Genomic DNA, 230,686 nt, shown 5'->3' with positions numbered 1-230,686 from the left:
AGTTGGTAACAGAACTCGTAAATCCACTGTTGCAACTTTCTATAGTTGCCAATGACGAAACCTACGGGGAATACGCTCTCGCTGCGTAAGCAGCCTTAGCCCTTCCCTCCTGGTACCTTCGGGTCCAGCAATCATCAGGGGATGTCTGTAAACCCAAAGTGATTGTCATATAGAACAGAATCGCCGTGCAGTACGTTGTGGACGAAGCGGCTAAAACTTACACAACTCGCCCAAAGCACCCTGCCCGTCGGGTCGCTGAGGGTTAACTTAATAGACACGGCTACGCATGTAGTACCGACAGCGGAGTACTGGCGGACGGGGGTTCAAATCCCCCCGGCTCCACCACTTCATCATCTAAAGACGTCCACGGACGTCTTTTTTTGTGCCTGAAATCCAGTGAATACGGGGGTTTCAGCTCTTTTGGGGGCTTTGGAGGATTTCTGAGTTCCAGGCGCTTTGGTATCCCAGGTGGTATCCCGGGTTACCAAATGCTATTTTCAGGATACCAAAACGGTGCTAGAGGTAGCCCCCATGCCTACTAATGCAACCCGCCTCTCCGATCGCCAGCTCAAGGCAGTCAAGGCAACTGGTAAAGACTTCGTCCTCAGCGACGGCGATGGCTTGCAGCTTCGAGTACGCGCGAGCGGCTCGATGATGTGGAATTTCAATTACCGCGAGCCGTTGACCAGAAGCCGTATCAACATGGCGCTTGGTCCATACCCAGACCTCTCGTTAGCCAACGCCCGGAAGAAAGCCGCAGAGGCGCGTGAGTTGCTTGCTTTGGGCACTGATCCCAAAACTCAGCGTGATGAGGTAAGGCAAGCCAAACTTGCTGAGACTGAACACACGTTCGAGAAGGTGGCCACTGCCTGGTTCGAGCTGAAGAAAGACTCCGTAACCAAAGCCTACGCCGAAGACATTTGGAGATCGCTGACGCTCCATGTTTTCCCAAGCATGAAAACAACGCCGCTCTCTCAAATCACTGCTCCGATGGTTATCAAGATCCTTCGCCCAATCGAGGCCAAAGGAAGCCTCGAAACCGTCAAACGATTGAGCCAACGACTCAACGAGATCATGACCTACGGGGTCAACTCCGGGCTGATATTTGCGAACCCCCTCAATGGAATTCGGGCGGTGTTCAAGAAACCCAAGAAAGAGAACATGGCTGCACTACCACCTGAGGAGCTTCCCGAGCTCATGATGGAAATCGCGAACGCCAGCATCAAGCGCACGACCCGCTGCCTGATCGAATGGCAACTGCACACGATGACCCGCCCTGCCGAAGCAGCCACCACACGATGGGCAGATATCGACTTCGACAAGCGCATTTGGACCATTCCGCCAGAGCGCATGAAAAAGCGTCGGCCGCACACAATCCCTCTTACCGATCAGGCACTGTCGTTACTGGAGACGCTCAAGCAACTCAGCGGTAACAGAGAGTACGTGTTCCCCTCAGATAGAAATCCCCGCACCCATGCCAATAGCCAGACCGCCAACATGGCGTTGAAGCGCATGGGCTTTCAGGACCGTCTAGTCAGCCACGGCTTGCGCTCGATGGCGAGCACCATCCTGAATGAGCATGGCTGGGATGCGGAGCTGATTGAGGTCGCACTGGCGCATGTCGACAAGGACGAAGTTCGTAGCGCCTACAACCGGACGGATTACATCGAACGCCGGCGTCCGATGATGGCTTGGTGGAGTGAACATATCCAGAAGGCGGCCACCGGCAGCCTGTCGGCATCGGCCATCAATCAAACCAGAGACCGCAACGTCGTACCGATTCGCTGAACATCCGAAAGGTATGCGCCACCGACTACGATCCGTGTCGTGTAGGGCGAAAGGAGTGACGACAGTTGCCAGATCTCTGGTATGCCTGCGCTTTTTAAGCCAAGCCCCTGTGTATGGGAAGGCTCCGCATTCCCATACACAGGGGCTCACGCTTAAAGGTCTATCAGGCAACCACGACTTTTGCCTTTCTACGGCGGATCAACACCGCTGTTAACTCGTAGTAGTAGATGGTAGCTGGAGCTGAGCATCGTAAATAGTGCTCCAGAAACCATCTCACGTGCTTTTCTCTCCAGGACCAGGGAGTCGCGCAACCCCAGCGTTCACGAATCACCTCGTGCATCCTTTCTGCTTGCCTGATGTGCCGCTGCTGCGTGGCATGTGCTCCTTTGAGCATGGGGCGCAGGAACAACGCTATGTCGAATTCGGCCGTCATCGCCGGCCTCCGATGTAGGCACTCACCACATCGATGCGGTTATGTCCCAACTCGTGGCTGATCTGCTTACGGGCTCGCTGATCGAGTGCTCGATCCTCTTGATGAACACGACTGCCATTAACGGGTGCAGGAAAGCCGATTAGTTGCTCATAGCGCTCACAGGCGTAAGCCGCCCGCAGCTCATGAAAACCTTTCAATCCATGCTCATGCAGGATGTCCCGTGCCGGTCGCACAACTGCCTGCATAAAGTCTTTGTAGCTTTCGCCGGGCGCCAACAAATTCCGGCTGCCATTGGGTGAGGTCGCGCTGGCCCAATCCAGGGCATCGCGAACTTGATCCGTTACCGTAATCCAGCGCGGTGCCGAGGCCCCTGATCGACCACCTTTGGTGCCATCCTGGATGTTGATCTTGCCCAGTTGCCGAACCTCACGTTGCAGTCGGGGCAGATCGGCCAGGATCGCTTCGCGCAGGCGCATACCAGTCTCACGGGCGAGGAGCACAATGGCACTCACCCTCGATTGCTGACGATCTGACAGCGCCCGGGCGATCAACTTGACCTGCGTACGGTCTTGGCCTTGCGGAGCCTCACTACGCACACTTGAGCGCTGCAAGCCCAGCGCCTTACTCGGACTCGGGATTTTGACGTACTGATCACCGCGCAGCGCGGCCATCGTTCGGTTCACGCTGGACAGTCGGTTCTGCGCGGTGGCAATGCCGACGTTGCCCTGATCAACCTGCTCCCGCACGTGGACGGCGTACCGCATGAGGATCTCGCGGTCTATCTGGCGCGCGTCGTTGACCCTCGGTCCTTCATCGGATCGACACCAATGCACGAACGCCTGCCAGCGATCACTATGGGCTTTGACGGTAGCAAAATGGTCGTCGCCAAACAGGTCTTTCAGTGCTTGCGGTCCAGCATAGCTAAGCTGGCGACCGAAGCCGAAATTGCGCCCCGCTCGCTTACCGACCCGAGCCATTTTTCTGTTCCTGATCGACTGCCGCGAGATCGTGCAAAAGGGCTCGCCAGTGCGCACTTACAATCGCGAACTGAGCCCAATCAGTCGGGCGAAAACACAGCGTGTTGTCGGTGACGTAAAGATGCGCACCCTCCTCTTTCAACCATTGAATAATGGCTGTCGTAGAGGCGATAGCTTTATGGGTGGTGGCGACACTGGCGACAGCGGCGACAACCCTCGTCCTGCCTGGTTTTGCGCGTGGCGACAAAGTGGCGACAGTAGCGGCGACAAATCGAGCTTTGGGCTCCTTTTGACGCTGAGCCAGATGGTTGCGCAGCGCTTCATCAAGATTAAACATGGCGCACCTCGAAGGTGTGGCCATCGGTGATCAACCACTGATGATCAATCAACTCGACCAGCAGCTTGGCGGCATGACGACTGCTCTTGCGGGCAAAGCGGGGACCGTTACGATTCAATTCTCGAATACTGAAACGCTTCCAATCTTTGACCTGTAGCCATCGCAGCAGCCGGTCTGCCTCCTCTTTTACTCGACACACCGGCTCCTGCTCAGTCAGGCGCTGGATCTCGGTGAGGTAGTAGCCGACTAAAGCGGAGGCCCGTTGGATATGGTCGACCTCTACGACGCTGCTCTCCTCCAAGACTGCAAGAATGCCGGCGACGCGCAGCAGGTTATCGGCGGCCTTTGATCCGCTGGGCCGTACGCTGGCCAGCTCGCCAAACTCCCCCAGCTGAGCTTCGATAGCATCATGCAAATCAATCCAGCGACGACGCGCCAGCGGACTGAGGCTCAGCTTTGACAGCTGCAAGGCTCCGTCAGCGGAAAGTGACCAAGGCTGATAAAACAGAGCCGAAAGGCGGTGATGATAGCGCTTGAGGGCGGCGTCTTTGGACAAGTCGACAGCTTGGTAGCTACGTTGCCCGGCTAGACTGGTGGGCCAGGTCATCAGGCAGCGGCCGAGAATGCCTTGCCCTTGCAGCAACGGGTCACTGAGTAACTGCATGGCTAAATATGGTTGCAGCATCAGATGCAGGCTCAAGCGCCGGTCGTAGGCTCGCAAGCTTTCACCAACCATGGAGCGAGCGCGATCTATCGGGCTACCGTCCCAGAGTGACGACAAGGTTGTGACCGCCTTCAAACGGTTATCCCTACTCATGGTGCTGCTACCGAGGAACTGCCCTCCTTCGTCACAGAACAGGCCCATGCTCGGTAAGTCATGACAGAGGCCTTTGACCAGGGCCTCGATAGTTGAGTCCGTGGTGATCAGCCGTGGGGCAGAGGGCTCCGCTTCGAGCGACACAACGTTTGTAGAGTCGGGATCGGCGGGATTGAGACTCTGCGCCTGTCGTTGTGCAACGCGGTACCGGGCAAGTTGTTCGCGGTAGCACTGCCACTGTTCACGCTCCCATTGCCGTGCTGGCAGCAGTGCAAATCGATCCGCTGCGGTCTTACGATCACCTGACGCAGCCACCGTAATCAGGTACAGCGACAGCGGATAACTGCGACCGTCGAGATGTAAGCCCGCATGGCCTTGGGTGGCCAGCGCCGAGGCAGCCAACACCGATTGCGCGGCCAGTGCCTGAGGGACACCGATGACCTCGGCCATGCGCTCAACCGCAGGCCCAAGAATCCCACCGAGTGCCTGCACCGGATAAGGCTGGGCCAAGGGATTCGACTCAATCAACGGTCGAGGTGGTCGTGGTAGTTCAAGCTTCGGATCTAACTGCTGCATGGGCCCTCTCCTCGATCATTGCTGGTTGTCCTCACGTAGTCCCGCCACGGCTGTTGAGTGTTATCAGGGATCAAGGCCCCTGCGGCCTGTGAGGTGTTCACTGACGCGGAACGCGCGGCTCCTTACGACCGGGAGCAAGGGCATGAACCCATTAATCTGGCCTCCTTAGACGCATCAGAAGATGCGGGCGGGTGGAGGCCGTGCCGGCTGACGAGTTCGGCACCTAGAGATCCTGGGTGGGAGAAGGCAACAACATCGACACCTGGGGCAGGCCTGACTGTCAGTCAGGTGCAGCCTTTCCATAGACTGCGGCACCGGTGCCTGTGTCGTTGCGGATGGCGACGAATCGGATTTGTCAGGCCGATTGTCACGAGGAGAGTTGCGGCAATGCCTTGTACGACATGGCTTGCAGCAGTAGTACGAGCGCCCGTCTCTTTCCAGGAGAAAGAGACGGGCGCAGTCTGGCGCAGCGAAGTGTGCCGAGAGGTGAGGTTGCTGCAGTGCAGCGAGGAAGGTCCATCGTCTGCCGCAGTGGACAGATCAGTCGAGTAGGCATCCATCACTCTTGGGGAGTGACCGTGCGAGCCGCCGGACGCTAATCGCACTTCGGAAGAACCACCACACAAGTGGCGTAGCCTTAAAGGTTCTGGCTACCTGGGCTGGTGCTGTCAAAGACAGCGATCCGTGCGCCAATTTTTATACCCACTTGAAAAGGCGGTCAAGCGTCACGGCTAAGACGCTCAGAAAGTGGCGACTGTCGCCACTTCTGTCGCCATGCGCCAGGCCACGTTCTACGTGCGTTGTCGCCGCTGTCGCCGCTGTCGCCACACCTACATCCATGCCCAACGAAAAGTTCCGCTTTGACACTGAAACGGCTCTGCGCTCGATACAGATCACGAGCAATTATTGACGGGTAAAAGAAGGCTGGCGCTAATCAAATTTGAAAAGGGGGGACCGCGGTGGCTGCGAGAAAAAGCGAGTGAACCCTCCGATCGACGCGATCAAAGATCGCTTGATCGGAGGGTTTGGCGGGAAAAGCAAAGTCTCAAACGTCAATTATAAACTCAGGCATCGAAGCTGGTTGATTGGGAAGTGACTGCCTCACGTCGTATGATCAGCGTCTGCTGCAACCGCAGCAGAAAGCCTGCTTCAAATGCTTCCTGATAGTCCCCTGGACGATGACGCTTTCGGTTCTGAGACAGCGCCCACCATAACGGTAATGATGAGCCTTCTAGCCAAGTCTCAGCGCAACAAACACCGTCCTTAATGACCAGAGCATACTTATCGCCCCACGGGGTTCGAATCGCAGGAGAGCCTTCAGCGGAGGGGACAGAGACATACTCATAGATCTGTTGATAAACGCTTTGAGCTGGGATGCCAGTCAAATTCCGGAATGCCCTGTCGTACAACACGGCGGCGTCATCCAACAGCTCCACTGCCAGCTCAACGTCTTGCGGAAAATGCAGCAGAATACTCTGGGCTCCATTAAGCCGAAGGGTGGCAGCCTGCCGTAGTTTAATCGCGGCATCTTCAGGGGTCAGCGACGCAGTGTCGATGGAGTTGGGTTTGGGGAGACCGATTAGAAGCGAGAGATCAAACATCACGGAATCCTCCGGGATAGTTTGCGGTACGAAAAAAACGGCCAGGGCGGCGCACGAGCTTAAAAGGGGGACAGGTCATTTTCCTTATCTCCTCGGACAATTAAGGAGCCGTCCACCCAGCCGTTCTGACACGAAATGGGTGGCGGACCGTACGGGGGTCAGAAACCGGCGTCCGAGGGAACCGGCCAGGCCGAAGCCTGCCCCGCACGGACCGCCATAGAAAAGCAGCAGCTAAGCCTCTGTAAGCACTTAATCGCTGGCTATGACGCCATGCGCCTCGAACAATTCAGGTTCTGACACCCGGCCACGGGATTGACCGCGACGGAGCAAAGCGTAAATGTGAAGACACGACAACACAAGCGTGCGGCACCAATATGCTCAGCATCCGAATGAAAACTACCGGCCAGACGCTAACGTTGCCGGTCTCTGATAGCTCCACCGCTTCACGCCTGACCAAATGACTACAGATTCCGGCCGCGCTGATAAAATCTGTAACGCCATATATGACACCCTTTCGAGAAATCGTATGAATACAGAGTTGACGGAAGAAGAAATGCGCCGGGCGCTCTTCGGTGAGTCTGAGTCCCCCGCACCAGCAATTCACTCACACGTGCAAGACACCGTTCCGGATGCCGTGATAGTGCAACCGGCAAAGGCAGCGAAGAAAAAGAAAGTCTCGAAAGCCTTTACCCCCAGGCTGAGAGTCACACTGAGCGTGGGCAATGAATTCGAAGGCAAGATGCACGAGATCGTACATGAAGCAGATACCCTGAGTTCGCTAGTTGCGGAGCAAGAGGCCACAAGGGCAGCAAGGAAAAAATTCAAGTTTGTTGAAGTGATTTCGGTCAAGTCGATGTAAGCGTGCTCGCTAATTCGGCATTAAACCGCGCTACATTCCAGCGAGTCATCCGACTGCCCCGCTCGTGTTAATTGAGGCCTTAACCTCAGTTACGGTAGTCGTATAGCAGGATTTAACACTAACGCTTCGCCTACTCGTTAAAGGTCCAGACCAGCACCACGTCCCCGCAGCCACTCCTTCCGGTCGCGATAGTCGGGCAGCACCTTGTCGACCTCGTTCCAGAACGCATCAGAGTGATCGCGATGATGTAAATGACACAACTCATGAACGACTATGTAGTCAATGATGGTCAGCGGAGCCATCAGGCACTTCCAGTGAAAATGCAAATCTCCGTTTTTCAGACAGGATGCCCAGCGGTAACCGATATCTTTGACGTGAACATTGCCCGGCGTCACCCCCACCTTGCTGGCGAAGAAAGCGACCCGCTTGCTCAGCCGGGCAAGACCTTTTTCCTTATAGAAGGACTCAAAGGTCTGCTGCGCAAGTTCGTGCCCCCCCGTTTCTACAACAGAGCGCAACAGGCAGAACCGTCCATCCTTGAGTTTCAGGGACTCATCTTGCTCTTGCACCAGCTGCAAGCGATAGCTACTGCCCAGGTACAGAAAAGACTCGCCACCGACCCACTCACGTGTCACACGAGTGGCGTTGAGGTCACGCCAATCGGCAAGGTTGCGATAAATCCACATACGTTTGCTGAGTACGGTTTCATCCACCTGCTCAGGAGTCATACGCCTGGGTGGGCGCACTGTGATCAAACCATCTCGCTCAATCACGATATCTGTAGTCTGGCGGTCTGAACCTGGCAGTAACTGATACTCGATGTCTCGAACCTGACGAAGTTGCATTTATGCGTCTCCACGGCGCAGGGCTCGGATTAGCTCGTCATGACGGTTCTTGGCCAATTTCATGACTTCAATTGCCACGCGCTCACGATTCTGCTTGAGTTCCTCAATGCCCGCTTTAGTGATTTCAGCCTTGAGCAGTCCTCGAACACGCTTTTGTTTGTCCGGATTTTGCCAGAAATCAATGCTGGCAATGGTTTCCTGCAAAATATCCACCGTAACGCCCATCAATGCTTTGAACTTGGGTTTATCCCCACCTTCAACCGTGCCGTTTGGAAAGCCAACCTGGACGATATGCTCGTAGAAGGTCGTCACCTCCTTACTCATCCCCTCTTCACCCTGCTGACGGCCAGCGATAGCTTGGTTTCTAAGTTCGGCCAATTTTTCCGCTAACAAATCCCACTCGTCGTGGTGCTTCTCAATGAGGGCATCAACCTTTTCCGACAGGCTCTTGAAGAAGGATGGATCCTCATCATGATGGACAGTGCAATGCTTACGGATGGCATGCTCCATCTCACTGGCCTTGGCCTCACTGTTTTTACCAGAATGGGCATTGAGTTTCTCCAGGAAGTCCTCGGCTAATAACTCCACCGGTTCAATCTTGGGGTTAATGCCCAGGCTAATTAAGTGCTCGTTGATTAACGCCTTCACTTTTTCACCTGCGCTGCCCAAATCGAGGCTGGAATCTTTGTAGCGCTCCTTGGTGACTTGCAGGATATAACCAAAACGCTTGGCTGGGACGCGATAGAGCTGTGCAGACGAGTGAGGCAAAATGATGTCCAGGCTCATCAAAAACTTCTTGAGGTAAACCTCGAAATCCGCCCGTTGCTTTTCATCCTTCAGGGCCTTGACGGCCTCATGCACCACCGCTGCATCCGCATCCAATGTGTGTAAAGCCCCCGTGACAAAGGCCTTGATGTTATTCACACCCAAGGTTGTGAAATGTTGCAGTAAACGCTGATAGCGCTCCTCTAACACCGGCAACTCGGAGGTGATGTTTTGCAAACCGTCCTGCAGCTCTTGTAGCTCATCACTGGCCGCGTACAGCGTCAGCGCATCGGTCAGATGGTTGGCCAAGCCGATGTAATCGACGATATAGCCGCGCTGCTTGCCCCTCTTGACCCGGTTAGTACGGGCAATAGCTTGAAGCAAGGTGTGCTCGCGCAGTTTCTTGTCGATGTACATCACCTGCTCGATGGGCGCATCGAAGCCCGTCAGCAGCATGTCGCAGACGATCAGAAACGCGATGCCGGTGTGCTCTTTGTCCGGATCGTCAAAATCGAAACTACGGCAAAAATTATCAACCGCGTTCATCCGCACGGCCTGTTTGCGCGCATCAGTGATGAACGCCGCCTCGTTAGTACCGTCTGACGACACCACGACGGCTGTTTTCAAAAAACTCAGCCGTCGGATCAATTCTGCGTCAGGCAGTTCCCGGGCCTGTTCTTGTTTGATGCGGTCGGACAACGCCGCTTTGATACCTGCTTGATAGCGCACACAGGCCAGCTTGGAATGGCACACCACCTGTGCCTTAAAACCGTTGGGCAAGATGTTGTCGACGTAATGCTTAACTAGGTCGCGGGCAATCGCGTTGATGCGGTTCTCGGCCTCCAGGATGTCACCGGTAGCGCCATACTTCTTTTTGATCGCCAGCAGCTCTTCTTCGCTGCGGTCGCGGAACAGGTCTTCAAAGGCCTCATCAAACGCATGCTTTTCATTCAGCGCACTATCGGCCGTTTTACCTTCGTACAAAATCTGCAGGGTGGCGCCATCCTTGACCGCATCCATCAGCCGGTAAGTGTCGATGTACTCACCAAAGCGTTTGCGGGTTTTACGCTCACCGTGGCGCTCGGTCAGCAACGGAGTGCCGGTGAAGGCAAAGCGAGTGGCATTGGGAAAAGCCTCAAACAGGTTTTCCCCCAGGTCCGAGCTTTGAGTACGGTGCGCCTCGTCAATCATCAGGATGATCCGCTCCGAAGGGTTCACCACTCCAAAGGTCTTACCTGACGGTATGGCCAAGTAAGTGCCCAACGCCTCGGCCACGGTATTACTCAGGGTCTGTTTGTGTTCCTGAAACTTGTGCACCATGACCATATTGATGTCGGAGCTTTCGGTGGCTAGGTGTCGGCGTAACGCTTGACGGCTTTCGATCACATTGACCCGGCCACCAATCAAGGTCGCGGTTTTACCTAGCTGCTCTTCCAGATCGTGCCGATCATTGACCAGCACGATCTTGTAGTCAGCGAGATCGCGGCTGGCCCGCAGCATCCGCGCCAGAAACACCATCGTCAGAGACTTTCCCGAGCCTTGGGTGTGCCACACCACACCACTGCGTTCCATGGCCGTAGCGCCATTACGCAAGCGCTCCATGATTTTGTTCGCGGCGCGAAATTGCTGGTAGCGGCATACCACCTTCACACGAGGGCCACCATCGGTGTCCATGACCACCGAACTAGTGCGCAGAATCTGCAGCAGGTTGGCTCGACTCAACATCCCGGCAATCAGTTGCTGCTGAGGGTTTAATCCTTCGAGGGCCTCATCGTCCTGCGGATAGAGCGTCTTCCAGGTATAGAAATGCTCCGCCTCTGAGGTAATGGTGCCGTAGTCTGCTTGCAGACCGCTGCTGCGGATCAGTAGCAGGTTGCTGTGGAAAAGGCTCGGTTCACCCTCATTCAGCCCAGCACTTTGGGATTCCGGGCGTTTGCGCATATAGCGCTGTAGCTGCACGAAGGCTTCCTGCATCGGATTGGCGCAGGTTTGAGAGGCTTTTTTACATTCCACCACTCCAAGGGGAATGCCATTCACGAACAGCACAATGTCCGGAATGATGAAATCCTTTACACACCCTGGCGTATCAATACGGAACTGATTGATGGCATGGAACTGGTTATTCTCAGGCGTTTTGAAATCAATCAGTCGCACCACGGGATCGGCTTCGCCGGTCAGTTCATTGACATCTACCTGCGTTTTAAACAGCAAAGCCTGGATTGCTTCATTCGCTTCCAGCAGGGTGCGGTTGGGCTGGCGCAGCAATTGGCTGCGTAAATCTTCCAGCTGCCGATCGGTCAGCCACGGCAGACCTTCATCCGTGCGATTATTCTCCCGGACGGATTTATTGAAGACTTCGGGCAACAACCATTGACGAAAGTGAGTACGCAAGCTGCCGTGTGCGCTTTGCGGAATACCTGATCCTTGGTCTATCACCGTCCAACCCTGTTCGGCCAACTGTTGCAGAAAGGGTTGTTCGACTTCGCTGTACTCACTCATCGTGTGCTTCTTTGGCTATTGGCCTGCAACCAGTGCTGGCCTGTGGCGGTCAGGCGGTAATGTTGCAACCGACTGTTGGGTTGCTCGGGTAATGTCATTTCTAGGCAAACGGCCACAATGGCAGGCAGGACATAGGCTTTGCGAAAATGCTCGGCATTCTTCAAACCCATGGCGAGCGGCAGTTCTGGCTGCTGATTTCGCCAACAACGACATTGAGCAAGGCTGCGACTTCCATAGTGACTTCCCCGGCAGCCGCATCTGGCCCTTGGTGAGTGGATGCACCGGCAAGCGCACCACACATAGGAAATCCTGCCCAATTACCACATAACCGCCGCCCAGGTTCTCAAAGTCATTGGCAAAGGCGCAAAGCGTGCGAAGAATGGCGCCCGGGGTCCATCCCGCCTTGTATTCAATGCGTTCGCCTTCCACGGTGCGCTGGCGCAGCAGGTCATTGAGGTTAATGGGCAGCTTGTCAGGCATAGGTGGCCTCTAATGCATCAACCCTTACCAAGACTTTGCCGGTGAGGAGGTCATCCATCAATCCAATTCTTTGCTGGCGAAGTTTACAGAGTTGGCTCAACTCGCAATTCAACTTCTCGGAGATTGCGTCGAGAGCAGAAGCAATCTGATTTTGCTCCTGGGGCGATTTAGGCATAAACATCCATAAATCTCGAATATCCCCTACTCGGACATGGCCAACTGTGGAACCTCCGGAGATTAAATCAAGCCGGTTTTGAATTTGGCGGGACTGCAATGCGTACAGAAAATACTGCGCTGCAATCAATTCCTGATTTGGCCTGTAAAGCATCATCCTTTGTCCCAGGCACGCAGAGGGGTGCCGCTCCGGAATCATGCAGACTTCCCCGACAGGAGCTTCACGAGTAATAAGGATGTCGCCCACCTGCGGCTTGCCCCGCATTGTCCAGACAAAATAAGAATGCTCGTCCGTGAAAACAAGATCCTTATCGACAAACACTCCATTGCGAACATTTGGCGTTCTGATGACCGGAAATCCGTCTGGCGTTTCAGGCGGCGTCCGATTTTTGCAGTCGATAATTTTTTCACAAACTTTCGAGCAAGTAGTAAAGTGCCAATCCTGTGGAATCCACCCAATTGCCGTTTCCTGATACAGCTCCGGCGCTTGATCGTACGACGGGCGCAGTTGGCCATTGGGCAGCAAACCACGAGTAAAAAGGTCAAGCATCAATCCGGCCTTGATCTGCTGGTATTTGGCGATCAGAGCTTCGGTTTTTTCGATAGAGGTGTCCATGCCCTTGAATATCGCAGCAATTTTATTCTGCTTGTTAAAAGGGAACATAGGGATCGGTATGTTTTGTACATCTCCAGTCGAGACAGCAGCGAATGTGGAGCCTTGGCTTCGCCGGTGCAAGTAGTTACTACGATGCTCTACCGCATGCTTTAAAAAGACAGTGTTCGACAGACCCGGTTTGGCCTTAAAAGCGCCAAGTCCACGACCAATGCAATAGTCCTGATCGGCATAGTTCATCGTGCCAACGGGCGCACGTACGCTGATCAATACAGAGCCCGCTTTCGCGGTGCGTAAAGGTGGCGCGCAATAGACGGAAGCTTGTGGATTGCTCGCGCCAAACTCTGCGCATCCCTGCAAAAACGGTAACCCTTTACCATCTGTGTTGCAAAGTTCAACTCCTGGCGACTGTCCCATAGTGATATCGGCAAACTTCGTGAGCGGAGCAAACGATAACTCACTCATACCCCAACTCCACCAAAAACGCCTGCAACGTCTGCGCCGCTTCATCGCGCTCGGCCTCAATCTGCTTAGCTGTCACCGCATATTTACCCCAAAGGCTCTCAATCGCGGTAACGCAAGCCCGTTGATCGGCAGCTAGATATTGACGGTAACTCTCAAATAGCACCTTACCCAGTCGCTCAACGATCACTATTCGAGCTTCATCATCAGTGATGTTCTCACGGGCTTTTTCCACCAAGTCATCGCGGCTTTGCTCGGTCGTCTTGATCAACCCCTTAAGGCTTTTCGCTTCGTCTTCCAGGGATTTATGGCGAACCAGTTGCACCTCAATACGCTCAGCCTCGCGCTGAAGACTTTGCCAGTCACCGAAGCTGGTATCGCGCTTAGCCAACTTCATCAACCCACGGGCTTCTTTAAGGCTGGCTTTGAGAGTTTTCACTTCATCGGCTGGCAGCACGCCACTGTCATCGGCATCCTCAAAGTCCTCTTCGCTCGCAGCAGCGAACAGCGCTTGCAGTTCGGTCAGGCGACTGTGGTGGTGTTCCAGTTCGGCCAACACTTTGGGGAACTGGCTCTGCAGGATGTCCTCGTTGGGAATCAGCTCCGGGCCCCAGCCGCTGGCGGCGATGGATTTAAAATCAGCGGCCAGCAATTTGTAATAGTTGGCGAAGGCACCGCGTACTTGATAGCGATTAAGCAACTCTTGGCCAGCAAAAGTCCGTTCAATGCTGTCCAGCAAGGTGGAGCGCATCTGGTAGACGTTATTCGCCCGCGCTTGCTGATTGGTAGTATCTGGAGCAAGCGCCTCGACAATCGGCAAATGCTGTTCCCACCACTTGTTCAACTCGACCATAAAATTGGCTTGGCATTGGATGACGCCGGAGTGTGAGCTAATGAACTCGGCAATCGCACGCTTGCCTAGCAGTTCGGCCGAGAAGTCCGCGTAGGCCACAACGCCGGCAGACACTGTACGAGGCATAAAGCAGCTTTCACGCAGTCCGGCGTAGTTTTTCCAGAAGTGCGCCAACGCGTCGATTTCACTGACCGGCACACCACCGTGCAGATGGGCTCGAACATCGTGGGGTTCAGGCGGCGGCGCGTTGTCCACATAGCGCCGAATATTGCAGTTGTAGTCTTCAGCGCTAATGGCAGCCACCGAAATCCGCTGTGCATAGCCAGGAATACCTTGCCCTGCACGATAGGCGTGCACGATCTTATCGATGTCTTCGGGCCGTAGATGGTTCTGGGCCTTGCCTTCGCGGTACTCACGGTCGGCGTTGATAAACAGTACATGGTCACGCTCTGCCGCCCCAGCCTTATTCAGCACCAGAATGCAGGCAGGGATCCCGGTGCCATAGAACAGGTTACTCGGCAGTCCCACCACCGCTTCGAGATAGCCCTTTTCTATAAAGTACTTGCGCGCTTCGCGTTCTTCGCCGCCACGGAACAGCACGCCATGGGGCATCACCGTTGCCATACGACCGTCGCTTTTGAGCACCGCCAGCATGTGTTGCACAAACATCAGGTCGGCTTTTTTGCCTTTTTCGGGCATCCAAACCGGGAAGCGACCGGGAAATTTGATGTCCTTCTTGATGTAATTCTGGCTGAACGGGGGGTTGGCCAGCACGCGATCAAAACGCTTGAGCTGACCATCTTCGGCCTGATGTTGGGGCTCGCGCAGGGTATCTTGTTGGCGAATCACTGCGTGGGAGATGCCGTGCAGCAACATGTTCATTTTGCAGATTGACCAGGTGGTGCCCATCTTCTCCTGACCGTACAAAGCCAGCTCGGAGGCATCGGCGCCGCACTCGCGCAGGTAATCACGCGCCTGGATTAGCATACCGCCCGACCCCACAGTAGGGTCGTACACACTCATATTTTCCTGGGGATCGCAGATCTCGACGCAGATACGCACAACTTCAGCCGGGGTGTAGAACTCACCAGCCTTTTTACCCGCCGAGTCCGCAAAGTGCTTGATCAACCATTCATAGGCGGTTCCCAGTAGATCCGGGAATTCGAAGTCTTCGTCACGCAGCGGGATTTTTTCAAAGTTCTGAATAAAGTTGACCAGCGTGTCGTCATCCAGCGTGTTCTGGCCGATCTTCTTGTTGAAGTTGATGTGTTTAAGCACATCCTGTAAGGCCTCTGGATTGGCCTCTTCCAACGCTTCAAGCGCTTTATTGAGTGCAGTTCCAACGTTTTCTTTGACGTGCTTGAGAGCTGGATGGAGGTTCCAGGTGCTATCGACCCAGCTCTGATTCCATCGAGCCCGCTCCGGCACAAAGAAATACTTGCCGGAGTACTGATCAGGATCTTCTAGGTTGAGTTGGATATCGGCATCGCTCAGGCCTGCAGCCTTGCCTTCTGCGGCAATCTCTTCGCGGCGCTGATCGAACAGATCGCTGGCACGCTTGAGGAACAGCATGCCGAAAATGTATTCCTTGTATTCGCTGGCATCCATGTTGCCGCGTAAGTCGTCACAGGCAGTCAGCAGCAGGTTTTCAAGCCGAGCGAGTGTCAATTTGGCGCTTGCCATAAGTATTCAGGTTCCTGTCACAACGTCGAACGGTGCGCTAATTGGGTGCAACGAAGCACCTGTGAGATGTCCGTGCAAAATGTCATAGGATACCCCACTAAGTTCGTCGAGACAGCTCAACTGGTCAGCCAGGATTTCACTTACGCCTGCAGACTGACCAGGTGACTCGACCCAACAATTACCTGCGCCAAAGGAAGGCAAAATGTCCGTTCCCACTTACGATCAGTTCATCGAACCAGTGCTGCGTTTTTTAGCGACCAAGCCCGAAGGTGCGCCCACGCGGGATGCCCAGGAAGCAGCCGCAAAAACGCTGCACCTAACGGAAGAGCAACGGCAGGAGCTGATCGCTAGCGGTCAGACGACCTACAAAAACCGCGCGGGCTGGGCGCATGACCGGCTCAAACGTGCAGGCTTGTCCAGCAGCGCAAAGCGTGGGTATTGGAAGCTGACGGATGCCGGAATCACCTATGCAGAAAAAAACGCTGCGCCACTCCCTCACGAAGAAGTGGAACATTTGGCTATCGGCTATATGCATGTGAAGTTGAAAGTCGCAATCGATGCGACCCCACTGGATGATCAGGCTCAAATTGGGTCTGACGTCACTTCAGCCACCGCCAGCCCGGATGACCGCCTTGAGCAGGCGTTGCAAGAATTGCGCGAAGCTACCGCCGCCGATTTGCTGGATAGCCTATTGCAAGTGACTCCCAACCGCTTTGAAGTGATAGTGCTGGATGTCCTGCACCGCCTGGGTTATGGCGCTAGTCGCAGTGATCTCCAACGCGTCGGTGGCTCAGGCGACGCTGGTATCGACGGCATTATCTCGCTCGATAAGTTGGGACTTGAGAAGGTCTACGTCCAGGCCAAGCGCTGGCAAAACACGGTTGGCCGTCCTGAGCTGCAAGCTTTCTACGGTGCCCTCGCAGGGCAGAAAGCGAAGCGCGGCGTATTCATCACTACTTCTGGCTTCACCGCCCATGCTATTGATTTTGCCAAGTCTGTTGAAGGAATCGTCTTGGTGGACGGTAACCGTCTGGTGAATCTGATGATGGATAACGAGGTCGGTGTTACCTCACGACTGCTGAGGCTTCCGGCATTGGACCGTGATTATTTCGACGATGAATAAGGGAAGAAGCTGTATCGAGGGCAATTTGGTCAGCAGGTTGCTGACCAAATTGGCCACCACTTCGTCGCTGAACCAGCCAAGCTAACTGCATTTGGGTAATGAGAGAATCAAAGTACCTAGTGCCGGCCTAAGATCTGAGCTTCCCAACTGACATAAGAGAATATCCGACATACTTTCAAATGGCAGATCACAGGATGAGAAGCAAAAATGAGCACCCACCTCTTGCTCCCGTGCGGTTGTAATCGCTCACTTTACCGTCACTAAGTATCAAGATACTGTCAGCCATGTCATTTTGACACTCCCGCCTGCTAGGTCACTGCTTAGCAGGCAGTGGCATTACGAACACGCCCTCCTTCGACATGGACGAACGTTGTGAAAATTCTCGAGTATTTGGATTCAGCGAAAGAAAAGCTAAGAAACTGCCAACTCGGCGCAGTGCGAAGTTTCGTGAAGTATGCCGAGGAAAATGAAGCGGATAAAGCCTTATTAATAAATCTGCCCACCGGGGCGGGAAAAACGGGGGTCATTTCGCTTATATCCCATCTCTCGAGCGCAGCTAAAGTCCTTGTTATATGTCACCGCAAAGCAGTGAAAGATCAACTTTTTCGAGAGATTTCTAAAAAATTCTTTCGCACCACAATCGATGATAAAAACTTTAAACTTAAGAAAACTTTCAGGGATTCTGATTTCGGGCAAGGCGATGGAGTTTACATAACCAGTTTCCAGAAACTAACATTTATCGGAGATGAGGCTCTTGGAAAAATTCAGCAGGACTTCGATTTAATTATCGTTGATGAAGGCCATTCAGAGCCGTCACCCGTTTGGCGAGAAATAATCCGCCAATCTTCCGCCATGAAGGTGGTGATTACCGCGACGCCTTATAGGAATGACCTGTTTGAATTAAACGTGAGTACAGACCACTTCTATGTGTTTACGTTCAAAGATGCTGTAGCCGATGGAGTAATTTCGGAGCCTTTTTATGAGCAGATTGCCGATGAAGCGAAAATGCTCGCGAAGATTACGGACTATCTGGAAGTCGACGACAGCCTAAAATGCATCGTTAAGTGCAAGAGCCTTGAGGAAATCGAGAGATATCACAACCTAATAGCTCCACTTTTTTGCACCGCAAGTGTCCATGAGCGTTTGGAAAATGAGGAGGAGACAAATAAATTTAAGCGGGTTGGACGAGCACTTAAAGTTGAGGGCCTCAGGGTAATCATTCACCAGCACAAGCTCGACGAAGGCATAGACATTCCCGAAGCCAAATTATTGGTTCTGACCTACGAGTTGGGTAGTGGGCGAGAGCTGGTACAAGCCGTCGGCCGGATCGTCCGGCGTTACGGGGAAGCCCAGCCCTTGGTATTGGATCTTAGCCGGGGGGCGAATGAGGGGATGTGGGATGGCTACCAAAAATTTGACGATTATCTCGCCAGTGGAGGAGCGTCAGAATTCGTAAAGTCTCTCAGTACGAGCTACCTAATCGAGTCCTTCCTCGATAGTTTCCCCAAGTACAGCTATTTCGATGGCAAATTCAAGGAGCGAGTGGATCTCAATGAGTTAGTTCCTGAGGACGACATCAAAATCCCTCACGCTTCGGTGTGCTTCGTGCAGAAGGAGGAAGAATTTTCCCTGTCCTTACTTATGGATCGCCTCTACTGGGAGCTTCATGGATACGGGGCCTTGGTCAAGAGCTATGAGGAGGTCCTCGACCTAAAAGTCATGGTCTACGTGTCGTTTAATAGCTCGAAATTCTTTTCTAACAAGCTGTTTTTTGAGCCAAAACTTCATGTAATTGTCGTAAAGGAGATGGGGTCGGGTGTAGCAATATTCGATAGCGGCGGCGGGCGATACTACAACCAAGAGCAATATCGGCTGCGTAATGCCATCCATATCGACAAGCTTACTGCGTTAGCGGCCAGGACCGCGATTCATCAGGTCAAGGAGACTCACGCCCGAGCTATTGGCCAAGCTGTTCGACGTCCGGAGTCTGTGGCTTTGAAGGGACAAAACCTAGATAGAAGCCGTAGTAATCAGAGCAATTCCAGATATGCCTTAACGATGGTGAAAGTCGACAATATTGGCTTGGACGGCAAGAAAGACAGTAGCTACTACATTGGTGCCAGATCAGGCCGAGTGGTCGATCAGAAGGAATCCAATTTCACGCTGTATGATCTTTCTCAATGGATCGACGTGGTCAGCGAATGCATCGAGGCAGGAGGCAATGCCGGACGGCTTATCAAATCCTACGCGCAACCGATAGCCGAAAGGCCGGATGCAAAGATCCTTTCCGTATTGCTAGATTTCAATGAACTCGATGGACCTAGGCAGATCGGCCGGGGCGAGATCCATGCAGAGTTTATTTACGTAAACTTCAATGACGGAATCAGCTTCCATGCACATGGTGAGTTGGTTGAACTAGCTTTGACGTACTCGGACGATGCTTTATGTTTCGAAGTCCAGCTCGCTGGTATTTCTGAAGGAAGGGCTGATCATGAATGGGTAGTGGAATATCTAAATTTTGGCCATCGCTTGAAAGTACTGTATGAGGATGGGGTCACGTATCTAGGAGGAAGCTTTTACAGATTGGCACTTCCTTATGAGCGGGGAATCGAAGCTGAACAAAGTTTCGCGGGAGCGTCGCTGTTCCCACTTCCAGAGATGCGGAGCCAAAACCTTAAGGAGAAAGGTCACGTCCGGGATCACAAATATTTTCAAACCACCAGAGACAACTTTGATACGGACTCGATTTTCCATCTCATCGACAGGCTAAAGGGATATGGGAACCCAGGCACGCCACACGGCGAGCTGGGGCCGTTCGCCAAGTTCATACCTGGTTGTGATCTCGTGCTTTGCTGCGATATGGGCGTTGAGCCGGGCGATTTCATTTTGTCATCCCCTGAGAGGCTATGTTTCGTTCATGTCAAGTGTGGCGACACCCTCAATCCAAAATCATCAGCAGGTGCTCTCGCCGAGGTCGGCAGTCAAGCGATTAAAAATATTCATATGCTTGTTTCTAATAACAAGAACATAAAACCGGGAAATTTCAAAACGTGGAATGGGTGCTGGCCCTCCAATGATGCAACTTATCCGCTCGGGACGCGCTATAGATTATTCGATGGTCAAATTAATCATCCGGTAGCACCTGACGGCACTCTTTCTGAGCGAGTTTGGGATCTTATCTGCGAACGAAGAAAATCAATGAGATGTAAAAAAGAGATCTGGATCGTGGGTGGAAATTCATTTTCCAGTGACCATTTCATCAAAAGCATGGGAAACCCACTCAAATCTTCGCCCGAGAGTATTCAAGCTTTTCAGCTTATCGAGGATTGGCTAAGCACAGCGGATGAACTAGATGTGGATTTGAGGATTTTTACTTCGCCCTGAGGAGGCTACATGTCTAGCCTTTCAGCCGAGCGAATGCCTTTGGCCGATCCCTGCCGACGCTGATTGGCAGCAATCAGCGCTATGGGCAGTTCACTGCCAATCATGGTTACGAAGCGTTCTGGTAAGATCGAATGCAAGCGGGTGGTCAAGTGGAGTGTTGTATTCCAATTGGTATTCCAACTAAAAACAAAAAACAATATAAATGTTATAAGTTAATATCTTACCGATCGAATTCAAATTACCCCGGCCCACCACTTAATCATCTAAAGACGTCCAAGGGCGTCTTTTTTTGTGCCTGAAATCCATCAATGAAATCTGGTTCGCCCCTCTTGTGCGAGCCTATCCTCAAGCATTAACAAAGCCCGTCTTGCGCGGGCTTTATTGCATCTGGGATTTTGTCTATCGCGTGCATGCTCAAGGCTCGGGGGCCAACGCCATATCAGCTCGCCCAACGCCCGGCACCTCGACGGGACTTGCACAGGCGACAAAATCCTCCTTGCGCAACAGCACCAACGCAATCAACGACACCACTCCCGTGCCTATGTAGAAGTACCAGGGCGACGTAATGTCTCCGGTCACCTTGATCAACCAGGTAGAAATCAGCGGTGCGCTACCACCGAATACCGCCACCGGAATGTTGTACGCCACCGCGATACCGGTGGAGCGGATTCGGGTGGGCAACAACTCGCTCATTAACGCGTAAGTCGACGAGGCATACAGGCCGAACAGGATGGCCACCGCCATCAACGGGTAGATAAATGAAGCAGGCGTCGCCGTGGGGGCCGATTTGAAGAGCCAGTACATCGCCAAGGTGGCCAGGGTGCCGACCACCAACAGAAACGGCTTACGCCCGTTTCTATCCGTGAACGCACCGCCGAATGGCATGACGACTGCGGCCGATAAGCTGGCAACGAAGACGTAGAGCAAGGTCGTGCCGCTGTCGAACTTGAGAATGCTCGACATGTAGATCGAGACAAAGGTCAGCACCAGATAGAAGATCGAGCTGTGCAGGGTAATGATGAAGAACACCAGGGCAATCGCCCGTTTCCACTGCCAGACTTCTCGCAGAGGCGCCCTGGAGGTTTCCCCCGAGCGCTGCAATGCCAGGAACTCGGGACTGTCTTCAAGCTTCAGGCGAATGTACATCGAGATCAGGCCCAGAGGTGCCGCAATCAGAAACGGAATACGCCAACCCCAGGCTTGCATCAGGTCGGCGCCCATGACCCAGGTCATGCCGTTGGCCACGGCACCGCCCAGTAACAGTCCGAGCACCGCCGTTACCATCAACCAGCATGTGGCGAAGCCGCGTCGCCCAGGCCCGGCGTACTCGGAGATGAAGCTGGTGATGGTGCCGATCTCGCCACCGGCCGAGAAGCCCTGTACACAGCGGATTAACACCAGAATGATCGGCGCTGCAATCCCTATCGAGGCATAGGTCGGCAGCACCCCCAGCAAGAAGGTCGAACCGGCCATCATCACCAGCACGGTGATCAGGGTTGTGCGCCGACCGATCTTGTCCGCCAGCGGACCGAAGAACAGCCCTCCCAGCGGCCGGATGAAAAAACTCAAGGCAAAAGCCGCAAAACTGGCGAGCAGGCTGGTGGTCGGGTCATCAGAGACGAAGAACGCCTTGCCGATATAGACGGCAAGAAAACCATAGACGCCGTAGTCGTACCACTCGATCAGGTGGCCGGACGTTGCACCGATAAACGCCCGACGCCGTTGCCGGGCCGGGTTTTTCTGTTGAATGTCCACGTGAGGGACTCCTGTCTGATTTTATCCATGGGAAACACAACTCAGGGAACTGCAGTGCCGTTCGCGACCTCCTTCAACCAGAGGCGCAGCTCGGTCTTGAGGATCTTGCCGTAACTGTTCTTGGGCAGCTCCGAGCAAAATACGTATTTCTTCGGTTTTTTGAATGACGCCATGCGTTCGACGAACCATGCGTTGAGCAACGATTCATCGAGCGATCCTGCTGCACGGGGAACGACGAACGCTACCACCATTTCCCCCCACTGCACATTCGGCTCGCCAACCACACAGACTTCAAATACTTCCGGGTGCTGCGCCAACACTTCTTCTACTTCCCGAGGGTACACGTTGCAGCCGCCGGAAATGATCACATCCTTGGAGCGATCGGTGAGCGTCAGATAACCCGCGTGATCAAGAAAGCCGATGTCGCCGGTTAACAGCCAGCCATCCACCAAGGTCTGGCGAGTCGCCTCGTCGTTGCGCCAGTAGCCTTGCATGACGGTGGGACCACGCACGGCGATTTCCCCTGACTGGCCGGGAGGCAACGGTCGGTGCTCAGGGTCCAGAATCCTGATCTCCATGCACGAATGTGCCCGACCCACGGAAGCTGCCAGAGAGGCCCAGTCGGGACTGTTTCGATCCGCGATCAACTCACGCGACAACGCGCTGATCGTCATCGGGCTCTCCCCCTGACCATAGATCTGCACCAGCCGCGCGCCAAAGGTCTCGACCGCTTCTTGCAGATCCTTCAGGTACATCGGCGCGCCACCGTAGACAATGGTTTTGATCCCGTCGCCGCCGTAGCCTTGGCGCCGAGCCTGTTCAACCATGCGCTTGACCATGGTTGGCGCGGCGAACAACATGAGATCGCGCAGCCCGCTCGCCAGTTCGAACAGCTCGTCGGCCTTGAAACCGCGGGATTCGGGGACAACATGGCGAGCTCCGCAACGCACATGGATAAAGTTGTAAAGGCCGGCGCCATGGGACATCGGGGCCGCGTACACCACTGCATCATCCGGACTGACCGGATCAACGTCGAGCGGATAACACAGTGACATGGCCGTCAGGTTGCCGTGGGACAGCATCACCCCCTTGGATCGCCCGGTGGTGCCGGAGGTGTAGAACAGCCAGGCAAGGTCATCGGCATCACGAGAGCAAGGATCTTCCAACGTCGTCGCATCGAACGAAGCACACACCACACTGTCCGCTTCATTCAGTTCACGACAGCCCTGCGGCAACATCTCGGGCGAGAACACCTTGCCGCCCTCGGTGAAGATCAGACGGGCTTGCGCATCGTTGGCGATCCAGCCAGCTTCAACAGGGTGCAGCTTGCAGTTGATCGGCACCGCGACCGCGCCAATCCACCAGACGCAATAGAGTAATTCGAGGTATTCGCAACTGTTCTTCATGAACAGCGCCACACGGTCGCCGGGCGCAATGCCGTGCTCGCCTATGAGCTGCGCGGCACGACTACGGACATGAGCGGCAAACGTGGCGTAGTCGGCGACTTGCCGCTGTCCCTCAAATAACGCTGGACGTTCTGGCCAGCGTCGACCGGCGTCGTTCAGCCAGTTGGCAATGTTCATGCTCAAGCCCTGTGAGCCTGAAGCACCGAGGCATAATTGGCGACCGCCATGCCACCCATGTTGAACAATAGACCGAACTCGGGGTTCGGCACGGCCAGGCCGACAGGCTCGCCCGTCAACTGCCAAAAGGCCATAGCGTGCATCGATACCCCCGTGGCACCCACAGGATGCCCCTTGGCCTTGAGTCCGCCAGACAGGTTCACCGGCAAACGCCCGCCCGCCCGCACAATACCGTCATCCAGCGCTCGGTGCCCCTCGCCTTTGGGGACCAGGCCCATGGCTTCGTAGATCAGCAGTTCGGCAATGGTGAAACAGTCATGGACCTCTGCAAAACTCAGATCGCCCAAGGTGACATTAGCCCCGCGCAAAGCCGAATGGATCGCACGCCGTGGGCCTTCAAACGCGATGATGTCACGCTGGGTAATCGGCAGGAAATCGTTGACTTGAGCCACCGAGCGAATCAACACCTCACGACGAAACTGCCTGGCTCGCCTGGACGAGGCCAGCACAATGGCGGCAGCCCCATCGCTGATCAGCGAACAGTCGGTCAGACGCAGCGACTGCGCCACATACGGATTGGTTTTGGACACATTGTTGCAATGTTCGAAATCCATGACCCGGTGCATCTGCGCCAAGGGGTTGGCCATGGCGTTGGAGTGGTTTTTGGTGGCGATGGCGGCCATCGATGCCATCGGGCACTGGTAGCGGTCACGGTACTGTTGCGCAGCCAGGCCGAATAACTGCGGAAAACTCAGCCCGGCCTCTTGGGCGTCGTTCTGATAACCGGCACCGGCCAGGGCCTTGGTGACCTCGGCTGTAGAGTTGGAAGTCATCTTCTCGGCGCCCACGATCAACACCAGCTCAGCAGAGCCTGAGCGGATCGCATTGATCCCCGCGTGAATCGCCGCCGAGCCCGAGGCGCAGGCGTTTTCACAGCGGGTGGCAGGCTTGAAGCGCAAGCCTGCGTCGGCTTGCAGCATCAATGAAGCGGGAAAACCATCCGCAACCATCCCCGAATTGAAATGCCCGAGGAACAGGGCGTCGACTTCTGAGGCGTCGATGGCGGCATCCGCCAGGGCTTCGCGGGTAACCTGCACGATAAGGTCTTCCAGCGTAGAGCCGTCCAGACGACCAAAACGGGAGTGAGCGGCAGCGACGATGGAAACGGAATGGGGCATGGTGATTTTCTTCTGTGCTTGAATCAGGTATTCATTACAATGACCTACCGCCCGGATCACTCGCTAGTTAGTACAACTACGTACTCGCATAAGTAACCGCACTGACCCACGGTATCGTTAATAAGGGATTGTAAGTCGAGGCAGGATGCCCAATGACCGTCTTCGCAAAGCAACTCAAAGACCTTGAACGTCTGGCGTTCCAGGTGTCACCCGCCCCGCAGCTCATCACCGGCAACCGCGTGATGCTCGACTGCAACGAGGCATTTCTGGAGCTGTTCGGTTACTCTCGCGAGGAGCTTCTGGGTCATCTGACCCTGCTGATCTACCCCTCCCAGGCGGACTACAAGGCCATTGGCAACCGCAGTCAGAACTGGTTGCTCAACAGCCAGAGCGGCTCCTACTCCGATGAACGCTTCATGCAACATAAAAGCGGCGAGGTGTTCTGGGCCAGGTCCCACGGCTATACCCTGACTCTGGACGATCCGTTCAAACTGATGGTCTGGCACTTCGAACGCATGGACCGACCGCACCACGCGACGGTAAACCTCACGCCCCGCGAACGAGAAATTTCGATGCACATCGTCAATGGACTGACCTGCAAGGAAGTAGCAAAAAAACTGGCGATTTCCCACAGAACCGTGGAAGTCCATCGCGCACGCCTAATGAAAAAGCTACAGGCCAAGAACAGCGCGGAGCTGGTTTCGAAAATTATTGTTGTGAGTTGACGGGCAAGTACTTTCATATACGTGGAGAGGTCGAGATTCAAGGAAATACGTTCAGGGAACGTCCCGCGAAAGCCTCCAGTCGCGGCTATATGTGGCATGCAGCGGCCTTGCCTGACATGAATCGACCAAGTCCTGTCAGAGTCAGACGACGGCCTCGAAGTAATGAACTGACACAACACATCAACGTTTTCAGACGAAGAGAATGGACAGTGGGAAGTGCTTGGGCCAGCGCGCGGTGTAAGAATCGGGTGGCCTGCATGGGATCGGGATCTTGTTTTTGTGTGGTGCAATACAAGTTGCCGACCCATGTAGGTCTATTCATTTTCTAACCTCTTGATTTCTTGCGGGAAAAAGCGGGGTTTTCTCAAGGGCAAACCAGGTTTTATCGAAAATGCATTGCCGCTTTTCTCAGAAAAAACGTGGTCTGTCCCTGAGGGATCCCCACAAATCTACTCCAGAGCCTGCGCCTGTTGATGTACCTCGGCTCGCAACGCGCGCTCAAGTCTTTCCAAGGTTTTTCGAGAGTTTGAGCCGCGTCCGCTGCGCCAGTATTCCAAGCCCAGTCGCCACAGCGACAACACCCGCCGGCGTTTAAGGCTATTGCTTTGAAAACGATGTTCATGACCCGCTTCGCGGGCCTGCAACCCCGTTAAACAAATGATGTAGTTGGCCAAAGCGGAGATCAGTAAAAGCACTTCGATTCGGCGCGGACAGTGACTCCGATGGCGAGTCACGCCGACTCCAAAGTGCTCGTTTTTTACATCCCTGAAGCCTTCTTCTATCTGCATACGCTGCTTGTAAATGGCCACGATTCTCGATGGATTCCATTGTCAATCGAAAAGCCGCGTGCTGTAGCCGCTGCGGAAGTCAGCGCCGGCCCGCATAAATCCCTGAAGATCTATCGTGTGGTTGAGGCCGGCCCCATCATCGCCATATACGCCAGCCGGAGAAAACCAATTGGGCACCGACTTTCAATAGCCACCCAATGGATCCGAGGGCGCCAGCGGCTTGTACTCGCATTTCTCTCGTACGAAATGGGTCGGCACCGTCACCCTGGTCTCGAAGAAAGTGGCAAAATCGAAGTCCTCCAAACGGTAAGGCGCGACCAGCACGGACTCCTGGCCAGCACCGAGAAAAATCACTGGACGCTCGGGATCGACATTCGCGCATTCATGCCTTAGGTTGAAATCCAGCGCTTCTGCGATCAGGTAGACCTTTTCCGGAATGCGCGTATCGCTCAACTGATCGCTGGGCCAGCTCCAACCAAAAAACAGAATCACACCCGCCACCGCACTACACAGCATTGAGAAGAGGAAATCCCCAGTCATTTCGCCCACGCGCTGATGATAGACCCAACTAATGATGCGCAAAGCGTGCAGCGCCAATATCAGCGCCGCGATGATTAGCACGAAAGGCACTAGCAGTTTGAACAGCACAAGGCCAGTGGTCAGGATCAAGGTGATTGGCAAAGCGGAGGCGTCCACATGGAAGACGCCATTGATGTACCCCGCCGCTCTACCGCGCGCATAGAACACCACCCCAGAGAGGATAAGCGACAGCAAGAACTTGGTGATGGCGAAACTCCACAACGACCTCACCACCGACGAGCGCTCCACCAACACGCCGACGAAAATCAAACACAAACTCACACCCCACAGCCGAAATGCCAGGGTATGTTCGCGCACCCACGCCATGTCACTGGCAGCAGAACGCGTAATGGCCAAGATGACGCCGATTACGCCGATCACCACCATGGCGCGGAGCAAGTCATGGCGCTGCTTGTCCTGTTGGTCGCGGCGCTCGCTCAGCCAATCGGACAGTCTGCGCTGGATATCCTGCACGTGGTACTTCAACGACCTCGGGGATTTGCTGGACAGGTCCCGTTCGGAGCCGCTCAGCTCGTGATGAATGCGTTCGAGCCGCTGCTCAATTTCTTTAGTCATCTATCTTTCCAACTCCTGTCGGGAATAGTTCGTTTTGACCGGCAGAGCCGGCCTTTCTGGGAAAGCGCCGGCGCGCAGGATATTGGTGTGCGGCCCTCGGACGGAGAACTGCTGCCTGGCGGCTGGGTTTGCGCTATTGCTGACGCTGATTACCGATTGTCACTGGATCGGACGAAAGGATTGGGAGTTAGGCTTTGGCAACATCAATTCAAGCACACGGTGGAGGTGAGTTGAGGTTGTGATGCTGCCATGGAATGATCAGGAATAGGACACAATTGGATGATCATGCCGATACTGAATCATGGTCTTGCCCCGTTTTTCCTGCGTTTTTCAAGGCCCCGTTTTTCTCAGGTATCCGATGAGAGACAGGCGACTTCGGGGGCGGATTCGACGCCGACACCGACTTCGCTTTGGCGTCCCAGGAATAGAAAGACCACAGCGGCAGTGAACAGCGTGAACATCGCCAGCAGTTGCAACAAGGTGTTGAACCCTGCGGTATAGGCCGAGCGCAGTATCGTCAGCGAGATTTGCCTGGCGTCGGTGCTCGCGTGCTGGATATCACCCATTACCAGGCGTTGCGCGATCGTTGAATAGTCAACGGCGGACAGTTTGACCGAGTCACTGATGCTCAGATGGTGTGCGACCAGGGCCGTCAGCACCGCAACAGTGATTGCCAGAGCGACACCTTCGCTGGCCACCCGCGTCGTGTTGAAAATACCGGCGGCCATCCCCGCCCGTTCCTTGGGGATCACGCTGATCGATAAACCATCCATCAAACCCCAGGGCAGGCCGGTACCGATACCGGTCAGCAGCATGGCCGCGATGATCTGCGCGTGCGTGCCGACCGGGACCGCACTCAGCCAGTAGAGCCCGGCCGCTGCGATCACGAAGCCAATGGCGCAAAGTACGCCCGCCGACAACCAGCGAGTCAGCGACGCGGCAATCATGGGGACAATCAGCATCGGGGCGGAAAGTGCCAACATCATCAATCCCGCTTCAAAAGCGCTGGCACCTTCCACACCGATAAACCGAAACGGCAGCAATACGATCAAGACGATGTAGCAATAGCAGGTGCCGATCGGCAGGATCTGTACACCGACAAAGCGCGGAAACAGAAATAGCCCCAGTTCCAACATCGGATGTTTCGCCCGATTTTCAACAATGATGAACAGCAGCAAAAAGACCGCCGCCGCTCCAAACAGTGCATGGATGACCGGCGAACCCCAGCCCTGCTCAGGTGCCAGGATCACCGCTGTGGTGAAAGTGATCAACAGGCCGGAAAACGTCAGCACGCCAGGCGTATCCAGATGTTGTGCTTGCGGGTCGCGGCTTTCGCGCATTTTCGGCAGGCCAAATATTAAAGAAAGGATGGCGATCAGGGCGGTGCAAAGAAAAATTGCGCGCCAGCCCATGTACTCGATCAGCAATCCCGATAACAACGGACCGAAGGCCAGGCCAACCCCGAAAGTGGTGCCCAGAAGACTGAAAGCGCGCGTCCTGGCATGCCCATCAAACTCCTGCGCCAGTGCTGCCGAACCGCTGGCCAGGGCCGCTGCCGCGGCGATGCCCTGCACGCCACGCAACAGGTCCAGCCAGATAATATCAGGGACCACTGCCAACAGGATCGACACCAGCGCGAACAATGCCATGCCGCACATGAATAAACGCTTGCGTCCGTAGAGGTCCGCGAGGGCGCCGGCCGCCATCAGCAGGCTGCCGAAGCTGAGCATGAAGGCGTTAGTGATCCAGGCCAGTTCCGTGGGATGGGCATCAAAGGTTTGACCAATGAACGGCGTGGCCACTGCCCCGCCGGTAAAACTCATGGGCAATACCAAGGCTGCCAGGCAAATTGCAGCCAAGATGGAGTATCGGCCATGGGCCGGGAGCAGTTCGGTAGCTGAGTTCATTAAGTCACACCCTGCATGTCTATGAAGTATCCGTGCTGTCCAGGACGAGGCGCGCGATCGTTCGCACACTCTAGTTAGGATACAATCGAAGATAAACGGGCTTTTATTCCACTTATAATGAACTAAAAGGATGCAATTGTTTTGTGGACAGTCTTAGTGGTGTGATCTCATTCGTAAAAACCGCCGAGGCGCTCAGTTTCATCAGCGCCGCCAGGGCGTTGGGGATTTCAGCCTCGGCCGTGGGCAAAAACGTCGCCAAACTCGAGGCTTCGCTGAATGTGCGGTTATTGCACCGCAGCACCCGCAAAGTCAGCCTGACAGCGGAGGGACAATTGTTCTATGAACGCTGCCGAAAGATCCTCGACGATCTTCAAGATGCCCGGGCGATGCTTTCCCATGCCACACAGGAACCCCGTGGAAAGTTACGCGTCAGTTTGCCCACCATCGGTTATCGCTTTCTCTTGCCCCATATGTCGCGGTTTCGCAAAACCTATCCGGAGATCGAGCTGGAACTGGACTTCAACGACCAGTTGGTGGATGTGATCGATGAAGGCTTCGATGTAGTGATTCGCAGCGGCGTTCCGGCCGACTCCAAGCTGATGGCCCGACAGTTGGGGCCTTTTAAGTTTGTCCTGTGCGCATCGCCTGACTATCTTCAGCGTAAGGGACGGCCCGTCACTATCAGTGACCTCGAGCATCATGAGTGCTTGCGTTACCGATTTGTCACGACGGGTAAAATAATGGACTGGAGTATGTCGTCGGCCCCCCAGTTCACGCAGTTACGCCTGCCAACCGCCCTGACATTGAACAACATGGAAGCCATGCTGATGGCCATGGTGGATGGGCACGGTATCGCATTTGTCCCGGACTTCCTGGCGCGCGAAGCTATCGCCCAAGGGCGCCTGGAAACGGTGCTCGACGGTCACAGCGAAGATCAAGGGCAGTTCTGGGCATTGTGGCCGTCCAGTCGCCATCTTTCACCGAAAATCCGCGTATTCGTGGACTTTGCCGCCGAGCATCTATTTGCCATTCCTTCCACAGACAGCCCAGATGCAACGCGCTCATGAAGCTGTTTGTTTAGGACTGAACGCAGGTAAGGTTAAATACTCGGTTACGTCTACAAAATCCGACGTGGCTTAAACGGAAGCATTGCGATGGTAAAAGTAAAGGTAAACCAGCCCGACAGGTGCTATGAAAATTGAAAAAACCCAGCACATCATCATTGTCCAAAGCTTCACGAACAGCATAAATATTGCATTTACGAAGAAAACATTCTCTCCCATAACAAACCCGATAACCCGCTCGTAGACAAAACGCGAGTAAGGATAAAGCAGGGTGCAAACTGCAGTAAGAAATATCACATCAATTCGTATCGGCCCTTTACTTTGGACCATAAGCCAAACGCCAGCCGCAAAGAACAACGAGCCGAAGAATAGGTGGCGCAAGTAATACGGTGCGGAAAGCCCGCCGAAGGTTTTACGGATAAAGTCTTGCATCTGATTCCCTTGATAATTGGTGTGGCTTCCTGCCTACAGCACGATAAGAAGGCGCTGTACTGCAGATGGCCACGCAATGCTACTACTTGGCACCCTCACTATCCACCGCCAACTTCAGTTACCCCACCGGAAATATCGCAGGTGCCTTTTTTTGGATTTGAGCGGAAAGGAATGCTCTGAATACGAGACAGAACTGAATGCTATTTTCCAGAGGATGCAATGCGTACCGACTGGCGTCCCTTCATCAACCCCACTGCAAGTGCCGACAGAATCAGCGCAATCGAAATCCCTTCATTGAAATCAATCCTGTGCCCAAGCATCAGCATCGAACCTGCGATCCCAAACACCGGAATCAGCAAAGACAGCGGTGCCACTCTGGAAACCGGGTACTCGCGCAGCAGTAGATTCCAACCCCAATAGCAGAAATGCGTCGCCGCGTAGACTTGAAACAAAATCGAAAACACCGACACCCACTCAAGGTGCGTTGCCAAGGAGGTAAACGGAGCGGAACCGTGCGCCAGCCAAGTGAATACCAATAAGGGAATCGGCGGAAACAGGCTGGCCCATACCACAAAGGCGAACATTTCCCGGACTTTCGACCTCTTGATGATGACGTTGCCGACACTCCAACTAAAGGCACTCACCAACAACAAGCCATAACCGACTGTCGTCGCATGGCCGGGACTGCTGAAAATAGTGTTGATCAAGCCCAGCGCTGCGAGCCCCACTCCAAGGATTTGTCCAAGGCTCAGATGCTCGCGAAACAGCAACACTCCCCAACCCAAGGTAAAAAATGCACTGAACTGGATCAACAAGGCGGCAGTCCCTGGTGGAACACCAGTTCGATGCCCAGATTGATCAACGCCCACATCGCGACGCCGAAAATCAATCCATAGGCGGCCAACCACCCTATGGCAATCAGCGGGCGCCTGACAAAAAACACCCACGGCAATGCCGCCAACGTAAAGCGAAGCGCCGTCAGCAACAGCGGATCGATAGCGGCCAGGCCTAGTTTGGTGATGGGAAAGTTCAGGCTCCAGACAGCCGTCACCAAGACGGCCAGGGTGTTTTTTCTGCATGAAGTTCTATTTCCAGAAGACAGGGCGGGCAGCTGTATGAACCAACCAAATCATCACTATGAGCAATAGAGGTAATGGCTCGCTTGCACTACCAGGTCATAAAACATTAAATTCAGGCCATGCGCGAAACTGAAATAGATCCCTACGAAAACACACCCCGCGATGCAGTGGTGACGGCCAATGACTATCTGGATGGCCAGCGCTTTGCGCTGCATACGCATCAACGTGGGCAATTCGCCTACGCCGCTTGCGGCGTCATCACGGTATTCACGAGCCAGGGTAACTGGGTCGTGCCCCCACAAAGGGCCATCTGGGTACCGGCGGGAGTTCCTCATGAGATGAGCATGAGCGGGCCGGTCACCATGCTGAATACCTACATCCGTAACTGCGCGGCGGCTCGGCTCAGCCTGCCTGCGCACTGCCAGGTCTTCGGCGTGTCGGCACTGCTTCGGCAGCTACTGATCCGCGCCATAGACGTTCCGGCACTGTATGCCAAGGAGCATCTGGACGGTCATCTGATGACATTGCTGCTTCACGAAATAGCAGGTATGTCGCCCCTATCGCTTAATGCACCTCTTCCGGTTGAGCCAAGGTTGGCACACGCCTGCCGCAACCTGCTGGAACAACCTTCGCTGGAGACAGGGATTGATGATATGACCCGGCAGGTCGGGATGAGCCGCCGCACATTCACCCGTCTATTTCGCCAACAAACCGGTATCAGCTTTGTCGAATGGCGCCAGCAGGCATGTCTATTGGCGGCCGTGGTGCGTTTGGGTAACGGGGAGGCAATTACGCGGGTGGCGACTGACCTGGGCTATAGCAGCCCAAGTGCCTTCACCAGTGTTTTCCGTCGAATATTGGGTGAGGCGCCCAGTCGGTATTTTCCAAAAGAAGGGTTTTGAAGCATCGCTATTGAAACCAAGCGCTTTGATCTGTGAAATACTCTGCCCCTGTTTAGTCCTGAAAATAGATCAGAACGTGTAAAGCTTATTCAAGATGGGACATGCTCCTTTTACACGTTCTTTACTGCACTCAATAGCTTCCAGCCCCAACGTCAGCAACGGATAGCCAAGACGCAATAACACAATTAAGAGCCTCATCGCTGGTGCGAGCCTGCAGTTCAACAATTGCCCTTCTTGCATCAGCAATCAACCAACCCGTCGAGTTCAATGTCAGCCATGCATAGTCCAGACGACCCGCCGACATGAAACCTTCGAATAGCGTCGTTTTTTCCTGAGCCGGGTCAAACCAGCCAGGCAAGTTTGAGCCGTCCTCTGGGACTGTCATATTTCTGTTTAGAATCTCAAAGGAACAGCTAGTTTCCCACCAGTTTCCATTGCTGAACTCATTGGGAAACCCTCCCATATAGGGAGTACCGTCACAGGAGATACAGTCGAAGGGAGTTAATGTTTTAAATAGCTCTGCTTTGGGAAAACCCTTGGGGTCATCACCCGTTTTCAAGGAGACTGCATCAAGCTCCGACAAGCTCTCAAGTCCCACCCTCGCGGCGAACTGTTCAAGACCTAACGTCACCCCATCATCCAGACTGATCGCCATCATCGCAACGACTCCAAACAGTTGTGAAGAAGTCCTGGCGATCTCAGTCGTCATACGATCGGAGCTTATGTACATTTTTACAAAGCAAGGTTCCCGCTCCACGAACCAGTGCTTCCAATACCCAATATAGGTAGGGCGAGAGCCGTCACTCCAGATTGGGATCAGCGCAGGCGGGAAACCAAACCATTGAGCAGGAGCCTCCAAAGTGCAAACGGGTGGCCTGATTTTTCCGGCAGCACACGCGACCACCGCCTCCGGCAGATTCAGAGCTTTAAGCGCGTTTTCAAAGTTCATGTTTTCACCGGCGCCAGAGGAGTGGACCATTCAGGAATTTCTAGGCTCCCCCGTACATTTAGTTTCTCAAGTCGAACTCAAAGGCCCGGTACGTTCGCGACGGGAATACGTTCCTGTGGCTGAGTGACATCGTAAACATGCTGCTCACAACCTGCCCCAATGATCACAAACTCCACCTGGTAAACCTTTTGCTTCTCGGGTATGAAGCTGGAACTCATAGGGCCGCAGGCATAAACAATTTTCTTGGCGTAGCGGTAGTAGTTCGAGTCGTAGACCCGAGATTCACCGATCACTTCAATCGCCTGCCCGGAATCAGCCTGCACTTCCAGCTGGGGGAAGCGTTTTACGGTGGCACTGTTGGCAACCTCGTTCATTTTGGCGATCCAACCGAATACTTTGCCACGACCGGAGTCGACCACGGTTCCCAAGACCTCGGCACGCTGATCCGCATCGGAACTGCGCCGTATGGAGAATTGTACCGGGTGGGGGAACCCTGTCGCCTTCATGATGATCTTGGCGTGGTCCGCGTCAGCGACGACCTTGGTTTGCTCCAACTGAACCCCGTCCTTGAGCAGGCTTGGAGAGGAGTCCCTGACGTTTGAGTGACAGCCTGCCAGAGCCACGGCTAAAACTAAAAATGTGGTCTTTTTCATGATTACGTCCCTGCAAAACTTGAATGACCGCAGACCATCGAAATACTTTCGACAAAAGCGGAATTTAGTGACTACTTTCAAAAAAACGGTGCCTAACATTGGGCAATATCTAACCTGAACGTCCCAGCAACCTTGCTCACCATCGAGGCTTGGCGCCTGGATCAGACTTTCCTTAAGAAAAATGACTTTAACGCGTTATCTAACGCAGCGTTTGCCCTGTTGAAATGCACTTCTCGACTTCGGTCAAAATCAGCCGGGTTCATCGTCGTCTCAAATGACACACTATAGGCCGTCGGTTTTTCCGTAACCGACCCATTAACCCCACCTAGTTACGGATGGGATAACGGTTTACCGTGGCATTTCCGGTGAGCAGTACCACGGCAATAGTGCTTCGTAGTCAGCTACCGACTGCGCATGCGGCAGTCGCTCCAGTACGTGGCGCAGCCACGTATAAGGCTCTTGGCCGTTGACCTTGGCAGTTTCGACCAAACTATAGATCTGCGCACTGGCCGTCGCGCCTTTGGGCGTGTCGCTGAACAGCCAAGCCTTGCGACCGATCACAAACGGCTTTATTGCGCGCTCTGCCGGGTTGTTGTCGCTGTACTTTCTGAGCGTCCACGAACTTGCGCCGCACATGGGCCATGCAAGCCAACCGCTCGACACCGGGCTGCAACGCCAAGGCGTTATAGCCAGCGTAATCGTCGGTCATCACGTAACCGCGGTAACTTTCCAGCAGGCGCAGGGGTACCTCCTGCGCACGGCTGGTGGTGTAGTCAAACAGCACGACTTTTCGATGGGGCGGCCCGCTGGCCTGCACCCACATCCAGGACTGGCTGGTCGGGTCTCGATCCGGTTCTTTAAGTACCTGGACGCGGGTTTCATCGCAGTGGATGAACGGGCTTTCCAGCAGCCGATCCCGCATCAGGTTCAGCAGCGGTTGCAGGTGCTCGCCGCACTGGATCACCCAGCGCGCCAATGTCTGGCGGGGTATCTCGATGCCATGCCGACTCAGCACCGTCTCGAAGCGATGCAGCGGCAAGCCGTCGACATACTTGGTGGTTAGCAGCATCGCCAACACGCTCGGGCTGGCCATGCTCTTTTCGATTAACTGTGCAGGTTTGTCAGCTGTGGCTGGAGCGGTTTCGCAACCACGGCAACCGTAAACTTTACGGATGCGCAACGCCCAGGCATTGGTTGATATAAGGCTTGAGCAGCCGTTGACGCTCCCCCTCGGACAATGCATCGGCGCCCTTGAGCTCGATGGTCTTGACCGGAAAACAACGACTGTCGGTCGGCGCGGCAGGCGCTGCGGGAGCGGCGGATTTGCCTGGCAGTTCCTTGAGCTCTTCAAGTCGCCGACGCTGCTCTTCGAGCAAGCGATCCTGACGCTCACGGATCAGGTCCGTATCACCGGGAGTGGGCGCAGCGTAAGCGAGCATTAGCGGAGAAAGGCACAGCAAAGCCAGGCACAACCTCGCCCAATGGGCGGGTGAGAACATGTTCGATCCCTCGATACGGAAATGACAGCACGCTCGCGAGCAGACAAAGCGCCGAATATTGGCCTTTTAATCCTGATTTCGAGGAACGCCGACCCAGGCGTACTCCGAACAATACTCACGCGGCTGATGCGCAAAACACGCGCACACCAGACCCTGCATGTCGCTTTCGGTTCAAGAGTGCAGAAATTTTTCTACTCAAAAAAAGGACGGATCCCACAGGACGCGTCAGAAACCACAACAGATAAACACCTTCGCCAGACCTGCGCAGGGCAGATCTTTTCAGACGCAGAGTCGCCACGCTTTTGCCCACGCGTGAAAAGGCTTTCGCTGACGGATTTGAGCCACGTTCTCCTGGGAAATTTCCCGCAATCCGTAGCGACTTCATGAACTGGCGAGCAACCTTTCTGGACGATAGGCTTCATTCTTCGCTACAAACCCTGCGGACGGTTTTGACAAGCCGAAACATCGTAAGGGTCCCTAAACCAATGGAACGCCCTTATGAAAAAGATCACCCGAATCCCACTTGAAAATCCGGCCGACTCACAGCCTGAAACCCTCGACCCAACCCAACGGCCCAAAGCCACCGAACGCGCCGTCAGCGCCCGCCCGCGCAACCCGAACAGGAACATCTTCAGCGTCCGCCCCGACGTCGACACGACCACCCTGCTCGCTCATGCCAGCGAAACCCTGGCCTCTCTCAACGTCATGACTTTGGACTTTGCCTACCAGCTCGAAGGCCCGCAGCGCAATGTGGCGCTGGCGCTTCAGCAGTTGACCATGTTGACCGAGCTTTTGGTCAACCGAGCGCGGGATAATCTCGATCCGAATGGGTCGGTGGCCGTGGACCAACCTCCCGTCTTTCACTGAGTAATTGCGCTTGTAGAAAAGCAAAAATGGGCGGCCTTATCGAGGTCGCCCATTTTTGTTGATGCCGCAAACCATTAGCCGGTTGGGTTTTGAGTGTGAATGCATGCCCTTGTCTCTACAGGAGCCCGTGAAAATGAATGGCTACCCAAAAGTCAGTACAAATGGCGCCGCCGCTTTTTGAATGGCACTGACCACATGAGGTGCCTGCTCTCGATGCTGGGGATAGCGCTCCAACACCACTTCCAACGCAGCCAGCAGTGTCTGGATACGCTCCTTCGGATGTGTGACTTCACATGAAATCCTGCGCGCTGGTGAGGATTCGACCGCTGCTCCCTTCAGGGGTACTGACTTTGAGCGAAGTCATTTTCATTAGAACAGCTCACCAAGTTCTTCCAGGGTCGGCATGGCTGCGGGAATGACAGAAAACTCGCAATCCAGAGCACCTAACACCCGCGCATAAGCACTCATGCTCACAGAAAGAGTGCCCTTTTCTACTGCGATGACTTTCTGTCGAGTCAGCCCGGCGAGTTCGGCAAGTTTTGCTTGCGTCAGGCCACGATTCATACGTTTTTCGCGTATTTGTTTACCTAAGCGATAGATCAACAAAGAATAATCCATGTTCCGTTACCGCGACATTGATATGTAAATGTACCGTATACATAACATCAATGCGACCCCAGCGTACGTCGCGCACTCAGAGGCCGAATGGTGGCGGCTTCATTTACCTTAAACAGCTGAGGTACTGGACACGCCGGAGGGCAGCCATCCGGATGAATTTTTCTTCACCCCACCGCCTCTCTCCAACCTGTACATTCCTCTCGCTCATTCAAGAAACTACGGTTTGCCCGCCTCCCGCGGGCTTTTTTTTGCTTGCCGTTTTGTTAGCAGTCATTGGGAAGGTACTCAAGACCATGAAGGCGGGGCGTCAGGCTTACTACTTTGTGACCCTGTAAACGGCTCACCGACAGGTGTCGCAGCTTTCTGCAATACGGGCAGCTCCAGCCGCGCTCGCCCATAGAACGCCAATGCCGTCAGCAAACATGCCAGCCACACGAAGATTCCGGCCCAGAAGGTATGGGACATGTAGTGCCAACCCTGTAGAACCCGCGTTGTGCCGTAGATGAAACCCAGCAGCAGCGAGCCGTGCATCAGCGCCTTGGAATACCGCCAGCGGTAGCGACGCGCCACGAAGTACAGCGCGAGCATGGTGAAGCCGCCCGACGCATGTCCACCTGGCCAGCAGCGACCGTCGCCGGCGACTTTCAGCAGGTCGAAATTCTGGTACCACTCCTTGTGTTCGATTTTCCCGGCGTATTGAGTCGTTTCGACTGGGCAATACACACTGGTGTGGCCTTTGAGATAGTGGATAACGCCAGTGCTGATGGAAAACGCGAACACCACATAGAGGAAATCTCGACGGTGTTTGCTGGCAAACCGAAGCACTGGCGCGACGTTGATTTTTTCCAGGAATGCGATGATTTTCGAATGCTTTTCAGCCTTTAGTCGCGGCCAGAGAAACGACAGCAAAGCGCCGATGATCGCAACTTCACCGGTCCAGTTCGGAATGATCCGTGCCCATTTATGGGTGATCTTCTCGAACAGATGGACATGATCCAACGGAAACACCCGGGTGGCCGGATCATAAAAAAGATCGCTGAAAGCGATGTCGATTTTAGTCAGGTCAAACAGCAGGAACACCACGACAGCACAGGCCAGCGGGATACCGAAGTTCGCCCAGTAAAAGCGGTAACGGGAAGAAGTCAGCATCGTATGTCCTGATTCAAAGGGAGGATGAAACTCATTGGGTGATTACCGAACGCCAGTCAGAAGCCTCGATGAAGCCGAGCATACGCGGCGCCTGAGGTTCTTCAGCGGAGATAAACAGGGAGGCGCCGTAGCCGAGGGTAGAGGATGGCAGCTTGAGGTCTTTTTCCAGTTGCGCCATGCATTCGCTGTGGGTCACCAGTATCAGGTTGCGTCCGGCCACCTTGTGCGCCAGCGCATCGCGCAGCATGCTGCCCCTGCAGCGGATCAACCAGTCCTCACCGACGCTGACTTTGTTGAACATGTAACCGGCGGTTTGCGCCGTACGCATCATCGGGCTGTTATAGATGTCGGCCTGGTTCAGACCCAAATGCTCGAATTGCGCGCCGACACTCACCGCCACGCTACGGGAGCGATCGGTGATGCCGTCATTGCCGCTCAGGCAGGCAGCCGTGGAGTGATCGCAGCGTTCGACATGGCGGACCAGCACGATCATGTCGCCCCTGGCCCAACCAGTCACCAACGCCCGGGCACCCGTCACATTGCCATGGGCCAGGTCCGGGACGGCAGCAGGCCGCAACAGCCATAGGGTCAGTGGAATCACCAACAGCGCCGAGGCCAGCACGACCCCTATATTTCGATAACGGGCCAAACGGCTCAGATCAATCGAGCGTTTTATCCCGAACAGACTCAGTCTCAATTCCACATCAAGCCGCCTTGCCGGCATGGCATCCCATTCATTCGATCGCGAGGGTAAAGAGGCGCACGTCGGTAGCCGGTGAAACCCATGTGAAAAAAAGCTTAAGACCCGTCCAAAAAATGTTGTTACAGAATCGCTCCAACAAAATCCTTTCAGCTCACGCGATTGCTGCCGATATAGACCTGTTACCCCTTGCTGGCTCTTAAAACAACAATCTTCCAGCCAACCGACGATCAAGTAGCACAGCGTTCCTGGAGGAATATTGATGAATAGCTGGTTCGGTAATATCAGCGTGAACCTGAAACTGGGCCTGGGATTCGGCATGGTCCTGGCATTGACCTGCGTCCTCGCCTTGACCGGCTGGACGAGCCTGGGCGGGTTGATTGACCGCAGCAACTGGATGAGCGACATCACTCAGCTCAACGCCGGCTTGACCAAGTTGCGTGTGGTTCGCCTGCAATACATGCTGACCAACGGCGATGAAACCGCCGCACAAACTGTGCAGAACACTCTCGATGGCTTCGTCGCTCAACAACAAGCGTTGCTGTCGAGTTTCAAGAGCCCGGACAATCTCAAGCTGCTCAAAGACCAGAGCGCGACCATCAGCGCTTACCAGATATCCCTGAACAAAATGCGCAGCGCCTACCGCACCGGTAACAGCGCCCGCGATGCCATGGGCGCCAACGCTGAAACAGCCAGCCAGTTGATTGAAGCGATCAGCACTCGCGTGCAGCAAATGCCCCTGAGCGATCAACGCTTCGAACAATTCCAGGCCATCACTTCAGCCAGGGAAGCGTTCATCCTGGCTCGCTACGAAGTGCGTGGCTACACCGCCAACCCCAACGCCGAGACCGAGCAAAAAGCCGTTTCCCAGCTGGATGCGGCTATCGCCAGCCTGGAACAGCTCAACGTGCTTTTTGCACAGACTCAGCAAGAGGCTCTGCGTCAGCTGGAAACCGCGCTGAACCACTACCGCAGCGCCTTGCAAGCGTATAAAGCCACTAACACCGATGCGGTGCAGGCGCGCAAGGAAATGACCGAACAAGGTGCCACCATCGTGGCGCTGAGCGATCAGCTGTATCAGATCCAACTTGAACGTCGTGACGTCGAAAGCACCCAGGCCCGCACGCTGCAACTGATCAGCACGTTGCTGGCGTTGCTGGTGGGCGTCATTGCCGCCGTGATCATCACCCGTCAGATCACCGGCCCGTTGCGCGATACCTTGGCCGTGGTCGAGCGCATCGCCGGCGGCGATCTGTCTCAGGACGTCAAAGTGACTCGCCGCGACGAACTCGGCGTGTTACAGCAAGGCATTGCTCGCATGGGTGCGACCCTGCGCGATTTGATCAGCGGTATCCGCGACGGCGTCACCCAGATTGCCAGCGCCGCCGAAGAACTGTCAGCCGTGACCGAGCAAACCAGCGCCGGGGTCAACAGCCAGAAAATCGAGACCGATCAGGTGGCCACCGCCATGCACGAGATGACGGCCACCGTGCAGGAAGTCGCGCGCAACGCTGAAGAAGCCTCCCGGGCTGCGGCCGCCGCTGACGGCGAAGCACGCGAAGGCGATAAAGTGGTCAACGAAGCCATCGCCCAGATCGAGCGTCTGGCCAGCGAAGTGGCGCGCTCCACTGAAGCCATGAGCGTACTGCAGCAGGAAAGCGACAAGATCGGCAGCGTCATGGACGTGATCAAAGCCGTGGCCGAGCAGACCAACTTGCTGGCCCTCAACGCCGCCATCGAAGCGGCCCGTGCCGGTGAAGCCGGTCGTGGTTTTGCGGTGGTGGCCGACGAAGTTCGTGGCCTGGCCCAGCGCACGCAAAAATCCACCGAAGAAATCGAAGGCCTGGTGGCCGGCTTGCAGAACGGCACCCAGCAAGTGTCGGCGGTCATGAACAATAGCCGCGCCCTGACCGACAGCAGTGTGGTGCTGACGCGCAAGGCCGGCTCTTCCCTGGAAAACATCACTCGCACGGTGTCGAACATCCAGTCGATGAACCAGCAGATCGCTGCCGCCGCCGACCAACAAAACGCCGTAGCCGAAGAGATCAGCCGCAGCATCATCAACGTACGTGACGTGTCCGAACAAACCGCCGCCGCCAGCGACGAAACCGCTGCGTCCAGTGTTGAACTGGCGCGGTTGGGTAATCAGTTGCAGTTGATGGTGAGCCACTTCCGGGTTTGACGTACTCCACTAAAACTCAAGAACGGCTGAACGGCTGAACGGATCACTCAGTCGTGATGCTCGCTGGCGCGTTTAAGCAGTTTCTTGCAGCGTTCGGACAAATGCAGGACGCGTAGCTGCTTGCCCGCCCTGGCGTAGCGCTCGCGCAATGTCTTCAGCGCAGCGATGGCCGAGTAATCGACGAAGCTCAGGTGGCGACAATCAAGGGTCACCTGGGCCGGATCATTGGCAGGATCGAACTGGTTGAGGAATGGCGTAGTAGAGGCGAAAAACAGTGTGCCGTGCAGGCGGTAGAGTTTGCTGCCGTCGCTTTCCTGTTGGCTGTCGGCATACAGCTCGCGAGCTTGCTGCCAGGCAAAGTTGAGCGCTGCAATGATGACCCCGCACAACACGGCGATGGCCAGATCGGTGAACACCGTAATGACCGTCACCGCGATGATCACCAAGACATCGTTGAACGGCACCTTGTTCAGCACCCGCAGCGAAGCCCAGGCGAAGGTCTGCTGCGACACCACAAACATCACCCCGACCAGGGCGGCCAGCGGAATACGCTCGATCAATGGCGACAGAAACAGGATGAACAGCAGGATCATCATCCCGGCCACTGCACCGGAGAGTCGGCCGCGACCGCCGGAGCTGAGGTTGATCACGGTTTGCCCGATCATGGCGCAGCCGCCCATGCCGCCGAACACGCCAGACACAATATTGGCAGCACCCAATGCCACGCACTCGCGATCCGGGTAGCCACGGCTCTCGGTGACTTCATCGGTCAGGCTCAGGGTCAACAGGGTTTCCAGCAAACCGACCATCGCCATTAATATCGCGTAAGGGCCGACGATGCGCAGGGTGTCCAGGCTCCAGGGGATGTCTGGCAGCGCAAAAACCGGCAAACCACCGGCGATGTGCGCCATGTCGCCGAGGGTTCGGGTCGGCAGACCGAGCAGATACACCGCCAGCCCAATGCCCAAAATTGCCACCAGCGCCGGCGGCACGGCACGCGTCAGGCGCGGCATCAGGTAGACGATGGCCATCGTCAGCGCCACCAGCCCGATCATCAGGTACAGCGCCGAGCCACTCAACCACGCCTCACCACTTTTGAAGTGCTCGAGTTGGGACAGGGCGATGACGATCGCCAGACCGTTGACGAAGCCGAGCATCACCGGGTGCGGCACCATACGCACCAGTTTGCCCAGCCGCAGCAGACCGAACGCCAGCATGATCAACCCACCCAGCAGCACAGTCGCCAGCAAGTACTGCACGCCGTGCTGCACCACCAGCGCGACGATCACCACAGCCATCGATCCGGCGGCGCCAGACACCATCCCCGGCCGCCCGCCAAAAAGTGCAGTCAGGGTGCAGATGATGAAAGCGCCGTAAAGCCCCATCAATGGATTGAGGTGGGCCACCAGCGCGAAGGCAATGCATTCGGGCAGCAGGGCGAAAGAGGTCGTGAGCCCGGCCAGGACATCGGCGCGCAGACGTTTGGGTTTCATGGTTTACCTAAAAATACAGGCGGGGAAAGAGAGTGCGGATGTTACGGAATTGAGGACGGGCCGGCCAGTGAATGGACCGCCGGAAACGCAATCGCGAGCCTGCTCGCGATGAACAATGACGCATTGTCTTCGAATCAGCCTCTGAAATCCGCAATCGCATAAGCCGCCAATTTACCCTGGATGAAGTCCAGGAAGCACTGAATCCGTAGGGCAAGTTGCGAGTTGCGGTAGTACACCGCGTTGATCGGTTGGCGATATCCGCTGTTGAACTCCGCCAGCAGCACCTGCAAGCGACCGGCGTGGATGTCGTCGATGGTCATGAAGTGCGACAGGCAAGCGATGCCCTGCCCTGCCAGCGCCAGGTGCCTGATCGTTTCGCCGCCGGACGCACTGATCGACGCCTGAATCGGCCAGCGATCACCGTGGGCATAGCGCAGCGGCCACTGGTTGAGGCCTTCATTCAGGGTAAACCCCAACAGCGTGTGCTTGGCCAAATCCTCGACAGCACCGGGTATGCCGTGTTGTTCCAGATACGCCGGGCTGGCGACGATGTGCAGCGGGCTGCAACCCAGGGAGCGGGCGTGCAAGGTCGAGTCGGCCAGCGTGCCGATGCGGATGGCGATGTCAGTACTTTGTTCGAGCAGGTCGATGATCAGGTCATTGCTGTTGAGTTCAAGCTGGATGTCCGGGTAGAGACGGCGGAACTCTTCGATGTGCGGCACGATGGCATGCAGCATGAACGGCGAGGCGGCGTTGATTCGCAGACGCCCGGAGGGGGTTTGCTGGCGTGAGGACAGGCGCTCTTCGAGTTCGTCCATCTGATCGAGAATCAGCTTGGCGTGTTCGAAAAAGTACTTGCCCTCTTCGGTCAGGTCCATGCGCCGCGTGGTGCGGTTGATCAGCGTGGTGTCGAGCTTGGCCTCCAGCCGCGATAGCGTGCGGCTGACCGCCGACGGCGTTTGCCCGACCTGTTCGGCGGCAGCTGAAATCGACCCGCATTCAATTACGCAGACGAAAATCTGCAACTCATCGGATCTGGCTTTCACATGTGTCCTCGTTTGCTAATCGGCGTGGCACGAATCGCCAAGATCGCAGCCTGCGGCAGCTCCTGCAAGGATTGCGCGCCACCCCGAACCTTCGGGTGTACGCCATCTGTAGAGCTGCCGCAGGTTCGGGCCGCGTTCGGACGATCTTTCCCGCCGTTGCGACGGATACTAGCCGGAAAACTCAGGCCGGTAAGCCAAACACCTCGGTCAAATGCTGCTCATAACGCGCCACATCGGTTTCGATATTCGGGCGTTTCATCACATCGACGCACAAGAAGGTCGGCAAACCGATCATGCCGAGGAAGGTGTTGGCCTTGTGGAACGGGAAGTACACCGCGTCCACGCCCCTGGCTTCGAAGAAATCGGTCGGGTCGTCGAAAGCTTGCTGCGGCGCGTTCCAGGTCAGCGACAGCATGTATTTTTTACCGTGCAGCAAACCGCCGCTGCCGTACTTCTGCGACGCGTCGGAGCGTGTGCGGCCATCGCTGGCGTAGAGGCTGCCGTGGCCTTCGGTGAAGACTTCATCGACGTATTTTTTGACGGTCCACGGTGCGCCCATCCACCAGCCGGGCATCTGATAAATGATCACATCGGCCCAGAGAAATTTGGCGACTTCCTCCGCGACGTCATAGCCCTCATCGATAAATGTGGCTTTCACATCCACACCACCGCGATCCAGCACGCTCAGCGCCGCTTCGTGCAACGTCGTGTTGTAGCGACCATCGGAGTGGGCAAATTTTTTACCGCCATTGAGCAACAGGACTTTTTTCATGAAAGATCTCGCAAGGTTGAAATTCGATGGCGGCAGAGTAGCGAGTCGACTCGCGCGGAATAAGCGCTTAATCAGCAAAATTCATTTGACCAATACGCACGAATCGATAGGTGATTATTGCCATAAACTTGCGCCGATTCTGACTTTCAAGGACAACCTGATGAGCGAACTGCAAGGCTTCATCCTGCACGCCAAGACCCGCCCGGAAAAAGCCGAGGCCTTCGAAGCCTTCTTCCGTGCCTACGTCGAACCGAGTCGCGCCGAACCCGGTTGCATCGAGTACCACATGCTGCGAGACACACAGGACCCGACGCTGTTTATCTTCTACGAGATCTGGCAATCCCAGGCCCATCTGGATGTGCACTCCAATCTGCCGCACATGAAGCAGTTCCTCGACATGCGCATGGAATATCTGGAGCGGGATTTTGATATCCGCCCGATCGAAATGCTCAGCGCTTCGTCCGCTAGCTACTGATCAGCAAATGGCCGCCGAGCACGCCCAGGCCGATGAAGAACACACGTTTGAACGACACGGCGCTGATCCGCTGGCGCAGCCATTGCCCCAGCAGAATGCCGAGCACCGCCGGAATCAGCGCCAGCAGTGACGCGCTCAACTCGCCACCGCCGAGGGCGCCGCGCCATAACAGGCCGGCGGCCAACGCGAGGGTCGAGACGGTGAACGACAGGCCCAGCGCCTGCACCAGTTCATCCTTGCTCAAGCCCAACGCTTGCAGATAAGGCACTGCCGGAATCACGAAGACGCCGGTGGCCGAGGTGATGATGCCCGTCAGCACACCGCAGAGCGGACCGAGCCAACGCTCGGCGCGCCCGCCGATGTGGAGGATCGGCAGGAACAACCCGCTCAAGGCGTAAATCAACAACGCCGCCCCCAGCCCGCGCACGACCCAGTGCCCACCGGCCATGCCGATCCATAGAGTACCGGCACCCGTGCCGATGAAAATCGCCAACAGCATCGGCCACAACCGGTTCAGCAGCCCGCGCAAATGACCGCCGAATGCCAGTTGCCAGACATTGGTCAAGGTAGCGGGAATGATCAGCAACGCCGCAGCCTGCGATGGAGCCATAGCCAGACCGAGCAAGCCCATGGCAATGGTTGGTAGTCCGAGACCGATCACGCCTTTAATCATCCCGGCCAGCAGGAAGGTGGCGATAACCAATAAGGACAGGGCTAAACCCAGATTCTGGTAGAACGCGGCGAGTGTATTCATGGGGCTATGGTGAGCCCTGAAGGTTGCCTTGAAAATCTGCCATATACTGAGGCTGCCTCTTGATTTGGTAGAGGCTAGAATTTGATCGTTCCCACGCTCTGCGTGGGAACGATCTTCATCCCGAGGCTGTAACGATGCACTTCGACCTGACCGACCTGCGCCTTTACCTGAATATCCTCGACACCGGCAACATTACTGCCGGCGCCGCCCGCAGCCATTTGTCGCTGGCGGCGGCGAGCGCGCGAATCCGCGCCATGGAGGCCTCAATGGGCATCGAGTTCCTTGAGCGAGGTCGCCGCGGCGTCAGCCCTACCCCGGCCGGCAAGGCCTTGGCGCAGCACGCCCGAGTCCTGTTGCAACAGGCCGAGCGCATGCAGCAGGACCTGGCCGAATACGCCAAAGGGGTCAAAGGCCAGGTGCGGTTGTTGTGCAACACCACAGCGATCACCGAATACCTACCGGAGTTGCTGGCAGACTTTCTGCGTGACCATCCGAACCTCGACATCGACCTGCAAGAGCTGCCCAGCGCGCGCATCACCCATGCCTTGCGCCAAGGTGCGGCGGACCTGGGCATCGTGTCCGACGCCGTGGATATTGAAGGCCTTCAGACCCGCTATTTCCGTGACGACCCACTGGTGCTGATCCTGCCCCGCGATCATCCCTTGGCCGACACCGGACCGTTAAATTTCAGCGCCACCTTGCACCACGATTACGTCGGCCTGAACGCCAACAGCGCCTTGGCCGTGTACCTGGAAGAACAAGCCCTGCACAGCGGCTTACGGATGCAGATCCGCATCCGTGCCGATGGCTTCGATGGCGTGATGCGCATGGTCGCCCGAGGTGCCGGGCTGGCGATCGTGCCCTTGGCGGCGGTCGAACGTTGGTCGGCAGAAATACCGTTCAAAAGCATCACACTGAAAGAGCCGTGGGCCCGACGCAAACTGTTGCTTTGCGCCCGGGACTTCGCCGTGCTGCCCGGTTATGCCCAGGCCTTGCTGAACGTCTTGACTCTCCCCTGAGGGGCAGACTTTACCCTTGAGGTTTCATCTTCAGGGACCGTTACGATGAGCAAACGAATACTGGTGATTCTCGGTCATCCTTCGAGCAACAGTTTCTGCGGCGCACTTGCCGAACGCTACGCACAATCGGCGTTGCGGGCCGGGCATGAGGTGCGCCAACTGTGGCTGGGAAAAATGAACTTTGACCCAGTGCTGCGCGAAGGCTATCAGCACGTGCAGCCCCTGGAAGCCGACTTGCGACGCGCTCAGGCGGACATTCTGTGGGCCGAACACCTGACCCTGGTCTACCCGATCTGGTGGGGCGGCGTACCGGCCTTGCTCAAGGGTTTTCTTGATCGGGTGTTGCTTCCAGGCTTCGCCTTCAAGTATCGCGAAGGCAAAGCCTTCCCCGACAAATTGCTGCAGGGTCGCAGTGCGCATCTGCTTGTGACCATGGACACGCCCCCTTGGTACTACCGCTGGATCTACCGCATGCCCGGGTTGCATCAGATGCGCAAAACCACCCTGGCGTTTTGCGGCATCAAACCTCAGCGCACGCTCACCTTCGGGCCGGTTCTGGGGTCCAGCGTCGGTCAGCGCGAAACCTGGCTGCTGCAAGCCCAGGCTATCGCCAGCCGATGAGTCTGCCGATAATAGGGCTGGCTTACCCTCGGCAAAAAAGGACTTTTCATGTACATCGGCCAAGCCGCGCATCGCTCGGGCACAACGATCAAGAGTATTCGTCACTATGAGGCTATCGGTCTGTTGCCTACCGCCCGGCGCAGGGGCAACTACCGAGTCTATGACCAACACAGCGTCGACCTGCTGAACTTCATCAAGTGCGCCCAGCAATTGGGTTTCAAGCTCAAGGAATTGCAGGCGGCTTTCGCTTCCCAAAACGGCCAGCCGCCGTCATGGGTTCAGGCGCAACAGGCAATCACCAACAAGAAACAGGAAATCAACGACCAGATTGCGGCGCTGACACAGCGACACGCGCAATTGGTCGAGTTCGAAAGCAGCCTGCAGAACGCCTGGGAGGACTGCCTGTTAGAGGGACCTTGACCGCTCCCTGATGCACGCTCGTTGAGCAAAAAAAAAGGTTCTTCACGGAATCCCGGGAAACACAGAAACAAGAACGCCGATTTGATTGATGATGTTCGTGCGAGCAAACACATCTAACAAACCGGCGTTCTTATGCGCGATATTAATACTTTCCTTCCTTTTTGGGAGGGCTTTTCTGTTGTCACCATCAAGCCTGATGGCGATACCCTACAAATCGATCTAACCCCTCACGCCACCCGGTTCCCATCTTGTGGCGGGTGCCAAAAGCCCTGTTCAACCACTCATGAGTATTGCGAGCGAACCGTTCGTGATTTGCCCATCCTCGGCCGTGCGGTGCGTCTCAGCGTGTTGCTCAGACGTGTTGGCTGCCGTGATTGCGGCAAACGCATGGAAGCCGTCAGTTGGCTGGATCGCTATGCCCGCATGACGCGCCGCCTGTCTGAGGCCGTCATTCAAGCCTGCGAGCGTCTGCCCACGCTGCACGTGGCTCAGATGTTTGGGCTGCATTGGGACACCGTGCGGTTGCTGGAGCGTCGGGCCTTGCAAGCGGCGCTGAGTGTTTTGCCGAAGGCGCAGCCACGGCGCCTGGTGATGGACGAATTCGCCCTGTTCAAAGGTCATCGCTACGCCAGCGTTGTGCTGGATGCGGATACACGACGAGTGCTGTGGATCGGCGAAGGCCGCAGCCGAGCGGCGGTCAGGCCATTTTTCGAAGAGCTCGGACCGCAGGGTTGCGCTCGCATAGAAGCGGTGGCGATGGACATGAACACCGCGTTTGACCTGGAGGTTCGCCAGCAATGTCCGAACGCGCGAGTGATCTACGACCTCTTTCATGTGGTGGCCAAATATGGCCGAGAGGTCATTGATCGAGTCCGCGTCGACGAAGCTAATCGGCTACGTCACGACAAGCCTGCGCGCAAGGTCATCAAGCAAGCGCGATGGCTGCTTCTGCGTAATCCGCAGAACCTGAAAACGCCGGAGCAACAGGTCCGTTTGGAGGATCTGCTGGCGGCCAACCAAGCGTTGATGACGGTCTACTTGATGAAGGCTGAACTCAAAACGCTTTGGACGCCGAGCACCGCTTGGGGCTGGCGATCAGCCTGGAAGCAATGGCTGCGCCATGCTCAAGAAAGTGAAATACCGGCTCTGATCCAGTTTGCAAAGCGACTAAAGGGTTACTGGCGGGGCATCGTCAGCCGGGTTCGCTGGCCGATGCACACGGGTCAGCTGGAAGGCATAAACAATCGAATAAAGGTCATTAAGCGGATGGCGTACGGTTACCGGGACAGCGAATTCTTTTTCATGAAGATCAAGAGCGTCTTTCCCGGTAATCCGTGAAGAACCAAAAAAAAGCCCAAGGAGTCGAGCTTCATGACCACTTTGGTTGCAGTGAAGGGCTGGCCCTTCACTTGCGGCGTAGCGTTACAACCTCAACTCAAACGCCGGCATCTTCGTTTACTTCATGCTTGCTGATCACTTTGACGGTCTGTTCATCGAACTTGACCGCGGCCAGCAGTGAATCGAGCAGCCCCGGAAAACGCTGATCCATGTCTTCACGGCGTAAAGACAACAGGTTTTCACGACCGTACGGCCGTTGCCAAATCAGACCGCTGTCACGCAGGACCCGCCAGTGATGCGTCATCGTCGATTTCGACGCCCCCTTGAGAATCCGCCCGCACGGGTGTTCCTGACCATCGGCCAACACCTTCAATACGGTCAGACGCAACGGGCTACCCAGCGCGGACAGAACATTCTCTAATAAGATCTGGTCCTGATTAGGGTGATTTGCAACGTTCATAGGTAGGTACCTTTGATGATATCGACAGCAGGTGTCTGACTAGGATTCGTCTATACGAGAACTGTAAGACTATACACAAAAAGTACACCCCCACGATAACCACCCCGAGCACTACATGCCTCCCTGCGATCCCCCGTTCGCTCTTACTGCATCTCTCGCTCCTGGAAGCCGCCGCCCAAGGCCGCCATCAACGAAATCGAGCTGTCGATGTGCTTGCTGCTGAGGAAGGCCAGGCGCATCTCGTCCTGAATCAATTGTTGCTCAATGTTCAACGCATCCAGGAACGTATCTTCACCGGCCTTGTACCGGGACTGAGAAAGATCGTAGGACGACTGGGCGATGGCGCAGGCATCGCGCTGCACTACAATCTGCTGTTCGAAGGAGCGTAGTTGCGTGACCGAAATCGCCACTTCATGCAGCGCCGAGGTCAGCACTTTGTTGTAGTGAGCAATCGAAATATCCAGTTCGGCATTGCCGGCCTTGAGGTCGGAGCGCAAGCGCCCGGCATCGAAAATCGGCAGGGAAACGGCCGGTGCGATGTTCCAGAATTTGCTGACGCTGGCCAGCAACGCATCCCCGGACAAGGCGTGAGTCCCCGCCGAGGCCACCAGGTTGATGTTGGGGTAAAACGTGGTCTTGAGCGCATCGATATTCTTGCTCTCGGCCTCGACCCGCCAGCGCGCCGCCACGATGTCTGGCCGACGCCCGACCAGTTGCGCCGGCAACTGAGCAGGCAGCGCCACCACACTGGCTTGCAGACTAGAAGGACGGTCGATGCTTTGCGCGCGATCCACGCCCTTGCCGACCAGGGCCGACAATTGCAACCGGGCGATTTCGATGTCATCCAGTGCGCCGATCAAGGTTGATTCCGAGCGCGCCTTGAGGCTTTTCACCTGCTTCAACTGCGACAGGTTATCCAGCCCCGAGGCATAGCGTGAGTCCGACAGTTCCACCAGTTTGCTCAACCGCGCTAGGTCCCGGCGATTGAGTTCCGACACCTGCCAGGCGTACGCCAGTTGGTTGTAGGCCTTGATCACATTGACCGTCAGAATCAGCCTCGACGATTGCAGGTCGACTTCGGCCGCCATGGCGCTGTTGAGTGCCGACTCCCAGGCCGCGCGCTGTCCACCCCATAGATCAAAGGTGTAGTTGAAATTAACGGCCAGCGATCGGGCGGTAACATAGTTCCGGCCCTCTCCGCTGTAGTCCTCGTACCGTGACAGTCGGGCACGGGTGACGCCGGCTGAAGCATTGACTTCGGGGTAGAGCTCGGCCTCGCGCAAATCCAGAAACGCGTTGGCCTTGGCGACCCGTGCCGACACTTCCTGCAGGTCCGGGTTGCTGGCATAGGCCTCTTCGATCAAGGCCCCCAATCGCGGGTCACCCAACGAAGTCCACCAGTCGGCACGAGGCCAATTGGCGGGCGGCAGTGTGTCTTGCAGCGTTTTGGAGTGCAGATCGTCAACCGACAACAAGGTGCCCTGATGATCGATCCCGGCATAGTTCACACAGCCTGCCGCCATCAGGATGGAAACAGCCAGTGGCGCCAGCATGAAGCGTGTAATCCGATACATACAACATCCTCACATGATGGGTTGCGGCGCACTGACCAGCGTGGCTTCAGGTGCGCGGGTGGGCTGTTTGATCGAACTCAGCAGGGTGTAGACCGAGGGCAGGATAAACAGCGTGAACAGCGTGCCGATCAGCATGCCCACTACAATCACCAGGCCCAGCCCGAAGCGGCTGTTGGCGCCGGCACCGCTGGCGAACAATAAGGGCGCAAGCCCCACCACCATTGCTGCGGTAGTCATGAGAATCGGCCGCAGGCGAACCTGCGCGGCATGTTGAATCGCCTGAACCCGATCCATGCCCTGCTTGCGCTGCAATTCATTGGCGAACGCGACCATCAGAATGCCGTGCTTACTGATCAACCCGATCAAAGTAATGAGGCCGATTTGCGTGTAAATGTTCAGCGACGTCATCCCAAGCGCCAGCGGTACCAGCGCCCCGCAAATCGACAGCGGTACGCTGATCAGAATGATGAACGGATCGCGGAAGCTCTCGTATTGCACGCTAAGCACCAGGTAAATGATCACCAGCGCCAGACCGAAGGTTAATACCAGGCTGTTGCCCTCTTGCACGTACTGCCGGGCATCGGACTGCCAGTCGAAACTGAAGCCGGCCGGGAACCCTTCCGATTGCTTTTGCAAGAAGCCCACGGCATCACCCAGGGTCACGCCCGGTGCCGGAATGGCCTGGAACGTGGCGGAGTTCTGCTGGTTGAATTGGGTCAAACGGTTGGGCTCGACTTTCATGCTGAGCGTGGCCAGTGTCGATAACGGCACCGGATTGCCCTTCTGGTCTTTCACGTAATACAACTTGAGGGTTTCCGGGGTGAGCCGGTCCGAGGAAATCGACTGCGGAATCACGTCGTAGGAGCGCCCGTGAAAGGAGAACCGATTGACGTATTTCTCGCCGATCAGGCTGTTTAGGGTCTCACCGATATCCTGCATGCGAATGCCCAGGGCGTTGGCCTTGGCGCGATCAATCTGGATTTCCACCACCGGGTTGTTGAAGTCCAGGTCGCTGTCGACCACGGCAAACAAACCACTGGCCTGAGCCGCCTGCTTGAGCTGATCCATCACGTTGAACAACGCCAGGTAATCCTGATCGCTGCGAATGACCATTTGCACCGGTAACCCACCGGTGGAACCCGGCAAGGGCGGCATCTGGAACACAAAGATGCTGGTGCCTTCGATCTCGTTGACCCGTGCCTGCAAATCGGGCTGGATCGTGTTGGCGTCGCGACCGCGCTTGTCCCAGTCCACCAGGTTGATCCCGCCGACGCTGTTGGACAGTCCATCGGAACCGTTGGCCACCCAGTTGCTGTAGCCCTCGGGAATCTGGTTGAACGTCTCGTAGAGCTTGTGGGCGTACGCTTCAAGGTAATCGAGGTTGGCATGCTGCGGCGCCTTGATGGCCGTCAGCAGAATGTTCTGATCTTCCAGCGGCGCCAGTTCGGTTTGCGCCGAGCGGTATAGAAACGGCAGGCTGAAAAAGATCACCAGGGCCACGCCGAGACTGATCCAGCGACGCGCAAGCGAGCCGCCCAGCAACGCGCCATAGCGACTGGCCAAAGACTGGAAGAAGCGGTCGGCCTTGACGGCCATGAAGCCTTCGCTGCTTTTGGCATCCAGCAGACGGGTACTCATGATCGGCGACAACGTCAACGCAACGATGCCGGAGATAACCACAGCCCCTGCCAGGGTCAGCGCGAACTCCTTGAACAGCGTGCCGGTCAGCCCGCCCATCAAACCGATAGGCGCGTACACCGCCGCCAGGGTGAACGTCATCGCGACCACTGGCCCAGCCACTTCCCGGGCACCGATCAACGCGGCATCGAATGGGGATTTGCCTTCCTCGATGTGGCGGTGCACGTTCTCCACCACCACGATCGCATCGTCCACCACCAGGCCGATGGCCAGAACCATCGCCAGCAACGTCAGCAGGTTCAGACTGAAGCCGAACATCTGCATCAACATCGCGGCGCCGAGCATCGACAGCGGAATGGTCACTAACGGAATCAGCACGGTGCGGAACGTACCCAGGCACAGGTAAATCACCAGGACCACAATCACCAAAGCTTCCAGCAGCGTGTAAGACACTTCATCAATCGAGGATTGAATGAAGTGCGCCACTTCGAACGGAATTTGTACCGTCACACCCGGCGGCAAGGTTTCCTGGATCTGCGGCAACAGTTCCCGTACGCGTTTGACGATCACCAGCGGGTTGCCGGTCGGTGCGGCGTCCAGGCCGAGGAACAACGCCGGCACATCACTCATCGAACCACTGGTATCGGTTGAAGCGGCATTGAGCTCGACAGTCCCGACATCCCGCACGCGGATGATGCGGCCGTTGTCGTTGCGCAGCACCATGTCGCGGAAATCTTCGACACTGTTCAGGTCGGTGTTGACCCGCAGGTTGCTGACCACATACAAGCCCTTGACCTGCCCCGGGGCGGCCTGGAAGTTGTTGCCTTCGATCGCCTTCGACACGTCCTGGCCGGTCAATCCGTAGCCCGCCAGGCGTTGCGGATCCAGCCAAAGCCTCATGGAAAGTTTCTGCTCGCCCATGATGTTGATTTTGGCCACGCCTTCGATGCCGGCGAACATCGGTTCGACGACGCGGGAAATGTAATCGGACATCTCTGGAATGGTCAGGTTGGAACTGGCGAACGCCACGTAGGCCACACTGGTAAAACCACCCGAGGTGCGTTCCACTACTGGGTCATAGGCATCCTTGGGCAAACGGTATTTGATCTGATTGACCTTGGCCATGACCTCGGTCAGCGCAGAGATGGAATCACTGTTGAGTGCCATCCGGATCGTCACCTGGCTACGGCCCTGGGTCGACGCCGAAGACAGGTAATCGATGCCCTCCACCGAGGCCACTGCTTGGCTGATCGGTTGCGTTACAAAGCCCTGCATCAACTCCGACGAAGCGCCTGGGTATTGGGTAGTGACCGTGATGGTCGAGGTTTCCAGCATCGGATACTGACGAATCGGCAGGTTCAGCAACGCACGCACGCCGAACAGCAGGATCAGCGTACTGACCACCACTGCAAGCACGGGGCGGCGGAGAAAGATGTCGGTGAATTTCATTTTTCCAACCCAGTGGTGAGGTTAAGGCCAACCGTGTCCGGCACCCCTTCCACAGCCACTCCGTCATGGAGTTTCAACTGCCCGGAAGTCACCACCTGCACGCCCTCGTTCAAACCTTTGTCGACAACCGCCCAGCCATCGCGGCGCTCACCGACCTTGATGCTCTCGCGCTTGACCTTCTGCACCCCCAAGTCATCGGTGTACACGGAGAAAACGCTTTCGCCGTAGGCGTTGTAGGTGATGGCCGTTTCCGGAATCACCAGCTCGGTAGTCTGCGGCAACGTAACCGAGACTCGGGCATACATACCTGGGCGCAGCAGTTTTTTCGTGTCAGTGATCACGGCCTGGACGTTGATGGTGTGGGACTGATTGATCTGTGGATCGACCGCCACGATCTGTCCCTGAAACTTCATATCCGCCCAGGCATCGACTTTCGCCTGCACGGTCTGGCCGAGCTGTACGCGGGAGCCATCGCGCTCGGCCAGGGTAAAGTTGACCCGCAGCACACCGGGGTCGGTCAGGGTCGCGACAGCGCCACCGGCCTCCAGGTACTGACCCAGATGCGCCTGACGAATCCCGAGGGTGCCCGCGAACGGCGCACGGATATGACGCTGGGCGATCTGCGCCTGCATGCGCTCCATGTCGCCTTTCGCCGCGTCATATTGGGCACGGGCATTGTCGAAGGCCCGACGGCTTTCGGCACCGGTTTTCGCCAGTTCCTGCACCCGGGCAAATTGCGCCTTGGCCGATTCGAACTCGCCCCTCAGGCGAACCAGTTCACCTTGCTCCGGCGCGTCGTTGAGCGTGAGCAGATCCTGCCCCGCCGTCACTTGATCACCGGACTCAAAGTTGATGTCCACGACCTTGCCGCTGACTTCGGCCGACACCAGCACCTGGCGCTGAGCCTCAAGCTTGCCGATCGCTTCCAGGTAATAGGTGTAGGGCTGCTTCTTGACCTGCGCCAAACCGACCTTGGTATTGGGTATCCGTTGTTCGGCCGAAACCGGCGCAGGCCACCAGAAACGCCAACCGAAGGCACTGCCAATAACAATGACCAGCAGAACAAACACCCGTGATTTAACTTTATTTCGAGCAAGCATGTGGCACTCCCTTGACTCTAACTGCGAGCGCAAAAGTTCAATAATTAATAAAAGAGGCGGCACAAACCCGACGCGCTATTAATCCCTGTGATTAATCACTCATAACACGCCGAATTTATTTATAACTATTTACGCTGTCGTTAGCGCATTGGACTTATCCAGATAAAACTTGCCAATCATCTGGTCGCCGCAATCCCTATGCCCGATGATTAACGGGTTCAGCGCACGCGTTTTCTCAAGCCATTCATTGAACTCAGCGGGAGGATTGTTCCGTTGCATAAGACTTTTCATAACGACTCCTGGTTATTACTTAATGATCAGCAGGCGAAGAGGTAGTTTTATATTTTTTTAATAAAAGCCATCGCGCAAGACACGTTACGACTTCTGAATTTTCCAGTATTAGTGTGAGCCGGCGCGTCGTGCATCACTTCCAACAGCGATGCCCCCTTAACGGGTTCAGCACCATGGGCACGCCTATCGTGCCCAAACCAATAAATCCCAGCTCCATGCCCTGCTCCCATCCTTGTCAGCTGTGCGAAATGTCCGTTGGACGCCGACCCAGAATTGCGATTGTACGTGTACAGGCGTACATTTCAAGTGCCTCGTTTATTTAACCTCGAGGCACCGGCTTCAAACACACCTACACGCAAGGCAAGGAGGCTTTATGCAATTCGGGATCTACACCGTTGGCGACGTCACACAAGACCCGACCAACGCCAGTACCCCAAGTGAATCTCAGCGCATACTGGCCACCCTGCAAATCGCGCAAAAAGCCGAAGACATCGGCCTGGATGTGTTCGCCACAGGCGAACACCACAATCCGCCATTCATCACGTCCTCCCCCACCACGTTACTGGCGTACATCGCGGCAAAGACCCAGCGCATTATTTTGTCGACGTCCACCACCCTCATTACCACCAATGACCCGGTGCGATTGGCCGAGGAATACTCGTTGCTGCAACACCTTGCAGGCGGCCGCATGGACCTGATGCTTGGCCGGGGAAATACCGCACCGGTCTATCCCTGGTTTGGCAAGAGCATCGTCGATGGCCTGCCGCTGGCAATGGAAAACTATCGATTACTGCACAGGCTCTGGCGCGAAGAAGACATCAACTGGAGTGGTCGCTTTCGCACCGCCTTGAAGAACTTCACCTCCATCCCAAGACCGCTGGACGACGTGCCGCCCTTCGTCTGGCATGGCTCGATTCGTACCCCGGAAATCGCCGAACAAGCGGCGTATTACGGCGATGGTTTTTTTGCCAGCCACATCCTCTGGCCCCGTGAGCATTTCATCGCGCTGGTGGACTTTTACCGTGAACGGTTTGCGCACTACGGGCACGGCACGTCGGAACAGGCCATCGTCGGCCTGGGTGGGCATATTTTCATGCGCCGCAACTCTCAGGACGCGCGACGGGAATTCCGCCCTTACTTCGACAACGCCCCGGTCTACGGTCATGGCCCTTCCCTTGAAGAGTTCATGGCGATGACCCCGTTGTCCGTGGGTAGCCCTCAGGAAATCATCGACAAGACCCTGACGTTCCGCGAGCACTTCGGCGACTACCAGCGACAGCTTTTTCTCTTCGACCATGGCGGTATTCCTTTAAAAACCGTACTGGAACAACTCGACATGTTCGGCAAGGAAGTACTGCCGGTATTGCGCGAAGAGACCCGCAAGCGTCGTTCCCCGTTAGCCGCCGAGCCACCAACCCACGCCAGTCGCCTGGCACGTTTGCGTTCGATGCAAACGCCGCCGCTTGAACCGCGACCGGGCTTCAAGACTACGCAACATGACAGCGTCACCGGACGATAAACCGCTGCGTCAATGGCCCACGATTGACCTGTGGGCCATTGAATGGAGTCAGGCCGCGCCTTTAAGCGGTTGCCGTGCATCCAGGCAGAGGCTCTTGCCATTCAGCGTTTACAGGTAACTGGATGTCGACCCCAGACATCCGGGTGCCCCCTCCCGACGATAGGCTGGTCATTCAATCCTGCCACTAGCCTGGAGCTGACATGCCCGCACCGATTACCGTCCTACGCGATACCCATCCGCTGCCCGTGCTCGATGCCTGCAAATGGGAAAAGCTGGAAGGCGACCCGCACACCGTCAACCTCAACGCGTACACCAGCGAAGATGGCAGCAAGATCATGGGCACCTGGATCTGCACGCCGGGCAAGTGGTATGTGGAATACGTGAAGTGGGAATACTGCCATTTCCAGGAAGGCTACTGCATCATCACCCCGGAAGGCATGGCGCCGACTCACCTGCGCGCCGGTGACATTTTCGTCATCGAACCAGGCATGAAAGGCACGTGGGAAGTGGTTGAGACCGTGCGTAAGTATTTCGTGTTTGCCTGATGCAAAAAACCGAGAGACCACCCGACGTGGTCTCTCGGAAAAAAAACTGATTGGAATGCGCATCCCTTGTGGCGAGGGAGCTTGCTCCCGCTGGTTCGCGAAGCGAACCCAACAAGCTGATGCGGTGTTTCAGATACACCGCATGCTCAGGACTTACGACTGCTTCGCCCGAGCGCGGACCGGCCGGACGGGAGCAAGCTCCCTCGCCACAAAAGCCCCTCACCACAGTCCCGGGACGCCCCGTTATTGAGGCTTGCGATAGCTGTTGATAATCGCCGAGAAGTCCTTACCACCCTCCCCACGCTGACTCATCGCCTGATACAACTGTTGCGCCACCGCGCCGAGCACCACCGGTTGGTGCGCCTGACGTGCCGCCTCAGTGGCCAGCCCCAGATCCTTGAGCATCAGTTCGGCACCGAAACCGCCGGTATACCCGCGCGAGGCCGGCGCCGTTTCGACGATGCCCGGCCACGGGTTGTACATCTCCGAACTCCAGCAACGCCCGGTGGAACTGTTGATGATCCCCGCCAGCACCGTCGTGTCGATCCCCAGCGCATCGCCCAAGGCCATGGCCTCGCTGACGCCGACCATGGAAATTGCCAGCAGCAGGTTATTGCAGATTTTGGCGATTTGCCCGGTGCCGACTTCGCCACAGTGGACGATGTTACGGCCCATCTGCGCCAGCACCGGTTGCAGGGTCGCGAACAATTCAGGCGTGGCGCCGACCATGAAAGTCAGCGTCCCGGCCGCTGCACCGCCAGTACCGCCGGAGACCGGTGCATCGGCCATCGCCACGCCTTGTTTGGCAGCCGCTGCGGCAACGTCGCGCGCCGTCTGCGGATCGATGGTGCTGCAATCCACTGCGGGCACGCCCTTGGCGATCCCGGCCAGCACGCCGTCTTCGCCCAGCCAGACGCTGCGCACATGCACAGCGGCGGGCAGCATGGTGATCACCAGCTCTGCATCTTGAGCCGCTTCACGTGCCGAAGCGCTGATGCTGCCGCCCAGTTGCTCGAGCTCTGCCAGCACAGCTTTGTTCAGGTCGACCAGGCGCAGTGAATGGCCGGCCTTGATCAGGTTGCGCGCCATCGGCGCGCCCATGTTGCCGAGACCGATAAAAGCGATTTTCATGTCCGGCTCCTTAACGCAAGTGGATGGTGGTGTTCACACCGTCGTTGACGCTGTCGTCGTCGAACCAGCGCGCAGTGACGGTCTTGGTTTGAGTGTAGAACTGCACCACTTGCTTGCCATACGGACCGAGGTCGCCGAGCTTCGAACCACGGGAACCGGTGAAGCTGAAGAACGGCACCGGCACCGGAATCGGGATGTTGATGCCGACCTGGCCAACGTCGATTTCCGTCTGGAATTTACGCGCCGCCGCACCGCTCTGGGTGAACAACCCCGTGCCGTTGCCAAATGGGTTGGCGTTGACCAGAGCGATGGCCTCATCGAGGGTATTAACTTCCAGCACCACCAGCACCGGGCCAAAGATTTCCTGGGTGTAGATCTGCATCTCGGGCGTCACGCCAGAGAACAGGGTCGGGCCGACGAAGTTGCCCTGCTCGTAGCCCGGAACGCTGATGTCGCGACCGTCCAGTTCCAGCTTGGCGCCTTCCTTGATGCCGCTTTCGATCAGATCAAGAATCCGCGCCTTGGCTCGTTTGGAAATCACCGGGCCAACATCAGTGCCCGGCTCGCTGCCGGCATTGACCTTTAGTTTCTGCGCCAGCGCTTTCAGGTCTGGCAGCCATTGCTTGGCCGCGCCCACCAGCACCACCACCGAGGTGGCCATGCAACGTTGTCCCGCCGCACCGAAACCGGCGCCGACCAGGGCATTGAGGGCTTGCTCGCGGTTGGCATCGGGCAGCACAACAGCGTGGTTCTTGGCGCCCATCATCGATTGCACGCGCTTGCCGTGTTTACCAGCCAGGTCGTAGACGTGAGTACCGACCGCGGTCGAACCGACGAACGAAACAGCCTTGATATCCTTGTGGGTGCAAAGCGCATCCACCACATCCTTGCCGCCATGAACGACGTTGAGCACACCCGGCGGAATGCCGGCTTCGATGGCCAGTTCCACCAACAGCATGGTCGACATCGGATCCTGCTCGGATGGCTTGAGCACGAAGGTGTTGCCGCAGGCGATGGCCATCGGGAACATCCACAGCGGAATCATCGCCGGGAAGTTGAACGGGGTAATGCCGGCGCAAACGCCGATCGGCTGGCGCAGGGTGTAGGTGTCGACACCGCCAGCGACGTTCTCGGCGAACTCGCCCATTTGCAGGCTGCCAATGGAGCAGGCGTGTTCGACCACTTCCAGGCCACGGAAGATATCGCCTTCAGCGTCGGCAATGGTTTTGCCCTGCTCGTTGCTGAGTACCACGGCAATACGCTTGGAATGTTCGCGAATCAGCGCCTGAAGCTTGAGCATGATGCGCATCCGCGCGCCGATCGGCGTCAACTTCCAAGTCTGGAAGGCGCGATGGGCGGCGCTGATGGCAGCATCGACTTCGGCGGCTGTGGCGAAGGGGACTTTGGCCAACACTTGCTGGGTCGCCGGGTTGACGATGTCGTGCCATTCGGTGGTCTGGGATTCGACCCACTCGCCATCGATCAACAACTTGACCTTTTGCACGGTGGTTTCTAGCGATGCGTTCATATTGGTCTCCGGACGTTGTTCTTATTTAGAGAGCTATCTTTGGAGCCAAGGCGAGAAAGTCGCCTTGAGATGAGGCGTGTGTCGCGAATTGGTTGTCGGACTGTTTTTGGAGTATAGATGTGCAAACTTCTAATAAGAACGCACATAAAATCCGGTCCATCATGCAAAAAAACATCACATCTTTAGGCTCGTTGAACTGGGATGACCTCAAGTTTTTCCTCGAGGTGGCCCGCACCCGCAAGGCCAGCACCGCGGCCAAGCGCCTGGCGGTGGACTACACCACCGTGTCGCGACGCATCAGTTCGCTGGAAGCTTCGTTGGGCACGTTGCTGTTCGAAAAGTCCCGGACCAGCGGTTTCGTCCTGACTGCCGAAGGCCAGCGGCTGCTGGGTTATGCCGAGTCGATCGAAAGCACTCTGCACATGGCCTGCGAGCAGGTTTCGGGCTCCGGCGTGGCGTTGTCCGGGCATGTGCGCATGGGCTGCACTGAAGGGTTCGGCAGCTTTTTCATTACTCCGCAGCTGAGCCATTTTGTCGACGCCTACCCGGCGATCTCGGTGGACATCCTGCCGCTGCCGCACTTCATCAGCCTGTCCAAGCGCGAGGCAGACATCGTCATCGCGCTGGAGCGGCCGGAACACGGCCCGTATGTCTGCTGCAAACTCTGCGATTACAAATTGCAGCTGTACGCGACCCAGGATTATCTGAACAAGCACCCACCGATCCGCCGCCCGGCAGACTTGGGCAAGCATCAATTCATCAGTTATGTAGACGATCTGGCGTTCAGCTCGGAGCTGCTGTACCTGGCAAATGTGTTGCCCGGTGCCAGTGCCAATCTGCGCAGCACCAGCGTAATCGCGCAGTTCGTGGCGGCGCAGCAGGGACGGTCATTGGCGATTCTGCCGTGCTTCCTGGCAGCTCAGGACCCGCGATTGCTGCCGGTGTTGCCGCAAGAGATCACCATTACCCGGCAGTTCTGGATGTACTGCCGGGAGGACCTGCGCAAGCTCAAGCGGATCACGTTGTTGTGGGATTACATCCGTAGCGTCACCGAGCAGAATCAAGGGCTGTTGATGGGGGAAAGTCGGGAGATGTTGTTCGCCGATTAATCCGCGCTCACCACGATCGACACCCGACGGTTCTCGGTGCGTCCAACCACGGTGTCGTTGGAGGCGACGGGCTTACTGCTGCCCAGACCGCGCAGTTGGATGTTTTGTTCTTTTATGCCGACTGTGGCCAAAACCTTGCCGACGCTTTTTGCGCGACGTAGGGAAAGCTGTTCGTTATAGGACTCTTGGCCCGAAGCATCGGTATGGCCATCGACCCTCACCCGCTCGATTTCCACACTCAATAACGCCTTGCCAATGCGTTCGACGATCTCTGTACTGGCAGGATTGAGATGCTCGATATCACTGCTGAACAGCACTTTGTCCGACAGACCATAGGCCCAACCATCATCAGTCATTTCGAAACCTTGCTGCTTGAGTACGGCGATCTGCGCCGGGGTCAGACCTTTTTGCGGTGCCGTCTGGCAACCGGTCAATGCCAGCAAGACCAGGAAGAGGGTCATTGTGAAACGTCGTAGCGAATGCTGATTGAAGGTGAACACAGAAATTAGCTCCTGGTTTGAACATGGGCGACAGGGAGCTCCGCCCCTGCCGTTTGCTGCGCGCCTCGGGAAAGGCGTTTGGCCTGGTACATCGCGGCGTCAGCAGCATGGAGCAACTCACCCGGTGTGACCCCATGATCGGGGTACACGGCGATGCCAATACTGAGTGAAGTCAACACCTGGATACTGCCCGGCAAGGGGATTGGCGCTTCCATGCTGGCAATGATTTGGTTGGCAATCCGTTCGGCGTCTTCGGTCTTGTGCATTGGTGTCAGCAGGACGGCAAACTCGTCGCCGCCCAGACGCGCAACCAGATCCTCTTCACGCAGCAGGGCACGAACCCGGGTTGCCACGGCGATCAGCACCGCATCGCCGGCGGCGTGGCCGAAGTTATCGTTGATCTCCTTGAACCGGTCACTGTCGAGAAACAGCACGGCCACTCGCTCATCCAATTTGCTGGCATTGCGCAAGGCACGCATCAGGCGACCTTCGAAAAATGCTCGATTCGGCAGTCCGGTAAGGCTGTCATGGCTGGCTTGGTGGGCCAGGGTTTCGTTTTCGTTTTGCAGGTGCGTCTGCCAGGATTCGAGTTCATCGAGCAAGGCATTGAAGTCGTTGCCCAGATTGTCGAGTTCGGCAATCTCGGCGGGCGGCACGCGCTGGTCGAAGGCTCGCTCGCTGCGGGCGGCGTGAGCCACGGCAGCCAAGCTACGCAAAGGCCCGGTGATCCCCCGCAATTGCCGACGCGCCAGATAGACCGCAACCCAGGCACTTACGGCGGTACACAAGACAATCCCCACCAGACCGCTGAGCAAAAAACTCATCAGGCTGCCCCCGTGCCCGACCAGCAGGATACTGCCGATTTCCTGACCTTGATGGACGATCGGCATGCTAATGGGTTTTTCCAGAATCCCTCGGGCGATCTGCATTTCAAGATCGGAGAGCAGCCCCGTTTCCGCTCGTTGCCAATGTGCAAGTAACTCGCCTTGCTCGTCCATCACCTGTGCGTCGGCCACTTCTTCGGTGGACGCGATCAACGCCAGCGCCTCAGTGGCGGCGACCTTATCGTTGAACACCACCGCAGCTTCCACGGTGTAATTGATCGAACGGGCGATCAGATGCAGGTTGTGATCGGCATAAACCCGCAAGGCCAGAACACCCAGCAGGGTCAACGAAACACTGGCCATGGCCACGCCCACCACGGCGACGATCAAATGCCCACGGCCGATAACCGACCCCAAGGTCGGACGTATACGATATTTGAATAGACTCATGGTGCCGCCGGTTTGCGGCGCGACAGTTGCAGAACACTGGGATGAATGCGCACACCGCTGCGGGCGACCGAGTCGAGGTTGACCTCGAAGGACACTTGCTCATCGCCGACCCGCAAACAGAACAGACTGCCGACGGTGCACTGATCGCCGCCTTCGCTGATGCTCACCACTGGGCGTCCTGTCAGCGAGGCGAATAATCGACTACGTTCGTCGCTGGTCAGCTTGCCGATGTACACCGCGTCGCACTCACCGGCAATCGCCGGGTTGTCGGCCAAAAGCCGTCGCACGGTGACAGGCCGACCAGTGGCCTGGGTGGCGCCCTTGACCAGGTCGTCGGTGTACTCGGTAGGGCCGACCACACACAGACGCAACTGTTGAGGCTCAACAGGCCACCGGGCATAACTGAGGATCCCGAGCACCACCTGAGTGACCGATCTGGCACGCTGGTCGGCCTTGCTCAGGGCGGTTTCCGGCTGAGCGAAGGCAACTCCCGTCAACAAACAGAGAAGGCCGGCAAGCAGCACTTGCTTGCAGCCAACAACGCGCTCCGTCGCCCAGACAGCCACCTTCATGCAGGGATTCTCTTCGATCGCAACGAAATGATGCCGCAACGATAGCACAGCACCGAAACACCAGCGAGGCCACGCACCACGGCACTTCGGACAGATGCCGTCGTCTGCGCCCCTTTTCAGTGGCCCGGCTCAATCCCCTCTTCCAGCTCCAGCATCAGCCCGCTCAAACGCTTGACCTTGCGTCGCACAGCGTCTTCGAATACGCCGACGCGAGGCTCAATCAGGGTGAACCAGTGTTTGGCCCGGGTTATTCCGGTATAGATCAGTTCTTTGGTGAGCACAGGGTTCAGGGCGTCCGGCAGAATCAGCGCCGTATGGGCAAACTCCGAACCCTGGGATTTGTGTACGGTCATGGCGTACACGGTGTCGACATCGTTCAGCCGACTTGGCAGGACGAAGCGCACACCGCCTTGGCCATCGTTGCGCGGGAAGGCAACACGCAGTACTTGCCGTCCAGCATCAGGGCCCTCACGTTCCGGCAGCTTGAGGGCAATGCCAATATCGCCGTTCATCAAACCCAGGCCATAGTCGTTGCGAGTCATCAGCACGGGTCGACCTTCGTACCACTGGTGGTCGCTGTCGATCAGCCGAGCCTTGAGCAGCGCGTCGGTCACTCGCTGATTCAAGCCTTCCACCCCCCAAGGCCCTTTGCGTACCGCGCACAATAGCTGGAAGGCGTCGAAAGCTTGCAGCACCCTGCGAGCCCAATCGGTCCAGCACGGATCGTCGAGTGAGCTGCCGAGCGATGGCCGCTGACTGCGCAAAAGACTCAGATAATGCCGATAACCTTGCGGCCCCTCGTCATGGCCTTCGAGCAACAACCGCTCCAGCGCCCGGTCCTGCTCACCTTTGAGGGGTAGGGAAAATACGTCACCATGGCTTCCAGCCGCCAATAACTTGCGGGCTTCCTCCGGTTGCTGCTGGTTGACCCAACGGGCCAACTGGCCAATGCCGCTGCCCTCACCGAAGCGCCGAGAGTGACGCAGCATCACGACTTGCTGAGCCAGGGGATGCGCTCCGTTGATGTCTTCGTGCAAACCGCTGCTACGGAGATTTTCACCGCTGACTGCCTCCAGCCACTGGCGTGTCTGCGGGCTGTACCAACCCGCTTCGGCATCGCGGCACAGATCGCCCAGGACGGCACCGGCTTCTACCGACGCCAATTGATCCTTGTCACCGAGCAGCACCAGACGGGCATGGGCCGGCAATGCGTCGAGCAGATTGGCCATCATTTCCAGGTCAATCATTGAGGCTTCATCCACCACCAATACATCCAGCGGCAAGCGATTGCCGGCGTGGTGCCGGAAATGCCGGGTGCCGGGACGACTGCCGAGCAAACGGTGCACGGTGGTCACATCCGATGGGATCTTCTCCCTCACTGTTTCAGCAACTTCCAGGGTTTGAACCTGTTGGCTGATGGACTCGGTCAATCGTGCGGCAGCTTTACCAGTGGGTGCCGCGAGACGAATGCGCAGCGGTTTTCCGGCCTCGATCGCGGGCGCCTGGAGCAATGCGAGCAAGCGCACGACCGTGGTGGTTTTACCGGTTCCCGGGCCGCCGGTGACGATGCTGAATGCGCTACGGGTAGCCAGGGCGCAAGCGAGCTTCTGCCAGTCGATCACTTCATCAGGCCTGGCTGGGCCGAACAGGCCGGTCAGGCGTTGGGGCAAATCACTCGGTGTTGTTTCGTGTGCAGCCAGGCGCTGGAGCAGGGAGTTATCGATACGCCGTTCGTAAGCCCAGTAGCGACGCAAGTACAGGCGTTTACCCGACAGCACCAACGGCCGGTGCTGCGCGGCTTCACGCCCGTCGACGGCCAGAGCCACCAGAGTGCTGGACGCCAGGACCTTGCACCAATGAGCACCCTCCAGCGCCTCAAGCAATTGCGACGGCAGCAACATCGCGCCACCTTGCAGATCACCTTCCGGCGGCAGCGACAGAGCGAAGTCCGGCTCTTTCAGCGTTTCGAACAGATCCAGGCAAACATGGCCGTGGCCCAACTGGTGACTGGTCAACGCGGCGGCCAGCAGCACCAGTGGATCATCGTCGGGGGCGAGTTCGTGGAGAAAGGCCACGAAGGCCTTGTCCAGCGCCCGCAGCCAACCGCGTTCGACCCAGCGCGTGAGCAGCAGCAACAAGTCATCTGCGCGGCTCAGGGGGGCCAGATCCGCCAGACTTTCGGCCGCCAATGGCGTGGGCAGCAAATCGGCGAAGGTGCGACTCATAGCAGTACTCCCTGTTCCCAGGCGGGTTCGGCCTTGGGCTCTGGCTTGCCCTGGAACAACCGGTCCAGACGCTCGATCAGCTCCCGTGGCGGACGGGCGAAATACACGCCCTGGCTGGCCGCGCGAGTACCGCGAAGGAACAAATACAACGCCCCACCGACATGCCGGTCGTAATCGTAATCGACCAGCCGTGCCTTGAGCTGGCGATGCAAGGCGAGCAGGTACAACACATATTGCAGGTCGTAACGGTTATCGAGAATCGACTGCTCCATGGCCTGCTCGGTATAGGCCGCATCATCGATGCCCAGCCAGTTGGATTTGTAGTCGGCGACGTAATAACGACCATCGTGCTCGAACGTCAGGTCGATGAAGCCTTTGAACATGCCATTGAGCAGCACCGGTTCGGCGGCCACCCTGGCCACGCCGTTGTGGGTGTATTGGCGTACCAGTTCATCGAGTTTGAGCACATCGACTTTGTGGCTGGCGAACCAGAACTCCATCTCGACCCGGTATTGGGTCAACTGCTCGAACACCACCGGTGGCTGCCCGCCGCCGATGTGCAGCGGGGATTTGAGCAAGTGCTGCAGCCAATCACTCAACGTCGTGATCCAGCCTTCCCAGCCACGGCGATTGCAGCGGCGGGCGATGGCGTCTTCCACAGTCTGTGGTGCAGCGGTAAAACCTTCGTCACCGGCCCACTCAAGCAATCCATGGAGAAAAGTGCCGGGGTTCGGCCCGCGAGGGAATCGATGGATATCAGCCCCGCCAGCAATCACTTCTCGCGGCGCTTGCGGATCGAGACGTTCGTCGTCAAAAAGCTTTTGTGCTTGCGGGCTCTCTGGAGCTTCGTCACTTCCCACGCTCAGACTGTCGCCAATGCGCAAGGCGCTGTAGGAGGCGATCCACCAGTTTTCGCTGGCCTTGCGCTTGGGTATCAGCGGCGCAAGCAAGGTCGCTTCATTGCGCGGCGGATGGTAATGCTCGGCGCTCGCTTCAGGCATTTCACCGTAGTTCAGCGCCGGGCAGTCCTGCTGCAAATCTTCCAGCCAACGCCGCAACCCTGCCGACTCGGCCAATGGCGCACCACCGCCCAGCAGATAACCCAATGCTGAAAGGTGCAGAACCGAGCCGTTGTTATTGCCGCGCTTGAGGTCCGTCACACCGACCCAACAAGCATGTTGTGCCCGGGTGAGGGCGACATAGAGCAGCCGAAGGTCCTCGGCCAAGCGCTCATCATCAGCCTGGGCGACCAACTCGGGCGTCGGCTTCAAGCTCACTTGAGCCTTGCCCGTCGCGTCGTGGTAATGCAACGGCAAACGGCTGCCGTCCACCGGTTTTGCCGAGCAGATGAACGGCAGAAACACCAATGGATATTCAAGCCCTTTGGATTTGTGGATGGTCACAACCTTGACCAGTTGCTCGTCGCTTTCCAGGCGCAGGATCTGTTCTTCGCCAGCCTGACCGGACAATGCCAGATGCTCGGACAAATGACGGATCAAGGCTTGCTCGCCATCGAGTTCGGCGCAGGCCTGCTGCAGCAGCTCGGACAGGTGCAGCAGGTTGGTCAATACTCGCTCGCCATCGTTACGCGCGATCAACGCCTGGGGCAGTTGGAAGTCGTGCAACAAACGCCGCAACATTGGCAGCACGCCCTGCTTGCGCCAGAGCTCGCGATAACCGCGGAACTGCATGACCCGTGCTTCCCAGGCCAGTTCGTCCTGATTCAGCCGTTCCAGCTCAGCCAGCGAAAGGTTCAGTGTGATGCAGGCAAGAGCGGCACGGAGGGGACGCTCGACATCCGGCTCGGCACACGCCTTGAGCCAGGTCAGCAGGTCATGGGCCTCCTGCGCGGCGAACACTGAGTCCTTGTCTGACAGGTAAACACTGCGCACGCCGCGGGCTGAAAGTTCGCCACGCACGGCCTGGGCCTCTTTGCCGTCGCGCACCAGAATTGCGATATCCGATGGCAGTAGACCGTTGAAGTCCTTACCGTCCTGTATGAAGCCCGCACGGCCTTGTTGACCACCATTGAGTAACGCCGTTATTTCACTGGCGCAGGCAGCGGCCAATTGTTGTCGATACACCGCGCCAGTCAGTGGCTGATCGGCGGACAGGTGCCAGATGTTCAGGGCCGGTACAACCTGACCATCAATCTGCAGGACTTCTTTGCGCCCTTGGGATTCTACGGGCAGGAAAGGTACCGGATTCTCGCCATTTTTCTCACGAAACAGGAATGCTCCGCGCCCCTGCTCACGAGATTCGGCGCGCTCGAACACATGGTTTACCGCACTGACCATGCCATGACTGGAGCGGAAGTTGGTGCCTAGGGTATGCAGGCGGCCAGTGGTGGCCTGGCGAGCGCGCAGGTAGGTATAGATGTCGGCCCCGCGGAAGGCATAGATCGCCTGCTTCGGGTCACCGATCAGAAACAGACCGGTTTCAGGATTGTTGTCTTCGATGCGATAAATGCTCTCGAAGATTCGATACTGCACCGGGTCGGTGTCCTGGAATTCGTCGATCAACGCGACCGGGAACTGCTCGCGGATCAGTGTTGCCAGGCGCTCACCGCCTTCGGACTGCAAAGCCGCATCGAGGCGCAGCAGCATGTCATCGAAGCCCATTTCCGCGCGGCGACGCTTTTCTTCCTCGAACCGTGCACCCACCCAGTGAGCGGCGTGTTGCAGCACGGCGGCATCGGGGGTCGGCAACCCATCGAGACTGGTCTTGAGACCGGGCATTGCATCGAGACCGGGATGACGGGGGGCTTCACCCTTCCAGGCTTCAGCCATGCCATCGGGAGTCAGGCGAGTGAAGCCGGTGCCAATGTCCAACTGCTCAAGAGATTCGTCTTCGGCCCAGGCTCGAAGTTTCTCGAACCAAGGTTCAAAGTAGCGCGGCTGCATCTTGCGGCCATCGACGCTCTTGCTCGCGACGCCTTGGTGACAGATGGCAAGCAACTCATCCGCCCATTGGCGCCAGGGCATCTTGAGTTCGAGCAAAGCAGCCCGTCGCTCCTGCAGGCACTCGGCAATCAACTCGGCAGGCTCTTTACCTTCAACGCTGTCACGCTCGCTGGCGAACAACCCACGCACTCGTGGCAGCAACGCCGCAGGGCCGCCCCAATTGCCGCGAACCCAGTTCAACGCATCGCCTTGCATTGGATAGCAGAACAGTCGCCAGTAGTCGCGCAGGACTTCGCCGAGCAAATCGCTGTGATCGGTTTCCAGGGTCTGGGTGAACAGGCTGCCACTGTCGAACGCATGTTCGCGCAACATGCGCTGGCACCAACTGTGGATGGTCGATACCGCCGCTTCATCCATCCACTGGGCGGCGATGTCCAGGCGGTTTGCACAACCGGACCACTGTTCGGGGAGGTACTGCTCGCGCAACTCGGCAATGAGGCGATCCGGAGCCGGTGTCTCATCGCGGAAAAACCGTGCGGCTTCAGCCAGCCGTGTGCGAATACGTTCGCGCAGCTCTTTGGTCGCGGCATCGGTGAAGGTCACCACGAGGATTTGCGGCGGCAGCAATTCACGGCCAAAACCACTCGACTCGCCGCCGTGGCCAAGGACCAGACGCAAGTACAGCGCAGAAATGGTGAAGGTCTTGCCGGTCCCGGCGCTGGCCTCAATCAGCTGGCTGCCACGTAGCGGGAATGCCAGGGCCAGCGGAGTTTTCGTGGTCATGAGCGCGCCTCCTCGCTGGTCGATGAACGCCAGGAGGCCTCAAACAGCGGCCTATACAAAGCGTTGCACCAATCGGGGAAGGTCTCGTCGGCAATCAGTGCATCGTAATCGGCGTATTGCCGAGTGAGCGCCGGGCTTTCGCGGCGCTCGCCGTCAGTGGTCTGGCCATCACCTTCATAGGCCTTGCGAGCAGCGGCGTCAGCTTTGGCCGGATCGGTTTGAGCGAGCCAGGCGAACGCTGTTTTTACTGCAATCGGCAGCGGCTGGCGCATGCCCGTTTGCCAGGCCAACAACAGATCGCCCAAAACCCGGGATGCTGCGGCCTCCTCTATCGGACCGAGCAGCAAACTGTCGTCGCTGGCCACCAATGCAGTTGTCATCGGCATGCCGCTGGCACAGGCAACCAGGTGATTGACCCAAGGTCGCGTCAACCGATGCCACTTTCGGGTCTTGGTCGAACCGATACTGTTGGGGATCGTAGTCACCGACAACAACCCGCCATCCGCGCGTTGATGCAGGCCACTGAGCCAGCCCTCCAGGCGCAGCCCGTGCAGCTCCAAACTCACCGGCAACGCGCTCGTGAGCGGGGTCGGCCATAACGCCAGAAGCTGCCGATAGCGCTGCAACAGATCCGGCAGCGGTTCGATCAACTCTCGCTGCAGGCATTCGCCAAAACCGGCCATGGGCAAAAGCCCGCTGTTTTGCAGGCGTTTTGCCTGCGCCTCCAGTACCTGATCGGTTTGCTCCAATTGCCCCAGCGCCGCTTCGAGCAAGCTGTCGCTGAGGCTATAGCGTTGCAGCGCGTCGAGTACAAATGGCTCTTCATCTGCCAAAGGCACTTCGGCAGCCTCGAAGAACACTTTGAGCCGCTGACTGAAGAAATGTCGTACAGGGTTGCGCAGAAAATCCTGCAGTTGACCCAGGCTCAGTGGTTCGTCCTGGACGTAGGGTTCAAGTACTTCGATATCAGTCGCCAGATCACCGGCTTGATGAAGAACCTGCCACTCGCTGGCGTAGCTGAATAGATCATCGCCTTCGTGAAAGTAGCGAGCGCTGAAAGGTTGCAGCGGGTGTTCCTGAGTCATGGACTCAAGCAGGTCATCATTGTCATCGTGCAGTCGCCAGCCGCTGCCGAGATGGTCACGCAACTGCCCTATCAACACCGAAGCAGGACGCTCGCTGTTGTCCCGAATACTGCGGCCGACCCAGCTGATATAGAGTTGGTCGCGTGCCGACAACAATGCTTCCAGCAACAGATAGCGATCATCCTCGCGTCGGGAACGATCGCCGGGACGGTAGTCACTGCCCATCAGGTCGAAATCCAGCGGCGGTTGCGCGCGAGGGTAATCGCCGTCATTCATGCCAAGCAGGCAGACCAGTTTGAAGGGGATCGCTCGCATGGGCATCAAGGTACAGAAGTTAACGGCCCCGGCGAGGAAACGCTGGGACAGGCGACCTTGGTCGAGACCCGCCAGCCAGGCTTCCCGCACTACGGTCAGCGGTAACTCATCCTGCAAACCTACGGACTCGCAGGTCTCAAGCCAGGTCTCGCGCAACTCTTCAAGTCGGGCCAACAAATAGTCGTCATGCTCGTTGCTGGCCAGGAAGAATAACTGCACCAAAGCTTGCAACCGCGAGCCCCATTGTTTGGGCGCTGCAGGTTGAGTGAGCTCCCGGTGGGCAATTTCCAGCGCATCCAGCAGTGCGACCAAAGGACCTATGAGTGCGGCATCCAGACCACCAATCTCGTCGTAGGGTTCGATCCCCTCGCAGGCACTGGCGCTGCCCACGGCATAACCCAGCAGCATCCGTCGCAAACCGAAACGCCAACTGTTTTGCTCCAGTTCATCAGGCAGGCCCAGACCCGCGCGCTGCTCGGCGTTCATCCCCCAGCGGATGCCCGCGCCTTCAATCCAGCGATGCAAGGTCGGTAGGTCACGTTCCTCTACGCCAAACCGAGCGCGTAATGCCGGAACGTCCAACAGATCGAGGATTTCGCTGACGGGGAAGCGACTATCGGGCAGTTTTAGCAAATGCTCGACAGCGATCAATAGCGGATCCCGGCCGCGCTGGCCTTGATCCGCAAGAGTGAAAGGGATGAAGCGCGGATCAAAGCGATCAAGCTGACCAAAGACAGCACGGATGTGCGGGGCATAACTGTCAATGTCCGGGACCATCACGATTACGTCGCGAGGCCTCAGGTCTGGGTCAGCACTGAATCGCGCGAGCAACTGATCATGGAGTATCTCCACTTCGCGTTGAGCGCTATGAGCGATGTGAAAACGAATCGATTCATCCTTACTCAGATCGACAGCAGTCCAATGCTCGCGAGTCTCGTTCAGGGGACGCAATTCCAGGATATCGTCCTGCAACTGATTGAGCATGTTCTGTGGCTGGTTTTCGCTGAAAAGGTCGATGCGACCGTCACGAAATGCCGAGCGATAGCTATTAGGATCGTCGTAGCTGTCGAGCAGGTTTATGTAGTCCCGCCCCTGCTTACCCCACGCTGCCAGTAGCGGGTGGGCATGCTGATGGAGTGTTTGCGAGTCAAGCACAACTGGCATGCCGCTCTTGCGAGCCTGACGCTTGTACTGATGTCGTAACAGATCTTTATCGGCGACGATGTCCGCCCAATGGTGACGGCATGGGTTGTGTACGCACAGCAAGACCTGGCTGAATCGAGCCAGCCCGGCAAGCGCTTCCAGGGCTTGAGCAGGCAGTGAAGAAATCCCGAAAACGATCACCCGTGACGGCAAACCACTGGGCGCCACGTCGAGGCTATTGATGCGCTCGATAAAGCGTTGGTGCACGCCTGCGCGGCTTTGCGCCATGCCTTGTTCACCGACATCCAGCAACAGCGCACGCCACAGCTCCGCCTGCCAGCAGTTGGTCGGGGTCAGGGCTTTGGCTTCGCCTCTGCCATTTCGTAACTGATGGCGACCTTCTGCCCAGTCTTCGAGCCAGTCGGCACGGTAGACCTGATATTGGTCGAACAGATCCGCCAATCGCTCCGCCAATTGATAGCGTTTACGTAAGTCGGTGTCATTGGTAAGAAAGCGCTGCAGGGGTTCGAAGTGCGGTTGGTTGATCAACTGTGGTAGCAGGCGCATCAGACGCCAAGTCAGCGGGGCTTTATCCAGCAGGGATTTGACCGGGATTTCGTCACGTCCCAGTACCATGCGATAGAGCTGCCACATGAAGCTGCCCGGTAACTGCACGTCGATGGCAGCGGCGATTCCGCAGCCACCCATGTCGTCATCTTCGGGGTCTTCGGCCAGTGCCAGCTTCAGCCATTGGGCGATGCCGTTACTCTGTACCAGGGCGATTTCATTTTCCAAGGGAGCCAACGGGTAGCGCCGCATCCAGCTGACCACTAGGCTACGCAACTCGTCCAGGCGGTTGCCGTGAACCACCATAAAACCAGCACTGAGGGACGTAGCGTCCGGCATAAAGGCTTCCTTGGGAAATACAAAAGCTAGGTCCGAACCTTAGCACTGTCGTCAGACTGTGACAGCCAGGAGCGGTCCGATAATGCTGTACGAACTTTCCTGCGGACAAAACAAAACCCCTACCTGCAGACGCAGATAGGGGTTTCGGAATTCAATCTTGACGATGACCTACTCTCACATGGGGAAACCCCACACTACCATCGGCGATGCATCGTTTCACTGCTGAGTTCGGGATGGGATCAGGTGGTTCCAATGCTCTATGGTCGTCAAGAAATTCGGGTACTGAGTCGTGACCAGCTGGCCTCGCTTCAGCAAATTGGGTATGTAATAGATTTGTGTGTTTGTTTCTCGAACTTTCGGTTCGTTGCGTCTTCACACACCGCAATCTGGCCTTTCGACGCAAATTGCTTGGGTGTTATATGGTCAAGCCTCACGGGCAATTAGTATTGGTTAGCTCAACGCCTCACAGCGCTTACACACCCAACCTATCAACGTCGTAGTCTTCGACGGCCCTTCAGGGGACTCAAGGTCCCAGTGAGATCTCATCTTGAGGCTAGTTTCCCGCTTAGATGCTTTCAGCGGTTATCTATTCCGAACATAGCTACCCGGCAATGCCACTGGCGTGACAACCGGAACACCAGAGGTTCGTCCACTCCGGTCCTCTCGTACTAGGAGCAGCCCCTCTCAAATCTCAAACGTCCACGGCAGATAGGGACCGAACTGTCTCACGACGTTCTAAACCCAGCTCGCGTACCACTTTAAATGGCGAACAGCCATACCCTTGGGACCGGCTTCAGCCCCAGGATGTGATGAGCCGACATCGAGGTGCCAAACACCGCCGTCGATATGAACTCTTGGGCGGTATCAGCCTGTTATCCCCGGAGTACCTTTTATCCGTTGAGCGATGGCCCTTCCATACAGAACCACCGGATCACTAAGACCTACTTTCGTACCTGCTCGACGTGTCTGTCTCGCAGTCAAGCGCGCTTTTGCCTTTATACTCTACGACCGATTTCCGACCGGTCTGAGCGCACCTTCGTACTCCTCCGTTACTCTTTAGGAGGAGACCGCCCCAGTCAAACTACCCACCATACACTGTCCTCGATCCGGATAACGGACCTGAGTTAGAACCTCAAAGTTGCCAGGGTGGTATTTCAAGGTTGGCTCCACGCGAACTGGCGTCCACGCTTCAAAGCCTCCCACCTATCCTACACAAGCAAATTCAAAGTCCAGTGCAAAGCTATAGTAAAGGTTCACGGGGTCTTTCCGTCTAGCCGCGGATACACTGCATCTTCACAGCGATTTCAATTTCACTGAGTCTCGGGTGGAGACAGCGCCGCCATCGTTACGCCATTCGTGCAGGTCGGAACTTACCCGACAAGGAATTTCGCTACCTTAGGACCGTTATAGTTACGGCCGCCGTTTACCGGGGCTTCGATCAAGAGCTTCGCGTTAGCTAACCCCATCAATTAACCTTCCGGCACCGGGCAGGCGTCACACCCTATACGTCCACTTTCGTGTTTGCAGAGTGCTGTGTTTTTAATAAACAGTCGCAGCGGCCTGGTATCTTCGACCGGCATGGGCTTACGCAGTAAATGCTTCACCCTCACCGGCGCACCTTCTCCCGAAGTTACGGTGCCATTTTGCCTAGTTCCTTCACCCGAGTTCTCTCAAGCGCCTTGGTATTCTCTACCCAACCACCTGTGTCGGTTTGGGGTACGGTTCCTGGTTACCTGAAGCTTAGAAGCTTTTCTTGGAAGCATGGCATCAACCACTTCGTGTTCTAAAAGAACACTCGTCATCAGCTCTCGGCCTTAGAATCCCGGATTTACCTAAGATTCCAGCCTACCACCTTAAACTTGGACAACCAACGCCAAGCTGGCCTAGCCTTCTCCGTCCCTCCATCGCAATAACCAGAAGTACAGGAATATTAACCTGTTTTCCATCGACTACGCTTTTCAGCCTCGCCTTAGGGACCGACTAACCCTGCGTCGATTAACGTTGCGCAGGAAACCTTGGTCTTTCGGCGTGGGTGTTTTTCACACCCATTGTCGTTACTCATGTCAGCATTCGCACTTCTGATACCTCCAGCAAGCTTCTCAACTCACCTTCACAGGCTTACAGAACGCTCCTCTACCGCATCACCTAAGTGATACCCGTAGCTTCGGTGTATGGTTTGAGCCCCGTTACATCTTCCGCGCAGGCCGACTCGACTAGTGAGCTATTACGCTTTCTTTAAAGGGTGGCTGCTTCTAAGCCAACCTCCTAGCTGTCTAAGCCTTCCCACATCGTTTCCCACTTAACCATAACTTTGGGACCTTAGCTGACGGTCTGGGTTGTTTCCCTTTTCACGACGGACGTTAGCACCCGCCGTGTGTCTCCCATGCTCGGCACTTGTAGGTATTCGGAGTTTGCATCGGTTTGGTAAGTCGGGATGACCCCCTAGCCGAAACAGTGCTCTACCCCCTACAGTGATACATGAGGCGCTACCTAAATAGCTTTCGAGGAGAACCAGCTATCTCCGAGCTTGATTAGCCTTTCACTCCGATCCACAGGTCATCCGCTAACTTTTCAACGGTAGTCGGTTCGGTCCTCCAGTTAGTGTTACCCAACCTTCAACCTGCCCATGGATAGATCGCCCGGTTTCGGGTCTATTCCCAGCGACTAGACGCCCTATTAAGACTCGCTTTCGCTACGCCTCCCCTATTCGGTTAAGCTCGCCACTGAAAATAAGTCGCTGACCCATTATACAAAAGGTACGCAGTCACCCAACAAAGTGGGCTCCCACTGCTTGTACGCATACGGTTTCAGGATCTATTTCACTCCCCTCTCCGGGGTTCTTTTCGCCTTTCCCTCACGGTACTAGTTCACTATCGGTCAGTCAGTAGTATTTAGCCTTGGAGGATGGTCCCCCCATATTCAGACAAAGTTTCTCGTGCTCCGTCCTACTCGATTTCATGACTAAGAGATTTTCGCGTACAGGGCTATCACCCACTATGGCCGCACTTTCCAGAGCGTTCCGCTAATCTCAAAGCCACTTAAGGGCTAGTCCCCGTTCGCTCGCCACTACTAAGGGAATCTCGGTTGATTTCTTTTCCTCAGGGTACTTAGATGTTTCAGTTCCCCTGGTTCGCTTCTTAAGCCTATGTATTCAGCTTAAGATACCTAACTTATGTTAGGTGGGTTCCCCCATTCAGACATCTCCGGATCAAAGTCTGTTTGCCGACTCCCCGAAGCTTTTCGCAGGCTACCACGTCTTTCATCGCCTCTGACTGCCAAGGCATCCACCGTATGCGCTTCTTCACTTGACCATATAACCCCAAGCAATCTGGTTATACTGTGAAGACGACATTCGCCGAAAATTCGCGATTAAACTCACAAATTTTACCTTAGCCTGAACAACACCAGTGAAAGTGCCATCCAGTCTATCTTTCTATCACATACCCAAATTTTTAAAGAACGATCTAATCAAAGACTAGAAATCAACATTCAACACCGTCTTGGTGGAATGCTCATTTCTAAGCTTTCAACAAACAGAAGCAGTAGTGGTGGAGCCAAACGGGATCGAACCGTTGACCTCCTGCGTGCAAGGCAGGCGCTCTCCCAGCTGAGCTATGGCCCCGTATTTCTACAGGCGTTTCCCACACAAAATTGGTGGGTCTGGGCAGATTCGAACTGCCGACCTCACCCTTATCAGGGGTGCGCTCTAACCAACTGAGCTACAGACCCAATTTCGGGCTGCTTCTTATCGTCTTCTTCAATGAATCAAGCAATTCGTGTGGGAACTTATGGAGCAGCTGATGTCGTCGATTAAGGAGGTGATCCAGCCGCAGGTTCCCCTACGGCTACCTTGTTACGACTTCACCCCAGTCATGAATCACACCGTGGTAACCGTCCTCCCGAAGGTTAGACTAGCTACTTCTGGTGCAACCCACTCCCATGGTGTGACGGGCGGTGTGTACAAGGCCCGGGAACGTATTCACCGCGACATTCTGATTCGCGATTACTAGCGATTCCGACTTCACGCAGTCGAGTTGCAGACTGCGATCCGGACTACGATCGGTTTTATGGGATTAGCTCCACCTCGCGGCTTGGCAACCCTCTGTACCGACCATTGTAGCACGTGTGTAGCCCAGGCCGTAAGGGCCATGATGACTTGACGTCATCCCCACCTTCCTCCGGTTTGTCACCGGCAGTCTCCTTAGAGTGCCCACCATGACGTGCTGGTAACTAAGGACAAGGGTTGCGCTCGTTACGGGACTTAACCCAACATCTCACGACACGAGCTGACGACAGCCATGCAGCACCTGTCTCAATGTTCCCGAAGGCACCCTTCCATCTCTGGAAAGTTCATTGGATGTCAAGGCCTGGTAAGGTTCTTCGCGTTGCTTCGAATTAAACCACATGCTCCACCGCTTGTGCGGGCCCCCGTCAATTCATTTGAGTTTTAACCTTGCGGCCGTACTCCCCAGGCGGTCAACTTAATGCGTTAGCTGCGCCACTAAGAGCTCAAGGCTCCCAACGGCTAGTTGACATCGTTTACGGCGTGGACTACCAGGGTATCTAATCCTGTTTGCTCCCCACGCTTTCGCACCTCAGTGTCAGTATCAGTCCAGGTGGTCGCCTTCGCCACTGGTGTTCCTTCCTATATCTACGCATTTCACCGCTACACAGGAAATTCCACCACCCTCTACCATACTCTAGCTCGTCAGTTTTGAATGCAGTTCCCAGGTTGAGCCCGGGGATTTCACATCCAACTTAACGAACCACCTACGCGCGCTTTACGCCCAGTAATTCCGATTAACGCTTGCACCCTCTGTATTACCGCGGCTGCTGGCACAGAGTTAGCCGGTGCTTATTCTGTCGGTAACGTCAAAACAATTACGTATTAGGTAACTGCCCTTCCTCCCAACTTAAAGTGCTTTACAATCCGAAGACCTTCTTCACACACGCGGCATGGCTGGATCAGGCTTTCGCCCATTGTCCAATATTCCCCACTGCTGCCTCCCGTAGGAGTCTGGACCGTGTCTCAGTTCCAGTGTGACTGATCATCCTCTCAGACCAGTTACGGATCGTCGCCTTGGTGAGCCATTACCTCACCAACTAGCTAATCCGACCTAGGCTCATCTGATAGCGCAAGGCCCGAAGGTCCCCTGCTTTCTCCCGTAGGACGTATGCGGTATTAGCGTCCGTTTCCGAGCGTTATCCCCCACTACCAGGCAGATTCCTAGGCATTACTCACCCGTCCGCCGCTCTCAAGAGGTGCAAGCACCTCTCTACCGCTCGACTTGCATGTGTTAGGCCTGCCGCCAGCGTTCAATCTGAGCCATGATCAAACTCTTCAGTTCAAACATCTTTGGGTTTTTAAGAAACCCTAAACTTGGCTCAGCAATCGTTGGTTACATCTTTGATTTCTCGCGGAGTAACTTGTGATGCTGATAATCTTGTTGACTATCAGTCTGACTCCACAAGCACCCACACGAATTGCTTGATTCAGTTGTTAAAGAGCGGTTGGTTAAGATCTTTCGTCTCAACCGAGGCGCGCATTCTACAGCAGCCTCTGTTGCTGTCAAGCGGTTATTTTCAGAAGTTTTCAAGGTTTTCCTTAACAACTTCAACCACTTGCGCTTTCGATCTCTCGTTAGCGGGAGGCGAATTCTACAGCGTTACTCGCTGCTGTCAACACCTCTTTTTTTCCGCTTTCGACCGAGAAGATCGAACCGTCAAAAGAGCCAAACAACACCGCCCTTTCAACTCCTTCTGGCTTCGATGAACTGAAGCGTAACCACTGTCGAAAACTGCGTAACTCTTTGTTTACCAAGGAGTTTTCCGTTTCGACTGCGCCGGAAGTGGGGCGAATTATAGGCTTTCAGAATCTGCCGTCAACAGCAATTTTCACATTTCTGTCATATAAGTCCAAAAAGCCCGAAAAAGCCCGAAAACACGAAGACCGACCTCAATAGGTCGCCCTTCGGCCCTTCTACTTACAAGCTAGGGAATGCGAATTGCGAAGCTTCATGACTCGCCCGCTGCGGCCAGCGCTGGGTAATCGCTTTGCGACGGGTATAGAAACGCACGCCATCCGGACCATAAGCATGCAGATCGCCGAACAGCGAACGCTTCCAGCCGCCAAAGCTGTGATAAGCCACTGGCACTGGCAACGGCACGTTGACGCCGACCATGCCTACTTCGATCTCATCGCAGAACAGCCGCGCCGCTTCCCCGTCACGAGTAAAGATACACGTGCCGTTGCCATACTCGTGATCATTGATCAGTTGCATCGCCTCTTCCAGGCTGTTGACCCGGACGACGCACAGCACCGGCCCAAAGATTTCTTCTTTATAGATGCGCATTTCTGGCGTGACGTTATCGAACAGGCAACCGCCCAGGAAGAATCCTTCCTCATGACCGGCCACGCTCAGACCACGACCATCCACCACCAAGGTCGCACCCGCTGAAACGCCGTCTTCTATATAGCCACTGACTTTATCGCGAGCCTGACCGGAAACCAGCGGCCCCATGTCCAGGCCGCAGCTCGTACCCGCACCGATTTTCAGCGCTTTGATCTGCGGCTCCAGTTTGGCCACCAACGCATCTGCCACCTGATCACCGACGCAGACGGCCACCGAGATTGCCATGCAGCGTTCACCGCACGAACCGTACGCCGCGCCCATCAGTGCGCTGACCGCGTTATCCAGATCCGCATCCGGCATCAATACCGCATGGTTCTTTGCCCCGCCTAACGCCTGGACGCGTTTGCCGCGCTTGGTCCCTTCGGCGTAAATGTATTCGGCAATCGGTGTCGAACCGACAAAGCTCAGCGCTTTGACTTCCAGCGCTTCAATCAAGGCATCCACCGCAGCCTTGTCACCGTGCACCACACTCAGCACGCCTTTCGGGAGGCCGGCTTCCAACAGTAGCTGAGCAATCAGCAGCGTCGAGCTTGGATCACGCTCGGACGGTTTCAGAATAAAGCAGTTGCCGCAGACGATCGCCAGCGGATACATCCACAACGGCACCATGGCCGGAAAGTTGAACGGGGTAATACCGGCCACCACACCCAATGGCTGGAAATCCGACCAGGCATCAATGTTCGGCCCGACGTTACGGCTGTACTCGCCCTTGAGAATTTCCGGTGCAGCACAGGCGAACTCGACGTTCTCGATCCCGCGCTTCAATTCACCGGCTGCATCTTCCAGGGTTTTGCCATGTTCTTCGCTGATCAGTTGGGCGATGCGGGCTTCGTTCTGTTCCAGCAATTGTTTGAAGCGGAACATCACCTGAGCACGCTTGGCCGGCGGAGTGTTACGCCAGGCCGGGAACGCCGCTTTGGCCGAATCGATGGCTTTTTGAATGGTTTCACGGCTGGCCAATGGCAGCTTGTGGATCGCCTGACCGGTGGACGGGTTGAACACGTCGGCCGTACGAGCGTCTTCGGTCACCAGTTCGCCATTGATCAAATGCGGGATAAGGCTCATGCGGGGCTCCTGAAAAGTTATCCACAGGCGCCCGTTAAAGGACGCCTATATAGAGGGAAAAATCAGTCGATCTTGTTCAGCACTTCGCCGACCGCATCGAACAGACGATCGAGGTCTTGCGGCTTGCTGTTGAAGGTTGGGCCGAACTGCAGGGTGTCGCCGCCGAAGCGCACGTAGAACCCGGCTTTCCACAGAGCCATGCCGGCTTCGAACGGACGCACGATGGCATCGCCGTCGCGAGGTGCAATCTGGATGGCACCGGCCAACCCGTAGTTACGAATGTCGATGACATTTTTCGAGCCCTTCAAACCATGCAACGCATTTTCGAAATGCGGTGCCACTTCCGCCACGCTCTGCACCAGGTTTTCCTTTTGCAGCAGATCCAGTGCCGCAAGGCCCGCAGCACAAGCCACCGGGTGTGCGGAATAGGTGTAGCCGTGCGGGAACTCCACCGCGTACTCAGGCGTCGCCTGGTTCATAAAGGTCTGGTAGATCTCGGAGCTGGCAATCACTGCGCCCATCGGGATCGCGCCGTTGGTGACTTGTTTGGCAATGCACATCAGGTCAGGAGTCACGCCGAAGCTATCGGCGCCGAACATCGAGCCAGTACGGCCGAACCCGGTGATCACTTCGTCGAACACCAACAGGATATTGTGCTGATCGCAGATCTCGCGCAGACGCTTGAGGTACCCCTGCGGCGGAACCAATACACCAGCGGAACCGGCCATTGGTTCGACGAATACGGCGGCGATGTTCGAAGCATCGTGCAACTCGATCAGCTTGAGCAATTCATCGGCCAGGGCGATACCACCTAGCTCCGGCATCCCACGGGAAAACGCATTGCTCGCCAGCAAAGTGTGCGGCAGATGATCGACGTCCATCATCGCCTGACCGAACAGTTTGCGGTTACCGTTCACGCCGCCGAGGCTAGTGCCGGCGATGTTCACGCCGTGATAACCACGAGCACGACCGATCATCTTGGTTTTGGTGGCCTGGCCTTTCAGGCGCCAGTACGCGCGGACCATCTTCACCGCAGTGTCAGCACACTCGGAACCCGAGTCGGTAAAGAACACGTGATTCAGATTGCCCGGCGTCAGGTCAGTGATTTTCTCCGCCAGTTGAAACGACAGAGGATGACCGTACTGGAAGCCCGGCGAGTAATCGAGGGTGCCCAATTGCTTGGCTACCGCTTCCTGAATTTCCTTGCGGGTGTGTCCGGCGCCGCAGGTCCACAGCCCCGAGAGCGAATCGTAGACCTTGCGGCCCTTGTCGTCTGTCAGCCAACTGCCCTCGGCAGCCACGATCAGTCGCGGGTCGCGCTGGAAATTGCGGTTCGCGGTGTAGGGCATCCAGTGAGCATCGAGCTTGAGCTGGCTAGCCAGGGAAGTCGGGGCGTTTTCAGGCACGTTCATGGGCAAAACCTCGCAGGGCAATAAGCGGCGTGGAGATGAAAAGCGTTCTTGTAGCTAAATTGCCACGGAGATAAAGTCGGTGAAATTCAACTTTTCTAACCTTCAGTCAGCCCGCTACTAAACTTTGAGTAAACAAAGCATGAGCAGCCGTCGCCCCGATCCGCTGGCGCAAGTCAGTGACTTTGATATTCGCCTGTTGCGGATTTTTCGCAGCGTCGTGGAATGCGGCGGCTTCTCCGCAGCAGAATCGGTGCTGGGGATCGGTCGCTCGGCGATCAGCCAGCAGATGAGCGATCTGGAGCAACGCCTCGGCCTGCGTCTGTGCCAACGCGGTCGCGCGGGTTTTTCCCTGACCGAAGAAGGCCGCGAGGTCTACCAATCTGCGTTGCAACTATTAAGTGCGCTGGAAAGTTTCCGCACCGAGGTCAACGGCCTCCACCAGCACTTGCGCGGTGAGTTGACCATTGGCCTGACCGACAACCTGGTCACCCTGCCCCACATGCGCATTACTCACGCCTTGGCGCAGTTGAAGGAGCGTGGTCCGGACGTACAGATCCAGATCCGCATGATCGCGCCCAATGAAGTCGAACAAGGCGTGCTTGACGGTCGCTTGCATGTTGGCGTGGTGCCGCAAGCCAGTGCGCTATCGGGCCTGGAATATCAGCCGCTCTACAGCGAACGCTCGCTGCTGTATTGCGCGGTCGGCCATCCGTTGTTCTATGTAGACGACAAACAACTGGACGATGAACGCCTCAATAGCCAGGACGCCATCGCCCCGACCTTCCGTTTGCCCGCCGAGATTCAGGCCCATTACCAGGTACTCAATTGCACCGCCAGTGCGTCGGATCGCGAAGGCATGGCATTTCTGATTCTGACCGGGCGCTACATCGGTTATCTGCCGGATCATTACGCCAGCCTCTGGGTGCAGCAGGGCCGATTGCGTGCGCTGAAACCCAAGGCGCGTTTTTATGACCTGAGTCTGGCATCGGTCACCCGCAAGGGCCGTCGTCCCCATTTGGTGCTGGAGAGTTTTCTGGAGAGTCTGGCGGCGACGCGTTGAACAATAGAACCGGTGCGCAGGTTTTATCGCAACAGGACTTGTCTGAGGCCTGCGGGTGCGCTATCAACGCATCTGGTTGCACCCATCTATCTGTTCGGAAGTGCCTATGATCTTTGAAGTCCCAGCCCACGGCGACAAACCCGCCAGCCGCATTCGTCAGAAGAACGAAGAGACCATCATCAAAGCCGCCGAAGACGAGTTCGCCCGTCACGGGTTCAAAGGCACCAGCATGAACACCATCGCGCAGAATGCCGGATTGCCCAAAGCGAATCTGCATTACTACTTCACCAACAAACTCGGTTTGTACGTGGCGGTGCTGAGTAACATTCTTGAATTGTGGGACAGCACTTTCAATACCCTGACCGTCGAGGATGATCCGGCAGAAGCATTGACCCGATACATCCGCGCAAAAATGGAATTCTCCCGGCGCCGGCCACAGGCTTCGCGGCTCTTCGCCATGGAGGTCATCAGCGGCGGCGAATGCCTGAGCGAACATTTCAACCAGGACTATCGCACCTGGTTTCAAGGCCGGGCCGCGGTGTTTCAGGCGTGGATCGATGCCGGCAAAATGGACCCGATCGACCCGGTGCACTTGATCCTCCTGTTGTGGGGCAGCACCCAGCATTACGCTGACTTTGCCACGCAGATCTGCCGTGTCACCGGACGCACCAAGCTGACCAAGCAGGATATGGAAGACGCCGGCAACAACCTGATCCGCATCATTCTCAAAGGCTGCGGCCTGACGCCTGCTCTCTAAGACACTTATGCCTTTCACCCTCAGTGGTTTTTGCGAATACCGCGAAGAGATTCGCAAAAGCCGCTTCATCGCCCTCGCCGGCCCCATCACTAGCGCATCTGATGCTCAAGCCTTCATCGAACAGCACAGTGATTTGAACGCCTCGCACAATTGCTGGGCCTGGAAACTCGGCGATCAATGTCGCAGCAGCGATGATGGCGAACCGGGCGGCACCGCTGGCCGGCCGATTCTGGCGGCGATCGAAGCGCAAGATTGCGATCAGGTCGCGGTGCTGGTGATCCGCTGGTATGGCGGCATTCAACTGGGCACCGGCGGCCTCGCCCGGGCCTATGGCGGCGGTGCCAAAAAATGCCTGCAAGGGGCGCCGAAGATCGAGCTAATCATCCGGGTGCCGGTCAGTTGTGCCTGTGGGTTTGGCGAGTTGGTGCTGGTGAAACTTCGGGTAGCGGAACTGGGCGGTTTGGTGGTGGAGGAAACCTTTACCGCCAATGGTGTTGAGTTGCGGTTGGCTGTGGGTGAAGCGCAGATCGATACCTTGCAATCGCAGCTCGCAGATTTGAGTCGTGGGCGGATTTTGTTGCAGCGTTAGAAGATCAAAAGATCGTCCGAAGGCTCGGGCCGCGTTCAGACGATCTTTTGGGGCGCCCCGATTTTCCCTGCATTCGATACTTGCCCACATCTGCTGTGCACCCGGCTGTGGATAACCTGAGCACATTACGCTGTAACCCTTGTGTCATGCGGCTTTGCCGACTTTGCTCATTTTTTGTCCAAATCGCCAACAGCACCATTTATTCCACATAAAAACAAACAGTTAGAACGGTTTATCGCCTTTAGAAGAAAGCGCCTCAGTGCTTATGCCCATGCGGTCGGCTTGCGCACAAATACTGTGGAACAACCTGTGGATAACCCGTTCATGGCTGGCGCAGTCCCCTGTCCGATATAGCTTGCAGGCTACTGCTCGTTTTTTGATCAATCCCCCGTGCGCACAACCGGAGCCTGATCAAAGAACATGCCCTTACTTTGCGCCGATTGGCCGCCGAGGGCTGCAGCGTTCTGTTTATCAGCCACAAGCTTGGCGAAGTACGCGCGTTGTGCCACAGCGCTACGGTGTTGCGCGGCGGTCGGGTGGCTGGGCATTGCGTGCCGGCCGAGTGCTCGGATCGGCAACTGGCGCAGTGGATGGTCGGTGAAGCCGCCGAGCTGATCACCGACTATCCAAAGGTTATTGGTACTGATGCGTTTTTGAGGCTCGCCAGCATCTTGCATTTGGTGGCGCAGGGGTTGGGGCTGGCAATTGCGTCGAGCCTGCTGGCGATGCTGCCGTATGTCGCGACCATTGTGGTGTTGGTGCTGTTGTCCCGGGATGCCGCGCGAACACGGTTGTATGCGCCGGTGTCGTTGGGGCAGCCGTGGCAGGCCGGGCACTAGCGATCGCCTGCACTGGCCTGCTCGCGAAGGCTGCCGAACAGGCAACACCTGAGCCACGCCACACGCCGATTCAAAGAACAGGAAAATTGCCAATAGCGAGCTAGCGCCATGGGCCAGTGCATAAGACGGCTCAGCGGCTAGGGTTTACCCTTGGCGAAATCGGTAATAGCGTTGTGGCAGTCGCCCGACCCGGACAGCGCCGTCACGCAACTACTGCAAGAAAAGCTCAAGCTGATCGAAACCCGCATAACCGAACTCGGGGCGCTGCATCACGAGTTGCAGCAAAGACTCGATCAGCATTGTCCTTTAAGTCAGTATCCTTTGAATCCGTGATTCTCATCCATCAAGGAAGCCATTCATGTCCAAGGCAAAAACCGCACTCATCATCGGTGCCTCCCGAGGCTTGGGCCTCGGCCTGGTGAAAACCCTGCTGGCCGACGGCTGGCAAGTCACCGCCACCGTGCGCAATCCGCAGAGCGCCGAAGCCTTGCAAGCGTTAGGCAAGGTGCGGATTGAAAAACTCGACATGGACGATCAGCAAGCGGTCATCGCCCTTAGCCAACAGCTCAAGGGCGAGGTGTTCGACCTGTTGTTCGTGAATGCCGGGGTCAAGGGCCCGGAGGTCCAGACGCCGGGCGGCGCGACGTTGGCCGAGGTCGGTCAATTGTTCTTCACCAACGCCGTGGCGCCGATCAATCTGGCCCAGCGTTTTGTCGGGCAGATTCGTGAAGACAGCGGCGTGCTGGCGTTCATGAGTTCGGTGCTGGGCAGCGTGACCATGCCCGACGCGCCGGAGCTGGCGCTGTACAAGGCCAGCAAAGCGGCACTGAACTCCATGACCAACAGCTTCGTCACGCAACTCGGCGAACAGAAACTCACCGTGCTGTCGCTGCATCCGGGTTGGGTGAAGACTGATATGGGCGGTGAAGGGGCAGACATTGATGTGGAAACCAGCACCCGCGGGTTAATCGATCAGGTGAATGCGTATACCGGAAAGGGCGGGCATCATTTTGTGAACTACAGGGGTGAGACCATTCCCTGGTAACACCACAGATCGAGTGTGTGAGCGGGCTTGCGTTGTCTATCGGGCAGGGCTTGCCCGCAAAGCTTTTTTGTTCGAAACTCCCCACCTCGCCCCCGCGGCGACCCTGGATCAGCAGACAGGGCAACACTGAGCTGGCAACCCTGAACCCAACTTTCAGAGGAGCCGGCCACCATGCCTGCGACCCGTATCTGGTTAAAAAATCCCCTCGCCATTTTCACGGCCAACGCGCTCGATGCCCGTGGCGGTCTGGTGCTGCAAGACGGTTTGATCGTCGAAGTGCTCGGCGCCGGCCAGCAACCCTCCGCGCCCTGTGACCACGTTTTCGATGCGCGCGAACACGTGATCCTGCCAGGGCTGATCAACACCCATCACCACTTCTATCAAACCCTGACCCGCGCCTGGGCGCCGGTGGTTAATCAGCCGTTGTTCCCGTGGTTGAAAACCCTCTATCCGGTCTGGTCTCGCCTCACGCCTGAAAAACTTGCCCTCGCCACCAAAGTCGCGTTGGCCGAGTTGCTGCTGTCCGGTTGCACCACCGCCGCCGACCACCATTACCTGTTTCCGGATGGCCTGGAAAACGCCATCGACGTGCAGGTCGAGAGCGTTCGCGAACTGGGCATGCGTACCATGCTCACTCGCGGCTCGATGAGCCTCGGTGAAAAAGACGGAGGGCTGCCGCCGCAGCAGACCGTGCAGCAGGGCGAGGTGATTCTCGAGGACAGCCAACGCTTGATTGCCGCATACCACGAGCGCGGCGATGGTGCGCAAATCCAGATTGCCCTGGCACCGTGCTCACCGTTCTCGGTGACCCCGCAAATCATGTCCGCCAGCGCCGAGCTGGCGAACACCCTCGACGTGCGCCTGCACACGCACCTGGCGGAAACCCTCGACGAAGAAGATTTCTGCCTTCAACGTTTCGGCCTGCGCACCGTGGATTATCTGGACAGCGTCGGCTGGCTCGGCCCGCGTACCTGGCTGGCCCACGGCATTCATTTCAACCCCGACGAAATCGCCCGTCTCGGCGCGGCCGGCACGGGTATTTGCCATTGCCCGAGTTCGAACATGCGCCTGGCCTCCGGTATTTGCCCGACGCTGGACCTGACCGCTGCGGGTGCGTTGCTGGGTCTGGGCGTGGACGGTTCGGCGTCCAACGATGCGTCGAACATGATCCTCGAAACCCGTCAGGCGCTGTACCTCCAGCGGCTGCGTTATGGCGCGCAAAAGATTACGCCGGAGTTGGTACTGGGCTGGGCGACCAAAGGCTCGGCGAGTTTGCTCGGGCGCAGCGATATCGGTGAGCTGGCAGTGGGCAAGCAGGCGGATCTGGCGCTGTTCAAACTGGATGAACTGCGCTTCTCCGGCAGCCATGATCCGGTGTCGGCGCTGCTGCTGTGCGGCGCGGATCGGGCGGACCGGGTGATGGTCGGCGGAAAGTGGCGGGTGATCGATGGGCAGGTTGAGGGACTGGATCTGAAAGGGTTGATTGCCGATCATAGCCAGGCAGCTCGGCAGTTGATCGCCGGTTCCTGACACAACACCGCTCCCACCGTTTTGTGAGGCGCCCGCACCAGTGGATGGCGTGGATGGGTGAGGCCGCACCGGTATGGTTCTGTGGTGAATTGAACATCAAAAGATCACAGCCTGCGGCAGCTCCTTGTATCTCGACTATCGCTCCATCAGGAGCGATAGTTCGCGACTGATCATCGAGGGAGGAACCTGGAAGCTGACGCCGCCAACGCGCTGATCGACCAGGGCGTGGACGTGGTGTTCCAGCACACCGACAGCCCGGCACCGATCCAGGCGGCCGAACGACGTGGCGTGTACGCCGTCGGTTATGCATCGGACATGGCGCACTTCGGGCCGAAAGCGGTGCTGACGTCTATCGTCAACGACTGGGGGCCGCATTACATTCAGGCGACCCAAAGCGTGCTCGACCATACATGGAAATCCCAGGATTACTGGGGCGGCTTGAAGGAAGACACGGTTGAGCTGCCGATCAGCGACCTAATACCGCCTGCGGTGAAAACCGAAGCCGAGCAGATCATCGCCGACATCAAGAGCGGTACGTTGCATCCGTTCACCGGGCCGATCAAGGATCAGGCCGGCGTGGAGAAAATCCCGGCGGGCGCGACGGCAACCAATGCGCAGCTGGCGTCGATGAACTACTACGTCGAAGGCATGAAGGCCGAGATGCCAAAGTAATACCGGCCCGAACACAAAAGCGTTCTTAAGGACTGCGCATGAACCAACTCCCGATCATCGACATCAGCCCGCTTCGACATGGGCCTGCACCTGTAATGAACCGGCTGGTCAGGTTTTGCTCATTGTTTCTGCGGGCATCTGTAGAATGCCCTCATTGCACCTGATGAGATTTCAAAAATGTACGACTGGCTGAACGCTCTGCCCAAGGCAGAATTGCACCTGCACCTGGAAGGTTCGCTGGAGCCTGAGCTGTTGTTCGCCCTGGCCGAACGCAACAAGATCGCCCTGCCGTGGAGCGACGTCGAAACCCTGCGCAAGGCTTACGCCTTCAACAACCTGCAAGAGTTTCTCGACCTGTATTACCAGGGCGCCGATGTGTTGCGTACCTCGCAGGATTTCTACGACCTGACCTGGGCCTACCTGTTGCGCTGCAAGGCGCAGAACGTGATTCACACCGAACCGTTCTTTGACCCGCAAACCCACACCGATCGTGGCATCCCGTTCGAAGTAGTGCTCAACGGCATCGCCGCCGCACTCAAGGATGGCGAGCAGCAATTGGGCATCACCAGCGGTTTGATCCTCAGTTTCCTGCGTCACTTGAGCGAAGACGAAGCGCAGAAAACCCTCGACCAGGCGCTGCCATTCCGCGATGCATTCGTCGCAGTCGGCCTGGACAGTTCGGAAATGGGCCACCCGCCGAGCAAGTTCCAGCGGGTGTTCGATCGTGCACGCAGCGAAGGCTTCCTGACCGTGGCGCACGCCGGTGAAGAAGGCCCGCCCGAGTACATCTGGGAAGCCCTCGACCTGCTGAAAATCCAGCGTATCGACCATGGCGTGCGCGCCATCGAAGACGAGCGCTTGATGCAGCGGATCATCGACGAGCAGATCCCGCTGACCGTGTGCCCGTTGTCGAACACCAAACTTTGCGTGTTCGATCACATGTCCCAGCACAACATTCTCGACATGCTTGAACGCGGTGTGAAGGTCACGGTGAACTCCGATGACCCGGCCTACTTCGGCGGGTATGTCACCGAGAACTTCCACGCGCTGTACACCGATCTGGGCATGACCCAGGATCAGGCCAAACGCCTGGCGCAGAACAGCCTGGATGCGCGGTTGGTGAAACCATAAGATCAAAAGATCGCAGCCTTCGGCAGCTCCAGGTGTATACATAACCTTGTAGAGCTGCCGAAGGCTGCGATCTTTTGTTGCATCTACCCCACAGTGGTTTCGCTCAACTCTTCCAACGTCTTGCCCCGGGTCTCCATCCCGAACATCCACACCACCCCCGCCGCAATCGCAAAACACATCGCCCCCAGCGCAAACACTCCGCCCTGCCCGGTCATCGGGAACACCAACCCGGTCACCAACGGCCCGAGCAACGACCCCACGCGGCCGATGGCCGAAGCGAACCCCGAGCCCGTGGCGCGTGCCGACGTCGGGTACAACTCAGGGGTGTAGGTGTAGAGCACCGCCCACATGCCGAACAGAAAAAACTGCATCAGCAGCCCAGACGCGATCAATAGGCTGACGTTGCCGCCGAACACCGCACTCTGGCCATAAAGAAACGCCATGACCCCGCCGCCTAGCAACGTCACGACGCACACCGGCTTACGACCCCAACGCTCCACCAGCCAGGCAGCCATGAGAAAACCGGGAATCCCGCCGAGAGAAATCAGCACCGTGTAATACACCGATTGAGTCACGGCGAAACCCGATTGTTGCAACAGCGCACTGAGCCAGGACGTCAGGCCATAGAAACCCAGCAAGGCGAAGAACCACACGCTCCAGATCATCATCGTGCGCTGGCGATACTGCGGCGACCAGATCTCCCGTAGCGCAGAGAAGAAAGTGCCCGGTTGACTCGCCACCCGGGGCAGACGAATGGGCTCAGGCAAATCCGCACGACCCAGTGAAGCCCGAACCCGAGCTTCGATGCCGCGCAAGACCTTATCCGCCGCGTCATGATGCCCGGTCTGCTCCAGCCAGCGCGGTGACTCGGGGATGAAAAAACGAATCGCCAGGACGAACACCGCCGGCACCGCCAATACCAGAAAAATGTCGCGCCAGCCAATCACCGGCAACAGGAAGTACGACAGCACTCCGGCCGCGACGAAACCGAGCGGCCAAAAACCATCCATCAACGCGATGTAACGCCCACGTCTGTTTGCCGGAATCAGCTCCGACAGCATCGACTGGGCAATCGGAAACTCCATGCCCATGCCAATCCCCAACAGAATTCGGAACAGCGTCAGCGTTTCGACATTCTGCGCCGTGGAGCACAGGTAGCTGGCGATGCCCCACAGCACAATGCTCCACTGGAACACCGGTTTGCGCCCGAAGCGGTCGGCCAGCATGCCGGACAGCGATGCCCCCATGACCATGCCGAAGAAACTCGAACTGGCCAGCAATCCGGCCTGCGCCGTGCTCAGGCCGAACTCGGTTTTGATCGAACCGAGGAGGAAGGTCATCATCGCCAGGTCCATGGAGTCGAAGAAAAACGCCAGGGCAATAATGACGAAAATGATGCGGTGATAACCGCTGACGGGCAGCCGTTCCAGTCGTTCTGCCGCGCTGAAGCTTCGTGTTTCCATGCCACATTCCCCCAATCCGAAAGTCCCCGGATCGAGTGTGCGCGATAGCGGCTGGGGGTTATTGCTGGATGCGACCTGTCCACAGCTTTGAACGACGCCTGAAACAAAGATCCCGGACGTCGCACCTCAATGGCTCTAAAGCGCCATTTCCAGTTCGGTTTCCTTGGCGAAACGATGGATTTCCCGTTGCCCCGCAGCGGTGATCTGCAACGCTCGCGAATCGTTGGGCAGGCTCAACCAGCCGGATTGCATGAACAGCTGCAACAATGCCGCGCCCAATGAACCGCCCATGTGCGGGCGTCTTTCGCTCCAGTCCGGGCAAGCGCAGGCGACTTTGCTGTTGCGATGAGCCAGCGCCTGGATGAATACCCCACGTGCAGCCAATTGTGTGGCGCCCTTGTGAGTGATCATGACCCGCTGATCGAATTGCTCGATCCAGCCAGCATCCAGCAGACGCTGGTAAAGGTCAGCGGCCAGGGTGCCGCCCAGATGGTCATCGCAGAGCCTGGCCCGCAGCAATGACGAAGGCGCCGCCTGAGGTTTGGCGATAGGGCTCGTGCGTTTGAAAACCTCTGGAATGTCCGGAGGCGCACTGGCCAGGGTCGCGCTGGCCAGGGCCTCTATCGCGGCGCCGACTTCGGGCGCGGCAAGCCGGAAAAACCGTTTGCGTCCACGGGTTTCGACTTTCAACAGACCTCCGGCGGACAAACGCCCTAAATGCGCACTGGCCGAAGACGGCGACAGGCCGGCCAGCAACGCCAGCTCTTCGGTTTGCCGCGCCGAGCCGTCCATCAATGCCCACATCATTGCGCTGCGCTTTGGGTCAGCCAGCAATGTGGCGATCTGGCTGATGCAAGGTGCATGTTCCATGTATTCACTCCCTGTTGAATCGTTTCGTCTACTGCTCAGAGACATCTTGACCAGTAATGTATCGTCGGCCAAGACGGGAAAGCCGCCATAAACCGGCCAAAGCCAGGCCAATGCTTCGCGGGTGCAAAGAAGGTCCGGTGATGACCATCGGATTTGACCGAATCGAACCTGACCTCGCCATTGTGAGGTCGACGGTGCGTACATGAGGCGGGCGCTAGTATAAGCGGGTTAACCGCCGGTTCCTGCCCTCGGGGATCCATTGATGGTGATAGTTCCTGACAGAAATTTCGCTATTTGCCTGCGACTAATGATCAATACCCGATATCGTCGGAAATTGACTGCTTGTGCGAGCGCATTGGCTGGCAAACATTTGCCGCAAAAGGTTCACCGGCTTACTCAATTGTGCGCAATGGACGCACAGCAAATTCAGTAGTGCGCGCTCGCAGAGCAACTCCGGCATCGAACAACTGCAAGTCATCGAAACGCAGCATCGTCAGCCCGATTATCAAAAAAAATTGAAAGAGACTGCTCTTTAGCGGGTTTTATCTTGTCGGGAAATAACCAATCATCTGTCCCATCGAAATCACTACGTTCCGGAGTCGAACATGTCCCAGCCCTTTACTGCTATTGCCACCCTCATTGCTAAAGCCGGCCAGCAGGACGCCCTCGAACAGCATCTGCGTGCGCTGCTGGAGCCGACCCGCGCCGAAGCCGGTTGCAGTCAATACGACCTGCATCAAGACCTCGCCAATCCCCTGGCCTTTTACATGATCGAACACTGGAGCAGTGACGAGGCCCTGCAAGCCCATGACGCCAGCGCCCACATTCAGAACTTTCGCGCCAAGGCCGGCGACTTCCTCGAACACTTCGATCTCAAGCGCCTGCGCACCGTGGCTTGATTCCTTCTTCCATCACTTTCAGGAGCCCCCACATTAAAGCCATTGCCTACTACGCCTCCCTGCCCATCAGCGACGAAAAGTCCCTGCAAGACATCGAACTGCCAGAACCGGTCGCCGGCCCGCGCGATCTGTTGGTGGAGGTCAAAGCCATCTCGGTCAACCCGGTGGACACCAAGGTTCGCCAGAACGTCCAGCCTGAAGGTGACGCTGCAAAGGTGCTGGGCTGGGACGTGGCCGGTGTGGTCAAGGCTGTCGGCAGCGAAGTGACCTTGTTTCAAGGCCGGCGACAAGGTGTTCTACGCCGGCTCCATCGCCCGTGCCGGCGGCAATAGCGAGTTGCATGTGGTGGATGAACGAATCGTCGGCCATATGCCGAACACCCTCGGTTTCGCCGAAGCCGCCGCCCTGCCGCTGACCGCCATTACCGCGTGGGAACTGCTGTTCGAACGCCTGCAAGTGCGCGAAGGCAAAAACCGATGAGGGCCAAAGCCTGCTGATCGTCGGTGCTGCTGGCGGTGTGGGTTCGATCCTCACGCAATTGGCCAGCCAGCTCACCGGGCTGAAGGTCATTGGCACTGCGTCCCGTGCACAAACCCAGCACTGGGTGCGTGACTTGGGCGCTGACCTGGTGATCGATCATAGCCAACCGCTGAGTGAAGAACTCAAACGTGCCGGGTTCGAGCAGGTGACCCACGTCGCCAGCCTGACTCAGACCGACCAACACCTGGATCAATTGGTGGAGGCGTTGGCGCCGCAAGGCAAACTGGCGTTGATTGATGATCCGAAATCGCTGGACGTGACCAAGCTCAAGCGCAAGAGCCTGTCGCTGCACTGGGAGTTCATGTACACCCGCTCGCTGTTCGAAACCACAGACATGATCGAGCAGCACAAACTGCTTAACCGCGTCGCCGGGCTGATCGATGCGGGCACGCTGAAAACCACGGTCGGCGAGCACTTCGGAACGATCAACGCAGCTAACCTGCGGCGTGCCCATGAGCTGCTGGAGAGCGGCAAGTCCAAGGGCAAGATTGTGCTTGAAGGGTTCTGAGCTGAAGATCAAAAGATCGCTGCCTTTGTAGGAGCCGGCGATCTTTTGCCGTCAGTCAGAGAATTGACCGTTGTCACAATTGCGATCGTATTCGGGTCTACAATCGAAAACTCTGCAAACAATCACTTACGTGATGTCTTTTACGAGACGTCTTTTACGCGAGGAACTCAGCAATGAAGATCCTGATAAAAGAAGTGGCAACATCCCGCTGGCAGGTCCGCCTGGATCAACACGCTGTGACGTTCCGTAGTGAGGCCGAAGCCCTGGCCTTCACTAAAACGCTTGAAGCGCGCTTGCACGCGCCCCATCAGATTCCCGACCGTCAGCATCGCGCTGCCGGCTGAGTCCGCCCTCAGACCTGAGTTTGCGTCAGCGCCCGGGCATTTTTGCAAACGTCGGGTGAGCGTCGCCGCGCTCACCACCAGAATCCCGCACAGGCTGATGACCATGGCCATAGGCATGGCGCTGCCATCGTGCAAAACCCCCCACCAATGCGGCGGCCCCGGCGGCGACGCTGAACTGCAGGCAACCAAGCATCGCCGAGGCACTGCCCGCCCGCGCGCCTTGCCCGTTCATGGCGCAAGCCGAGGCATTGGGAACAATACAACCCAGACTGGCGATGCAGATAAAAAAGCGGAATCAGCAACGGCCACAACTGCACGGTATGCAACGCGCTGACCGCCAACAGGGCCAGACCGCCCGCCAGATAGAGCCAGACAGTACGCGCCAGTAAAAAGGCCGGGCCGCGCTTGACCAGCATCCGGGCATTGACCTGGGCCACCAGAATGAAACCCGCCGCGTTAATGCCGAACAGCCAGCCGAAATGCTCGGCCGGTACGCCATAGAGTTTGATGAAGACGAATGGTGAACCGGCGATGTAGGCAAACATCCCGGCGATGGCGATACCACCGGTCAGGGCATGACCGAGGAAGATCGGGTCCGCCAACAACCGACCGTACTGGCGCAGCGCGCCCGACAAAGGTTGGCGCGGCACATGGGCCGGCAGACTTTCCGGCAACCCGAGGGCCACTGCCAACCCTGCCAGCGCACTGAAACCGGTCAGCACGAGAAAGATCGATTGCCAGCCCGTCGTGTTGACCAGCAATCCGCCCAGCATCGGCGCAAGAATCGGCGCTAGGCCCATCACCAGCATCAACTGCGAAAAGACTTTCGCCGAACCCACTGCATCGCATTTATCGCTGACCACCGCCCGCGCAATCACCATGCCTGCGCAACCGCCCAGCGCCTGGACGAAACGTGCACCGATCAGCCAATCCAGCGTTGGCGCATAAGCACAGGCCAATGAAGCGGCGGTGAACAAGCCGACGCCAGTCAGCAAGGGAGTCCGTCGCCCAAAGCGATCAGCCACCGGGCCGTACGCCAGTTGGCCAATGGAAAGGCCGAGGAAATAGACCGCCAAGGTCAGTTGAACGTGTTTTTTCGTCGGTGCCGAAAGCGAGCGCCATTGCCGGGAATGCCGGCAGATAAAAAATCGATCGCCAGCGGACCGAAAGCGCTCAAGGCACCGAGAATCAGAATTGCGCGAAAGTTCATCAGGCGTCCAGGGTAGGCATGCAGGTTGGCCATGGATCGGCAGGCCAACAGTCTAGCCGGGCGTGGACACCTTGAACATTCCGTTAGGTCGCTAACTATTAAAAAACTCAGGCCAGTTTGACGCCATAACCCTCTTCGCTGATCGCGGCGATCACCTGATCGGCCGTCAGCGCACTTTTCAACGCCGACTTCCTTTGCCGCCAGATCAATGCGCACGCTGGCCGCGGGATCCTTGGCTTGCAGCGCCTGAGTGATGGCCTTGACACAATGACCGCAGGACATGCCTTCAACATTGAACACTTGCATGGGACGTCTCCTTAAATGGGGCCCTTTAATGAGGGTTGGGGGCAGTCTCGAGCTTGCCACCATGGCAAGGTCAAGTTCTCAGGCAAGCTGCCGGGCTGGCAATCGGCGCAGTGCTCGGCCAAGCTGCGTCCATCTATGACTCGATATCAGGAGATTCAGCCATGCGCTGGTCAGCTCTCAGCCTGTTTGGCTTCCTCAGCTTATTTGCCGCGACACCTTCGGTTTCAAGCCGCCGGGGAGGATTACGGCGTGCTGATCATTTCCCGCGAGCGTCTGGAAGTGTCGACTTATTGCGAGATCGGCGTGTACATCCAGGATCAGCTATCGGCGCGACTGTTCCAGGAACAAAGCACTTCGTTCAACCTGCCGCCGGGCAATGTGTCCCTGCGCCTCAAACTGCTGCCGGGCCAGGCGCCGGGGTGCAACGCGGGAATGCTCGCACCGGGGTCGCAGAACATCACGCTCAAGGCCGGGGATGTGTTGAGGTTCCGGATTGCGATGACGCAGGAAGGGATGTACCTCAAGCCTGCCGCTCTCGAATATTGAGTCGTCTGTTTGATTTTTTGATCTGAGACATGGCGCTTGACCTTACCCGCATGACAAGGTTGATCCTGTAGGTAATTTCTACAGGGAGCGTGACCGATGTCCGAATCCACCACCTTCGATCTGCCGATTGCCGGCATGACCTGTGCCAGTTGCGCCGGGCGTGTCGAGCGAGCCTTGAGCAAAGTTCTCGGCGCCACGGCCGTCAGCGTCAACCTGGCCACCGAACAGGCCCGGGTTCAAGCGCCCAGCGACAGCCTACCGGCCTTGATGGAAGCGGTGCAGCAGGCCGGTTACAGCGTGCCGCAGCAGAGCCTGGAATTGAGCATCGACGGCATGACTTGCGCGTCCTGCGTTGGCCGCGTCGAACGGGCACTGGTCAAGGTGCCGGGGGTGAAGAGCGTCAGCGTCAACCTGGCCAACGAGCGTGCGCACCTCGAACTGCTCGGCCAGGTCGATCCGCAGACCCTGATCGGCGCCGTGACCAAGGCCGGTTACTCCGCCAGCGTCTGGGAAGTCGAACACCCGCAAATCGATCATCAACAGCAACGATTGCACCGCGAACGTTGGGCTTTGCTGGCGGCCATCGCCCTCGCCTTGCCGCTGGTGCTGCCGATGGTGCTGCAACCTTTCGGCGTGCACTGGATGCTCCCGGCGTGGGTGCAGTTCGCGTTGGCGACGCCGGTGCAGTTCATCTTCGGCGCGCGCTTCTATGTCGCTGCGTGGAAAGCCGTGCGCGCCGGCGCCGGCAACATGGATTTGCTGGTAGCCCTGGGCACAAGTGCCGGCTACGGCTTGAGCGTTTACGAGTGGGCCACCGCTGCCGGCCGTCCGCCGCACCTGTATTTCGAAGCCTCGGCGGTGGTGATCGCTCTGGTGCTGCTGGGCAAATACCTGGAAAGCCGCGCCAAGCGCCAGACCGCCAGCGCCATTCGCGCTCTGGAAGCCTTGCGTCCGGAGCGAGCCATTCAGGTGATCGATGGCCGCGAGCAGGACGTTGCGATCAGCGCTTTGCGCCTCAACGATCTGGTCATGGTCAAACCCGGCGAACGCTTCCCGGTGGATGGCGAAGTGGTGGAAGGCCAGAGCCACGCCGATGAAGCACTGATCAGCGGCGAGAGCCTGCCAGTACCGAAACAGCCGGGCGACAAGGTCACCGGCGGCGCCATCAATGGCGAAGGTCGGTTGCTGGTGCGGACCTTGGCGCTTGGCGCAGAAACCGTGCTGGCGCGGATCATCCGCCTGGTCGAAGACGCGCAGGCGGCGAAAGCGCCGATCCAGAAACTGGTGGATAAAGTCAGCCAGGTGTTCGTGCCGGCGGTGCTGCTGATCGCGCTGGCGACCGTGATCGGTTGGTGGCTGTACGGCGCGCCACTGGAAACCGCATTGATCAACGCCGTCTCGGTATTGGTGATCGCCTGCCCTTGTGCACTCGGGCTGGCCACGCCGACGGCAATCATGGCCGGCACCGGTGTGGCGGCGCGCTATGGGATTCTGATCAAGGACGCCGAAGCCCTGGAGCGCGCCCATGAAGTCAGCGCCGTGGTGTTCGACAAGACCGGCACGTTGACTTCGGGGACGCCGCGCATCGCGCATTTGAGTGCCATAGAGGGTGATGAAACTGCCTTGCTGCAAATTGCCGGGGCACTACAACGCGGTAGCGAGCACCCGCTGGCCAAGGCTGTACTGGATGCCTGCGCCGAGCGCGGTGTGACCGTGGCCGATGTCAGCGACAGTCAATCGCTGACCGGGCGCGGCATTGCCGGCAATCTCGATGGTCGGCGATTGGCTTTGGGCAATCGACGTCTGCTGGAAGAAAGTGGCCTGAGCGCCGGGCCATTGACTGACTCCGCAAACGCTTGGGAAACCGAGGGCCGGACCTTGTCCTGGCTGATCGAACAAAGCCCCGAACCTCGGGTACTCGGCCTGTTCGCCTTCGGTGACACGCTCAAACCCGGTGCCTTGCAAGCAGTGCAACAGCTGAGCGCACGGAACATTAGCAGCCACTTGCTGACCGGCGATAACCGCGGCAGCGCCAAAGTGGTCGCCGAGGCGCTGGGCATCAGCGATGTCCACGCCGAAGTACTGCCGGCGGACAAAGCCGCCACCGTCGCCGCATTGAAAAAAACCGGTGTGGTGGCAATGGTCGGCGATGGCATCAACGACGCACCGGCCCTTGCCGCGGCAGACATCGGCATCGCCATGGGCGGCGGCACCGACGTCGCCATGCACGCGGCCGGAATCACCCTGATGCGCGGCGATCCACGGCGGGTGCCGGCGGCGCTGGAGATCAGCCGCAAGACTTACGCGAAGATTCGCCAAAACCTGTTTTGGGCCTTCGTCTATAACCTGATCGGCCTGCCACTGGCCGCGTTCGGCTTCCTCAACCCGGTGCTGGCCGGCGCGGCCATGGCGCTGTCGAGCGTTAGCGTGGTGAGCAATGCGTTACTGTTGAAAACCTGGAAACCCAAAGACCTGGAGGACAATCGATGAACATTGGCCAAGCGGCCCGCCAGAGCGGTTTGAGCGCGAAGATGATTCGTTACTACGAATCCATCGGCCTGCTCAAGGCGGCCCATCGCACTGACAGTGGCTACCGGGTCTATGGCGACGATGATCTGCATACTCTGGCGTTCATCAAGCGCTCCCGGGATCTGGGCTTTTCACTGGAAGAGGTCGGCAAACTGTTGACCCTCTGGCAGGACCGTCAGCGCGCCAGTGCCGATGTGAAAGCCCTGGCCCGTCAGCACATCGACGAGCTGAACCAGAAGATTCGCGAACTCGGCCAACTGCGCGACACCCTGCAAGACCTGATGGATCATTGCCACGGCGACCACCGCCCGGACTGCCCGATCCTCAAGGAGCTGGCGTCGGGCTGCTGCGCCGAACCCGTCCATTCCTGAGCGGCCCCCCTTCATCACGTAGGAGAATCAGGAGAACCAGGAGAACCAGGGGAGATCTGGAGGATCCTGGAAGATCAGGGAGATTGCAAAAAACCCGGCCAAAGCCGGGTTTTGGGTCAACCGATCACTGCATCCACGGTGGAGGCGGTTCTTCGGTCTTGCTCGGTGGCGCATCATCCGCCGCCCGAACTGCTTGACGACGCTCTTCATCGAGACGGGCCGCCTCGATCTCGCGCATGATCCCGCCAACATCCGCCAGCTCTTCCGGCTCGTCGAATTCGCCGGTCAACACACTGGCCGGGTGCAAGGTGCCAGCCTCGTACAATGCCCACATTTCCTTGGCGTACTTGGTGCGTTTCAACTCCGGCGCAAAGCGACCGAAGTACGACGCCATGTTGCCCACGTCCCGCTCCAGCATGTTGAACGCGTGGTTGTTGCCCGCCGCATCCACCGCTTGCGGCAGGTCGATGATGACCGGGCCGGTCGGCGTCAGTAGCACGTTGAACTCGGACAGGTCACCGTGCACCAGACCGGTACACAGCATCAGCACGATTTGCGAAATCAGAAACGTGTGATATTCGCGCGCCTGGTCCGGCTCCAGCACCACATCGTTCAGACGCGGCGCGGCATCGCCGTACTCGTCGGCCACCAGTTCCATCAGCAGCACGCCTTCGAGGAAGTCATACGGCTTGGGTACGCGCACACCGGCACCGGCCAGCCGGAACAACGCCGCCACTTCGGCATTCTGCCAGGCGTCTTCGGTTTCTTTCTTGCCGAACTTGGAGCCCTTGGCCATCGCTCGAGCCTGCCGGCTGTTGCGCACCTTACGGCCTTCCTGATACTCGGCCGCCTGACGAAAACTGCGTTTATTCGCCTCCTTGTAGACCTTGGCACAACGCAGCTCGTTGCCGCAGCGCACCACATAAACAGCTGCTTCTTTACCACTCATGAGTGGGCGCAGCACCTCGTCGACCAGACCGTCCTCGATCAGGGGTTCAATGCGTTTTGGAGTCTTCATCAGCTTTTATTGTGGGTCCTTTATTACCAAACACGCGAAAGTCATTCGTTATACGGCAATCTTCTCATTCGCGGGAGGGGTTGCCGACCTATGAACGCTCCCATGAACATCAAGAAGCACACAATGTGCCGGATTAATCGGGCACTACTCATCGACCGCTCAGGATCATAACCGAGACTGCACCACTTGTTGACGAGCGGCTACAAGGGCATTTGCGACAGAATCTGACACATCGCCCCCTGCCTTTCGCCGGATTTTTCTCAAAAGGCCTCAATTTCCTCGTTCCTCAGCCGAAGGCATTAGAGAGAACAGGAACTGTCCGACCGTCGAAAACATTTACAGCTGCCAATAATCCGCGAGTCATCTGCACTGCGTGGGCCTAACAAAAAACTGGAGCGCGGATGAACATCAAACAGAAGTTGACCTGGGCGTTTGCAATCATCGCCTGCTTGCCCGTGGTGCTGGTCGCCACCCTCGTGGTGCTGAACTTGCGCAGCGATGCCAAGGATAATTTTGTCGATGGCAGTGGCCGCGAGATTCGTCAGGTCAGCAATGCCATGCAACTGTTCTTTGACGGCATCAGCCAGAACGTCGATTACCTGGCCGGCCAGCCGCTGATCAAAGCAGGCGACGCCAGCGTAAAAAGCCGGGTCAGTGCCGACGCCGCGCAATTGCCAGAAAGTGAGATGGACACAAAGCTGTTGGACTTATTCACTGGGCTGGCCACCAGCCACCCGGCTTATTCCTATATGTCTTACGGCTTGTCCAGCGGTGGTTATGCCATATGGCCGGCTGACCCGAAGATGGCCAATTACGACCCACGTGCTCGCCCCTGGTACAAGACGGCCATGGCCAACCCAGGCAAGACGATGCGCACTGCGGCCTATTACTGGGCCGGTGACGACGCCGTGCTGGTCAGTACCGTGCGCGCTGTGACCAATCAGCTTGGAGCCCAAGGCGGAGTGCTTGCCATCGATGTGTCCCTCAAGCAGCTCACCGAAATCGTCAAACAGATCAAACTCGGCGAAACCGGCTACCTGATGCTGGTGGAAAATACCGGCACAGTGCTGGTCGACCCAAAGCAACCGGAACACAACTTCAAAGCGCTCAATAGCCTTGGCGACGGCTACGCGCAGCTGGCCAAGGCCGGCAAAGGGCTGGTGGACGTCGAGCTCAATGGCGAGCGCTACATGGCCAACGTCTGGCCGTCGGAACAACTGGGCTGGACCTTTATCGGCCTGATCAAGCAGACCGACGTGATGAATTCGGCCACCCAATTGACCTGGCTGATTGCGATCATCGCAGCGGTACTGGCGGTGTTCTTCGCCATCGTCGGCGCCAGCTTCGCCAGCTTGATCGTGCGGCCGATCCGCAGTGTAGCCAGCGGCCTGGAAGGCATCGCTCAAGGTGAAGGCGACCTGACCAAGAACCTGCACATCCGTGGCAGCGACGAAACGGCGCAACTGGCCAACTGGTTCAACCAGTTTCTGGCGGCGATTCGCAATTTGATTCAGAGCATCGGCGGCGCCGCGACCAAGATCCTCGCCACCTCCCAGAGCTCGACGCAGGTGTCCAGCGACATGGCCGAAGCCGCCGGGCGCCAGCGTGAAGCAGTGGACATGGTGTCCACGGCGTTCCATGAAATGGTCGCCACTGCCAACGAAGTCGCGCGCTCTTGCAGCCAGGCCGCCGAGTCGGCCGACAGCGGCCAGCGCCAGGCGCGCGAAGGTCAGCAGCAGATTGATGCAGCCGTTACTAGCGTTGATCGCTTGAGCCAGGAAATCGAGCAGTCAGCGCAGTCGATGCAACAGCTTGAGCGTGACAGCAATGACATTCAGTCGATTCTGGGGACCATTCGCTCCATTGCCGAACAGACCAACCTGTTGGCACTGAACGCCGCCATCGAAGCGGCCCGGGCGGGTGAACAGGGTCGCGGTTTTGCGGTGGTGGCGGATGAAGTTCGCGCCCTGGCCAAACGGACGGCCGATTCCACGGCGGAAATCGACGGGCTGCTGGGCAACCTGGCCAAACGCACCAGCCAGGTGACGCAGCAAATGCATGCGAGCCTGGAAGTGTCTCAGCAATCGGTGACCCGCATTGGCGAAGCGCGCAGCAGCTTCGGGCAGATTCGTGAGTCGGTGGATGTGATTCGCGACATGAACACTCAGATCGCCACGGCGGCTGAGGAACAGCATCAAGTGGCTGAAGACATCAATCGCCACATCAGCCAGATTCATGGCGATGCGCAGTTGGTGGCGGAACTGGCGAACTCGGCGCGGCTGGATTCTCAGAGCCTGGCGGGGTTGTCGAATGAGCTGGACGGGTTGGTTCGGCGGTTTAGAACCTGAAGTCGCTGATCTAACTGGTCGATACCGATACCTGTGGCGAGGGAGCTTGCTCCCGCCGGCCGATCCGCGCCCGGGCGAAGCAGTCGTAAACTGGCAAACGCGGAATATCTAATGCACCGCGTTGGCTGAATTGGGACCGCTTCGCGCTCCTGCGGGAGCAAGCTCCCTCGCCACAATTACTGCTTGAAACCCGAACAACCCCTTGAACGCCGCAATAAACGTCGATGTAGAGTCATACCCGCAAGACAGCGCGACATGGGGCAACGCTGCCCCTACCCCTCAGTAGTCAACGCTCGATAATCGCCGTCACACCCTGCCCGCCGGCGGCGCAGATCGAGATCAACCCTCGGCCCTTGCCCGCAGCGTCCAGCAGCTTCGCCAGGTTGGCGACGATGCGCGCACCGGTGGCGGCAAACGGATGCCCGACGGCCAATGAGCTGCCCTTGACGTTGAGGCGGCTGCGGTCGATGGAGCCCAACGGTGCGTCGAGGCCGAGGCGGGTTTTGCAGAACTCTGGATCTTCCCAGGCCTTCAATGTGCATAGCACCTGCGCGGCGAACGCTTCGTGGATTTCGTAGTAATCGAAGTCCTGCAAGGTCAGGCCATTGCGCGCCAATAAACGCGGCACCGCATAAGCCGGCGCCATCAGCAGCCCTTCGGCTCCGTTGACGAAATCCACCGCCGCCGCTTCGCCGTCACGCCAATAGGCGAGGATCGGCAAGCCGCGCTCTTTCGCCCAGTCCTCACTCCCCAGCAACACCACCGATGCGCCATCGGTGAGTGGCGTGGAGTTGCCCGCGGTCAGGGTGCCCTTGGCGCTTTTCTCGAAGGCCGGTTTCAGTGAGGCCAGTTTTTCCAGGGTCAGGTCCGAGCGCAGGTTGTTGTCCCGGGTCAAGCCGAGGAACGGCGTCATCAAATCGTTGTGCCAGCCTTCAGCGTAGGACGCGGCCAGCTTCTGATGGCTTTCCTGGGTCAGCTGATCCTGCTCGTCACGCGGGATGCTCCAGGTCTGAGCCATCATTTCACAGTGTTCACCCATCGACTGGCCGGTGCGCGGCTCGCCGATGCTTGGAAAGTCGGGCATCAAGTGGCGGGGACGCAGTTGCAGGAAAGTTTTCAGTTTGTCGGCGGTGCTTCGGGCGCGGTTGGCTTGCAAGAGGATCTTGCGCAGGCTTTCGTTGACCCCGATCGGTACGTCCGAGGCGGTGTCGACGCCGCCGGCAATGCCACATTCGATCTGGCCCAGGGCGATTTTGTTCGCCACCAACAACGTCGCCTCCAGCCCCGTGCCGCAGGCTTGCTGGATGTCGTAGGCCGGCGTCATCGGCGACAACCGCGAGCCCAGCACGCATTCGCGGGTCAGGCCGTAATCGCGCAAATACTTGAGCAGCGCACCAGCCGCCACTTCCCCCATGCGCACACCGTGCAGGTTATAGCGCTCGATCAGGCCTTCCAGCGCTGCGGTAAACATCGCCTGGTTACTGGCAGTGGCGTACGGCCCGTTGGACCGGGCAAAGGGGATACGGTTACCACCGATAATCGCGACGCGGCGCAGCTGAGTCATGAAAAAGCTCCTTTTAATCAACTATGAACACCAAACCCACAGGGGGCTGCATTTCCTGAAAGTCCTGCTAAACCCAATCTCAAACCAACCTGCAATGATCAAGCGTAGGCCGTATCTCGTGGGTCGAACGACTAATTGCCGTTCATGGTCCACACTTTCAACCCCAGCTACCGGAGCGTGATCCATGTCTGACCGCTATATCGACTTCGCCAATTCGTCCATCGGCCATCGTGTGGTCGGTGCCCTGGGTCTACCGTCGCCGGTACGACTGGAACGCTGGCAAGCAGGCCGGTTGCGGCCTGTCGAGGGGGCGCTGTTGATTGGCGGTGGCCCGCTGACAGAAAAAATCAGCACCCTCGCCAACCGCCTGACCGACACGATTTACAGCTACGGTACCGATCCGACCCTGGCCACCGCGTGGATTCCCGGTCACGGCCAGAAACTCAAAGCCGTGGTGTTCGACGCCAGTGATCTGGTGCAGGTCGATCAGTTGAAACAGCTGCGCGAGTTTTTCCAGCCGCTGATGAAAAACCTCGATCACCATGCGCACCTGGTGATTCTTGGTCGGGCGCCGGAGACTTTGAGCGACCCGTTCGCCGCCAGCACCCAACGTGCCCTGGAAGGTTTCAGCCGTTCGCTGGCCAAAGAACTGCGCAGCGGCGGTACGTTGCAGTTGATCTATGTCGGCGAAGGTGCCGAAAATCAACTGGAAGGCCCATTGCGGTTTTTTCTCTCACCCAAAAGCGCCTTTATTTCCGGGCAAGTCATACGTTTGAAGGCGTGTGATACGCAGGTGATGGACTGGACTCACCCCTTGTCAGGGCGCAAGGCTCTGGTGACGGGCGCGGCTCGCGGCATCGGTGCCTCGATCGCCGAAACCCTGGCCCGCGACGGCGCCGAGGTGATCCTGCTCGACGTGCCACCGGCCAAGAACGATCTCGAGGCCCTGGCCGCACGCCTCGGCGGGCGCGGCATCACCCTGGACATCTGCGCCGAAGACGCCGCCACACAATTGATCGAACACCTGCCCGACGGCATCGACATCGTGGTTCACAACGCCGGCATCACGCGGGACAAAACCCTGGCCAACATGACCCCGGAATTCTGGGACGCGGTGCTGGCGGTCAACCTCAACGCGCCGCAAGTGCTGACCAAGGCTTTGCACGACAGCGGCACCTTGCGCGACAACGGTCGAGTGATCCTGCTGGCGTCCATCAGTGGCATCGCCGGCAATCGCGGGCAAACCAATTACGCCGCGAGCAAGGCCGGGTTGATTGGCCTAGCCCAGGCCTGGGCGCCGCTGCTGAGTGAGCGCGGCATCAGCATCAATGCCGTGGCGCCAGGGTTCATCGAAACCCAAATGACCGCGCATCTGCCCTTCGGCGTGCGCGAAGCCGGGCGACGCTTGAGTTCGCTGGGCCAGGGCGGCCTGCCACAAGACGTCGCCGAAGCCGTGGCCTGGCTGGCACAACCGGGCACCGGAGCCTTTACCGGGCAAGCGTTGCGCATTTGTGGGCAAAGCGTTTTGGGAGCCTGACCATGACCACCGACTGGCACACACTCAATAGCGAACCGGGCCTGAAAACGCTGTATGTGAAAGCGGCAACACGCCGCAAAATCACCGGCACCACCCTGCCTGACCTGGGTTATCACTGCTGGGTCAATGTCGACCCGCAACGCCTGGAGGCTTATCGCAAGGTCTGTGGTTTTGCCGACAACGGCCTGCTCCCGCCGACGTATCCACACATCCTGGCGTTTGCCTTGCAGATGCAATTGCTCACGGCCAAAGCGTTTCCGTTCCCGCTGCTGGGGCTGATTCACTTGAGCAATCGCATCCGTATCTTGCGCCCCATGGGCGGCGTACACCGGGTGCGGGTCAGCGTGAAAGTGCAGAACCTGCAACCCCATGCCAAGGGTGCGACGTTCGATTTGGTGACGACACTCGACGATCAATTGGGGCCGCTGTGGGAGGCTGAAAGCCAGATGCTCTGTCGCGGCGTCAAACTGGAAAGCGAGCCCGTCGAGGAAGCGTTTGCATCGACGCTGCCGCTGACCGAAGTGGCCCACTGGAAAGCGCCGGCCGACATAGGTCGGCGGTATGCCAAGGTGTCGGGGGACTACAACCCGATCCACCTGAGTGCGATCAGCGCGAAGCTCTTTGGTTTTCCCAGTGCCATCGCCCATGGTCTGTGGAACAAGGCACGTACGCTGGCAGCCCTGACCGATCAATTGCCGACGGCCAACGTAGAGATTGCGGTGCAGTTCAGAAAACCGGTGCGCCTTCCCAGTGAAGTGACGCTGATGTCCAGTGCGGCGGGGTCCAGTGGGGATTTTCAGTTGATGGGGGCGGGGGATCTGGAACACATGGTTGGGCAGTGGCGGCCGGTTGCCTGAATATCCGATACCTATGCCATCCCACTCACTGTGGGAATGGGTTGCCCGCACCTACAATGGATCGGTAGTGTTGGATCGTTCAGGGTTCAGCGCGGTGGATAATTCGCCAATATCCGCCCGACTGTCTCGCGGATCGTATTGCTGCGGTCCTGCGGGTTCGGTGTGCGGCTGAGCGTTTGCTCGTCGCTGCCGCGCCACACCAGTTTGCCATCCTTGCCGTCGAGCAGGTCGATCTGGATGGTCGCCACCTTGTAGCTGATGTTGCGGGTTTCGGTGTACATCGGCCCACCCCAGTAGCCGTACCATGGGCCACCATAACCGCCGCCATAGTTAGTGCTCACCTGTTGCTGACGATCTTCGACGATCAGGTAGGCCTGTACCTTCAGGTCCGACTTGGCGCCGGCAGCGGCCGAACGCAAACCGCGCTGATCCAGCTGATCGGCAACGGACTGGCGAATGCGCTGTTCGGTCAGGTCACTTTTGATCCGTGGATCATCGGGACGGTATTGCACAGCCGGCTCTTTCCAGCTCCAGCTACGATAGGCGGCAAAGTCGCGGCTGGCATCGAAGTCATGATTGACCTGGTTGGCGGCGCAGGCAGCGAGCAGTGCGGCCATGGCCAGTAAAGCGAGACGGCGGAACATGATTTTTTCTCCGATAGAAGACATGCGCCTGCGGGAGGCTTCCGGTAAAAGAATCTAACTAGGAGGATACGCCGACATGGCCTTTTCGACAGCTTCGCGAATGGCATCGGCACGCTCGCTCTGATTGCCCTGATTGCTGGTTTCGGCACTGGCGCTCCATACCGGCTGGCCGGTGCTCGCGTCGAACAGATCGACTCGCACCACCACGACTTGTACCTGATAAGTTCGGATGACCGGCACCGTGTTGTACATGCCGTAACCGCTGCCGTAGCGATTGTAACCACCATAACTGCCGCCGTAATAACCCCCGCCGTAACCGCCACCGTAATCAGGGCCGTCCTGCACCTGACGCATGCGGGTTTCCAGACGCAAATCGGCGCTGACCAACAGGTCCGCCGGGCGGTTGTCGTGCAGTGGGCGCAAGCCACGTTGATCGAGGGCATTGCTGACCGCTTCAGCCACCTGCGCCGAGTCGGCCCAGGCCGTGCCTGGTGGCAGGCGTCCGTTGAGCCAGGCCCAGCTGCGATAGCGTCCGTAATCCCGTGGCGCCGCCGGGTAGGCACTGCGGTCGAAGGTATTGGCGGCCTGCGGCGGTGCCGGTGGCAGGGGATTGGAGGTCGCGACATAAGGGTTGCTGCCCTGACAGGCCGCCAACCCGAGACAGATCACCAGCAACCCTGAACGACTGTTCATTTCGCGCTCCGGTCAGATCGGCCGACAGATCCAGTGCAAATAGCGCCCAAGCCCGGCGAAGCTTGGGTGACGGCGATGGGCCAGTTCCATTTCCAGCAAGTCCGGCAATTCGACGCGGGCCTGGAATTCCACCGGCATGTAGTCATAAAAAACCCGCACCCCACTCTGGGTTTCGACCTGCCACATGCTCTCAAGTTGCGCCGCCAATTCCCGCGGATCCAGTGGCTGTTGCGGCGTCAGGCTCTGCTTCTCGCCGGCCATATCGTTCTTGCGCATCTTGCGGAAATGACCCTTTAGCAGGTTGCGGTAGATCAACGCATCGCGGTTGTAGAACGCCAGGGACAACCAGCCATCCGGCTTCGTCAACTGATGCAGTACCGGCAAAATCGCATGGGGTTCGGCCAGCCATTCCAGCACGGCGTGGCACAGCACCAGATCGTAAGGTTCGGTGAGTTGACCGAGCAGATCCTGCCACGGCGCCTGAATGAATGTCGCCGTCTGCCCCGCTTCGGCGAAGCGCTGGCGGGCACCTTCAAGCATCGGTTCGGCGGGTTCGGCGAGGGTCACCTGATGACCGCGCTGGGCCAGCCACAACGACATATGGCCCAGGCCCGCGCCGATGTCCAGTACGCGCAACGGGCGGTCCGGCAGGGTTTCGGCCAGGTCGGCTTGCAGCACGGCGAGACGGATCGCACCTTTGGCGCCACCGTAGATTTTTTCGGCGAAGCGAGTCGCCAGCTGATCGAAATGCCGGTCGCTCATCAGCTGAACCGCCGTTCGCTGTCCGCGAGTTTGCTGCGCACCACTTCATTCATGTCCAACCCCAACTCGCTGCACAGCAGCACTAGATACAGCACGATGTCGCCGATTTCCTGCCCGGCATGGGCGAGCTTGTCCGCCGGCAACTGACGCGACTGGTCTTCGGTCAGCCACTGGAAAATCTCCACCAGCTCGGACATTTCCACGCTTGCGGCCATGGCCAGGTTTTTCGGGCTGTGAAATTGCCGCCAGTCATTACGGTCGCGAATGGCGTGCAGGCGTTCGGTCAGTTCAACAAGGTTCATCGGGCTCTCCTGAAGGCGTATAGCTTCAGGGGGATGGCGGGTGAAGGCAAGTGGCAACGTTGTGCCCGCGAACTTTGCGCCATACTCCAAAAAGATCGCAGCCTTCGGCAGCTCCGGGAACTCGGCAGCACGATCAATAGCCCAAGGCTCGGATCCGGCAACCACGTCACACTTATCAGGATGCACACATGCAGGTAGAAAGCTTTTTCGAATGGCTCGGTCAGGTAATCGGTTCGGCCATCCGGTTCATCATCGACGCCCTCAGTGGTCTGTTCAACCTGTTGAGCAACGCCGGCAGCAATTTTGTCGAAGGGTTGGCCCAGGCGCTGGGCATGGACACTTCGGTCGTCAGCATCATTACGTTGATCGTTGGGCTGATGCTGCTGTGGGCGGCGATCCGCGCCTTCATGAACGCGTCGATCATCATGGGGATTATCTGGTTGCTGCTGGGATTGTGGTTGCTGAGCTGGATCATTCACTAAGCCCATCACTCCTGCCATGATCGTTCCCACGCTCTGCGTGGGAACGATCATGTAAAACAATCTGCCGCTACAATGCAGGCGCCCCCAAGGAGCCTGCATGCCCAACCTGATTACCGACTGGCGCGACCGTCCTACCCATCGTCGAGTCTGGGCGCTCGCCGCCCCGATGATTCTCTCGAACATTTCCGTACCGCTGGTAGCGCTGGTCGACAGCACCGTCATCGGCCACCTGCCCCATGCTCATCAGCTCGGCGCTGTCGCGGTGGGCGCCAGTCTGTATACCTTTCTCGCCTGGGCCATGGGCTTTCTGCGCATGGGCTCCACCGGGTTCGCCGCTCAGGCAGCCGGGCGTGGGGATGGCGCAGCGTTGCGGCAGATTTTGCTGCAAGGTCTGTTGTTGGCCATGGGCCTGGCCATTCTGTTAGGGGCGCTGGGCGTACCGTTGAGCGGAGTCGCGTTGCACTTCATGCAACCGTCGGCGGAGCTGGATCAACTGACCCGCGAGTTCTTCCATACGCGGCTGTTCGGCTTGCCGGCGGCGCTGGCCAGCTACGCGTTGGTGGGCTGGTTTCTCGGTACCCAGAACGCTCGGGCACCGCTGGCGATTCTGCTGAGCACCAATCTGGTCAACATCGCGCTGAACCTGTGGTTCGTGCTCGGCCTGGAGTGGGGCGTGGTCGGCGCGGCGCGGGCCTCGGTGATTGCCGAGTGGACCGGCGCGCTGATCGGCCTGTGCATGACCCGCAAAGCCTTGCGCGCCTACCCCGGCCATATCGCCTGGGCCGCGCTGGCGTTGTGGCAGAGCTGGCGTCCCTTACTGGCGGTCAATCGCGATATCTTCATCCGCAGCCTGGCATTGCAGTCAGTGTTTTTCCTGATCACCGTGCAGGGCGCACGACTGGGCGATGCAACGGTCGCCGCCAACGCGTTGCTACTCAACGGCCTGTTGCTGACCGCCCACGCACTGGACGGTTTGGCCCACGCAGTCGAAGCACTGTGCGGACACGCCATCGGTGCTCGCGACCGCGAGGCCCTGCGCCGCTCATTGGTGGTCGCGTGCGGTTGGTCATTGCTGGCAAGTGTGGGCTTTGCCTTGCTGTTTCTGTTCGCCGGGCACCTGTTCATCGAGATGCAAACCAACATTCAAAGCGTGCGCGACACCGCCGTCCTTTACCTGCCTTACCTCGCCGCGCTGCCACTGATTGCCGTCTGGAGTTACCTGCTCGACGGCCTGTTCATCGGCGCCACTCGCGCCCGGGAAATGCGCAACGGCATGCTGCTGACAGTGATCCTGCTGCTGCCCTTCGCCTGGGCACTGCAAGGCTTGGGCAACCACGGACTGTGGATAACCTTCCTGTTGTTCATGTTGCTGCGCAGCCTGACCCTTGGCGCGTTTGCCTGGTACTTGCGCAAGCACGACGGTTGGTTCAAAGGATGATGAGAGGCAGACATTCAGGATTGATCGTTCTGCCACAGGTTGCGCAGTCCATCGAGACGCTCCTGTTGGGTGATTCCCGACAATGGAAGCTGAAGCACTGCGTCGGGATGCTGCAAGCGCAACCATAACCAGCCATCGAGCACCGGACGCTCGCTGAATCCCAACGCAAGCCCTTCCTGCAAGTAAGCCCACAAGCTGTTGTAGTCAGTGCCGGTGGATCGACTCCAGCGCCAGGCGTGATGTTCCAGCAGGCAGGTTTGCAAGGTGCCTCGCTGACGCACGCTGAGGTTTTCTTCGATGGCCAGCGGCCGGACGGCAAGGCGCGGATTGAACAACTGCTGCCAGCCTTGACAGCCAATGGCCCGGTCGGCCCAGGTGCCACCGAACCAGCGCAACTGATCGATCGGACCTAGCCAGCGACTCAACTCCTGCGCATCGCAGGCATCGAAAAAATAGCTCGCCGTGTGTGGATTGTAGTAACTCAACAAGGCCCGGTGATGCAGGCCCAAAGTGACCGTGAGCATGCGTCGCAAATGCTCCAGCAGCTGCGATGGCGATGCTTCACTGATCAGCAGCAACCCGCTCCAGGTGGGCGGTGCGCTTTGGCACAGTTTGGCCAGTGCCGGGCATTCGCGAAGATCGAGCAACGCCGGCCCGTGCTCACGCAACGAGTGAAACTCGGTGCCTTCGAACAGCCGGAACCATCGTGCGTGAGCAAATTGTTGCTGCAAACTCGCACCTGCCTGAGGCACGCCAGTGACATCGAGCAACAGCCATTGCGGTGTCGAGTCCGGCGCCTGAACGGCGATCATGCCGCACCGCTCTGGCCGAGCTGCGATGCCGCGCGGCACGTGCAAAAGGATTGCGCACAATGACTGAAACTGCCGCCGCCGGGCAGCAGGCACAGGAGCACCAAGGGTTCGCAGGATCGCAGCATGCCCAGCAAGCCATCGAGCGTCGGGCGGGCATCGTTCGTCAAAGAGGCTTGCAGGTCAGGTATGACTGGCTCTGCGCTGGACGCTGTGCCGGGAAGAAATCCGCTGATCAAGGGTTGATCCGGATCGCCTTCGATAAAACTCACCAGCACTTGTGCCCCTTCACACAATGGCATGGCACTCGCGTCTTCCAGCCCGGGCGCCAACGGCAACCAGCAGTGGCTGGGCGCTGCGCCCTCCCCCTGATACAGCCAGTCAAACTGCACGGCAACCGGTCTGGAAGGATCGGGGCGAGACTCACCGACATCGACCACCCACGCCCGCTGCAAGCTGTGCATTCTGGGTTTCACGACCGCATGAGCTGCCACGAAAGGCATTTCCTGCGTCATGGCGCGCAACTGGTTGCTATAGGCAAGCCCCAGGGCCTGCCCTCCCTGATGCTCGACATGGGTCAACAGCCAGAGACGATTACACTCCACACACGGGTGACCGGACAGGGGCATCAGCTGACCACTGCGCAGCATCGCCAGGTTCGTCTGGCCTTCAGCAATCTGCCCGCCGGCATGCAGCTTGAATTGATGTACTCCGGGCCGTTCGCGTTCACCCTCGAAGACGCTCGCTTCGCCACGGCTAAACTGCCCCAGGCCATCACTGAACACCAGGCAGTGTCCACCTGCGCGGTGCTCGAAGTAGTAATGAAGCTGACCCTCGGCGCACAGACGCTGGAGAAATTGCAGGTCCGATTCACGGTACTGCGTACAAAAATCACGGGGCGGATAATCGCCGCTCAGGTCGAAGCGCCGGTCCTTGCCGGCAATGCCGTGCTCCTTGAGTACTTGAGCGAGGATCTGCGGCATCGAGCGATGGCTGAAGATTCGTTGATTGAAACGCCGGGCCAAACACGCCAGCCTGGGGCCAAGACGCATGCGACATAGCCTGGGCTCATCGCCATGGCCGAACTGAACGAGGCCGAGCAACTGCCCGTGAACACCCTGCCCCTCAGGCCCGAAGTGCAAAAAGGCCGAGCGGTACAGCAGGCTTGCGAGGTCCAGCGTCGGGTCATCATTCAGCACATCCACGTCGAACGCAAAAGGCATGCTGATGGCTTCACTGCCGGTAAAGGCCAAGACCTCAAAGGGGTCGGGCAAACCTGCTACATCCAGACGAAATGACGGCTCGTTGACTGGATCGAACATCGGCGATTCTCTACAAGAGGGGCGGCCGGGGATTCTCGCTGAGAGACATGGCCGAGTAGAGTGCCGAAGTACAACTTAGGAAATGACCTACGAGAAAAGAAGACCACATCGCTTGGATAGCCCGGTCTGTGGGTCATTTCGCTTGAAAAGAAAGAAGTGTCGCACCAGGTCATCTGAAATTTCCCCAACGTATGGAGAATTTTCAGACAACCCGATGAGAACGGAGCCTTACCTCAAGAAGACAGGTAAGACGAACGGGTCAGGCCCAGACGCAAGGCATCGAGGAACTGGGTGCGCTCGGCGGCGCTGATGCGGGCACTGGCGCACTTGTCGCGGTAGTGGGTCATCAGCTCTTCCGGCGACAAGTGCACGTAACGCAGCATGTCTTCGATGGTGTCGTGGGTTTCGATACCGGCGTGGTACACGCTGCCGTCGGCGTTCTGGTAGATGTTCACCGAGTCGGTGTCACCGAACAGGTTGTGCATGTCGCCGAGAATTTCCTGGTAGGCGCCCACCAGGAAAATCCCCAGCAGATAGTCTTCACCTTCATTCAGACCGTGCACCGGCAAGCTGGTCTCGATGCTCTGCTCGTCGACGTACTGCTTGATCTTGCCGTCGGAGTCGCAGGTCAGGTCTTGCAGCACGGCACGGCGCAGCGGCTCTTCGTCGAGACGGTGCAGCGGCAGGATCGGCAGGACCTGGCCGATGGCCCAGGTGTCCGGCAGGCTCTGGAATACCGAGAAGTTGCAGATGTACTTGTCGGCCAGCTTGTCGTTGAGTTCGTCGAGCACCTGACGATGGGAACGTTGACGGGCTTTCAACGAGTTGTGCAAGCGGCGGCAAACAGCGAAGTAGCATTGCTCGGCCAGGGCTTTTTGCGCCAGGGTCAGCTTGCCATCGGCGTATTGAGTGGCCACATCGCTCATGTAGTGCGTGGCGCGCCAGTAAGTCTCGGTGACCATTTCGATGTCGGTCGGGCCGAGCAGGTCAACCAGCCACTGCACGGTTTCCGGCAGTTCTTCCTTGCTATCGATCTTCGGCACGTCGTCATTATGTTTCTCGACGTCGGTTACCTGTACCACCAGCATGGCGTGGTGAGCGGTCAGGGAGCGGCCGCTTTCGGAGAAGATGTTCGGGTGCGGCAGGCTCTGCGCGTCGCAGAACTCCTTGAGCATCCCGACCACGACACCGGCGTAATCGTCCATGTCGTAGTTGATCGAACTGGCGTTACGCGAGTGAGTACCGTCGTAGTCCACGCCCAGACCACCGCCGACGTCGATGTGATCCACCGGCAGGCCAAGGTTACGCAGTTCGCCGTAATAACGGATCGCTTCCTTGAAGCCGTGCTGGTAGTCCGCCAGGTTGGCGATCTGCGATCCCATGTGGAAGTGCAACAGGCGAATGCCCTGGTCCAGGCCAGCAGCACGGAAACGCTCGACCACCGACAGCAGTTGCGCCGCCGACAGGCCGAACTTGGATTTTTCACCCCCGGTGTCTGCCCACTTGCTCGACGCCAGGGACGACAGACGCACGCGCAGGCCGACCTGCGGCTTGACCTTGAGCGCCGCCGATTCTTCGATCACCAGACCGACTTCGGATTCTTTCTCGATCACAATGAACACGTTGTGGCCAAGCTTCTGGCCCATCAGTGCCAGACGGATGAACTCGCGGTCCTTGTAACCGTTGCAGACGATGGTGCCGCCCTTCGGTGCCAACGCCAGAACGGCGAGCAACTCAGGCTTGGAGCCGGCTTCCAGACCGATCGATACGTCCTGGGTAGCGATGATGTTTTCGATCACCGCTTCTTGCTGGTTGACCTTGATCGGGTACAACGCGGTGTACTTGCTCTGGTATTCCAGACGCTCGATGTTGGCGTCGAACGCACCGGTCAACTGGCGTACGCGGTCTTGCAGGATGTCGGGGAAACGCACCAGCAACGGCAAGGACAAACCGCTTTTGCGCAGTTGGTCGACTTGCTCGAAGAGGTCGATAGGCGAACTGGTCGGGCCGTTCGGACGAACTTCGACGCGACCGGCGTCATTGATCGCGAAATACCCGGCCCCCCAATGGCGAATCCCGTAAACACTGCGGCTGTCCGCAACTGTCCATTGGCTGCCATCGTCTTTGCGTGTGCGTCGTACGGACATCGAAGTCCCCTATAAAGAAGTCATAGAGCGTCGCCTTAAGTTCAGGCCGGCGCAGTCTAAAGAATGAAAATGACGGTTCGTCAACGAGGGGGTAGACCTCGCTGACCGCAGTGAGTTTAGAAACCGGTCATGAACAGGCTCTGTGAAAACCATGGAGACGACGCCAGACCAGAAGGAATCGGGACTGGATCAAGCCGCGGGTGGTTTTCACAGAGGCTGCTAGCCGCCGGATTTCTTCGCCTTGAAACCGTGTTTGATCAGCTCGGCCAAGAGTAGCTCGACATGATCGCCCTGGATTTCGATGATTCCGTCCTTCAACGCCCCACCAGTCCCGCAACGTTTTTTCAACGTGGTGGCCAGGTCCTTGAGCGCGTCTTCGGCCAACGGCACGCCGGTGATGGTGGTCACCGTCTTGCCGCCACGGCCCTTGCTTTCGCGACGCACGCGAGCGATGCCGTCGCCGGCCGGGATAACGGTTTGTTTGCAGATGCAGGCATCCACCGGCTGACTGCAATCCGGGCAATGACGACCTGCGTCGGTGGAAAATACCAGGCCACCAAGGGCGGCGAAGGATGCGGCTTTTTTGGCCACCGGCAATCCTCTTGGGAGGACAAAGACTGGTCGCGGCAACCCGGGAGGGAGCCATCGACCGCGAAGCCCCACTCAGGCAGGGGCAGCGCTACTGAGCCGGGCACTGCCGGTTCAGTTTGAAAAGGTCGCGCAGTGTAACGGCAAAAAGCCGACTTGCTAAGAGCCAATCGGCGCCAATTTATGCCTTCTTTGCGACGCTGCTTTGTTGAGCCTTCAAATAACGCTTCAAGGCGGCCAAAGAGTCCGGGCAGTAAGGCTTTTGCTCAATTTCCAGCATCACCTGATCAATCGGGATGAAGCGCGCTTCAAGCACTTCTTCCGGCTGCAGGATCAACGGGCCGTCCCACACCGCCGAAAACGCCGAACACCAGAGTCGGTTGCCGGTGTCTTCGAAGAAAAAGTGATCATGGGCGGTCAGTTCCACGCCGCTCACGCCCAGTTCTTCTTCCAGCTCCCGGGCCGCCGATTCGGCGTAAGTCTCGGTGGCCAGCACCATGCCGCCGGCCGCCACGTCCCAGTAACCGGGGTATATCGCTTTGCTCAGGGTACGTCGGTGTACGCACAGTTCACCGGCAGAATTGAACAGCATGATGTAGGTGCCGCGTCCGATCAGCTCGCGTTCGCGCAGCTCGGAGCGCACCAGCGCGCCGAGCAGGTTGTCCTGCTCGTCGACCCAGGCGATCTGTTCGGCATCGGAGGCCGCACGATGGGCGGCCTCACGCATGTCATCGATGGAGCTATCAACCATGACTCAGCCCTGATTGAGCAACTGACGCAAATCGATCACCGCGGCGTTGGCCCGGGAGATGTAATTGGCCATGACCAGCGAGTGGTTGGCCAACACACCGAAGCCGCTGCCGTTGAGGATCATCGGGCTCCAGACCGGTTCTTGCGAGGCTTCCAGCTCACGAATGATCTGGCGCACGCTGACCGTGGCGTTTTTCTTCGCCAACACATCGGCGAAATCGACTTCGATGGCACGCAGCAGGTGGGACAATGCCCAGGCTTGACCGCGGGCTTCGTAAAACACGTTATCGATCTGCAGCCACGGGGTTTCGACGACTTCTTCGTCAACCTGCGGCACCTGACCGAGCGCCGGGACTTCGGTTTTCAGCGCGGTGTTGAGCTTGACCCGGCCAACACTGGCCGACAGCCGTTGCGACAGCGAACCCAAACGGGTTCCGACATCACCCAGCCAGTTGTTCAGGTTGTCGGCGCGGGCATAAAACAGCGCGCTTTTCTGGTCAGGCCCCGACAGACGCGCCTGATAGCGGCTCAGGGAATTGATGCCTTCCTGGTACTCGGACTCACTGGACGGCAGCACCCAGCTCTTGTTGTCGAAGTTGAAACGCGGCTCGGCCTTGGCCAGGTCGGCGTCTTCGGCGGACTGCGACTGGGAACGGGCGAAGTCTTTACGCAGCGCACGGCTCAGGTCGCGGACCTGGACCAGCACGCCATATTCCCAGCTCGGCATGTTGTCCATCCACAGGCCCGGCGGAAAACGGTCGTTGGAAATATAACCACCCGGTTTGGTCAGCAAAGTACCGGCAACGGTCTTGAGGGTTTCCACCGTGGTGTACCCGACAACCATCTGCTTGCCTTCTTTCTCGGCCGCCATTTGGGCATTCTGCTGAACCGGGAACAGCGCCGGCTCCTGGCTCCAGTACCAGCCCAGCGCAATCGTCACCAACAGGTAAAGAACAATCAGAGTGGCCAGCGCCCGGCTGAACAACAGGCCGCCCAAATAACTGCGGGTGGCCGATTTCGGTTCAGCGGCACGCTCAGGCGCGCTGCCTGTGCGGTTCTTCCAGTCCAGCATGGCGGTATCCTTTCAATCACTTGAGTTCATCGGTACGACCACAACCATACAACAACGTGCCTTTGACCGGCACCTGCCGTTGGGCTTATCCCGAAAATTACTGCCCGAACCTGCGGCAGCCATTGCCAATGAACTCAAGCATCCACCCGCGCTAAACGCAAATGACTTTCATTGAAATCTCCCGTACCTCAGCCGGCGCAAAAAGGTGAGCGATGCCCTCGCCGTCGGTTTTACGTTGGGTCGTCTGCCCGTCCACAGTCACGATGTACGGCTGCTGCGTCAGTGGCTCGCCCGTCAGGCTGTCGACGAGACGGAAGATTCTTGGCGATCGCGAGGGCTGAACCGGCGGATTTTTCATCAACTCGATGACCGTCTGGTCGAATGTACGTGCCGGCACCGCCCAATCGCCAAAGTCGGCCTCAGCACGGATCAGCCACCACTCGCCACGCTCGACCTGCTCCAGCACCTCGCTGTCGATATTGATCAGCAGACCGGCACGCAACTCGTCCAGGCCTTCGATGGGTTGCCTATCGAGCAATGCCTGACGCACGTGATCCAGTGCTTGCTCACTGGAACAAGCATGTTGGCGCTCCCACGCGGACAGATGAAACTCCTTGACGAGCCTCATCCCTGCTCCTCGGCGCTCCATTCGTCAGAGCCCATGGTTCGGCTGATCTCATGCCGCCAATAGATCCGTCGGTAACTGAAGTGGACCTTCTCCAATTGAGTTAGGTAAGCAGTGCCCGGATCCTGGCAATGCGGCATCAGCACTTCGGCGCCGATGATCACCGCGTCTTCCAGCTCCATCGTGTAGAAATGCTCCTGCATTCCCTGAGCCGAGGTGCGATACCACTCGACGCGGCACTTGCTGAGCAACTCCCCGGAGCACAGAGCGATGTTGATCAGCGGCGACGCCTTGTCGATGGCCTTGGTGATGACCAAGGGCTTGTGCATCCGGCGTCCCGCACCCGACCCTTTGGGCACGAAAATGCCATGGCTGAGAGCCTGAATCATGATCTGGTCCTCGCGCCCCAATTGGTAGACGTTGCCCACCGATGCCTCGGTGAAAGCCCCGGCGCTGATCAAGCCTTGTCGTTTGCCGTGGAGGGTCATGAAGGCGGGAGTTGGCATGGCAGACTGTGTGAAAACGCAGTAATCGCGGCCCAAGCAAACGCCACGGCTTGTTCGGGGCGTTTGCTCTTTGCGGGAAGCAGACGAAAAAAGGCTATTCAGCCCATTAACGCCATCAGTTGACGTGCTCCCAGCACATTAATCACTCTTTTGAGGTTGTAGGCGTTTATCGCCAGCGCCATTTCCGCTCTCGCGCCTTCCAATTGACGCAGCAGGAAGCGGCCGTTGCCGAACAGCCATTGTTTGAGGTTGCCGAAAGGGTGTTCAACGATGGATCTTCGGCTGACCATCATCTCTGGATGTGCCCGCATCCGTTGCCCCATGCGCTCAAAGGCATCTTCGTTTGCATGCCGCGAGACATACCGACGAGGCGCATCGGTGCACTGTGCTTTTAATGCACAGGAGGTGCAATCCTTGATGGCCTGGTACTCACGATTGCCGTTGTGCAATTGCTTGAGTGTCAGTAATTGGCCGGCAGGGCATTGGTAATGGTCGTGCTCTACGTCGTAAACAAAGTCTTTTCGGTCGAAAAAATCCTTACCTTTGCGGCTGGAGTTCTTTGATCGGCTGGGCGGCACATAAGCCGTGATGTTGGCGTCTTCACATGCCTGGAATTGCTGGCCATTGGAGTAGCCGGCGTCAGCCGTCACGGTCAGCTCTGGCTGCTGCAACTGTTCTTTGGCCTCCTTGGCCATCGGCTCCAACTGACGCCGATCGTCGCCATCCTGAGTCACTGCATGGTGCAGGATCAGGCAGTGTTCAGCGTCCACCGCCGTTTGCACGTTGTAAGCAACTCGCGGACCTTTGGCGGTGCGCATCATTCGAGCATCGCTTTCGTGAGCGTTGAACTGCTCCAGATCCATAGACTTCATCAAAGCCTGGCAAGTCCGGTTATTCGACTGCTTGTCTTCAAGTCGCGCCAGCGCGGTTTTGATCGCGCTGCGATCAACCGTTTCACCCGCCTCGTCCTTGTCGGCCTCATCCAGCTGCACCAGATACTGGGCAATGCGCTTGTCCAGCTTTTCCTCCTGGAGCTTGAGCTGTTTGAGATTCAGATGCCGTCGTGCAGACGCCACCGTCCGAAATTTACTGCCATCGATGGCAACCAGGTCGCCCGCAATCAAACCGACCGCGCGGCAGAATTGGACAAAGGCCCGGCACGTGGCAATGAACGCGGTTTTGTTGTCCCGACGAAAGTCGGCAATGGTTTTAAAGTCGGGCTTGAGTCGATTGATCAGCCACATGACTTCGACGTTGCGTTGGCACTCGGCTTCAAGTCGGCGCGAGGAGCGAATCCGCTGGAAATAGCCGTAGAGATACAGTTTGAGCTGGTCGGCAGGATCGTAAGAGGGACGTCCTGTGCCTTTGGGAGTTGCCCTGCCGAAGCCCAATTGAACAAGATCCAGTCCTGCGACATAGGCGTCAATCACGCGAACGAGATGATCTTCAGGTATTAAATCTTCCAGAGAAACCGGGAATAGACTGGTCTGGTTTCGTGGTTCACCTTGGATATACGCCACAGCAAAAATGCCCCGTATCTTTCAATGATGGGGCATTTTCTTGAATCGCTGCGCAAATGGCTAGGTTTTCACACAGTCTGATGGTGGGGCTCCTTTTTAGTTGGGTTGCGGGGCGGGGAAGTGACTGGGTTCGTCGTACATGTCTTCGATGTCGTCGAAGGGCGTCCAGGGTTTGGCAAGTGCGAGGGTGATGAGGTAGCGCTCTTCAGTCGGATTTCGGTAATCCTCGAAGCGAGCCAGGACCAGCATGACCTGATACTTGTCGTCGGCTTGCCAGTAGGTTATCCCTGCGAGAATTCCTTTGCGCAGGTAGGCCCGCCATTCAGGTGTATCGACGATTGTGGGATTGTTTCGCAGCCCCTTCGCCACCCAACCTTTAGCACGCCATTGGTCTTGCAGGTCGAGAACTACTTTAAGCGCGTCATCAATCAGGAGCGGTTCGATCTGTGGGGACATGCGGAGGCTGTAAATGACATTGTCGTTATAACCGAGCGTAAAAAAACGCGCCGCAGGCGTGATGAACCCGAACTGCGGATCGACGAATCGCAACCTTGCGTCGGCCTTGGGAATGCCGTAGGTGATGTGCCCGCGTATCGGCGAAGTAACAGTGACAGAAGAGTTTCTGCTCAGGTCTTCATACGTCCCTCCCAGCTCAACAACGACTTCAGGCTCGTCCCACAGAGGCTGCGTCAGCTGATGTTTGGCGACCAGCACTAGGACCGCCAGAACCAGCAGCCATGCGCCACAACGCCTGCCAAACAGCCATGGCCGTAGCTTCATATGCTTGCACCACGCGATGCTATCTCGCTGATCGACTGCTCCAGGACACTATGCTGGTGGTCGTTGAGCAGTTGATCAAATCGTCTCGCGGCCTGGAGCACGAAGGCCATTCGCTGCTTGATATCTGACAAGTCCGCCAGCGGGTTATTGCCAAAACCGATGGTGCGCCCGTCCTCCACGCGCTGGCATTGACTGGTGAGCGTCAACTCGATCGCCTGGGCCACACCTGAAGGAAAGCCTGTGACGTAGGCAGCATGATTGCCACGCAGCAACGCCCCCAGTTGGCGGTCTTCGTAGATGACCGGCTGCAGGATGTTTTTCTGCTCATGCCACGCCAGATACACCACGCTCTCGGCTATGTTCCCAGCCTCTATAGCCTCAAAAGCCAGCAAAATTTCCGTGTAGGCCAGCCCGAACTGTAGTTTTTTCTGCTCCACCGGCCAAAGCACCGGAAACTTCGAATGCCCATAAATCCCCGCCCGCGTCTTCAGGCACTGCTTCAACTCCTTCAACCCACGCTTCGCATAAAACTCATGCAACGGAAAGACATCCAAAAACAACGTGGTATTGCCCAGCGCCATCATGTCGTGCACATGCCGGAACTGTTGTTGAACTAGCGACAAGTCCTCCCCTTGTGAACGGAAATCCACAGAGGGCACCGGATTACGCGAGTCGGCTTCTTTATAGTCATCCAATTCATCCGCCTGCTCGGCCATCCTGTCCCGAGTCAACAACCCTGACTCACGCCGGCTTTCCCGTAAACGCTGCCGCGCCTCATGCTCCTCGCGAATGAATTCAATACTGTCTGCCGCATGCAACAACCCACAACCGACCTGCTTTGAGGCAAACGCCGCCAGCCCAGCCCACTGAAACCTTGAGTCATGCAGCCACAATCGGGCGTACGCAGCATTGATCACGCGGTTGCGCTCTACCGGGTCGGCAATCAGTACACCATCAGGTGCGACGATTTCTTCCGCCTCGCGCTGGTAGCGACGCCACAGGCATGAGCACGTAAGAATCGGCACGTCGGTAACAAGCGTCTTGCTGCCATAAAGCCGCACCTCTTTGCATTCACAGTCAGCAACAGGTCTGCTGTTCTGGTTCAGGCGCTGCTCATCGCAGGGTTGTTCTTTGAAACACTGGGTCATGATTTGTGGGTGGCATCTAAGGGAATCCCTGAACCCTACCAGCCGAAAACCCGTCCGAATCAAGTCCGCAAAAAATCAGAAATCCCTGACAGACAAAACTCGCTGGTCGTAAGGACGTTACGTAAAACCCAAGAGGAAAAATCCTGAAGGACCCAATGCACGGGCATATTCAGATTTCAGACAAGTCCATTCAGACCATCTAGTCAGAAACTGAATGAAGTCGCTTTGCAGATTATTAACATACGACACTCATGCGATCGAAAAGAGGTGCTAGCATAGAGCCACCAGTCGATCTCAGCATGCACCCTAACTAGTAGTCAGGATATGACCGAGCCAGAAGACCCCAGCCGTGAGCGCCTCAAGCACCACTTTGCCCAGCGGGTAATTCATCAGGCACGTCAGATTCTTGAGATATGGCAACGCCTGCAACGCAACGAATGGTCCACCACCGACCTGTCGGAGCTGAGTGAGGCCAATCTGCGCCTGCTGCGCTTTGCCGAACGTTTCGAACAACCGGAACACACCCAACTGGCGCGCCACATCGGCCAGTCGCTGGAAGCGGTGGACGCCAACCGCGGACGTCTGAGCAGCGGACTGATCACCGACCTCAATCGCCTGATGCAGCGTCTGTCCCGCACCGGCCTGCGTCATGGTGATCAGCTCGAGCAAACCTTTCTGCCGCCGCTGCGCAAGCCGATCTACGTGATGCTGCAGGATCATGACCGGGCCGAGCGGCTGGCCAAACAACTTGAATTCTTCGGGCTCAGCGCTCAATCCCTCGACAGTGTCGCCGCATTCCGCTCCTCGATGGTCGAGCGTTTGCCGGCGGCGATTGTCATGGACGTCGATTTCAGTGGCACCGGCATCGGTCTGAAACTGGCGGCCGAAGCCCAGGAGGGCCTCGACCAGCCTTTGCCGCTGCTGTTTTTCAGCTTGCACGAGACCGATACCCCGACGCGCCTCGCCGCCGTGCGCGCCGGTGGCCAGGAATTCCTCACCGGCACTCTCGAAGCTTCAAGCCTGCTGGAAAAGATCGAAGTCCTGACCTGCGTCGCCCAGTACGAACCTTATAAAGTGCTGATCATCGACGACTCCCGCGCCCAGGCCTTGCACACCGAACGCCTGCTCAACAGCGCCGGGATCGTCACGCGAACCTTGATCGAACCGATCCAGGCCATGGCCGAACTGGCGGATTTCCAGCCGGACCTGATCATCCTCGACATGTACATGCCGGCCTGCACCGGTACTGAACTGGCCAAAGTGATCCGGCATAACGACCGCTATGTCAGCGTGCCGATCATTTATCTGTCGGCCGAAGACGACCTGGACAAGCAGCTCGACGCCATGAGCGAGGGCGGCGACGACTTCCTGACCAAGCCGATCAAACCACGGCACCTGATCACCACCGTACGCAACCGCGCGGCGCGGGCGCGCAATCTGAAGGCGCGGATGGTGCGTGACAGCCTGACCGGTTTGTATAACCACACCCACATTCTGCAATTGCTCGAAGACTGTTCATTCCGCGCCCGTCGCGAAAGCAAGCCGCTGAGCTTTGCGATGCTCGATATCGACCACTTCAAACGGGTCAACGATAGCCACGGCCATCCCATGGGCGACCGGGTGATCAAGAGCCTGGCGCTGTTCCTCAAGCAACGGTTGCGCAAGACCGATTTCATCGGCCGTTATGGCGGTGAAGAGTTCGCCATCGTCATGCCGGACACTGATATCGAATCAGCCTACAAGGTGCTCAATGAAATCCGTCAGCGCTTTGCCGAAATTCACTACCCGGCTCAGCCTCAGGACCTCTGGTGCACCTTTAGCGCCGGCGTCGTCGAACTGCACGAAGACTCCGACAGCCTGATGATGGCGAGCCAGGCTGACGAAGCGCTGTACCGTGCCAAGAATGCCGGACGTAACCGCGTACAAGCCGCGCTGGAGTCAAAGCAAAGTGCCACTTTTTCATCGGAATCGACCGATTCGGTCATAACTCTGTAACAGAAACGCAATAAGTTCAGGCACTTACCATTCTGCCGTTGGTAGATCTGATGCGCCTGAAGCTGTTGACCAATCTCAATACCCTCCTTTTGGTCGCCGTGTGCGTGGCCCTTGGCGCCACGCTCTGGTGGTCGCAAAAAGCCCTGGAACGCCCCTATCTGTTGATGGAGCGTTACTTGGGCCTGTCTCAGCAGTTCCAAAATGAAGTGGCGCGCAACGTCGAGGATTACCTGGCCAGCGGCAATGCCCTGCGCCTGAGCAGCGCCAGCCAGGCCCTCGACGCCTTGCAAAAGGACCTCGGTGAGTTGCCACCGGCATTGGCCGAGACCTTGCGCCCCAGCCTGTCGAACCTGGCTGAATTCAGCAAAACCGACCTGTTGGCTGCCGGGAAACTCGCTGGCGACCCGCAGGCGCTGCTGCTGCAAGCCGAACGCGAACTCGGCGCCAGCCTCGATCAGCTCAGCCAATACGCCAGCGGCAACGCGGCGTACCTGACGCCCTTGCTCGTTGCCTCCCAACACTTGGGCAAACTGTCGCTGGCTCGGGGAAAACTGGTCAGCAGTGGTCGTAGCGAACTGGCCGCCGATGTCGAGCGCGAAGTCAGCAATATCCGCACACAGGCCAAACAACTGAACGCCTTGCCGCTACTCGGCGTGACCAGCAGCAGTGAATCGAACACCGATGACTTCGCCGTAATGATGGGACTGGAGAACACCGGGAAAACTGTTGCCGAAGATGCCGGTGTCGGCCTCAAGCGTGAACTCAACAGCCTGCTCACCCGCTACCCGGCTGAACTGACGCGCACTCGCGAACAGATCCAGAAACGCGCCGACCTCAGCACCGCGACACATTTGCAAATCGCCGCCGTGCAGCAGTCCATCGCCGGGCTGGAACCGGTGGTGCGCGCCCAGCACGGGCAGATCCAGAGCGAAGTGCGGCTGATGCAGGGGGTGATGATCGGGCTGATCCTGTTGATCGCCTTGCTCATCGATACCTTGCAGCGACGCCTGGCCCGAACCCTGACCAACCTCGCCCCGGCGTTGTCGACCTGGGCCGAAGGTGACTTCAGCCGCGACATTCAACTGGGCGCGACCAACCGCGAGCTGCATGACATTCAAGCCTCGCTCAATCGCCTGCGCGCCTATCTGGTCGACCTGGTAGGCACCATTCGCCTCAACGCCGAGCAAGTCGCCGGCAGCAGCCGAACGTTGGCCGAATTGAGCAATGACCTGCACAGCGGCGCCGAGCATCAGGTTGGCGACACCGCGTTGATCCGCGATTCTCTCGGTGAACTTGAGGCGACGATTCAGCAAGTCGCCGGTGACGCCAGCCAGGCTGCCGATGCCAGTCGTCATGCAGGGCTTGCGGTGGAACACGGTCAGAAAGTGATCGGCCTGAGCCTCACCGGGCTGCATGCGCTGGTGGGTGAAGTGCAAGGCAATGCACAGATGATCGAACATCTGGCCGAAGAGTCGGCGACCATCGGCGGCGTACTGACGGTGATCCGCTCGATTGCCGACCAGACCAACCTGCTGGCCCTGAACGCCGCCATCGAAGCGGCCCGCGCCGGAGAAATGGGCCGAGGGTTTGCAGTAGTCGCCGAAGAGGTTCGCTCACTGGCGCAACGCACCGCCGGGGCCACGGCCGAGATCCAGACGCTGATCGCCGGCCTGCAAACCGCCGCGCGGCAATCGGTCGAAGGCATGCGTGCTCAGGTCGAACATGCCGAAGCCACGGCCAATCAGGCTCAGGCGGCCGACGGTGCGCTGGATAAAATCGTCGGGGCGATCCAGACCATTTCCGACACCGCCGTGCGCATCGCCGATGTCACCGCCCAGCAGAGCGGCGCTGTCAGCGAAATCCGCGATCACAGTGAACGGATTCACCAATTGGGTGGGGATAACTTGCTACGCATCGGCGAGGGGCGTGAACAAGGGGAGAACTTGTTGGTGCTGGGTGGACGGTTGCATACGGCCGTTCAGGCCTTTCGCGTCTAAGAGCTACCGAGCGCCACCTAAGTTGTTGTATGAAAACTCTTATTTAGCCATGCGATGGTTTTTAGTCGCCGTTTTGATGCTAGGGTTTCGCGCTTCAATTAATCGTGCGCGCAACAGGAGTGCTCCGTGATAGTTCCGCCTTCGCCCCTTGGCGTATCTGTGGAGGAAAACATGGCAGTTGCCTTCCATAAGAAAAAAGTTTTGAAAGAGGGATCCGCATTCATTTACTCCTGGTTCTATACCCAGGTCAGAAATCGCGGCCCTTGGGATTACAAAAAACTGTCTCCTGACTATGAGGCTTTCGGTAATTTCAATTACGGCGCGGCCGGGATTGCTGCGGGATTTTCCGAAAGTGTCCTGTTACGTGCCGCCGGTGTTGCCCAGACACAGGCAAAAACGACAAAAGTAGAATTTGGAAGCTGGTGGAGCGAGGCTCCTTTTGGCGATGATCCTGCGGATCAGGAATGGATCAAAAAAGGAGTCAGGTATGCCCGGTTCAGGAACTACTAAAAAAACCGCATACACAATCGTCACCTCTTGCCTGCTGGCGGTATGCCTGGTTTACATCGGCTGGACATGGCTTATGTCTTCCAGCACCCCGGTGTTGACCGATGTAGTACTCAAACTACCCCTTGGTGAAAATGGCTTCATCTACGGTGTCAAGGATGATCGAGGCGGAGCAACAGTGCCCTTCAGCTATCGATACTATGTCTATCGCGAACTGACATCCGACGAACAAATAGCGTCTGAACTCAAGACTGCCGGTCCGTTTCTCGTCACCCGAGATCCAGCCATAAAGGTCAATGTCCAAGGCTCGGTCATCAATGTAGCGACCAACCAGGAAGTCTACGAGTATCACAGCAGCACGCTGTTTCGGCATACCAACAGCCCCCATTACACCCCTGTAACAATCAACTTGTGCAACCACTCCAGCGATCAATCAACTAAGTAAGCTCAACACTGCAAGGGACGTGAGCAAGGGGAGAGTTATTGGTGCTGGGTGGACGGTGCATACCGCCGTTCAGGCCTTCCGCGTCTGACAAACCGCCATCGCGGGCAAGCCCGCGATGGCGTCAGAACAACCACCACAAAATGCCCCGCCCTGCACACCCCGCCGCTGTCCGCTATCATGCCCACACTTTCGATACGCGAGATTGTCATGCGCCGTTTGCTCTGCCTGCTGTTTTTAGTGCTCGCCCTGCCGGCCTCTGCCGCCGGGTTGCTGGACAGTCGGCCCAGTTCCACACTGGGTTCGATCAACAACAGCGCCGACTTCCTGCCGGTGCGCGAAGCCTTTAAGTTGAGCCTGGTAGAAAGCACGCCGCAATCGATCAAGCTGCGCTTCGTCGCCACCGAGGGTTACTACCTCTACCGCCATCGCTTCCAGTTTCGCGCCGAACCGGCTGACATTAGCCTCGGTACAGCGCAACTGCCCAAGGGCGAACAAAAGCACGATGAGTTCTTCGGCGATGTCGAGGTTTACCACGGCATTCTCGATATAGACCTGCCGCGCACCGATTCCCGCGCCTTTACGCTGGTCGTGACCTATCAGGGCTGTGCCGACAAAGGCCTGTGTTACCCGCCCGAAACCGAACGCCTGAGCATTGAGGGCAGCGGCGCCGCGACCACTGCCTGGAACTGGCGCGAACTGGCGCTGTTTTTCCTTGCAGGTGTTGGCCTGACCTTCACCCCCTGCGTACTGCCGATGCTGCCGATCCTCTCCGGGGTGGTCCTGCGCGGGCAGGTCGGTGGTTTACGCGGCTTTAATCTGTCGCTGGCCTACGTACTGCCGATGGCTCTTTGTTTCGCGTTGCTCGGGGCGTTGATGGGAATGTTCGGCGCACAGCTCAATCTTCAGGCACGCTTGCAGTCGGCCTGGGTGCTGGTGCCGTTCGCGATGTTTTTCGCAGTGTTTGCCCTGGCCATGTTTGGCGTCTTCGAACTGAAACTGCCCTACGCCATCAGCAGCCGCCTGGACCGGATTGCCGGGCGTACCGAAGGCGGCTCACTGTGGGGCGCGGCGGTGCTGGGCGTGGTGTCGAGCCTGCTGGTTTCGCCATGTGTCTCGGCACCACTGGCTGGCGCGCTGCTGTACATCAGCGCCAGCGGCGATGCTCTGGGCGGCGGATTGAAATTGTTCATGCTCGGCTTGGGCATGGGTGCGCCGCTGTTGCTGGTGGCGACCGGCGGCGCGGCCTGGCTGCCGAAAAGCGGACCGTGGCTGATCTACGTGAAAAACGCGATTGGGGTGCTGTTGCTAGGGCTGGCGATCGCTTTGCTCAGCCGGGTATTGCCGGGCCAGATCACCTTGCTGTTGATCGGCTTGCTCGCCGGTGGTGTCGGGTTGTTCATGGGAGCACTGGAATTCGTTTATAAACCGCCGAGAAAACGCCTGGGGCAATTGCTCGGGATGCTCCTGCTGTTTTATGCCCTGGCCTGTTGGTACGGCGCGTTCAGTGGCCAGACCGATCCGCTCAATCCCATTGGCCAATCGCGCATTGTCGCCGGCAACGGTCAACCGCAAATCGCCGGCAACTGGCAAACCATTACCACTCCAGCCGAACTGGACCGCGTCCTCGCCGAAGCCAAATCCTCCGGTACGCCACTGCTGCTCGACTGGTACGCCGACTGGTGCATCAGTTGCAAAGTCATCGAACACGAAGTCCTCAACGATGCCAATGTTGTTGAAAGCCTCAGAGGCTATCGATTGGTCCGTTTCGATATCACCGCCAGCAACGCCGAACAACGCGCCCTGCTCGACCGCTACACGCTGTTCGGCCCTCCGGCACTGATGTTTTTTGGCAAGGATGGCGTCGAACGTAGCGATGTACGGGTGATCGGCGAGATCAACGCGAAAAACTTCGCCGAACGTGTTGCGAAAGCAAATGACCGGATTTAATCACCCGGTCACATATTTCGCGTAAACATCGGCCATCGTGCTGGCTATTGCCTAGAACTGGACAGTCACAAAGACTTTGCGGCATAGTCACCGAGTTCTGACAATTGCACACAGATGACAAAGGAGCAGCAGATGGCGACCCTATTGGTTTTACATGGCCCCAACCTGAACCTGCTCGGCACCCGGGAACCGGGCGTCTACGGTGCAACGACGCTGGCGCAGATCAATCAGGATCTGGAACAGCGGGCGCGCAATGCCGGCCACCATTTGCTCTACCTGCAAAGCAACGCCGAGTACGAATTGATCGATCGCATCCACGCTGCTCGCGGCGAAGGTGTGGACTTCATTCTGATCAATCCAGCAGCTTTTACACATACAAGTGTCGCATTACGTGACGCGCTGCTGGCCGTGAGCATCCCATTCATCGAAGTGCATTTGTCTAACGTGCACAAACGCGAACCTTTCCGCCATCACTCTTACTTCTCCGACGTTGCGGTGGGAGTGATCTGCGGCCTTGGCGCCAGCGGTTATCGACTGGCCCTGGAGGCCGCACTAGAGCAGCTTGAAAGACAGGCAACGACTTGAACAACAAGCGTTAAACGCCCCTGACCGACCCTTGGGAGTTGATGATTCATGGATATCCGTAAAGTTAAGAAACTGATCGAATTGCTGGAAGAGTCCGGTATCGACGAGCTCGAGATCAAGGAAGGCGAAGAGTCCGTACGCATCAGCCGTCACAGCAAGACGCCGGCTCAGCAGTACTACGCTCCCGCTCCTATGCATGCTCCGGCGCCGGCGCCTGTCGCTGCTGCTCCGGTTGCCGCCGCTGCTCCTGCAGCTCCGGCTGCGCCAGTGCTGAACGGCAACGTTGCCCGTTCGCCGATGGTCGGCACTTTCTATCGCAAATCTTCGCCGTCCTCGCCGTCCTTCGTTGAAGTCGGCCAGACCGTGAAGAAAGGCGACACTCTGTGCATCGTCGAAGCCATGAAGATGATGAACCACATCGAAGCTGAAGCCAGCGGTGTGATCGAATCCATCCTCGTCGAAGACGGCCAGCCGGTTGAGTACGACCAACCGCTGTTCACCATCGTTTGAACCGCGGAGAAACTTTGATGACTGCGAAGTTGGAAAAAGTTCTGATCGCCAACCGCGGTGAGATTGCCCTGCGGATTCTGCGTGCCTGCAAAGAGATGGGCATCAAGACTGTCGCCGTTTACTCCAAGGCCGACAAAGAGCTGATGCACCTGGGCCTGGCAGACGAATCCGTCTGCATCGGCCCGGCCTCGGCCGCGCACTCTTACCTGCACATTCCGGCCATCATCGCCGCTGCTGAAGTGACTGGCGCTACTGCCATCCACCCAGGCTACGGCTTCCTTGCGGAAAACGCCGACTTTGCCGAACAGGTCGAGAACTCCGGCTTCGCGTTCATTGGCCCGAAAGCCGAAACCATTCGCCTGATGGGCGATAAGGTATCGGCCAAGCACGCCATGATCGCCGCTGGCGTCCCAACCGTTCCGGGTTCCGACGGCCCACTGCCTGAAGACGAAGAAACCGCTCTGCGCATTGGTCGCGAAGTCGGTTACCCGGTGATCATCAAAGCCGCTGGCGGCGGCGGTGGTCGCGGCATGCGCGTCGTGCACAAGGAAGAAGACCTGATCGCCTCGGCGAAACTGACCCGTTCCGAAGCGGGCGCAGCGTTCGGCAACCCGATGGTCTACCTGGAAAAATTCCTGACCAACCCACGTCACGTGGAAGTTCAGGTGCTTTCCGATGGACAGGGGCACGCCATCCATCTGGGTGACCGCGATTGCTCGCTGCAACGTCGTCACCAGAAGGTTCTCGAAGAAGCACCGGCACCGGGCATCGACGAGAATGCGCGCGAGGAAGTTCTCGCCCGCTGCGTCAGAGCTTGCATCGATATCGGCTACCGTGGCGCCGGCACTTTCGAGTTCCTGTACGAGAACGGCCATTTCTACTTCATCGAGATGAACACTCGTGTCCAGGTAGAACACCCGGTTTCGGAAATGGTCACCGGCATCGACATCGTCAAGGAGATGCTCAGCATCGCCGCTGGCAATAAGTTGTCGTACACCCAGGATGACGTCGTTATCCGCGGTCACGCGCTGGAATGCCGGATCAACGCCGAAGACCCGAAAACCTTCATGCCTAGCCCAGGCACGGTCAAGCATTTCCACGCGCCAGGCGGCAACGGCGTTCGCGTCGATTCGCACCTGTACAGTGGCTATGCCGTTCCGCCGAACTACGATTCGCTGATCGGCAAGCTGATCACCTACGGCGCAACCCGTGACGAAGCCATGGCGCGCATGCGCAATGCGCTGGACGAAATCGTTGTCGACGGGATCAAGACCAACATCCCGCTGCACCGCGACCTGGTCCGTGATGCTGGCTTCTGCAAAGGAGGCGTGAACATTCACTACCTCGAGCATAAGCTGGCTGGCGAAAAGCATTAAGCTTTAGCCCGATCAACAAAGCCGCCTTCGGGCGGCTTTGTTGTTTCTGGGGATTGAATGCTTCACCCTTGTGGCGAGGGAGCTTGCTCCCGCTCGGTTGCACAGCAACCGCAAGACCATTCAACAGGGTTGTGCCAGACAGATCCGTACCGGCCATTTTGGGACCGCTTCGCGCTCCAGCGGGAGCAAGCTCCCTCGCCACAGATATTGGATGACTCCCGATGCGCGGCTACACGGTCGTCTTCTGCCTCGCGCTCGCGTAAACTTGCGCGCTTCTCGCAGCACGCTAGGCTGCAATCATATTTTTCAAAGGTGCCCGCCATGCCTTGGCTGCAAGTCCGTCTCGCCATCAGCCCAGAACAAGCCGAAACCTACGAAGACGCTTTCCTTGAAGTGGGCGCCGTGTCGGTGACTTTCATGGACGCCGAAGATCAGCCGATTTTCGAACCGGAACTCAACACCACCCCGCTGTGGTCGCACACTCACCTGCTGGCCTTGTTCGAAGGTGGCACTGAAGCCGCCAGCGTACTGGCGCACCTTGAGTTGCTGACCGGCAGCCCGCTGCCCGAGCACCACAGCGAAGTGATCGAAGACCAGGACTGGGAACGCAGCTGGATGGACGGTTTCCAGCCGATGCGTTTCGGTCAGCGCCTGTGGATCGTCCCAAGCTGGCACGCCGCGCCTGAGCCAGACGCGGTGAACCTGCTGCTGGATCCGGGCCTGGCGTTCGGCACCGGCACTCACCCGACTACCGCGCTGTGCCTGGAATGGCTCGACGGTCAGGACCTGAAAGGCTGCAACGTGCTCGACTTCGGTTGTGGTTCGGGGATTCTGGCGATTGCCGCCCTGTTGCTGGGCGCCAAAGAAGCCGTCGGCACCGACATCGACGTGCAGGCGCTGGAAGCCTCCCGCGACAACGCCGGTCGCAACAACATTGCCGACGAACGCTTCCCGCTGTATCTGCCGCAAGACCTGCCACAGGTTCAGGCCGACGTGCTGGTCGCCAACATTCTTGCCGGCCCACTGGTTTCGCTGGCGCCGCAACTGTCCAGCCTGGTCAAGCCAGGCGGTCGTTTGGCGCTGTCAGGTATCCTTGCAGAACAAGGCGAAGAAGTCGCCGCCGCCTACGCCCAGGACTTCGATCTGGACCCGATCGCCAATCGCGACGGCTGGGTGCGCATCACTGGCCGTCGGCGCTAGAATGAGCGCCTGCATAAACCGGATTGCCGCATGACCGACAGCTTCGTCACCCAGTGCCCGCATTGCCAAACCAGCTTCCGCGTCAGCCATGCTCAGTTGAGCGTGGCCCGTGGAGTGGTTCGTTGCGGCTCGTGCTTGCAGGTGTTCAACGCCGCCAAGCAGTTGCTCGAGCAGCGGGCCGGCAGGGAGACGGTCAAACCGATTGCACCGGCGCCCGTCGAACCGACCGTGCAGCGGGCCATCAGCCAAAAGCAATGGACCGCTGCAGAAATGGATCTGGACAGCCTGGACCTGGACGAAGAACTCGCCCGGCTCGAACAGCGGGAAATCCAGCCAACGACGGAATTCGGCCGGCCCCGCGAAGACAGCCTCAGCGCTCACCGCGATATCGGCGAATACGACCAGGAGCCCTGGTCCGACAGTCTATTCAGCGAATCAGCCGCCGATCGCGCGCAAACGGTCGAGGCACCTACGGCAGAACCGACGATCGAGCCGAACAAACACTCGCGCACCGAACCTTCCTTGTCGTTGGAGCCCGTGGAGCTAAACGACGAACCCGCAATACAACAGCTACGCCTGCACGACCCGCTCGACACTCCGATCACCTTTGGAAGCCTGTCGGCGACGCCCGATGAAGTCGACGACGATCTGCCCTCGGTCGAGCCTTTGCGCAAGCGACGCCAACGCAGCGAACCGGGCCTGCGCGCGCAAGCGCTGGAGGACCTGAGCGACGACCCGTTGCAACTGGATTGGCAAAAGCGTCGCTCCCCCTGGGGCCGGCGCTTTTTCTGGCTGCTACTGATCCTGTTCGGCGCTGCGGGCCTCGTCGGCCAATACGTCGCCTACCACTTCGACGAACTGGCACGCCAGGATCAGTACCGCCCCTGGTTCCAGCAACTGTGCCCGCACATCAGTTGCACCGTGCCGTCCAAAGTCGACATCGCGAAAGTCAAAAGCAGCAACCTGGTGGTCCGCAGCCACCCGGACTTCAACGGTGCGCTGGTGGTCGATGCCATCATCTACAACCGTGCGTCCTTCTCCCAGCCTTTCCCATTGCTGGAGCTGCGCTTTGCCGACCTGAACGGCCACCTCATTGCCAGCCGTCGCTTCAAGCCAGGCGAGTACCTCAACGGTGACCTCGAAGGCCTGGCGGAAATGCCACCACAAACGCCGATCCACATCGCGCTGGACATTCTGGATCCAGGCCCCAAAGCGGTGAACTACAGCCTGAGCTTCCACTCGCCCGAGTGAAACGGTTCACCCCTATGGGCCTGACGGCAAATTTCTGATTTTGTCCGTTCAAACCAAACCGCTGGCGATAACAGAATAACTGTTCAGATTTTGTTCAATTCAGCCTTTATCCAGTCATCGAGAGCGGGTATCATGCCAACCCTTTTTCGAACTCTCATGATCCGGCCCCACAACAGGGAAGTCCTATGTCGGCGGTACGCATCGGTCCATATACATTGCACAACGGTTTGATTCTCGCCCCTATGGCGGGTGTCACCGACCAGCCCTTTCGTCAGCTGTGCAAGCGACTGGGCGCAGGCCTTGTAGTCTCGGAAATGGTCACCAGCGACATGAGCTTGTGGAACACCCGCAAATCGCGGATGCGCATGATCCACGAAGGCGATCCCGAGCCCCGCTCGGTACAGATCGCCGGCGGTGATGCGCAGATGCTGGCGGATGCAGCCCGGGCCAACGTCGAACTGGGCGCACAGATTATTGATATCAACATGGGCTGTCCGGCGAAGAAGGTCTGCAACAAGGCCGCCGGGTCCGCCCTGTTGAAAGATGAAGCATTGGTGACCGAGATCCTGCAGGCCGTGGTGGCCGCGGTCGATGTGCCGGTCACCCTGAAGATCCGCACCGGCTGGGACCGGATGAACAAAAACGGCCTGACCGTGGCGAAGATCGCCGAACAGGCAGGTATTACGGCGCTGGCGGTGCATGGCCGCACCCGTGCCGATTTGTACACAGGAGTTGCCGAATACGACACCATTGCTGCGATCAAGCAGGCGGTGTCCATCCCGGTCTTCGCCAATGGCGATATCGATTCGCCCGAGAAGGCCCGGTACGTGCTCGACGCGACCGGTGCCGACGGCCTGTTGGTGGGTCGGGCTGCCCAGGGGCGGCCCTGGATTTTTCGTGAAATCGACCATTATCTGCGTACCGGCGAAAAACTCCCGGCACCGGAATTGATCGAGGTGGAACGTATTCTGCTTGAGCATCTGGCCGCGCTGCATGCCTTCTATGGCGACGTCATGGGCGTGCGCATAGCTCGCAAGCATGTGGGCTGGTATCTCGCAACCTTGCCGGGCGCCAGGGAGTTCCGCGCCCACTTCAATCGTTTGCAAGAGACGGAAGCACAATGCGCCTACGTTCGGGCCTTCTTCGCCGAACGCTACAAGAGCCTGACAGGGGACGGAGAAGGGGTGGCCGCATGACGATGATGACCGAGACTTTAGTGAGTGGAACAACACCCGTGAGCGACAACGTGAATTTGAAACAGCACCTCAATACGCCGAGCGAAGAAGGTCAGACCCTTCGCGGGAATGTCGAGAAGGCGCTGCACAATTATTTCGCCCACCTTGAGGGCGCTGCCGTCACGGATGTGTACAACCTGGTGCTCTCCGAAGTCGAGGCTCCCCTGCTCGAATGCGTGATGAACTACGTCAAGGGCAACCAGACCAAAGCCAGTGAGTTGCTCGGGTTGAACCGGGGCACCCTGCGCAAGAAACTCAAGCAGTACGATTTGCTGTAAGCATTCAATCAAACCAGAAAGGCGCCCGCGTAAAACCGGTCGCCTTTTTTGCTGACTCCTTTGCTTTTGATGGACATTGAGATGACCGACCAGACTACCCGCCTGCCGATCCGCCGCGCCTTGATCAGCGTTTCCGACAAGACCGGGATCCTCGAATTCGCCAAAGAGCTCGAAGCCCTGGGCGTCGAAATCCTCTCCACCGGCGGGACGTTCAAACTGCTGCGCGACAACGGCGTTGCCGCAGTGGAAGTCGCGGATTACACCGGTTTTGCAGAAATGATGGACGGTCGGGTGAAAACCCTGCACCCGAAAATCCACGGCGGGATTCTCGGTCGTCGCGGTATCGACGACGCCATCATGAACGAGCACGGCATCAAGCCGATCGACCTGGTCGCGGTCAACCTGTACCCGTTCCAAGCCACCATCAACAAGCCAGGCTGCGACCTGCCGACCGCCATCGAAAACATCGACATCGGCGGCCCGACCATGGTCCGTTCGGCCGCCAAGAACCACAAAGACGTGGCCATCGTGGTGAATGCCAGCGATTACGCCAGCGTCCTGGAAAGCCTCAAGGCCGGTGGTCTGACCTACGCTCAGCGCTTCGACCTGATGCTCAAGGCCTTCGAACACACCGCCGCCTATGACGGCATGATCGCCAACTACATGGGCACCGTGAACCAGGCGGCTGAAACCCTCAGCACCGAAGGTCGCAGCGAATTCCCGCGCACCTTCAACAGCCAGTTCATCAAGGCTCAGGAAATGCGCTACGGCGAGAACCCGCACCAGAGCGCGGCGTTCTACGTGGAAGCCAAGCCTGCCGAAGTCGGCATCGCCACCGCTACCCAACTGCAAGGCAAAGAGCTGTCGTACAACAACGTGGCCGACACCGACGCGGCGCTGGAATGCGTGAAGAGCTTCGTCAAGCCGGCCTGCGTGATTGTCAAGCACGCCAACCCGTGCGGCGTGGCGGTGAGCCCGGACGCCGAAGGCGGCATTCGTCAGGCTTACGAACTGGCCTACGCCACCGACACCGAATCGGCGTTCGGCGGCATCATCGCCTTCAACCGCGAACTGGATGCTGAAACTGCCAAAGCCATCGTCGAGCGTCAGTTCGTCGAAGTGATCATCGCCCCGTCCGTCAGCGCAGAAGCCCGCGCCATCGTCGCCGCAAAAGCCAACGTGCGCCTGCTGACCTGTGGCGAGTGGTCGGCTGATCGCGCTCCGGCCTGGGACTACAAACGCGTCAATGGCGGTTTGCTGGTGCAGAGCCGCGATATTGGCATGATCGGCAGCGAAGACCTGAAAGTCGTGACCAAGCGCGCCCCGAGCGAACAGGAAATCAACGACCTGATCTTCGCCTGGAAAGTCGCCAAATACGTGAAGTCCAATGCCATCGTCTACGCCAAGAATCGTCAGACCATCGGTGTCGGCGCCGGCCAGATGAGCCGCGTGAACTCCGCGCGTATCGCCGCGATCAAGGCTGAACACGCCGGGTTGCAGGTAGCAGGCTCGGTGATGGCCTCCGACGCCTTTTTCCCGTTCCGCGATGGTCTGGACAATGCGGCCAAGGTCGGCATCACGGCGGTGATCCAGCCGGGCGGCTCGATGCGTGATAACGAAGTGATTGCAGCAGCCGACGAGGCTGGCATCGCGATGGTCTTTACTGGCATGCGCCACTTCCGTCACTGATTTTTTTGCTTGATCGTACCCACGCTCTGCGTGGGCACGCAGCCCGGGACGCTCCGCGTCCCTCGGACGCGGAGCGTCCGTAGAGGCATTCCCACGCAGAGCATGGGAACGATCAGCCCCCACAGAATTAGCGTCATCCGAGGTTTTTGAAATGAATATTTTGATCATTGGCAGCGGTGGCCGTGAACACGCCCTGGCCTGGAAAGTGGCTCAGGATCCGCGCGTGCAGAAAGTTTTCGTTGCCCCGGGCAACGCCGGCACGGCCATTGAAGCCAAGTGCGAGAACGTCGCTATCGACGTGCTGGCCCTTGAGCAGCTTGCAGATTTCGCGGAGAAAAACGTTTCCCTGACCATCGTCGGTCCGGAAGTGCCGCTGGTCGCCGGTGTCGTCGATCTGTTTCGCGCCCGTGGTCTGGATTGCTTTGGCCCAACTGCGGGTGCCGCGCAACTGGAAGGTTCGAAAGCGTTCACCAAAGACTTCCTGGCTCGTCACAAGATCCCGACCGCCGACTACCAGAACTTCACAGAGGTCGAGCCGGCCTTGGCTTATCTGCGCGAAAAAGGCGCACCGATCGTCATCAAGGCCGATGGCCTGGCCGCCGGTAAAGGCGTGATCGTCGCCATGACCCTGGGCGAAGCCGAAGACGCAGTGCGCGACATGCTCGCCGGCAACGCGTTTGGCGACGCCGGTTCCCGCGTGGTGATCGAAGAGTTCCTGGATGGCGAAGAAGCCAGCTTCATCGTCATGGTCGACGGCAAGAACGTGTTGCCGATGGCCACCAGTCAGGACCACAAACGCGTCGGCGACGGCGACACCGGCCCGAACACCGGCGGCATGGGCGCTTACTCCCCGGCCCCGGTCGTCACGGCCGAAGTCCATCAGCGGGTCATGGACCTGGTGATCTGGCCGACCGTGCGTGGCATGGCCGAGGAAGGCAACGTTTACACTGGCTTCCTCTATGCCGGCCTGATGATCGACAAGGCGGGCAACCCAAAAGTCATCGAGTTCAATTGCCGTTTCGGCGATCCCGAGACCCAACCGGTAATGCTGCGTTTGCAGTCGAGCCTGGTGTTGCTGGTGGAAGCGGCCCTGGCGCAAGCGCTGGACAAGGTCGAAGCACAATGGGATCCACGTCCGAGCGTCGGCATCGTATTGGCCGCTGGCGGTTACCCGGGTGACTACGCCAAAGGCGTTGCCATCAACGGCCTGGATGCAGCCGCGACACTGGAAGGCAAAGTCTTCCATGCCGGTACTGCGCTCAAGGACGGTCAGGTGGTCACTGCCGGTGGTCGGGTGCTGTGCGCAACCGCCATGGGCACCAGCGTCGATGCAGCCCAGCAGCAGGCTTACAAACTGGCAGCTAAAATCGACTGGGAAGGCTGCTTCTACCGCAAGGACATTGGCTACCGCGCCATTGCCCGCGAGCGTGGCGAAAATCAGGAATAAGTCATCCATTCGGCCAGGCAAGGGCTTGCGACCCTTGCCTGACTATTCCGGCGCCGCGCATAGTTGTACTCTGGCATTAACCTACGAAGGGATTTCGCCGTGCGCTGGCTCAGGATTGCCATAGGCTTCACCGTCACTCTGCTGACCTTGCTCTGCATGCTCCCGGCCCAAGCCGCGCAAGGCAGTGGCTGGGCAGTATTGCTCGACGAACAGGGCGACTTGCAGCTGAGCGATATCCGTTCCAGCCGCTACACCAATCAATTCAGCCCCATCGAACTCGACCGCCTCACCGCGGCCGCGCCCGACGGTGCACTATGGCTGCGCTTCAGGCTCGCGCCTGGCAAGCATGAACAGTTGCTGCGCGTGTTCGCACCGGACTTGTCGCACCTCAACCTGTATGTGCTCGACGGCGATCAGTTGATCGATCAAATGAATACCGGTACCGGGCAGCTCCAGACCAAGCGCCCGCTCCCCAGCAGCGACTTCATGTTGCCGTTGCCACAAAGCGACAAAACCCTCGACGTTTACTTGCGGCTGGCCTCCGAACACCAATTGCGGCCTTACATCACCCTGCAATCGGCGGTCATGACCGCGGCCACTCAGAACCTGACGCTGATCTACGGCCTGCTTTTTGGCTGCATCGCAATGTTGATCCTGCATAACCTGACGCGTTATGCCTATACCCGCTCACGCAGCAGCCTCTGGCTGGCGGCATGCGAAGGATTGTTGTTGCTTAGCCTGGTGTTGTTACTGAATCTGGCGGGGCCCTGGTTGCCGAACTGGCCCGCCTTGCAGACGCCCGGTGCCTACCTCGCCTTGCTGCTGACTGCACCTTGCGGCCTGATGTTCGCCCACTGCTTCTTCGCACCGCTTGGCCCACATCCGCTGAACAAGCTGCTGCTGGGAGACGTCCTGTTCATCATGGTCTGCGGTCTGCTGTTGCTGTTCGTCAACACGCTGCCGCTGAACCTCATCACGTACGCGCTGGTTGCCCTCGCCGGCCTCAGTATATTGTTCGTCAGCGCCCATCACTGGCAAAAAGGTTATCGCCCGGCGCGCCTGTTTGTCGCGGCCATGGTGGTCTTCAACCTTGGCACATTGATTATTCTGCCGGCGCTGCAGGGGCTGACCCTTGTCTCTCCGCAAGGCCTGATCATCATTTTGTTGGTGTTTATCTGTATCAGTGGCCTGTTGATGAGCATTGCCCTGGGCGAGCGACAGCGCAGTATCACCGAAAACCGTTTCAGCATCAGTCGCGACCTGGCCGCCAGCAATGCCGAGATCAACGCCAAAGCCGAATTTCTGGCAAAGATCAGCCACGAAATCCGCACCCCGATGAATGGCGTGCTGGGCATGACCGAACTGCTGCTGGGCACTCCGTTGTCGGTCAAGCAGCGCGATTACGTGCAGACCATCCATAGCGCCGGCAACGAGCTGCTGACGCTGATCAATGAAATTCTCGACATCTCCAAACTCGAATCCGGGCAGATTGAACTGGACGATGTGCAGTTTGATCTCAATGCCCTGATCGAAGACTGCCTCAATATCTTCCGCGCCAAGGCCGAACAGCAGAACGTCGAACTGATCAGTTTTATCCAGCCACAGGTACCGCGTGTCATCAGCGGTGATCCGACGCGCCTGCGCCAGACCCTGCTGAGCCTGCTGGAAAACGCTCTGAAGAAAACCGACGAAGGTGAGATTCTGATCGTCGTCGCTCTGGATGAACGCAGCGTCGAACCGCGGTTGCGCATCGCCGTGCAGGACAGCGGCCACCCAATGGAGGCCCAGGAGCGCGACGCACTGATGCATGCCGAACTGCATAGCAAGCACTTTTTCTCGGCCACCAGCCTGGGGGGCAATCTTGGGCTGGTCATCGCCCGTCAGCTGATCCGTTTGATGCAGGGTGAATTCGGCATCAAGTGTGGCGCCAATCAGGGCAGTACATTATGGCTGACCCTGCCACTGGACCCGGACCGTCTCGAACATCCGACGTCAGACCTGGACAGCCCGCTGCAAGGCGCACGCGTATTGATCGTGGATGACAACGACACCTGTCGCAAGGTGCTGGTGCAGCAGTGCAGCGCTTGGGGCCTGAATGTCAGCGCCGTGCCGTCCGGCAAGGAGGCCCTGGCATTGCTGCGTACCAAGGCTCACCTGCGCGATTACTTCGATGTGGTCCTGCTGGACCAGAACATGCCCGGCATGACCGGCATGCAACTGGCCGCCAAGATCAAGGAAGATCCAAGCCTGAACCACGACATTCTGCTGATCATGCTCACTGGCATCAGCAACGCGCCGAGCAAGATCATCGCGCGCAACTGCGGGATCAAACGCATCCTTGCCAAACCGGTGGCCGGCTATACCCTCAAGACCACCCTGGCGGACGAACTGAACCAGCGCAACAAAGGCCTGTCCGTCTCGCAACTGCCCACCGGTCCTACCCTTCCGGTCAAGGTGCCCAGCGATTTCCGCATACTGGTGGCCGAAGACAACAGCATCTCGACCAAAGTCATACGCGGCATGCTGGGCAAGCTCAACCTGCAACCGGACACCGCCAGCAATGGCGAAGAAGCCTTGGTGGCGATGAAGGCCCAGCGCTATGACCTGGTGCTGATGGACTGTGAAATGCCGATCCTCGACGGCTTCTCCGCCACCCAGCAATTGCGCGCCTGGGAAGTCGGTAATCAGCGGATTCGCACCCCCGTGGTGGCGCTGACCGCACACATCCTCGCCGAGCACAAAGAGCGCGCGCGCCAGGCCGGCATGGACGGGCACATGGCCAAACCGGTCGAGCTGTCGCAGTTGCGCGACCTGATCGAACACTGGGTTGCTCAGCGCGATCAGCAGAATCGGACGGCCTCGACCGTCTGAGCATCCCTGTGCTGCGAGCTCATCAGATTTCCAGATTGATCAGGTATTCCAAGGAATGGGATATAACCGACTTCTTTACCTTGTCCCGAAACTGGGCATAGTGAAGTGTGTTGAAGGTAATCAAAGCCATCTGTTCGATGCTGTTGTACACGAGCGTTTGATCTTCGACAAACAGGAATCGAGAGACATCTCGACGAATTTGAAACTGTCGGTGATAGATCCCCATATCAACTTTGTTCGGGCCGTTCATCACGCAAGGAATCATCTGAAAGCAACCGCCCTCTGAGCCAAGGCTCGTCGAGTCGAATACCTTGAGCGCCAATGCGTTGCGCTCCATCTGTTCCAAAGCCCGCCTCATAGGCTGGGAGAATGCCTCGCCGAGACGTGTTGAGATACATCGCATTGCCTGCCTGCCCATCAGACTGTTCTGCATGGGCAATAATGTTTCAGGTTTTGGAACATCCCATCCGAGAAACTTCAGTTGATTGCGGTAATACTCAAACCAGTCACCCGACAATCCATTGTTAAACGCAGTACGGGTAGCGTTTTGCGCAAAAGCCGTGCTCATGTAAATGTCTTCCCGGTGGGACGCAGGCAAACCACTGGCAAACGCGACGACGCTGCCGCCAACAACCGCAGCCGGTGGAGCAATCAATTGCGTCATGATTCAATCGCCTCAGGAACATGCACGCTCGAAGAGCCGTCGGTCAGGCTCAACATCGCAATATTGCCCTTAAGCTTCTCCCTGATCTTCAAGGCGATAGCATCACGCGCAGGACCGTAGAGAGTTTCGGACAGATAGGCCCGGGCGTAACGCATGCTGACAGTGCCTTCCACATCTTCGGCCTGAAGAAGCTGTGCCAAAGGATTGGGGCTTATCTCTTTACGGGTTTTGAACTCCAAGTACACGCTTATGACCGAGCTCGGAGTTCGCGCCAGAATCACAAGCAAACGCACAACCTTGGCTGGCGCAGGTACTTCAGTCAATTCATCTGCGGACGTTTTTTGCACATGACTGCGCAGCAAGCTCATTGCAGGTTCAGTGCCCAACACACTCGCCACCCGTGCCAATGTTGTGGCAGTAGCTTGCCCTTCGTCTGGAGCGCCTTTGGACATTGCAGCGGCAACCCATTCGATCATAGACTCGCCGCAGTTTTCGGTGATGAGCCTTTCCTCTCGCGCCTTTGTTTGCCGCAGCCAGAAGTCATCTAAAACTTTCACATAAGCGTTGTACCAATTAACCTCTGAGTTTTTTTCAACCTCTTTATTGGCAACCAATTGCGCCAGCAACACCGAATTGACCAAATCATCATGAGCTACCCGCCCATCAGATTCAGGAACAATCACGATAGCAGCCCCAACCACTGACACTAAGTAATCGCAACCCATATCATTTCCTCGCTCATATAAAAAGGCGGTCGACACTCGATCGCCCTGCCAGATTCAGTTAGATGTCATAGTCAGCAATTTTTCCGGCGTGCGCGACAAGTTTGCTTGCAATAACTTCACGGGTAGCTTTGGCGAGCAGATCATTCTTTTCAAAAACCGTTTCACCGCGATACAAGTTCACATTGCGAGTATCAACATCCACAAATAGCACTTTGGTCGACGTGTTCTTGCGTAAAAAACGCACCGCACCGAGTGCCATAGTGGCTACGCCATTATTTTCAGTGCATGCACCGGCGGTTACTCCGCCTACGCCATGGTTCAACAGATTACGCTCATAAAGCGTCAGTTCCGTATCACGCTTTTGCAGGGCTGCAATCGCATCCCCCGCCACTTTCAGCATCAATGCGGTAGTCGGGCCAGGCAGCGCAAGGCCAGCGACCACCGAGCCAAGAATATCTAACACCAGTTTGTCCATGCGGACACTGGTTCCGCTGACGTGCAAGTCGTTGTAGTACTTGCTGATAGGCGTCCAGCCCGCTTTGGTCATGACATCCCGGAACTGCATATACCACTCTTTGCCCTGGTACTCCTCCGGGAAGAGTTTGTTCGCTACAAGGCTCGCATAGAGAAAGGCATTCTGTGCATCCGACCGATTCTCACCACTGATGCCACTGCTGAAAGACAACATCCCTTCGCCAACAATAGAGGCTTTCGACGGTTCTTCAACAGTATCACCAAGCAAAAACATTCCACGAGGTTGCAGAGCCACTACCTCACCCAGATCATATTCTTTCAAACTTTCAACACAGGCAGAAATATAGCGACCGTCAAGCACTAGATTGCTCATAAAAGATTCCTTATCTCGTTAAGCAAGCCCCTCATGAGCTTGCGGTTAAAACAATAACCAAACAAGCGAACACCCACAAACTTAAATATGTAACACCTGTCCAGCCACCTCACACACTTAGTTAAGAACACCAAAATAAAGACAAATATTCATAAGATCTTTTAAACGTGATACCCACACGCTATTGATCGACTGATAGACTTCGCTTCACCACCCTCCTGCTGCGAGCCGACATCATGCTCCACGTGTTATTCAGCGTTTATTTGAAGATGCTGGTGCTCTACAGCCCGTTCTTCGTGTTGTCCTGTTTCATCAGCCTGACCCGCGGCTATTCGCGTAAGGAGCAACGACGCCTGGCCTGGAAAGTGGCAACCGCCACGCTGGTTTCCAGCGTCTTGCTGTACCTGTTCGGTCGGGTGATTTTCAATGTGTTCGGCATCACCGTGGACGCCTTTCGCATTGGCGCCGGCAGCGTGTTGTTCATCTCGGCATTGGGCATGGCCCAGGGTAAGTCGGCGGTGCAGACCGATAACGTGCAGCAGGATGTGACCATCGTTCCGCTGACCATTCCGCTGACTGTTGGCCCGGGCACCATCGGGGCCTTGCTGGTGATGGGCGTGAGTCAGCCGCACTGGGACGACAAACTCACCGCCATACTCAGCATTGCTCTGGCTAGCTTCACGGTCGGGGTGGTGCTTTACTTATCCAACCGGATCGAACGGATTCTCGGCGATCAGGGTTTGCAGATCGTCAGCCGCTTGATGGGGTTGTTTGTCTGCGCACTGGCGGCGCAGATTATCTTTACCGGGGTAAAGGGCTATCTGGTGCCAGGCGCCATTGCCCCATGAAAAAGACTGCGGGGGATCAATCCCGCAGCCTCGCTTAACCTCCCTGGAGGTAGATTGCCCGCTTCCGGGTCTACGCTTCGACTACCTTCTCCAGCAGTTTCACCAGCTCAAGACTGACACCCTCCTTCAGTCCCTGTATCAGTCCCTCAAGGGTGACGATCCGCGAATAACCGGAAACAATGATCCCCAGTACAAACATGTCCCGTATTTCCGTTCCGACGGATTCGACACTTCGAAAAATCAGGCTGCCCCCGCCATCCGGATCGGTCAGCAACAGATGCCCCTCGACCAGCGTGATCCGCCAGTCATCCATCGCCGGCAGATCCATGATCCATTGGCGCTTATGGGGCACCTTATGATGGAAGTCGATAATCAGGCAATCGAGCCGTGACCAAGCGGCTTGTGAGAGCTGGCAGCTCATCTGGCCATTGAGTCCCAACACCAGTGTGGTGACACCGTCTGGAATCAGCGGCAACAAGTCCTCTATATTGTCCCGGGTCTGGATCGTCATGACCTGTCCCGCTCGACTCACCGAGTCTGCATACATCCAGACATCATGCTCCGACACCAGCCACGCACCGTTTCTGTTACTGAACACCCCACGGGTCACGGTGTTGTGCAGCAGCGCAATTTCGCCATCGCGCGCGCCCAGATAAGCAGGCCAATGCCCGTTGGTCTGTACGGTCGAGTAGTACAGGCGCTTGGCACCTGTGTCATACCAGGCAAAGAGATCATCGAATCTGCCCGCGGTCAAAACGGGCGCGCAGGAACGGCCGGCAATCAATTGGAGCAGCTTGTTTTCCCGCACCTGTCGCGTGCCAAGACCGAAGAAAAAATCGCTTTCCACACCGACGATACGAGGTGCTTCACCTTCAAACAGCTCGATCCACACATGCTCTCGGGTCAAGCCACGCAATCCCGCGCCTTCGGGTGCGATCCGGGTGAAAGACCATTGCGCAGCCACCCGCTGCATTGCCGGCAGCCGATCTCGATGCAACAGGCGCGTGCCGTTGGCAAAGGCCGCCGCAAACGCCTCGGGCTCCATGAAGGGCTGACGATAGACCTGTCCCGACGCCGAATCCCATAACCATGCAGCCTTTTTGTCTGGGGTCTGCGCCAATAGCTGTAAGGATTGACTCTCCCTCATGTCGGCAATCAGCAAGCGCCGGCCCACACACCAGACACGCAGGAATGCATTGCCGGGAACATTCTGCACACCCGACACTTCAAAACCCTCGCTGGCCAACTCTTCGGCAAGCGCCAGAACGCTCGTATACCATTCAAAACCGTCACCGACAGCGGCGGCCCGTGCCAGCCAGTCCCCGTTCAGCGCGACCAGCTGCGATTCATCAGTCCTGCTCAGTTGATACAGCATGCCGTCCTCAGTGAGCGCAATGTGGCGCTGCTCCTGGAAAAACACCTCGACCACCTCATGAGGCAGAATCTTTGCAGCAGGCGCGGGCGGCTCGTCATTCTGCAAAGTCACACGCTGTCGGTAGAGACTGCGATGACGCTGATCATAGAACAGGAACGAATCGCCATCGGCGTCCTGGGTATTTAGAAAAATCGGATTGACTGAATCCGCTTCCAGGTTCGGCCGAATCACAAGCCCATCATCCCGTCGCAACCAGAGGCTGATGGGGTTGCGAGAGTCCTCATCCCAATAGGTGATCGAGGTCAGGGGGGCGCATTGATAATCCACGACACTCACTGAATCGAAAGGCGCGAGTTTCGAGTTGCGCACCATCAATTCGTAATCCCAGAAGAAGTACGAAAGGGAGACCGTGTTCTTGCGTTGCAGCAATGCCTTCTGGCCCTCAGTCAGTTTTCCGATGACAGAAAACAGCGAGAGCTCATTTGCGCCGAGCAGGTAAGTCATCTTCATGTCACGACCGTTACGCAGCACGACTTTCTGAACGATCCGTATCAACCCTCCCTCCAGTTCCTGGAAGGCCGAAATCCTTGATCCCGGCAACGGATCCATCAACCGATAAATCCGGTTGACCTGCCCGGTGGTTACATCTGTCCGCCAGATCAGAACTTCGTTGGGGACATAGTAATACGCGTACTTGTCGACAATGGCGCCCAGGCAAGCGGCTTCCTGATAGGCCGGAGCCAGGCCACGGACAAACAGGAAACGGTCTTCATCGCGGTCGTATTGGGCCGTGGTCTTGACCGGTTTGAGGGGATCGCTGTATGGAACAGGAAAATCTCGGATAGCCGTGTAGCGACCGGCCAGACGCATGGAACGCGCGAGCTCGCGGAGGGACGCCTGCGCAGCGGAAGCATTACTGCCCGAGTCGATCGAGATCTCGGAGATGAGCAAGCGCCCTTGCTCCCAGTCCACTTGATACGACTGCTCGTCAAGTTGCAAAAGCAAAGACGACTTTTCAGGGACATGGACCTGGATCGCGCCCAATTGCACACGAGCCCCTTCAATTTTTACGTCCCCCTCAGCCAACCAGGTTGCACTCAATGCCCAGTACATCGACGACGCATCCGGGGTCTTTACAAGCGTGATCGCCCGGACACCCTCGGCCAGCACCACCGTGCATTGTCCGCCCTTCCCCAGAATTTCGTAGGACAGGTAATTGTGCAGCTCTCTTGGCAATTTCGGCACGCGGAGAAAGCGGTTTCTGCGATCCAGCACCACGTTGACTAACGTCTGCGAGTAATTGGGTATCAGTTGATGCAGCACATATTCGGTCGGGAACTTGTAGAAACTGAACCAGAACTGGCGTTCCCCTTCACTGTCGTTCTCGAGTTTCAGCGCCGTTTCAAAATGCTCCCAGCGGGAGGTCGAGCCTGGCAGTGCCTTATAGTCGAATCCGAAGTAGCAATGCGGCATGCACGGCAGTACGACGACATCAAAGTCTGCGGCATCGGGAATCGCGCTTTCGTGCGCATAGCCGAGCGACTCACGGATGCTGATCGACAATGACCGATCCGGATTGCCCTGCGGTGGATGCAACGCATGGGGAATGGCCGCGAATATATTCAAGACGCCGCCGTAACGAAGTAGCCGTCCTTCAAGGTCCAAGTGTGTGACGACGACATAGGGGCTGATGCACAGCGCATCGTCAATCCGCGAAAACCCGCCGCTGCGATAACCCTGTTCAATCAGATTCAAATACTTGCCGACTTGACGGGCCCGCTCCAGTATTCCGCTGAAACCTTCGACCAACGCGCCGATGCCAACCGCCAGCCCCCCCAGAATGACACTCGCCCCCCCCAGAAACGCAGCCGCGGTGCCGGCTCCGACGAGGGATGCCCCAAGCCCGCCCAGCCCCGCCACCAGGCCTGCGGAATCGAACGCCAGTTGTGTAGCGAACTGGGCAATCTGAGCGTCATTCTCGGCATTGGCCAGCAGATAAATATCGAATCCGACCGCAGCCAATTGAAGAATATTGCCCACCCCCTCATTGGCCACGTGCCCCAGGGCATTGAGCACCACCGGCGAGGTGGTTCTTGCGACCAACACGCTGTTTGTAAACGCGGTACGCACCAGATTGATCAATTCCACAGCATCCACCACGATGCCATGGGCCAGCTGTGCATAAGACAGGTAGCCATGCAAGCGCACCGCAGACGTCAATGCCGTCGTCCCACCGTCGGTAGACTCTCGATCCTTCAGCGCAAACAACAGGGCCTGTATGGCGAATCCAGCATTGAGCGTATGAACGGCACCGGCATCAGTTGGATCGATCATACCGGGGCGAGGCGCTTTGACCGACAGTGTCTGGTAAATGTCCGTCAGGTAAGACTTGATGGTGTCCAGATGCACGTCATCGGTCACGACTCTACGGGTCTGACTGGCGTCCTTGGCATTGACCAGCGTAATTTCACGCAGGCCTGTCGCACCGGTCTTCAATGACTCGAAGACCGGCACAAAGTCACGACTCAACTGATGCGCTATCTGTAGGCGAGTGGTGGCGCTTTCGATCTGCCGCGCCCACCGCTGGGCATCCAGCCGAGCCAGGCCATCACCCAGCCGGGCATTTTCCGACAATGAACGGACACGTAACGCCGCGTGATGCTGCCAAGTCTCAACTGACCGCCCGCCGACCATCAGCTCGCGACTCAGCAAATCGCCGACAGTCATTCGCGAAGGCAAAGGTTTTTCGGCAATGCTCGAACCGTTGAGATCTATCACATCAAAAGCCGCGTTCGACACCTCCCCAACGCCATAGAGCCTGGCAATCACGTCATCCTGCAAAAAGCTGGTGATGCCTTGTTGCAGATCCTCTGCCCGCATGAAGGCATACAGGCCGAAATTGGGGTCATAAAATCGATAGGATGTCTCACCCTGCTCCACGACCTTGCTCACCAGCATCGAGTGATTATCTGTGTTGAGCATCAAACTGCCGGTGGAGGTTTTCGCTTTCAGTGCCTGCATGGCCGCGCTCAAATTCACAGCCGCGGCTTTTTTGCCGAACTGCGACATCGGAACGCCACACAACTCATCCAGCACATGCAGCAACGCATGGGTTTCAGCAGCGTCCGGGGAGAGGTTGGCAATCGCCAGTTTACCGATCAAGGCCCGCTCTGCCGTGCTGCCACTTTCAAGCGCTGCGGCCATGACCAGCGCCAGCGGATAACAACGCCGGCCCGGATCACCGCAGCCACGTACCAGCAGCTCCTGCGGCAACTGTTTGACAGCGTCGGCCCCGGCCTGGAAAAACCGTTTACGGACTGAATGCCCTCTCTGCAGAATTGACGCCTGGTACTCGTTCCTGGTCGCCGTTTCAATCCTTTGGACGTGCTCCCCCCACTGCCGCACGCTCAACGGTTCGGCAAGGGCCTGGGCTTTCAGCACCCGCGAGTTTTCTGAAACCTGCCCGGACCAGGATGAGGTCTTGTGCCCGGCTTCGAACATCGCCGGACGCCGGTTGAACAGGGTCTGTTCAATCAATTCGTAACGTGCGAAGAGCCCGCGATCCTGAGTGCTTTCGGCGAGGGCGACCGTCTCCTTCCAGGCAGCTGCGAACACCTCCTGATCCAGTGTGGGCACACCGAACAGGCCACCAAACACGACACGGTGCAACGGGCTCAACTGCTCGGCAAGCAACTTGCCGCCAGCGATACGCGCCAACGCCTCGTTCATATTGCCGAGCGACTCGGCGCCTATTGACGCAGGAAGTTCGCTGGCCGGTTGCGCCAGGATTTGCTGGCGCGTCTCAAAGTCGAGGGCAATGCGATCGTTGAACGTGATGTCGCCGCTCAACCTGTCATTCATCGCGCGCATGAAAGGGGCGCCCAGATCATCAAGCAGCTGTTGCAGCACCGATGTCAGCAACACGGGTTTGCCTTCGATTACCGGCCAGCCTTGTTTGAAGGTCAGGGTCTGGCTGTGCAACAACTCATTAAGGTTGCCGGTGTAGCGGGCCTTGTATTTACCGTCGCGCCAGTTTTGCTGTTCTTTCTCCAGCCACTGTTCGGGCTGTTTAACATTTTCCACCCAGCCACTGATCAACTCTTCTTCAGTCGCCCGGTTATACCCGGTGTCCAGTAATTGCAGGCGCCCCCTTACCTCGGCGACTTTGTCTGGAATGCAGTGGGCATCCACAAAGTCCTCTACTCCCCAAATGGCAGCGCCGGGACCGGATAAACTGATAGTGCCTTGTGCTTGTGGATCGATGCCGTCGCGATGGTAACCCGCTATAGCCGTTGCAAGACGGGAAACATATCCCACGTAATCTGTCGAGGCGTTTTGAGCGCGCTCATTATTTTTTTGAACAATGTCGCCAGTCACTTCCGTCGCGAAACTTACATGCCATTGTTTCCCGGACTTTACCAATGCCTGTTCGACCTTGAGCAGCAGGTCATAATTACTCCGAATGCGCTGCATGATCGAACTGACCATTCCTGACTCCGGATGAGCCATGATGAAAGCGTTCATCTCCAGCCTGGGATTAGGAGCACCCAGACGAACCCCCTGTTCGGGGACAGTCAGCCCCTTCGCGGCAGAAAAAACGTCCGACACCTTGAGCACGGTTTCGGCAAACCTGGTCAACGCCTGTAGTTGCTCCGCGGGAATATCCTTAACGTAGTTCTTGTACCGACTTCTCTCACGACCCGGCATCAACGTCGGATTTTTATCCAGCAATAACTGCAACACACCCAGTTTTTGTTCGAAACTGAATGTCTTGATGTTTACTTCACCCATCTGATCAACGAGTGGCGGCAAATAGTCAAGGTCGCTGTAAGTCCCCCCCTCCAGACTCATCGCCTGAAGTCGCACCACATCGGAAGCCGCAGCCAGGTTCCCGCGAAAAGACACTTCACGCTCGTATACGTCCCATAGAAAATGCGAACCAAATGCCGCACGTGCATCGCGCACTCGAACCTGTTCGCCAGCCATCGCCAGATGGCTCTCAAGGTATCGGGCTTTCGCCGCTTCAAGCGCCGTCCGATCTTGCCCATAAGCTTTCACCAGCAATTCGATACGGGCATCGTCAGCCTTGATGCCTTGTTGTTGCGCCGCCTTGATGTGCTCGAACATCTGTTGGCGCAGCACCACTACACGCTTCTCGATCAAATCGACCAGTTTGGTGGCACTGCTCAGCGCTGTGCCGCCCGACTCCATGGCATGCGCCTTGGCGGCCAGAGTAATGATCCGGTTGGTATCAAAAGCCATCAGCGCGTCAGGGTCATACCAAAGATTCAAGGTATGTCCGTCATTGCTCAGCACTTGCTTCCAGATATTGAAGTAGTCGCGCTGGTTATCCCCGAACAGAGCACCACCCACCCAGACGAAATGCATATTTTTCGGCACGGGCGGATGGACTTCGGCAAGTATTGCTACCGTTTTTTCGATCCTGGCCACATAAGCTTTAGTGTCGGCATTGGCTTTGCGAAGCGTGTCGGTCATCGGCCCGGTTTTTTGCCGGATCAGCGAGACAAGCGTTTCCTGGAACAACTTCGCCGGCGCCAATAGATCAGACAGCCGATCACTTTCACTCGCCGCCTTGTAATACCGGCTGAGTGCGGCGTGTTCTTCACTGCCTGCAAACTCACCGAGGTCACCGGAGAATCCGGATAAACCTACAGCCGTGACAAAATCTTGCCCGGTATTGGGCAACTGCATCAATTCACTCATAACGTCCCTATTCATAATGTCCCTGTTGGATTAACGCTTGAAACTCAGGCACAAACGTACCCATCAAGTAACTTCAGTTCCTTGAGGGGTACATCGCCCAATTGCTTTTCAAATCACAGACAACAGCTTGTGATCAACCCACCAGGCTGTTTTCCAACTCAGCAGTTGATACCGTTAGAAGTTCACCCAGCGTTGCACTGTCATGCGCACCCTGTCGAGCGATCAGCCTCTGCACCAGTGTCGAAACGGCATAAGGTCGATGCCCTTCAAACCCGAGCAAGACTTCGCCGCGCAAGTTGACATCCGTCGCATACACTTCACGAAAGATCACGCTGTGCCCACTGTCCGGATCAATGATCACCAGGTGTTCCTGAACGATGCTCAGCAACAGCTTTTCAGGGTTATCCAGCTCCCAGATCAACTTGCCGGGAATCGTTTGTGTACTGCCCAGCGAATGTCGGCAGTCGAGGATGACCGATTCGAGTCTCAGCCAGGCAGCCTTTGACAACCGGTAACTCACGGCGCCCTGCCCCATGCGCAAGATCAGGGTCGTGACATCGTCGGGCATCAGCGGTAGAACATCGCCGACCTTCATCTGGCCTTCGATGACCATGACTTCGGCATTTCGCCGGACATAACCGAGTGGTCCCGCATGTCCCATGCCCGGGTAGGCCAACAGCAGTCCATCCTTGTCTTCATGAAGCAATACGTTGGTTTGCTGTTGCGTTCCCAATAGTTCGAAGGACTCCGGAATCGCGGCCTTTGGCACCCGAATTACACGTTCGGTATCGACTACGAACCATGTCAGACTGCCGGCGTCCTCTACCGACAGCAGCGCGGCATGAGGTTGACTGTCTGCCAATTGTTTGAGGCTTTCGTGCGCTCGCCCCTCCTGAGACATGACCCACTCATGGGTGACGCCGGTGATCAATGCCGGTTCTTGATAACGCAGCTCAAGTACCACGCCTTCAAGGGTGGTGCCGCGCAGCCCGGCTCCCGCGACTGTCACCTCGGCAAACTGCCAGGGCGCCCATTCACGCTCGGCGGCAGGTAGCGCATCAGCCCGCAGCAATCGCGAGCCTTCGCCGAATGCAGGTTCCAGCCGCTGCGGATTGATGAACGCCTGACGATAGACTTCGCCGCTCGAAACATCGAATAACCAGGCCGCCTCGCTATCAGGGGTAACGCCGAGCAGGCGCACTTCTTTTCCATGGCCCAGATCAGCCAGCAACAATCGATTGTCGACGTACCAGGCGCACAACCTCGCGTCGCCGCTGAAGTTGCTCAGGCCCATCAGGGCAAAACGCTCGGCTGCGTGTTGCCGGGCAAGCGGTTCCAACGCGGACCACCAGTGCACCCGATCCTTGAACCACGACTCGCCAAGGCCTCCCAGCGCAAGGTATCCCTGGGGGGGCAGGTTGAAGAACAGACCCTCCGACGTCAGCGCCAGGTAGCCACCTTCGACGGCCACGACATTCTCCAGCTTCGCAGGCTGTTGCCATGTATGGGACCACTGCCCTTTGCCCGCCACCAAGGTGCGTTGCTTGCGGCACAACTGCTGCCTGAGCCTGTCGTAGATGACAAACACATCGCTGCCCTCCTCGGGTGAGAGCAGCGTCAAATCAGTCATATTCTTGATCGAATCGGCCCAGCCGCGCCCGCGGTGAATCCACGGGGAGGGACGGATGATCAGGTGGTCACTGTGGCGAACCCAGGCCATGTCCCGCGCGTTCGCTTCGAACTTCCAGCAGACCGAGACAAAGGGGGCCGGTTGCCAGTCGACGGTGACAAAGGTGTTATCGCCAGTGGCAGGTGTAAAGGAGTAATAGTTGCCTAGTACCTGCGACCAGTCGGCCAGTGCGTCGCTGGCACTGAAGACCGATTCCAGTGCCGGATCCATGTCGCGGGTGACCGAACTCAGCAGCAGTTGCCCGTCATGGATCACGTACACCAGCACATCGCTGGTCTGATCTTCGCGAGGGATTTCCTGTACGACGTGAATCACGCCCTGCGCGTCCGCCTCTACGCTCTTGATGGTGGCTCCCATGTCTTTAAGCAGCAACCGATAACGATGACTGAGCAGCCCGGTTACCGCGTCGACTTGCCAAATCACGAAACTCTGCGGTTCGTAGAAATAGGCGTAGCCGCCAGCCACCGCCCCCAACAGTGCTTCATCGGAAGCCAGTACGTCCTCGCTGCGGATGTACAGGAAGCGTTCCTCCTTCGCGTCGTACCAGGCAGTGGTGTGACGGGGTTCACTCGGCCTCTCGAACGGAATCAGATAGTTATGCACCGGCGTATACGGCATCGCTAAACGATGCTCATGAGCCAGCCCCTTGAAATGTTCCTGCAACGTCTGCCGATCCATGCCCGGGGGCACATCCTGCTCGACAAGGTTCATCTGCCGTTTTCCGCGATCAAGCTGGAACAGCTGATTGTTGGTGATCCGGATCAAGACGTCATGAAGACCTCGACCCGTGAACTCCACCTTGACGGTGCCGATCTGCAGGCCCGTAGCCCCTTCCAGAACAACGTCGCTTTCGCTGGCCCACGACGCCTCCAGCACCCATCGCGCGGCAGTGCCGCTGGGTGATTCAAGTGTCAGGCTAACCCCAGGATTGAGCACCAATGCACATTGCTTGCCGGCGCTCTGAATCCGATAGGCGACTTTCCCATGCCATGCCGGGGGCATAACCGGTACCACCAGCAAGCGCTCGACGGCATCGAGCAGCACATTGATCACTGTTGGCCGATAGGCCGGAAACAGGCGATAAAGGATGTACTCACTCGGAAACGAATAGAAGGAAAACAGGAACAGCCATCCGCCGTCCGCTTTCTTTTTCTCCAGACGCCGGGCCGTGTCGAACCCGCTGTCATGGCGCAGCGTTGCGAAGGGCAGCGCCTTGTACTCATAGCGGTAACAGGTTTGTGGTGTGCAGGGCAGCACGATGACCTGCCCGGTGAGCGGCGTGAATTTTATCTGGCCAGGCAGGTTCAGTTCCCGACGAATATTGATCGCCCGCTCGTAATCGTCGTCAAAGGTCGGCACCCCGAAATGATCGCGTAGAGGGTACAGCTTGGGGCTGTCGAGCAGCAGTTGGCCGGCGGTCAGATCCAGCGTCTGGACAATCAGCGATGAACGCGGCACCCACGCGGCCAAAGCGCTGTCGAATCGATAGCCTTGGCGATGAGCCTTCTCGATTTCATCGAAAAACAGCCCGACCTGTTTGGCTTCTTCGGCAATGCAGGCAAAGCCCTGAACCAGCGCCGCCCCCCCCACTGCCAACCCCGCCAGAATCACGGCTGCCCCGCCCAGAAACGCCCCGGCGATGGTGGCGCCGGCAGCGTAAGCGCCCACCGACAACACCAGACTGGCCGAGTCGAAAGCCAGTTGCGTACCGAACTGGGCGCGCTCGACATCGTTTTGCGCAGTCGCCAATTGATAAATGTCGAACCCGACATTCGCCAGCTGCAACAGTCCGCCGGTCGCTTCGCCCACGCTCGGCCCCACAGCCGCTTTGACCACCGGAGCGACGGTACGGGCAATCAGCTTCTCTTCAGCCAGTGCCTGTCGGACCAACCCTACCAAGCCCGCTACATCAACCACGTTGCCATGCACCAGTTGCGCGTAATTGACATAGGCGTGCAACCGGACAGCCAAGGTCAAGGGTCGATCGGGCCCTTCCCGCCCCCTCAACGCGTTCATCAGCGCTTGTATGGCGAAGCCGGCGTTCAAGGTATGGACGCTACCCACATCGGTGGGGTCGACGGGATCGCCCGGGACGGGCGACTTATTGGCCAAGGCTGCAAAACGTTCCGAGAGGTAGTTTTTAATGCGCAAGAGTCGATGGTCATCGGTGATGACTCGTACCACATGCTCAGGGTTTGCAGGGTCGATCAGGCTCATCCGGTATGTCCCGTCCGGCGTGACCTCCAGGGTTTCGAACAACGGCACAAGCTGTGGTGCCAACTGATTCTGCTGCCGGAGGCGGGTTGTCACTTGCTCGATTTGTTGCCCCCACCAATGACCGTCCAGCGCCAGCAGACAACTGCCCAGACGAGCGTTACTCATCAATGATTGTCCGCGAGCACTGGCCAGACGCTGCCTGACCGGGCGTTGTGTCTGTCCCGGCAACGTGCCGGGTTGCAGTAGTTGCGAGACCCGAATTCCGCCAGGCAATGCCACCTCCGACACCCGCGCGCCTTTCAGCTCGATCAGATCGAAGGTCGGATGCTCCGTATCGCCATAGGCTGCGTAGTGTCTGGCCATATTCTGTTCAAGGAAGAACTGTTCCAGTGCCAGTCTGAACTCGGCCGGTTGATCGAACTCGAAAACACCGAAGTTTGGATCGTAAAAATGATAAGTGCTGCGCTCGCCCTCAATGGTTTTGGCCACCAGCATGGCGTGATTGTCGGAGTTGAGCATCAGTGTACTGGTGGCTGTTCTGGCTCGCAGAATGTCCACGACCTGATTCAGGTCCGAGCGCGCCAGCGCGCTGCCCACCTCACTAAGCTGCACACCTCGCAACGCCTCCAGGCTCTGCAGAAAGATCGCTGAATCACTCCCTTGCGGCTCGAAAACCCCCAGATAGAATCGCTCGCGCAGGGTGTTGGCCGCGGCCTTCCCCTCCGACAACGCTGCCGCCATCACCAGGGCCAGTGGATAACAACGTCCGCCCACCGAGTCACCGACGCCCTGCAAGAGTAAATCCTGCGGTACAAGCTTGATGGAGCCCGCTTCAAAACCGTCCAGAACAACACCGACGCGCTCGACCACCTGGTCACGGTATTCAAGTTTCGCCACCTGCTGAATTCTGGCGATGTGCTGGCCCCACTGACGCAAAGTCAGCGGTTGTTCCAGCGCATTTTTCTTCAGGCCCAGAGCAGTTTCGGAATGCACCGGCGGATGATCGGCAGGGCTGGCAAGCCCGGCCAGAAACGCCGGTGCCTGGCGTTGATACAGCGCGTGTTCAATCGCCGCGTAACAGCCCGCGGTCCCCAGTTCGGTGAGGCTGTTGGCCAGGTTATCCAGTTGCGGACGAACCGCGTCGAAGCTGCGATTATCCAATGCCTGCGCACCGGTCAAGGCGCCGAGCAGCAGACGTTGCAAGGGGCTCAACTGGACGACTGCGACTGTGCCCTTGGCAAGTCCAATCAGGAGTTTTTCGAGCGGCAGCTGTTGCGTCTGCGGATCACTCAACGATGCAGGCGGCCGGGCATCGGTACGTTGGGCGAGGATCGATTGGCGATCATCGAAGCTCAGTGGTACAGCCTTGTCAAAAGTCACCGCACCGTTATGGCTACGATTCATCATGCGCATGAACGGTTCACCCAACTCATCGGCCAGATGCTGCAACAAGTCGATGGACAGTACATGGCGCTCCTCGATCAGCGGCCAGCCTTCTTCAAAGTCGATGGTGCGGTATTTGAGTAACTGTGCCAGATCACCCGCGTAGCGGGCTTTGTATCGGCCCTCTTGCCAGCGGCTTTTCTCGTCGCTCAGCCATTGTCCGGTATCACTTTCATTCTCTTTCCAGGAGTGATCCAGCTCCTCCTCGGTCGCCCGGTTGACGGTGGCAATGTCCGGGATGGCAACCTCCGCTCGCCATGCTTCGGCGGTTCGAGGTGTGAAGTGCGTCCTTTCGTAGTCCATCATGCCCTCGCGCATGGCCGCAGGACCGGTCAGATAAATTGTCACCTCGTTCTGGGGGCGGATGCCGTCGCTGTAATAGGTTGCGGCCGCCTGCACCAGAAAAGCCACCGCCAGATGTTCTTCCGGCGACAGTTCGTGCAGAGCACCGAAAACCTGCGTCGCAGCCTTTTGCGCAAGACCACCCATGGCCTCGGCGTCAGTGAAGGCAACGTTTTGCTCATTGGCCAGGCGGGCCGTGGCATCGACGATTTCATAATTGAGCCTGTAACGCTCGAGCACGGCTTTGAGCATCGCTGACCTGGGATGAGCCATCAGGAACGCGTTGCTCAAGGTATTTTGTACGGCGACGGCTCGCAGACCGTCCGGTGGAACCAGCCGTTCTACCGGGGGACGAAAAACGCGGTTCAATTCCGGTTGGCTCTCAGCAAAACGCCCGAGTGCTTCGCGATGCTCCGGCGGGATCTGCTCAAAGTAATTGGTGTACCTACTGCGCAATGCCTGACGGCCGGGCATCCACTCGGGATTGCGGTCGAGCATCAACTGCAGCACACCCAGGCGCGCGTCTGTCTTGAATTCACGGATGTCCACATCGCCCAGTTTTTCTAACAGTGGCGGCAGGTTATCGACATCGGCATAACTGCCGCCTTCGGCAAACAAAGCCTCGACACGCACGACATCGGAGGCCGCCGCAAAATTGCCACGCAGACTGATCTCGCGCTCGTAAATATCCTGCAGATGCAGCGGTGTCTCAGCGACGGCAAGATCGCGCAGCACCAGACCACCTTCGACCAATGCCGAGAGGTTGAGTCGATTACTGCTCCTCAAGGCACTCAGGCGTGCTTCATCCTGGCCGTAGGCTTGAACCAGTAAATCGATTCTGGCGTCATCGGCACTGCCGCCGTTTGTCACAACCTTTGTAATGTGGGCGTGCATTTGCTGCTTCAGAACGATAGCTCGCTCTTCATAGCGGTCGCCCAGGTCAAGCGCATCGGTACTGGTTTGCCCGCCATTGAGCATGGCATCGGCCTTGGCGGCTTCGACTATGAGCCGGTTTGTTTCATAGGCCAGCAACGCGTCGCTGTCGTACCAGAGATTGAGCTGATAGCCCTCTGCGGCCATCACCTGCTTCCAAATGTTGAGGTAGTCGCGCTGAATCGCCCCAACGCCACCCCCAAGCCAGACAAAATGCAGATTTTTCGGCACCTCGGTGGCCGGTAACTTCAGCTGTTCGAGGCCGTTGCGCAGGCGGGCCTCGAATCCTTCTACTTTGTTGTAGATGTCCGTCAAATCGGGAGTCCCGGCGACATCAGGACTCATTGGCTGTTCCGACTCTGTCGCGCGACGGCGCCGGCTATTTCCCTCAAGGGCTCCCAACGCTTGCTTGAGCAAACCCAACGGCTCCAACAGCTGCGGAGAATCCCGCAAACCGACACAGCCGAAGTAATAACGGAACACCGCGTCATAGGGCGCGGTGCCCTTATGCGATATCAAGGCCTGTTCCAGATCCATCAACTTGAACAAATCCGTAAAATTGACGTAGCCATCTACCCACGAGAACGTAGACTTACTCATAAATAACACTTCCATTTATCGTATATAAATAGTCGAGATCGACGCGGCGTAATAACGTTTCCACAAGCTCGTTAATACACTCGAAAAGGAATGACTGCTTCAAGTAAAACAACGGACGGGCCGTCACTCAGAACGGACACCGACGACACCCACACCCTGAGACGTTACATAAAATTTTTAAAATCAACCAACACTAACAAACAGCAAAATAAAATTAACTCGCTACCTGGCACCGTTCAACTCATAAGGAATTCAATTAGTGTCAGAACAAACACCACACCCGAAGTTACAGACTTATTCGCATCGAATTCATTAACTCATGACCCACACGTTAGAACATCGCAAGACCCGGACCCGATAACGACTGCCTGAGCGCGTGTTCCATCGCACATTGAAAAACACAATCATTCGGGTAGAACTTCCTACACACAGGATCAACGTTTCTTTCTGGCAGGCGGCAAAAAACCCACGCAAATAACCGAACAGGCTTACTTGCACAACTACCGAAACAAACTAGAGCTCTCGGGATTCAAACAATGACGGCGGCCCGAGCGGGCCGCCAAGGTTCATCAGAGCGGTTTGCTGCCATACCAGCGCGGCGTGTATACCCAGTCGCCACCCTCGGCACGAGGGAACACGCAGGTGGTGGACGAGCCGATCAGCACCATAGTGCGCATGTCCACTTGCTCCGGCGTGAGCGCACCGAGTGTGGTGACGCGCAGCGTCTGGCCGTGCCGGCCGATGTCACGGCCCAGAACCACCGGGGTTTCAGGCGTACGGTGCTGTGCGACGATTTCCAGAGCTCGGCCCAACTGCCACGGCCGAGAACGGGATATCGGGTTATAGAAAGCCAGCGCCAGATCGGCTTCGGCGGCCAGGTCCAGGCGCTTCTCAATGATCGACCACGGCTTGAGGTTGTCCGACAACGACATCACACAGAAGTCATGCCCCAGCGGCGCACCGGCCTGAGCGGCGGTCGCCAGCGAAGCGGAAACCCCCGGCAGAATCTCCAGGTCGACGCTGTGCCAAGCCGCCTCACTCGACTCGTGCAAGGCTTCCAGCACCGCAGCGGCCATGGCGAACACGCCGGGGTCACCGGACGAAACCACAATCACCGAGCGCCCTTGGGCCGCCAGTTCGAAGGCGTGACGGGCACGCAGCATCTCTTCGCGGTTGTCGGTGCAATGCAACACTTGATCCGGCCGAAACGGGCCGGCCATGCGCACATAGGTTTCATAGCCAAGCACATCCGTGGCTCTGGCCAGTTCGGCCTTCACCGCAGGGACCATCAGTTCGGCAGCACCGGGGCCCAGACCGATCACGGCCAGTCGACCGCGAGGGCGACCGATCTGCGTAATGTCCAGGGGTTGTTCGGCGATCGCCAGCGCCAGGTTCGCGTCGATCGGGATAATCGTCGCACCGGGAACAGCCTCGCGAGCCAACTTGCTGGCATCGCTGGCGGGCGACGCAAAACGCAGCGGCACTCCCAACTCAAGCGCCGCTTCGCGCAACGCCGGGCTGGCCATCTCCGAGACCGGAGCCAGCAAGCACGCCAGCGATTGAACGGCGACTCGCGCCTGACGCAGCGCCGCGCGAATCGCCTGAGGCAAATCCGGCACACTGGCGCTGACCGCCAACAACACACTGCGCGGGTAGATCAACAGCTCATTGGCCGCTGGCGTCCGTTCGGCGCTGCCGACATGGATCGACAAATGCGCCTGAGGATCTTGCGGCAACTGTGCGTGCGCCAACCAGGGCGCAGCGCCTTCGATGCGCACGTGTTCGCCAGCCAGCAAGTCCGAGACGAAGCGCTTGCCCAACTCCAGATCGCCCAAGGCATAGCCGCTGGGTGGATTGAGCAGGCAGGTGCCGAAACGCAATTCACCGCTGGTGGTGATCGCCGCCGCGACGTCGAGGCCAGCAGCAATCTCGCGCGCCATGACATTCACTCCGCCGAGACCGCCGAGCAGTGGCACCACGGCGCTGCCGTCTTCGGCCACCGCCAGAACTGGTGGTTCGGCGCCCTTTTCCAGCAGCAACGGCGCAAGGGTGCGGATCACAATCCCGGCGGCGCACAGCGCGATGATCGGCGTGTCCTGTTGATAAAGTTCGCGCAGGGTCGCACCGAACTCGTGATAAACCCGGTCTGCGCCTTCGACCCGTTCGGCCAATCCATGAATCAATGCGCCCGGATACACCTGCTGAATCTTGCGTGCGGTCGCGAGGCTGCCATTGCCGAGAATGACAATCGCCGGAGCGGGATGGGCCATCAGCCTTGCCACCTTTCGCCGGGAACGATGATCAGCGAGAAATACGGCGAGGACATCGGCTCGACCTGGTCCAGCGGCACGATTTTCTGATTGGCCATGGTCGCGCGCTCGACGTACAGCGCACGCTCAGCCAGACCGAGTTCTTCGAGCACCTGGCGAACCTTGTGAAAGTTGCGTCCCAGTTTCATGATCACCGCGGCATCGGCATCGGCCAGTCGCCGCTTGAGGTCTTCGTGCGGCAACACACCCGACAACACCGACAGGCTCTGATTGCGATACACCAGCGGTGCGCCGAGTACCGACGCACCGCCGAGCATCGAGCAGACGCCCGGCACCACTTCGGCTTCATAGCGTTCGGCCAGACGATCGTGCAGGTACATGTAAGAGCCGTAGAAGAACGGATCGCCTTCGCAGATCACCGCCACGTCACGGCCGGCGTCCAGATGCGCGGCGAGTTGTTCGCCAGCCGCATCGTAGAAATCGCTGATCACTTGTTCGTACGACAACGGTGCCGGCAACGCTTCAGTGGTCACCGGGTAGATTAGCGGCAGCAGGGTTTGCGCGTCCTGCAGGTGCGCTTCGATGATGCCGAAGGCGTTGCCCTTCTTGCCCTTGGCGACGAAATACGCCACCACCGGCGATTCGCGCAACAGGCGCAAGGCTTTGACGGTAATCAGTTCCGGATCACCGGGGCCGACGCCCAGGCCAATCAAACGTCCAGGTTGCTGCATCATTCAATCTCCGTGGCGAGGGCGTTGACGGCGGCGGCGGCCATGGCACTACCGCCCAGCCGGCCTTGCATGATGACAAAGGGCACGCCACGGCTGTCCGCCGCGAGCATCGCCTTGGATTCGGCGGCGCCGACGAAACCCACCGGAAAGCCGAGGATCAGCGCCGGTTTTGGCGCGCCGGCGTCGAGCATTTCCAGCAGATAAAACAACGCGGTCGGCGCATTGCCGATCACCACCACGCTGCCTTCCAGGTGCGGGCGCCACAGTTCCAGCGCGGCGGCGGAGCGGGTGTTGCCCAAATCCCGGGCCAGGTCAGGAACGCTTTCATCGCGCAGGGTGCAGATGACTTCGTTGTTCGCGGGCAAACGCGTACGGGTCACGCCTTCGCTGACCATCCGCGCATCACACAGAATCGGCGCACCGGCGGCCAGCGCATCACGTCCGGCCTTGCCCGCGCCTTCGGAAAATTGCAGACCGTCGATGGCCTCGACCATGCCGCAGGCGTGGATCACCCGTACCGCGAGTTTCTCCAGATCGGCCGGGATGCGCGCAAGGTTGGCCTCGGCGCGAATGATCGCGAAGGAGTTGCGATAGATCTCCTGACCGTCGCGGATGTAATCAAGCATCAAGGGAGCTCCGTGAGCGGGCGTCGAGCAAGGCCGCGACCGCTTCAATAGTAAGATTGCGTGCGTGCAGCGCGCCGAAACCCGGCTGCGCTGCGTCGCGAAAATAGAGGTCGTAGTGACCGGGTGAGACGGCCAGCAAGGTCACTGGCGTGATGTGCGCCGCCGCGCAGGAACGCGCGCAACCCGACAGATGCACATTCAGGATTGGGCCGTGACGTTGCAGCAACGCCGCCAATTGCAGGGCATCACCCTTGGTGTCGGACAGGCCTTTGCCGCAACCCGCCGAACCGGTGCAGGCGATCAGATGCGCCAAGGCGTCGTCTGCCGAACAGCGCAGGCGCAAATTTTCCAGGCTGTGGATAACTTCAGCGGCATCGCGTTCGTGGATATCGGGCAACAGCAGGCTTTGCCAAGGTGTGAAACGCAGGCTGCCGTCACCTCGTTCGCGGGCCAGTTGTGCGGCGCCCCGCAGCATGGCGGGATCGAGCCGGCCCAGAGATGGCGTCGCGCCGACATAGACACGGCCGGTTTCACGCTGAGGATGAGCGCCAATGTGTAGAACGCTCGAGTTCGTAACGCGCGGCCCGCTCACGATGGACAGCAGCGGCACACGTTCGGCCACTTGAGCGACAAACCCGGCAACCGGGTATTCGGCCAGCAGATGACGCATGCGCGTCTGGTCGGGACGCGCCAGATCGAGGAATAACTCAAGCACCGCGATCACCAACGAATGCCCGTCCTCCAGTCGCACCGCGCCCGACGGAGTCTGCGTCGGGCAACCCGCCAGACCGAAGGCCAGCACGCACTCACCCTCTTGCTCAACGGCGCTCAACCACAGGTCGTGAGGATGCTCAAGCATTGCCAGGCCTTCGCCGCCATCGAGTTGCACGGCAAATTTGGCGCTCAACTGGTGAAAACGCTCATGGCTTTGCAGGCTGGTGAGGATCTGTTCGGCCAGCGGGCGCGTATCGAGCAACATCTGCCGATCAATCCCGGCGCTCGGGCTGAGCATCAGGTTGCGCACATCGTCACCCGCCGCGGTACGCGGGCCCAATCCTGCGGCGAGCAGGCTGTCGATCAAGGCCGTCTGTTCGCTGCCAATCCCGCGAATCTGCAGGTTGGCCCGGTTGGTCGCCTCGATCACGCCCCCGGCAAACCGTTCGGCCGCGCTGGCCACCGCTTCCGCCTGGGCGGCGCTGATCGAACCGCCGTTCAATTTGATCCGACAAATGCCGCCATCCAGCGCCTGGACGATACGCAGCAACCCCGGGCAGGCCGAGGGGCGTAAGGCGGAGGACATCGGGCGTTCGTTCAAAGGGGCGACCGGCTGTGTGGGAAAGGCGCTTCGCGGGCGAAGGCGCGGTATTATGCCTGCTTTGTTCGACGGCATGAAAAGCCTGCCCGTCGGAACAGTCCGTTTGCGGACTTTTTTTGAGGACGGCAGATGTCACCCTGGCTGACAGTAGTAGGTATCGGTGAAGACGGCTTCAAGGGCCTGGGCAAGAACGCTCGACGGGCTCTGCTGGGCGCCTCGCGGATCATTGGCGGTCAGCGACAACTGGATTTGCTGCCGGTGTGCATTCGCGGCGAGCGCCAGCTCTGGCCCAGCCCGTTTTCCCTTGAACCATTGCTGGCACTGCGTGGCGAGCCGGTTTGTGTGCTCGCCAGCGGCGACCCGATGTTCTTTGGCGTGGGTGCCAGTCTCGCGCGACAAGTGCCCGCCGAGCAGATGCTGATTCTGCCGGCGCCCTCTTCTTGCTCCCTCGCGGCCGCGCGAATGGGCTGGCCGTTGCAGGACGTGGTGACGCTTTCAGTAGTCGCCCGCCCCGTCACCGCGCTCAACGCCCATGTGTTCAGTGGTGTGCGCTTGCTGGTGTTGAGCAACGACGGCCAGAGTCCGGCGGCCATCGCGGCGTTGCTGCGCGAGCGCGGTTTCGGGCCGAGTCGCCTCACCGTGCTGGAACATCTGGGCGGTGAAGCCGAACGACGCATCGAGGGTGTCGCCAACGACTGGAGCGAGCCGGAGATCGCCGACCTGAACCTGATCGCCATCGAATGCATCGCTGAACCGAACACGCCGCGCCTGTCACGCCTCGCCGGGTTGCCAGACTCTGCCTTCAAGCACGACGGCCAACTGACCAAGCGCGATGTGCGCGCCATCACCCTTGCACGCCTCGCCCCGGTTCCCGGCGAACTGCTGTGGGACGTCGGCGCCGGCAGCGGTTCGATCGGCATTGAATGGATGCGCGCTCACCCGAGCTGCCGGGCGCTGGCCATCGAAGCGGATGAAGGACGGCAGTTATTGATTGAACACAACCGCGATGCCTTGGGCGTCCCCGGTCTGCAATTGATTCGCGGCAGCGCGCCGCAAGCCTTGGATGGGCTAGAACGTCCGGACGCAATTTTCATCGGTGGCGGCGTCACCCGCGAAGGCGTGCTCGATACATGCTGGGCGCAACTCAAACCCGGCGGCAGACTGATCGCCAACGCCGTCACACTGCAAAGCGAAGTGACCCTGATGGCCTGGCGCGAACGGCATGGCGGTGAACTGACCCGAATTCATGTCGCTCAGGCGCAACCGCTGGGCGAGTTCGACACCTGGCGTCAGGCGCTGCCGATTACCTTGCTGGACGTGACGAAACCCCTCGATGCGTGACGAAACCGCCGAACAACCCGCACCGCTGCGCAGCGGCCTGACCACTGGCAGCTGCGCCACCGCCACCAGCCTCGCGGCGGCACGCCTGCTGCTCAGTGGCGTGGAAGCAGACGCCGTCGAGATCATTCTGCCCAAAGGCAAACGAGTGCAGATGCGCCTGGAATTCTGTCGGTTGATGAACGACGGCGCCGAAGCCGGAACGATCAAGGACGCCGGCGACGACCCGGACGTGACCCACGGTGCCCTGCTCTTTTCCCAGGTGCGCCTGCACAGCGAACCAGGCATTCGCTTCAGCGCCGGCCGTGGCGTGGGCACCGTCACTCGCCCCGGGCTGGTACTGAACGTCGGCGAACCGGCAATCAACCCGGTGCCGCGCAAAATGATCAGCGAGCACCTGACGCTGCTGGCCGAGGAGCTGGATTACCCGGGCGGCTTCGAAGTCACGGTAAACGTCGAGGACGGCGAAGCCCTGGCGCTGAAAACCATGAACCCGCGACTGGGGATTCTCGGCGGCTTGTCGATCCTTGGCACCAGCGGCATCGTCCGGCCATTCTCCTGCGCGGCCTACATCGCCTCGATCCATCAAGGCATCGACGTCGCCAAAACCAACGGATACCTGCACATCGCCGCCTGCACTGGCAACGCCAGCGAAGACACCATGCGCCGAGTCTATGACTTGCCGGAAATCGCCCTGATCGAAATGGGCGACTTCGTCGGCGCGGTGCTCAAACATTTGCGCAAAGTGCCTGTGGATAAACTCAGCCTGTGCGGCGGCTTCGGCAAGATCAGCAAACTGGCGGCCGGGCACATGGATTTGCACAGTCGGCATTCAAGCATCGACCTGCCGCAACTGGCCGAATGGGCCGCGGCGGTCGGTGCCGATGCGGCGCTGCAACAGGCGATCCGCGAAGCCAATACCAGTCAGCAGGCGTTGGCCATGGCCAGCGCTGCCGGGATCGCGCTCGGCGACGCGGTGTGTCAGCACGCTCTGGACTTTGCCCGCAACGTGGTGCCGGCGCAGGTTCAGGTCGAAGTATTCGCCATCGATCGCCAGGGCGGGATTGTCGGCCATGCAGGAGTTTTTCAATGAAGCGCGTGTTGTTGCTCGGTGGCGTCACAGAAGCATTGGCCATCGCCCGAACCCTGGGGCCGGAACACATCTATAGCCTGGCCGGTGTCGGTCGTGTGCCGACGGATCTGAACTGCCAGGTTCGGGTTGGCGGCTATGGCGGCGCTGAAGGTCTGGCGCAATTCATTCGGGATGAAGGCATTGATCTACTGCTGGATGCGACCCATCCCTACGCGGCCCAAATCAGCCAGAACGCCGCCACCGCCGCGAAGTTGAGCAGCATTGCGTGCTGGGCCCTGCGGCGTCCGGCCTGGCAACCACAAGCTGGGGATGACTGGCGTGAAGTCAGCGACTGGGACGAACTGATCGAAGCACTGAAACCCTTCCGCCGACCGCTGTTCACCCTCGGACGCGAACCGCTGCAGCACTTGCACGAAATACCGCCGGAGCAATTCTGGACATTGCGTGCGCTGGATGTTTATCCCGGGAATGAGCGCTGCGAAGTGATCGGCGCGCGTGGGCCGTTTCTGATCGAGGATGAACGCGAGCTGTTCGAGCGACGGCAGATCGACGTGCTGATCAGCAAAAACAGCGGCAGCACTGCCACCGAGCCGAAACTTGAAGTGGCACGGGAGCGTGGAGTGCCGGTGCTGGTGTTGAAGCGGCCGGTGTTGCCGGGGGTTGAGCGGGAGTTTGGGGCGGTGACTGAGGTTATAGCGGCCCTTACGCAAAACCCGTAGCAGCAGCGAAGCCTGCGTTCGGCAGCTGCTACAGAGAATATGCAACGCCCTACATATCCGTCGGACCTCACGCACAACATTATCCAAATCGGCTGACTTGTGGGCTCATAACCCCATCCCTATATTTCGGAACTCCACGAATGTAGCGAGGAGTGCCGAATGACTGAAAAATTTACACGCTTCGATATCACTGAGTTTCTCCTGGCACCTGCCGACATGTGGAACTTCATCAAGGCCTGCGAAGAGGAAGACCCGGGCGATGGGAGTTTCAATCGTGTGGCGCTCAGAGATGTCAAACACACAATCCGGGCAAAAATCCAAATCGATCCTCAATTCGCTCAGGCATTAAGAATCGAAGTCGCTACACTCTTTCAAAACGGCGAGGCTGAGCTCGCACGTCGGCTGCTCGACATGCTGACTGACGCACTGCGACACCACACCGCACGCGGCCTTTTTACTTATCGCCCCTGATCAGGCTAAATAGCCGCGCCTGATTGCTCACTCAACCGGATCTACCCTCATGTCCCGACAACGGCTCGCATTTGCCTGGATCGCCTGCTTTGCAGTGCTGTTCAACATGCTCGCCATGCCGATGTCCGGAGCGATGGCGCAGACGGCGAAATCGCCTGCAGAGCAATTGTTGTGGGGCAGTTTCTGCTCTTCCAACGGCACCAAGCTGGTGGCGATTTCCCTGGGCGACATCGAGCAGAAAGCTCCGCAGAGCGACGATCATTCCAACATGCAGCATTGCTGGTGCTGCTCGGGTTCCGCGCCATTGGTGGCGTTGCCGGGGCATGCGCAGCAGTTGTATTTCGCGCGTTTTGAGGCCAATCGAAGCCTGCCGCCTGCCACGCTCGACACACCAACACCGCGCCAGCAATGGCCGAGTCTCAACCCCCGCGCATCCCCTCTGGTGTGATTCCTTCTCGCAATTGACCTGCGTTTTGAATCGTTCTGGAGAACTGCCATGTTGAACAAACTCATCGTTCTGGCTGTGTTGCTGCTGCCTGCCTGTTTTGCCAATGCTCACGAATACAAGGCTGGCGAGCTTGAGATCGCCCATCCGTGGTCGCAAGAGTTGCCGCCTAACGCGCCGACCGTCGCGGCGTATTTCGTGATTCACAACAGCGGCAAAACCGCCGACCGACTGCTGAGCGTCGACTCGCCAATTTCAGGAAAGGCCGAGTTGCACGAGCACGTGAAGCAAAACGATTTGATGAAAATGCAGCAAGTGCCCAGCGTCGAGATTCCGGCGGGCGGCGAAGCCACGTTTGCACCGATGGCGTATCACGTGATGCTGCTGGAGCTCAAAGACCGCAGCCTGTTGAGTGACGGCAAGCGCTTCCCGCTGACAATGCATTTCGAGAAGGCCGGCGATGTGACGGTCGACGTCGCGGTGCAGAAAAAGGCGCCGGACGGCATGCAAGAGCACATGCACGCCCATTAATCGCCCACGTTGAAAACGCCCATGCGTAGGCCGTCCGTGTCCCGCCGTCAGTCATTGAGCCTGACGCGCGGCAGCTGGATCAGCCTGTTCGCCATGCTGATGATTTTTATCGGTCCGCTGATTTCTCAGTCGATGCCGATGGATTCGCGCGCGGCTATGTCTGCGAGCATGTTGATGGACATGGGCACGGACATGTCGACGATGGGGCACGCCGACCACGGCGCGCAACCCGCCGCCGAGCACTGCCCGCCCAAAGCCGACCATCACGCACTCTGGGAAAAATGCAGCTATTGCAGCCTGCTGTTCAATTGCCCGGCGCTCACTGGCGGTCTGTCCTTCGTCGCCTTCGACAGCCCACCGACAACCACTTTCAGCACTCCCGCCACCCGCCTGGGCCACGCCCGGCAAACCTTCTTCCCCGGTGCCCGCACCCGCGCCCCGCCCATCGTCGCGTAAACACCCACTTCCGATCTCATACGGTTTAGAAGACAGCCGCAGGCTGCCGGCCGTGTCGTTTACGACTGTTCGATGGAAATTGTCATGTCCAGGTTTTCTGCTGACACACGTTTGGGCGCTGCCCAGGCTTCTTTTGCCCTGAACGAATCTCGCGTTCGTTTCAGGCACGCCACCGCCGTTCTTTGCGGCTTGTTGCTGACTCCGCTGGTGCTGGCCGATGAACACGCCGACCACACCGAAGAGCTGAGCCCGACGGTGATCACCGCCATCGCGCCGAGTTCGCCGCTGACCATCGTCACCAACCCCAAGGACCCGCGCCAACCGGTGCCGGCCAGCGATGGTGGCGATTATCTGAAGACCATCCCCGGCTTCGCGCTGGTACGCAACGGCGGCACCAACGGCGATCCGGTGCTGCGCGGCATGTTCGGCTCGCGACTGAATATCCTCACCAACGGCAGCATGATGCTCGGCGCCTGCCCCGGCCGCATGGACGCGCCGACTTCGTACATTTCACCGGAAACCTACAACAAACTCACCGTGATCAAAGGCCCGCAAACCGTGCTCTGGGGACCCGGGGCATCGGCCGGCACCGTCCTGTTCGACCGTGAGCCGGAAAGCTTCGGCGAACTCGGCACCCGGGTGAACGCCAGCGTGCTGGCCGGTTCCAACGGCCGTTTCGACAAAGTAGTGGACGCCGCTGCTGGTGGGCCACTGGGTTACGTGCGAGTGATCGGCAACACCGCGCATTCCGACGATTACAAGGACGGCAACAACGACACCGTGCCCTCGCGCTATGACAAGTGGAACGGTGACGTCGCTGTCGGCTGGACCCCGAGCGCCGACACGCTGCTGGAACTGACCGCAGGCAAGGGCGACGGCGAAGCCCGTTACGCCGGGCGCGGCATGGACGGTTCGCAGTTCCTGCGCGAAAGCCTGGGCCTGCGCTTCGAGCAGTCGAACATCGGTGAGGTGCTGGATAAGGTCGAGGCGCAGGTCTACTACAACTACGCCGACCACGTGATGGACAACTACACCCTGCGCACGCCGTCCGGCACCGGGATGATGGCTGGCCCCATGGCCTCCAACGTCGACCGCCGAACCCTCGGCGCGCGGATCAAAGCCACCTGGCGCTGGGCCGATGTGCAGTTGATCAGTGGTATCGACACGCAGACCAACGAGCATCGCGAACGCAGTGCGATGGGCGTCGACACCTACAAAAACCTGCCGTACACCAAGGACGCCGACTTCCACAATTACGGCGTGTTCAGCGAACTGACCTGGTACGCCGCCGAACGTGATCGGGTGATTACCGGTGCCCGAGTGGACCGCGCTTCAGCCAAGGATTATCGGCAAACCACCGGTTCCGGGATGATGGCCAGCCCGAATCCGACGGCCGACGACACTCGCGCCGACACCTTGCCCAGCGGTTTCGTCCGTTACGAGCATGACCTGGCTGACAGCCCGACCACGCTGTATGCGGGCCTCGGTCACTCCCAACGTTTCCCGGATTACTGGGAACTGTTTTCACCCGACTCAGGTCCCGCCGGTTCGGTGAATGCGTTCGATTCGATCAAGCCTGAGAAAACCACCCAACTCGACTTCGGCCTGCAATACAAGACCGAAGACCTCGAAGCCTGGGCCTCGGGTTACGTCGGGCAAGTGCGTGACTACATCCTGTTCAACTACACGCCGGGGATGACGGGCATGACCTCGCAAGCCGAAAACATCGATGCGCGAATCATGGGCGGCGAACTCGGTGCAGCCTACAAACTGACGGCCAACTGGAAGGCCGACGCGACCCTGGCCTACGCCTGGGGCAAGAACAGCAGCGACGGCAGCGCGCTGCCGCAGATGCCACCGCTGGATGCACGTTTCGGCCTGACCTACAGCGAAGACAACTGGAGCGCGGGTGCCTTGTGGCGGGTGGTTGCGGCGCAGAACCGCATCGACCAGAACAAGGGCAATGTGGTCGGCAAGGACTTCGACACGAGCTCGGGCTTTGGCGTGTTTTCGCTCAACGGCGCGTACCGGATCAACAAGAACTGGAAGATCAGCAGCGGCGTCGACAATTTGTTTGGCAAGGCTTACGCCGAACACTTGAACCTGGCCGGCAACGCCGGTTTCGGCTTCCCGGCCAATGATCCGCAAGCCATCAACGAACCGGGGCGCACGCTCTGGACCAAGGTTGATATGAGCTTCTAACAAGAAAAGTCAAAAGATCGCAGCCTTCGGCAGCCCCTACATGGGCCAAGGATGCCGCCGCAATTGCGGGTGTACACACATCCCGTAGGAGCTGCCGGAGGCTGCGATCTTTTCCAGACAATTGAATCGCCTAGCGGAGCACTCTAAATGCAACACCCCAAACCGAATTTCTACAACCTGGCCTGGCGCTGGCATTTCTATGCCGGCCTGTTCGTCGCGCCATTCATGGTGATGCTGGCCCTGACCGGCATCATCTACCTGTTCAAACCGCAACTCGATCCGTTGATGTACGGCAGCCTGCTGAACGTCCCGGTCGCCCATCACAGCATCTCGGCCGACGACCTGCTCAAACGGGTGAAAGAGGCGTATCCACAAGGCCGGATCAAACAGTATTTGCCGCCGGCGAACGCCGAACGCAGCGCGCAATTTGTGGTGATCAATGAAGGTCACGAACTGAACGTGTTCATCGATCCGTACCACGGTGACATCCTTGGCGAGCAAGACGCCAAGAAAAATCTGCAAGCGATTGCGCGCTCGATTCACGGCGAGTTAATGATCGGCACCGTCGGTGATCGACTGGTGGAACTGGCCGCCAGTTGGGGCATCGTGCTGGTGGTTTCAGGGGTATTTTTGTGGTGGCCGCGCGGTCAGTCCGCCGGGACTCTCTGGCCACGCTTGAACAGTCGTGGCCGAGTGCTCTGGCGTGACCTGCACGCGGTAACCGGGTTCTGGGGCGCGGCATTGCTGCTGGTGATGCTGCTCAGCGGCATGACCTGGACCGGTTTTTGGGGCAAGCAATACGCTGACCTCTGGAACCGCTTCCCGGTAGCCATGTGGAATGACGTGCCAAAGTCCGACGTCGAGGCCCGCAGCCTCAACAGCGCCACGCGCCAGACCGTGCCGTGGGCCATGGAAAACACACCGATGCCGATGTCCGGCGACCACGCCGAACACATGGCTCACGCCAGCACGCAAGCGGGTCCGGCAGCGCCAACCATCAGCCTGCAAGACGTGCAAAACATCGCCGTGCAGCGCAAGGTCGAGCCCGGCTACAGCATCACCGTCCCCACCACAGACACCGGCGTGTTCACCATCGCCGTGTTCGCCGACGACCCGCGCAACGACGCCACCCTGCATGTCGACCAGTACACCGGCGACGTCCTCGCCGATGTGCGCTGGCAGCATTACAGCAACGTCGCCCGGGCCACGGAAGTCGGCGTGATGCTGCACGAAGGCAAGATGTTCGGCCCGTTCAATCAGATCATGGTGCTGCTGATTTGCCTGACGATTTTGCTCAGCGCGGTCAGCGGTGTGGTGATCTGGTGGAAGCGTCGGCCACAGGGCAAGTTCGGTGTGCCGCCGTTGCGGCATAACCTGCCGAAATGGAAAATCGCAATGGTTATCATGCTCGGGCTGGCGGTGATGTTTCCGTTGGTGGGGGCTTCGTTGATTGTCGTGTGGGTAGTGGATCGGGTGCTGCTATCGCGGTTCAATCGGCAAGCTGAATCGGCCTCACCTTCATCATGAAACAGGCGAGATGCGCGGGATAGAGGGATCTGTAGACTTCTGGCGCTTATCTCCCGGTCATTTTAAGTGTTACTGTATAACTCTAATGTACCGCCTTGCCCGCAGCCGGATGCTGCGGGTTTTCTTTTGAAGAAGTGACTCACCGCCTCGATGAACAAGTACCTCTTGTCCGGCCTCTGCCTGCTCGCGATGAATAACAGCGCCCAAGCGCAGCCGCTGACTCTGCCGACCGGCACCATCACCGCACCGGCCTTTGACGACGACACCGTCAGCCTGAACACCCCGACCACCGCCGGTTCGCGCCTTGATCTGACGTCGCTGGAAACCCCGGCCAGTGTCGAAAGCCTGACCGGCGAACAAGTCCGCTCACGTGGTGATCGCAGCGTCCAGGATGCAGTGTCGCGCAGCACCGGGATCAGCCGCACCGGTACGCCCGGCGATGGCGGCACGTCGTTGTCGGCGCGGGGTTTTACCGGGCAGGGTTCGGTGATGCAGTTGTTCGACGGCAACCGGTTGTACTCCGGCATGGGCACCGTGACCTTCCCGGTCGACACCTGGTCGGTGGAGCGGGTCGATGTGCTGCGCGGCCCGGCGTCGGTGCTGTACGGCGAAGGCGCGACCGGCGCAGTGGTCAACGTGATCCCGAAAAAGCCCTTTGAAGGCGAGATCGAAAATCACGTTCGCCTCGGTTACGGTTCCTACGATAGCCAGCAGCAGGCCTTCGACAGTGGCGGTTCGTTGAGCGATACCTTGAGCTACCGCTTGAACCTCAATCGCCTGCGCAGCAACGGTTGGGTCGACCGTGGAGATTCATCCAGCGACTTCATCAGTGCAGCCCTGCGCTGGCAGGCAACGGACGACTTGGCCTTCACCCTGGCCCATGATTACGGCGATCAGAAGCCGATGAATTATTTCGGCACGCCGCTGATCAACGGGCACTTCAAAGAGAGCCTGCGAGACAATAACTACAACGTCAGCAATGACAAGCAACACTACAACGATCAATGGACGCGCCTGACCAGCGACTGGCAGATTTGCGAGAACATCAGTTCGAGCAATGAACTCTATTACCTCAAGGCCCAACGTCGCTGGCAGAACGCCGAGAACTACAACTTCGACCGCGACACCCAACAACTCAGCCGCAGCGGGTATTTCGGCATCGGCCATAAGCAGGAACAGGTCGGCGACCGTCAGACCTTCACTTTCAAGCACTCACTGTTCGGTCTCGACAGCCAGACCGTGACCGGAGTCGATTACAACCGCATCCGCTTCCAGCTCGACAGCAATTCGCCGTTCACTGACGTCTTGCCCGATGGCCAACCGGTCGACCTGTATCACCCGCAACGCGGCAACTTTGAGAGTGCCGATCCGTACCGCAATCAGTTCCAGTCCACCACCAGACAAATGTCGGCCTTCGCCGAGAACCGCACCCAGCTGAGCGAACGCTGGTCCCTGGTGACGGGTGTGCGCCGCGACTACGTGCATGTGGACCGCGACAACCTGATCGACGGCAGTCAAAGCGACAAGACCCTGACCGGCAACAACTGGAAGGCCGGCCTGGTGTTTGCCGTGACGCCGGACACTTCGTTCTACAGCCAGTACGCCACCAGCACCGATGGTGTCGGCGGTTTGATTTCCCTGAGCCCGAGCCAGCAGCAATATGACCTGGCCACCGCCAGGCAGACCGAAATCGGTGTGAAGCAGATGTTCTGGGAGCAACGCGGCGAATGGACCCTGGCGGCCTATCGCATCGTCAAAAAGAAACTGCTGACCGATGATCCAGGTAATCCGACGCTCAAGCAGCAGGTTGGTCAGCAATCGTCCAACGGGCTGGAAGCCAGCCTCGATCTGCAACTGCCGCACGCCTGGCAACTGCAAGCCAACGCCGCCATCGTCAAAGCCGAATACGATGACTTCAAAGAGGTGGTCAGTGGTGTGCCAGTGTCGCGCAACGGCAATCGCCCGGTGGACGTGCCACGGCGCACGGCGAATCTGTGGCTGAGCAAAGCGATCAACGATCACCTGAAAGCCGGGGCCGGTGTGCGCTATGTCGATGCGCGTTATGCAGACATGGCCAACCAGAACGAATTGCCGAGCTACACCGTGGTGGACACCACGCTGTCATGGAAAGCGCTGCGTAATACGACGCTGGGGTTGCAGGTGAACAATCTGTTTGACCGTCAGTACGCCCAAAGCCAATACAATGGGGGCCAGCAGTGGATCCTCGGCGAGCCGCGATCGTTTTTTGTCACCGCTGATTACACCTTTTAAAAGATGGAATGCTCTTGTGGCGAGGGCGCTTGCTCCCTCGCCACCGGTGTGTGCTGACTTGAACGATCATCAGGAATGAAATGACCTCGCTGAACCTCACAAACCTCGCCTGGACACCCCTGGGCCACGGCCATTGCCATCACCAGTTCCAGCTGCGTGACGCATCGCTGCACGTGGCCGCCGGGGAGTTCGTCGGGTTGATCGGCCCCAACGGCAGCGGCAAAACCAGCCTGTTGCGTTGCGCCTATCGTTTCAGCAAACCGGAAAACGGTGAGGTCAAACTCGACCACCACAACGTCTGGAAGCAATCCTCCCGCTGGTGCGCGCAACGCATCGCCGTGGTGTTGCAGGAGTTCCCCGACGCCTTTGGCCTGACCGTCGAAGAAGTGGTCGCCATGGGCCGCACGCCGCACAAAGGCCTGTTTGATGGCGACACCCTTGACGACCGAAAACTCGCGACCCACGCCCTCGAATCGGTCGGCCTCAAAGGCTTCGAAGACCATGCCTTCGCCACCCTTTCCGGTGGTGAAAAACAGCGGGTAATCCTCGCCCGCGCCCTGGCCCAGCAACCGCAACTGCTGATCCTCGACGAGCCGACCAATCACCTCGATCCGCGCTATCAGCTGGAGCTGTTGCAACTGGTCAAACGCCTGCAGATCGGCACGCTGGCAAGCATTCACGACCTCAATCTGGCAGCGGCCTTCTGTGATCGACTGTACGTGATCAATCACGGGCGCATCGTGGCCAGCGGCCCGCCCAAAGAAGTCCTGACCGCACAACTTTTGCACAACGTGTTCGGCGTCGATGCCCTGATCGATGACCACCCCTTGCACGGCTACCCACGAATCACCTGGATAACCCAACCATGACTTTGCGTTCCCTGCTTTGCCTCGCGCTGTTGCTGGGCAGTGCCCAAGCATTGGCCGAGGCCACTCATTACCCGCTGACCGTCCAGAGCTGCAACCGCGAAGTCACCTTCAAGGCAGCGCCGCAACACGCGGTCAGCCACGACATCAACATGACCCAGATGATGCTCGCCCTCGGTCTCAAACCAAGGATGGCGGGATATAGCGGCGTGACGGGCTGGAAGTCGGTGACGCCCGAGATGCAGACCATCCTCGATGGCTTGCCGGAGCTGGCGGCCAAGTACCCGTCGGTGGAAACCCTGCTCAACGCCAACGTCGATTTCTTCTTCGCCGGTTGGGATTACGGCATGCGCGTCGGCGGTGATCTCACGCCGCAAACCCTGCAACCGCTGGGCATCAACGTTTACGAACTCACCGAGTCCTGCGCCTTCGTCATGCAGCGCCCGCCCGCCAGTCTGGAAGACACGTACAACGACCTGCGCAACCTCGGGAAAATCTTCGACGTGCAGGACCGCGCCAACGCCGTGATCGCCGAGATGCAGGCGCAAGTCGCCGACATCCGCAAGGATCTGCCGACGGACAAACCTCGGGTATTTCTCTACGACAGCGGTGAGGACCGGGCCATGACTTCCGGTCGTCTCGGCATGCCTCAGGCGCTGATCGACGCCGCCGGTGGGCGCAACATTCTCGACGACGTCGAGGCGAGCTGGACTCGGGTGAATTGGGAGAACGTGGTCGAGCGTAATCCGCAGGTGATCGTGATCGTTGATTACGGCGAAGTCACCGCCGAGCAGAAGGAACAATTCCTGCTGAATAATCAGGCTCTGCAATCGGTGGACGCGATCAAGAACCAGCGATTCATCGTCATTCCGTACGTGCAGGCCACGCCCGGGATCGACAACGTGCTGGCGGTCGAAACCCTGGCCAAGGGTTTCCACGGCGAATGATCGATCGTCGCTATGCCTTGTTGCTGATGGCCCTCGGCGCGCTGTTGCTGGTGTCGTGCGTGGTGTCGTTGGGCTTCGGCCCGGCTCGGGTGCCGGTGGAGGTGGTGTGGCGAATATTGCTGCACAAGATTTTTGGTTTCGGTGCTCCGGACTGGACGGCCGGGCAGGAACACATCGTCTGGCTGATCCGCGTGCCGCGCATGTTGCTCGGTGCACTGGTGGGCGCCGGTCTGGCGTTGATTGGCGCGGTGCTGCAAGCGGTGACGCGCAATCCGCTGGCTGATCCGCACCTGCTCGGTGTGACCTCCGGCGCGACCCTCGGCGCGGTGATTGTGGTGCTGCATGTCGGTGAAATTGTCGGGTTGCTGACCTTGCCGATTGCTGCGTTTCTCGGCGCGTTGTTGAGCATGTTGATTGTGCTGATGATCGCCAACCGTCATGGGCGGCTGGACAGTGATCGTCTGCTGTTGTGCGGAGTGGCGGTGTCGTTCGTGATGATGGCGATCGCCAATTTGCTGCTGTTTCTCGGTGATCACCGCGCCAGTTCGGCGGTGATGTTCTGGATGCTCGGCGGGCTCGGGTTGGCGCGTTGGGAACTGCTCGCGGTGCCGGCCGCGAGTGTGTTGCTTGGGTTGGTGTTGTTGCTGGGGATGGCCCGGCCATTGAATGCATTGATGGCGGGTGAACAGACCGCCGTGACCCTCGGCCTGAATGCTCGCACCGTGCGGCTGCGGGTGTTTTTGATTGCCTCGTTGATGACTGGGGTGTTGGTATCGATCAGTGGGTCTATCGGGTTTGTCGGGTTGATGGTGCCGCACATTGCGCGGCGATTGGTCGGGGCTGAACACCGGCGACTGCTGCCGGTGTGCGTGTTGCTGGGCAGCCTGTTCCTCGTCTGGGTCGATGTGGCCGCACGCACCCTGATCGCCCCTGAAGACTTGCCCATTGGCGTCGCTACTGCGGCAATCGGCGGGTTGTTCTTCATCGGCCTGATGCGCCGCCGCTAACTCCAACAAGGACACCACAGGATTTGTGTCGTACACAAATTTTGGGATTGATCGTTCCCACGCTCCCGCGTGGGAATGCCGCCAGGGACGCTTCGCGTTCCGTTTTTGAATGTTTAACGCATGTGTCAAAACAGGGAACTTTCCCACGCCTTTTTCAGGTTGTTCGTCGGACGCGAGCCCTCTAGTCTTGGGCTGTCGCTGAAAACTCAGCGACCGGGCGTGAGAACCCGGTAGCCCTGTTAATCCAACATCAGTACCACCATAATTGCCGCCAGCTTACCGCTGCGTGCAATGCTCTATGGCGGCTGTGTGCGGGCGGACTTCGGTCCGGCCGGGTTTGGGGTACGACCGGTTTCTCACTCCGCACATAGCTGCCACCCCTTCATCGCGTGAGAAACGATAAGTGGTGGCTCCATTTGATTTGGTGCCCCTAATGAATAAAAAAATCGTTCCCGATCCACCCGTCAACACCAGCACTCCCGACCCCGAAACCTTGCGCGCTGAAGACCTGCTCAAAGACCGTGAAGCCATAAAACGCGCCCTCGACCACTACATCGATCCCCCGGCGCCCTACACCGAAAAACCCCGCCGCCCCAGCACCATGTTCATCGTCGCCCCGAGTATGGATACCGAAAGCCTCCTGGCCCACGCCTGTGAATCGTTGGCCACAGCAAGTGTCCTGACCAGCGATTTCGCCAACAATCTGACCGGCCCGCAGCGCTACTCGGCGCTGGCGATTCAACAAAGCATTATGCTGGCGGAGCTGGCGGTGAACCGGGCGCTGGATAACGTCGACCCGGCGTAGTCCCCCACTCTCTGGGAACGAGCCTTTGTGGCGAGGGGGCTTGCCCCCGTTCGGCTGCGAAGCAGACGTAGAACATTGCACGCGGTGTGCCTGATACACCGCGATTGCAGGTTTTGGGGTCGCTTCGCAACCCAACGGGGCGATGCGGCGTTCCGACAAGCCCCCTCGCCACAGGTTTTGTGTTCACTGCAGATTTTCGTCAACCGACCTCGCCCCAATGTGGCGCACCCGCTCGCACCAAGCCCCCCGCCGCGTTCCTTCATGGTGCGCTGCCAAACCCGCGCAACCGCTCTAGTACGACATTTCCTTGCCCTTCCCCCGACCGGGCACAGCCCTTGCTAAAGACCCTTCAGTCGTCCGCATCTGCCAACCATAAAAAACGTTAACGTTCATGGAGATCGCACAATGAAGCGTCGCAGTTTGATCAAGGCTTTCACACTATCGGCAAGCATTGCCGCGATGGGCATGGCCTGGACGGTCCAGGCCGCCGAGACCATCAAGGTCGGTATTCTGCATTCGTTGTCCGGGACCATGGCGATCTCCGAAACCTCGCTCAAAGACATGGCGTTGATGACCATCGACGAAATCAACGCCAAGGGCGGCGTGAACGGCAAGATGCTGGAGCCGGTGGTGGTTGACCCGGCATCGAACTGGCCGCTGTTCGCCGAAAAGGGCCGGCAGTTGCTGACTCAGGACAAGGTGGCGGTGGTGTTCGGTTGCTGGACGTCGGTGTCGCGTAAATCAGTGTTGCCGGTGTTCGAAGAGCTCAACGGCTTGCTGTTCTACCCGGTGCAGTACGAAGGCGAAGAGATGTCGCCGAATGTGTTTTACACCGGCGCGGCGCCTAACCAGCAGGCGATTCCGGCGGTGGAATACTTGATGAGCGAAGAAGGCGGCAGCGCCAAGCGCTACTTCCTGCTGGGCACCGACTACGTTTACCCGCGCACCACTAACAAGATTCTGCGCTCGTTCCTGCACGCCAAAGGTGTGGCGGACAAGGACATCGAAGAGGTCTACACCCCGTTCGGCCACAGCGACTATCAAACCATCGTGGCCAACATCAAAAAATTCTCCGCCGGTGGCAAGACTGCGGTCATCTCCACGGTCAACGGCGACTCCAACGTGCCGTTCTATAAAGAGCTGGCCAACCAGGGCCTGAAAGCCACCGACGTTCCGGTCGTGGCGTTCTCCGTGGGCGAAGAAGAACTGCGCGGCATCGACACCAAACCGCTGGAGGGCAACCTCGCGGCGTGGAACTACTTCGAGTCGGTCGAGAACCCGCAGAACAAGAAATTCGTCGCCGACTGGAAGGCCTACGCCAAGAAACACAACCTGCCGGGCGCCGACAAAGCAGTGACCAACGACCCGATGGAAGCCACTTACGTCGGTATCCATATGTGGGCGCAAGCGGCAGAGAAAGCCAAGTCCACCGACGTCAACAAAGTTCGCGAAGCCCTGGCCGGCCAGACCTTCGCCGCGCCGTCCGGTTACACCCTGACCATGGACAAGACCAACCACCACCTGCACAAGCCGGTGATGATCGGCGAGATTCAGGCCGACGGTCAGTTCAACGTGGTGTGGCAGACCGAAGGGCCGATCCGCGCTCAGCCGTGGAGCCCGTTCATTCAGGGTAACGACAAGAAGCCGGACTATGCGGTGAAGAGCAACTAAGCCATTGGGGCTTGAGCATGGAGCTCGAGCCCGACACAACTCCTGTGGGAGCGGGCTTTTGTGGCGAGGGGGCTTGTCGGAACGCCGCATCGCCCCGCTCGGCTGCGAAGCAGTCGTAAAACCGATGCGCGCGGTGTGCCTGATACACCGCAGTTGCAGGTCTTGGGGTCGCTTCGCAACCCAACGGGGGCAAGCCCCCTCGCCACATACGTCGGCCCCCACAATGTCCGCGCAAGGCCAATGACATGCCCACCGCCCTTTACCGCTTGATCCTCGCCATCGCGCTGTTATTGCCGATGGCCACCCACGCCGGCGACGCCGAAGACTTCGTCGCGGCCAATCCCGTGCAACAAGCAAAGTTGCTGGAAACCTGGGCCGCGCAGCCCGATCCGGCCCGTATCGAACTGATCAGCGCCCTGCAACAAGGCGAATTGACCATCGATGGCCAACCGAAAACCCTGCGCCTGAATAACCGCCTTCGAGGTCTGATCGACACCGCGTTGGCCAGTCACCAATTGCTCGCCACCGACGCCAAAATCCGCTTGGCCGCCGCGCAGCAATTGCAGAAAAGCGCAAAACCCGCGCAACTGAAATTCCTCGACCAGCAACTCGCTGGTGAAAAAGACGAAACCGTTCACGCTGCCCTGAGCCTTGCGTTGGCCAATCTGCAACTGATCGACACTGATCCGGCCGTACGCCTCGCCGCTGTGCGTTTGCTCGGTGAAACCGGCGACCCATTGGCCCGCACCCGCCTCGAAGGCTTGCTGGAACCCGGTGTCGAAGCCGACGCCAATGTGCGCACTGCCGCCGAAACCAGCCTGGCCCAGGTCAAACGCAAACTGCTGATCGGCGAGATGCTTGGGCAGGCCTTCAGCGGTATGTCCCTTGGTTCAATTCTGCTGCTGGCGGCGTTGGGTCTTGCAATTACATTCGGCCTGCTCGGCGTGATCAACATGGCCCACGGCGAGATGCTGATGCTCGGTGCTTACTCGACGTACGTGGTGCAGTTGATGTTCCAGCGCTTCGCCCCGCAAGCCATCGAGTTCTATCCGCTGATTGCTTTGCCAGTAGCGTTTTTTGTCACCGCCGGGATCGGCATGGCGCTGGAGCGCACGGTGATTCGTCACCTCTACGGTCGCCCGTTGGAAACCCTGCTGGCGACGTGGGGCATCAGCCTGATGCTGATTCAGTTGGTGCGCCTGGTGTTCGGCGCGCAGAACGTCGAAGTGGCCAACCCGGCGTGGTTGTCAGGCGGGATTCAGGTGCTGCCGAATCTGGTGCTGCCGTACAACCGCATCGTGATCATCGCGTTCGCCTTGTTTGTGGTGGTGCTGACCTGGCTGTTGCTGAACAAGACGCGCCTCGGTTTGAACGTGCGTGCCGTCACCCAGAACCGCAACATGGCCGCCTGCTGCGGTGTACCGACCGGGCGCGTCGACATGCTCGCCTTCGGCCTCGGCTCGGGCATCGCTGGCCTCGGCGGTGTGGCGCTCAGCCAGATCGGCAACGTCGGCCCGGACCTCGGCCAGAGCTACATCATCGATTCGTTCCTGGTGGTGGTACTCGGCGGTGTCGGTCAATTGGCCGGTAGCGTATTGGCCGCCTTCGGTCTGGGCATCGCCAACAAAATTCTCGAGCCGCAGATCGGTGCGGTGCTGGGCAAAATCCTGATCCTCGCGCTGATCATTCTGTTCATCCAGAAACGTCCGCAAGGCCTCTTCGCACTGAAAGGACGGGTGATCGACTGATGAACCAGCCTCTACTCGTTACCGCAACACAAAAAGCCGGCCCCAAAGTCACGATTGCCGTTGGCGCAGTGATCCTCGCTCTGCTGCTGGCGTTGCCATTGCTGTCGTTATTGCCGGCGGACAGCTCCTTTCATGTCTCGGCTTATACGCTAACCCTGGTGGGCAAAATCCTTTGCTACGCCATCGTCGCTCTGGCCCTCGATTTGGTCTGGGGTTACGCCGGCCTCTTGTCGCTGGGCCACGGTCTGTTCTTCGCCCTCGGCGGTTATGCGATGGGCATGTACCTGATGCGCCAGGCCTCGGGTGATGGCTTGCCGGCGTTCATGACGTTCCTGTCGTGGACCGAATTGCCGTGGTACTGGACCGGCACCAGCAGCTTCCTCTGGGCCATGTGCCTGGTGGTGTTGGCGCCGGGCCTGCTCGCGCTGGTGTTCGGTTTCTTCGCCTTCCGTTCGCGGATCAAGGGCGTGTATTTCTCGATCATGACCCAGGCCCTGACCTTCGCCGGGATGCTGCTGTTTTTCCGCAACGAAACCGGGTTTGGTGGCAACAACGGCTTTACCAACTTCCGCACCATTCTCGGGTTTGGCATCACTGAACCGGGGACGCGTGCAGTGTTGTTTTTCGCCACGGTGCTGTTGCTGGTGGCGAGCCTGTTCATCGGTTGGCGTCTGGCGCAGAGCAAGTTCGGCCGGGTGCTGACTGCCCTGCGCGATGCGGAAAATCGCTTGATGTTCTGCGGCTACGATCCACGCGGTTTCAAGTTGTTTGTCTGGGTGTTGAGCGCGGTGTTGTGTGGTTTGGCCGGCGCGCTGTATGTGCCGCAAGTCGGCATTATCAACCCGAGTGAAATGTCGCCGACCAACTCCATTGAAGCCGCCGTTTGGGTAGCTCTCGGTGGTCGCGGCACGCTGATCGGTCCACTGCTCGGTGCTGGTGTGGTCAACGGGATGAAGAGCTGGTTCACCGTGGCGTTTCCGGAATACTGGCTGTTTTTCCTCGGCGCGCTGTTCATAGTCGTGACGTTGTACCTGCCTAAAGGCGTGATCGGGTTGCTGAAGAAAAGGGGTGAGTAATGAGAGTGACTGCAACGGCTGAATTCATGCTCGAACCGGCCTTTTTTCCGCCGCTGGAGCCCAACAGGGACGCCGGCAGCAGCCGCGATGCCATCGGCCTCGGCCAGAGCGCCGGCAAAGGCCTGAACACCCGACACGGCACCATCCTGACCCTGGAAGACATCAGCGTCAGCTTCGATGGTTTCAAAGCGCTGAACGATCTGAACCTGTACATCGGCGTCGGCGAACTGCGCTGCATTATCGGCCCCAACGGCGCGGGCAAGACCACGTTGATGGACGTGATTACCGGCAAGACCCGGCCCAGCCATGGCAAAGCCTGGTTCGGTGAAACCCTCGACCTGACGCAGATGAGTGAAGTGCAGATTGCCCAGGCCGGCATCGGCCGCAAGTTCCAGAAACCGACAGTGTTCGAAGTCCTGAGCGTGTTCGAAAACCTGGAGTTGGCGCAGAAGACTGACAAGTCGGTATGGGCCAGCCTGCGGGCTCGTCTCAGTGGCGAGCAGAAAGATCGCATCGCTGAAGTCTTGGAAACCATTCGCCTGACCGCCTCGGTCAATCGCCCGGCAGGGTTGTTGTCCCACGGTCAGAAGCAGTTTCTGGAAATCGGCATGCTGCTGATGCAGGACCCGCAATTGTTGCTACTCGATGAGCCGGTGGCGGGCATGACCGACGCCGAAACCGAATTCACCGCCGAGCTGTTCAAGAGTCTGGCCGGCAAGCATTCGCTGATGGTGGTGGAACACGACATGGGCTTTGTCGGTTCCATCGCCGACCACGTCACCGTGTTGCATCAGGGCAGCGTGCTGGCCGAAGGGTCGCTGGAACAGGTGCAGGACAATGAGCGGGTGATCGAGGTGTACCTCGGCCGCTGAACCCTATGAGCATGCTCTTATGTGGGAGCGAGCCTGCTCGCGATAGCGGTTTATCAAACAACATAATTGTTGCCTGACCCACCGCTATCGCGAGCAGGCTCGCTCCCACAGGGATTGAGGAGAATTTGAGAATGCTGCAAGTCGACAAGCTGCATCAGTACTACGGCGGTAGCCACATCCTGCGAGGCCTGACGTTTGAGGTGAAGGTCGGCGAAGTCACCTGCCTGCTCGGGCGCAATGGCGTGGGCAAGACCACCCTGCTCAAATGCCTGATGGGTTTGCTGCCGGCCAAAGAAGGCGCGGTGAACTGGGAGGGCAAACCGATCACCACATTCAAGTCGCACCAACGGGTGCATGCCGGCATCGCTTACGTGCCTCAGGGCCGGGAAATCTTTGGCCGACTGACCGTGGAAGAAAACCTGCTGATGGGCCTGTCGCGGTTTCCGGGCGCTGAAGCGAAGGAAGTCCCGGCGTTCATCTATGAGCTATTCCCGGTGCTGCTGCAAATGAAGCAACGGCGCGGCGGTGACTTGTCCGGTGGTCAGCAACAGCAGCTGGCGATCAGCAGGGCACTGGCAAGCCGTCCACGGTTGCTGATTCTCGACGAACCCACCGAAGGCATCCAGCCGTCGGTGATCAAGGAAATCGGCGCGGTGATCAAGCAGCTTGCGGCGCGCGGCGACATGGCGATATTGCTGGTGGAGCAGTTCTACGATTTCGCCGCCGAACTGGCCGATCAGTACCTGGTGATGTCCCGGGGCGAGATCGTGCAGCAGGGTCGCGGCGAAAATATGGAAGCCGAAGGCGTCCGTGGACTGGTTACGATCTAACCTGCAGCCTCCTGACGATAATCAGAAATCATGAATTTACCTGCACCCATCACGCTGTTCACCCCCAGCTGGCATGCCGAGCTGGAACTCGGCTACGCCCGTTTTGGCGACAGCACACGCCCGGTGCAGCGTCGCCACAAAGGCCCGTTGCGGGTACAAAAGCATTTGTATGCCGAAGGCCCCGAGGTGTGTCAGCACATCATCGTCCACCCGCCGGGCGGGATTGCCGGGGGTGATCGGCTGGACATCTCGGCCAGCGTCGGCACGCACGCCTGGGCGCAAATCACCAGCCCCGGCGCCGCCAAGTGGTATCGCGCGGCAGGGCCGGCTTATCAGAAACTCGACCTGCGCGTGGCCGCCGGTGCTACGTTGGAGTGGCTGCCGCAAGAGACGATTATCTTCAGCGATGCTCAGGCGGAACTCAGCACCAGCATCGACCTTGAGGGCGATGCGCGGTTGTTCTACTGGGACGTGGTGGCGCTGGGTCGCCCGGCCAGTGGCGAGCGCTTCGACCTCGGGCATTTTCAGGCGCACCTGGATATCCGCCGCGACGGCCAGTTGCTCTGGCACGAACGCCAGCGCATTGTCGGGAACGATGGTTTGCTGGATTCACCGATAGGCCTGGATGGCCAATCGGTGTTTGCGACGTTACTGGTGACCGGTGAAATTGATAGTGAATTGCTGGAGAAGTGCCGTTCGTTGCCCCATGACGTGCACGGGGATCTGACACAGTTGCCGGGGCTTTTGGTCGCCCGATGCCTGGCCAGTGAAGCGCTGTTGGCACGGGGTTGGCTGATTGATTTGTGGCGGTTGCTCAGGCTGGCATTACTGGGCCGAGAAGCCGTCCTACCACGAATATGGAGCACCTGAACACCGACCCCTTGTAGGAGCTGGCTTGCCAGCGAGGGCGTACTGACTGACGCCAAAGGCTTCGCTGGCAAGTCGGAACGCCGCATCGCAGCTCCTACAGGAAAAAATTCAAGACCTTTCTAATCTGCCCTGATGGATCTCTACGATGGACCTGACCCCACGCGAAAAAGACAAGCTGCTGATCTTCACCGCCGGCCTCGTGGCTGAGCGGCGTTTGGCTCGCGGCGTGAAGCTCAATTACCCGGAGGCCATGGCCTATATTTCCGCGGCGCTGCTCGAAGGCGCGCGTGACGGCCAGACCGTGGCCGAGCTGATGCATTACGGCACCACCCTGCTCAGCCGCGAACAAGTGATGCAAGGCATCCCGGAAATGATCCCGGAGATCCAGGTCGAAGCGACGTTTCCCGACGGCACCAAACTGGTCACCGTTCACCAACCGATCGCCTGAGGCCGCGCCATGACTTACCACATCCGCGATGCGCTGCTCGCCGACCTGCCAGCGATCCGCGACATCTACAACGACGCCGTCCTCAACACCACGGCGATCTGGAACGAACAGGCCGTGGACCTGGGCAACCGCCAAGCCTGGTTCAGCGCCCGGCAAGACCAGGGCTATCCGATCCTGGTGATCGTCGACGGCGATAACAGCGTACTCGGCTACGCTTCATTCGGTGACTGGCGCCCGTTCGATGGGTTCCGCCACACGGTCGAGCACTCGGTGTACGTACGCAACGACCAGCGTGGCAATGGCCTCGGGCCGCAACTGATGGAAGCACTGATCGAACGCGCCAAAGGCTGCAACAAACACGTGATGGTCGCCGCCATCGAAAGCGGTAACGGCGCCTCGATTCGCCTGCACGACCGGGCCGGTTTCGTCGTCACCGGCCAAATGCCGCAGGTGGGTACCAAGTTCGGTCGCTGGCTGGACCTTACCTTCATGCAACTGATTCTCGACCCGGGCGTCATGCCACCCGGTCACCACAAGGAGTGATACCCCATGAACGCCGCCCAACTGCGCCGCGTCAACGTTGAAAGCTTTGCGCACTATCGTCAGGGTTTGATTGATCTGCTGCTCGACGCCGTCGGCTATGGCGCCAGCGTCGGGTTCATGGCGGATCTTGACGCCACCCAGGCCCGAGCTTATTTCGATGAAGTCCAGGCCAACCTGAACAAAGGCAACGTGCTGCTCTGGGTGGTGGTCAAGGACGAACAGGTGCAGGCCAGCGTGCAACTGACGCTGTGCCAGAAAGCCAATGGGCGCAATCGCGCCGAAGTGCAGAAACTACTGGTGCGTGAGCATGCGCGCCGTCGCGGCCTGGGCCAACAGTTGATGAGTGCCCTGGAACTCGCCGCACATCAGCACAAGCGCGGCATGCTCTACCTCGACACCGAGGCCGGCTCACCCGCCGAAGACTTCTACAAGGCCCTGGGTTACACCCGCGCCGGCGAAATCCCCGACTACGCCTGCGACCCGAACGGCCGCTACAAACCGACCGCCCTTTACTACAAGATTCTCCAGGGAGCCCATTGATGATTCCCGGTGAATACCAGATCCAGCCCGGCGACATCGAACTCAACGTCGGCCGCCGCACCCTCAGCCTGAAGGTGGCCAACAGCGGCGACCGGCCGATCCAGGTCGGCTCGCATTATCACTTCTTCGAAACCAACGACGCCCTGACCTTCGACCGCGCCGCCAGCCGCGGCATGCGCCTGAACATCCCCGCCGGCACCGCCGTGCGCTTCGAACCGGGGCAGAGTCGCGAGGTCGAGCTGGTGGACCTGGCCGGCCATCGCCGAGTGTTCGGGTTTGCAGGCAGGATCATGGGCGATCTCGATTAAAGATCAAACGATCGCAGCGAGGCTGCGATAGCGAGCGACGCGAGCGGTCTCAAACCCAATTGAATCCCAAGGCAAGCGCATGAAAATTTCAAGACAAGCCTACGCCGACATGTTCGGTCCCACCGTCGGTGACAAGGTCCGTCTGGCCGACACCGAGCTGTGGATCGAAGTGGAAAAAGACTTCACCACCTACGGCGAAGAAGTGAAATTCGGCGGCGGCAAAGTCATTCGCGACGGCCAGGGCCAAAGCCAGTTACTAGCCGCGGAAGTGGTCGACACACTGATCACCAACGCCTTGATCATAGACCACTGGGGCATCGTTAAAGCCGACGTCGGCCTCAAGGACGGGCGCATCGCGGCCATCGGCAAGGCCGGCAACCCGGACATCCAGCCCAACGTCACCATCGCCGTCGGCGCCAGCACCGAGGTGATCGCCGGTGAAGGCATGATCCTCACCGCTGGTGGCATCGACACCCACATCCACTTCATCTGCCCGCAACAGATCGAAGAGGCGCTGATGAGCGGCGTCACCACCATGATCGGCGGCGGCACCGGCCCGGCCACCGGCACCAACGCCACCACGTGCACCTCCGGGCCGTGGCACCTGGCGCGCATGCTTCAGGCTGCCGATGCTTTCCCGATGAACATCGGCTTCACCGGCAAGGGCAACGCCAGCCTGCCGGAACCGCTGATCGAGCAGGTCAAGGCCGGCGCCATTGGCCTGAAGTTGCACGAAGACTGGGGCACCACCCCGGCGAGCATCGACAACTGCCTGAACGTGGCCGATCAGTACGACGTGCAGGTGGCGATTCATACCGACACCCTCAACGAATCGGGCTTCGTCGAAACCACCCTCGCCGCCTTCAAGGGCCGCACCATCCACACCTACCACACCGAAGGCGCCGGTGGCGGTCATGCCCCGGACATCATCAAGGCCTGCGGTTTTGCCAACGTGCTGCCGAGCTCCACCAACCCGACCCGGCCGTTCACCCGCAACACCATCGACGAACACCTCGACATGCTGATGGTCTGCCACCACCTGGACCCGAGCATTGCCGAAGACGTGGCCTTCGCCGAAAGCCGCATCCGCCGCGAAACCATCGCCGCCGAAGACATCCTTCACGACCTCGGCGCGTTCTCGATGATCAGCTCCGACAGTCAGGCCATGGGCCGCGTCGGTGAAGTCATCACGCGCACCTGGCAGACCGCTGACAAAATGAAAAAGCAGCGTGGCCCGCTGCCCGGAGACGGCGAAGGTAACGACAACTTCCGCGCCAAACGCTACATCGCCAAATACACCATCAACCCGGCGATCACCCACGGCATCAGCCATGAAGTGGGCTCCGTCGAAGTGGGTAAATGGGCAGATCTGGTGTTATGGCGCCCGGCGTTCTTTGGGGTCAAACCGACGCTGATTCTAAAAGGCGGCGCCATTGCGGCCAGCCTGATGGGCGACGCCAACGCTTCGATCCCGACGCCGCAACCGGTGCACTACCGCCCGATGTTCGCCAGTTACGGCGGCTCGCTGCACGCCACCAGCCTGACCTTTATCAGTCAGGCGGCACAGGAGGCCGGTTTGCCCGAAGCCTTGGGTTTGAAGAAGAAAATCGCCGTGGTCAAAGGCTGTCGCGACGTGCAGAAAACCGACCTGATCCATAACGACTACCTGCCGCACATCGATGTCGATCCGCAGACCTATCAGGTCAAGGCCGACGGCGTGTTGCTGTGGTGCGAACCGGCGGATGTATTGCCGATGGCGCAGCGCTATTTCCTGTTCTAGATGTTCTGTGGAGAGGGGGCTGCCCAAGGCAACCCCTAATTCCAGTCAGTTAAACGAAATCCCTGTCGGAGCGGGCTTGCTCGCAACACAAAAACATCAGAACGACTACTCAACCACCAATCGCCCCAACCGCTGCTTGAGCATGCGGTTCTCGGCCCGCAATTGCTGGACCTCTTCCAGCAAGTCCAGCGCCAGTGCGACGCCTTCCCATTCCAGCTCCAGATCGCGCCGCAGCTTGGCGGCGCGCTTGGCCAGCACCAGTTCATAGTCGGTGAAACGCCAATCCTTGGGCTTTGACCCCTGCGGTTCGAGGATGCCGTGTTCGACGATCTCGATCACGTGCACGTCCGACAGTTCGGTCGCCTCACAGAATTCTGCCAGGTCCAGTAGAACGATCACGGGGTCGCTCATGATTGGCTACTCCTTATCTCTGAATCAAAAGTTCTCTCGCGGATCGAAAGCGGCTTTTTTCGCCAGCTCCTCCCACAATTCTTTGACATCATGGTCGAGTTTTTTCGGCATCACTGCCTTGAGCTGCACGAACAAATAGCCACGGTGACCGGCCTTGTGCAGCAGGCCATGGCCCTTGGCGCGCATGCGCTGGCCGTTCTGGCTGCCGGCCGGAACCTTGAGGTTGATCCTGCCGGTCAAGGTCGGCACCGCGACTTCGGTCCCCAGCGCCAGTTCCCACGGTGCCAGCGGCAAGGTGATGATCAGGTTTTCGCCTTCGACGTCGAATTTGGGGTGTGGCGCAAAACGAATGGTCAGGTACAAGTCGCCATTAACCCCGCCACCAATGCCCGGAGCGCCCTGGCCCTTGAGGCGGATGCGCTCGCCGTCGGTCACGCCGGCGGGGATCTTCACGTTCAGGCTTTTGCTGGTGTTGCTGACATGCTGGCCGGCAGCGTTGTAATGCGGCACCTGGAAGCTGACCTTCTTCGATTCGGTCGAGAGGGTTTCTTCCAGAAAAACCGGTAATTCCATTTCCACGTCTTGTCCTCGTCGCCCGGCGCTTCGGCCCGACCGTCCACCACCGTTAAAACCCGGGCCACGGTTGCCGAAGATCGAACTGAAAAAGTCCGAGAAATCGCCCGTGTCCTGACCACCACCACCGAAACCACCGCGGCTCTGCCAACCCGGTGGCCCCTGAAAGGGCTGGCCGTGGTGGCCGTATTTGCGCAAGTCGTCGTATTCGGCGCGCTTATCGGCGCTTTTCAGCGCTTCATAGGCTTCGGACGCGTCCTTGAATTTGGCCTCGGCGTCCTTTTCCTTGCTGACATCGGGGTGGTATTTGCGCGCCAGCTTTCGATAGGCGGCCTTGATCGCCTTATCGTCCGCGGTCGGCTCCACACCGAGAATCTTGTAATAGTCTTTGAAGTCCATCGAGGGAATCACCATCCATTATCGAAATCGCGCCGCTCGGTCCAGCATGCTCTTGTTTGCAGCCTCTGGATTGACCGATCTCAAGGTTGTGACCGGGCAGCGCATCAGAAGTTTATCGGCAGCAGGGCGCGGCTCTTGCAGTCGCCCCAGGGGTTGCCAAGTCTATGCAGGGGAGTTTGGGGGTGTTGGCGCATCTTTCAAGCGCCGATCACTGCTATTTAACGGATAGTCGGCCTTCGAATCTGCGCCGCGCTGACATACACTGCGCGGCCGTTTTTTAACCGGAACTTGAAAGACATGAAAAACGCATCTCCAGCCCGTGCCTGTGGCATCGACTTTGGCACATCCAACTCCACCGTCGGCTGGCTGCGCCCCGGCATGGAAACGCTGATCGCGCTGGAGGACGACAAGATCACCCTGCCCTCGGTGGTCTTCTTCAACATGGAAGAACGCCGCCCGGTGTACGGCCGACTGGCGCTGCACGAGTACCTGGAAGGCTACGAAGGCCGGCTGATGCGCTCGCTCAAGAGCCTGCTGGGTTCCAAGCTGATCAAGCACGACACCAGCGTCCTCGGCACGGCGATGCCGTTCAAGGACCTGCTCGGGCTGTTCATCGGCCAGTTGAAGAAGCGTGCCGAAACCGCTGCCGGTCGGGAATTCGAAGAAGTGGTGCTGGGCCGTCCGGTGTTTTTCGTCGATGACGATGAAATGGCCGACCAGGAAGCGGAAAACACCCTGGTGGATGTAGCCCGCGCCATCGGCTTCAAGGACGTCTCGTTCCAGTACGAGCCAATTGCAGCGGCGTTCGACTACGAGTCGACCATCGAAAAGGAAGAGTTGGTACTGATCGTCGACATCGGCGGTGGTACATCTGACTTCTCGCTGGTGCGCCTGTCGCCTGAGCGCCGCAACCACGACAACCGTCACGACGACATCCTCGCCACCGGCGGCGTGCACATCGGCGGGACCGATTTCGACAAGCAGCTTAGCCTGCAAGGCCTGATGCCGCTGTTTGGCTACGGCAGCCGGATGAAGAGCGGCGCCTACATGCCGACCAGCCACCACATGAACCTGGCGACCTGGCACACCATCAACTCGGTGTACTCGCAGAAGTCGAGCCTGGCTTTGGGCAGCATGCGTTACGACATCGAAGACACTGGCGGCATCGATCGCCTGTTCAAGCTGATCGACCAACGCGCCGGGCACTGGCTGGCCATGGAAGTGGAAGAAACCAAGATCCAGCTGACCCACGCCGACAGCCGCCATGTGCCGCTGGATCGGATCGAGCCAGGGTTGAGCGTGGAACTGAGCCGGGCACTGTTTGAATCAGCCATCGACAACTTGCTGGAGCGGGTGCGTAACAGCGTGACCCAGTTGTTGAACGACGCCAATGTGCGGGTCGATCAGGTGGACACCGTGTTCTTCACCGGCGGTTCGAGCGGGATTCCGGCGCTGCGCAACAGCGTCTCGGCCATGTTGCCGAATGCTCGGCATGTGGAAGGGAACATCTTCGGCAGCATCGGTAGCGGGTTGGCGATCGAGGCGATGAAGCGTTACGGCACCCTCGCATAATGATCGTTCCCACGCTCTGCGTGGGAACGCCGCCATGGACGCTCTGCGTCCGCTGTTGAGGCTGTGACGCGGAGCGTCACGGGATGCATTCCCACGCAGAGCGTGGGAACGATCGGGCGGGGTTACACCATCCCCGCCAGCTTCAACTCACTCTTCAGATACGCGTAATAAATCGGCCCCGCCACCACGCCCGGCAGGCCGAACGCGGCTTCGAACACCAGCATTGCCAGCAGCAACTCCCACGACTTGGCACTGATCTGCCCGCCGACGATGCGCGCGTTGAGGAAGTATTCGAGCTTGTGGATAACTATCAGATAACCCAACGCCGCCACCGCCACCCAGATCGACAGCGACAGGCCGACGATGGTGATCAAGGTGTTCGACATCAAGTTGCCGATCACCGGTAGCAGGCCGAGCAGGAAGGTCAGCACGATCAGGGTTTTGGTCAGCGGCAGCTTGATCCCGAACATCGGCAGGACCACCGCGAGGAAAATCCCGGTGAAGAAAGTGTTGAGCAGGGAAATCTTGATCTGGGCGAAAACAATGTTGCGAAACGCCTGGACCAACAGGTGCAAGCGGTCGAACAGCGCCGCGGCCAAGGGTTTGCGTTTGGTCACGTCCGGCGCACGCTGCAAGGCGATGATCGCCCCCAGCACCATGCCAATCAGCAGCGTCACGAACATGTGCGCCGCGTCCTTGCCCACCAGTTGCAAATCACTGAGGTGCTTGCTCATCCACTCGCCAATGGCCACCCGGAACTCGGCAGCACTGGCCGGCAGATAAGCGTCGATGAACGGCGGCAACTGCCCGCGTGCGCGGTCGACTACGACCATGAATTTGTCGAGGGAAGCGCCGGGGTTTTCCGCCTCGTGCAGCAGAAAACTGATCGCACCGGCAAAGATCAGCGCCAGCACGCTGACCACCAATGTCCCCAGCAACGCCACCGCCAGCCAGCGCGCACGGCGGCCTTCGATCAGCCGCTGCAATTGCGGCGTAAGCATGTTGACCAGTTCGAACACCAACAACCCGGCCAGCAGGCTGGGCAGCAATCGCAGAGGAAGCACCAGCAGCAAACCACCAAAAATGATGACCCAGCTGATGAACAACAAGACCTGACGCTGAGAAAACGCTGACATACAGCCTCAAAACGAACGACGTAAAAGGATTGGCAGTCTGCCAGCGTTCCGGCGCCGAAGCGAGCAAACACGAACCTGTGGGAGCGAGCCTGCTCGCGATAGCATCACTTCGGTCCTCCGTGATACCGAGCCGCCTGCATCGCGAGCAAGCTCGCTCCCACAATGCTTATTTTTTCTTCAGGCAATCGCTCATGAAGGTTTTGCGCGCATCACCCGTGAGGGCCTGGGTGGCGGCGGTCGCGTTGCAGGTCTTCATCTTTTCTTGTTGAGGGGTCATTGGCTTGGCGGCATCGGCGGCCGGCGCGGCTTTGAGGCAGGTGCTCATGAAGGCTTTGCGCTCGTCACCCTTGAGGCTTTTTGCAGTAGCGTCGGCATTGCAGGTAGTCATTTTGTTCTGTTGGGCAGTGGCGGCGAAACCTTGGGAGCAGAGCAGCAAACCGACCATCAACAACGGGGCACGCAACATCTTCATGGAGTGTTCTCCTTGTTGCCGCACCGATGGATGCGGCCTTGTTTCGGAGTGTAGACAAAGCCTGTTACACGTTCACCTGCTATCGAGGTGGCTGCGTCGATATTGCTCAGGCGTACACCCGGCCTGACGCTGAAACATCGCGATGAATGCCGAGCCGGTGCTGTACCCCATGTCGAAGGCGATTTCCTGAATGCTGCGCTGGCTATCGAGCGCTTCGATTGCCGCCAGAAACCGCAACCGTTGCCGCCACTCTCCGAAACTCATGCCCAGCTCGCGGACAAACTGCCGGGCCAACGTGCGTTCGCTGACGTGAATTTGCGCAGCCCAATGCGCCAACGGCCGGTTATCCCCAGGCTCGGTCTGCAAGGCTTCTAGAATTGCGAGTAATCCAGGGCTGCTGGCGTAGGGCAAATAACACTCATGCACTGGCGCCTGCTGCAGTTGGTCCACCAGCACTTGAGCCAGACGCTTGTCCGCATCGTGCTCGGGAATTTTCACATCGCGGACGGCGAAGTCCTTGAGGATCGCCTTGAGGATGTCGCTGATCGCCAGGGTGCAGGCCTGCTGCGGCAGATCGCGACACAACGTCGGCGCGAGGCAGACCGCGCGATAGTTGATCGGCTGATTGCTATAGAAACTGTGCTCGGTCCCGGGCGGCACCCACACCGCGTACTGCGGCGGCGACATGAAGCGACGGCTGCCGATTTCCATGTGCAAGACTCCATTGGCCGAGTACTCGAGGGTGCCCCAAGGGTGATGGTGGGCCGAGGCGTATTCGTGGGTGTTGAAGTCGGCATAACGGAAATAGACCGGGGCCGGCAGTTCGCTGAAATCCAGCAGGTCGATGTGTTTGCTGTTCATGCTGTCCGGAATCAGAGGCAGATTGTCTGGATCGAAGTATAGGCATTGATCCAGACAAGCGGATAATCACCCTTCATTAACGTTCTGGTTTTTCCCGATGCAATACGCTTACCCCCTGCTGGCCATTTTCATTTGGGCCGGCAACACCGTGATCAACAAACTCGCGGTCGGCGCGATCTTTCCCGCCGAAATCGGTTTCTACCGCTGGCTGCTGGCCGCACTGCTGTTCACGCCTTTCATGCTTAAACCGGTGATCGCCCATTGGTCGTTAATCCGCCCGAACCTGGGCAGGATTTTCATCCTCGGCGTGCTTGGCATGGCGGTTTATCAGAGCCTGGCTTACTTCGCTGCGACGCTGACTTCGGCCACCAACATGGGGATCATTTTGTCGCTGATGCCATTGATGTCGCTGGCCATGGCGATTCTCAGCCTCGGCCAACGCCTGACCGCCGGCGCACTGGCCGGCGCGGTGTTGTCGTTTGCGGGGGTTTTGGTGGTGGTGTCGTCCGGCAGTCTTGGCGCGTTGCTGGAACACGGGGTCAACCTGGGTGACGCGATGATGCTGATCGCCACGCTGGCGTATGCGATTTACAGCACCTTGCTGAAGAAATGGCAGCTGCGTTTGCCGCCGCTGGTGTTGTTGTATTTGCAGGTGTTGGTCGCGGTGGTGGTGCTGTTTCCGCTGTTCCTCGCCTCACCGAAAATCGGCCCGACCCTGCAGAACATTCCGCTGGTGCTCTACGCCTGCCTGCTGGCCTCGATGCTTGCGCCGCTGGCGTGGATGCAGGCCGTGGTGCGCCTGGGGCCGAGCCGGACCACGCTGTTTTTCAATTTGCTGCCGTTGATTACTGCGCTGATTGCGGCGGTGGTGCTGCATGAGCAGTTGGCGCTGTATCACCTAGTGGGTGGGGTGTTGACGTTGGGTGGGGTGATTTTGTCGGAGCGCTGGACCACGGTGCTGGGCCGTAAGATCAGCGCTGCCTGACCGGACGCCTTCGCGGGCAAGCCACGCTCCCACAGGTTTGGCGTCGTGTCCATTGCCGGCGTCCGACACAAAACCTGTGGGAGCGTGGCTTGCCCGCGATGAACGATAACGCGGTCCAACTGCCGTGGGGGTGTACGGGATTCTGTGTAAACGGCGTTGCTGTTAATCCTGCAAAAGCCGGTCTTCGAACTGGATACTGAACCGGTTCAAGGCCCCCGCCCAGTCCCTGATTGGCATTGTCCACTTCTTGCTGATGTTATTCAGCGCCAGATAAAAGAGCTTCATAACCGCGTCATCAGTCGGGAATGAGGCTCTGCTTTTGGTGACCTTGCGCAAGCTCATGTTGATCGACTCGATGGCGTTGGTGGTATAGATCACCGTCCGTATCTCAGGTGGATAATCGAATAGAGGTATGACCCTCGCCCAGTTTTTGCGCCATGACTGGCTGATCAGAGGGTATCGATCATCCCATTTGGCCTCGAAATCGGTCAGCTTTTGCTCGGCCATTTCAACCGTCGTCGAGCGGTAAATAAGCTTGAGGTCGGCAGCGGCTTCGCGTTGATGCTTCCACGATACGAACTTCAAGCTGTTGCGCACCATATGCACGATGCACAGTTGAACCGAGGCTTGCGGATAGACCACTTCGATCGCCTCAGGAAAGCCCTTGAGCCCATCCACGCAGGCGATAAAGATGTCTTTTACCCCGCGTGTTTTAAGCTCTGTGACTACTTGCAGCCAGAATTTGGCACCTTCAGTCTGTGCGATCCACAATCCTAGAACTTCTTTTCGACCGTCCATATTGACGCCAATGGCCAAGTAAACCGCCTTGGTTCTGACCGCGCCACTGTCGCGCACTTTGACGTGAATGCAATCGAGGTAGAGGATCGGATAGAGCTCGTCCAGAGGACGCGATTGCCAGACTTTGACCTCTTCGCTAACGGCGTCGGTAATCGCCGAGATGAGGCTAGGAGAGACCTCTGTGCCGTACATCTCCTGCAGGTGCCCCTGAATTTCCCGAACAGTCATCCCTCGGGCGTACAGCGAAATGACCTTGTCATCGAAGCCGGTCCAACGCGTCTGGTGCTTGGAAACTAGCTGGGGCTCGAACATTCCCTGGCGATCACGGGGAATCTCCAGCGGTAGCTCGCCAAAGTCGCCCTTGAGCGTCTTACCGCTATGGCCGTTGCGAGCATTTCCTTCGGCATTGGTAACGGCTGCGCTTTTGTCATGCCCCAGGTGCTCGGTCATTTCAGCTTCCAGCGCTCGTTCGACGAGCATCTTGGTGAGCTGCTTGAGCAGGCCATTTTCGCCGATCAGATCTTCGGGTTTTCGGTAGTTGGTCAACAGGCTGTCGGCCAGCTTTACCAGTTCAGGATCGGGTTTGACTCGTTTAGTGCGCTTGGGCTCGGTCATTGAGACTCCTTGGGAAAGGCAGTGTGCGCCTAATGACCGTTTACACAAACCTCAGGACACCCTCACTGCCGTTCACACACCGGCCGCTTTCAACCGCGCCGCATGTTCAACAAACAACCGCACCGGTTCTGCGCCCTTACCCACCAGCCCAAGCGATTGGTTGACGATATCGAAGTGATCCATCGGGTATTCATCGCCAACCACCGTCCCCAAATGCGAGCTGTAACGCCCGACCATCCCGTCGCAATGCCCCGCCTCGCGCACAAAAGTCCTGGCGAACAACCGGCAACTGCGGTTGGTCCCGTCAAACAGGTTGCAGCCGCGATCGGTCTTGCCCGGTTGTAACGTCCCGGACCATGAGTAATAACGCACGCCGTTGACTACTTCCGGGCCATGCCCGCCCCAAGTTTCAGGCAGCCCCTGTGGATAATGCTGATTGAACAGCGCCACGCCCGTCGTGGTCAGGGATTGGTGCGAAGCCGGGATATCCACCGGCAGTCTCGGCCCGCGACAGCCGGTTTCCAGCAGGCACATTAACGCGCTGATCAGCCACAGCAAAAAGCTCAGCAGCCGGCCCTTGGCGCTGTCTGCCGGATAATGGGTGTGCAGATAGTCCGCCAGTTCCGAGCCGTGATTCGGCCCGGCCACCGAAGTCACCGAAGCCACCTGGTCCGGGCGTTTTGCCGCGGCGTAACGGGCGGTCAATGAGCCCTGGCTGTGACCGATCAGGTTGACCTTCTCGGCCCCGGTTTCGCGCAAAATCTCCTCGATCCGCGCCAGCAATTGCTCGCCGCGTACCTCGGTGGAGTTGAGCGGCGAGACCTGCACCGCAATCACGGTCGCCCCATCCCGGCGCAGCGCCGAAATGATTCCGTACCAATAGGGATAGAGCAGCAGACGGATAAACCCGAGCATCCCCGGGACCAACACCAAGGGGTAACGCGTGGCGGAACCTTGCGACATGGATGAACATCCTTGTGATCGATGAGATGAAGCAAGGCCGGATGCAAGGTATCAGCCAAGCATCGCCACCCAAGATGACAACTCAACGACCAGTCTATGACATCGCTTACTTCAACCCCACCACGCCCGCCACAATCAGCCCGACCGAAACCAGTTTGAGCGCGGTCAGGCTTTCACCCAGCAGCGCAAAGCCGAGAAACACCGTGCCCAGTGAACCGATGGCGGTCCAGATCGGGTAGGCGATGCTCACCGGCAATTCGCGCATGGCCAGGGTCAGGAAGTAAATCCCGCCCACCGCGGCCACCACCGTCATCACCGAGGGCCAGAGCCGGGTGAAGCCTTCGGCGTACTTCATGCCCATGGCGAAGGTGACCTCGAACCCGGCGGCGATCAGCAAGAACAACCAGGCCATCTAGAACTCCCTGGCCAGCGCCAGCAAACGCTGCTCGGCCTCGGCCACGGACACCTGGAAGGTGCGTTCGGTGGACTCTTCGCCCTCGGCGGCGACAACGGTGACGTCGGTGATGCCGATAAACCCGAGTGCCGTGCGCAGCAACGGATCGGCATGGTTCATCGCTTCAAGTTCACCACCCGGCCCGAAGCCGAACCCGCCGCGGCTGGTGACGATCAACGCCTTTTTGCACTGCACCAGCGGTTCATACTGAGCGATGCCGTTGTCCAGGGTGTGATTGAACGTCAGCCCGAGCCGCACAATCTGATCGATCCAGGCCTTGAGGCCGCTGGGCACGCTGAAGTTGTACATCGGTGTGGAAATCACCAACAGATCATGGCCGAGCAACTCCCCCACCAATTCATCGCTGAGTGCCAGGTCGGCCTGCATCGACAGCGGTCGCGCTTCAGGTTCCGGATGAAAAGCGGCGGCCACAAACGCTTCGTTGACGGGCGGAATCAACGCTCGACCGACTTCACGGCGCGTCAGTGGCGACTGCGGGTTGCGGACCTGCCAGGCGCAAAGGAACACCTCGGCCAAACGCCGCGAATGTGAACGTTCACCACGGGGGCTGGCGTGTATGGCAAGAATTTTACTCATCTCAATCTCCTGAAGACTAAACTCAAACTGCTTGTGGCTCACAGCTTGAAGCTTGAAGCTTGAAACTGCGTCTCCTCAAATGAACAAAAATCAGTCTGGATGAATCAATTTCACCCATGGAGTTCTAGAATTGTTTGCCTCGTTGCCGCTGACCGCCCTGCGCGCCTTCGAATCCGCCTCACGCCTGTCGAGTTTCAAGGCCGCCGCCGAAGAACTCTCCGTGACGCCGACGGCGGTCTCGCACCAAATCCGCGCTCTGGAAAAATGGCTCGGCGTCCCCTTGTTCGAACGGCTGCCACGGCAAGTACGCCTCACCGAATGCGGCGAACGGCTGTTCCGCAGCCTGCACGGCGCCCTGCTGGAAGTGGCGCAGAGCGTCGATACCTTGCGCCCGCAACGCAGCGGCACGAGTCTGACAATTTCCACCACGGCCGCCTTCGCCGCCCTCTGGCTGGTGCCGCGACTGGGACGGTTTTATGCCCGCCATCCGAACATCAACCTGCGCCTGGACACCCACTGGGAAGTCATCGACTTGCATCAGGACGCCAGCGTCGATCTGGTGGTGCGTTACAGCCTCGACGATTACCCGAACCTGTATGGCCTGTGCCTGTTCGACGAATCCTTCGGGGTCTATGGCTCGCTTGAACAAGGGGCCCTGGCGGCCAGTCGGGTACCGACCCTGATCAGCGTGCGCTGGTACAACTCCAAGCTGTATGCCCATGGCTGGGAGGCCTGGTGCGCGCAGTCCGGCGAAACCTGGCTGACCGAACAACCAGCGGTGCGTGAATACGACGAAGAGCATTACGCCTTGCAAGCCGCCATCGCCGGGCAAGGCCTGGTGCTGGCGAGCAACATTCTGGTGTCGGAGAGTGTGGCCAGCGGCTTGCTGGTCGCTTATCGGGGTGAGATTCAAGTCGACGGGGCCGGATACAGCGCGCTGTGCGTACCGGGCCGTGAACGGCATCCGCCGGTGCGGGCGTTTTTTGCGTGGTTGCAGGAGGAAGCCCGGTTGTCGGGTCTATTGCCAAGATCGCAGCCTGCGGCAGCGCCCACAGGCGCATAGGAGCTGCCGAAGGCTGCGATCTTTGTAGCGACTGTCAGACCGCTTTCGCGGGCAAGTCGGATCGCCGCACCGCTCGCTCCTACAAGTCGTGCCCGTTATGGGCATGCGACACAGCGAAGACCTCATCACAGACACCCGATTACTTTGTAGGTTTGACGGTCACCGGCGCCTTTCCAGCCTTCATCTGCTCCAGCAACGGTGCACACTGATTCGGCTCGCCAGCGCTGGGCGCTATCAATGCCAGCAAGCCCGCCGCCGGCGCGGCAATCACACCCAGCGCAACCATCCCGGCCCCACGCAACATCAACGGCACCGGTTTGACACCCGCATTCGGCTTGATGAACTTGCCTCGCACATACAGCGGCGAACGCAGCGAAATCAGGCGCCAGCCCTTGGATTCCGGGGAGATGGTCAGGTCCAGTTGCTCGGTGGCCATGTTCGCGGTGCCATCGATGTAGACGATTGCAGTCTCGGTATCGAAGACGAACAGCCGCGTGGTCGCCAGACCGCTCTTGATATCAAAATCGGCCGCCGCGCAGTTGATCTTCACTTCCCTGTCGCCAAAGATCTTGCCGACCACATAGTTGCCGACGTTGAGCCCCGCCAGCTCCATCAACTCACGACTGATGGCGCCGTCATTGATCAGCATCTTCAAATTGCCGTCAGCGGTGCCCAACAGTTTGGCTACCGAGTTACCACGGCCAGTCAGCTCAGCATCGCCATTGAGTTCACCGAAACTGGTTTTCATCCGTTCAATGGAGGGGAACAACTGCTTGAGCTTGAACTTGCGCGCGGTCAGTTTGGCCCGCCCCTCCAGCGGTTCTGTGCGACCGTTGAGACGAATTTGCGCATCCAGATTACCGCCCGCCACGCCAAAACGAAGGGGCTCGAGGCTGAGCACCCCATCGGTCAGCACCAAATGCGTGTAAAGATCGTTGAACGGCAGTTTTTCGTTGTGGACGATGCGTTTGCCGGTGAATTCGACGTCGGCGTCCATGTCACGCCAGCGCTCGGTCCTGAACTCCTCGACGGGTAGCAGCTTATCCGCCGGCTGCTTGCTTCCACCGCCGCGGGCCTTTTGCTTGGCGTTGGAATCGCCACCGATCAATGGGGCCAGGTCGGTAAACAGCAGTTGATTGGACTCCAGCGCCCCGCTGAGTTTTGGCCTCGGCTGGCTCGCAACGTAGGTCAGGTTGCCATGGATGTCACTCTCGCCGATCTTGCCGTTGAAGTCCTCATAGCGATAAACCGCCCCGCCTGACTCATGCAGCTTGGCCATCAAGTGCCCATCGGTGGCGTAAGGCGGAGTATCCGGCAGCGTCACGCCGATCAGTGGATAGAGATTGCCCAGACTGGTACCGGCCAGTTTCAAGCGCAAATCCAGCGCGCCTAGGCTCAATGGATCGGTGAGCGTACCGGCCAACTCGACGCGGGTGTCGGCGATCTTCGCTTGCGCCTGAAGCGGGAACGGCCTGCTGGCGTCCTGTAATGCCAGCAGGCCACCGATCTTGCCTTGACCCGCGAGATTCTGGCCTTGGTATTGGCCTTTGACCTTCAACGCGAACACGTAATCCTGCGGCGACCCGCCCTTCTCGAGCGTGGTTTTCGCCGCCTTGTCGCCGACGATGTCGCTGAATGGAATCGGTTTACCCAACGGATCGATGAGCACATCGAGCTTAGTATTCAGCCTCTGATCATCGAGTACCACATGCCCCTTGTCGAAGCCGATGGCACCGATGTCCAGCACCCAGTTCGACGGCTCGGCGTTCGGGTCTTTGGGGTCAAACTTGAACGTCCAGTTGGCGCGACCGTCGGCCAGACGCTGTAAGTCGGCATTGGGCTCGCTCAGGTCGATGCGCGGGATCACCATCCGCCGCGCCAGCAAGGCCAGCGGCGAAATGCGCAGTTCGACGCGTTTGAGGGTGGCCATCTGCGGTTGCTTCGACCAGTCGGGATTGCCCAGGCTCAGGTCCTCAGCCACCACATGGGGCCACGGCACCCAGCCCCGCCAGCCACCCTCATCAGGCTCGCGCTGCCAGACCACCGCTAGGTTGCCATTGATGGCGAAGGGACGATGCAGTTCTTCGGAGACTTTGGCGTTCAGCGGCGGCTTGATCCGGTTCCAGTCAAAGAGCGCGATGATCAGCACCAGAAGGGCCAGCAGGACAACGAGGCTGGCGAAGGTCCAGGCCAGTATTTTACGAGTGCGCGTCATTGCACAGGGCTCCTGAATACGACTGGGCGCCCGACAGCGACGCACTGATGAAACGTTAGGCCAGAACCGGCCTGCCATGAAATCTATGACTGAAAAATGGCCCGCAGGTTTAACCCGACGACCGACCCGGACGCAATAACCGGGTTCGCTCCCTTCCTGCAGCGTTTACCGAGCCTGCACTTTTGCGAGGCGCAAATGGCTCGAAATTACCCACCGCAGTGCAAAGACGGTCGCCGGAAACACCCGTTCTAGAGCCCTTCGGAGAAACAATCAATTCCGTTGATTATTACCATTGCGTTTATGAACTTTTGCATCGATTTATCGAGAGTAGCATTGCCCTCGTACCCACTTCATCGCCCTCCCAAGGAGCAACCCATCATGAAACGCCAATTACTGTTTAGCCTGACCCTCTCGATGTTAGCCAGCACCGCTTTTGCTTTGCCGGCCGCTGATCAAGCCACTCCACAAGTCAAAGACAGCCACTCGGTGTTCAGCCAGACCGTTGCTGCTGACGGCACAGACCGCACGCCACAAGGTCAGACCCTGGCCGAAGGCGGTAATGATCGCCTGAAAGAAAAAGGCTTGATCACTCAAGATGGCTCGGACCGTACCCCACAAGGTCAAACCCTGGCGGCTGACGGTTCCGCTCGCACACCACAAGGTCAAACCCTGGCTGAAGGCGGTGGTGACCGTGTAATCGAACGCAACAGCGCGGTGAGTTAAGCCATGGCGTCCCTGAAAAAAAGCCCAATCCCGGGATTGGGCTTTTGACTTGTAAAAGCCTCATTCCCCACATGATCCTCGATACTGGTTCGACGTCAGCAAAGCCGATTTGCTAGAGTGCGCCGCTGTCCCTGTCCAGAAAACACCCTTGCGATGCTGCCCCGCGCCGAACAGAAACAACAGACCCGCAACGCCCTGATGGACGCTGCCCGCCACCTGATGGAAAGCGGCCGAGGATTCGGCAGCCTGAGCCTGCGCGAAGTGAGCCGAACCGCCGGGATCGTCCCCACCGGTTTCTACCGGCATTTCGCCGACATGGATGAACTGGGCCTGGTGCTGGTCAGCGAAGTCGGCCAGACCTTCCGTGAAACCATCCGCCTGGTGCGCCATAACGAGTTCGTCATGGGCGGCATCATCGACGCCTCGGTGCGGATCTTTCTCGACGTGGTCACGGCCAATCGCTCGCAGTTCCTGTTTCTTGCCCGCGAGCAGTACGGCGGCTCGCTGCTGGTGCGCCAGGCCATTGGCCGCTTGCGCGAAGACATCAGCTCGGACCTGGCGGCGGACCTGTCGCTGATGCCGAAACTGCAACACCTGGACATCGCAGGGCTGGGTGTCATGGCTGACCTGATCGTCAAAAGCGTGTTCGCGACCCTGCCGGACATCATCGATCCGCCAGCGCAGGCGTTGCCGGAGCATCTGACGCCTCAGGCGAAGATTACCCAGCAATTGCGATTCATCTTTATCGGGCTGAAGCATTGGCAGGGACTCGGCAGTACCGAGTGACCTCTTAAAAAAGATCGTCCGAAGGCTCGGGCCGCGTTCGGACGATCTTTTTCATGCGCCGCAAATCGGTGCGTAAAGTTTTTTTGCGCACCAACTTCAATCAAAGTTCTGCAACGCCCCGAATTTTTCCTCTCGCCCGACAGGCATTTCCTACGCCTCCCCCGATTGGCAAGCCCCTTGCTCTATCCCTGAGCATTGTCCATTGCTGGAAGCCTTCCGATGCTGGTGATTCATCGCAGAATCGACCCTCAACCCGTCTGGGCCGCCGAGTTGCACCTGACTTTCGAAGCCCGGAGCAAAAGCCGTTTGCGCTGTTTCAGTGCCGAGGGTGAAGACGTCGGGTTGTTTTTGGAGCGCGGTCAGCCGCCGCTGTATGACGGCGAATGCCTGCAAGCCGGAGACGGGCGCGTCGTTCGCGTTTGCGCACGCCCCGAACAACTGCTGCACGTCACCTGCGCCAACGCCTTCGAACTGACCCGCGCCGCCTATCACCTGGGCAACCGCCATGTGGCCCTGCAAGTCGGCGATGGCTGGTTGCGCCTGCTCGACGATTACGTGCTCAAGGCCATGCTCGAACAGCTTGATGCCAAGGTCGAGAACATCGAGGCGCCGTTCCAGCCGGAACATGGCGCCTACGGCGGCGGCCATCACCATTCGCGGCACGGTGACGAGGATTTCAACTACCCGCCGAAGCTGCACCAGTTCGGCGTGCGCTTATGAACCCAGCCTGGGCGCTGCTGCGTCTGGCCAGCCCGCAGCTGCCGATTGGCGGCTACAGCTATTCCCAGGGTTTGGAGATGGCCGTGGATAACGGCCGGGTGAACGATCCCGACAGCGCGCGGCGCTGGATCAGCGATCAGTTGCTGCTCAATCTCGCGCGTTTCGAAGCGCCGCTACTGCTCGCCCATTGCACCGCTGCGGCCAAAGAAAACTGGATTGAACTGCTGCAACGTTGCGAAGAACATCGCGCCAGCCGCGAAACCCGCGAGTTGCATCAGGAAAGTCGACAGATGGGTTATTCGTTGAAGCAACTGCTCAACGGTTTACCGGAACTGGATGCACCCGCCCGGGCCTTTCTCGACCAATGCCCTGAGCCCCATCTGGCCCTTGGCTGGGCGCTGGCGGCCCGCGCCTGGCAGATCAGCCCACAAGATGCGCTGGCCGCCTGGCTGTGGAGCTGGCTGGAAAACCAATTGGCGGTGTTGATGAAAACCCTGCCCCTGGGCCAGCAAGCTGCCCAGCGCCTGACCAGCGAACTGCTGCCGCTGCTGCAACAGGCGCAGCAAGACGCCACCCGAATCAACCCCGAACACTCTGGCAGCGCCGCTTTCGGCCTGTCCCTGGCGTGCATGGCCCATGAGCGCCAGTACAGCCGTCTGTTCCGTTCCTAGGGCCTTTTACTTTGGAGAATCACATGAACGCACACCCCCTGCGTGTCGGCATCGGCGGCCCGGTCGGCTCCGGCAAAACCGCCCTGACTCTGGCCCTGTGCCTGGCCTTGCGCGACCGCTACAACCTGGCCGTCGTGACCAACGACATCTACACCCGCGAAGACGCCGATTTTCTGGTGCGCCACGAAGCCCTGGCGCCCGAGCGGATCATCGGTGTGGAAACCGGCGGCTGCCCGCACACGGCGATCCGCGAAGACGCCTCGATCAACCTCGAAGCCGTGGATCAACTGAACCGCCGCTTTCCGGGGCTGGACCTGATCCTGGTGGAGTCCGGTGGCGACAACCTCTCGGCGACCTTCAGCCCGGAACTGTCGGACCTGACGATCTACGTGATCGACGTCTCGGCCGGCGACAAGCTGCCGCGCAAGGGCGGGCCGGGGATCTGCAAATCCGATTTGCTGGTAATCAACAAGATCGACCTCGCGCCACTGGTGGGCGCCTCGCTGGAAATGATGGACAGCGACACCCAGCGCATGCGCAACGGCAAACCGTTCGTCTTCAGTAACCAGAAAACCGGCCAGGGCCTGGAAGCAATCATCGCCTTCATCGAACGCCAGGGCTTGCTGACGGCGGCCTGATCACACTTATCAACAAGGAAGCTTATCCATGACACTGAAACGCATTCTGGGCACCATGGCCCTGCTGTTGACCCCGACCATCGCCTTCGCGCATCCGGGTCATGGCGACAATGGCTTGATGGCCGGCATCAGCCACCCGATCGGTGGCCTCGATCACTTGCTGGCGATGATTGCCGTGGGGTTATGGGCTGCGCAGCAGAAAGGTGCCGCACGCTGGGCGCTGCCATGCACATTCGTCGGCACTATGCTGATCGGCGGGCTGCTGGGTCTTGAAGGATTGAACCTGCCAGCGCTGGAAAGCGGGATTGCGGCATCGGTATTGGCGTTGGGCCTGGCGGTAGCTTTGGCGGTGCGTCCGCCGTTGAGTCTGGCAGTGGCTGCGACCGCGTTGTTTGCGCTGTTTCATGGCGTGGCGCATGGTCTGGAATTGCCCGAGATGTCGAGCCCTTGGGCGTATGCGGCGGGGTTTGTGGTGGCGACGGCTGCGTTGCATGGGTTGGGTTATGCGGTGGTTCGAGTGTTGCCTCAGGCGGCTGCGCCATTGGTTCGTTTGGCGGGTGCGGCTTCGGCGGCGACTGGGGCGTGGTTGCTGGCGGGTTAATTGATCGTTCCCACGCTCTGCGTGGGAATGCAGCCCGGGACGCTCCGCGTCCTTTCGAAACGGACGCCGAGCGTCCAACGAGGCATTCCCACGCGGAGCGTGGGAACGATCGACGCGCTCACTCTGCTAACATGTCGCGCAATTAACCCTGCCGTGACGACGCCAGCCAATGCCGCCTGTTTCCCGCTCTGCCTCCCAGCCTGAATTGACCGCCCTGTTTGCCTCGGTGCAACAGCATTTCCAGACAGTGATCGTGCCGCTCTGGCAAGGCCCCGGCTGGAACGCCGACATGGCATTGCCGTATGAAGCGCTGGACGCCGAGCATCAACCGCTGCCCCTTCAGCACTATCGGGCCATGGCTTGCGCACGACAGCTCTATCTGTTTTCCAGCCTGATCGGCCAAGTGCCCCAGGCCGAAGAGCACGCGGCGGCGCTGTTCCGCTCCTTGCAGCGGCATTTCCACGATGCCGAGCATGGCGGGTGGTTCTACAGCATCGATCCGCAAGGTGCGCCGCTGGATCAACGCAAAGACCTCTACACCCACGCCTTCATCCTGTTCGCCTGCGCCCATTACTGGGACAAGGTTCGCGAACCGCTGGTGGAGTCGGTGCTCAACGCCACGCTGGAAGTGTTGGCGCAGCGCTTCGCCACAGGCGACGGCCTGTATGAAGCCAGCCTGGACCATGATTGGTCCTCGCTCAACTCCGGGCCGCTACAGAATCCATTGATGCATTTGGCCGAAGCCTTCCTCGCCATCCTTTCGGTACGCGAGGACGCTGCTGTGCAGAGCGCGCTTGTCGAGTTATGCACAGCCATGCAGAAGCGCTTCATCGACCCGCAACACGCGGTGTTGATGGAGAAGCCGCTGGGCGCTGTGGATAACTGGTTCGAGCCAGGCCATCAGTTCGAATGGTATTTCCTGCTGGAGTCCTCACCGCTGCTGCGTCGCTCGAAACTGCACGCCTCGCTGAACCGCGCCTTTACGTTTACCGAGCAACAGGGCGTGGATCAGCAGACCGGTGCGGTGCGCGCGATGCTGGAACTGGACGACCACCCTCGTGATGCGACTCAACGCATCTGGGCCCAGGCCGAATACCTGCGTGCCCTGACTTTGCGCCCGGACAGCGAAGCCTCCGTGCAACGCCAACTGCAGGCGTTGCAACAGCGCTTTTTGCATGCGGGCGGTTGGTATGAGTGTCGCGATGAACAGGGCGAAGTGAGCCGCAAGGACATGCCTTCGACCACGCCTTATCACTTGGCAACCTGTTATCGCGGGTTGGCCGAGTATCTTCGCTGACTGAGCGATTGCCCGCGAATAGCCGTTACTCGGTCTTACGCCTTGGCATTGCGCTCAATGGCAAACCCGCTCCAGGTCTGGCTCACCGGCATCAGTTCGAGGCTGTTGATGTTGATGTGTGCCGGTGCATTGAGTACCCAGAAAATGGTCTCGGCGATGTCTTGCGGCTGAATCGGCTCGGCACCGGCGTAGGTGGCGTTGTAACGCTCCTGGTCACCGGCGAAACGCACCAGCGAGAACTCGCTCTCGCACAGCCCTGGTTCGATATTGCTGACCCGCACGCCCGTACCTTGCAAGTCGCAGCGCAGGTTCAAGGAGAACTGTTTGACGAACGCCTTGCTCGCGCCATAGACGTGGCTGCCCGGGTACGGGTAGTTGCCGGCGATGGAACCGAGGTTGACGATGCTGGCGCCACGACCGTGAGCGATCAAACGTGGCAACAACAGACGGGTGCTGTACATCAGGCCTTTGATGTTGGTGTCGACCATGGTGTCCCAATCATCAAGATCGCACTTGGGGGCCGGGTCCACGCCCAAGGCCAGGCCGGCGTTGTTGATCAGCCCGCGCAGCTTGGCGAAGGACGGCGGCAGGTTGGCAATCGCCTCCTCCATGGCCTTGCGATCCCGTACGTCGAGCACCAGGCCATGAACCTCAGTCTGCTTCGACAATTCGGCGCACAGGGCGTTGAGGCGTTCTTCACGACGACCTGTCAGCACCAGCTTCCAGCCGGCTTCGGCAAAACGACGGGCACAGGCTTCACCAAAACCTGAGGTCGCGCCGGTAATAAACAGGGTGTTGGACATCGTGTTCTCCTTTGCTTCGGCTGATCAACAGCCCTTGGAATAGAAAATCAGTTGCCAGCATGCCCGGCCTTGCCCACAGCGGCAACCATCGCAAAACCGTACAAAAAACAATCAACACCGGCAACGCCATATGGACTGTGGCTTGCAGCCATGTACGCGCACCTTATCCACAGGCCGGTCCACAGTTTCCGGGGGCAAGTGCAAAAGCTGCAAGCCGCCGTCCACAAGGCTTTGCGGGCAGATTGGAAAGTTTTTGCTTGACCCTCGGGTGTCTGCCGTGTAACCCCGGGCAATTTGCACGACCGGTCGGTCAAGCCGACGATGGCGCCAAGCCAGTAACTACGGCCCTCAGCCGACTCTTTCCAGAGTTTAACCACAGACTTATCCACAGGGTTACCCACCTCGATTCATACCGGGTATGCCCCTAACAAAAAGGTTGACAAAGCCGGCTCAAGGCCCAGCAAAAACACCTGATCGAAAAACAACCACATCTCTGCAAGCCACGTATTCAACGGCTTTCAACCAGCTACTCCCACGTTATTCACAGCCAGCTCCACAGCAAACGGGGACAACTCAAAACCGTGACAAAACAGCAATTTGCAGCGGCTTTATGTCGCGCTTTGAAAGGTCTTGAATATTGTTTTCCACAATTTCCCTTTACCTCAAAGCACCATCCTGTGTAGGAGGATTCTGGCGCACGCATAAAAAACGCCCTGACGTTGAAGTACGTCAGGGCGCTTTTTGGGCTCTTCGGTTTAGTGGCCGCCGAGGTAGGCGTTACGCACCTCATCGTTCACCAGCAGCTCCTTGCCAGTACCGCTGAGGCGAATCTCGCCGTTGACCATTACGTACGCCCGGTCCGACAGCCTGAGGGCGTGGTTGGCGTTCTGCTCCACCAGGAAGATGGTCATGCCGGTGCTGGCCAGTTCCCGCAGGGTCGCGAAGATCTGTTTCACCACAATCGGCGCCAACCCCAGGCTCGGCTCATCGAGCAACAACAGCTTTGGCCGACTCATGAGCGCCCGGGCGATGGCGAGCATTTGTTGCTCTCCGCCGGACATGGTCATGGCGCGCTGGGTACGCCGTTCTTCGAGCCGTGGAAACAACTCGAACATGCGCTGCATGTCTTCCTTGGCGTACTTGTCACCGATTGGAATCGTACCCATCAACAGGTTTTCCTCGACGGTCATGTCAGGGAACACCCGCCGACCTTCCGGCGATTGAGCGATACCGTTGGACGCGATGTAGTGGGACGACTTGTGGGTGATATCCACACCCTGATAGATGATTTGCCCGTCAGCGGCCCGCGGCTGACCGAAGATCGACATCAGCAGGGTCGATTTGCCGGCGCCGTTGGAGCCGATCAGGCTGACGGTTTCACCTTCATTGATATGCAACGAGACTTTCTTCAGGGCCTGAATCGGCCCGTAGAACACGTCCAGATCCTTGAGTTCGAGGATGGGTGCACTCATGCCACTTCCTCTTCTTCTGCGCCCAGGTAGGCGGCAATCACTTTCGGATCGTGTCGAATCGCTTCAGGCCCGCCCTCGGCGATGACAACGCCATGGTCCAGCACCACGATGTGGTCGGAAATACTCATTACCATGCCCATGTCGTGTTCGATCAGCACCACGGTCAGATCGTGCTCGTCGCGCAGCAGCCGGATCATCGCGCTCAGCGCTTCGGTTTCCTGAGGATTGAGGCCGGCGGCCGGTTCGTCGAGGCAGATAATCTGTGGCCGGGTGCACATGGCCCGGGCGATCTCCAGACGGCGTTGCTGACCGTAGGACAGCTCACCGGCCAGGCGGTTGGCGCAGTCCACCAGGTTCACCACTTCCAGCCAATAGAATGCATGGTCCAGTGCATCGCTTTCGGCCTTGCGGTACCCCTTGGTATTGAGGATGCCGGCCAGCATGTTGCGGTTGACCCACATGTGCTGAGCCACCAGCAGGTTTTCCAGCACCGACATTTCCTTGAACAGGCGAATGTTCTGGAAAGTCCGCGCCAGGCCGGCACGGTTGATCAGGTGCGTGCCACCGAACATCTTGTAACGGAGCCGGTTGACGAAGTTCTTCGGCGAAACGAAATCGATGGCCTTGAACGGTTCACCGAGCATTTTGATGACATCGGTTTTCACCCCACGGGCATTGAGTTCGATATGCCCGCCGGACGCTTTATAGAACCCGGTCAGGCAGTTGAACACCGTGGTCTTGCCGGCGCCGTTAGGGCCGATCAACGCAAAGATCGAGTTGCGTTTGACTTGCAGGCTGACGTTACTCAGGGCTTTGATGCCCCCGAAGTGCATCATCAGATTTTCGACCGAGAGAACGATTTCTTCGCTCATGGCGCCACTCCTTTACGTGGGGTCACACCGGTGCGGCTGATCCGGATCAGGCCACGCGGTCGCCAGATCATCATCAACACCATCAGGATGCCGAACAGCAGCACGCGATATTCAGCGAAGCCACGCAGCAATTCCGGGGCGACGGTCAGCACGAACGCCGCAATCACCACGCCGATGGTCGAGCCCATGCCGCCGAGCACCACGATGGCGAGGATTAGGGCCGATTCGAAGAAGGTGAAAGAGGTCGGGTTGACGAAGCCCTGATAGGTCGCGAAGAACACACCGGCCAGACCGGCAGTCGATGCGCCGATGGTGAACGCCGACAGCTTGACCAGTACGTGGTTCAGGCCCATGGAACGGCAGGCGATTTCGTCTTCACGCAAGGCTTCCCACGCGCGACCGACCGGCATGCGGGTCAAGCGGTGCTTGATGTACAGCACGGCCAGAACCACCAGGAACAACACCGCGTATATGAAGTAGTACTTCACGTCCGGGTTATAGGCGATGCCGAAGAACTCATGGAACGGGACACCCCCCTCCTTCGCTCTTTTACCGAACTCGAGACCGAAGAACGTCGGCAACGGAGCCGCCATACCATTCGGGCCGCCAGTCAGGGACAGCCAGTTATTGAGGATCAACCGGATGATTTCACCGAACCCCAAGGTCACGATCGCCAGGTAGTCACCGTGCAGGCGCAGCACCGGGAAACCGAGGATGCAACCGGCTAACCCGGCCGTGATTGCCGCCAGCGGCAGTACCGTCCAGAAACCCAACCCCAGGTATTGATAACCGAGCGCCAGGCCGTAGGCACCAATGGCGTAGAACGCCACGTAACCCAGGTCGAGCAGGCCGGCCAGACCGACCACGATGTTCAGCCCCAGGCCCAGCAGCACGTAGATCAGCCCGAGGATGACCACGCCCAGCAGGTAGGAGTTGGAGAAAAACGGGAACACCACGGCGATAACGATCATCACCGGGATGATCCAGCGCAAGCGGGATTTGTAATCAGGCGGCAGTACATGAACCCCGGAGCCGGTACTTTCAAAACCTTCAAGAATGCTCAGGCCCTTGGGGGTTTGCAGGAACAGGCTCAAGGCAAAGCGGCCGGCCATGACGATGGCGACAATCCATGCCACCCGGGTCGCTTCCAGATTAAAGCCGTAGCCGTCGAGGACTACGCCGACAATCGGGCCGAACACAATCAGGGCCACCAGGCCGGCAAGAATCGCGTCAACCAGGCTTCTTTTGAGATCAATGGTTTTTTTAGTGGTTGAAGACATCGCTTACACCTTCGACACAAGAGGACGGCCGAGCAGGCCTTGGGGCCGAAAGACCAGAACGAGAACGAGCAGCGAGAAGCTGAAAACGTCTTTGTAATCCGAGTTGACCAAGCCAGAGAACAGCGACTCGGAGATCCCGAGAATGATCCCGCCGAGCATCGCCCCAGGCAGCGAGCCGATCCCGCCAAGCACCGCAGCGGTGAACGCCTTGATGCCAATGATGAAGCCCGCGTAGAAGTCGAATGTGCCGTAGTTCATGGTGATCAGCACGCCAGCCAGGGCTGCCATCGCGGCACCGATGATGAACACGTAGGAAATGACGCGATCGGTGTTGATCCCCAGGATCGAGGCCATCTTGCGGTCTTGCTGGGTGGCGCGGCACATACGGCCGAGCTTGGTGTACTTGATGACGTAGGTCAGCAGGGCCATCCCGACAAACGCTGCGATCAGAATGAAGATTTTGGTGTAGGTAAGCTGGACGAAGCCGGTCCCGACTTCAACTCGCCATGCACCGGTTAGCAGTGTCGGTACCCCCTGTTGACGGGCCCCTTGGGAAATTTGTGCATAGTTTTGCAGGATCAGCGAAATACCGATGGCGCTGATCAGCGGTGCCAATCGGGTGGAGTTGCGCAGCGGTTTGTAGGCGACGCGCTCGATGACCCAGCCATACACCGCCGTGACGATGATGGTGAAGACCAGTGTGCCAAGCATCAGCAGGGGGAAGGATTCAATACCGAAGTATGCCAGCAGAGCCAGACTGATTGCCGCGAGGTAAGCGGAAATCATGTAAACCTCGCCGTGGGCGAAGTTGATCATGCCGATGATGCCATAGACCATTGTGTAGCCGATGGCGATCAGGCCATAGACCGACCCGAGGGTCAGGCCGTTGACCAGTTGCTGCAGGAAAATACCATCCATAACGCAATCTCACGCATTTGAGAGACTGCACAAACCCGGGGCGCCGGACCGGGTTCAGCCGCCGACGCAACACGTTTGTGTGCAGCTCTACGAGAAAAGACAGGTACTGCACGGACATGTTCTTTGATTGCCCGGAGCACGAGGCGCCGGGCAATCAGCAAGTCATATCACTTCTGTGTTTCCAGCTGGTGGTATTTGCCGTCCTTGTCCCACTTGTAAACCACGTAGTCTGAGACTTTCAGGTCGCCCTTGGCATCCCAAGACTTCTCGCCCATCACCGTTTTGACAGTGTGCGATTTCAGCCATTTTGCGGCGTCTTCACCCTTGTTGGACTTGGCGCCGTTGAAGGCAGCCGCCAGCGTCTGGACCGACGCATAGGCATACAGGGTGTAACCTTCAGGCTCGGTGCCTTTCTTACGGAACTCGTCCACTACGGTCTTGCTCTCTGGGAGCATGCGTGGGTCGGCACCAAAGGTCATCAGCACGCCGTCAACGAATTGCGGACCACCAGCGGTGGTCACCAGTTCATCGGTCACGATGCCGTCGTCGGACATGAACTTGACGTCTTTGAGACCTTGCTCACGCAGTTGACGAACCAGAGGACCGGCTTCCGGATGCAGACCACCGAAGTAAACGACGTCGGCGCCGGCGCCGCGGATTTTGGTGACGATGGTGCTGAAATCTTTTTCACCACGGGTCAGGCCTTCATACAGCACCGGCTTCACGCCGCGTTTTTCCAGCTGGGCCTTGGTAGCATCTGCCAGACCTTGGCCGTAGGTGTCTTTGTCGTGCAAAACCACCACTTTCTTGCCCTTGAGCACGTCGACGATGTAGTCGCCGGCCACGATGCCTTGCTGGTCGTCACGCCCGCACATACGGAACATCGCACTCAAGCCGCGCTCGGTAACAGCCGGGTTGGTGGAACCTGGAGTAATCGCGATGATGCCCGCTTCGTCGTAGATCTCGGAGGCCGGAATGGTCGACGAGGAGCAGAAGTGGCCGACTACGCCAGCGACTTTCTGGTTGGTCAGGTCCTTGGCGACCGTCACAGCCTGCTTCGGTTCGCAGGCGTCATCGCCTTTGACCAGCACGATTTTTTCCCCGTTGATACCGCCTGCGGCGTTGACCGCATCAGCCGCTGCCTGCGCCCCCTTCATGTACTGCTCGCCAAATGCGGCATTGGCGCCTGTCATCGGCCCCGCCACACCAATTTTCACATCAGCCTGTGCAAACGCAGAAATACCCAACGCCGTTGCCACTGCGAGGGCCAGAAAGCCTTTCTTGTAAAACGTCTGGGACATGAGGTGGTACTCCTAGGTTTTTTTTAGTTGGCACTGCGACTTCACTGAAAAAACTCTTCACCGAAAAGCTCAGAGCAAGGGCCGTGCCATCGGTTTTTTATTCTGGGAAAAGTCGCTGCCTTATTGTTATTTCGACTGTTTCTGGCCCATTTTCATTGGGCGTGCAACCGTCTAAACCGCTGGAGGTGAAACCATTTATTTCTAAAGGCGCAACCCGCACGCGCCATCATTGCAACCGCAGCGCCAAACGATGTGCAACCAGCCTGTAACAGCCCGCGTCACCGAACTGCACACCGCTGGTGCGGGGACTGCTACAACCCGCACCATTACAGGCTAGCCGCTTCGCTGAAAAGCGCCGCTTCCAGCAACATATTTCAACAATCAGATCACGATCCGGAGGCACTGGCCCGCGTGATACAAGGAAAAACCAGCCTCGTACAGACAGCTTCGCAGCCCCCCACCTGCCAATGGCTGCATAGGGGCGAAGGGAATTGGCAGGGCCTGAGGATTTCCGTTACACAAATAATCGGCAAAGGCTTTACCGACCACTGTACCGGTGGTCACGCCTCGACCGTTGTAACCGGTGACGGCCACCAGACCCGGCGCTGGTTCAAACAGGCGCATCAAATGATCGGGAGTGAAGGCAATACAACCGGTCCAGGTGCACTCCCACTCCACCGGTTTCAGGTACGGAAAGTAATGCTGCTGAACCCGGTCGGCCCAGGCTTTCAGGAACCAGGTCGGTTTCTGGTTGCCATTACCCAGACTGCCGAGCAACAAGCGCCCTTCGGCATCGCGACGAATGCTGCTTAGCACCTGCCGGGTGTCCCAGGAACCCTGGCCACCGGGCAGAATCTGCTGCGCGGCGTCTTCGGTCAGCGGCACCGAAGCCACTTGATAGTAATAACCGGGGAAAAAGTTGCGTCGCAGCTCCGTCCAGTCGCCTTCGGTATAAGCATTGGAGGCGATGACCACCTGCTCGGCCAACACCGAACCCTGGGCGGTCTGCACCGACCAGCGCTGGCCCTGACGCTCGAGTCGGGTCACCGGGGAATGATCGAACAGCTGACCGCCGAGGCTGATGGCCGCGTTGGCCAGCCCCGTGGTATAGGCCATCGGGTTGATCGTGCCAGCACGCCGATCGAGCAACGCGGCGGCGATCTTTTTGGTGCCCGTGGCTTGTTCGCAGGCTTGACCGGTCAACAACTCGACCGGTGCCCCACGACGCTTCCACTGTTCTTCACGACTGCGCAGATCCGCCTCGCCACGCGCGTTGTGCGCCATGTGCAGCGTGCCTTCGCGGCGTAATTGGCAATCGATGTTGTATTTGTCGACCAGGCTGAACACCAGCGACGGCGCCGCACCCAGCATGCGATTGAGCTGACTGCCGACTGCCTCGCCAAACCCGGCTTCGATTTCATCCGGTGGAATCCACATCCCGGCGTTGACCAGCCCGACGTTACGCCCCGAACCGCCATGCCCGGCGCGATGCGCTTCCAGCACACAGACACTTTTGCCTTGTTCCAGCAGATGCACCGCCGCCGACAGACCGGTGAAACCGGCACCGATGACGCAGACATCCACCGTCACCTCGCCCTTGAGCGCCGTATTGTCAGGCCTTTGCGGCGTCAATTTTTCCCACAGACACTCTTCGCGTAACGGCATTGCCAGACTCCAATCCGAAACCTAACAAACAAAAAAGCTTCGCTGGCAAGCCAACTCCTACACGGGTCATGTGCCGCAACACAAATCCTGTAGGAGCTGGCTTGCCAGCGATGGGGCCCATCAGTCGAACGTAATGCCCTGAGCCAACGGCAACTCCAGCGAATAGTTCACGGTATTGGTCTGACGGCGCATGTACCCACGCCACGCATCCGACCCGGATTCACGACCACCGCCCGTTTCCTTCTCGCCGCCAAATGCGCCACCAATCTCCGCGCCGCTCGGGCCGATGTTGACGTTGGCGATGCCGCAATCGCTGCCCACCGCCGACATGAACCGCTCGGCTTCACGCACGTCGGTGGTGAAGATGCATGACGACAGGCCTTGTGGCACGGCGTTGTTCAGGCGCAGCGCCTCTTCGAAATCGTTGTAACCGATCACGTACAGAATCGGCGCGAAGGTTTCGTCGCGCACCACATCACTCTGCTCCGGCATTTCGACAATGGCGGGCGAAACGTAGTACGCATTGGGGAATTTGTCTTCCAGCTGACGCTTGCCGCCGAACACCCGGCCGCCTTCGCTCAAGGCCTGTTCAAGCGCGTCCTGCATGTTTTCGAAGCTGTGTTTGTCGATCAGCGGCCCGATCAAATTGCCTTCCAGCGGATGGCCGATGCGCACCTTGGAGTAAGCGGCTTTGAGGCGGGTGACGATTTCTTCTTTCACCGATTCGTGGGCGATCAGACGACGCAACGTGGTGCAACGCTGGCCGGCGGTGCCGACGGCGCTGAACAGGATTGCCCGTACGGCCATGTCCAGATCGGCGCTTGGGCCGAGGATCATCGCGTTGTTGCCGCCCAGCTCGAGAATGCTGCGGGCAAAACGCGCGGCGATTTTCGGCGCCACTTCGCGGCCCATGCGGGTGCTGCCAGTGGCGCTGACCAGCGCGACACGCGGGTCATCGACCAGCGCTTCGCCAGCATCGCGACCACCGATGATCACTTGGCTCAGGTGCGGCGGGGCATCGCTGAAATTCTTCAAGACGCGGTCGAACAACGCCTGACAGGCCAACGCGGTCAGCGGGGTTTTCTCCGACGGTTTCCAGATCACCGGGTTACCGCAGACCAGCGCCAGCGTCGCGTTCCAGGCCCAAACGGCGACCGGGAAGTTGAACGCACTGATCACGCCAACGACGCCCAGTGGGTGCCAGGTTTCGCGCATGTGGTGGCCAGGACGCTCGGAGGCGATGGTCAAACCGTATAGCTGACGGGACAGACCGACGGCGAAGTCGCAAATGTCGATCATTTCCTGAACTTCACCCAAACCTTCCTGAGTGATCTTGCCGGCCTCCCAGGACACCAGTTCACCGAGATCAGCCTTGTACTCGCGCAGGATGTCACCCAGTTGGCGCACCAATTCGCCACGGCGCGGCGCCGGAACCTTGCGCCACAGTTCGAACGCATGATCTGCGCGACTGATGTGCTGCTCGACTTCAGCGGCGCCTTCCCAGTTCACGGCAGCGATACGGCTGCCGTCGATAGGCGAATGCACCGGCACTTTGCCGTTCTGATACAGGGCCGGGTTCACACCAAGACGATCAAGCAATGCGGCAACCATGGGTCACTCCTCAAGCAAAAAACAGAAAACGTGCAGCCGGATTTATTCGGCTGATCAGACCTGTAGTTTTAGCTCCCCGGAGGTTACCCAACAAACGACCTTTAAGAGAGATATCATTCCGTTTATTCATGCTGCGAATCTGCCGGTAAAAAAGAGCATAGAGAAACAAGAAAAAGGACCACCCATGCTGAATAAACGCTACTTGCCGTCGATCACCGCGTTGCAGTGCTTCGAGGCCGTGACCCGGCATTTGAGCTTCACCCGTGCCGCCGAAGAGTTGAACCTGACGCAGAGCGCCGTGAGCAAACAGGTCGCGCAACTCGAAGAGTTGCTGCAACACCTGTTGTTCCGCCGGGTGCGCCGACGCCTGCAAATGACCCCCGCCGGCGATTTGTACCTGGTGGAAGTGCGAAAAATCCTCACCCAAGTCGAAATGTCGACTCATTACCTGCGCTCCTACGGCGGTGAAACCGAAGTCTTGCGAGTTTCGACGCCTCCGACTTTCGGTGCGCGCTGGCTGGTGCCACGCTTGAAAGGCTGGCGCCTGCGCCATCCGTCGATCCATCTGGACCTGTGCAGCGAACAGGAAGCCGACGATCTGCTGCAGGGTCGCAGCGACCTGGCGTTCTATTTTGGCCAGGGCTCACGGCCCGGCACCGAATGCCTGAAGCTGTTTGGCGAGGAGCTGGTGCCGGTCTGCGCACCGGGCAGCCTGCCAGACACGCCGTTCACTGATCCGACGCAACTCACCGACCTGGTCCTGCTGCAAAACGCCTCCCGGCCCCAGGCCTGGCACGACTGGTTCGACAGTCAGGGCTACCACACCGAACACAGCTACCACGGCCCGCGCTTTGAAACTTTTTACATGTGCATTCGCGCCGCGCAGGTCGGCTGCGGCGTCGCACTGTTGCCACGGTTTCTGGTGGAAGAGGAATTGGCCGATGGCAAACTGGTCATTCCCTGGCAGCATGCAATGCCCAGCACCGACGCCTATTACCTGGCGTATCCGGAGCATTCGGCGGAAGTGCCCAAGGTGCGGGATTTTGTGAAGTGGATGCTGGAGCAGATTGACAATCTCCCCTAGCTGGCAGGAGCTGGTAGGAGCTGTCGAGTGAAACGAGGCTGCGATCTTTTGATCTTATTCCTTGAAAGCAAAATCAAAAGATCGCAGCCTCGTTTCACTCGACAGCTCCTACACGGTGTTTCCTTCACGCAATAACAAAGAGGCCATCAACGACTTTGGCTTGAGTGAGGCGCCCGCGCAGATCATTATCGATGGCAGGATCATCCGTGCTGTATAGCCGCACCTTGCGATACGCATCGATTCGATTGATCTCCTGACCGAGATATTCCCAAACAACACGCGAACACGCGGGAGTGCGATGGTCAGCTGCGGAAACGCCCATCTTCAAGCCATTGAGCCGAGTAATGCAGCTTTTGAAGCTAGGAATAAGGATGGTTTGACTGACTTCGTTGGAGGTCAGCGATTCGTAATCAATGAGAAACAAGCGATCCTGTAAGTAGTAGGCTAACCCCACATACCGATACTGCTCATACTCCCCTTCCGCGCCGGCTATTTGTAGGCGCTCATTTCGTTCGTACACGAAGTGCTGGCCCTCTTCATACACATACACCAGAGCACAAATAATAGAGCCAGGATCCGTCATCGCGTGGTAATACTCATAGTAGTAACCCGTGTAGGCTTTTATTTGCAAAGAAGACTGTTGCCGAAGGTGTTCAAGTATTCGTTCCGGCGCCGACACCTCGCGAGAAGGGTTTATTCGCGCCGCCTTGCCACCAACAAGGTTGACAAACTGATCTGTCGGCAGACCTATTTCAAACTCTTCAACTCCAAAAAAATCACAAATACGCTTTAGGTTAAAAGCAGTGGGGACGCTACTTCCACACAGGTATTTATTAAATTGCCCGCGATTAATCCGAAGTTTCCTACAGACTTCAGCGACAGATCGGTAGTGACTACACAGCAGCCTTAAGTTAGCAGGAAGAAAATCACGCATGCAAGCCTTCACAGTAGTGCCAGAAGGCTCAAATATAGCAGCAGCTCGCATCACTTTTAACCAACTTGCGAAATTGTGCTCAACGATAAATGACCGGATATTACGGCTCCTGAAAGCCTTCAGGACGCGCTACACCATCAATCCGCCAGCACTCTAAATAGCAAGGAGCTTTGAATGCTTGACCTCATCAACGACTTTCTCTCCGGTAAGGTTTTGATACCTTTAGTTCTTGGACTGGGAAGCTACTTCACAATCCGGTCAAGATTTGTCCAGTTTCGATACTTCGTCCATATGGTCTCGGTATTACGCGGCAGTTGGAATACCAGTCATCACCACTTGAGCTCATTGCAGGCATTGACGCTCAGCCTTGCCGGTCGCGTGGGAACCGGCAATATCGTTGGCGTCGGCATTGCCGTGAGCATGGGCGGACCCGGTGCAGTGTTCTGGATGTGGATGACCGCTCTATTGGGGATGTCGAGTAGCTTTTTCGAATGCGCACTCGGTCAACTCTACAAGCGCTGCGATGCAAACGGTCAATATCGTGGGGGGCCGTCCTGGTACATCCAGCATGGCCTGGGCAAACGCTGGCTCGGAACGATTGCTGCTCTCCTGCTTTTGGTGACCTTCGGATTTGCTATCAATGGCCTTGAGTCTCATGCCGTATCGCATTCTCTCAACAATGCCTTTGGTTTATCGACGACAGGGTCCGGACTCACGCTGTCTCTGTTGCTTGGCATAGTGTTCGTGGGCGGTATAAAGCGCATCGCGGCGGTCGCTGATTTATTGGTTCCCCTTAAAGTTGTTGCCTATGTCGGCGTAACGCTTTACGTGATCGTATTGCAAATTGACCAGGTCCCCGGAGTGCTGCTCAGCATTGTCAAAAGCGCGTTCGGACTGGATCAGGCTTTTGGCGGGCTGGTGGGCAGTGCAATCATTATGGGAGTGAGGCGCGGAGTGTTCTCCAATGAAGCAGGACTGGGCAGTGCGCCTAACGTCGCCTCTGCGGCAAAAATCGCCCATCCGATAGCACAAGGCGTGGTGCAAGCGTTCAGTGTCTTCATCGATACCATTATTATTTGCACGTGTACCGCGTTGATCATTTTGCTTTCCGGTTTTTATGCTCCCGGCTTCGAAGGCGACGGTATTGCGTTGGCGCAAAACTCGCTGGCTGAGGTAGTAGGCGATTGGGGTCGGATGTTTATCAGCGTGGTACTTGCCCTGTTTGTGTTCACGGCAATGCTCTACAACTACTACCTGGGAGAAAACAGTTTACGTTTCATCTTCGCAGCGCCCCATAAATCATTAATTGCGTACCGCATATCCGTATTGATGCTGGTTTTTTGGGGTTCGGTTGAAGACCTTTCCACGGTGCTCGCGTTTGCCGACATCACCATGACATTTTTGGCCTTGGTCAACCTTATTGCGATGACACTGCTATTTAAAGTCTGTATGCGAATCCTGGGCGACTATGATGAACAACGTCGCGCAGGAACAAAAACCCCGGTTTTTGACTCAAGCAAATTCAGCGATCTGGATCTCGATTTGATGGCTTGGCCCGCGATAACGAATCCTCTCTTGCCGAATAAACCTGTTTGTGCGGATCGGTCCGCAGCTAAAGCTCAGATCGCATAAAATTCAATGAGCGCTGAGCCAGCGCACTTATGCGGTGGCTCAGCAGACAAGCAATATCCAGGCAATATCAACACCGACAAAAAAAAACAATTACTCGCGCCCTCACACCCCAAGCGCGCTCAAGGAGTTCGTCTGTGAATCGCTATCAGCCTCTTAAATCCAACGCATCGAACATTCCAACTTTTTATATAGACTCGCACGTAGCACCTCACCTGTTATTTGAAGATGCCTGCTTCAGAATACGCGCTGCCACGAGCCTTTTAGAGACGCTGACCTCTGTAACCGTTAAACAGACCAATGATACTGATTTTTTCCGCCTGATACTTCCAGCCTATTTATTGCTACAGGACGGTGTCGACGTGCTGGACCAAATAACATTTAAAGGATTGTAAATCATGGCCAAATCAGCGACCCATGAAATGATAAAAGCAGCAATGATCAAGGCCATTGAAACAGGGCTTATTCCTCGTCACTTCCACCTTGATGGCTATGTAAGAAGTTGGGAAAGCCTGGCGCTCGTCATCCAGGCAGCGCTTGAGGCAACAGCGGATAATTGAGTAACCAAAGGTGTTTGCATTTGAAGGTGCCAGCAACATGTGATTATTCCATCATGAACACAAAAAAAGCTGGCAATCCTCACCACTGATATGCGCCACTAGCCCCATTCATTGAAACTGCTGCAACGTCGCTGCCACGGGCCGCGGCCCGCCTGGAGAACCCCGTTATGAGCGAGAGCGTGTTTGCCGATCGCATCGTGCAGAACCTGCTCGACACCGACTTCTACAAACTGACGATGATGCAGGCTGTGCTGCACAACTACCCGAACGTGGAAGTCGAATGGGAGTTTCGTTGCCGTAACAGTGAGGATCTGCGCCCATACCTGGCGGAGATTCGCTTCCAGATCGAGCGTCTGGCCGAATTGAGTCTGAGCGCCGATCAGTTGAGTTTCCTGGAGCGCATCAGCTTTCTGAAACCGGATTTCCTGCGCTTTCTCGGGCTGTTCCGCTTCAACCTGCGTTACATCCACACCGGCATTGAAAACGGCGAGTTGTTCATCCGTCTGCGCGGGCCGTGGCTGCACGTGATTCTGTTCGAAGTGCCGCTACTGGCGCTCGTCAGCGAAGTGCGTAACCGCTATCGCTACCGGGAAATCGTTCTGGAACAGGCTCGCGAGCAGCTCTATCGCAAGTTCGACTGGCTGACCGCCAATGCCAGCGCGGACGAATTGTCCGAGTTGCAGGTAGCCGATTTCGGCACCCGCCGTCGCTTCTCGTACCGTGTACAGGAAGAAGTGGTGAACGTGCTCAAGCATGACTTCCCCGGTCGCTTCGTCGGTACCAGCAACGTGCACCTGTCCCGGGAGCTGGACATGAAGCCGCTGGGCACCATGGCCCACGAATGGATCATGGCCCACCAGCAACTCGGTCCGCGGCTGATCGACAGCCAGATTGCCGCCCTCGACTGCTGGGTCCGCGAATACCGGGGTTTGCTGGGTATCGCCCTGACCGATTGCATCACCTCCGATGCCTTCCTCAACGATTTCGACCTGTTCTTTGCCAAGCTCTTCGACGGCTTACGCCACGATTCCGGTGACCCGGTGCAGTGGGCGGAAAAAGCCATTGCCCACTATCACAAGCTTGGCATCGATCCGATGAGCAAGACCCTGGTGTTTTCCGACAGCCTGACGCTACCCAAGTCTCTGGAGATTTTTCGGGCATTGCGCGGTCGGATCAATGTCAGCTTTGGCATCGGCACCAACCTGACGTGCGATATTCCGGGTGTCGAACCGATGAGCATCGTGCTTAAAATGACGGCCTGCAACGGCCAGCCAGTGGCCAAGATTTCTGATGAGCCTGGCAAGACTCACTGCAAAGACCCGAATTTCGTTGCCTATTTGCGACATGTTTTCCAAGTACCTGCCGCCATTTCCAGCCCATCTAGCAAGGAGTGAATTCATGCAAGCCGTACAGCGTGAGATTGCTGAACAGCTCAAGGTCCAACCGCCCTTCGCGGACCAACTCGCCCTCGAGGCAGAAATCGTCCGGCGGATTACCTTCATTCAGGACTGCCTGGTCAATGCCGGGCTCAAGACGCTGGTGCTGGGCATCAGCGGCGGCGTCGATTCCCTGACCGCTGGCCTGCTGGCCCAGCGTGCCATGCGTGAACTGCGCGAGCGCACTGGTGACAGCAGTTACAAATTTATTGCCGTGCGCCTGCCCTATGGTGTCCAGTTCGACGAACACGACGCTCAAGCCTCGATGGACTTCATTACACCGGATGAACGTCACACCGTGAACATCGGCCCGGCGGTCAAATCCCTGGCCAGCGAAGTGGCGGCCTTTGAAGGTAAAGAGGCGCTGCAGAAGGATTTCGTGTTGGGCAACACCAAAGCGCGGATGCGCATGGTCGCGCAATACACCATCGCTGGCGCGGCTCATGGTCTGGTGATCGGCACCGATCATGCGGCAGAAGCGGTGATGGGTTTCTTCACCAAGTTCGGTGACGGCGCCTGCGACCTCGCACCGCTGAGCGGCCTGGTGAAAAATCAGGTCCGGGCGATTGCCCGCAACTTCGGCGCGCCGGAGTCACTGGTGGAAAAAATTCCGACCGCCGACCTTGAGGATCTGTCGCCGGGTAAACCGGACGAAGCGTCCCACGGCGTGACCTACGCCGAGATCGACGCCTTCCTGCACGGCGAACCGGTGCGTGAGGAAGCGTTCAAGATCATCTGCGACACGTACAAAAAGACCCATCACAAGCGCGTGATGCCGTTCGCGCCGTGAGGCCCCTGCCTATATAGAAACCTGTAGGAGCTGTCGAGTGAAACGAGGCTGCGATCTTTTGATCTTGTTTTAAGATCTCAATCAAAAGATCGCAGCCTCGTTTCACTCGACAGCTCCTACAAGGATTCGGGTTGACCGAAAAAATGAGTAAAAAAAAGCGTCCCTAGCGGACGCTTTTTTATGCGCTTGATTCGATTACTTCAGAGTAACCGTACCTTTCATCATCGAGATGTGGCCCGGGAACGAGCAGAAGAAACCGTACTTTTCAGCAGCATTGAGCTTCGACACGTCGAAAGTCACCGAGTCGGTTTCCTTGGCGCCGATGATTTTGGTGTGAGCAATGATGCGGGCATCACCTTCTTTCAGATAGTTCTTATCGATACCTGCCGCCAGGCCGTCGGTGGCGATCGGCTGCATGTCGGCTTCTTTGCTCAGCACCCAGTTATGACCCATGACGTTTTTTGGCAGGCTGCCAGAATGTTTCAGTTCCACAGTGAACGTCTTGCAGCTCTTGTCGATGGTGATGTCCTTGGTATCGAAGGACATCTGGTCAGTGGAGTCGACAGTGACCTTGCACTCCGCAGCCATCAATTGGCTGCTGGCCAGTGTCAGCAGGGATACCGCAACAAGTTTGGCAAACATGGTGAATCTCCAAGGCAGGGTTAGCAAACGTTCTAATGGACAGAAGACTGCCTGAAATCTTCGCAAGTTCCTATGACCTGAATCAAAAATTGTATACAACTTTCGGGCTATGACACTCATCGAAACAATCTACCAGCCAGACGTCTGGCACGGCCCTATCATCAGGGCCGTCATCTCTCATCCGGAGCGTCTGTTATGTCTTTCAACAGTTTATTGAGCAGTTTGCTTGCCGCTTATGCCTGCGGCGCCAGCGGTACCTGTGAAACACCTGAATACGAGGTTTAAACCCTTGGAACGATGCAAGCCTGCCTTTACTCTGTGGCCCTGATGACCATGGAGTAAGGCATGTCTTTAGCGTCCGTTTGTGTATTTTGCGGTGCCGGCGCTGGCACTAACCCGGCTTATCGTGAAGCGGCTGTCGCCCTTGGGCGAGCATTGGCCGAGCGCAAGCTGACTCTGGTCTATGGCGGCGGCGCCGTCGGGCTGATGGGGATCGTTGCCGATGCCGCGCTGGCGGCCGGCGGTGAAGTGATCGGGATCATCCCGCAGAGCCTCAAAGACAAGGAAATCGGCCACAGCGGCCTGACTCGCCTGGAAGTGGTCGACGGCATGCATGCGCGCAAGGCGCGAATGGCCGAGCTCAGCGATGCCTTCATCGCTCTGCCCGGCGGTCTGGGCACACTGGAAGAGCTGTTCGAAGTCTGGACCTGGGGCCAGCTCGGCTATCACGGCAAACCGCTGGGTTTGCTGGAAGTGAACGGTTTCTACAGCAAGTTGACGTCTTTTCTTGATCATATCGTCGGCGAAGGCTTCGTTCGCGAAGCGCACCGTGACATGCTGCAAATGAGCGAATCGCCGCAAACCCTGCTCGACGCACTGGACGCCTGGCAACCCTCGGTACCGCCAAAATGGACCGAGCAAAAACCCAGCTAACGGCTCGGCATCGATACAGGGCAGAATATGCGCCGCTCAACCTCACCTTCGACCCCAGAGGATCGCCCATGGCTAAACCTAATTATTCCTTCGCCAAACGTCAGAGAGACTTGGCCAAGGAGCAGAAGAAAGAGGAAAAGCTTCAGCGCAAGAAAGCTACAGCTGAAGAAGAAGCAGCACTGAACCCGGATACCGAAGGCGAAGTGGCTACAGACGAAACGCAAGCACCGAAAGATCAGGCGCCCGACGCCTGAGACCCTCAGGGCCCGATGATCTGATCAGGCCCACCGGATCTGTGTCCAGGGTCAGCAACGATGTTGCTGACCCTCACAGGCCAATCTGAAATCCCCTCTCTAAAAAATTGCACATTCTCTGTGGGAGCGAGCAGGCACGCTCCCACACTGGATCTCAGCTACTCCAATGGCATTACTGTGACCCGAACCTCCGGGTCGTGGCTGCCACCGCCCAGGATCACTCCACGCAACGGCGACACATCGGAAAAATCCCGCCCCCAGGCCAGGGTGATGTGCTCCAGCGCCGGTTGCACATTGTTGGTCGGATCGAAATCTACCCACCCCAGCACCGGGCAAAACACCGACACCCAGGCATGAGATGCATCGGCGCCGATCAGCCGTGGCTGGCCCGGTGGTGGCTGGGTCAGCAGGTAGCCGCTAATGTACCGCGCCGCTAATCCCCGGGAGCGGACACAAGCGAGCATCAAGTGCGCAAAATCCTGGCAAACCCCGCGCCGCCTCTCCAGCACTTCCACCAGCGGCGTCGCCACTTGGGTCGCTTCGGCGTCGAAGGTGAATTCGCTGAAGATCTTCTCCATCAATGCCTGAACCCCCAGCAACAATGGCCGGCTAGGTGGAAAACAACTTTCGGAGAACTCGACGAAATTGCGCTTCAAATGCACATAAGGCGATTCGAACCGGTAACGACAGGCTTCCAGCAATTCAGGAGACAGTGGCTGACTGCTGTAAGTCAGTGCGTTGCAGGTCTCTTCCCAGGCCGGCGATTGATTGAAGTCCAACGATGGTCGGGCCAGCACTTCGACCGTCAGGCTGGCATTGACCAGCAACTCATCATGGGGCCGCTCGAATGCCAACCGGGTCAGCGGATTACCAAACACGTCCAGCTCATCCCGGCGCGAGGTCGGGTCGGGACTGATCTGCAATTGCTGATCGATGCAGCGCTGCCAAACGCAGGCCCGCGGCCACAGATGCGCCAGCTGCTGGGCCAGGGATACCGAGCTGTCATAGTGATAATGGGTGTCATGGAAAATCTGGTAATGGGCACTCATCAGACGGACACCGTGCGTTGGCTGACATCATCGACATGGGCGAAATGGCGCAAGGCGAGGCGATCCGACACTTGTCCGCTGGCATCGGCGATCTCCTGCAACAGATCGGCTAGCCCCTCTATGGCGGCGTGAATACTGGCCTCGCCAAACAGCGAGTTTTCCAGGCAACCCAGATCGAAGCGCGCCAGCCGCTCTACCAACTGCGGCAGACCTGTTTCACGCGGCGCACTAAAGTCGTCGTTCAAGCGCTTCAACGTGCGGGTCACCAGCTTCAACTGGAACAGCACCGCGTGAGGGTTCTGCTCGTCGAGCAACAACAGGTCCAGCACCGGGATTAATTGCGCCACCGCCAAGTACCGCGAGCGGTAAGTGATGCTGCTGTTGCCCAGTTCCAGCAGCCATTCCAGCCCGACCTGATCACCCCCCCCCGCACCACGCAGAAACGCCGCCAGGCTGCCACTGAGAAATTGCAGCCGCTCGATCCGTCGTCCGATCATCAGGAAACGCCAGCCTTCGTCCCGGGTCATGTCGTCGAGGGCAAAACCGGACAGTGCCGCCAGCGACATCACCAACCGGTTGAGGAAATCCAGCAACTCGCCGAAATCCGGCTCGTCGGTTTCCAGCGCCATGGCTTCGCGCTGCAACTCGACCAGCGCCTGCCAGTTCTCTCGCGAGAGCTTGCCGCGTACTTGCGACGCCGCCCACTGCAAGCGTTGCAGGTTGGAGCGTAGGCTGAACGGCCAATCATCGCCAAGCAGCGCCGCCAGCAATCGCTCCGGCAACTCACCCTCCTCCGGCAACAGATTCAGACGCTCACCGAGATCGACCGCCGCCTGCAAGGCTTGCGGGTCATCGCCATCGACATAGCGCGCGAGCATGATCCGCAATAATCGCGCGCTGTCATCGCAGCGCTCACAGTAACGGCCGAACCAGAAAAGGTTCTCGACCACCCGCGATGGCAGATACGGATCGCGTCGTACCAGATCGTGAACGCCAATATTGCGCTGGGCTTTCCATTGTTCGCCGCTGGGCGGGCGATCGCCCAACACCCAAGTGTCCTTGCTGGCGCCGCCGCGCTGCATCGACACCACTTCGGCGTCGGCTTCGGCGGCAACCCGGGTCAGCCCGCCGGGCAGTACTCGATAGCCGTCCCGACTGGCCACCGCATACACGCGCATGCCAATGGCCCGCGGTTGCAACTGACCACCTTCGGCCTGCCAGATCGGCGCTTGGGACAGTTGCGCCAATTCTTGCGCAACATAGGCATAAGGCCGTGCCTGCATGCGCTCAGCCAAGGCTTGACGCTGTTTTTCACTCAAATCACGACCAAACACCGGGGCGAAGCTCTGCGACGGAAACGCCGGTTTTATCAACAGCTCTGGCAGTTTTTCCAGGGCCTGGGCCAGCACCGGCGCTTCACCGCACCACCAAGTCGCGATGGACGGCAGGATCAGCTCTTCGCCGAACAGATACTGATTAATCTTCGGCAGGAAACCCAGCAATCCCGGTGACTCCAGCACGCCGCTGCCGAGGGCGTTGGCCACCAGCACCCGGCCCTGACGCACCGCTTCGAGCAGCCCCGGCACGCCGAGGGCCGAGTCGGTGCGCAGCTCCAGGGGGTCGCAGAAATCATCGTCGAGCCGACGCATGATCGCGTGAACCCGACGCAGGCCGCTCAAGGTTTTCAGGTAGACCGTGGCATCCCGAACGGTCAGGTCGCCGCCCTCCACCAACGGATATCCGAGCTGACGAGCCAGGTACAAGTGTTCGAAATAGCTTTCGTTGAAACGTCCTGGCGTCAGCAGCACCACCAGTGGCGCTTCGTCATCTCTCGGCGCCTGACGGGCGAGCGTTTCCTGGAGTGTGCGGAAGAATCCTGCCGGGTGCTGCACCTTCAAATCGCGGTACAACTCGGGAAAGGCCCGGGACACGATGGTGCGGTTTTCCAGGGCGTAACCGGCACCGGATGGCGCTTGAGTCCGGTCCGCCGTCACCCACCAACGACCGTCAGGTGTGCGCGCCAGATCCACGGCATACAGATGCAGAAAGGTCCCATCGGGCGGCGCAATGCCCTGACAGGGCCAGAGGAAGTTGTTGTGACCGAACACCAGCTCTGCCGGCAACAGGCCTTCGGCGATCAAGCGCTGAGGGCCGTACAGGTCCGCCAGCACAGCATTGAGCAACCGCGCCCGTTGAGCGATCCCGGCCGATAACTGTTCCCACTCATCGGCGGCAATCACATGGGGCAGCAGGTCCAGCTCCCATGGCCGGTCGGCGCCCTTGGGGTCGGCGTAGACGTTATAGGTCACGCCGTTTTCCTGAATCTGCCGAGTCAGCAACGCCTGACGCTGCACCAGTTGTGCTGGCGTGCTGCGTTGTAAATGATCGAATAGCCGCCGCCAGTGCGGTCGCACGGCACCGCTGTCATCGAGCAGTTCGTGATAAGTGCCCGCGGTCAGCGGGTAGCAGTCAAGCAAGTCAGGCATGGAAAGCTCGGCAGACAGCAAAGAACAGTCAGACTAACGCACGCTCATGACGCCCGGACAGACGAAAAATCCGAGCGTCGCGTAGGGTTTAGAAACGTCGCAAATCGAGAGTCATCGGTAGCTCGTCGTTAATTTCCAGATTCGGTATAGGAAGTTTCCCCGGCGTATGTCCGATGCGGAAGAATCGCGCCATACGCCGGCTCTCGGCCTCATTGGCGTTCACCGGAAGGCTGTCGTAGTTACGCCCGCCCGGGTGGGCGACGTGGTACTGACAACCGCCCAGCGAACGCCCCATCCAGGTGTCGAGCACGTCGAACACCAGCGGCGCGTGGACCGGGATGGTCGGTTGCAGGCAGTTGGCCGGTTGCCAGGCGCGAAAGCGTACGCCGGCGACGAATTCACCAACCCGCCCCGTGGATTGCAATGGCACCGGAATGCCGTTGCACGTCAGCAGATAACGCTGGGGCGGCAGGCCGCTGAGCTTGACCTGCAAACGCTCCAGCGACGAATCCACATAACGCACCGTGCCACCTGCCGCGCCTTCCTCGCCGAGTACATGCCAAGGCTCCAGCGCCTGACGCACTTCCAGTTGGATGCCACTGACCGCGTAGTCGCCGACCTTGGGAAAACGGAATTCCAGATGCGCCGCGAACCACTCGGCCCGCACGGGGTAACCGGCGGCATTGAGATCAACGATCACATCAGCGAAATCCTGCTCGATAAAGTGCGGCAACAGGAACCGGTCGTGTAGCTCTGTGCCCCAGCGCGCCAGTTTCGGCGGTGCATAAGGCTCGCGCCAGAACCGCGCCACCAACGCCCGCAGCAACAATTGCTGAGCCAGGCTCATGCGCGCATGGGGCGGCATTTCAAAGGCTCGCAGCTCCAATAAACCGAGGCGCCCGGTGGCGCCGTCCGGC

At 58.2% G+C, this 230,686-nt stretch carries 181 protein-coding genes, 2 tRNA genes, 3 rRNA genes, 1 other RNA gene and 17 pseudogenes (2 of these 204 running past the window's edge); 101 read left to right on the top strand and 103 right to left on the bottom strand.

Translation table 11 applies throughout. The annotated features are described in order from the left end of the window. Positions 1-345, top strand: a transfer-messenger RNA (tmRNA) gene (gene ssrA / locus LOY56_RS03565); it begins 49 nt to the left of the window's first position. Positions 346-531: 186 nt separating this feature from the next. After that, positions 532-1,788, top strand: a complete 1,257-nt coding sequence (locus LOY56_RS03560; protein ID WP_258619951.1) for an integrase domain-containing protein — start codon at positions 532-534, stop codon at positions 1,786-1,788. A gap of 163 nt (positions 1,789-1,951) precedes the next feature. Here the strand turns inward: LOY56_RS03560 and LOY56_RS03555 are convergent, their stop codons facing one another. The 5 genes from LOY56_RS03555 to LOY56_RS03535 all read right to left on the bottom strand — a co-directional run bounded on the left by LOY56_RS03555 (position 1,952) and on the right by LOY56_RS03535 (position 6,529). After that, positions 1,952-2,221, bottom strand: a complete 270-nt coding sequence (locus LOY56_RS03555; protein ID WP_258619947.1) for a hypothetical protein — start codon at positions 2,219-2,221, stop codon at positions 1,952-1,954. Then, positions 2,218-3,198, bottom strand: coding sequence for an integrase domain-containing protein (locus LOY56_RS03550; RefSeq protein ID WP_258619945.1), 981 nt, complete (start codon positions 3,196-3,198; stop codon positions 2,218-2,220). Before LOY56_RS03550 ends, LOY56_RS03555 begins: the two co-directional genes overlap by 4 nt. After that, on the bottom strand, positions 3,182-3,535 hold the full coding sequence (locus LOY56_RS03545; protein WP_258619944.1) for a hypothetical protein: 354 nt from the start codon (positions 3,533-3,535) through the stop codon (positions 3,182-3,184). The genes LOY56_RS03550 and LOY56_RS03545 overlap by 17 nt, the downstream gene beginning before the upstream one ends. Next, entirely contained in the window at positions 3,528-4,928 is a 1,401-nt protein-coding gene (locus LOY56_RS03540; RefSeq protein WP_258619942.1) for a YfjI family protein, read from the bottom strand. The genes LOY56_RS03545 and LOY56_RS03540 overlap by 8 nt, the downstream gene beginning before the upstream one ends. Positions 4,929-5,992: 1,064 nt before the next feature. Next, positions 5,993-6,529, bottom strand: coding sequence for a LasR-specific antiactivator QslA (locus LOY56_RS03535; RefSeq protein ID WP_258619939.1), 537 nt, complete (start codon positions 6,527-6,529; stop codon positions 5,993-5,995). A gap of 526 nt (positions 6,530-7,055) precedes the next feature. Between LOY56_RS03535 and LOY56_RS03530 the strand changes: the two genes are divergently transcribed. After that, the gene (locus LOY56_RS03530; RefSeq protein WP_258619938.1) at positions 7,056-7,388 is read left to right on the top strand and encodes a hypothetical protein; all 333 of its coding nucleotides are present in this window, start codon (positions 7,056-7,058) and stop codon (positions 7,386-7,388) included. A gap of 137 nt (positions 7,389-7,525) precedes the next feature. On the opposite strand, the gene LOY56_RS03525 is transcribed toward LOY56_RS03530, so the two are convergent. The 5 genes from LOY56_RS03525 to LOY56_RS03505 form a co-directional block, all read right to left on the bottom strand. Then, the gene (locus LOY56_RS03525; RefSeq protein ID WP_137204499.1) at positions 7,526-8,233 is read right to left on the bottom strand and encodes a M48 family metallopeptidase; all 708 of its coding nucleotides are present in this window, start codon (positions 8,231-8,233) and stop codon (positions 7,526-7,528) included. Further along, complete coding sequence (locus tag LOY56_RS03520; RefSeq protein WP_258619937.1) at positions 8,234-11,497, bottom strand: type I restriction endonuclease subunit R; 3,264 nt, start codon at positions 11,495-11,497, stop codon at positions 8,234-8,236. Then, complete coding sequence (locus LOY56_RS26955) at positions 11,494-11,667, bottom strand: Fic family protein (protein WP_408980350.1); 174 nt, start codon at positions 11,665-11,667, stop codon at positions 11,494-11,496. The genes LOY56_RS03520 and LOY56_RS26955 overlap by 4 nt, the downstream gene beginning before the upstream one ends. Before the next feature lie 302 nt (positions 11,668-11,969). Next, positions 11,970-13,229, bottom strand: a complete 1,260-nt coding sequence (locus tag LOY56_RS03510; protein WP_258619934.1) for a restriction endonuclease subunit S — start codon at positions 13,227-13,229, stop codon at positions 11,970-11,972. Further along, positions 13,222-15,762 carry a class I SAM-dependent DNA methyltransferase gene (locus LOY56_RS03505; RefSeq protein ID WP_258619932.1) on the bottom strand — a complete coding sequence of 847 codons (2,541 nt, stop codon included), beginning with the start codon at positions 15,760-15,762 and terminating at the stop codon, positions 13,222-13,224. Before LOY56_RS03505 ends, LOY56_RS03510 begins: the two co-directional genes overlap by 8 nt. A gap of 202 nt (positions 15,763-15,964) precedes the next feature. On the opposite strand from LOY56_RS03505, the gene LOY56_RS03500 reads away from it, so the two are divergent. Further along, the gene (locus tag LOY56_RS03500; protein ID WP_258619931.1) at positions 15,965-16,885 is read left to right on the top strand and encodes a restriction endonuclease; all 921 of its coding nucleotides are present in this window, start codon (positions 15,965-15,967) and stop codon (positions 16,883-16,885) included. Positions 16,886-17,257: 372 nt separating this feature from the next. Further along, entirely contained in the window at positions 17,258-20,269 is a 3,012-nt protein-coding gene (locus tag LOY56_RS03495) for a DEAD/DEAH box helicase (RefSeq protein WP_258619930.1), read from the top strand. A gap of 414 nt (positions 20,270-20,683) precedes the next feature. On the opposite strand, the gene LOY56_RS03490 is transcribed toward LOY56_RS03495, so the two are convergent. From LOY56_RS03490 to LOY56_RS03480, 3 genes are read right to left on the bottom strand one after another with little or no spacing between them, the layout of a single operon-like run. Next, the gene (locus tag LOY56_RS03490; RefSeq protein WP_258619929.1) at positions 20,684-22,024 is read right to left on the bottom strand and encodes an MFS transporter; all 1,341 of its coding nucleotides are present in this window, start codon (positions 22,022-22,024) and stop codon (positions 20,684-20,686) included. 41 nt (positions 22,025-22,065) lie between these two features. Further along, positions 22,066-23,607, bottom strand: coding sequence for a class I adenylate-forming enzyme family protein (locus tag LOY56_RS03485; RefSeq protein WP_258619928.1), 1,542 nt, complete (start codon positions 23,605-23,607; stop codon positions 22,066-22,068). 2 nt (positions 23,608-23,609) lie between these two features. After that, positions 23,610-24,785, bottom strand: coding sequence for an acetyl-CoA acetyltransferase (locus LOY56_RS03480; protein ID WP_258619927.1), 1,176 nt, complete (start codon positions 24,783-24,785; stop codon positions 23,610-23,612). Positions 24,786-24,937: 152 nt separating this feature from the next. On the opposite strand from LOY56_RS03480, the gene LOY56_RS03475 reads away from it, so the two are divergent. After that, complete coding sequence (locus LOY56_RS03475; protein WP_258619926.1) at positions 24,938-25,510, top strand: LuxR C-terminal-related transcriptional regulator; 573 nt, start codon at positions 24,938-24,940, stop codon at positions 25,508-25,510. Between the two features lie 449 nt (positions 25,511-25,959). On the opposite strand, the pseudogene LOY56_RS03470 reads toward LOY56_RS03475, so the two are convergent. Together LOY56_RS03470 and LOY56_RS03465 are read right to left on the bottom strand one after the other, a co-directional pair. Further along, positions 25,960-26,340 (bottom strand): annotated as a pseudogene (locus LOY56_RS03470) (transposase); the annotation flags it as partial. A gap of 141 nt (positions 26,341-26,481) precedes the next feature. Beyond that, on the bottom strand, positions 26,482-27,453 hold the full coding sequence (locus LOY56_RS03465) for a hypothetical protein (protein WP_258619924.1): 972 nt from the start codon (positions 27,451-27,453) through the stop codon (positions 26,482-26,484). A gap of 76 nt (positions 27,454-27,529) precedes the next feature. Between LOY56_RS03465 and LOY56_RS03460 the strand changes: the two are divergent. Next, a pseudogene (locus tag LOY56_RS03460) lies at positions 27,530-27,687 on the top strand (hydrolase); the annotation flags it as partial. A 113-nt stretch (positions 27,688-27,800) separates the two neighbouring features. Here the strand turns inward: LOY56_RS03460 and LOY56_RS03455 are convergent. Next, complete coding sequence (locus LOY56_RS03455; protein WP_258619921.1) at positions 27,801-29,360, bottom strand: MFS transporter; 1,560 nt, start codon at positions 29,358-29,360, stop codon at positions 27,801-27,803. Between the two features lie 143 nt (positions 29,361-29,503). Here LOY56_RS03455 and LOY56_RS03450 point away from each other — a divergent pair, with 143 nt between their 5' ends. Continuing rightward, the gene (locus LOY56_RS03450; protein ID WP_258619920.1) at positions 29,504-30,427 is read left to right on the top strand and encodes a LysR family transcriptional regulator; all 924 of its coding nucleotides are present in this window, start codon (positions 29,504-29,506) and stop codon (positions 30,425-30,427) included. A 69-nt stretch (positions 30,428-30,496) separates the two neighbouring features. On the opposite strand, the gene LOY56_RS03445 is transcribed toward LOY56_RS03450, so the two are convergent. Together LOY56_RS03445 and LOY56_RS03440 are read right to left on the bottom strand one after the other, a co-directional pair. Continuing rightward, positions 30,497-30,856 carry a hypothetical protein gene (locus tag LOY56_RS03445; protein WP_258619919.1) on the bottom strand — a complete coding sequence of 120 codons (360 nt, stop codon included), beginning with the start codon at positions 30,854-30,856 and terminating at the stop codon, positions 30,497-30,499. A 200-nt stretch (positions 30,857-31,056) separates the two neighbouring features. After that, positions 31,057-31,919: pseudogene (locus LOY56_RS03440) on the bottom strand (EamA family transporter). Positions 31,920-32,054: 135 nt separating this feature from the next. On the opposite strand from LOY56_RS03440, the gene LOY56_RS03435 reads away from it, so the two are divergent. Then, entirely contained in the window at positions 32,055-32,837 is a 783-nt protein-coding gene (locus LOY56_RS03435; RefSeq protein ID WP_258619918.1) for a helix-turn-helix domain-containing protein, read from the top strand. 130 nt (positions 32,838-32,967) lie between these two features. Here LOY56_RS03435 and LOY56_RS03430 read toward each other — a convergent pair whose 3' ends face one another. The 4 genes and pseudogenes from LOY56_RS03430 to LOY56_RS03415 form a co-directional block, all read right to left on the bottom strand. Then, positions 32,968-33,786, bottom strand: a complete 819-nt coding sequence (locus LOY56_RS03430; RefSeq protein ID WP_258619916.1) for a hypothetical protein — start codon at positions 33,784-33,786, stop codon at positions 32,968-32,970. 77 nt (positions 33,787-33,863) lie between these two features. Next, the gene (locus LOY56_RS03425) at positions 33,864-34,439 is read right to left on the bottom strand and encodes a hypothetical protein (protein ID WP_258619914.1); all 576 of its coding nucleotides are present in this window, start codon (positions 34,437-34,439) and stop codon (positions 33,864-33,866) included. A 348-nt stretch (positions 34,440-34,787) separates the two neighbouring features. After that, a pseudogene (gene tnpC, locus LOY56_RS03420) lies at positions 34,788-35,613 on the bottom strand (IS66 family transposase); the annotation flags it as partial. A gap of 4 nt (positions 35,614-35,617) precedes the next feature. Beyond that, positions 35,618-35,938 (bottom strand): annotated as a pseudogene (locus tag LOY56_RS03415) (ShlB/FhaC/HecB family hemolysin secretion/activation protein); the annotation flags it as partial. Between the two features lie 498 nt (positions 35,939-36,436). Here LOY56_RS03415 and LOY56_RS03410 point away from each other — a divergent pair. After that, complete coding sequence (locus LOY56_RS03410; protein WP_258619912.1) at positions 36,437-36,805, top strand: DUF6124 family protein; 369 nt, start codon at positions 36,437-36,439, stop codon at positions 36,803-36,805. Positions 36,806-37,174: 369 nt separating this feature from the next. Here LOY56_RS03410 and LOY56_RS03405 read toward each other — a convergent pair whose 3' ends face one another. From LOY56_RS03405 to LOY56_RS03395, 3 genes are all read right to left on the bottom strand, one after another. Next, entirely contained in the window at positions 37,175-37,423 is a 249-nt protein-coding gene (locus tag LOY56_RS03405; protein WP_258619910.1) for a helix-turn-helix transcriptional regulator, read from the bottom strand. Between the two features lie 285 nt (positions 37,424-37,708). Beyond that, positions 37,709-38,572, bottom strand: coding sequence for a phosphatase PAP2 family protein (locus LOY56_RS03400; RefSeq protein ID WP_258619909.1), 864 nt, complete (start codon positions 38,570-38,572; stop codon positions 37,709-37,711). A 31-nt stretch (positions 38,573-38,603) separates the two neighbouring features. After that, complete coding sequence (locus tag LOY56_RS03395) at positions 38,604-39,275, bottom strand: histidine phosphatase family protein (protein ID WP_258619906.1); 672 nt, start codon at positions 39,273-39,275, stop codon at positions 38,604-38,606. A gap of 259 nt (positions 39,276-39,534) precedes the next feature. Between LOY56_RS03395 and LOY56_RS26950 the strand changes: the two are divergent. Both LOY56_RS26950 and LOY56_RS26945 read left to right on the top strand, forming a co-directional pair. Continuing rightward, a pseudogene (locus LOY56_RS26950) lies at positions 39,535-40,599 on the top strand (methyl-accepting chemotaxis protein); the annotation flags it as partial. After that, positions 40,591-41,454: a methyl-accepting chemotaxis protein gene (locus LOY56_RS26945; RefSeq protein ID WP_408980372.1), complete on the top strand. Its 864-nt coding sequence runs from the start codon at positions 40,591-40,593 to the stop codon at positions 41,452-41,454. The pseudogene LOY56_RS26950 and the gene LOY56_RS26945, both read left to right, overlap by 9 nt. A gap of 47 nt (positions 41,455-41,501) precedes the next feature. On the opposite strand, the gene LOY56_RS03385 is transcribed toward LOY56_RS26945, so the two are convergent. From LOY56_RS03385 to LOY56_RS03375, 3 genes are all read right to left on the bottom strand, one after another. Beyond that, positions 41,502-42,947, bottom strand: a complete 1,446-nt coding sequence (locus LOY56_RS03385; RefSeq protein WP_258619904.1) for a SulP family inorganic anion transporter — start codon at positions 42,945-42,947, stop codon at positions 41,502-41,504. A 134-nt stretch (positions 42,948-43,081) separates the two neighbouring features. Then, entirely contained in the window at positions 43,082-43,993 is a 912-nt protein-coding gene (locus tag LOY56_RS03380; RefSeq protein WP_258619903.1) for a LysR family transcriptional regulator, read from the bottom strand. A 181-nt stretch (positions 43,994-44,174) separates the two neighbouring features. Continuing rightward, positions 44,175-44,765: an NAD(P)H-dependent oxidoreductase gene (locus LOY56_RS03375; RefSeq protein WP_258619902.1), complete on the bottom strand. Its 591-nt coding sequence runs from the start codon at positions 44,763-44,765 to the stop codon at positions 44,175-44,177. A gap of 160 nt (positions 44,766-44,925) precedes the next feature. Between LOY56_RS03375 and LOY56_RS03370 the strand changes: the two genes are divergently transcribed. Further along, positions 44,926-45,240 carry a putative quinol monooxygenase gene (locus LOY56_RS03370; RefSeq protein WP_258619901.1) on the top strand — a complete coding sequence of 105 codons (315 nt, stop codon included), beginning with the start codon at positions 44,926-44,928 and terminating at the stop codon, positions 45,238-45,240. On the opposite strand, the gene LOY56_RS03365 is transcribed toward LOY56_RS03370, so the two are convergent. Then, entirely contained in the window at positions 45,230-45,994 is a 765-nt protein-coding gene (locus LOY56_RS03365; RefSeq protein ID WP_258619899.1) for a sulfite exporter TauE/SafE family protein, read from the bottom strand. The two genes, LOY56_RS03370 and LOY56_RS03365, sit on opposite strands and share 11 nt — an antisense overlap. 134 nt (positions 45,995-46,128) lie before the next feature. On the opposite strand from LOY56_RS03365, the gene LOY56_RS03360 reads away from it, so the two are divergent. From LOY56_RS03360 to LOY56_RS03345, 4 genes are all read left to right on the top strand, one after another. Further along, positions 46,129-47,013, top strand: coding sequence for a LysR substrate-binding domain-containing protein (locus LOY56_RS03360; protein ID WP_258619898.1), 885 nt, complete (start codon positions 46,129-46,131; stop codon positions 47,011-47,013). Positions 47,014-47,058: 45 nt separating this feature from the next. Next, on the top strand, positions 47,059-47,634 hold the full coding sequence (locus LOY56_RS03355; RefSeq protein WP_258619897.1) for an NAD(P)H-dependent oxidoreductase: 576 nt from the start codon (positions 47,059-47,061) through the stop codon (positions 47,632-47,634). A gap of 48 nt (positions 47,635-47,682) precedes the next feature. Continuing rightward, positions 47,683-48,054 (top strand): MerR family transcriptional regulator, encoded by a 372-nt coding sequence (locus LOY56_RS03350; protein WP_258619896.1) that lies wholly within the window; start codon positions 47,683-47,685, stop codon positions 48,052-48,054. A 132-nt stretch (positions 48,055-48,186) separates the two neighbouring features. Next, complete coding sequence (locus tag LOY56_RS03345; RefSeq protein ID WP_258614918.1) at positions 48,187-49,392, top strand: ISL3 family transposase; 1,206 nt, start codon at positions 48,187-48,189, stop codon at positions 49,390-49,392. Between the two features lie 97 nt (positions 49,393-49,489). On the opposite strand, the gene LOY56_RS03340 is transcribed toward LOY56_RS03345, so the two are convergent. The 5 genes from LOY56_RS03340 to LOY56_RS03320 form a co-directional block, all read right to left on the bottom strand. Beyond that, positions 49,490-49,852: a helix-turn-helix transcriptional regulator gene (locus LOY56_RS03340; RefSeq protein ID WP_258619893.1), complete on the bottom strand. Its 363-nt coding sequence runs from the start codon at positions 49,850-49,852 to the stop codon at positions 49,490-49,492. A gap of 143 nt (positions 49,853-49,995) precedes the next feature. Next, the gene (locus LOY56_RS03335) at positions 49,996-51,426 is read right to left on the bottom strand and encodes an efflux transporter outer membrane subunit (protein WP_258619891.1); all 1,431 of its coding nucleotides are present in this window, start codon (positions 51,424-51,426) and stop codon (positions 49,996-49,998) included. A 9-nt stretch (positions 51,427-51,435) separates the two neighbouring features. After that, on the bottom strand, positions 51,436-54,513 hold the full coding sequence (locus LOY56_RS03330; RefSeq protein ID WP_258619889.1) for a MexW/MexI family multidrug efflux RND transporter permease subunit: 3,078 nt from the start codon (positions 54,511-54,513) through the stop codon (positions 51,436-51,438). After that, a complete protein-coding gene (locus LOY56_RS03325) occupies positions 54,510-55,613 on the bottom strand; it encodes an efflux RND transporter periplasmic adaptor subunit (RefSeq protein ID WP_258619887.1) in 1,104 nt (367 codons plus the stop codon). Before LOY56_RS03325 ends, LOY56_RS03330 begins: the two co-directional genes overlap by 4 nt. Positions 55,614-55,742: 129 nt before the next feature. Then, positions 55,743-55,904, bottom strand: a complete 162-nt coding sequence (locus LOY56_RS03320) for a hypothetical protein (protein WP_258619885.1) — start codon at positions 55,902-55,904, stop codon at positions 55,743-55,745. Between the two features lie 373 nt (positions 55,905-56,277). Between LOY56_RS03320 and LOY56_RS03315 the strand changes: the two genes are divergently transcribed. Together LOY56_RS03315 and LOY56_RS03310 are read left to right on the top strand one after the other, a co-directional pair. Further along, positions 56,278-57,423, top strand: a complete 1,146-nt coding sequence (locus LOY56_RS03315; RefSeq protein ID WP_258619883.1) for a CE1758 family FMN-dependent luciferase-like monooxygenase — start codon at positions 56,278-56,280, stop codon at positions 57,421-57,423. Between the two features lie 200 nt (positions 57,424-57,623). Further along, the gene (locus LOY56_RS03310) at positions 57,624-57,968 is read left to right on the top strand and encodes a cupin domain-containing protein (protein ID WP_258619882.1); all 345 of its coding nucleotides are present in this window, start codon (positions 57,624-57,626) and stop codon (positions 57,966-57,968) included. A 243-nt stretch (positions 57,969-58,211) separates the two neighbouring features. On the opposite strand, the gene mmsB is transcribed toward LOY56_RS03310, so the two are convergent. Together mmsB and LOY56_RS03300 are read right to left on the bottom strand one after the other, a co-directional pair. Further along, positions 58,212-59,099: a 3-hydroxyisobutyrate dehydrogenase gene (gene mmsB, locus LOY56_RS03305; protein ID WP_030128141.1), complete on the bottom strand. Its 888-nt coding sequence runs from the start codon at positions 59,097-59,099 to the stop codon at positions 58,212-58,214. A 10-nt stretch (positions 59,100-59,109) separates the two neighbouring features. After that, on the bottom strand, positions 59,110-60,627 hold the full coding sequence (locus LOY56_RS03300) for a CoA-acylating methylmalonate-semialdehyde dehydrogenase (protein WP_258619879.1): 1,518 nt from the start codon (positions 60,625-60,627) through the stop codon (positions 59,110-59,112). 161 nt (positions 60,628-60,788) lie between these two features. Here LOY56_RS03300 and LOY56_RS03295 point away from each other — a divergent pair, with 161 nt between their 5' ends. Beyond that, positions 60,789-61,736 (top strand): LysR family transcriptional regulator, encoded by a 948-nt coding sequence (locus LOY56_RS03295; RefSeq protein ID WP_258619878.1) that lies wholly within the window; start codon positions 60,789-60,791, stop codon positions 61,734-61,736. Here LOY56_RS03295 and LOY56_RS03290 read toward each other — a convergent pair. The 13 genes from LOY56_RS03290 to LOY56_RS03230 all read right to left on the bottom strand — a co-directional run bounded on the left by LOY56_RS03290 (position 61,733) and on the right by LOY56_RS03230 (position 82,332). Further along, positions 61,733-62,197 (bottom strand): OmpA family protein, encoded by a 465-nt coding sequence (locus LOY56_RS03290; protein WP_258622561.1) that lies wholly within the window; start codon positions 62,195-62,197, stop codon positions 61,733-61,735. The two genes, LOY56_RS03295 and LOY56_RS03290, sit on opposite strands and share 4 nt — an antisense overlap. Before the next feature lie 44 nt (positions 62,198-62,241). Continuing rightward, positions 62,242-63,510: a diguanylate cyclase domain-containing protein gene (locus LOY56_RS03285; protein WP_258619875.1), complete on the bottom strand. Its 1,269-nt coding sequence runs from the start codon at positions 63,508-63,510 to the stop codon at positions 62,242-62,244. Beyond that, positions 63,507-64,082 carry a YfiR family protein gene (locus LOY56_RS03280; protein WP_258619873.1) on the bottom strand — a complete coding sequence of 192 codons (576 nt, stop codon included), beginning with the start codon at positions 64,080-64,082 and terminating at the stop codon, positions 63,507-63,509. Before LOY56_RS03280 ends, LOY56_RS03285 begins: the two co-directional genes overlap by 4 nt. 116 nt (positions 64,083-64,198) lie before the next feature. Continuing rightward, complete coding sequence (gene recD / locus LOY56_RS03275) at positions 64,199-66,307, bottom strand: exodeoxyribonuclease V subunit alpha (protein ID WP_258619872.1); 2,109 nt, start codon at positions 66,305-66,307, stop codon at positions 64,199-64,201. After that, complete coding sequence (recB, locus tag LOY56_RS03270; protein WP_258619869.1) at positions 66,304-69,993, bottom strand: exodeoxyribonuclease V subunit beta; 3,690 nt, start codon at positions 69,991-69,993, stop codon at positions 66,304-66,306. Before recB ends, recD begins: the two co-directional genes overlap by 4 nt. After that, positions 69,990-73,442, bottom strand: a complete 3,453-nt coding sequence (recC, locus tag LOY56_RS03265) for an exodeoxyribonuclease V subunit gamma (RefSeq protein WP_258619867.1) — start codon at positions 73,440-73,442, stop codon at positions 69,990-69,992. Before recC ends, recB begins: the two co-directional genes overlap by 4 nt. A 155-nt stretch (positions 73,443-73,597) precedes the next feature. Beyond that, positions 73,598-73,713 (bottom strand): 5S ribosomal RNA (gene rrf, locus LOY56_RS03260). 148 nt (positions 73,714-73,861) lie between these two features. Beyond that, positions 73,862-76,753: ribosomal RNA gene (locus LOY56_RS03255) — 23S ribosomal RNA — on the bottom strand. A 235-nt stretch (positions 76,754-76,988) separates the two neighbouring features. Further along, positions 76,989-77,064: transfer RNA gene (locus LOY56_RS03250), tRNA-Ala, on the bottom strand. Positions 77,065-77,094: 30 nt separating this feature from the next. Further along, a tRNA-Ile gene (locus tag LOY56_RS03245) sits at positions 77,095-77,171 on the bottom strand. 82 nt (positions 77,172-77,253) lie between these two features. Beyond that, a 16S ribosomal RNA gene (locus tag LOY56_RS03240) occupies positions 77,254-78,790 on the bottom strand. The 16S, 23S and 5S rRNA genes sit together here with 2 tRNA genes alongside, the layout of an rRNA operon. A gap of 636 nt (positions 78,791-79,426) precedes the next feature. Continuing rightward, entirely contained in the window at positions 79,427-80,920 is a 1,494-nt protein-coding gene (locus tag LOY56_RS03235) for a CoA-acylating methylmalonate-semialdehyde dehydrogenase (protein ID WP_258619863.1), read from the bottom strand. Between the two features lie 62 nt (positions 80,921-80,982). After that, positions 80,983-82,332: an aspartate aminotransferase family protein gene (locus LOY56_RS03230; RefSeq protein WP_258619861.1), complete on the bottom strand. Its 1,350-nt coding sequence runs from the start codon at positions 82,330-82,332 to the stop codon at positions 80,983-80,985. A 139-nt stretch (positions 82,333-82,471) separates the two neighbouring features. Between LOY56_RS03230 and LOY56_RS03225 the strand changes: the two genes are divergently transcribed. The 10 genes and pseudogenes from LOY56_RS03225 to LOY56_RS03180 all read left to right on the top strand — a co-directional run bounded on the left by LOY56_RS03225 (position 82,472) and on the right by LOY56_RS03180 (position 89,955). Continuing rightward, entirely contained in the window at positions 82,472-83,392 is a 921-nt protein-coding gene (locus LOY56_RS03225) for a LysR family transcriptional regulator (RefSeq protein ID WP_258619859.1), read from the top strand. A 106-nt stretch (positions 83,393-83,498) separates the two neighbouring features. Beyond that, a complete protein-coding gene (locus LOY56_RS03220; RefSeq protein ID WP_258619858.1) occupies positions 83,499-84,149 on the top strand; it encodes a TetR/AcrR family transcriptional regulator in 651 nt (216 codons plus the stop codon). 7 nt (positions 84,150-84,156) lie between these two features. Next, positions 84,157-84,738 (top strand): YigZ family protein, encoded by a 582-nt coding sequence (locus LOY56_RS03215; protein WP_258619856.1) that lies wholly within the window; start codon positions 84,157-84,159, stop codon positions 84,736-84,738. Between the two features lie 425 nt (positions 84,739-85,163). Next, positions 85,164-85,409, top strand: a pseudogene (locus LOY56_RS03210) (ABC transporter ATP-binding protein); the annotation flags it as partial. After that, a pseudogene (locus LOY56_RS03205) lies at positions 85,398-85,577 on the top strand (ABC transporter permease); the annotation flags it as partial. The pseudogenes LOY56_RS03210 and LOY56_RS03205, both read left to right, overlap by 12 nt. Before the next feature lie 122 nt (positions 85,578-85,699). Beyond that, a pseudogene (locus LOY56_RS03200) lies at positions 85,700-85,910 on the top strand (MerR family DNA-binding protein); the annotation flags it as partial. Positions 85,911-85,935: 25 nt separating this feature from the next. After that, entirely contained in the window at positions 85,936-86,622 is a 687-nt protein-coding gene (locus LOY56_RS03195; RefSeq protein WP_258619854.1) for an SDR family oxidoreductase, read from the top strand. Positions 86,623-86,793: 171 nt separating this feature from the next. Then, positions 86,794-88,152, top strand: a complete 1,359-nt coding sequence (locus LOY56_RS03190) for an 8-oxoguanine deaminase (protein ID WP_258619852.1) — start codon at positions 86,794-86,796, stop codon at positions 88,150-88,152. A 189-nt stretch (positions 88,153-88,341) separates the two neighbouring features. After that, positions 88,342-88,824, top strand: a pseudogene (locus tag LOY56_RS03185) (BMP family ABC transporter substrate-binding protein); the annotation flags it as partial. 177 nt (positions 88,825-89,001) lie between these two features. Beyond that, complete coding sequence (locus LOY56_RS03180; RefSeq protein ID WP_007907140.1) at positions 89,002-89,955, top strand: adenosine deaminase; 954 nt, start codon at positions 89,002-89,004, stop codon at positions 89,953-89,955. An 83-nt stretch (positions 89,956-90,038) separates the two neighbouring features. Here the strand turns inward: LOY56_RS03180 and LOY56_RS03175 are convergent, their stop codons facing one another. From LOY56_RS03175 to LOY56_RS03165, 3 genes and pseudogenes are all read right to left on the bottom strand, one after another. Then, positions 90,039-91,418, bottom strand: a complete 1,380-nt coding sequence (locus tag LOY56_RS03175) for an MFS transporter (RefSeq protein WP_258619850.1) — start codon at positions 91,416-91,418, stop codon at positions 90,039-90,041. Between the two features lie 135 nt (positions 91,419-91,553). Beyond that, on the bottom strand, positions 91,554-92,288 hold the full coding sequence (locus LOY56_RS03170) for a helix-turn-helix transcriptional regulator (protein ID WP_258619849.1): 735 nt from the start codon (positions 92,286-92,288) through the stop codon (positions 91,554-91,556). A gap of 304 nt (positions 92,289-92,592) precedes the next feature. Next, positions 92,593-92,748: pseudogene (locus LOY56_RS03165) on the bottom strand (LysR family transcriptional regulator); the annotation flags it as partial. Positions 92,749-92,893: 145 nt separating this feature from the next. Here LOY56_RS03165 and LOY56_RS03160 point away from each other — a divergent pair. From LOY56_RS03160 to LOY56_RS03150, 3 genes and pseudogenes are all read left to right on the top strand, one after another. After that, positions 92,894-93,187 carry a putative quinol monooxygenase gene (locus LOY56_RS03160; RefSeq protein WP_258619848.1) on the top strand — a complete coding sequence of 98 codons (294 nt, stop codon included), beginning with the start codon at positions 92,894-92,896 and terminating at the stop codon, positions 93,185-93,187. 32 nt (positions 93,188-93,219) lie between these two features. Further along, positions 93,220-94,235 (top strand): annotated as a pseudogene (locus LOY56_RS03155) (zinc-binding alcohol dehydrogenase family protein). A 173-nt stretch (positions 94,236-94,408) separates the two neighbouring features. Further along, positions 94,409-94,579 carry a hypothetical protein gene (locus LOY56_RS03150; RefSeq protein ID WP_007907130.1) on the top strand — a complete coding sequence of 57 codons (171 nt, stop codon included), beginning with the start codon at positions 94,409-94,411 and terminating at the stop codon, positions 94,577-94,579. Positions 94,580-94,587: 8 nt separating this feature from the next. On the opposite strand, the pseudogene LOY56_RS03145 reads toward LOY56_RS03150, so the two are convergent. Continuing rightward, positions 94,588-95,789: pseudogene (locus LOY56_RS03145) on the bottom strand (multidrug effflux MFS transporter). A 107-nt stretch (positions 95,790-95,896) separates the two neighbouring features. After that, positions 95,897-96,095 (bottom strand): annotated as a pseudogene (locus LOY56_RS03140) (heavy-metal-associated domain-containing protein). Between the two features lie 161 nt (positions 96,096-96,256). Here LOY56_RS03140 and LOY56_RS03135 point away from each other — a divergent pair. The 3 genes and pseudogenes from LOY56_RS03135 (at position 96,257) to cueR (ending at position 99,541) form a co-directional block, all read left to right on the top strand. Further along, positions 96,257-96,641: pseudogene (locus LOY56_RS03135) on the top strand (hypothetical protein). 96 nt (positions 96,642-96,737) lie between these two features. Continuing rightward, positions 96,738-99,131, top strand: coding sequence for a heavy metal translocating P-type ATPase (locus LOY56_RS03130; RefSeq protein WP_258619847.1), 2,394 nt, complete (start codon positions 96,738-96,740; stop codon positions 99,129-99,131). Continuing rightward, entirely contained in the window at positions 99,128-99,541 is a 414-nt protein-coding gene (gene cueR, locus LOY56_RS03125) for a Cu(I)-responsive transcriptional regulator (RefSeq protein WP_258619846.1), read from the top strand. Before LOY56_RS03130 ends, cueR begins: the two co-directional genes overlap by 4 nt. Positions 99,542-99,665: 124 nt before the next feature. On the opposite strand, the gene LOY56_RS03120 is transcribed toward cueR, so the two are convergent. Then, a complete protein-coding gene (locus tag LOY56_RS03120; RefSeq protein WP_258619844.1) occupies positions 99,666-100,559 on the bottom strand; it encodes a PA4780 family RIO1-like protein kinase in 894 nt (297 codons plus the stop codon). Positions 100,560-100,960: 401 nt separating this feature from the next. Here LOY56_RS03120 and LOY56_RS26940 point away from each other — a divergent pair. Together LOY56_RS26940 and LOY56_RS26935 are read left to right on the top strand one after the other, a co-directional pair. Continuing rightward, positions 100,961-102,049: pseudogene (locus LOY56_RS26940) on the top strand (cache domain-containing protein); the annotation flags it as partial. 90 nt (positions 102,050-102,139) lie between these two features. Next, the gene (locus tag LOY56_RS26935) at positions 102,140-102,907 is read left to right on the top strand and encodes a methyl-accepting chemotaxis protein (protein WP_371857425.1); all 768 of its coding nucleotides are present in this window, start codon (positions 102,140-102,142) and stop codon (positions 102,905-102,907) included. 286 nt (positions 102,908-103,193) lie between these two features. Here the strand turns inward: LOY56_RS26935 and LOY56_RS03110 are convergent, their stop codons facing one another. Continuing rightward, the gene (locus LOY56_RS03110; protein ID WP_258619841.1) at positions 103,194-104,471 is read right to left on the bottom strand and encodes an acetyl-CoA C-acetyltransferase; all 1,278 of its coding nucleotides are present in this window, start codon (positions 104,469-104,471) and stop codon (positions 103,194-103,196) included. Between the two features lie 184 nt (positions 104,472-104,655). Between LOY56_RS03110 and LOY56_RS03105 the strand changes: the two genes are divergently transcribed. Together LOY56_RS03105 and LOY56_RS03100 are read left to right on the top strand one after the other, a co-directional pair. Further along, the gene (locus tag LOY56_RS03105; RefSeq protein ID WP_258619840.1) at positions 104,656-106,008 is read left to right on the top strand and encodes a 3-oxoacyl-ACP reductase; all 1,353 of its coding nucleotides are present in this window, start codon (positions 104,656-104,658) and stop codon (positions 106,006-106,008) included. A gap of 2 nt (positions 106,009-106,010) precedes the next feature. Beyond that, positions 106,011-106,865, top strand: coding sequence for a MaoC family dehydratase (locus LOY56_RS03100; RefSeq protein ID WP_258619838.1), 855 nt, complete (start codon positions 106,011-106,013; stop codon positions 106,863-106,865). Between the two features lie 86 nt (positions 106,866-106,951). Here the strand turns inward: LOY56_RS03100 and LOY56_RS03095 are convergent, their stop codons facing one another. From LOY56_RS03095 to LOY56_RS03080, 4 genes are read right to left on the bottom strand one after another with little or no spacing between them, the layout of a single operon-like run. Continuing rightward, positions 106,952-107,509, bottom strand: coding sequence for a DUF4136 domain-containing protein (locus LOY56_RS03095; RefSeq protein WP_258619836.1), 558 nt, complete (start codon positions 107,507-107,509; stop codon positions 106,952-106,954). A gap of 54 nt (positions 107,510-107,563) precedes the next feature. Further along, a complete protein-coding gene (locus LOY56_RS03090; RefSeq protein WP_258619835.1) occupies positions 107,564-108,202 on the bottom strand; it encodes a DUF4136 domain-containing protein in 639 nt (212 codons plus the stop codon). A gap of 12 nt (positions 108,203-108,214) precedes the next feature. Continuing rightward, complete coding sequence (locus LOY56_RS03085) at positions 108,215-108,964, bottom strand: methyltransferase domain-containing protein (protein ID WP_258619834.1); 750 nt, start codon at positions 108,962-108,964, stop codon at positions 108,215-108,217. Next, positions 108,964-109,266 (bottom strand): nucleotide pyrophosphohydrolase, encoded by a 303-nt coding sequence (locus LOY56_RS03080; RefSeq protein ID WP_258619833.1) that lies wholly within the window; start codon positions 109,264-109,266, stop codon positions 108,964-108,966. Before LOY56_RS03080 ends, LOY56_RS03085 begins: the two co-directional genes overlap by 1 nt. A 188-nt stretch (positions 109,267-109,454) precedes the next feature. On the opposite strand from LOY56_RS03080, the gene LOY56_RS03075 reads away from it, so the two are divergent. Next, complete coding sequence (locus tag LOY56_RS03075) at positions 109,455-109,748, top strand: hypothetical protein (protein ID WP_258619832.1); 294 nt, start codon at positions 109,455-109,457, stop codon at positions 109,746-109,748. A gap of 97 nt (positions 109,749-109,845) precedes the next feature. Next, a complete protein-coding gene (locus LOY56_RS03070) occupies positions 109,846-111,186 on the top strand; it encodes an MATE family efflux transporter (RefSeq protein ID WP_258619831.1) in 1,341 nt (446 codons plus the stop codon). A gap of 14 nt (positions 111,187-111,200) precedes the next feature. Here LOY56_RS03070 and LOY56_RS03065 read toward each other — a convergent pair whose 3' ends face one another. The 11 genes from LOY56_RS03065 to LOY56_RS03015 all read right to left on the bottom strand — a co-directional run bounded on the left by LOY56_RS03065 (position 111,201) and on the right by LOY56_RS03015 (position 122,453). After that, positions 111,201-111,998, bottom strand: a complete 798-nt coding sequence (locus LOY56_RS03065; protein WP_258619830.1) for a DUF4123 domain-containing protein — start codon at positions 111,996-111,998, stop codon at positions 111,201-111,203. After that, positions 111,995-113,317, bottom strand: a complete 1,323-nt coding sequence (locus LOY56_RS03060; RefSeq protein ID WP_258619819.1) for a contractile injection system protein, VgrG/Pvc8 family — start codon at positions 113,315-113,317, stop codon at positions 111,995-111,997. Before LOY56_RS03060 ends, LOY56_RS03065 begins: the two co-directional genes overlap by 4 nt. 233 nt (positions 113,318-113,550) lie before the next feature. Next, positions 113,551-115,464, bottom strand: coding sequence for an arginine decarboxylase (gene speA, locus LOY56_RS03055; protein ID WP_258619813.1), 1,914 nt, complete (start codon positions 115,462-115,464; stop codon positions 113,551-113,553). Positions 115,465-115,683: 219 nt separating this feature from the next. Continuing rightward, positions 115,684-116,055 (bottom strand): translation initiation factor Sui1, encoded by a 372-nt coding sequence (locus LOY56_RS03050; protein ID WP_007907444.1) that lies wholly within the window; start codon positions 116,053-116,055, stop codon positions 115,684-115,686. A gap of 178 nt (positions 116,056-116,233) precedes the next feature. Beyond that, positions 116,234-116,803 carry an NUDIX hydrolase gene (locus tag LOY56_RS03045; RefSeq protein ID WP_258619807.1) on the bottom strand — a complete coding sequence of 190 codons (570 nt, stop codon included), beginning with the start codon at positions 116,801-116,803 and terminating at the stop codon, positions 116,234-116,236. Positions 116,804-116,806: 3 nt separating this feature from the next. Further along, the gene (locus tag LOY56_RS03040; RefSeq protein ID WP_258619805.1) at positions 116,807-117,874 is read right to left on the bottom strand and encodes a DUF2333 family protein; all 1,068 of its coding nucleotides are present in this window, start codon (positions 117,872-117,874) and stop codon (positions 116,807-116,809) included. 151 nt (positions 117,875-118,025) lie between these two features. Next, a complete protein-coding gene (locus LOY56_RS03035) occupies positions 118,026-118,502 on the bottom strand; it encodes a hypothetical protein (RefSeq protein WP_258619803.1) in 477 nt (158 codons plus the stop codon). After that, the gene (locus tag LOY56_RS03030) at positions 118,499-119,005 is read right to left on the bottom strand and encodes an Hcp family type VI secretion system effector (protein WP_258619801.1); all 507 of its coding nucleotides are present in this window, start codon (positions 119,003-119,005) and stop codon (positions 118,499-118,501) included. The genes LOY56_RS03035 and LOY56_RS03030 overlap by 4 nt, the downstream gene beginning before the upstream one ends. A 98-nt stretch (positions 119,006-119,103) precedes the next feature. Beyond that, a complete protein-coding gene (locus LOY56_RS03025) occupies positions 119,104-120,525 on the bottom strand; it encodes an IS1182 family transposase (protein ID WP_258615292.1) in 1,422 nt (473 codons plus the stop codon). 96 nt (positions 120,526-120,621) lie between these two features. Continuing rightward, complete coding sequence (locus LOY56_RS03020) at positions 120,622-121,305, bottom strand: hypothetical protein (RefSeq protein ID WP_258619799.1); 684 nt, start codon at positions 121,303-121,305, stop codon at positions 120,622-120,624. Then, entirely contained in the window at positions 121,302-122,453 is a 1,152-nt protein-coding gene (locus LOY56_RS03015) for a DUF2515 family protein (RefSeq protein WP_258619798.1), read from the bottom strand. Before LOY56_RS03015 ends, LOY56_RS03020 begins: the two co-directional genes overlap by 4 nt. A 324-nt stretch (positions 122,454-122,777) precedes the next feature. Here LOY56_RS03015 and gcbA point away from each other — a divergent pair, with 324 nt between their 5' ends. The 15 genes and pseudogenes from gcbA to LOY56_RS02940 all read left to right on the top strand — a co-directional run bounded on the left by gcbA (position 122,778) and on the right by LOY56_RS02940 (position 141,786). Beyond that, positions 122,778-124,448, top strand: a complete 1,671-nt coding sequence (gene gcbA / locus LOY56_RS03010) for a diguanylate cyclase GcbA (RefSeq protein WP_258619796.1) — start codon at positions 122,778-122,780, stop codon at positions 124,446-124,448. A 1,490-nt stretch (positions 124,449-125,938) separates the two neighbouring features. Further along, positions 125,939-126,445 (top strand): annotated as a pseudogene (locus LOY56_RS26930) (methyl-accepting chemotaxis protein); the annotation flags it as partial. A 171-nt stretch (positions 126,446-126,616) separates the two neighbouring features. Continuing rightward, the gene (locus LOY56_RS03000) at positions 126,617-126,955 is read left to right on the top strand and encodes a polymorphic toxin type 44 domain-containing protein (protein ID WP_217855713.1); all 339 of its coding nucleotides are present in this window, start codon (positions 126,617-126,619) and stop codon (positions 126,953-126,955) included. Beyond that, complete coding sequence (locus tag LOY56_RS02995) at positions 126,933-127,397, top strand: hypothetical protein (protein ID WP_258619766.1); 465 nt, start codon at positions 126,933-126,935, stop codon at positions 127,395-127,397. Before LOY56_RS03000 ends, LOY56_RS02995 begins: the two co-directional genes overlap by 23 nt. 207 nt (positions 127,398-127,604) lie before the next feature. Next, a complete protein-coding gene (locus LOY56_RS02990) occupies positions 127,605-129,344 on the top strand; it encodes a protein-disulfide reductase DsbD (RefSeq protein WP_258619765.1) in 1,740 nt (579 codons plus the stop codon). A gap of 132 nt (positions 129,345-129,476) precedes the next feature. Further along, entirely contained in the window at positions 129,477-129,929 is a 453-nt protein-coding gene (aroQ, locus tag LOY56_RS02985; protein WP_258619761.1) for a type II 3-dehydroquinate dehydratase, read from the top strand. Between the two features lie 48 nt (positions 129,930-129,977). Continuing rightward, the gene (gene accB / locus LOY56_RS02980) at positions 129,978-130,439 is read left to right on the top strand and encodes an acetyl-CoA carboxylase biotin carboxyl carrier protein (protein ID WP_038978781.1); all 462 of its coding nucleotides are present in this window, start codon (positions 129,978-129,980) and stop codon (positions 130,437-130,439) included. A gap of 17 nt (positions 130,440-130,456) precedes the next feature. Continuing rightward, positions 130,457-131,815 (top strand): acetyl-CoA carboxylase biotin carboxylase subunit, encoded by a 1,359-nt coding sequence (accC, locus tag LOY56_RS02975; RefSeq protein ID WP_258619748.1) that lies wholly within the window; start codon positions 130,457-130,459, stop codon positions 131,813-131,815. Between the two features lie 321 nt (positions 131,816-132,136). Beyond that, the gene (gene prmA / locus LOY56_RS02970) at positions 132,137-133,015 is read left to right on the top strand and encodes a 50S ribosomal protein L11 methyltransferase (RefSeq protein ID WP_258619746.1); all 879 of its coding nucleotides are present in this window, start codon (positions 132,137-132,139) and stop codon (positions 133,013-133,015) included. A 30-nt stretch (positions 133,016-133,045) separates the two neighbouring features. Then, positions 133,046-134,266: a DUF3426 domain-containing protein gene (locus tag LOY56_RS02965; RefSeq protein WP_258619736.1), complete on the top strand. Its 1,221-nt coding sequence runs from the start codon at positions 133,046-133,048 to the stop codon at positions 134,264-134,266. Between the two features lie 185 nt (positions 134,267-134,451). Continuing rightward, positions 134,452-135,462: a tRNA dihydrouridine synthase DusB gene (gene dusB, locus LOY56_RS02960; RefSeq protein WP_258619730.1), complete on the top strand. Its 1,011-nt coding sequence runs from the start codon at positions 134,452-134,454 to the stop codon at positions 135,460-135,462. After that, on the top strand, positions 135,459-135,779 hold the full coding sequence (gene fis / locus LOY56_RS02955; RefSeq protein WP_030128251.1) for a DNA-binding transcriptional regulator Fis: 321 nt from the start codon (positions 135,459-135,461) through the stop codon (positions 135,777-135,779). Before dusB ends, fis begins: the two co-directional genes overlap by 4 nt. Positions 135,780-135,860: 81 nt before the next feature. Continuing rightward, positions 135,861-137,468 carry a bifunctional phosphoribosylaminoimidazolecarboxamide formyltransferase/IMP cyclohydrolase gene (gene purH / locus LOY56_RS02950; protein WP_258619726.1) on the top strand — a complete coding sequence of 536 codons (1,608 nt, stop codon included), beginning with the start codon at positions 135,861-135,863 and terminating at the stop codon, positions 137,466-137,468. Between the two features lie 151 nt (positions 137,469-137,619). Beyond that, positions 137,620-138,915 carry a phosphoribosylamine--glycine ligase gene (gene purD, locus LOY56_RS02945; protein WP_258619720.1) on the top strand — a complete coding sequence of 432 codons (1,296 nt, stop codon included), beginning with the start codon at positions 137,620-137,622 and terminating at the stop codon, positions 138,913-138,915. A gap of 99 nt (positions 138,916-139,014) precedes the next feature. Next, complete coding sequence (locus tag LOY56_RS02940; RefSeq protein ID WP_258619713.1) at positions 139,015-141,786, top strand: hybrid sensor histidine kinase/response regulator; 2,772 nt, start codon at positions 139,015-139,017, stop codon at positions 141,784-141,786. Between the two features lie 22 nt (positions 141,787-141,808). Here the strand turns inward: LOY56_RS02940 and LOY56_RS02935 are convergent, their stop codons facing one another. From LOY56_RS02935 to LOY56_RS02925, 3 genes are read right to left on the bottom strand one after another with little or no spacing between them, the layout of a single operon-like run. Continuing rightward, entirely contained in the window at positions 141,809-142,450 is a 642-nt protein-coding gene (locus LOY56_RS02935; protein ID WP_258619709.1) for a hypothetical protein, read from the bottom strand. Continuing rightward, positions 142,447-143,175 (bottom strand): hypothetical protein, encoded by a 729-nt coding sequence (locus LOY56_RS02930; RefSeq protein WP_258619708.1) that lies wholly within the window; start codon positions 143,173-143,175, stop codon positions 142,447-142,449. Before LOY56_RS02930 ends, LOY56_RS02935 begins: the two co-directional genes overlap by 4 nt. Before the next feature lie 58 nt (positions 143,176-143,233). Then, positions 143,234-144,022 (bottom strand): hypothetical protein, encoded by a 789-nt coding sequence (locus LOY56_RS02925; RefSeq protein ID WP_258619706.1) that lies wholly within the window; start codon positions 144,020-144,022, stop codon positions 143,234-143,236. A 236-nt stretch (positions 144,023-144,258) separates the two neighbouring features. On the opposite strand from LOY56_RS02925, the gene LOY56_RS02920 reads away from it, so the two are divergent. Further along, the gene (locus LOY56_RS02920) at positions 144,259-144,870 is read left to right on the top strand and encodes a MarC family protein (RefSeq protein WP_258619701.1); all 612 of its coding nucleotides are present in this window, start codon (positions 144,259-144,261) and stop codon (positions 144,868-144,870) included. A 70-nt stretch (positions 144,871-144,940) separates the two neighbouring features. Here the strand turns inward: LOY56_RS02920 and LOY56_RS02915 are convergent, their stop codons facing one another. The 6 genes from LOY56_RS02915 to cobG all read right to left on the bottom strand — a co-directional run bounded on the left by LOY56_RS02915 (position 144,941) and on the right by cobG (position 164,121). Beyond that, positions 144,941-151,969: a TcdA/TcdB pore-forming domain-containing protein gene (locus LOY56_RS02915; protein WP_258619699.1), complete on the bottom strand. Its 7,029-nt coding sequence runs from the start codon at positions 151,967-151,969 to the stop codon at positions 144,941-144,943. Between the two features lie 133 nt (positions 151,970-152,102). Beyond that, the gene (locus LOY56_RS02910) at positions 152,103-159,194 is read right to left on the bottom strand and encodes a TcdA/TcdB pore-forming domain-containing protein (protein ID WP_258619697.1); all 7,092 of its coding nucleotides are present in this window, start codon (positions 159,192-159,194) and stop codon (positions 152,103-152,105) included. A gap of 569 nt (positions 159,195-159,763) precedes the next feature. Then, positions 159,764-161,464 (bottom strand): precorrin-3B C(17)-methyltransferase, encoded by a 1,701-nt coding sequence (gene cobJ / locus LOY56_RS02905; RefSeq protein ID WP_258619696.1) that lies wholly within the window; start codon positions 161,462-161,464, stop codon positions 159,764-159,766. Continuing rightward, positions 161,464-162,195 carry a precorrin-2 C(20)-methyltransferase gene (locus LOY56_RS02900; RefSeq protein ID WP_258622560.1) on the bottom strand — a complete coding sequence of 244 codons (732 nt, stop codon included), beginning with the start codon at positions 162,193-162,195 and terminating at the stop codon, positions 161,464-161,466. The genes cobJ and LOY56_RS02900 overlap by 1 nt, the downstream gene beginning before the upstream one ends. After that, positions 162,195-162,821 carry a precorrin-8X methylmutase gene (locus LOY56_RS02895; RefSeq protein ID WP_258619694.1) on the bottom strand — a complete coding sequence of 209 codons (627 nt, stop codon included), beginning with the start codon at positions 162,819-162,821 and terminating at the stop codon, positions 162,195-162,197. The genes LOY56_RS02900 and LOY56_RS02895 overlap by 1 nt, the downstream gene beginning before the upstream one ends. Then, complete coding sequence (gene cobG, locus LOY56_RS02890; RefSeq protein WP_309474874.1) at positions 162,814-164,121, bottom strand: precorrin-3B synthase; 1,308 nt, start codon at positions 164,119-164,121, stop codon at positions 162,814-162,816. The genes LOY56_RS02895 and cobG overlap by 8 nt, the downstream gene beginning before the upstream one ends. A gap of 144 nt (positions 164,122-164,265) precedes the next feature. Between cobG and cbiE the strand changes: the two genes are divergently transcribed. The 25 genes from cbiE to ureC all read left to right on the top strand — a co-directional run bounded on the left by cbiE (position 164,266) and on the right by ureC (position 189,500). Continuing rightward, positions 164,266-165,477 (top strand): precorrin-6y C5,15-methyltransferase (decarboxylating) subunit CbiE, encoded by a 1,212-nt coding sequence (gene cbiE, locus LOY56_RS02885; protein WP_258619685.1) that lies wholly within the window; start codon positions 164,266-164,268, stop codon positions 165,475-165,477. Continuing rightward, positions 165,470-166,567: a cobalt-precorrin-5B (C(1))-methyltransferase gene (locus tag LOY56_RS02880; protein WP_258619684.1), complete on the top strand. Its 1,098-nt coding sequence runs from the start codon at positions 165,470-165,472 to the stop codon at positions 166,565-166,567. The genes cbiE and LOY56_RS02880 overlap by 8 nt, the downstream gene beginning before the upstream one ends. Then, positions 166,564-167,286 carry a cobalt-precorrin-6A reductase gene (locus LOY56_RS02875; RefSeq protein ID WP_258619683.1) on the top strand — a complete coding sequence of 241 codons (723 nt, stop codon included), beginning with the start codon at positions 166,564-166,566 and terminating at the stop codon, positions 167,284-167,286. Before LOY56_RS02880 ends, LOY56_RS02875 begins: the two co-directional genes overlap by 4 nt. Before the next feature lie 159 nt (positions 167,287-167,445). Continuing rightward, a complete protein-coding gene (locus tag LOY56_RS02870; RefSeq protein WP_258619682.1) occupies positions 167,446-167,757 on the top strand; it encodes a hypothetical protein in 312 nt (103 codons plus the stop codon). Positions 167,758-167,806: 49 nt separating this feature from the next. Then, entirely contained in the window at positions 167,807-168,205 is a 399-nt protein-coding gene (locus LOY56_RS02865; protein ID WP_258619681.1) for a DUF2946 domain-containing protein, read from the top strand. 48 nt (positions 168,206-168,253) lie between these two features. Next, positions 168,254-168,733: a copper chaperone PCu(A)C gene (locus LOY56_RS02860; protein WP_258619679.1), complete on the top strand. Its 480-nt coding sequence runs from the start codon at positions 168,254-168,256 to the stop codon at positions 168,731-168,733. 21 nt (positions 168,734-168,754) lie between these two features. Next, the gene (locus LOY56_RS02855; protein ID WP_258619677.1) at positions 168,755-169,189 is read left to right on the top strand and encodes a DUF2946 domain-containing protein; all 435 of its coding nucleotides are present in this window, start codon (positions 168,755-168,757) and stop codon (positions 169,187-169,189) included. A gap of 84 nt (positions 169,190-169,273) precedes the next feature. After that, on the top strand, positions 169,274-171,391 hold the full coding sequence (locus tag LOY56_RS02850; RefSeq protein WP_258619675.1) for a TonB-dependent copper receptor: 2,118 nt from the start codon (positions 169,274-169,276) through the stop codon (positions 171,389-171,391). Positions 171,392-171,538: 147 nt separating this feature from the next. Beyond that, entirely contained in the window at positions 171,539-172,918 is a 1,380-nt protein-coding gene (locus tag LOY56_RS02845; protein ID WP_258619669.1) for a PepSY domain-containing protein, read from the top strand. Between the two features lie 150 nt (positions 172,919-173,068). Then, entirely contained in the window at positions 173,069-175,189 is a 2,121-nt protein-coding gene (locus tag LOY56_RS02840) for a TonB-dependent siderophore receptor (RefSeq protein WP_258619654.1), read from the top strand. An 80-nt stretch (positions 175,190-175,269) separates the two neighbouring features. Then, positions 175,270-176,058 carry an ABC transporter ATP-binding protein gene (locus LOY56_RS02835; protein WP_258619652.1) on the top strand — a complete coding sequence of 263 codons (789 nt, stop codon included), beginning with the start codon at positions 175,270-175,272 and terminating at the stop codon, positions 176,056-176,058. Next, positions 176,055-177,002 (top strand): ABC transporter substrate-binding protein, encoded by a 948-nt coding sequence (locus LOY56_RS02830; RefSeq protein ID WP_258619651.1) that lies wholly within the window; start codon positions 176,055-176,057, stop codon positions 177,000-177,002. Before LOY56_RS02835 ends, LOY56_RS02830 begins: the two co-directional genes overlap by 4 nt. Then, positions 176,999-178,009 (top strand): iron ABC transporter permease, encoded by a 1,011-nt coding sequence (locus tag LOY56_RS02825; protein WP_258619649.1) that lies wholly within the window; start codon positions 176,999-177,001, stop codon positions 178,007-178,009. The genes LOY56_RS02830 and LOY56_RS02825 overlap by 4 nt, the downstream gene beginning before the upstream one ends. 433 nt (positions 178,010-178,442) lie before the next feature. Then, positions 178,443-178,814, top strand: coding sequence for a DUF6124 family protein (locus LOY56_RS02820; RefSeq protein WP_258619647.1), 372 nt, complete (start codon positions 178,443-178,445; stop codon positions 178,812-178,814). A gap of 405 nt (positions 178,815-179,219) precedes the next feature. Then, positions 179,220-180,485: an urea ABC transporter substrate-binding protein gene (gene urtA, locus LOY56_RS02815; RefSeq protein WP_258619645.1), complete on the top strand. Its 1,266-nt coding sequence runs from the start codon at positions 179,220-179,222 to the stop codon at positions 180,483-180,485. A 245-nt stretch (positions 180,486-180,730) separates the two neighbouring features. Further along, positions 180,731-182,233 (top strand): urea ABC transporter permease subunit UrtB, encoded by a 1,503-nt coding sequence (gene urtB, locus LOY56_RS02810; protein WP_258619636.1) that lies wholly within the window; start codon positions 180,731-180,733, stop codon positions 182,231-182,233. Continuing rightward, positions 182,233-183,309, top strand: a complete 1,077-nt coding sequence (urtC, locus tag LOY56_RS02805; RefSeq protein WP_258619631.1) for an urea ABC transporter permease subunit UrtC — start codon at positions 182,233-182,235, stop codon at positions 183,307-183,309. Before urtB ends, urtC begins: the two co-directional genes overlap by 1 nt. Next, positions 183,309-184,181, top strand: coding sequence for an urea ABC transporter ATP-binding protein UrtD (urtD, locus tag LOY56_RS02800; protein ID WP_258619624.1), 873 nt, complete (start codon positions 183,309-183,311; stop codon positions 184,179-184,181). Before urtC ends, urtD begins: the two co-directional genes overlap by 1 nt. A gap of 131 nt (positions 184,182-184,312) precedes the next feature. Next, positions 184,313-185,011: an urea ABC transporter ATP-binding subunit UrtE gene (gene urtE / locus LOY56_RS02795; protein WP_258619616.1), complete on the top strand. Its 699-nt coding sequence runs from the start codon at positions 184,313-184,315 to the stop codon at positions 185,009-185,011. 30 nt (positions 185,012-185,041) lie between these two features. Continuing rightward, the gene (locus LOY56_RS02790) at positions 185,042-185,881 is read left to right on the top strand and encodes an urease accessory protein UreD (protein ID WP_258619608.1); all 840 of its coding nucleotides are present in this window, start codon (positions 185,042-185,044) and stop codon (positions 185,879-185,881) included. 145 nt (positions 185,882-186,026) lie between these two features. Then, positions 186,027-186,329 (top strand): urease subunit gamma, encoded by a 303-nt coding sequence (gene ureA / locus LOY56_RS02785; RefSeq protein ID WP_038978753.1) that lies wholly within the window; start codon positions 186,027-186,029, stop codon positions 186,327-186,329. A gap of 9 nt (positions 186,330-186,338) precedes the next feature. Further along, positions 186,339-186,872 (top strand): GNAT family N-acetyltransferase, encoded by a 534-nt coding sequence (locus LOY56_RS02780; protein WP_258619598.1) that lies wholly within the window; start codon positions 186,339-186,341, stop codon positions 186,870-186,872. A 6-nt stretch (positions 186,873-186,878) separates the two neighbouring features. After that, positions 186,879-187,412 (top strand): N-acetyltransferase, encoded by a 534-nt coding sequence (locus LOY56_RS02775; RefSeq protein WP_258619596.1) that lies wholly within the window; start codon positions 186,879-186,881, stop codon positions 187,410-187,412. Then, positions 187,412-187,720, top strand: a complete 309-nt coding sequence (locus LOY56_RS02770) for an urease subunit beta (protein WP_008011171.1) — start codon at positions 187,412-187,414, stop codon at positions 187,718-187,720. Before LOY56_RS02775 ends, LOY56_RS02770 begins: the two co-directional genes overlap by 1 nt. Positions 187,721-187,799: 79 nt before the next feature. Further along, positions 187,800-189,500: an urease subunit alpha gene (gene ureC, locus LOY56_RS02765; protein ID WP_258619585.1), complete on the top strand. Its 1,701-nt coding sequence runs from the start codon at positions 187,800-187,802 to the stop codon at positions 189,498-189,500. A gap of 105 nt (positions 189,501-189,605) precedes the next feature. On the opposite strand, the gene LOY56_RS02760 is transcribed toward ureC, so the two are convergent. Beyond that, positions 189,606-189,911, bottom strand: coding sequence for a chaperone modulator CbpM (locus LOY56_RS02760; RefSeq protein WP_258619578.1), 306 nt, complete (start codon positions 189,909-189,911; stop codon positions 189,606-189,608). 24 nt (positions 189,912-189,935) lie between these two features. Continuing rightward, on the bottom strand, positions 189,936-190,883 hold the full coding sequence (locus LOY56_RS02755; protein WP_258619576.1) for a DnaJ C-terminal domain-containing protein: 948 nt from the start codon (positions 190,881-190,883) through the stop codon (positions 189,936-189,938). Between the two features lie 297 nt (positions 190,884-191,180). Between LOY56_RS02755 and LOY56_RS02750 the strand changes: the two genes are divergently transcribed. Next, positions 191,181-192,455, top strand: coding sequence for an Hsp70 family protein (locus tag LOY56_RS02750; RefSeq protein ID WP_258619569.1), 1,275 nt, complete (start codon positions 191,181-191,183; stop codon positions 192,453-192,455). A 122-nt stretch (positions 192,456-192,577) separates the two neighbouring features. Here LOY56_RS02750 and LOY56_RS02745 read toward each other — a convergent pair whose 3' ends face one another. The 3 genes from LOY56_RS02745 to LOY56_RS02735 all read right to left on the bottom strand — a co-directional run bounded on the left by LOY56_RS02745 (position 192,578) and on the right by LOY56_RS02735 (position 194,924). Next, positions 192,578-193,591, bottom strand: a complete 1,014-nt coding sequence (locus tag LOY56_RS02745) for an AI-2E family transporter (RefSeq protein WP_258619568.1) — start codon at positions 193,589-193,591, stop codon at positions 192,578-192,580. 166 nt (positions 193,592-193,757) lie between these two features. Then, positions 193,758-194,063 (bottom strand): PsiF family protein, encoded by a 306-nt coding sequence (locus LOY56_RS02740; RefSeq protein WP_038978747.1) that lies wholly within the window; start codon positions 194,061-194,063, stop codon positions 193,758-193,760. Positions 194,064-194,135: 72 nt separating this feature from the next. Then, positions 194,136-194,924, bottom strand: coding sequence for a helix-turn-helix transcriptional regulator (locus LOY56_RS02735; RefSeq protein WP_258619567.1), 789 nt, complete (start codon positions 194,922-194,924; stop codon positions 194,136-194,138). A 97-nt stretch (positions 194,925-195,021) separates the two neighbouring features. Between LOY56_RS02735 and LOY56_RS02730 the strand changes: the two genes are divergently transcribed. Then, complete coding sequence (locus tag LOY56_RS02730; protein ID WP_258619566.1) at positions 195,022-195,909, top strand: DMT family transporter; 888 nt, start codon at positions 195,022-195,024, stop codon at positions 195,907-195,909. 162 nt (positions 195,910-196,071) lie between these two features. Here LOY56_RS02730 and LOY56_RS02725 read toward each other — a convergent pair whose 3' ends face one another. From LOY56_RS02725 to LOY56_RS02710, 4 genes are all read right to left on the bottom strand, one after another. Beyond that, positions 196,072-197,322 carry an IS256 family transposase gene (locus tag LOY56_RS02725; protein ID WP_258617963.1) on the bottom strand — a complete coding sequence of 417 codons (1,251 nt, stop codon included), beginning with the start codon at positions 197,320-197,322 and terminating at the stop codon, positions 196,072-196,074. A gap of 72 nt (positions 197,323-197,394) precedes the next feature. After that, a complete protein-coding gene (locus tag LOY56_RS02720; protein ID WP_258619565.1) occupies positions 197,395-198,285 on the bottom strand; it encodes a triacylglycerol lipase in 891 nt (296 codons plus the stop codon). Positions 198,286-198,391: 106 nt separating this feature from the next. Continuing rightward, positions 198,392-198,697 carry a multidrug efflux SMR transporter gene (locus LOY56_RS02715; protein WP_258619563.1) on the bottom strand — a complete coding sequence of 102 codons (306 nt, stop codon included), beginning with the start codon at positions 198,695-198,697 and terminating at the stop codon, positions 198,392-198,394. Next, positions 198,698-199,336: an FMN-dependent NADH-azoreductase gene (locus LOY56_RS02710; RefSeq protein ID WP_258619561.1), complete on the bottom strand. Its 639-nt coding sequence runs from the start codon at positions 199,334-199,336 to the stop codon at positions 198,698-198,700. Between the two features lie 103 nt (positions 199,337-199,439). On the opposite strand from LOY56_RS02710, the gene LOY56_RS02705 reads away from it, so the two are divergent. Next, positions 199,440-200,399: a LysR substrate-binding domain-containing protein gene (locus LOY56_RS02705; protein WP_408980371.1), complete on the top strand. Its 960-nt coding sequence runs from the start codon at positions 199,440-199,442 to the stop codon at positions 200,397-200,399. A gap of 139 nt (positions 200,400-200,538) precedes the next feature. On the opposite strand, the gene LOY56_RS02700 is transcribed toward LOY56_RS02705, so the two are convergent. Further along, on the bottom strand, positions 200,539-202,614 hold the full coding sequence (locus LOY56_RS02700) for an AsmA family protein (RefSeq protein ID WP_258619549.1): 2,076 nt from the start codon (positions 202,612-202,614) through the stop codon (positions 200,539-200,541). Positions 202,615-202,992: 378 nt separating this feature from the next. On the opposite strand from LOY56_RS02700, the gene LOY56_RS02695 reads away from it, so the two are divergent. The 7 genes from LOY56_RS02695 (at position 202,993) to LOY56_RS02665 (ending at position 208,050) form a co-directional block, all read left to right on the top strand. Further along, complete coding sequence (locus tag LOY56_RS02695; RefSeq protein WP_258619548.1) at positions 202,993-203,337, top strand: hypothetical protein; 345 nt, start codon at positions 202,993-202,995, stop codon at positions 203,335-203,337. Between the two features lie 153 nt (positions 203,338-203,490). After that, positions 203,491-204,123 carry a TetR family transcriptional regulator gene (locus tag LOY56_RS02690; protein WP_258619546.1) on the top strand — a complete coding sequence of 211 codons (633 nt, stop codon included), beginning with the start codon at positions 203,491-203,493 and terminating at the stop codon, positions 204,121-204,123. Positions 204,124-204,342: 219 nt separating this feature from the next. Next, the gene (gene ureE / locus LOY56_RS02685) at positions 204,343-204,843 is read left to right on the top strand and encodes an urease accessory protein UreE (RefSeq protein WP_258619544.1); all 501 of its coding nucleotides are present in this window, start codon (positions 204,343-204,345) and stop codon (positions 204,841-204,843) included. Next, on the top strand, positions 204,840-205,514 hold the full coding sequence (locus LOY56_RS02680) for an urease accessory protein UreF (RefSeq protein WP_258619542.1): 675 nt from the start codon (positions 204,840-204,842) through the stop codon (positions 205,512-205,514). Before ureE ends, LOY56_RS02680 begins: the two co-directional genes overlap by 4 nt. A gap of 23 nt (positions 205,515-205,537) precedes the next feature. Next, the gene (gene ureG / locus LOY56_RS02675) at positions 205,538-206,152 is read left to right on the top strand and encodes an urease accessory protein UreG (protein ID WP_258619540.1); all 615 of its coding nucleotides are present in this window, start codon (positions 205,538-205,540) and stop codon (positions 206,150-206,152) included. 28 nt (positions 206,153-206,180) lie between these two features. Continuing rightward, positions 206,181-206,753, top strand: coding sequence for a HupE/UreJ family protein (locus tag LOY56_RS02670; RefSeq protein ID WP_258619527.1), 573 nt, complete (start codon positions 206,181-206,183; stop codon positions 206,751-206,753). 169 nt (positions 206,754-206,922) lie between these two features. Continuing rightward, the gene (locus LOY56_RS02665) at positions 206,923-208,050 is read left to right on the top strand and encodes an AGE family epimerase/isomerase (RefSeq protein ID WP_258619525.1); all 1,128 of its coding nucleotides are present in this window, start codon (positions 206,923-206,925) and stop codon (positions 208,048-208,050) included. Positions 208,051-208,085: 35 nt separating this feature from the next. On the opposite strand, the gene LOY56_RS02660 is transcribed toward LOY56_RS02665, so the two are convergent. The 8 genes from LOY56_RS02660 to LOY56_RS02625 form a co-directional block, all read right to left on the bottom strand. Further along, on the bottom strand, positions 208,086-208,853 hold the full coding sequence (locus LOY56_RS02660) for an SDR family oxidoreductase (RefSeq protein WP_095052905.1): 768 nt from the start codon (positions 208,851-208,853) through the stop codon (positions 208,086-208,088). A gap of 755 nt (positions 208,854-209,608) precedes the next feature. Continuing rightward, positions 209,609-210,325 (bottom strand): ABC transporter ATP-binding protein, encoded by a 717-nt coding sequence (locus LOY56_RS02655; protein WP_258619515.1) that lies wholly within the window; start codon positions 210,323-210,325, stop codon positions 209,609-209,611. Further along, on the bottom strand, positions 210,322-211,197 hold the full coding sequence (locus tag LOY56_RS02650; RefSeq protein ID WP_258619513.1) for an ABC transporter ATP-binding protein: 876 nt from the start codon (positions 211,195-211,197) through the stop codon (positions 210,322-210,324). The genes LOY56_RS02655 and LOY56_RS02650 overlap by 4 nt, the downstream gene beginning before the upstream one ends. Next, positions 211,194-212,477 (bottom strand): high-affinity branched-chain amino acid ABC transporter permease LivM, encoded by a 1,284-nt coding sequence (gene livM / locus LOY56_RS02645; protein ID WP_258619508.1) that lies wholly within the window; start codon positions 212,475-212,477, stop codon positions 211,194-211,196. Before livM ends, LOY56_RS02650 begins: the two co-directional genes overlap by 4 nt. Before the next feature lie 3 nt (positions 212,478-212,480). After that, a complete protein-coding gene (locus LOY56_RS02640; RefSeq protein ID WP_030128310.1) occupies positions 212,481-213,395 on the bottom strand; it encodes an ABC transporter permease subunit in 915 nt (304 codons plus the stop codon). A 167-nt stretch (positions 213,396-213,562) separates the two neighbouring features. Then, entirely contained in the window at positions 213,563-214,696 is a 1,134-nt protein-coding gene (locus tag LOY56_RS02635; RefSeq protein WP_258619506.1) for an ABC transporter substrate-binding protein, read from the bottom strand. A gap of 381 nt (positions 214,697-215,077) precedes the next feature. Further along, positions 215,078-216,361: an FAD-binding oxidoreductase gene (locus LOY56_RS02630; protein ID WP_258619504.1), complete on the bottom strand. Its 1,284-nt coding sequence runs from the start codon at positions 216,359-216,361 to the stop codon at positions 215,078-215,080. A 120-nt stretch (positions 216,362-216,481) separates the two neighbouring features. Beyond that, positions 216,482-217,972: an aldehyde dehydrogenase family protein gene (locus LOY56_RS02625; protein ID WP_258619502.1), complete on the bottom strand. Its 1,491-nt coding sequence runs from the start codon at positions 217,970-217,972 to the stop codon at positions 216,482-216,484. 184 nt (positions 217,973-218,156) lie between these two features. On the opposite strand from LOY56_RS02625, the gene LOY56_RS02620 reads away from it, so the two are divergent. Continuing rightward, positions 218,157-219,056 (top strand): LysR family transcriptional regulator, encoded by a 900-nt coding sequence (locus LOY56_RS02620; RefSeq protein ID WP_258619501.1) that lies wholly within the window; start codon positions 218,157-218,159, stop codon positions 219,054-219,056. Positions 219,057-219,180: 124 nt separating this feature from the next. On the opposite strand, the gene LOY56_RS02615 is transcribed toward LOY56_RS02620, so the two are convergent. After that, complete coding sequence (locus LOY56_RS02615; RefSeq protein WP_258619499.1) at positions 219,181-219,990, bottom strand: helix-turn-helix transcriptional regulator; 810 nt, start codon at positions 219,988-219,990, stop codon at positions 219,181-219,183. Between the two features lie 174 nt (positions 219,991-220,164). Here LOY56_RS02615 and LOY56_RS02610 point away from each other — a divergent pair, with 174 nt between their 5' ends. From LOY56_RS02610 to nadE, 5 genes are all read left to right on the top strand, one after another. After that, complete coding sequence (locus LOY56_RS02610) at positions 220,165-221,622, top strand: sodium:alanine symporter family protein (protein WP_258619497.1); 1,458 nt, start codon at positions 220,165-220,167, stop codon at positions 221,620-221,622. 134 nt (positions 221,623-221,756) lie between these two features. Further along, positions 221,757-222,014 (top strand): hypothetical protein, encoded by a 258-nt coding sequence (locus LOY56_RS02605; RefSeq protein ID WP_258619495.1) that lies wholly within the window; start codon positions 221,757-221,759, stop codon positions 222,012-222,014. 3 nt (positions 222,015-222,017) lie between these two features. Next, positions 222,018-222,179, top strand: a complete 162-nt coding sequence (locus tag LOY56_RS02600; RefSeq protein ID WP_258619493.1) for a hypothetical protein — start codon at positions 222,018-222,020, stop codon at positions 222,177-222,179. 167 nt (positions 222,180-222,346) lie between these two features. Further along, positions 222,347-223,573: a nicotinate phosphoribosyltransferase gene (gene pncB, locus LOY56_RS02595; RefSeq protein ID WP_048396150.1), complete on the top strand. Its 1,227-nt coding sequence runs from the start codon at positions 222,347-222,349 to the stop codon at positions 223,571-223,573. Positions 223,574-223,577: 4 nt separating this feature from the next. Further along, complete coding sequence (gene nadE, locus LOY56_RS02590; protein ID WP_258619489.1) at positions 223,578-224,405, top strand: ammonia-dependent NAD(+) synthetase; 828 nt, start codon at positions 223,578-223,580, stop codon at positions 224,403-224,405. A gap of 195 nt (positions 224,406-224,600) precedes the next feature. Here nadE and azu read toward each other — a convergent pair whose 3' ends face one another. Then, positions 224,601-225,047: an azurin gene (azu, locus tag LOY56_RS02585; RefSeq protein ID WP_258619472.1), complete on the bottom strand. Its 447-nt coding sequence runs from the start codon at positions 225,045-225,047 to the stop codon at positions 224,601-224,603. Positions 225,048-225,392: 345 nt separating this feature from the next. Here azu and LOY56_RS02580 point away from each other — a divergent pair, with 345 nt between their 5' ends. Both LOY56_RS02580 and LOY56_RS02575 read left to right on the top strand, forming a co-directional pair. Further along, the gene (locus tag LOY56_RS02580; protein WP_258619469.1) at positions 225,393-225,980 is read left to right on the top strand and encodes a TIGR00730 family Rossman fold protein; all 588 of its coding nucleotides are present in this window, start codon (positions 225,393-225,395) and stop codon (positions 225,978-225,980) included. A 68-nt stretch (positions 225,981-226,048) separates the two neighbouring features. After that, complete coding sequence (locus LOY56_RS02575; protein ID WP_258619464.1) at positions 226,049-226,234, top strand: hypothetical protein; 186 nt, start codon at positions 226,049-226,051, stop codon at positions 226,232-226,234. 158 nt (positions 226,235-226,392) lie between these two features. Here the strand turns inward: LOY56_RS02575 and LOY56_RS02570 are convergent, their stop codons facing one another. The 3 genes from LOY56_RS02570 to LOY56_RS02560 all read right to left on the bottom strand — a co-directional run. Next, the gene (locus LOY56_RS02570) at positions 226,393-227,283 is read right to left on the bottom strand and encodes a transglutaminase family protein (protein ID WP_258619463.1); all 891 of its coding nucleotides are present in this window, start codon (positions 227,281-227,283) and stop codon (positions 226,393-226,395) included. Further along, positions 227,283-229,769, bottom strand: a complete 2,487-nt coding sequence (locus LOY56_RS02565; RefSeq protein WP_258619461.1) for a circularly permuted type 2 ATP-grasp protein — start codon at positions 229,767-229,769, stop codon at positions 227,283-227,285. Before LOY56_RS02565 ends, LOY56_RS02570 begins: the two co-directional genes overlap by 1 nt. 88 nt (positions 229,770-229,857) lie before the next feature. Then, positions 229,858-230,686: the final stretch of a DUF2126 domain-containing protein gene (locus tag LOY56_RS02560; protein WP_258619459.1), read on the bottom strand. It continues 2,447 nt past the right edge of the window; 829 of the gene's 3,276 nt are visible here — the last part of the coding sequence; the start codon falls outside the window, past its right edge; its stop codon occupies positions 229,858-229,860.

It is taken from the genome of Pseudomonas sp. B21-048 (genome assembly GCF_024748615.1).
In the GTDB taxonomy this organism is placed as follows: domain Bacteria; phylum Pseudomonadota; class Gammaproteobacteria; order Pseudomonadales; family Pseudomonadaceae; genus Aquipseudomonas.
The sequence above is the reverse complement of the archived record's forward strand: the minus strand, read 5'-3'. Positions and strand labels throughout refer to the sequence as shown.

Excerpts from the sequence above, each read along its gene's own strand:
- ureG (WP_258619540.1), top strand. The coding sequence starts at position 205,538 with ATGAACGCACACCCCCTGCGTGTCGGCATCGGCGGCCCGGTCGGCTCC.
- LOY56_RS03315 (WP_258619883.1), top strand. The coding sequence starts at position 56,278 with ATGCAATTCGGGATCTACACCGTTGGCGACGTCACACAAGACCCGACC.
- LOY56_RS02850 (WP_258619675.1), top strand. The coding sequence starts at position 169,274 with ATGTCCAGGTTTTCTGCTGACACACGTTTGGGCGCTGCCCAGGCTTCT.
- LOY56_RS02750 (WP_258619569.1), top strand. The coding sequence starts at position 191,181 with ATGAAAAACGCATCTCCAGCCCGTGCCTGTGGCATCGACTTTGGCACA.
- gcbA (WP_258619796.1), top strand. The coding sequence starts at position 122,778 with ATGACCGAGCCAGAAGACCCCAGCCGTGAGCGCCTCAAGCACCACTTT.
- LOY56_RS03465 (WP_258619924.1), bottom strand. The coding sequence starts at position 27,453 with ATGACTAAAGAAATTGAGCAGCGGCTCGAACGCATTCATCACGAGCTG.
- LOY56_RS02725 (WP_258617963.1), bottom strand. The coding sequence starts at position 197,322 with ATGACCGAGCCCAAGCGCACTAAACGAGTCAAACCCGATCCTGAACTG.
- LOY56_RS02860 (WP_258619679.1), top strand. The coding sequence starts at position 168,254 with ATGTTGAACAAACTCATCGTTCTGGCTGTGTTGCTGCTGCCTGCCTGT.
- LOY56_RS03035 (WP_258619803.1), bottom strand. The coding sequence starts at position 118,502 with ATGAGGCTCGTCAAGGAGTTTCATCTGTCCGCGTGGGAGCGCCAACAT.
- LOY56_RS02895 (WP_258619694.1), bottom strand. The coding sequence starts at position 162,821 with ATGCTTGATTACATCCGCGACGGTCAGGAGATCTATCGCAACTCCTTC.
- LOY56_RS03545 (WP_258619944.1), bottom strand. The coding sequence starts at position 3,535 with ATGTTTAATCTTGATGAAGCGCTGCGCAACCATCTGGCTCAGCGTCAA.
- LOY56_RS03235 (WP_258619863.1), bottom strand. The coding sequence starts at position 80,920 with ATGAGCCTTATCCCGCATTTGATCAATGGCGAACTGGTGACCGAAGAC.
- mmsB (WP_030128141.1), bottom strand. The coding sequence starts at position 59,099 with ATGAAAATCGCTTTTATCGGTCTCGGCAACATGGGCGCGCCGATGGCG.
- LOY56_RS02620 (WP_258619501.1), top strand. The coding sequence starts at position 218,157 with ATGCTGAATAAACGCTACTTGCCGTCGATCACCGCGTTGCAGTGCTTC.
- LOY56_RS03090 (WP_258619835.1), bottom strand. The coding sequence starts at position 108,202 with ATGAACAGTCGTTCAGGGTTGCTGGTGATCTGTCTCGGGTTGGCGGCC.
- LOY56_RS02735 (WP_258619567.1), bottom strand. The coding sequence starts at position 194,924 with ATGAACAGCAAACACATCGACCTGCTGGATTTCAGCGAACTGCCGGCC.
- LOY56_RS02570 (WP_258619463.1), bottom strand. The coding sequence starts at position 227,283 with ATGAGTGCCCATTACCAGATTTTCCATGACACCCATTATCACTATGAC.
- LOY56_RS03120 (WP_258619844.1), bottom strand. The coding sequence starts at position 100,559 with ATGAAGACTCCAAAACGCATTGAACCCCTGATCGAGGACGGTCTGGTC.
- LOY56_RS03505 (WP_258619932.1), bottom strand. The coding sequence starts at position 15,762 with ATGGCAAGCGCCAAATTGACACTCGCTCGGCTTGAAAACCTGCTGCTG.
- accB (WP_038978781.1), top strand. The coding sequence starts at position 129,978 with ATGGATATCCGTAAAGTTAAGAAACTGATCGAATTGCTGGAAGAGTCC.
- urtE (WP_258619616.1), top strand. The coding sequence starts at position 184,313 with ATGCTGCAAGTCGACAAGCTGCATCAGTACTACGGCGGTAGCCACATC.
- LOY56_RS02915 (WP_258619699.1), bottom strand. The coding sequence starts at position 151,969 with ATGAGTGAATTGATGCAGTTGCCCAATACCGGGCAAGATTTTGTCACG.
- LOY56_RS03525 (WP_137204499.1), bottom strand. The coding sequence starts at position 8,233 with ATGCAACTTCGTCAGGTTCGAGACATCGAGTATCAGTTACTGCCAGGT.
- LOY56_RS03215 (WP_258619856.1), top strand. The coding sequence starts at position 84,157 with ATGCCTTTCACCCTCAGTGGTTTTTGCGAATACCGCGAAGAGATTCGC.
- LOY56_RS02995 (WP_258619766.1), top strand. The coding sequence starts at position 126,933 with ATGCCCGGTTCAGGAACTACTAAAAAAACCGCATACACAATCGTCACC.
- LOY56_RS03030 (WP_258619801.1), bottom strand. The coding sequence starts at position 119,005 with ATGCCAACTCCCGCCTTCATGACCCTCCACGGCAAACGACAAGGCTTG.
- LOY56_RS03405 (WP_258619910.1), bottom strand. The coding sequence starts at position 37,423 with ATGGATTATTCTTTGTTGATCTATCGCTTAGGTAAACAAATACGCGAA.
- livM (WP_258619508.1), bottom strand. The coding sequence starts at position 212,477 with ATGTCTTCAACCACTAAAAAAACCATTGATCTCAAAAGAAGCCTGGTT.
- LOY56_RS03085 (WP_258619834.1), bottom strand. The coding sequence starts at position 108,964 with ATGAGCGACCGGCATTTCGATCAGCTGGCGACTCGCTTCGCCGAAAAA.
- LOY56_RS03535 (WP_258619939.1), bottom strand. The coding sequence starts at position 6,529 with ATGTTTGATCTCTCGCTTCTAATCGGTCTCCCCAAACCCAACTCCATC.
- cbiE (WP_258619685.1), top strand. The coding sequence starts at position 164,266 with ATGTCACCCTGGCTGACAGTAGTAGGTATCGGTGAAGACGGCTTCAAG.
- LOY56_RS02820 (WP_258619647.1), top strand. The coding sequence starts at position 178,443 with ATGAATAAAAAAATCGTTCCCGATCCACCCGTCAACACCAGCACTCCC.
- LOY56_RS03370 (WP_258619901.1), top strand. The coding sequence starts at position 44,926 with ATGAGCGAACTGCAAGGCTTCATCCTGCACGCCAAGACCCGCCCGGAA.
- aroQ (WP_258619761.1), top strand. The coding sequence starts at position 129,477 with ATGGCGACCCTATTGGTTTTACATGGCCCCAACCTGAACCTGCTCGGC.
- nadE (WP_258619489.1), top strand. The coding sequence starts at position 223,578 with ATGCAAGCCGTACAGCGTGAGATTGCTGAACAGCTCAAGGTCCAACCG.
- LOY56_RS02930 (WP_258619708.1), bottom strand. The coding sequence starts at position 143,175 with ATGGGTTGCGATTACTTAGTGTCAGTGGTTGGGGCTGCTATCGTGATT.
- LOY56_RS03020 (WP_258619799.1), bottom strand. The coding sequence starts at position 121,305 with ATGAAGCTACGGCCATGGCTGTTTGGCAGGCGTTGTGGCGCATGGCTG.
- LOY56_RS02755 (WP_258619576.1), bottom strand. The coding sequence starts at position 190,883 with ATGGACTTCAAAGACTATTACAAGATTCTCGGTGTGGAGCCGACCGCG.
- LOY56_RS03310 (WP_258619882.1), top strand. The coding sequence starts at position 57,624 with ATGCCCGCACCGATTACCGTCCTACGCGATACCCATCCGCTGCCCGTG.
- LOY56_RS03355 (WP_258619897.1), top strand. The coding sequence starts at position 47,059 with ATGAGCAAACGAATACTGGTGATTCTCGGTCATCCTTCGAGCAACAGT.
- LOY56_RS03295 (WP_258619878.1), top strand. The coding sequence starts at position 60,789 with ATGCAAAAAAACATCACATCTTTAGGCTCGTTGAACTGGGATGACCTC.
- LOY56_RS03540 (WP_258619942.1), bottom strand. The coding sequence starts at position 4,928 with ATGCAGCAGTTAGATCCGAAGCTTGAACTACCACGACCACCTCGACCG.
- LOY56_RS03555 (WP_258619947.1), bottom strand. The coding sequence starts at position 2,221 with ATGACGGCCGAATTCGACATAGCGTTGTTCCTGCGCCCCATGCTCAAA.
- LOY56_RS02610 (WP_258619497.1), top strand. The coding sequence starts at position 220,165 with ATGCTTGACCTCATCAACGACTTTCTCTCCGGTAAGGTTTTGATACCT.
- LOY56_RS02600 (WP_258619493.1), top strand. The coding sequence starts at position 222,018 with ATGGCCAAATCAGCGACCCATGAAATGATAAAAGCAGCAATGATCAAG.
- LOY56_RS02780 (WP_258619598.1), top strand. The coding sequence starts at position 186,339 with ATGACTTACCACATCCGCGATGCGCTGCTCGCCGACCTGCCAGCGATC.
- LOY56_RS03130 (WP_258619847.1), top strand. The coding sequence starts at position 96,738 with ATGTCCGAATCCACCACCTTCGATCTGCCGATTGCCGGCATGACCTGT.
- LOY56_RS02900 (WP_258622560.1), bottom strand. The coding sequence starts at position 162,195 with ATGCAGCAACCTGGACGTTTGATTGGCCTGGGCGTCGGCCCCGGTGAT.
- LOY56_RS03160 (WP_258619848.1), top strand. The coding sequence starts at position 92,894 with ATGTCCCAGCCCTTTACTGCTATTGCCACCCTCATTGCTAAAGCCGGC.
- LOY56_RS02650 (WP_258619513.1), bottom strand. The coding sequence starts at position 211,197 with ATGAGCGAAGAAATCGTTCTCTCGGTCGAAAATCTGATGATGCACTTC.
- LOY56_RS03365 (WP_258619899.1), bottom strand. The coding sequence starts at position 45,994 with ATGAATACACTCGCCGCGTTCTACCAGAATCTGGGTTTAGCCCTGTCC.
- urtD (WP_258619624.1), top strand. The coding sequence starts at position 183,309 with ATGAGAGTGACTGCAACGGCTGAATTCATGCTCGAACCGGCCTTTTTT.
- LOY56_RS02630 (WP_258619504.1), bottom strand. The coding sequence starts at position 216,361 with ATGCCGTTACGCGAAGAGTGTCTGTGGGAAAAATTGACGCCGCAAAGG.
- LOY56_RS02835 (WP_258619652.1), top strand. The coding sequence starts at position 175,270 with ATGACCTCGCTGAACCTCACAAACCTCGCCTGGACACCCCTGGGCCAC.
- LOY56_RS03530 (WP_258619938.1), top strand. The coding sequence starts at position 7,056 with ATGAATACAGAGTTGACGGAAGAAGAAATGCGCCGGGCGCTCTTCGGT.
- LOY56_RS02580 (WP_258619469.1), top strand. The coding sequence starts at position 225,393 with ATGTCTTTAGCGTCCGTTTGTGTATTTTGCGGTGCCGGCGCTGGCACT.
- LOY56_RS02790 (WP_258619608.1), top strand. The coding sequence starts at position 185,042 with ATGAATTTACCTGCACCCATCACGCTGTTCACCCCCAGCTGGCATGCC.
- cobJ (WP_258619696.1), bottom strand. The coding sequence starts at position 161,464 with ATGGCCCATCCCGCTCCGGCGATTGTCATTCTCGGCAATGGCAGCCTC.
- cobG (WP_309474874.1), bottom strand. The coding sequence starts at position 164,121 with ATGTCCTCCGCCTTACGCCCCTCGGCCTGCCCGGGGTTGCTGCGTATC.
- LOY56_RS02715 (WP_258619563.1), bottom strand. The coding sequence starts at position 198,697 with ATGGCCTGGTTGTTCTTGCTGATCGCCGCCGGGTTCGAGGTCACCTTC.
- LOY56_RS03170 (WP_258619849.1), bottom strand. The coding sequence starts at position 92,288 with ATGGAACATGCACCTTGCATCAGCCAGATCGCCACATTGCTGGCTGAC.
- LOY56_RS03290 (WP_258622561.1), bottom strand. The coding sequence starts at position 62,197 with ATGACCCTCTTCCTGGTCTTGCTGGCATTGACCGGTTGCCAGACGGCA.
- LOY56_RS03110 (WP_258619841.1), bottom strand. The coding sequence starts at position 104,471 with ATGACTCAGCTGCGCCGCGTCGCGATTATCGGTGGTAACCGTATCCCC.
- LOY56_RS02690 (WP_258619546.1), top strand. The coding sequence starts at position 203,491 with ATGCTGCCCCGCGCCGAACAGAAACAACAGACCCGCAACGCCCTGATG.
- LOY56_RS03375 (WP_258619902.1), bottom strand. The coding sequence starts at position 44,765 with ATGAAAAAAGTCCTGTTGCTCAATGGCGGTAAAAAATTTGCCCACTCC.
- LOY56_RS03060 (WP_258619819.1), bottom strand. The coding sequence starts at position 113,317 with ATGTTCGATCCAGTCAACGAGCCGTCATTTCGTCTGGATGTAGCAGGT.
- LOY56_RS02625 (WP_258619502.1), bottom strand. The coding sequence starts at position 217,972 with ATGGTTGCCGCATTGCTTGATCGTCTTGGTGTGAACCCGGCCCTGTAT.
- LOY56_RS03340 (WP_258619893.1), bottom strand. The coding sequence starts at position 49,852 with ATGAACGTTGCAAATCACCCTAATCAGGACCAGATCTTATTAGAGAAT.
- LOY56_RS02845 (WP_258619669.1), top strand. The coding sequence starts at position 171,539 with ATGCAACACCCCAAACCGAATTTCTACAACCTGGCCTGGCGCTGGCAT.
- LOY56_RS03040 (WP_258619805.1), bottom strand. The coding sequence starts at position 117,874 with ATGCTGGACTGGAAGAACCGCACAGGCAGCGCGCCTGAGCGTGCCGCT.
- LOY56_RS02730 (WP_258619566.1), top strand. The coding sequence starts at position 195,022 with ATGCAATACGCTTACCCCCTGCTGGCCATTTTCATTTGGGCCGGCAAC.
- LOY56_RS03000 (WP_217855713.1), top strand. The coding sequence starts at position 126,617 with ATGGCAGTTGCCTTCCATAAGAAAAAAGTTTTGAAAGAGGGATCCGCA.
- LOY56_RS03280 (WP_258619873.1), bottom strand. The coding sequence starts at position 64,082 with ATGAAGGTGGCTGTCTGGGCGACGGAGCGCGTTGTTGGCTGCAAGCAA.
- LOY56_RS03220 (WP_258619858.1), top strand. The coding sequence starts at position 83,499 with ATGATCTTTGAAGTCCCAGCCCACGGCGACAAACCCGCCAGCCGCATT.
- LOY56_RS02680 (WP_258619542.1), top strand. The coding sequence starts at position 204,840 with ATGAACCCAGCCTGGGCGCTGCTGCGTCTGGCCAGCCCGCAGCTGCCG.
- LOY56_RS03350 (WP_258619896.1), top strand. The coding sequence starts at position 47,683 with ATGTACATCGGCCAAGCCGCGCATCGCTCGGGCACAACGATCAAGAGT.
- LOY56_RS02775 (WP_258619596.1), top strand. The coding sequence starts at position 186,879 with ATGAACGCCGCCCAACTGCGCCGCGTCAACGTTGAAAGCTTTGCGCAC.
- LOY56_RS03150 (WP_007907130.1), top strand. The coding sequence starts at position 94,409 with ATGAAGATCCTGATAAAAGAAGTGGCAACATCCCGCTGGCAGGTCCGC.
- LOY56_RS03445 (WP_258619919.1), bottom strand. The coding sequence starts at position 30,856 with ATGCAAGACTTTATCCGTAAAACCTTCGGCGGGCTTTCCGCACCGTAT.
- ureE (WP_258619544.1), top strand. The coding sequence starts at position 204,343 with ATGCTGGTGATTCATCGCAGAATCGACCCTCAACCCGTCTGGGCCGCC.
- LOY56_RS02740 (WP_038978747.1), bottom strand. The coding sequence starts at position 194,063 with ATGAAGATGTTGCGTGCCCCGTTGTTGATGGTCGGTTTGCTGCTCTGC.
- LOY56_RS03435 (WP_258619918.1), top strand. The coding sequence starts at position 32,055 with ATGCGCGAAACTGAAATAGATCCCTACGAAAACACACCCCGCGATGCA.
- LOY56_RS02825 (WP_258619649.1), top strand. The coding sequence starts at position 176,999 with ATGATCGATCGTCGCTATGCCTTGTTGCTGATGGCCCTCGGCGCGCTG.
- LOY56_RS02635 (WP_258619506.1), bottom strand. The coding sequence starts at position 214,696 with ATGTCCCAGACGTTTTACAAGAAAGGCTTTCTGGCCCTCGCAGTGGCA.
- LOY56_RS03520 (WP_258619937.1), bottom strand. The coding sequence starts at position 11,497 with ATGAGTGAGTACAGCGAAGTCGAACAACCCTTTCTGCAACAGTTGGCC.
- dusB (WP_258619730.1), top strand. The coding sequence starts at position 134,452 with ATGTCGGCGGTACGCATCGGTCCATATACATTGCACAACGGTTTGATT.
- accC (WP_258619748.1), top strand. The coding sequence starts at position 130,457 with ATGACTGCGAAGTTGGAAAAAGTTCTGATCGCCAACCGCGGTGAGATT.
- LOY56_RS02855 (WP_258619677.1), top strand. The coding sequence starts at position 168,755 with ATGCGTAGGCCGTCCGTGTCCCGCCGTCAGTCATTGAGCCTGACGCGC.
- LOY56_RS02710 (WP_258619561.1), bottom strand. The coding sequence starts at position 199,336 with ATGAGTAAAATTCTTGCCATACACGCCAGCCCCCGTGGTGAACGTTCA.
- LOY56_RS02655 (WP_258619515.1), bottom strand. The coding sequence starts at position 210,325 with ATGAGTGCACCCATCCTCGAACTCAAGGATCTGGACGTGTTCTACGGG.
- LOY56_RS03325 (WP_258619887.1), bottom strand. The coding sequence starts at position 55,613 with ATGCTTGCTCGAAATAAAGTTAAATCACGGGTGTTTGTTCTGCTGGTC.
- LOY56_RS03190 (WP_258619852.1), top strand. The coding sequence starts at position 86,794 with ATGCCTGCGACCCGTATCTGGTTAAAAAATCCCCTCGCCATTTTCACG.
- azu (WP_258619472.1), bottom strand. The coding sequence starts at position 225,047 with ATGTTTGCCAAACTTGTTGCGGTATCCCTGCTGACACTGGCCAGCAGC.
- LOY56_RS03100 (WP_258619838.1), top strand. The coding sequence starts at position 106,011 with ATGACCACCGACTGGCACACACTCAATAGCGAACCGGGCCTGAAAACG.
- LOY56_RS02910 (WP_258619697.1), bottom strand. The coding sequence starts at position 159,194 with ATGAGTAAGTCTACGTTCTCGTGGGTAGATGGCTACGTCAATTTTACG.
- LOY56_RS03070 (WP_258619831.1), top strand. The coding sequence starts at position 109,846 with ATGCCCAACCTGATTACCGACTGGCGCGACCGTCCTACCCATCGTCGA.
- LOY56_RS03455 (WP_258619921.1), bottom strand. The coding sequence starts at position 29,360 with ATGAACTCAGCTACCGAACTGCTCCCGGCCCATGGCCGATACTCCATC.
- LOY56_RS02770 (WP_008011171.1), top strand. The coding sequence starts at position 187,412 with ATGATTCCCGGTGAATACCAGATCCAGCCCGGCGACATCGAACTCAAC.
- LOY56_RS26945 (WP_408980372.1), top strand. The coding sequence starts at position 40,591 with ATGGGTGCGACCCTGCGCGATTTGATCAGCGGTATCCGCGACGGCGTC.
- LOY56_RS02840 (WP_258619654.1), top strand. The coding sequence starts at position 173,069 with ATGAACAAGTACCTCTTGTCCGGCCTCTGCCTGCTCGCGATGAATAAC.
- LOY56_RS03430 (WP_258619916.1), bottom strand. The coding sequence starts at position 33,786 with ATGAACTTTGAAAACGCGCTTAAAGCTCTGAATCTGCCGGAGGCGGTG.
- LOY56_RS02700 (WP_258619549.1), bottom strand. The coding sequence starts at position 202,614 with ATGACGCGCACTCGTAAAATACTGGCCTGGACCTTCGCCAGCCTCGTT.
- purH (WP_258619726.1), top strand. The coding sequence starts at position 135,861 with ATGACCGACCAGACTACCCGCCTGCCGATCCGCCGCGCCTTGATCAGC.
- LOY56_RS02935 (WP_258619709.1), bottom strand. The coding sequence starts at position 142,450 with ATGACGCAATTGATTGCTCCACCGGCTGCGGTTGTTGGCGGCAGCGTC.
- LOY56_RS03425 (WP_258619914.1), bottom strand. The coding sequence starts at position 34,439 with ATGAAAAAGACCACATTTTTAGTTTTAGCCGTGGCTCTGGCAGGCTGT.
- LOY56_RS03285 (WP_258619875.1), bottom strand. The coding sequence starts at position 63,510 with ATGAGTCTATTCAAATATCGTATACGTCCGACCTTGGGGTCGGTTATC.
- LOY56_RS03560 (WP_258619951.1), top strand. The coding sequence starts at position 532 with ATGCCTACTAATGCAACCCGCCTCTCCGATCGCCAGCTCAAGGCAGTC.
- LOY56_RS03230 (WP_258619861.1), bottom strand. The coding sequence starts at position 82,332 with ATGAACGTGCCTGAAAACGCCCCGACTTCCCTGGCTAGCCAGCTCAAG.
- LOY56_RS03500 (WP_258619931.1), top strand. The coding sequence starts at position 15,965 with ATGTCCGTTCCCACTTACGATCAGTTCATCGAACCAGTGCTGCGTTTT.
- urtB (WP_258619636.1), top strand. The coding sequence starts at position 180,731 with ATGCCCACCGCCCTTTACCGCTTGATCCTCGCCATCGCGCTGTTATTG.
- speA (WP_258619813.1), bottom strand. The coding sequence starts at position 115,464 with ATGTCCGTACGACGCACACGCAAAGACGATGGCAGCCAATGGACAGTT.
- LOY56_RS03300 (WP_258619879.1), bottom strand. The coding sequence starts at position 60,627 with ATGAACGCATCGCTAGAAACCACCGTGCAAAAGGTCAAGTTGTTGATC.
- LOY56_RS02640 (WP_030128310.1), bottom strand. The coding sequence starts at position 213,395 with ATGGATGGTATTTTCCTGCAGCAACTGGTCAACGGCCTGACCCTCGGG.
- LOY56_RS02695 (WP_258619548.1), top strand. The coding sequence starts at position 202,993 with ATGAAACGCCAATTACTGTTTAGCCTGACCCTCTCGATGTTAGCCAGC.
- LOY56_RS03105 (WP_258619840.1), top strand. The coding sequence starts at position 104,656 with ATGTCTGACCGCTATATCGACTTCGCCAATTCGTCCATCGGCCATCGT.
- LOY56_RS03065 (WP_258619830.1), bottom strand. The coding sequence starts at position 111,998 with ATGATCGCCGTTCAGGCGCCGGACTCGACACCGCAATGGCTGTTGCTC.
- LOY56_RS02965 (WP_258619736.1), top strand. The coding sequence starts at position 133,046 with ATGACCGACAGCTTCGTCACCCAGTGCCCGCATTGCCAAACCAGCTTC.
- LOY56_RS03080 (WP_258619833.1), bottom strand. The coding sequence starts at position 109,266 with ATGAACCTTGTTGAACTGACCGAACGCCTGCACGCCATTCGCGACCGT.
- LOY56_RS03075 (WP_258619832.1), top strand. The coding sequence starts at position 109,455 with ATGCAGGTAGAAAGCTTTTTCGAATGGCTCGGTCAGGTAATCGGTTCG.
- LOY56_RS02760 (WP_258619578.1), bottom strand. The coding sequence starts at position 189,911 with ATGAGCGACCCCGTGATCGTTCTACTGGACCTGGCAGAATTCTGTGAG.
- LOY56_RS02870 (WP_258619682.1), top strand. The coding sequence starts at position 167,446 with ATGACTGAAAAATTTACACGCTTCGATATCACTGAGTTTCTCCTGGCA.
- LOY56_RS03480 (WP_258619927.1), bottom strand. The coding sequence starts at position 24,785 with ATGCCCCATTCCGTTTCCATCGTCGCTGCCGCTCACTCCCGTTTTGGT.
- LOY56_RS03345 (WP_258614918.1), top strand. The coding sequence starts at position 48,187 with ATGCGCGATATTAATACTTTCCTTCCTTTTTGGGAGGGCTTTTCTGTT.
- LOY56_RS02575 (WP_258619464.1), top strand. The coding sequence starts at position 226,049 with ATGGCTAAACCTAATTATTCCTTCGCCAAACGTCAGAGAGACTTGGCC.
- purD (WP_258619720.1), top strand. The coding sequence starts at position 137,620 with ATGAATATTTTGATCATTGGCAGCGGTGGCCGTGAACACGCCCTGGCC.
- LOY56_RS02880 (WP_258619684.1), top strand. The coding sequence starts at position 165,470 with ATGCGTGACGAAACCGCCGAACAACCCGCACCGCTGCGCAGCGGCCTG.
- fis (WP_030128251.1), top strand. The coding sequence starts at position 135,459 with ATGACGATGATGACCGAGACTTTAGTGAGTGGAACAACACCCGTGAGC.
- LOY56_RS03015 (WP_258619798.1), bottom strand. The coding sequence starts at position 122,453 with ATGACCCAGTGTTTCAAAGAACAACCCTGCGATGAGCAGCGCCTGAAC.
- LOY56_RS03475 (WP_258619926.1), top strand. The coding sequence starts at position 24,938 with ATGACCGTCTTCGCAAAGCAACTCAAAGACCTTGAACGTCTGGCGTTC.
- LOY56_RS03225 (WP_258619859.1), top strand. The coding sequence starts at position 82,472 with ATGAGCAGCCGTCGCCCCGATCCGCTGGCGCAAGTCAGTGACTTTGAT.
- LOY56_RS03180 (WP_007907140.1), top strand. The coding sequence starts at position 89,002 with ATGTACGACTGGCTGAACGCTCTGCCCAAGGCAGAATTGCACCTGCAC.
- LOY56_RS02670 (WP_258619527.1), top strand. The coding sequence starts at position 206,181 with ATGACACTGAAACGCATTCTGGGCACCATGGCCCTGCTGTTGACCCCG.
- LOY56_RS26955 (WP_408980350.1), bottom strand. The coding sequence starts at position 11,667 with ATGGGTTTGAAGAATGCCGAGCATTTTCGCAAAGCCTATGTCCTGCCT.
- LOY56_RS02615 (WP_258619499.1), bottom strand. The coding sequence starts at position 219,990 with ATGCGTGATTTTCTTCCTGCTAACTTAAGGCTGCTGTGTAGTCACTAC.
- recC (WP_258619867.1), bottom strand. The coding sequence starts at position 73,442 with ATGCCGGACGCTACGTCCCTCAGTGCTGGTTTTATGGTGGTTCACGGC.
- LOY56_RS03175 (WP_258619850.1), bottom strand. The coding sequence starts at position 91,418 with ATGGAAACACGAAGCTTCAGCGCGGCAGAACGACTGGAACGGCTGCCC.
- LOY56_RS03410 (WP_258619912.1), top strand. The coding sequence starts at position 36,437 with ATGAAAAAGATCACCCGAATCCCACTTGAAAATCCGGCCGACTCACAG.
- ureA (WP_038978753.1), top strand. The coding sequence starts at position 186,027 with ATGGACCTGACCCCACGCGAAAAAGACAAGCTGCTGATCTTCACCGCC.
- LOY56_RS02875 (WP_258619683.1), top strand. The coding sequence starts at position 166,564 with ATGAAGCGCGTGTTGTTGCTCGGTGGCGTCACAGAAGCATTGGCCATC.
- LOY56_RS03335 (WP_258619891.1), bottom strand. The coding sequence starts at position 51,426 with ATGTATCGGATTACACGCTTCATGCTGGCGCCACTGGCTGTTTCCATC.
- LOY56_RS03385 (WP_258619904.1), bottom strand. The coding sequence starts at position 42,947 with ATGAAACCCAAACGTCTGCGCGCCGATGTCCTGGCCGGGCTCACGACC.
- LOY56_RS03400 (WP_258619909.1), bottom strand. The coding sequence starts at position 38,572 with ATGCTGACTTCTTCCCGTTACCGCTTTTACTGGGCGAACTTCGGTATC.
- LOY56_RS03320 (WP_258619885.1), bottom strand. The coding sequence starts at position 55,904 with ATGAAAAGTCTTATGCAACGGAACAATCCTCCCGCTGAGTTCAATGAA.
- LOY56_RS03360 (WP_258619898.1), top strand. The coding sequence starts at position 46,129 with ATGCACTTCGACCTGACCGACCTGCGCCTTTACCTGAATATCCTCGAC.
- LOY56_RS02565 (WP_258619461.1), bottom strand. The coding sequence starts at position 229,769 with ATGCCTGACTTGCTTGACTGCTACCCGCTGACCGCGGGCACTTATCAC.
- urtA (WP_258619645.1), top strand. The coding sequence starts at position 179,220 with ATGAAGCGTCGCAGTTTGATCAAGGCTTTCACACTATCGGCAAGCATT.
- cueR (WP_258619846.1), top strand. The coding sequence starts at position 99,128 with ATGAACATTGGCCAAGCGGCCCGCCAGAGCGGTTTGAGCGCGAAGATG.
- LOY56_RS02720 (WP_258619565.1), bottom strand. The coding sequence starts at position 198,285 with ATGTCGCAAGGTTCCGCCACGCGTTACCCCTTGGTGTTGGTCCCGGGG.
- LOY56_RS02990 (WP_258619765.1), top strand. The coding sequence starts at position 127,605 with ATGCGCCGTTTGCTCTGCCTGCTGTTTTTAGTGCTCGCCCTGCCGGCC.
- LOY56_RS02865 (WP_258619681.1), top strand. The coding sequence starts at position 167,807 with ATGTCCCGACAACGGCTCGCATTTGCCTGGATCGCCTGCTTTGCAGTG.
- LOY56_RS02745 (WP_258619568.1), bottom strand. The coding sequence starts at position 193,591 with ATGTCAGCGTTTTCTCAGCGTCAGGTCTTGTTGTTCATCAGCTGGGTC.
- recB (WP_258619869.1), bottom strand. The coding sequence starts at position 69,993 with ATGACCACGAAAACTCCGCTGGCCCTGGCATTCCCGCTACGTGGCAGC.
- LOY56_RS03045 (WP_258619807.1), bottom strand. The coding sequence starts at position 116,803 with ATGGTTGATAGCTCCATCGATGACATGCGTGAGGCCGCCCATCGTGCG.
- pncB (WP_048396150.1), top strand. The coding sequence starts at position 222,347 with ATGAGCGAGAGCGTGTTTGCCGATCGCATCGTGCAGAACCTGCTCGAC.
- prmA (WP_258619746.1), top strand. The coding sequence starts at position 132,137 with ATGCCTTGGCTGCAAGTCCGTCTCGCCATCAGCCCAGAACAAGCCGAA.
- LOY56_RS02920 (WP_258619701.1), top strand. The coding sequence starts at position 144,259 with ATGCTCCACGTGTTATTCAGCGTTTATTTGAAGATGCTGGTGCTCTAC.
- LOY56_RS03195 (WP_258619854.1), top strand. The coding sequence starts at position 85,936 with ATGTCCAAGGCAAAAACCGCACTCATCATCGGTGCCTCCCGAGGCTTG.
- LOY56_RS26935 (WP_371857425.1), top strand. The coding sequence starts at position 102,140 with ATGGCCGAAGCCGCCGGGCGCCAGCGTGAAGCAGTGGACATGGTGTCC.
- urtC (WP_258619631.1), top strand. The coding sequence starts at position 182,233 with ATGAACCAGCCTCTACTCGTTACCGCAACACAAAAAGCCGGCCCCAAA.
- LOY56_RS03095 (WP_258619836.1), bottom strand. The coding sequence starts at position 107,509 with ATGTTCCGCCGTCTCGCTTTACTGGCCATGGCCGCACTGCTCGCTGCC.
- LOY56_RS03485 (WP_258619928.1), bottom strand. The coding sequence starts at position 23,607 with ATGAACATTGCCAACTGGCTGAACGACGCCGGTCGACGCTGGCCAGAA.
- LOY56_RS02660 (WP_095052905.1), bottom strand. The coding sequence starts at position 208,853 with ATGTCCAACACCCTGTTTATTACCGGCGCGACCTCAGGTTTTGGTGAA.
- LOY56_RS03510 (WP_258619934.1), bottom strand. The coding sequence starts at position 13,229 with ATGAGTGAGTTATCGTTTGCTCCGCTCACGAAGTTTGCCGATATCACT.
- LOY56_RS03330 (WP_258619889.1), bottom strand. The coding sequence starts at position 54,513 with ATGAAATTCACCGACATCTTTCTCCGCCGCCCCGTGCTTGCAGTGGTG.
- ureC (WP_258619585.1), top strand. The coding sequence starts at position 187,800 with ATGAAAATTTCAAGACAAGCCTACGCCGACATGTTCGGTCCCACCGTC.
- LOY56_RS02830 (WP_258619651.1), top strand. The coding sequence starts at position 176,055 with ATGACTTTGCGTTCCCTGCTTTGCCTCGCGCTGTTGCTGGGCAGTGCC.
- LOY56_RS02925 (WP_258619706.1), bottom strand. The coding sequence starts at position 144,022 with ATGAGCAATCTAGTGCTTGACGGTCGCTATATTTCTGCCTGTGTTGAA.
- LOY56_RS03550 (WP_258619945.1), bottom strand. The coding sequence starts at position 3,198 with ATGGCTCGGGTCGGTAAGCGAGCGGGGCGCAATTTCGGCTTCGGTCGC.
- LOY56_RS02665 (WP_258619525.1), top strand. The coding sequence starts at position 206,923 with ATGCCGCCTGTTTCCCGCTCTGCCTCCCAGCCTGAATTGACCGCCCTG.
- recD (WP_258619872.1), bottom strand. The coding sequence starts at position 66,307 with ATGAGTCGCACCTTCGCCGATTTGCTGCCCACGCCATTGGCGGCCGAA.